A 228,640-nucleotide genomic window follows, 5' to 3' on the forward strand; every position below is an offset into this window, starting at 1 on the left:
CGCCGGGCCGGCCAGCACCCGGGTGGCGTTGGCCTCCGCCTCCCGCTCGAAGCGGTCCGACGGGGAGGAGACCTTCAGCCCCTGGCCGTTGTCGGTTCCCGCGACCGGCCCCTGCCGCTGCTGGACGACGTGCGTCAGCTCGTGCGCAAGAGTGTGCCGGTCCGTGCCGCCCTCACCGAGGACCACATGGTTGCCGGAGGTGTAGGCGCGGGCGCCGATCTCGCTCGCCGACCGTTGGGCCGCGATCCCGGTGTGCAGTCGGACGTCGGAGAAGTCCGCGCCGATCCTCGCCTCCATGTCGCGCCTGACCGGATCCGCCAGCGGCGCACCAGGGCTGCGGAGCACCTCCTCGACCGCCGAGCGCTGCACGGCCGGGGTGGAGGCCGCCCGGTGCCCGCAGGAGCCCCCGTGGACGTGCCCGCCCTGCCCCAGCACCCCGGCCACCGCGGCGTTGCCTGCGGTGCGTTGCAGGGCGAGCAACGACGCTCCGACCACCGCGCCGGGCAGCAGGGGCGCCGGAAGCGAGGGCTGCGCCGCCTCCCGGGCCGCCGCCTTGCGGCGTACGGCCGTTTGCGGCGTCTTGTCACTCTCGTGGGCACGCATGAGACAGATCCCTTGTCACGGCACGAACGGCAGTCTCATGCATACACGCTGCCCGCCCCCGCGCGGGAGGGCGCGAAGGGCAGAGCACAGTGCCCTCGAAGCACCCTGGAGGTGAACGGGCAACGCCAAAGAGGTGAAACGGTGATGCGCCACTGGATGCCCCACCCGCGACCGCCGCTCGGAAACGACCCCGCACACACGAAAGATCCCGCCCGGTCCTGTGACCTGACGGGATCTCGTGAAATCTTCTCGAGCGAACTTGAGAATCTTCGTTGTTGTGGACCTGAGGGGATTCGAACCCCTGACCCCCTCGATGCGAACGAGGTGCGCTACCGGACTGCGCCACAGGCCCTTGCAACGAGTGAAACTCTAGCACCCCCGAGAGGGTGGTCGTGCACCGGTTATCGGCTGCTCCACGACGCTCACTCGTTGGCGGCGCGCGGGCGGTCGGGGTCGGCGTACTGGTCGAACAGCGGCGTCCGGGTGCTGCGGGGCCGACGCGCCGGGGGCTGCTGGGCGCGCGGCTCGGCCGCCTCCCTGGGCTGCCGGCCGTCGCGCTGGTCGTGCTGCTCACGCGCCGCGGCGGCGTCACCGGGCGTCGTGCCGGAGCGCGCTGAACTCCACGTGCCGGGAGCGCCGAGATCGACGCCCTCGGACGTACGGGGGGCGACTGGCGCGGTCACATAGGTGGGCAGCGGCACCGGAACGGGCGCCCAGCCGTCCTCGGCGGACTGCTGCGCACGCTGCTGGTCGATCCACTCGGCATGGTCCGTCTGCTCGACCAGGGCACGGCGGTCCGCCGAGCGGGGGGACGGCGAGGGCGCTGCGGGGAGCGCCGACCGGGCCGCCGGCCGGGCCGCCTGGGGCGCGGACGAGGGGCGCTCGTCGCGTTCGCGGGCGCGGTCGGCTGCCGGGGGCGAGGCGGGCCTCGGCGCCCTGAGGCGACGCGCGGCCTCGGCGGCATGCCGCTGATCCAGGCGCACCTCATAGCGGCGGCGCTCCTGGCGGCGCATCTGTCCGATGTAGAAGGTGAGGAGGACGGCCGGGGCAGCGGGCGCCCACAGCAGGTCGACCCCGCCGACTGCGGCGGCGATGGCGCCGACGGTGAAGGCGAGGAAGAGCGTGGTGGTGATACGGCGGCGGCGGGCGAGCAACTGGGCCCGCTGGTTGCCAGCGCCACGAGGGCCGGGGGTCGGGGTCGCCGGGGCCGCCGGGCGGGCGGGCGGCCGCCGCACCTCGGTCGCGGGCACGGCCAGCCCCCGGACGTCGACCGACTCGTCCGGGAGGTCCGGGTCGGCGTCGTCGTCCGGCACGTCGGCGTCGGGCTCGACGTTCTCGCCGCGCGCCCTGGCGACGCGCCGCTCCATCGCCGCGCGCCCGGACAGCAGCCGGATGGCGGTGCTGAAGCGTTCCGTCGGACGCGCTTCGTTGAGCTCGTCCTGCCTACGGAGCCACATCGGCACCAGGTAGGCAGCCCAGGCCCCGACGATGACTGCGTAGATGAGGCCGCTACTGCTCACGAGCTACACCGTAGGGGCGATCGAGACACGCCATTGGCAATTCGGCCCGGTGTGTCGCACGATCTGGCTGATACATCGAGATTTTTGTGCGATGAACGCCCGATCGCCTTTGTCATCGAACAAAGGTTTCATTTCTGGGGAGTGCCCGGCTTCGCCTGCTTCCATCGGCTCAGGAGTCCGTCGGGCACTTCTTCCGCGGTGAGCGCGTAGACGAGGTGGTCTCGCCATCCGCCGTCGATATGCAGATAGCGCGGACGCAGTCCCTCCTCGCGGAAGCCGAGCTTTTCCGCGACCCGACGGCTGGGGCCGTTCTCGGGACGGATGCACACCTCCACCCGGTGCAGGCCGACCCGCCGGAAGCAGTGGTCCACCGCGAGTGCGACGGAGGTCGGCATCACCCCTCGGCCGGCGACCGCCTCGTCGACCCAGTAGCCGATGTGAGCGGAGCACATGGAGCCCCAGGTGATTCCGGCTACGGTGAGTTGGCCCGCGAGCCGCCCCTGGTAGTCGATGACGAACGGCAGCATGCGGCCGGCGTTCGCCTCTCGACGCAGGTGTCTGACCATCTGACGGTACGTGGGGCGCTGCACGATCTGCCCCGGTGGGGCGGGCGGCACCGTGGCCTCCCAGGGGCGCAACCAGTCCCGGTTGCGGCGGTTGACCTCACGCCAGGCGCGCTGGTCGCGCATCCGGATCGGGCGGAGGGTGATGTCACCGTCCACCAACTCGGCCGGCCAGGACCCGTTCAGCTCGGTCTCCCAGTGACGGATTGCGGATCATCGCCTGAAGGGTGATCCGACTGCTCTTTCGGGTGATCGCCGCCATGGAGCTGGTCGACGGCGTGTGCGACGAGCGGCGCGAGCACGGCCAGGCCGTCCTTCACCCCGCCGGTGGAGCCGGGAAGGTTCACCACCAGGGTGCGCCCGGCGACCCCCGCGACGCCACGCGACAGCAGGGCGGTGGGCACTTTGCGCGCGCCCGCCGCGCGGATCGCCTCCGCGATGCCCGGCACCTCGTAGTCGAGCACCGTCCGAGTGGCCTCGGGGGTCCGATCGGTGGGCGAGAGCCCGGTGCCCCCGGTGGTGACCACGACGTCGTAGCCCGCGCCGACCGCTTCGGCGAGCGCCTCGCGCACCGGCTCCCCGTCCGGCACGACCTGTGGGCCGTCCACGGCGAAGCCCCACTCGGTCAGCGCTGCGACGATCAGGGGGCCGCCGCGGTCCTCGTACACCCCTGCGGCGGCGCGGTTCGACGCGGTGACGGCCAGGGCGCGCAGCGAGGACGCCGATCGGTCGGAGCCGTGCGCGCTCATGCCCGTCGCCAGTCGCCGGACTTGCCGCCGGTCTTCTCCTCGACGCGCACATCGGTGACGACGGCGCCCTTGTCGACGGCCTTGACCATGTCGACGACGGTGAGCGCCGCGACCGTCACCGCGGTCAGCGCCTCCATCTCGACACCTGTGCGGTCGGTCGTCCGGACCGTCGCCGCGATCTCGACCGCCTGGTCGGTGACCGCCAGGTCGATGGTCACACCGGACAGCGACAGGGGGTGGCACAGCGGAATGAGGTCGGGCGTGCGCTTGGCCCCCATGATGCCGGCGACCCGCGCGACGGCGAGCACGTCGCCCTTCGGCAGTTCGTCGGCGCGCAGGAGTTCGACCACCCGGGGCGCGACCAGGACGCGCCCTGTCGCACGGGCGGTACGCGCGGTGACGTCCTTGTCGGAGACGTCGACCATTCGGGCCGCGCCTGCCTCGTCTACGTGGGTGAGGTGCTGCTGCGCGCTGCTCATCGTTCTCCCGGTACGGTCGCCTGCGCAGACACCGTACCGGCCTGCCGCCGGGCGTGGCGCGCTGGCCCGCACGCCAGGATGCCGCGTGCTAGTCCAGCAGCACCACGTCGACCTCACTGCCCGCGGCGAGCGAGGTGACGGCCTCCGGCACGACGATCAGTGCGTCCGCGTGGGCGAGCGCCTTGACCAGGTGGGAGGCGGCACCACCCACAGGGGTGACTGCGCCGGAACGTTTGTCGTACTGCGCCCGCAGGAACTGTCGCCTGCCGTCCGGCGAGTCCTCGATCGCGGTGGTGCACGCCGCCTGTACGACCCGGCGGTGGACGTCACCCGCGCCCATGAGCGTACGGATGACCGGTCGTACGAACATCTCGAAGGACACGTAGGCGCTCACCGGGTTGCCGGGCAGCGCCAGCAGCGGTGTGCGTTCCGGGCCGATCCGGCCGAAGCCCTGCGGCTTGCCCGGCTGCATGGCGAGTCGTCGGAAGTCGACATGCCCGGCGGCGTCCTCTGCCCCCTCGCCGAACGAGCCGCCCAGCGTCGACAGCGCCTCCTTGACGACGTCGTAGGCGCCGACACTGACGCCACCGCTGGTGACGACGACGTCGGCACGGATGAGCTGGTCCTCGATGGTGGCGCGCAGCGTCTCGACCTCGTCGGCGACGGCACCGACCCGGTACGCGATGGCGCCGGCGTCCCTGGCGGCGGCGGTGAGCGCGAAGCTGTTGGAGTCGTGGATGCGCCCCGGGGTCAGCCTCTCACCCGGTTGGACCAGCTCGCTGCCGGTGGAGACGACCACGACGCGCGGGCGCGGCCGGACGGTGACCGTGCCGCGGCCGATCGCCGCCAGCAGCCCGATCTGCGGCGCTCCGAGGACCGTGCCCGCCGCCAGCGCCAGCTCGCCCGCCGTGACGTCGCTCCCGCGGGCCCGTACGAACTGCCCCGTCTCCGGCGCCCTGTACACGCGGACCTCACCGGAGGCCCCCGCCGGGTCGCCGCCGAACGACGCCATGGAGTCGGCCGGTCCGCCGCCCTTGCCGCCGTCCGTCCACTCGACCGGGACGACGGCCTCGGCGCCCTGCGGGAGCGGCGCACCCGTCATGATGCGGGCGGCCTGACCCGGCCCGACGGTGGGCAGTTCGCCGCTGCCCGCGGCGATGTCGCCGATCACGTCGAGCACGGCAGGATGCTCCGACGTCGCCGCCTTGGTGTCGGCGACCCTTACGGCGTAGCCGTCCATGGAGCTGTTCGGGAAGGGCGGCAGTGAGGTGGGCACCCTCACGTCCTCGACCAGTACGCATCCCTGGGCATCAAGGAGTTGCAAGTCGATCGGGTCCAGCGGGGAGAGCTGCCCGAGGATGTTGTCCAGGTGCTCCGAGACGGACCACAGACGATCGACGCCGTGACTCACTCTTGCATCTCCTCATCGACGTACGAGCGCAGCCAGGTCCTGAAGGCAGGGCCCAGGTCTTCACGTTCGCATGCCAGTCGGACAATCGCACGCAGATAGTCACCGCGGTCGCCGGTGTCGTAGCGGCGGCCGGTGAACACGACGCCGTGGACGGGACCGGCGTCGGAGTCCTGGTGGGCCAACTCGCGCAGGGCGTCGGTGAGCTGGATCTCGCCGCCCTGGCCGGGCTGGGTCTTCTTGAGGACGTCGAAGACGCCGGGGTCGAGGACGTACCTCCCGATGACGGCGTAGTTCGAGGGCGCCTGTGCGGCCTGCGGCTTCTCGACCAGGTCGGTGACACGCACGACGTCGGGTTGGCCTGTCGGCACTATGGCGGCCGACCCGTACAGGTGAATGCTGGACGAGTCGACCTCCATGAGCGCCACGACGCTCCCCCCGTACTCCTCCTGGACCGCGATCATCCGTGACAGCAGCGGGTCGCGCGGGTCGATGAGGTCGTCGCCGAGGAGCACCGCGAACGGCTGGTCACCCACGTGCGGTTCGGCGCACAGGACCGCGTGCCCCAGTCCCCTGGGGTCGCCCTGGCGCACGTAGTGCATGGTGGCGAGGTCGCTCGACTCGCGCACCTTGGCCAGCCGGGACTCGTCGCCCTTGCGGCTGAGCGCCTCTTCGAGTTCGTAGTTGCGGTCGAAGTGGTCCTCCAGCGGCCGCTTGTTGCGCCCGGTGACCATCAGCACGTCGGAGAGCTGTGCCGCGACCGCCTCCTCCACCACGTACTGGATCGCCGGCTTGTCCACCACCGGCAGCATCTCCTTGGGAGTGGCCTTGGTGGCGGGCAGGAACCGCGTGCCGAGTCCCGCCGCCGGGATGACAGCCTTGGAGATCCGTGTACGTGTACTCGTCATGCCGTGCACCATAGCGACGAAGAATGTGGGGAAGATGAAGAACGGGTTGATTATGGCTTATGCACAGCGTTTGGGCATGGTATGACCGGCACTGCGACACTTAAGGCGGAGTTGCGGGCGCGACTCCTGGAGGCCAGGCGCGCGTTGACCGCGGGCGAACGCCAGGCGGCGGACGCGGCGCTGGTGCAGAGAGTACGTGACTGGGCGCCGCTGGCAACCGCGGGCACGATCGCCGCCTACGCGTCCATGGGCACGGAGCCCGGAACACATGATCTGATCGACGCCCTGCACGCCTCCGGCGCCCAGGTGCTGCTTCCGGTGCTCCAGCCCGACAACGACCTCGATTGGGCCCGCTACGGCGGCCCGGGCACCCTCGTACGGGCCTCACGCGGCCTTCTGGAGCCCTCGGGCGACCGCTTGGGCCTCCAGGCCGTCACCGCCGCGAACGCCGTGCTGCTGCCCGGCCTCGCCGTCGACCGGCAGGGGGTGCGTCTGGGCCGAGGCGGCGGCTCGTACGACCGGGTGCTGGAACGCCTCGCCTCGGCCGGCGCCCGTCCCGTGCTCGCGGTGCTGCTCTACGCGCACGAGGTGGTCGACACGGTTCCCCGCGAACCGCACGACCACCTCGTCGATGCCGCCGTCACCCCTGACGGCGTGTTGCAATTCCGCCGCCCCGGAGGCGCAGCTACGGGGTGAGCGCCATCTTCGCCTTGGCGGCCTGGTCGACGCGCTTGTCGGAGTAGTACCAGGGCAGCAGCTTCCCGGCGGCCCACAGACTCGTCTGATCCGTGTAGTGCGCGTTGTAGGCGTGACCCGAGGCGCCCGTGAGGTTGATCCAGCGGGACTTGTCGAAGTCCTGGAGGTTGACGATCATCCGCATGGACGGCACCCACTCGACGTCGTAGCCGCCGGCCGCGTTCCAGCCGGTGGCGTCGACGGCCGCCTCGCCGCCGCTGAGCTGGTAGGGACCACGGTTGAGTATCCACTTCAGGACACCGGGGCCGTCGGTGCCCAGCGTCTGGTTCTTCAGGTCGAGCTTGTGCAGCCGACCCCAGCTCCAGGTGTCTATGTCCTTGCCGAGCTTGGCGGTCAGCTCGTAGCGGGCGTCCTTCATCGCCTGCGCGAGCAGCTGGTCGCGGTCGCTGCGGTGGGCCGGGTTCTGGTCGACGCCGAAGAACGCGGTCGTGGACATCGTCCACCACTGGCTGTCGGGCTGCTGGAGGATGTTGCGGACCACCTCGAACCAGCGGTCGCCACCGTCGGGCTGCGCCTCGTCGGCATCCCGCTCACCGCATTCCTCGACTGTCTTCGGCGTGCCGTCCAGATCGTCGACCGGCCCGGTCTCCCCGACGGGCGGCACCCTCAGGCACTGACCCTTGGGTCGTAGCTCCTTGGGCAGCTTGTTGCCGAACGCGAGCTTCAGGACGTTGCGCCACACCGCGTTGAAGTACGCGGCGGCAGCGGAGTCGGAGTCCTGGTTGTAGTCCCATCCTTCGAGCAGCTTCTGCGCGTCCCGCACATAGTCGCCCTTGTCGTTCTTTATGTTGATCTTCAGCAGGTAGGGCACCAGCAGCTTGGCGATCTCGCTGCTGTCGTCGTTCTGCATGGACTGCATGTCGTCCATGGAGATCTTGCCGCCGTCCTTGATCTTGGAGGCGATGAGGTCGTTGATGCGCTGGCTGCGCGTGCCGTAGTCCCAGTCCTCCGTCAGCAGGTAGGGGTACTTGCTCTGGTCGATGACGGCCTGGTTGGCGGTGACGATGTAGCCGCTCGGCGGGTTGTACTCATAGGGCATCGCCTTGGACGGGATGTACTTCTTCCAGTCGTAGTGCGAGTCCCAGCCGGGCACGGGGTAGGTGCCGTCGTCGCCGGAGGCGCGCACGGGGACCTTGCCCGGCGCCTGGTAGCCGATGTTGCCCTTGGTGTCGGCATAGATGAGGTTCTGCGACGGTACGGCGAAGTCCGAGGCTGCCGCGCGGAACTGGGTGAAGTCGGTCGCTCTGTCGAGTTCGAAGACCGCGTCCATGGTCTTGGAGGGCTGTAGCGCGGTCCACTTCAGGGCGACCGCGTAGCCGCCGTTGACACCGCCCGGCGGATCCGTGACGGGCGCGGTCTCACCGACGGTGCGCAGTTCGTCGCTCCGGTCGGAGATCACCGGGCCGTTGTTCGTCTCGCGGACGGTGATCGTGCGCGACTTGCCGCCGGCGACCTTGATCGTCTCGCGCCGCGTCGTGAACGGCACCTGCTTGCCGTCGAGCAGGTAGGTCTTGGCGGTGACCTTCTCCAGGTAGAGGTCGGTCACATCAGCGCCCAGGTTGGTCATGCCCCAGGCGATGTCCTGGTTGTGGCCGATGATCACACCGGGCATGCCGGAGAACGTGAAGCCGGTGACGTCGTACGGGCACGACTTGCTCAGCGTGCGGCAGTGCAGGCCCATCTGGTACCAGACGGACGGCAGCTGCGGCGCTAGGTGCGGATCGTTCGCCAGCAGCGGCTTGCCCGTCGTCGTGTACTTGCCGGACACCACCCAGGAGTTCGACCCGATGCCGCTGCCGGTCGGGCCGAGCAGGGTGGGCATCTGGTCGATGATCTGGGAGATGCCGGCGAGCTGGGTGTCGACCGAGCTGCTGATGTTCTGCGGGGCACCGGAACTCGTGGAGTCCTGCGCGTCGGCCGTGCCCGCCGGCTCGTACACCTTGGTGGTCGGGTCCACCGTCCCCGCATCGACGATCGGCTGGTTGCGGCTGTACGGGTAGTCGGGGTACAGCTGCTTGATCTGCGCCTGGCTGAGGCGGCTCGTCATCAGGGTGCGGTCGATCTCGTCCTGCATGTTGTCGCGCAGGTCCCACGCCATGGCCTTCAGCCACGCGACGGAGTCGACCGGCGTCCAGGGCTCCGGCTTGTAGTTGTTGCTCAACGACAATGCCGCGTACTCCAGGGACAGCGAGGCGCCGCTGTGGTCGGCCAGGTAGGCGTTGACCCCGTCGCTGTACGCCTGCAGGTACTCCTTCGTGGTGGAGTCGAGCTCGGTGTCGTACTCCTTCTGCGCGATGCCGTGCCAGTTGAGCGTGCGCAGGAAGGCGTCGGTCTCGACCTCGCTGCTGCCGAACATCTCCGACAGCCGCCCGGAGGTGAGGTGGCGGCGCACGTCCATCTCGTAGAACCGGTCCTGCGCCTGCACGTAGCCCTGGGCGCGGAAGAGGTCTTCGGGGGTGTCGGCGTAGAGCTGGGGGATGCCGTTGGCGTCCCGGTCGACGTCGACGGGCGCGGACAGGCCCTTGAGCTTCAGGGAGCCCGATGTCTGGGGGAAGGAGGCGCGCACCGTGCTGACGCTCCAGTACGACCCGTAGCCGAGGCCCGCCACGAGCAGGAGCACGACCGCAATCACGATGATGCGTAGGCGGCGGGACTTCTTCCGTGCGGGCATCGCTGTCCTTCGAGGGCAGGGTGAACCGGATGATCAAGTGCTGGTTGTGCAAGGGCAACCATAGGCGTACGGGCTGTGGCCGAGGGACGCGGCGTCCAGGTGACCATGGAGCGGGCCGAGGAACGTCAAGGACGGGTAAATTATTAGGTAAGGCAACGAAGTTGAAAGGACCGGGCCCCTGACTGTCCACCACCTCAACGAGGTCCTGCTGATCGGCGCCGCAGTCCTGCTGGTGGCCGTGATCGCCGTGCGGCTGGCCTCGCGCAGCGGCCTTCCGACGCTCCTGATCTACCTCGGCATCGGGGTGGCCATCGGGCAGGACGGCCTGTTCGGCTTCACCTTCGACGACGTCCAGCTCACCCAAGTGCTGGGATACGCGGCGCTGGTGGTGATCCTCGCCGAGGGCGGGCTCGGCACCAAGTGGCACGAGATCAAACCCGTGCTTCCGGCGGCGGCCGTGCTGGCCACCATAGGGCTGCTGGTGAGCGTGCTCGTCACCGCGGGTGCCGCGCACTACCTGGTCGGGCTGGGCTGGCGGCAGGCACTGATCATCGGCGCCGTGGTGTCGTCGACGGACGCCGCGGCGGTGTTCTCGGTCCTGCGGAACATCTCGCTTCCCAAACGGGTGACCGGTGTCCTGGAGGCGGAGTCCGGATTCAACGACGCCCCGGTCGTGATCCTCGTGGTGGCGTTCTCCAGCGCCGGACCCGTCGACCACTGGTACCGACTGCTCGGCGAGATCGCGTTGGAGCTGACCATCGGCGCCGCGATCGGCTTCGCGGTGGGCTGGATCGGCGCGTACGGCCTCAAGCACGTCGCCCTGCCGGCGTCCGGGCTGTACCCCATCGCGGTGATGGCGATCGCAGTGGCCGCGTACGCGGCCGGCGCCATGGCGCACGGTTCCGGCTTCCTCGCCGTCTACATCGCTTCGCTCATCCTGGGCAACGCCAAGCTGCCGCACCGCCCCGCGACCCGCGGCTTCGCCGAAGGGCTCGGCTGGATCTCGCAGATCGGCCTGTTCGTCCTGCTCGGACTCCTGGTGACACCGCACGAGCTGGGTGACGACATCGTGCCGGCCATCATCATCGGGCTGTTCCTGACGCTGGTGGCCCGTCCCGCCTCCGTGGTCGTGAGCCTGCTGCCGTTCGGGACGCCATGGCGCGACCAGGCACTGATGTCGTGGGCGGGACTGAGGGGAGCGGTGCCCATCGTCCTGGCGACCATCCCGATGGTCGCCGACATCACGGACAGCAAACGGATCTTTAACATCGTCTTCGTCCTGGTGATCATCTACACGCTGGTGCAGGGGCCGACGCTGCCCTGGGTGGCCCGGCATCTGCACCTGGGCGACATCGACGAAGCCAGTGCCTCGGACCTGGGTATCGAGTCCGCGCCCTTGGAGCGGCTGCAAGGGCACCTGCTGTCCGTGGCGATCCCCAGCGGCTCCAAGATGCACGGTGTCGAGGTCGGCGAGCTGCGGCTGCCCCAGGGCGCGGGCGTGACGCTCGTGGTGCGGGACGGGAAGAGCTTCGTCCCGCTGCCGGCGACCATGCTGCGCAAGGGCGACGAGCTGCTCGTGGTGGCCACGGACCCCGTGCGCGACGCCACCGAGGACCGGCTCCGCGCCGTCGGTCAGGGAGGCAAGCTGGCGAACTGGCTGAACGACGGCCGATGACTTCGGCGCCGGGGGCGAGGCCGCGCCTACGTATGATGAGGGCGTATTTGTCGAGTGCAACCCCTGCCTGACGCAGGACCGGCGCGGATGTCCCGCGCTGAGCGGACGGTCCTCGGCGCGAACGCCGTCCATGGCGTGCAGGCGCTACCAGGCAGCAGAAAGTCCGGAACGTGGCATCCAAGGTGTCCACATCTTCGCCGTACCCCCTGCCTGGCTCGCCTTCCGAGGCCCCCTCCCATGCGACCGCCCAGGCCACGACTGGTGCGCCAGGAGGCGAAGAGGCCCGTGGCCCGGGTTACCTCGGGCTCCTGCGCACCCCTGGGGCCTGGGCGTTCGTCCTGCCGGGGTTCGCGGCACGGCAACCGTTCGCGATGCTCACCATCAGCATGGTGCTGCTCGTTCGGCACGCGACCGGCTCCTACGGGATGGCGGGTGCCGCAGCAGCGCTCACCGGAGCGGCGAGCGCGCTGTGCGCACCCCAGGGCGGCCGGCTCGCGGACCGCTACGGGCAGCGGGCGGTCCTGCTGCCAGGAGTCGCCCTGCACGCGCTGTGCGTCCTCGCGGTTGTGGTGCTCGCGGTGTCCGGGGCGCCCGGATGGGTGCTCCTCGTGACAGCCATGCCCGCGGGCGCCACCGTCCCGCAGATCGGTCCCATGGTGCGATCGCGCTGGTCCGTCGCGCTGGACGACCCTGCGTCCGCGCTCATGCAGACGGCGGCGGCCTTCGAGTCGGTGACCGACGAGCTCACCTTCGTGGTGGGGCCGGTCATCGCGACCGCGTTGTGCACCTCTGTCCATCCTGCGGCCGGGCTGGTCGCCGAGGCCGCGTTGACCCTCCTTGGCGGGGTCCTCTTCGCCGCGCAGCGCCGCTCGGAGCCGCCGGCGCACCGATCACCGACAGGTGGCGCAGGCCAGCACACCTCCGCGCTGTCGCTGTCCGCAGTACGCGCCTTGGCGATCGCATTCCTGGGTGTCGGCGCGGTCTTCGGGGGGATGCAGGTGTCGCTGGCGGCGTTCACGCAGGAGATCGACCGGCCGGGGCTGAACGGTGTGCTCTATGGCGTCTTCGCGGCCGGGAACATGCTGTCGGGCGCGGTCTACGGTGCCGTCTCCTGGCGCCACGCTCCCCGTACCCGCCTGCTGGCCGCCTACGTGGGCCTCACAGCCGCCTGTGCGCCGTTGTGGGCCGCTCATTCCCTGGCGCTGCTGAGCGTGCTCCCACTGATCGCCGGCCTGTTCATCGCGCCCACGATCGTGACCGCGTACTCCATGGTCGACGCCCTGGTGCCTCGATCGGCGCGGACCGAGGCGTTCACCTGGCTGACCGGGGCTGTCGCGTTCGGACAGGCGATCGCTGTGACCGTTGCGGGCCTGCTGGCCGACGCGCGGGGTTCCGCGGCCGGTTTCGCGGTACCGCTGACGGGAACGGCGCTCGCACTCGCGGTGCTCGTCGGGCTCCGTGACCACCTGACGCCTGCTCCCGCCGGAGCACAGGCGGCGGGTGGGATCGATCACCGTCCGCCGGTCTCAGTGGACTGACGGCGGGAAATACTGCACTATTGAGCGTCGTTAGCACTCAACAAGTGAGAGTGCCAGGAGGAGCAAGTGCCGACGTACCAGTACCAGTGCACCGAGTGTGGCGAGGGCCTTGAGGCCGTGCAGAAGTTCAGCGACGACGCGCTGACCGAGTGCCCCAACTGCGGCGGGCGACTGCGCAAGGTCTTCTCGGCGGTGGGCGTGGTCTTCAAGGGCTCCGGTTTCTACCGGACCGACAGTCGCGGCTCGTCGTCCAGCACCACCCCCGCACCCAAGAGCAGCGGTTCGGACACCAAGTCCACCGAGAGCAGCAAGTCGTCGAGCACGAGCAGCACGACCACGTCCGGCTCCTCCTCGTCGTCGAGCAGCAGCGCGTCGGTCGCCTGACCAGCTCGTTCCGGCGCTCGGCACTTCTCGGCATCGACGAACCCCCACTGTCCACACGGTGGGGGTTCATCGCGTCGTCATGCGCGGATTAGGCTGATCGCCATGGTGGGAAGCAGCGGCACGCAGGCACTGGCGGAGATCGGCGTCATCGGAGGCTCCGGGTTCTACTCGTTCCTCGACGATGTGACAGAAGTCACCATCGACACTCCTTACGGCGAGCCGAGCGACTCCCTGTTCATCGGCGAGGTCGCCGGGCGCAAGGTGGCGTTCCTGCCCCGGCATGGGCGCAAGCACCACCTGCCGCCGCACAGAATCAACTACCGGGCCAACCTGTGGGCACTCGCATCGGTCGGCGCGCGCCAGGTCCTCGGGCCGTGCGCGGTCGGCGGCTTGCGTGCCGAGTACGGCCCTGGCACCCTCCTCGTCCCTGACCAGTTGGTCGACCGGACGAAGGGGCGGGACCAGAGCTACTTCGACGGCGAGACCCGCGCCGACGGGCAGACACCGAACGTGGTGCACGTGACCTTCGCCGATCCCTACTGCCCCGTCGGACGGCGCACCGCTGTCGCCACTGCGGGGGCCGGCGGCTGGCAGGCCGTGGACGGGGGAACACTGGTCGTCGTGGAAGGACCGCGGTTCTCCACGCGGGCGGAATCCCTCTGGCACGCCGCGCAGGGATGGTCGGTCGTGGGAATGACGGGGCATCCCGAAGCGGTCCTCGCCCGGGAACTCGGTCTCTGCTATACGTCGTTGACGCTGGTGACGGATCTGGATGCCGGAGCGGACACCGGCGAGGGCGTCTCACACGAGGAAGTCCTCGAGGTTTTCGCCGCGAACGTCGGGAGGATGCGCGACGTCCTCTTCGACGTCGTCAAGGCATTGCCGGAGGGCGACGAGCGCAACTGCCTGTGCGTCAATCCCCTGGGCGGTCAGGAACCCGGGATCGCGCTTCCCTAGCGGCGCCTGCGGTAGCAAGTCAACGATCAGACCGTCTTTCACCCCGACAGCCCAACGGTTTTTCATCGGAAACGGGTTATCCACAGGGGCTCGAACGGCGTTGCGGGAAATGCGCGATCGTGGAGAGGCCGACTGATCCCGGTCGGCCCTTTCCCTCACGGTTGACGGTGATCGCGCATGCAGTTCCCCAATTCCCCCACAGCTACCGACGCTTGCGTTCCTGACGGACCTCAGGTCACACCTGCTGCCGGCTCGCCTCAGCCGTACGCACCTCCACGCATCGCCGTGCCGCTCTTTCCTCCGATCCGTGCCGGCGGACGAGGTGGAGGAAGGTTCGGCGCGGCGTTGCGACGCAGACGGCGGCACCTCGCCACGGCCCTTGCCGTGACGGCGGCGCTGGTCGCGGCGGCCTCGGCTCACGGCGCCTCGCCACGACCCGAGCGAGTGGTACCGCGCGCAACTGCTCCAACTGGGCCCACGGCAACCACGCCGCCCCCACGCCATGCTGTGCAGCTAGTCAGAGCGCCCGTGCGGATCGCTGACCCGGAGGCAGCCGCCCTTCTGCGCCCGGGCACGCGCGTGGACGTGCTCGCCGGGGCACGAGTGGTGGCTTCGGCTGTCACCGTCGTGTCCGTGCCGGCGGGTTCCGTCTCGTCTCAGCAGGCGGCGCCCGCCCCGCCCGAGAGTGCCGGCGCAGGTGGCGGCGCGCTGATCGTGCTGGCTGTTCCACGCCGTACGGCCGCGGCGCTGTCCGGAGCGGCCGCCGTGTCTCCCTTGGGTGTGGCGCTGTGCTGAATCATCCACTCGCGAAGTGGCATGCGGTGGCTTCCCGTTCAGGCGCCCGGGGCGGCCATACACTCCGGTGCGCCACGGCGAGGGCGATGCAGGCACACGGGAGCGCGCAGGAAGAACAGCCTGGGACTTCCGGATGGGTCCAGGGGACCCACCGCGCCGGGACAACAAGCCGAACCCGCCCTCGCGAAGACCAACGCTTCCGTCTCCCGAGATGCCGAGGGCTCGGTGGTGGGTCGGTCCGTCAGCCGGTACGCCGAAGCATTCGCTACGAAGGGCCGCGCTGGGTGCTGGTCCTTTCGCAGAAAGCCGTACCAGTCGAGCGGCGCACACACACCGCCCGGCCGCACCCCAACCCCGTAGGGGCGGGCGGCGATCCCCAGGCGGCCGCTCAGGAGGAGAGAACCGGCGCGCCGACACGAGGCCACGACGATGGGCCGGTAGCGGTCGCCGAGGGCAGCCGGCAAGCGGACGAAGGAAGCAACGGCTCCGAGGGCAGAGACCGCCGGGACCGACCCGTGGAAGGAAGCGGCCCAGGGCACCCTGCTCGGGCCTCGCACCGAGGCGAACCGCTCTTCGTCACGGAGAACCCCGTGCGTGGGATCAGTGTCCGCCTCGGCGCACCGGGCCTGCTTCAGATGTGGTGCGGCGGCTTCTCGTTCAGGAAGCGGGTGAAGTCGTCGTCGGCTGAGTTCGAGGGGACGTCGCCCCAGCCGCGGTCGGTGTCGTCGGCCGACAGTCGGTCGAGCGGGTCGTCGAAGACGATCCCCGCGCCGACGGAAACCGATGCGCCGCGCGGAGTCGGAGCGTCCGAAGAGGAGCCGGTATCCGTTCCGGAACCCGGCGCCGTGGGCTCACGTCCGATCTCGTCGCCTGTGCTCATGCCACCAGAGTACGGCTCCGGGCAGGGCTCGCGGGAGCCGCGCCCACCCAAGGAGGTGTACGGAGATACCCCAAGTGTCCGTTTGGGGTCCCAGGACGGATATACCTGGCCTCATGGACACCCCGAAGCCGGCACCGTCCCCCGTGCCCCCGCCCGGAGACGGACTCGTGCAGGTACTGGACATCGACCGAAGCGACCACGCGTACCGTCGCTGGTTGAGCACTGCTGTGGCGAAGGTCCATGCCGACGCCAACAGGTCCGCCGATACCCATTTGCTGTCGGTGCCGCTCCCGGCGGACTGGGGCGTCGACCTCTATCTGAAGGACGAGTCGACCCATCCGACGGGCTCGCTCAAGCACCGGCTGGCCCGGTCCCTGTTCCTCTACGCCCTGTGCAACGGCTGGATCAGGCCGGGACGCCCGGTGATCGAGGCATCGAGCGGCTCGACGGCGGTCTCGGAGGCGTACTTCGCCCGTCTGATCGGTGTCCCCTTTGTGGCCGTGATGGCCCGCGGAACGGTGCGGGCGAAGGTCGAGCTGATCGAGTTCCAGGGCGGCCGGTGCCACCTGGTGGACAACCCGAGCGAGGTGTACGAGGCGGCCGCCCGGCTGGCCGAGGAGACCGGCGGCCACTACATGGACCAGTTCACGTACGCGGAGCGGGCGACGGACTGGCGGGGCAACAACAACATCGCGGAGTCGATCTTCCGGCAGATGGCCTCGGAACGCCATCCGGTCCCGACGTGGATCGTGGCGACCGCCGGGACGGGGGGAACCTCCGCGACGCTGGCCCGATACGTGCGGTACGCACAGGCGACGACGGGCATCTGCGTCGCTGATCCGGAGAACTCGGCGTTCTTCCCCGGATGGCGGGACGGCGACCTGGGCGCCACCACGGCGGCCGGCTCACGGATCGAGGGAATCGGCCGGCAGCGGGTGGAGCCGAGCTTCGTGCCGGGCGCGATCGACCGGATGATGCGCGTGCCGGATGCTGCATCGGTCGCCGCCGTGCGCGTCCTGGAGAAGCTCCTGGGGCGGCGCGCAGGGGCGTCGACGGGGACCGGCCTGTGGGCTGCGTTCCGGATCATCTCCGAGATGCGTGAGAGCGGTGAGCGCGGGAGCGTCGTCGGGCTGATCTGCGATCCGGGCGAGCGCTACGTCGAGAAGTACTACGCGGACGCGTGGCTGCGGGAGCAGGGCATGGACATCTCGCCGTACCTCGCGTGTCTGGAGCGCTTCCTGCAAAGCGGGAAGCTGGACTGCCCTGGCGCGGAGAGCCACCGGGCCTGACTCTCGTCGGGCGCTTCGGCGTCTCAGTGCCTCGGCATCCGATGGGCGGGCCGCCTCCGCATTTCGGCATGCCCACGGGACTCAGGGGGCACCAGTGCGCCAGCCGGCCGGGATGAGGGCCTGGGGCGGACGTCAGACCCCTGCGGCGCCGAGGAGCGTGCCGACAGCATAGGTGACGGCCATCGCGATGACGCCTCCCGCGACGTTGCGGACGACGGCGGGGCGCGCCGGTGCATTGCCGAGATCCGCGCTGATCCGGCCGCACGCGACGAGCGCGACGACCACGGAAGCGACCGTGACGGCCAGACGCCAGCTTTGGGGCGGCAGCACGATGGCGAGCAGCGGGAGCAGTGCGCCGGCGGTGAAGGACACGAAACTCGCCCAGGCGGCGTGCCAGGGATTGGCGAGTTCGTCGGGGTCGATGCCCAGCTCGACACGGGCGTGGGCGCCGAGCGCGTCGCGGGCGGTGAGCTGTTCGGCGACCTCTCGAGCGAGTTCGTGGGTGATCCCGCGTTCTTCGAGCAGACCGGTGAGTTCGGCGAGTTCGGCCTGGGGGGTCGTGGCGAGTTCTTCCTGCTCGACGGCGAGGGCGGCCTGCTCGGAGTCGCGCTGCGTGCTGACGGAGACGTACTCCCCCGCGGCCATCGACAGCGATCCGGCGAGCAGCCCGGCGAGTCCGGCGGTCAGCAGCGCGGAGCGGGAGTCGGTGGCTCCCGCAACGCCGACGACGATGCCGGCGGTCGAGACCACCCCGTCGTTGGCGCCGAGGACCGCTGCGCGCAGCCAGTTCAGGCGGGTGCCGAGACCGTTGTGGTGCGGCTCGTCCGGGTGTTCGCCGAGGTGGTCGGGCTCGTCGGGTGCGTCGGGCTCTTCGTCGTTGCCGGCGCGGTCGTCGCTCATGGCAGGCAGCGTCTCATTGCGTGCCCGGTCGATGCGCGCAGGACAGGCCGAACCCCGGCGCGGGGGGGATGCACCGGGGTCCGGGTCTGTGGGCCACGGGTGACGTGGCGGTTGTGGTTATGCCGCTTCGTAGTCCAGTCCGGTGGCGCGGGCCATGCGCTTCAGGTCGGCGAGGGCGTGCTTCTCGATCTGCCGGATGCGCTCGCGGGTGAGGCCGTGTTCCTTGCCGACCTCGGTGAGGGTGCGCTCGCGACCGTCCACGATGCCGTAGCGGGCCCGGATGATGGACGCGGTCCGGTCGTCCAGGCGGTCGATGAGGCCGTCGAGTTCCTCACGGCGCAGCATGACGAGGACGGAGTCCTCCGGTGAGGGCGCCGCGCCGTCCTCGACGAGGTCGCCGAACTCGGTCTCACCTTCGGCATCGACCGACATGTTCAGCGATACCGGGTCGCGGGCCCAGTCGAGGACGTCGGAGACGCGCTCGGGGGTGGAGCCCAGTTCGGTGGCGATCTCGGTGGGTTCGGCGTCGCGGCCGTTCTCACGGTTGAATTCGCGCTGCACGCGCCGGATGCGGCCGAGTTCCTCGACGAGGTGGACGGGCAGCCGGATGGTGCGGGACTGGTCGGCGATGGAGCGGGTGATGGCCTGGCGGATCCACCAGGTCGCGTACGTGGAGAACTTGAAGCCCTTCGCGTAGTCGAACTTCTCGACTGCGCGGACCAGGCCGGCGTTCCCCTCCTGGATCAGGTCGAGCAGGGGCAGGCCGCTGCGGGGGTAGCGGCGGGCCACGGCGACGACGAGGCGCAGGTTGGAGCGGATGAAGACGTCCTTGGCGCGTTCGCCTGTGGCGACGAGCGCCTCAAGTTCCTCCCGCTTGGCGTCGCTGCCCGCAGATGCGGGGAGATCGGCGTCGGCGGCGAGTATGCGCTCCGCGAAGACGCCCGCTTCGATGTCGCGGGAGAGCTCGACTTCCCTGGCGGCGTCGAGCAGCGGGGTGCGAGCGATCTCGTCCAGGTACATGCCGACGAGGTCGCGGTCGGCGACTTCCCCGCCTGCGGCGCGAACGCTGCTGGTCCCACCTGCTTGACGACGGGCGACGGCACGGGTTGCCATGCGTGCTCCCTTTCGAAGGTGCGGTCGGTCTGTTTGTCGGACGGGTCCGGACGCGTCACCGGTCTCGCGCGGTGCGGCTTCCTCAGTTCTGCGGCTTCCCCATCCGCTCTGGATAACGACTGGAATGCGGACACAATTCCCATGTCGTCACCTGTTTTTTATGATCATGCAGTATCCTGTGCCGCCACACAGAGAGGCGACATGGTGGCGGATCGTACGAACGTGCAGGTCGGCCCAGGTGGCGAAGCCGATCTGGCGGCTCTGACGGACATCTACAACCACTACGTCCGCGAGACGGCCGTCACGTTCGACGTGACCCCCCTCACCCCGGATGAGCGTCGCCCGTGGTTGCTCTCCCATCCGGAAGACGGCCCTCACCGGCTCATGGTTGCTCGACTACCCGGTCCGGACGGGCGAATTCTCGGTTACGCGACCAGCGGCGCGTTCCGGCCACGGGCCGCGTACGCGACGTCGGTGGAGACGAGCGTCTACCTCGCGCCGGGCGAGGGCGGCCGCGGCATCGGGTCATTGCTCTACGGGCGCCTCTTCGCGGCACTGGAGGCCGAGGACGTGCATCGGGCGTATGCGGGAGTCGCTCTTCCGAACGACGCGTCGGTACGCATCCACGAGCGGTTCGGCTTCCGACAGGTCGGCCTCTACGAGGAGGTCGGCCGCAAGTTCGGCGCTTACCACGACGTCGCATGGTTCGAGAAGCGCGTCACCTGACCGCGACCCTCGCCTCCGGGCCCGGCGTCCATGGGTGCGGGACACCGGACCAAACTCTTTGAACCTTCAACCGAATGGGATACCGTCGAGGCATACGCTTGAAATCTCAAGGAGGCGTGATGACCACGGCGACACCGGAGCGCATGCCCGCGCTCTACCTCTCGCACGGCGCACCGCCCCTGGCGGACGACCCGGTGTGGCCGGGGGAACTCGCCGCCTGGGCGGCCGACCTGCCCCGTCCGAAGGCCATCTTGATGGTCTCGGCCCACTGGGAGGAGGCGCCCCTGGCGATCGGCGCCACCAGCCGCGTGCCCCTGGTGCACGACTTCTGGGGCTTCCCCGAGCACTACTACCAGGTGACCTACGACGCGCCCGGTGCTCCGGCGCTCGCGGAGGACGTGCGCAAGCTCCTGCGCGGCGTAGGGCAGCCGGTGCAGGACGTGCCGGACCGCGGGCTCGACCACGGGGCTTACGTGCCCCTGGTGGAGATGTTCCCGAACGCCGATGTCCCGGTGCTCCAGGTGTCGATGCCGACGCTGGCACCGCAGGAGCTGATGAGGATCGGGCGCCGACTCGCACCGCTGCGTGACGAGGGCGTGCTGATCGTCGGCAGCGGCTTCTTCACCCACAACCTGGCCGCACTGCGGCACGCGGGCAGCGGACCGCCGAGTTGGTCGAGCGAGTTCGACGACTGGGGCCATCGGGCGCTGGGGGCGCAGGACATCGACGGGCTCCTGGACTTCGAGCACGCGGCCCCCGCGGGGAGGCTCGCGCACCCGCGTACCGAGCACTTCGCGCCGCTGTTCGTCACCCTGGGTGCCGCAGAATCCGAACTCGGCAGCCAGCGCAGCGTCATCGACGGCTTCTGGATGGGGCTGGCCAAGCGCTCCGTCCAGTTCGGCTGACCAGGAGGGCGACGACACCCGCGCCCGTGCGGGGCCGCCGGCCCACCTGCCCCGCGTGCGCCGGCGGACCACTCACGACGAACGGCAGGTCCCCGCGGTTCCGGGTTTCCGGAACGCGGGGCCCTGCCGTTCATGTCCGAGCGCCTAGGGCGCCGGGTCGGACGTCAGTGTGCGACGACCGGGATGGCGATGTCCTCGAGCGACTCGTCGCCGTCGGCGCGGGTGCCCGTGTTCTGGACACCTGCGTTCAGGAAGGTGAACGCGATCACGGAGGCCAGCAGCAGGATGCCCATCGCCACGTAGATGGCGACCGAGTAGCCGTGCACCGCGCCTTCGTTGATCAGCAGCGGGTTGGTCCGGTCGGCCGCGGTGTGCATGTGGCTGGTCGCCCAGGAGGTGGTCGCACTGGCAGCCAGGGTGTTCAGCAGCGCGGTGCCGATGGAGCCGCCCACCTGCTGCGAGGTGTTGACCATGGCGGACGCCACACCGGCGTCCTCCGGCCGCACCCCGTAGGTCGCCAGGCTCATGGCCGGCATGAACGCCGTGCCCATGCCCAGGCCCATGAGGACCAGACCGGGCAGCAGCACCTCGGCGTAGCTGGAGTCGACCTTGATCTGGGCCAGGATGGCCATGCCGATGGCGGCCACCAGGAAGCCGGGTGCCATCAGGAGCCGCGGGCGGACCCGCAGCATCAGGCGCGCGCCGATCTGGGTGGAGCCCACGATCATGCCGGCCACCATCGGGAGGAAGGCGAAGCCGGACTTGAGCGCGGAGTATCCCTGGACCTGCTGGAGGTAGTACGTCAGGAACAGGAACAGGCCGAACATGCCGATCACGGCCAGGCCCAGCGACAGGTAGATGCCGCCGCGGTTGCGGTCGGTGACGACGCGCAGCGGCAGCAGGGCGGCGCGCACGCGCGACTCGACGAAGGCGAACGCGGCCAGGAGCACCACCGAGGCCACGAACAGGCCGATCGTCACGCTGGAGGTCCAGCCGTCGGACTCCGCGCGGCTGAAGCCGTAGACGAGGGAGATCAGACCGGCGCTCGCGAGGACCACGCCCGGGATGTCGAGGCGGTTGCGGTTGCGTCCGGTGGCGGGCTCGTGGATGTACATCACGGCGCCGATGACGGCGACCACCGCGAACGCGATGTTGACGAAGAGCACCCAGCGCCAGTTCAGGTACTGGGTCAGCACGCCGCCGAGGATGAGGCCGACGGCCGCGCCGGCGCCGGCGATGGCACCGTAGACGCCGAACGCCTTGGCGCGCTCCTTGGCGTCGGTGAACATCACCGCGAGCAGCGACAGGGCCGCGGGCGCCAGAAGCGCGCCGAAGGCACCCTGCAGCGCGCGGGCACCGTAGAGCATCGCCGGGTTGACCGCGGCGCCGCCGAGGGCGGAGGCGGCCGCGAAGCCGAGCAGGCCGACGACGAACGCGTTCTTGCGCCCCCACAGGTCGGCGATCCGGCCGCCGAACAGGAGCAGGCCGCCGAAGGCGAGCGTGTACGCGGTGATGACCCACTGGCGGTCGCCGTTGGAGATGCCGAGCGCCTTCTGGGCGGACGGCAGGGCGATGTTCACGACGGTCGCGTCGAGCACGACCATCAGCTGGGCGAGGGCGATGAATATGAGCGCTGTCCAGCGCTTCGGATCGGGCTTGAGCTGTTCAGACATGAGTGGTCTCACAAAACGAGGTGCGGAGTGACAGGACGTGGGGACGTGTGTCAGCAAGCGGTCCCAGGGGTCGGATCGGCGTCCTCGCCCGGTTCCGACGTACGAGGTGTTCGGGAGGTCGAGATGTCGAGCGGTCTTCGGTGACGCCCGGTCGGCCGCCGTGCTGGTCGGCCTGTGCATGCGGGTCGCGATCCGCGGAGTGATCGGCACGCGGCGAAGTCGCCTACGGTAGTACCCGCCAGGGCTACGGGCGAACGGTTAATGGCAGCCTTGCAGGTCCTCCAGGGTCGCGGCGGTGCCCTCGAGCCTCGACCGCGCGGGAGCGCGCAGTCCGTCGAGGAAGAGTTGCAGGTGGCGTCGCACGAAGCGGTCGAAGCCGGCGCAGCCGCTGCCCGGCAGCGGCCGGGTCAACTGCGTCAGCGCGACCATCAGGTCGCCGACCGCGATGTCGCCGCGCACCTGGCCCGAGCACTGGGCCCGGTCCATGATCGCGGTGATCGCGCGCTCCATGCGGCGCGCTTCGGGCTCCACCGCGGGATCGCTGCGGTCGAAGGCCGTCGACAGCATCGGGCACAGGGCGCCGATGCGCTCGTCGGCGGCCTCGAAGGCGAACCGCTGGAGCGCGGAGAAGGCGTCCGGCTCTTCGGCGAGGGCGTCCTCGGCGCTCCGCGCGGTACGGGCCATCACCGACAGGGCGACCTGGCGGACGAGTTCGGTGCGGTCCGTGAAGTGGCGGTAGAGCGTGGCGTTGCCGACGCCGGCGCGACGCGCCACTTCGTCCAGGGGGACGTCGGGGCCGAACTCCACGATCGCCTCGCGGGCGGCGTTCACGATCCGCTCGCGGTTGCGGGTGGCGTCCGCACGCAGCCTCGCGGCGCGCGGCCTGGCCGCAGTGGTGGTGATGTCGAGCGCCACGGCCAGCTCCCTTCGGTGGTCCTGTCCTGGTGTGCCGGTGGCCCCGAGCGGGGCCGGCGACGAAACGGAGGCTGTCCCCGTTTGCGTACGCAAGGTTAAACGGGGAGTCGATCCCCGGATATTTCCCGGGCTCAGGTGACGCGCGTCACATTGTCTGGCCGTTTTTATTGAATATTCAACGACATTCCCCTACCATGCGAACATGGAGTGGCTGACGGAAGACGAGCAGGCGACCTGGCGGGCCTTTCTGCAGGCCACGACCTTGCTGGAGGACCATCTCGACCGCCAGCTCCAGCGGGACGCCGGCATGCCGCACATGTACTACGCGCTTCTCGCCACTCTCTCCGAGACACCAGAGCGCCGGATGAGGATGACCGAACTCGCCCAGCGGACCAAGATCACGCGCTCCCGGCTCTCCCACGCGGTCTCACGCCTCGAGGGCAACGGCTGGCTGCGGCGCGAGAACTGCCCCTCCGACCGACGCGGCCAGCTCGCCGTGCTGACCGACGCAGGGTACGACGAGTTGGTGCGCACCGCGCCCGGACACGTCACGGCGGTCCGCGCGGCGATCTTCGACCGGCTGAGCCCGGAGCAGGCGGAGCAGCTCGGCGAGATCTCCCGGATCATCGCGGACGGCCTGAACCACCCGCAGGGAACCGACCTGCCCTGGCTTCGCTGAAAGGCCGTCAGGATCGGCTGAGCGGGCGCCTGCGGGCCTTTCGTACCGGAATCGACCAGGAAGATAGGCGTGAGGCCGCCGCGGCCGTCAGCGGCGGCCTGAGCGGGCCAGCCACCGGCCCTCGTGGCGGCTGACCTCGATCGGCCGGCCGAAGCACTCGGTCATCCGCTCCGCGGTGAGGACGTCCTCGGCGCCGCCGGAGGTGAGCACGCGGCCCTCCTTGAGCAGCAGCACGTGGCCGATCGCGGGCGAGAGCTCCTCAAGGTGGTGGGTGACGGTGATCGTGGCGAGTGAGCTGCGCGTGGTCGCGAGGCGGTGCATGGCGTCGATGAGGTCCTCGCGGGAGGGCAGGTCGAGCGCGTTGAACGGCTCGTCCAGCAACAGCAGCGACGGATCTGCCATCAGCGCCCGGGCGACCAGGATGCGCGCCCGCTGACCGCCCGAGCACACGCCGAAGGCGCGGTCGGCGAGTTCCTTGATCTCCAACTCCGCGAGGAGGGCGTGCGCGCGCTCCCGCACCTCGTCGTCGTACTTGCGCCACAGCGGCTGCACGGTTCCGGTGTGGCCGGTCAGCACGACGGTGTGTCCGGTGGCGTCCTGCGGGATCTTCTGCGCGGAGGACACCAGGCCGATGTGGGCGCGCAGCTCGCGTACGTCGACCCGGCCCAGGCGATGGCCGAGCACCTCGACCGATCCGGTCGTCGGATGCATGAGGGCGCCGATCAGGCGGAGCATGGTCGTCTTGCCGGCGCCGTTGGCGCCCAGGAGCGCCCAGTGCTCGCCGGAGCGCACGGTCCAGTCGATGTCGTCGAGGATCACCTGGCCGGTGGTGTAGCGGCGGACGCTGACCGCGTCGAGAGCCGCGACCACCGGTGCCGCGGAGCCGGTCGTGTCCTTGCCGTTCGCTGCCATGCCGAAACGGTAGCTGTAGGTACCAACGGCCCGCAGGGGCGTTCCGCGATGTGGATACGGTCGCGGGACCCGCGCCCCGGGCCGGGATCCGGTGGCCCCCGGGGCCGCACGGAGTCCGCCTCCCCGGTGGCGTCACCTCAGGACCGCGTCATGTCGAGGCCGCGTCACATAGGGGCCGCGCCCTGGGCGGTCGGGTCCGACAGGCTCGCCGGTACGCCGCGCCGGTACAGCAGCAGGGTGGCCACGAAGCCCACCGCGAAGAAGCCAGCGGACCACCAGTACGCCACCGAGTAGCTGTGCAGTTGCGCCTGGGCGGCGACCGCGGCCGAGGGACGCCGTGCCGACGCGTAGCTGGTCGCGGCACTGGTGGCCAGGGTGTTGAGCAGTGAGGTGCCGATGGAGCCGCCGACCTGCTGCGAGGTGTTCACCATCGCCGAGGCCACGCCCGCGTCACGGGGTTTCACACCCGCGGTGGCGAGGTTCATGCCGGTGGCGAAGATCATGCCCAGGCCGGCGCCCAGCAGGAGCAGCGGGGGCAGGACGTGCGCGGCATAGGTGCTGTGGGCGTCGAGCGCCGTCATCCAGGCCATCGAACCGCCGGCGAGCGCCATACCGGTCGGGACGATCGGCTTCGCGCCGTAGCGCGGCACGAGGGCGTTCGTCGTGGCGACGGACACGACCATGATGACGGCGACCATCGGCAGGAACGCCAGGCCGGTCTTCACCGGCGAGTACAGCAGCGTGCGCTGAAGGTAGTAGGTCAGGAACAGGAACACGCCGAACATGCCGGCGCCCGAGATGAACATCGCGAGGAAGGACGCGCCGCGGTCGCGGTCGCCCACCACGTGCAGCGGCAGCAGGGGCTGGCGGGCGCGGTTCTGCCACCAGACGAAGGCGACCAGGAGCACGACGCCGACGAGCAGGAACCCCCAGGTGCTGGTGGCGCTCCACTGGTGGCGCTCGGCGTTGGAGAAGCCGTAGACGATGCAGAACAGGCCGCCGGAGACCAGGACGGTGCCGGGCAGGTCCAGGGTGGGGCGGTCGGGCGGCGCGCCGGGGTGCAGCAGGCGCGAACCGCCGATGAAGGCGATCGCGGCGAAGATCAGGTTGACGTACAGGCACCAGCGCCAGTCCAGGTACTCGGTGAGCAGACCGCCCAGCAGCAGTCCGACGGCGCCGCCCGCACCCGCGATGGCGCCGTAGATCCCGAACGCCCTCGCGCGTTCCCTGGGGTCGGTGAACGTCGTCGTCAGCAGGGAGAGGGCGGCGGGCGCCAGCATGGCGCCGAACACGCCCTGCAGGGCGCGGGCCGCGACCAGCACCTCGAAGCTCGGGGCGGCGCCGCCGACGGCGGACGCGACCGCGAAACCGACCAGGCCGATGAGGAACATCCTCTTGCGCCCGATGAGGTCGGAGAACCTGCCGCCCAGCAGCAGCAGGGAGCCGAACGCGAGCGCGTAGGCGGTGACGATCCACTGCCGGTTGCCGTTGCTGAAGCCCAGTGCGGTCTGGGCCGAGGGCAGCGCGATGTTCACGATGGTCGCGTCCAGAACGACCATCAGCTGCGCGAGCGCGATGACGCTCAGCACCCACCAGCGGTGGTTCGGAGCATCGGCCTTGCTCGGACGCCGGGGCCGCTTCGTGCTGCCTCCCACGTCCGAGGCCGCAGAGGTGTCCTGTGTGCCACGGGCCATGAGGTGGTCTCCTTAGCGCGAACGCGCACCCCCCGGGGTTGCTTCCACGCTAGGCGCAGGTGTGGAGGGCTGCCACGCGGGAGCGTTACGGCGCCCGCCGGGCACGTGGGGCGGCGCCCGGCCCGGGCACCGGCGGCCGGCTCCGCGTGCGGTGGGCGCGGCGGTCGTCAGGAGGTCGGCGACAAGGGCGCGCGGCGGTGCAGGGCGGCCTGCGTCACGGCGGGTTCGGGGAGCCGCCCGCGCCCGGGCCCCGTCCCGGGCGCGGCGGCAGATCCTGCCTCCCCGGTACCGCTCCCCCGGCCCGTCACGGGCTCGGGGATGCGGAGATCACCCGCGACCGCCATCGGGTGACCGTCCCGGGTGGCGATGACGGTCACGGAGCGGGCGGCCGCGCGACGGTCGGCAGGTCGCGCGAGCGGGCCGGGGGCCGGTGGTACGGCAGGCCCGCGGCGTGCGGCACGGGAGTACGGGGCGGTCCCGCCACCGACCCGCGCGTGCCGAGCAGCGGACGACCCTCCACCGGCGTGCCCTCCGTGTGACCGACTGCCGCGCGCCCGGGCCTCACCGGACGAGCGGCACCGACGAAACGATCTTTAACCGTCGGGTCCGCCCGGCTAACCCGGCATCACCCGGATGGCGTGACTCGGCGGGCGCAAGGGCGGGTGGCGGGGTAGCGCGCGGCGCGGCCGCGTGCGGGCCGGGAGGCGCGGGTGAGCGACGCGCGTGTCACCCGTACGAAGACGACGGACGGGCGGCCGCCCAAAGCGCGTGCTGTGCACGTACGCACTAACACCGCGCGCGCTGCACGTACCGAGACCGTTTTCTGAAAGTCGGCAGGACGCGGTGAAGGGGGGCGGTGAAGGGGGGTGGTCCGGCGAGTGGTGAAGGAGCGTGCGGATGGCCGGCGACGCGGAGGGCGCGCGCTCCGGCGGCGCGAGCCGGGTGCCCCTGGATGCGGAGGAACGGGCGGAGCTCGACGCCCTGCGGGCCCGCCTCCCCGAGCGCCACCGGTTGCGGTCGGCGCTCGCCTCCCTGCTGATCATCCTCGCGGCGCTGCTCGCGCCGCTGAGCGTGGTCGCCGTGTGGGTGGCCGACGACGTCGCGGACACCGACCGCTACGTCCGTACCGTCGAGCCGCTGGCGTCCAAGCCCGATGTCCAGGCGGCGGTGACCGCCAACGTCACCACGGCGATCATGCGCCGGATCGACATCGACACCCTGCTGTCGCAGGTGGCTCCGGACAAGCGGCCCGGCGTCAAGGAGGCGCTGGGTGCGCTGAACGCCCCGATCACCGAGGGCGTCAGGAACCTCGTGCGCCAGACGGTCGCGACCTTCGTGGCGAGCGACGCCTTCAGGACCTTGTGGGCGCAGCTCAACCGCCGGGCGCACGCCGCTTTCGTCGGTGCGCTCACCGGGGACAGCGGCACCGCGGTGCGGGTGGAGGGGGACACAGTGACGCTGGATCTGGCGCCGGTCGTAGAGCAGGTCAAGCAGCGGCTCGTGGACAGCGGCCTGACGGTGGCGTCGAACATCCCGCCGGTGCAGGCGCAGTACACGCTGATCGAGTCGGAGAACGTCAAGCGCGCGCAGACCGGGTTCCGGGTGCTGCAACTGGCGGGGAACTGGCTGCCCGTGGTCACCGTGCTGCTGGCCGCAGGCGGGGTGTTGCTGGCGGCACGCAGGAGGCGGGCCCTGGCCACCGTCGCGCTGGCGGTCGCGGCGACGGTCGCCGGGCTGGGGATCGGCCTGTCCGTCTTCCGGATCGTCTACCTGGATCGCCTTCCGGCGAAGATCGACGAGCGGGCGGCGGGGACGGTCTACGACCAGATGGTGCACTTCCTGCGCGAGTCAGTGCTCATGGTGATCGTGCTGGGTGTGGTCGTCGCCCTGAGTGCCTGGCTGAGCGGCGCGGGGCGCTGGGCGGTACGGGTCAGGGCGGCATGGGTGTCGGCCATCGCGGCGGTCAGGCAGGCGGTGGGGGTGTCCACCGGGCCGGTGGGTTCCTGGGTGCACCGCTACCGGCACCTGCTGCACTGGCTGGTGGTGCTGGTGGCGGCCGTGGTCCTGGTGCTGTGGTCGTACCCGACCGGCATGGTCGTCTTCTGGATCGCTCTGGCGGCGCTCGGGGCCCTGGCGGCTGTCGAGTTCCTGGACGACCGCCGCCGGCCCGGCGGGCGGACGGGCAGCGCAGCCTAGGGTCCCGGGCGCGGGCTCCGTCAACGGGGCGCCCGGCAGGCCACTCCTTCGAAGACGCAGGTGACCTGCCTACGGGTGCGTCACCGGAGGGTTCACCGCTCCACGGCGAGCGCCGCCAGTTGCTGTGCGAACGGCACCACTTCCGTGGCGTCCTCCGCGGCCCGCTCCCCCGGGAACACCGGGTCTGCCGTGGACGCCGGCCGGCCCGGCCGCGTGCCCAGGAGAGCGGCCAGTTCGGCCGCGGCGCGGTCGACACGGGACGCCAGCGCCCCCTCGCCGCCCGACGCCCAGTCCTCGGAGGCCGCGTACACCGCGGTGGGGACGACCACTGCGCGCAGGTACGCGAACAGCGGTCGCATCGCGTGCTCCAGCACGAGGGAGTGCCGGGCGGTTCCACCGGTCGCCGCGACCAGCACGGGCAGGCCGGTGAGGGCGTCCTTGTCGATGACATCGAAGAAGGACTTGAACAGGCCGCTGTAGGAGCCGGTGAACACCGGCGTCACGGCGATCAGGCCGTCGGCGGACGTGACGGCCTCGACGGCGTCGCCCAGGCGGGGCGACGGAAAGCCGGTGACCATGTTCTGCGCGATGTCGTTGGCGAGCTCGCGCAGCTCGATCACCTGGACGTCGACGCCCGCGTGCCGCGCGGTGGCGGCCGCGAGGCGGTCGGCGAGCAGCCGGGTCGACGACGGCTTGCCGAGCCCCGCGGTGACCACGACCAGTCGCTTCGTCATGCCCTCGCCTCCTGGGTGCCGACCGGGGTGCCGGCCTCGTCCTGGTCGCCCTGGTCGCGGCGTGCGACCAGCGCCTCGTGGGTGGGCCCGTCCGGCACCTGCGCCGGGCGCCCCTTGGCGAACTCCTCGCGCAGGACGGGGACGACCTCCTCGCCGAGGATGTCGAGCTGTTCGAGCACGGTCTTCAGCGGCAGGCCCGCGTGGTCCATGAGGAACAGCTGCCGCTGGTAGTCGCCGAAGGACTCGCGGAAGGTCAGCGTCTTGTCGATGACCTCCTGCGGCGAACCGACGGTCAGCGGGGTCTGCTCGGTGAAGTCCTCCAGCGAGGGCCCGTGGCCGTAGACGGGCGCGTTGTCGAAGTACGGGCGGAACTCGCGCACCGCGTCCTGCGAGTTCCTGCGCATGAACACCTGGCCGCCCAGCCCGACGACCGCCTGCTCGGGCGTCCCGTGGCCGTAGTGGGCGAAGCGGTCGCGGTACAGGCCGATCAGCCGCTTGAAGTGGTCCTTGGGCCAGAAGATGTTGTTCGCGAAGAAGCCGTCGCCGTAGTACGCGGCCTGCTCGGCGATCTCCGGGCTTCGGATGGAGCCGTGCCACACGAACGGGGGCACGCCGTCCAGCGGCCGGGGCGTGGAGGTGAAGGACTGCAGCGGGGTGCGGAAGCGGCCCGCCCAGTCCACGGACTCCTCGCGCCACAGCTTGTGCAGCAGCGCGTAGTTCTCGACGGCGAGCGGGATGCCCTCGCGGATGTCCTTGCCGAACCACGGGTAGACCGGGCCGGTGTTGCCCCGCCCCATCATCACGTCGACGCGGCCGCCGGCGAGGTGCTGGAGCATCGCGAAGTCCTCGGCGATCTTCACCGGGTCGTTGGTGGTGATGAGGGTGGTGGACGTGGACAGGATCAGGCGCTCGGTCCGCGCGGCGACGTAACCGAGCATGGTGGTCGGCGACGACGGCACGAAGGGCGGGTTGTGGTGCTCGCCGGTCGCGAAGACGTCGAGCCCGACCTCCTCGGCCTTCAGCGCGATCGCGACCATCGCCTTGATCCGGTCGTGCTCGCTCGGCGTGCGACCCGTCGTCGGGTCGGTCGTGACGTCGCCGACCGTGAAGATTCCGAACTGCATCGCTCTCCCACCGCCCCATCTGGTTGATTGTTCAACCACTCGAACATTCCACCACACCGCGCTATTCCCGTCGACCGGACCCTTCCGGACCAGACCGCGGGCGGGCCGCAGACCGGCCGCGGGCCCCGCCGGGCGCCACGTTTTCCACAGGGCCGAAAGTTGTCCACAGGACCGCCGCCCCGTGCTTGCGCGGACCGCCGGAATCAGCGAGACTCGAAACCGAACGAATGGTCGGTTGGGAGGTAGCGATGACCGCACGACCCGCGCGCGCCGCGGACCAGGACGAGGGCCGGGACCCGCAGGGCCGGGACGCCGAGGAACAGCGGCTCCAGGCCGGCTTCGACGCGACGATCGACCGGGACCAGCGGATCGAGCCGCGGGACTGGATGCCGGAGGGGTACCGCCGCACTCTGGTCCGGCAGATCGCGCAGCACGCGCACTCGGAGATCATCGGCATGCAGCCCGAGGGCGCGTGGATCACGCGCGCGCCGTCCCTGCGACGCAAGGCGATCCTGTTCGCGAAGGTGCAGGACGAGGCCGGCCACGGCCTCTACCTGTACTCCGCGGCCGAGACCCTCGGCGCCGACCGGGCGGACCTGACCGAGCGGCTGGTCTCCGGCCGCCAGAAGTACTCCTCGATCTTCAACTACCCGACCCCGACGTTCGCGGACGTCGGCGTCATCGGCTGGTTCGTGGACGGCGCGGCGATCTGCAACCAGGTGCCGCTGTGCCGCAGTTCGTACGGCCCCTACGCGCGGGCGATGGTGCGGATCTGCAAGGAGGAGTCGTTCCACCAGCGCCAGGGCTACGAACTGCTGCTGACGATGATGCGCGGCACCCGGGAGCAGCGCGCGATGGTGCAGGACTCGGTGGACCGCTGGTGGTGGCCGTCGCTGATGATGTTCGGGCCGCCCGACGGCGACTCGCCCAACTCGGCCGCGTCCATGGCCTGGAAGATCAAGCGCCACAGCAACGACGAGTTGCGGCAGCGGTTCGTCGACATGACCGTCCCGCAGGCGGAGAAGCTCGGGGTCACGCTGCCCGACCCGGACCTGCGGTGGAACGAGGAGCGCGGGCGGCACGACTTCGGCACGCCGGACTGGTCGGAGTTGCAGCGCGTGATATCCGGCGACGGGCCGTGCAACACCGAGCGGGTCGGGCGGCGCACGGCCGCCCACGAGGAAGGCGCCTGGGTGCGCGAGGCGGCAGCCGTTCATGCGGCGAAGCAGGCCGGGCGCGTCGCGGGCGGGGCGGCCGGGAAGCGGGAAGGAGCAGCGGCATGAGCGGCACGGAAGGCGGCGGGACGGCCGCACCCGGCGCGGGCGGCTCGGGCAGTACGGGCGGTACGGGCGGCGCCACCGGAGGATCTGCGTCCACCGCCGGAGGGCTTGCACCCTCCGCCAAGGGCGGCTGGCCCCTGTACGAGGTGTTCGTGCGGGGCAAGCGCGGGCTGAACCACGTCCACGTCGGCTCACTGCACGCCGCCGACGACACGATGGCGCTGACCCACGCCCGCGACCTGTACACGCGCCGCAACGAAGGGGTGTCGATCTGGGTGGTCCGCTCCTCGCACATCGCCGCGTCGACGCCCGACGAGAAGGACCCGTTCTTCGCGCCCAGCGCCGACAAGGCCTACCGGCACCCGACGTTCTACGAGATCCCCGACGACGTTCCCCACATCTGACCGCACGACATCCGACCACTCACCCGTAAGGAGGCAGGCGCCGTGGACCACACCGAGGCGGCCGACGACGACCACGTCTACCTCTCGCTCACCGAGGAGCACGACGGCGCGGACGCCCGCTGGGCGTTCGGCACCGGCTTCACCGACCCGCTGCACGGCGTCGACACCGAGCTGCCGGACGGTGTGGACGCGGCCGAACTCGCCGCGGTGTGCCTCGCGCTGGGCGACGACGCGCTGGTCTCGGCCCAGCGCCTCGCCGAGTGGTGCACCCGGGCGCCGGAGTTGGAGGAAGAGGTCGCCCTGGCGAACATCGGCCTGGACCTGCTCGGCCAGGCGCGGATGCTGTACGCGCGTTGCGGCCAGGTCGACGGCACCGGCCGGGGCGAGGACGCCTACGCCTACTTCCGCGATCCGGCCGACTTCCGCAACGTGGCGCTCGCCGAACTGCCCAACGGCGACTTCGCGTTCTCCGTCACCCGGCTGCTGGTACTGGCGGCCTGGCGGCTGGCGCTGCTCGGCCGCCTCGCCACCGGTCCCGACCCGGTGCTCGCCGCGATCGCCGCGAAGGCGGTACCCGAGCTGACCTACCACCGGCAGTACGCCGCCGACTGGGTGGTGCGGCTCGGTGACGGCACCGAGGAGTCGCACCGCCGGATGCGCGCCGCGCTGGAAGACCTCGCGCCGTACGTCGAGGAGATCCTCGCCGCGACCGCCGCCGCCAAGTCCGCCGCCGGGTCCGCCGCCGGGTCCGCCGAGATCGGCACGGCCGTCCGGGAGGAGACGCTGGGTGTGCTGCACCAGGTGCTGACCGCCGCCGGGCTGGAGCTGCCCGCACGGCCCACAGCCCCCTACCGGGGGCGGTCCGGGGAGCACACCGACCATCTGGCCCCGCTGCTGGAGGAACTGCAGAGCGTGGCCCGCGCCCACCCGGAGGCGACATGGTGACCACTCCCACCCTGCTCGACGCGCAGCGGGCCCGCAGGATCGCGGCCGAGGTCCCCGACCCCGAGCTGCCGATGCTCACGCTGGCCGACCTCGGGGTACTGCGCGAGGTGCGCACCACCGAGGACGGCACGGTGGTCGCCAGTCTCACCCCGACCTACTCCGGCTGCCCGGCCCTCGCCGAGATGCGGGCCGACGTGGCGGCCCGGCTGCGCGCGGCCGGGTTCGCGCGCGTCGAGATCCGTACGGTGCTCGACCCGCCGTGGAGCACCGACCGCATCACCGACGAGGGCCGCCGCAAGCTGCGCGAGCACGGCATCGCCCCTCCCGGCCCCTCACCCCGCCGGGCCGCCGGCCCGGTGCCGCTGGTGCTCGGCGCCACCCGGCAGGCCGTCCCCTGCCCGCGCTGCGGCGGCGCCGACACCCGGCAGACGTCGCCGTTCTCGGCGACCGCCTGCCGGTCGCTCTGGCGCTGCGAGAGCTGCCTGGAACCCTTCGAGCACGTCAAGGAGTTGTGATGGCCCCCACCACCGCGACCGGCACGGCCACCGCCAGCGCGGCGGCCGGGGCGGCGCGCCCGCGGCGGCGCCCCGCGTTCCACTCCCTGCGCGTCGACGAGGTGCGGCCGCTGTGCGAGGACGCGGTGGTCGTCGGCTTCGAGGTGCCCGCCGAACTGGCCGAGGAGTTCGCCCACCGGCCCGGCCAGTCGCTCACGCTGCGGCGGATGGTGGACGGGCGCGACGAACGCCGCTCCTACTCGATCTGCTCACCGGCGGGGGCTCCACCCCGCATCGGCGTACGCGTCGTGCCCGACGGGCTGTTCTCGTCGTGGCTGGTGAACGGCCTGCGCCCCGGGGACACCGTCGAGGTGATGGCGCCCACCGGAGCCTTCACCCCCGACCTCGACACCCCGGGCCACCACGTGCTCATCGCCGCCGGCTCGGGCATCACCCCGATGCTGTCCATCGCCGAGTCCGTGCTCGCCGCCGACACCGCCTCGCAGGTCACCCTCTTCTACGGCAACCGCCGCACGGACACGGTGATGTTCGCCGACGAGCTGGCCGACCTGAAGGACATCCACCCGGCGCGCTTCCAGATAGGACACGTGCTGTCGCGCGAGCCGCGCGAGGCGGACCTGCTGTCCGGGCGCCTGGACGCGGAGCGGCTCGGCGCCCTCGTGGACGGCCTGGTCGACGTCCCGAGCGTCGACCACTGGTGGCTGTGCGGCCCGCACGGCATGGTCACCGACGCCCGCCACCTGCTCGCGGAGCTGCACATACCGGACGAGCGCGTGCACCAGGAACTGTTCTTCGCCGACGACGAGCCGATCACACCCCTGCGCCACGCGGACGCCACCGCCGAGGGCCCGGTCAGCCAGGTCACCCTGATCCTTGACGGCCGCACCACGACCACCGCCCTGCCCACCGGCACGACCCTCCTCGACGGTGCCCAACGCACCCGCCCCGACCTGCCCTTCGCCTGCAAGGGCGGTGTCTGCGGCACCTGCCGCGCGAAGGTCACCGAGGGCCGGGCCGACATGCGCCGCAACTTCGCCCTGGAACCGGCCGAGGTCGATGCCGGCTACGTGCTGACCTGCCAGTCCTTCCCCGCGTCCGACGCGCTCACGGTCGACTACGACGCCTGATCCGCGCACCGGCCCACGGCCGGAGGCGGCCCCGGCCCGACCCAGGTCCCACCCGGGTCCTTCTCGCCGGCTCCGGCCCGCCCTGCCCGCCGAGCTTCGGGGGTCCGGCGGGGCTCGCCGCAGCCCGGCCCCGTACGGCTCCACGGCCACCCGCCGACAACCGGTACAGTGTCAACGCACCACCTCGGTGGGGTGTACGTCCCCGCCCCAGTAGCTCAGGGGATAGAGCACGGCTCTCCTAAAGCCGGTGTCGCAGGTTCGAATCCTGCCTGGGGCACAGCGTCAGACCTGCTCTGACCTGCATCTTCGTCGGCCCGACGGTCGATTACGCGGCCTCGGACTCATCGTCCGGGGCCGTTTGCGTGAGCGCTGCGTGAGCGGACGGCTCGATGATCTCCGATACTCCCCCCAAATGATCAGCACCGTCCGGCACGTCATCCCCGCCGGGTCCGTCTGCATCCTCCCTGCTCTGCGGCGCCGAACCTGCCGCCCTGCCCCCGTCGGACAGGGGTCGGGCTCGCGGTACGAGGCGGGCCGCAGCCTCAGCGATGGCCAGGTCGGTTTCCGGCAGCAGGCTCGTGTACGTGTCCGCCGTGATGGTGATCGAGGAGTGCCCGAGCATCTCCTGGATGTCCTTAAGGTCGGCTCCCGCCGCGTGGGCCAGGGTCGCCGCGCCGTGCCGTAGATCGTGGAGTCGGATCGGCGGCAACCCGATCTCCTCACGCAGTTCATTGAAGCGACGGGTGACCTTGGCCGGGTGGAGCCAGGCACCGTTCTCGCACGTGAAGACCCGACCGGTCTCGACCCACCCGGCGCCCCATTCCTCTCGGTCCTCGTCCTGCCGTTCGCGGTGCCGTTCCAGAACAGCGACCGTCTCCGAGTCCAGGGCGATCGTCCGTGCACCGGCGTCTGTCTTCGGATCGTCCTCGTATACCTCCCAGCCGTCGACGACGAGCTGCTTGGCGACGGTGATGAGGGAGGCTGCCAGCTTGGTGTCGGTCCAGAGCTGACCGCACGCCTCGCCGCGCCGCAGGCCCCGGAAGGCGATGAGGTGGAAGAGGGCGTAGAGCCGATCGCCTGCCGCGTGGTCGAGGAACGCACCTGTCTGTTCAGGTGTCCAGACCATGACGGCAGAGGACTTCTCGCCCGTACGCTCCCAGTGCGCGATCCGCTCCTCGGACCACACCTGCGCCTTGGGCCGCTTACCGGCCGCCAACTCGACGTGGGCCGCCGGGTTGAACGTGATGAGCTGCTGGGCGATGGCGGAGTTGAGCGCGGCCCTGAGCGTGGATCGGATGCGCTGGCAGGTGGAGGGGCCGACCGTGTGACGGAACGGCTGCATCTTTGCGATGGCGGCCTTCATGTCTTTGCGGCGTGCGCGGTTCTCAGCCCCCTTCCAGGGGACTCGGGCAAGGTCGTTGATCGCTCGATGCCGGGCCGCGTTGCTCTCCGCGATCTCGACGTTGGCGTCCGCGATGGCCTCGAACATCTCCGACAGATGCGCGACCCGGAGCCGGTCCAGGCGAAGGTTGCCGATCCTCGGCTTCAGGTGGACCCGAATGCACCTCTCGTCACGGCTGATCGCGCTCTGGCGCCCTTTCTTGCCCCGGAGCCAGAGGTCCAGCCACTCCCCCACCGTGAGGCGACCGGTGAGGTCCTGGCCGGACCGGAAGCGTCGGCGGACCTCTTCGGCGTCCGGAATCGGCGCCTTCTCGTCCGCTACCTGCTCCAGCAGGTCGGTGATCTGCTCGATGCCTTCGGGGTCGTCGGCGTCGGGGACGCCGAGCAGGGCGCGTATCCGGTCGAGGTCGGTCTGCGCCTCCTTGAGGGTGGTGTAGCCGGCGCGGTTGAAAGCGCGGCGGGAGCCGTCGGTACGCTGCGGCAGCTCCTGGCGGATGGAGTAGGTGCCGTGCTTGCGGGTGGCGAGTTTCGGGCAGGACTTGCCGAATGGCTTGCCGGTCTCGGAATCGCGGCAGTAGCAGCGGCGGTAGGTGGAGCCCTTCATTGATCGTTCTCCTCACGGTCTCGCGGAGTGGTCGACTCGGCGTCGATGAAGGCCAGTTCGGGGGGAAGGAACGGCGGGAGAAGCGCGTCCTCGCGAAGGACAGTGCGTAGGCGGCCGAGGTAGGCGTGATCGTCAGCGGCGCGTCTCTCGTACTGCTCGGCGGAGCGGAGGGCCTCCGCGCGTTCACCGGGGTCGTGAGTGGCAGCGGCTTGGCGACGGTGGTGGAGGGCCTTTGCGCGGGCACGTTCGGCGCTGTCCAAGGCCGCGTGGTGGAGGCGGTAGATCCGGAGCAACTCCTCATTGCCTGAATCCAGTTCGCCCGTGAACCAGCTCAGTGCCGTCCAGGTGTCCACCCGGTCGCGGTCGGGCAGCATGGGCGCCGTCGCCGTGTAGCCGATGGGGAAGAGCAGACAGATCGGGTGCGTGTGCAGGGCCTCGGCCAGCACCATGACGTCCGGCACGGGAATCATGGTGCGGCGGCCGGACTCCATGTTGGCGAGCACATTGCGGGGGATCGGATAGCCGATCTCCTCGCAAGCGTCGGCCAGGTCCTGGGCGCTCATGCCCAACTCCTTCCGCCGCCGTCGCACTTCTGCCGCCACGGTGGCGGCAACCTGGACGTGCCACTCTGCAACGTCATCTTGTGTCATGGCGACACATTAGCTTGGCGCATCCTCATCGTCGTAGTCCGGAGCAGGCGCATTTTCCGTGCCCGCCGACGACCGCTTCGACGAATGGAGCAGCACATGAACAAGGACCAGAGCCGCCTCACGACAGGGATGAGCCGAGCGGAACTTCTCTCCCTTCCCGCCGCGATCGACCTGGAGACCAGCAATAGGGCTCTCGCACTCGGCCGCAGCAAGGGATACGAACTCGCCCGGCGCGGACTGTATCCGTGCCGAGTGCTGCGGTTGGGAAATGCCTACCGAGTGGTGACCGCCGACCTGCACGCGGTTCTCGGGGTCGCCGACGCCGCGCGCGAGGCCGCCTGAAGGCAGCCACCCGTTCGGAAACTGTGTCCGGTGAGCACAATCCCATGGACGGCGGCACACGCTGGACGTAGTGTTCCCGGTCGCTGCCGGGCCTGTGCCCGCCCGCAGCGATTCACCCCGAGAAGTTGGCCCCCGGCGGTTGCTACGCCGGGGGCCGAGCGAACTCCCCTGTACGCCTTCAACGATCAACCCAGGCGGTGTCGGGCCTGCCAGCCCGGCGCCGCCGGTCGAGGAGATTCCTCATGCAGCCTACGACCCGCACTGTCAGCAGCGCATCCCCGAAAACTGCCTGGCCTCCGGTAGCGGTACCCGGTCAGGCGCAGCACGCCGCCGCGCAGCCGATCCGGGAGACCGGTTCGCCGTCTCCCGGCGACCGGCTGACCGCGCGAGCCTTGTCGGCCGCCAGCCGGGTAGCGGACGCGTCTGACCGGCTCACCGCGACGCCCGGTCAATCAGCCGGGGTGAGTGACCGGGTGACCGCGGTCACTGACCGGGAGCCGGTCACCGGGCCCGGTCAGCCGGTCGGTCCGGTTGGTCCGGAGGGCAGCGTCCCGGTGACGGAGGGCGCTGACCTGCTGACCGAGGTGCGGTCAGCGGTCGCCCGGTACGTGATCATGCCGTCCAGCGAGGCCCTGGACGCGGTCACCCTGTGGATAGCAGCCACCCACCTCCAGCCCGCGTGGCAGCATGCGCCGCGTCTGGCGGTGGTGGGTCCGGCGAAACGGTGCGGGAAGTCGAGGCTGCTGGACGTCCTCCACGACACCGTCCACGACCCGTTCATCACGGTGAACTCGACCCCGGCGGCGATCTTCCGGTCGATCACGGAGCGGCCGCCGACGCTGCTGGTGGACGAGGCGGACACGATCTTCGGCAGCGTGAAGGTGGCGGAGAAGAACGAGGAGATGCGCGGCCTGCTCAACTCCGGGCACCAGCGCAACCGCCCCACCACCCGGGTCGTCGGGCCGGAGCACAAGCCGACCAAGTTCGCCACGTTCGCGATGGCGGCGCTGGCCGGGATCGGGGACCTGCCCGACACGATCATGGACCGTGCGGTCGTGGTCCGGATGCGCCGCCGGGGCCCGGGGGAAAGCGTGCGGCCCTTCCGTGCCCGCCGGGACACCCCGATCCTGCACGCGCTGCGCGACCGGCTGGCCGGGTGGCTGGTGCCGTTGACCGATACGGCGGCCGGGTGGGAGCCGGTGATGCCGGTGGAGGACCGGGCGGCGGACACCTGGGAGCCGCTGGTGGCCGTCGCCGACCTGGCCGGCGGCGTATGGCCGGATCGGGCGCGGGCGGCGTGCCGGGTGATGACCGCCCACGAGGAGGGCCAGGACCAGGACACCGGGCTGAAGACCCGCATCCTCACCGACATCCGCGCCGCCTTCGCCGGATACGGGAACCCCGACGCCCTGTCCACGCAGTCCCTGCTCAGCGCCCTGAACGCGGACCCGGAGGGCCCGTGGCGCGAGTACGGCACCAGCGGCCTCACTCCGCGCGGCCTCCAACTGCTCCTGAAGGACTACGGGATCAGCGCGGCCAACCGCCGCTTCCCCGGCGACACCCAGCGCCGGGGCTTCACCCGCCACCAGTTCACCGACGCCTGGGCCCGCTACTGCCCCCGCCCCGAACCGGCGCCCCCGACCGGCCGGTGACCCGCACCGACCCGTACCACCCGTCCCCGCGCAGGTCGGCGCGGGGACGGGTCGCTTCCCCGTGACGAGTCGACCCGCATCACCGCATCCACCCGTACCTGCGCTGACCAGCCATGCAACGGGTGGGACGAGTCACACACACCCACGCCGCTTCGCCGCAACCACGTTCAGGAGCCGTACGACCATGGACCAGCCCCAGAAGAAGCCCGGGATCTTCACGCGGATCAGTCAGACGGTCACCGGCCGTTCAGACGGAGCAAGCTGGAGCAAAGTCCACATCGCCGGAGGCGACGCGGACTTTGCGCTTGTCACCGCCCCGGCGGAGGCGGTCCCGGACGGTGCCCAGCGGGGCACGGCCGGGGAGGGGGAGGCCGAGCGCGGCCTCCCCCCAGGACAGGATCACGACGCCGAGATCCCCGAGCGCTTCGCACCGACCCTCGCCCCCGACGCGTTCGTCCACCGCGGCATCGCCGCGCTCGACGTCCCCACGTTGCCAGTCGACGCCGACAAGCTCGTCGAGAGCCGTCGGCCTTTGAGCGAGGTCCTCTATCGGCCGCGATCCGGCACCAAGCGCGACATCCAACTGACCGCGTCCGCGGAGCGTGCCGAGCAGGAGTTCATCGACCTCGCCGCCAAAGCGGCCAAACGCTCCCGGTCAGCGTTCCTGATGGACGCCTCGCTGACCTTCGCCCACGCCTACCTCGGCGACCAGCGCCCCGCCTGCGTCGCACCCCTGCCCTCGCCCCAGACCCTCCAAGACCTGACGCGCCTGTGCGGACAGTTGCTGCGCGAGATCCACCGCGTGGGAGTGAACCTCAACCAGATCACCCGCGCCGTCAACACGGGCACCTGGCCCGACCACACCGACAACGTCCTCACCGAAATCCAAGTCCTGGCCCGCGCAGCCCGACTGGCCCTGGAACACGTCGTCTCGGGGTGCCGTCATGGTGCCTGACGTCTCCACCGGCTCCCGCACCCGCGGACTGCTCTCCTACCTCTACGGCCCCGGCCGCCGCGACGAGCACACCGACCCCCACATCGTCGCCGCCTTCGCCATGCCCGGCATCCCCGACCCCGGCCGGGCGCCCCTCGACCAGCACCACACCCTGTTGAGCGAACTCGCCGACTACCTCGACCAGCCCGTCCGCGTCCGGGAGCAGCGCACCGGCAAGAAGGTGCCCCAGCACGTCTGGCACTGCCCCGTGCGCACCGCACCCGGCGACCGCTACCTCACCGACGAGGAATGGGCGCAGGTCGCCCGCCGGATCGTCCACGCCACCGGCATAGCCCCCGACGGTGACGACGCCGGCTGCCGGTGGATCGCGGTGCGCCACGCCGAGGACCACATTCACATCATGGCCACCAGCGTGCGTGAGGACGGCCGCCGCCCCCGAACCAACCGCGACGGCCAACGCGCCCAAGCAGAATGCCGCACCATCGAAGCCGAACTCGGCCTGCGCCGACTCAAATCCGGTGATTTCACCGCAGCCCCCATGCCCACCAGCGCCGAGCAGGCCAAAGCCCTACGCACCGGCACCACAAAGACGGCGAAGGAATGGCTGCGCGACCAGGCATACACAGCCGCTGCCGCCGCACGCGACGAAGCCGAGTACTTCTCCACCCTCAGCACGCTCGGCATCCACATCAAATACCGGCTAGGTCCGCAGACAGGCGACGTCACCGGCTACAGCCTCGCCGCACCCGACGACACCAACAGCCACGGTGAGCCGGTCTACTTCAGCGGCTCCGCTCTCGCCCCCGACCTGTCCATCAACCGTCTGCGCGAACGCCTCACCGCTCACGACGCCACCGACCAGCCCACCGCCCGCACCACCGACCCCGGCCCCTGGCACCAAGCCGACACCACCCTGCGTGACCTCCACACCAGCCTCCTCGACCAGGACACCAAGAACAGCCAGAGCGCCCGCGATCAGGACAGCGCGATCCAGGCCCAAGCAGCCGCGTTCAGCGAACTACTCCACAACACCGCCGCCACCGCACCCACCCACCTACGGGCCGAACTACGAGCAGCAGCATCTGCGTTCAACCGCGCCAACCGCTCCACCGTCCGCGCCGAACACCACAGCGCCGCCGCCCTGCGCACCGCGGCGAAGGAACTGCTCCACGCGCTGGGCTCGGACAAGGACGGCGCCGCGGTCGCAGGGCTGCTGTCCACCGCCGCGCTCGCCCTCATCGCCCTGACCCGCTGGCACGAGAGCCGCCAACACCACCAGCAGGTCGCCGCAGCCCGGCAGACCCTCGTCCACCTGCAAACCGCCTACCGACAAGCCGCCGAACCCGTCCTGGCCGACCTCGCCTCACGCACCCCCAGCCCGCAAGCCACTCAGCGCTACGCCTCCGACCTGCGCGCAGCCGTCCCCGACCACGCGGAGCGCGTCCTCGCCGACTCGGCCTGGCCCGCACTGGCCACCACTCTCGCCAAAGCCGAAAGCACCGGCCAGAACCCCCGCCGCCTCCTCACCGACATCGCTCGACAACGCGAACTCGACACCGCCGACCACCCCGCCGAAGTCATCAACTGGCGCATTCACCACCACACCACCGAACACCACGCCGCCCGCCTCCGAGCCGCCAACACCCGCCCCCACCGCAACACCCCCGCGCACACAGCACCCGTAGACACAACCGCCAGCACCCGCCTGCCCGCTCCGCAGACAGACCGCGATGCTCCAACCAGGCGGCGATGAGTACCTGCTCTATGGCCGGAACATCTCCATGCCGGCTACCCGCCTACCGACAGCTGTCGCGACCCTGCGGACCTCGACGCTCCAAGACGAGCCACGATTGGGCACTACGCCGCGAGTCGATCCAGAAGAGCGTCGAGTTGGCGCACGGTTTCGTCGGGATCGGTGTGGTGGATCGTGGTGATGCCGAGGGCCTCGGCCGGGGGCAGGTTCTGGGCGTGGTCGTCGACGAACACGCACTCCGGGCCGGTCAGTTCGAGGGCGTTCAGGGTGCGTTCGTAGATGAGCGTGGAGGGCTTTCGGACGCCCTCCAGTTCGGAGAGGACCACCGCGTCGAAGCCGTCCAGCATGCCGAGTTCGGCGTAGGGGTTGAAGGGTTCCAGGCCGAAGCTGTTCGAGAGCATGGCGACCTTGATGCCGGCCGTGCGGGCGCGCTCGACGGCGTCGATGATCACGGCTTCTGGGCGGAGGTTGGCCAGGGCGCGCCGCATCAGGTCGGTGGGGTCGATGCCTAGGATCGTGCCGATCGTCTGGTTTCAGTCCTCCTGGGTGGCGCGGCCGACTTCGAGGTCGGCGTAGACCCGGACGCCTTCGGGGTGGTCGTTGAGAGCGGCGAAATACGCGCCCGGCACCAGCCCTTCGGACTTCTCGAAGGCTTGTCCGTTGAGCCGCATCCGGGTGGTGAGGACACCGCCGAAGTCGAGGATCAGTCCGCGGTAGGACACGGCGGCTCCTTGAGTGATGGGCGCGATCGGGGGACAGCGGGAAATGCCGTTTCAGGCGGCCGTCACCCAATGGGCGATCTGCTCGGCGTCACGAAGATCCGACACGACACGTGATGCTCCGGCCGCCCGCAGGTCTTCGGCGGAGAACCGGCCGGAGGCGACAGCGATAAGAGGCACACCGACTTCAAGGGCCGCCGAGACGTCGGCGGGAGTATCGCCGATGACGACCGCATCTTGCGGCGTCAGATCCCGGCCCAGGTGCTCCGTTGCTCGCCGGAGTGCGACGCGGACGAGGTCCGCTCGTTCGTCGGCGTCTTCGCCGTAGGCGCCGCACTCCCACACGATATGGCGATCCAGTCCGAACACGTTGAGCTTGATCTTGGCGACGGCTCGGACGTTTCCGCTGACGACGGTCTGGGTCACGTCGGGGGTTCGGGCGAGGCGGTCGAGGACGGCTGCCGCACCGGCGAGGCCGTGGCCACGAGCGCGCAGTTCCTCCGAGCTTTCCACGTGTGCAGCGGTGAGCGCCTCGGCGAACTTCTCGAAGTCATCCCGCGTGGTGGTCAGCCCGTGCAGCTTGGAGGTCTCCCGGAAGATCACGGCTTCCGTGATTCCATCGATGGTCGCCTGTTCCCTCATGGGTATGCCGGTGGTGCGCTCGAACGCCCGCGCGGAAAGCTCCCGCCCCACGCCGCCGGTGTCGATCAGGGTGTGGTCGACATCCCAGAGCACGACCCGGCGAACTGCCATGGAGGGCACCTTCCTTGAAGTGGCTGCGATCTACGGTCAGCCTGCCACAGGGTCGGCGGAACCCGCACGATACCGGTCACCATGCGGCTACGCTCGGTCCATCAGAGCGTAGGGGGCACCCTTGGACCCGGACTTTCTCGTCGGGCAACGCATCCGCGACCACCGCCAGCAGCGGGGCCGTTCCCAGGCGGTCGTTGCCGGATTGTGTGGCATCACCGAGGACTATCTCTCGCGCATCGAGCGCGGGGTCAAGACTCCGACGCTGCATGTCCTGATCAAGATCTCACGTGAGTTGCGCGTGCCCGTGGCCGTCCTCGTCGGCGACACGTCACCAGCCGAACCCCCGCCGTCGTCCACGCCTCCCATGGCGAAGGAGGTCACCCAAGCGCTTCTCGTCAGTTCCGCCGTCACGACCAGCGCGCCGGCCCCGGCAGCGCTCCGTAAGCGGGTCAACGCTGCCTGGTCGATCTGGCAGAGGAGCCCGCGACGCTTCACCGAAGCGGCCGTCGTACTCCCGAGCTTGATCGCCGACACCGAAGCAGCCTTGCGCACCTCGTACACCGAGGCCGAGTGCGGCGCGTTGCGTGAAGCGCAACGGTGCGCTGCCGATCTGTACTTCCTCCTGCGCTCCTACTGCCGACGGGCAGGACGAACCGACCTCTCCCTCCTTGTTGCCGACCGCGGCAGGAAAGCGGCCGAGGCGGCCGACGACCCGATTCGCATCGCCGCGGCCACGTGGAACCTGGGGCACATCCTGCTCGGTACCGACGAACCCGAAGAGGCAGCCGACGTCGTTCTGCGCGGGCTTGGCCAACTGGGTGAACCCCGGACCGTGGAGGCCACGGCTATGGCAGGCGCCCTTGAACTGGTGGGAGTTGTCGCCGAGAGCCGTCTCGGCCTCCGCTGGGAGGCTCGCGAGCGCCTTCAGAGCAAGGCCGGGCAGCATGCGGACCGCGTCGGCGACGGCAACATCATGCGCACGGTCTTCGGTCCCACGAACGTGGCCCTGCACGCCATGTCGCTGGACATGGAGGCCGGCGAGTCCACGGAAGCCCTGCACCTGGCCGACACGGTGGACACCGACCTTCTGCCACTGGAACGCCAGTTCACCTTCCTCCTGGAGGTCGCGCGCTGCCACGACCTGAGGAAGGAGGACGCAGCCGTCCTCGTACGTCTGCTCGACCTGGAGACACTCGCACCGGAGGACTTGGCTCGCAGCCCACTCGGCATCCAGATGGTGAAGGACCTACGCCGGCGCGTCCGTCCGACCTACCGGAAACAGGTCTCCGACCTCGCCGAGCGCGTCGGCATCGACTAACCACCCGGACCAGGGGTCCTACCGGACTGACAGTCCGGGTACTCGCCGCTCCGCCTCCCTAACGTCGCTGGCACACATCGCGACAAGGAGCGGAACATGCGAGCCTCAACCATGGCGAGCGACACGGTGCGTGTCCCGCGCGTCACGGGCTTGGCCGTCCTCAAGCACCTCTGCCTGCCCGGCTCCGTCCTGGTCGACCCCCGCGCGAAGGCCCTCTACTTCTTCGTGCCCTCCGGAACGGCCTCCACGTGGTCCTTCCCCGGCGTCGACGTTCGTCCAGCGGCCGCACTGCCGTTGCCTCCTCCCACACGCAACGGGCCTCCGGGAGCGTACTGGCTGACCGCTGCGACGCACGGGCCTCGTTGTCTCCGGCCCGTCGAACTCCTCGCCGCGATCAGGTCGGCGCTGTGCCCGGACGACGTACTCAACTCCCGTTCGGCCGAGCTTCGGGCCGGTGACTGCGGATGACCCCGATCAACACCCACCGTCGTTCCGCTCCGGCACAGGTAGCCAAACGATCCCAGTACGTCGACGACATGACGTTGGCGATCGAGCGGCTGGCCGACCGAGAGCGCATGCCGTCACCGTGTGCGATCTGGGTCGGGAACCTCCGGCGGATCGGGGCACATCGGCTCAGCGCCCACGGCTTGTCGTCACTCGTGGACAACGCGGAGCTGCTCATTAGCGAACTGGTGACGAACGCTCTCCAGCACGGCGCCGGGGAGCGGATCGTGTTCCACCTCGTGATCACCGAGGACATGGTGGTGATCGAGGTGGACGACGGCTCGCCCTGCCGGCCCGTCGTCCGTTCGGCCGGCGACTTCGAGGAAAGCGGACGCGGCATGCTGCTCGTCAGCGCGCTTGCCGACTCCTGGGGCGTCAGCACCGACGGGACACGGACGTGGTGCACCCTCGCCACTCCGGCTTCCGCGCGAAGGAGCCGCCCCCGCGCCTGTCTCAGACAGACACCCGAGCCACCGTAGCCACCTTGAACTCCGCTCCAGCGGCATGCCCGCAGGCGTCACCCACGTCGCCGTACGCACTCCCATCCCCGTACGGGCGGCAGCGGGCACCTGTGCCGCGGGAGCGGCCCCTTCCCCGCTCCGGCCACGCCGAGTCAAGCAGGCATCCACGCCCCCAACTCCCCGCGGGCGTGACGGACTCACGGCACCAGCCCGTGGCCGGAGCGGGCCCCACCCAACCCCCGTTCGCAGCGATCCGACGAAGGAGTCGATCCGGATGCCCAGCCGTCACCCGCGCGGCTTCACCTGCGGCCGACGCTCCTTCGTGCCGCCCCGCCTCCTCACCGCGGCCCTGCGCGTGGCCAACGCCGCTTCACCCGCGTGGGACGGGCTGGCGTACATGGCGGAGGACGCGGCGACGCTGCTGGTCTGCACGCTCCAGGCTCACCGCGGGCCCGTGCACCGAAGTGTGGTGCTGAATCTGCGCGGTCCGGTCGCCGGCACCGTCTGGGCCGCCTGGCGCGACGGCATCGAGCCCTACCTCGCCGTCCTACTCCCCGACTGCCCCGTCACCACCGCCGACGGTGACGAGGCATGCAGCGAGTTCGCCAGGCACCCCGACGCCCATAGCTGGGAGTTGGCCGACCCGGCCCTGCCGCCCTCTCTCCTCGCGCTCTTCGGTCCGCTCCTCGCCGAGCAAGACCGGCCGCCCGACGGACGCGTGCTCGACGCCACCACCCGATTCCACCGCCCCACCACGAACAGGAAGAACCCCGCACAATGAAGCCCACGGTCCCCTCGCCCGCCGCTTTACCTGCCACCGAGTCGTACGGCACTGCCCGCTCGGTGCGGCAGTGGGCGATCACCACGACCACCGGAGAGCAGATCACCGGCTACCTGCCGCCCTGGGCCGCCGAGGACCCCAGCGAACAGGACGTACCGCCGCAGAAGTTGGCCGCGCGGCTTGCCGACGTCTGCCACTACAAGGAGTTCCCGGGGCAGGTCCTGCGCGCGTACTCGCCGGGCAACGTGACGGACGAGCCGGAGGAGTTGGAGGTCATGTCCTCCAGCATCACCTGCACGCCCTACGCCCCGGCTCCCGAACTGGCCCTCCCGGTCGCCACGGTGCGGGTCGCCGGCGAGTACTGGATGACCGACCTCGACCCGACGGGAGTGGCGAACCTGGTCGCGGGCCTGCGCGCGGTGGCCGACCGCCTCGACCACGTCGTCATCCCCCAGCTCAACGACATCCGCGCCGACTGGACCACCCACCACACCTCCGGGGCGGGGGCCCGCCCGTGAGCACCGACACCACACCCGCCGACGCGGACCGCGAGAGCACCAGCACCAGCACCAGCACCAGCACCAGCACCAGCACCAGCACCAACCAACTCGCCCGCATCGCAGCGTCGTTCGCGGCCGGTCAGGTCAGCGCCCGCGCCCTGTACGCCCACCACCTCGCGTTCCTCCGCGAGAAAGCCGGCCTCTCCCTCCAGGGACTGGCCGACCAGTGCCACTACGAACAGTCCTACCTCCACCGCCTGGAAACCGGCGGCCGCCTCGGCACCCTCACCGTCGCCCAAGCCCTCGACCGCTACTACGGCACCGGCACCCTCCTCGCCGGACTGTGGCGCCTGGCCAAACGGGAAGCCAAACGCGCGGCCGGCGGACTCACCGCCCTGGAAGCCGCCGCGACCAGCATCCAGGAATACGCCCTCACCACCATCCCCGCCCTCCTTCAGACGCCCGCCTACGCCGAGGAGCAGTTCGTCACCACCAGCCCGCAGTCGCCGGAGGTCCTGGCTGCGCAGATCGACGCGCTCCGCGAACGGCACGACCGCCTCACCGAGAGCACACCTCACCCGGTCCGCTACCGCGCCGTCCTTGACGAGTTGGTCCTCCACCGCGGCGCCCGCAGCCAGGCGACCTGGGACGGCCAACTCGACCACCTCATCGCCACAGCCCACGAGCCCGCAGTCACCCTTCAACTCCTCCCCCTGCACGCAGGCCCCCACGACCTACGCGGCCCCCTCCAACTGCTGTCCTTCCGCACCCGCAGCCCCCTCGCCTACGCACACGGCACCCTCACCGACCACCTCACCGACGACCCCGACGACGTCGAGGAACTCAGCCGCCAGTACGACCAACTGCGCGATGTCGCTCTCACCCCCGCGCAGACCATCGAACACCTCCACACCCTCCGCACCACCACCCGCTGACCCACCAACCCACACCACCACCCAGGAGCCACCCCACATGAGCCCCACCACCCTGCTCACCAAGCCCGACCCCACCACACGGCCACCGGAACCGACCCCGCCCTGCACCTGGACGATCACCACCGTCGAGGGAATCACCCTCACCGGCCACCAGCCCGACTGGTCCATGGACGACCCCAGCCAGACCGGCATGACACTGGACCAGGCCGTGAATTACCTGCGCGAACACGCCCACTACACGATGCTCCCCGTCGACCCCGTCCTCCCGCCCGCCACCCTCGACATCAACGGCACCCGCTACCGCGAGTCCACCAGCGCGATGTTCGCCGCCCAGATCGCCTGCCACCCCTACACCCCGCAGCAACACCAACGCACGCCCACCGCCAGCCTCACCATCGTCGAAGAGTGGGACTTCGAGAACCTCACCCCCACCGACCTCGCCCGCTTCGCCACCCAAATCCGCACCCAGGCCGACTACTTCGAGAACACCGTCCTCCCCGAACTGACCACCGCCCGCGAGGACTGGATCTTGTATACAGGGGGAGGGGCTGCCGGTGCGCCGTAACCCTCCACCTGCGCACTGGCGAACTCGATCCGCCGTCGACAGGTGAGGTCTTCTCCCGTCACTCATCCGGATAAGCAACATGCCGGTGCCGATGGGGCCCGTGCCCAAGGGCATCAGGCCCAGATGCTCCAGACACTGGCCGCAGTTGAGAGCACCACACCCCCGACCGTAAGCGCCGCCGGCCAGCCCAAACCCGACACAGCCTGTTCGAGAGACCAAGAGTCCGAGCGCGACCGGAACGGACCCACCCGAGCGTGAGCATTGCGTGAGCGGACGGTCCGGCAACGTCTGGTGGGGGCCGGACCCCGCGACCCGCTGGGTGGTGCTGGCCAGCAAGGCCAGCACCACCCAGCACGGTCAAACACCCGGGATCATGAACCCCGTCGCTCTCCTAAAGCCGGTGTCGCAGGTTCGAATCCTGCCTGGGGCACGTTTCGCGTCCGTGGCGGGTCCCTGTGACCGTGGTCTGGTCGCGGGGCCGCGTTCGGGGGGCGCGGGTACGGGGTGGTCAGTCGGGGGCCGGGGCGAGGCCGCGTCGCCGGAGCATCGGGAAGTACGACGTGCTCGGCGGGGGCTCCAGCCCGAGGGACGCCGCGAGCTTCTTCGCGCGGCCGCCGCCGAGCCGGACGGCGTAGCAGCGCAGCGCGTACGCGGCGTCGTCGGGGAAGCCCGCGGCGTGCAGGCCGGTGACCGTCTCGACCAGGTGCCCGATGTCGTCCCACCCGCCCCCCTTGATCACGGCGCGGGCGGCGCCGCCCAGGTCCCTCCGGCAGAGCGACACCGTCAGTTCCAGCCGCTGCCCGCTGTTCAGCCACGACGCGGCCGCCCGTCGCGCCAGGTACGCGACCGCCTCGTCCTGGCCGAGGACCTGCAAGGCCGCGAGGGTGAGCGCCAGGCCGCTGGAGGACCGCACGCGGTCGGCCACCGCCCGCAGGTCGCCCTTGCCGAACGCGGGGACCCGCCCGCCGGCCGGAACACCGCGGTCGCGCATGTAGGCGCGCAGCACGAGGGCCTCGGGGATCCTCGCCCGTTCCATCCGCGCGAGCCACGCGGTGAGGTGCCCCGCACCGACGCGGGCTCCGCAGGCGAACAGCGTGACGAGGTCCTGGGGACTTCCGTCGGCCCGCAGTTGCTCCAGCACCTCGGTGAAGGCCGGGTCGGAGAGGGTGCCGAGCGGCGTGAAGACCGCGTCGTGGCGGCCGTCGGCCAGGAACGGCTCCCTCAGCAGCGCGAGCCGCGCCGGCGCCGGCCGGCCGGCGATCACCGTGAGCAGCCGGTCGCGGTCGCGGGTGCTGCCGCCCGTCTCCAGCCGTTCCAGCAGTCGCGCGACCTCGGGCGCGGGCAACCGGCCGGCCTCGTCGAGCAGGGCGTTGGCGTCCATGGGCCGGCCCATCTCGCGCAGCCCCGCCATGAAGTCCACGACGGCCTCGGCCGGACCGGCCGCGGTCGCCGTCGACAGCAGCAGGACGGAGTCCTCGCCGTGGCCCTGGCGGTACAGCGCCTCGGCGAGCGCGAGCGTGTCCGCCGGCGGCAGCGTCGAGGCGGCGCGCCCCAGCACGGTGGAGGCGTACGGGCCGAGGCCCGACGAGCGCAGTTCCGCGCAGAGCCCGGTGACGGCCTGCCGGGCCGAGGGCGCGAGGGGCGCCGTCGGGGGAAGGGTGCCGGCGATCCACCGTTCGAGCACCGTGGTGGCGTCGTCGTCTCGTCCCGCGTCGTGCATCCCCTTCAGGAGCTGGACGAGGGCTGGCAGCGGACGGCGTACCACCGCCTCCTGGAAGCGGAGGTAGAGGGCGAAGGCCCGGTCCTGGCGGCCGATGGACAGGAGTGCGTCGGCCAGCCGCCCCGACTCCTCCGGGGAGTCCGCGACGGCTGCGGTGAGGACCCGGTCGGCCTCGGCCTCCAGGTCGGCGGACCACAGCGCGCCCGTCACCTCCAGGACGTCGTCGGTGCTCCGCAGCCGGTCGGTCCGGAGGGACAGCAGCCGGTCGGCCTCGGCGGTGCGTCCGGCCGAGCGCAGGGCCTTGTACGTGGCCGCGACGATGTCGACGGACTGGCCGGCGGCTTGGTGGAGGACGCGGTCGGCGGCGGCGGGCTCGTCGGCCAGGGCGTGCAGGGCGTCGAGGTAGCCGGCCACGGCCTGCGGGCCCCGGCCGGCCAGAGCCGCGTCCACCACGTCGGAGCCGCGGCGGTCCTGCTCCGCGTCGAGGAGCACCGCCAAGGTGGCCACTTCCTGGACCGGGCGGCGCGTCGCCCACTCCCGCAGCACCGCGTCGGCGGCGGCGTCGCCGACCACAGCCGCACCCGAACGCGACCCCGAACCCGCACCGCCGTTTCCGCCCGCACCTGCACCGCCGTCCCCACCCGCGCCCACATCGGTGGACCCACCCGCACCGGCGGACCCGCCCCCGCCCCCGCCCGCGGACACGGATGCGGACCTCAACCTGGCAGCCTCCCGGACGAGTTCGCGCGGTGTCCACGCCGGCCCTGCCGGCCCCACCGGCCCCACCGACCCCGCCGGCGCGTCGGGGCGGGTGAACTGGTCCGCGGCCCTCCGGCCCCCGCCTCCGGGGGCGGGCGCCGTCCCGGCCAGATGCCGGTTCCTGGCGAAAACCAGGGCGCGGCCGGTGTTGCTGAGTCGCTGCTGCGGCAACGGCCGCCCCTTGGAGCGGAGTTCGCCGTACAGGTGCTCGTAGACGTGGGTGGCCTCGATCAGTTCCCCGGCGCCGGGCAGGCCGTTCTCCAACAGCCGGATCAGCTCTCCGGTGAAGGCCGTGTAGGTCTCGCCCGGAGGAGACTGCGCCTGCCGGGTCGCGGAACTCGCGGTGAGGAGGTACGAGCCCGCGATCCGCGTCTGCTCGGCCATCTGCACCGCGGTGCCGACTCCGCCCATGCCGCCCGCGAACGCCCGTCCGCCGTAGCAGCAGTCCAGGATGACGACACGGTTGACGTCGCGCCGGGTGCCGAGCACCTCGCCGCGTACGGCGTCGAAGTCCAGTGCGGTGTAGGTGCGTTCGGGGTCGGTGCCGGGGAGGGCGAGCAGGAGGCCGTTGACGTCCGGGTGAGCGAGGCCGTGCCCGGCGAAGTACACCATCAGCGTGTCGTCGGCCCGCCCCGCCGCGTCGTGGATGGCGTCGAGGACCTCCTCGCGCGACGCCGGCTCGGGAATCAGGACGCAATGCCGCCTCGGCAGGCCCCAGATCGTGGTGTCGGCGAGCAACTCGGCGAGTCGTGCGAGGTTGTTGGCGACCGCGGGCAGGTCGTCGAGCGAGGCGTGGCCGTACCTGGCGGAGCCGATGAGGACCGCGTACGAGCGCTGCGGGTCGGCGAGTTCGGTGCCGGCGTGGGCTTCCATGCGCCCTACTCCGGTGTCCCGCCGGGAGGTTCGGAGGAGGGCGGCGGTTCCTGCGGAGCGACGAGTGCCGCCATGATGCGGCGCACCTCGTCGTCGGTGCCGTTGTCCACCGTGACGGACAGGCCGTCCGAGGGGCGCGAGAAGGTGAACGCCACGCCGCGCCGGCCGGCGGTCCGCGCCCGGCGCCAGGACCCGTACTGCGCCGCCAGGCTCGCCAGGGCCGTCGCGTCGGCGAGGACGACCTGGACGGCCTCCAGGGCTCCCATCGCGCCGGGGCGGCCGTCGGCGGCGTTCTCCAGGCGCACGACCTCGGGTCCGGCGTCGTCGTCCCTCAGCCAGCGGAAGAAGTCGAGTAACGCGGGGACACCGTCGTCGTCCGCCGCCCGGATCTCCACCTGCATCTGAACTCTCCGCCTCCTGCGCACCGCGGCTCCGGCTCGCCCGATGGTGCCACAGGCGCCCGGACGGCGCACCCGGTCCGACGGAGCCCCGTCACCCGGCGCCCCGGGGCGCACCCGGCCACCGGGCCCCGCTCACCCGGGCCGCCGGGCCATGACGACCAGTCCCGGGCCGACCTGTTCGTCCGCGGGAAGGCGGAGTTCGGCGACCGGGTGCAGCCCGGCCTGCTCGATCAGCCGCACATACGGTTCCGGCCGCCACTTGTGCGTCGTCCAGCGGACGGGGACGCCGCCGTACGCCTCGGTGCGCGGCGCGTCCTCGTCGCCGACGTGTGTCGCGGTGATGAGGTACCCGCCGGGCCTCAACGCGCGGGCGAAGTGGGCCAGGACCTGGGGAAGGACCTGCCGCGGCAGGTTGAACAGCGACCACCACCCGAGCACCCCGCCCAACGACGCGTCCGCCAGGTCGAGTTCGGTGGCGGAGCAGACGTCGAAGCGGCACCGCGGGTGCAGGCGGCGGGCGTTCTCGATCATCCGGGGGGACAGGTCCACCCCGCGGACGTCGAGGCCGCGTTCGGCGAGGTAGCCGGTGACCGTGCCGGGCCCGCAGCCGACGTCCAGGACGGGGCCGAGTTCGCCCACGGAATCGGCGAAGGCGTCGATCGACGCCTTCAGCCACGGGTGGCGGCGGATGTCGCCGAGTCCCGTCGTGAGCACCATGTGGGCGTAGTTGTCCGCCACCCGGTCGTAGGACTCCCGCACCGTGTCGAGGTCGGCCGGGCGGTCGATGTGGTGTGCGCGCATCGGGCAACGATAGGGCGGTGCCGCGGCCCTGCCCCGGTCGCCCGCCGACTCCCCGACCCGGCGTCCGCCGACCCGCCGCCCCCGACCCGGCGCCCCCGCCCATGCCCGCAACTCGGCGCGCGGCACCGGGCACCCGCCGCCCGCCCGCCGCCCGGCGCGCGGCACCCGGCACCCGGCACCCGGCACCGGGCACCGGGCACCGGGCACCGGGCACCGGGCACCCACCGAACCCGCTGCAAGCCCTTTCGGCAAGCACCGGAAATCAGTTGTGTCATGGACATTGACGTGACTGGTGTGACAGCAGCAAGCTCCTGCGGGAGCCCGGCGGACCGGGCTCCCCTCTCGCCGGCGGCCTGGCGCGTGGCCGCCTTCACAGGGCACAGGGCACCCCTGTGCCCCTCGACTGAAGGAGCCGCCCATGAGATCCCGCATCCTCAACGGCGCCCTCGCCGCGGTGGTCGCCGCGGCGGGACTGCTGGCCGCCTCGCAGACGCCCGCGGGTGCGACCCCGCCGGGCACGAAGGACGTCACCGCGACCCTCTTCCAGTGGAACTACGGCAGCGTCGCCACCGCCTGCACCAACCAGCTCGGCCCGGCCGGGTACGGCTACGTCGAGGTCTCGCCGGCCACCGAGAACATCCAGGGCAGCCAGTGGTGGACCTCCTACCAGCCGGTCAGCTACACGTTGCAGAACCGCCTCGGCAACGAGTCGCAGTTCCGGTCCATGGTCAGCACCTGCCACGCGGCGGGCGTGAAGGTCGTCGCGGACGCCGTGATCAACCACATGTCCGCGGGGTCGGGCACGGGCACGGCCGGCACCGCGTACACCAAGTACAACTACCCCGGCACGTACGAGGACCAGGACTTCCACACCTGCCGGCAGGACATCAGCAACTACCAGGACCGCTCCAACGTCCAGACCTGCGAGCTGGTCGGACTGGCGGACCTCGACACCGGCAGCGACTACGTCCGCTCCACCATCGCCGGCTACCTCAACCACCTGCTGTCGCTGGGCGTCGACGGCTTCCGGATCGACGCCGCCAAGCACATCGCCGCGAGCGACCTGGCCGCGATCAAGGCCAAGCTCACCAATCCCAACGCCTACTGGGCGCAGGAGGTGATCTACGGCGCCGGCGAGGCCGTCCAGCCCACCGAGTACGAGGGCACCGGCGACGTGGACGAGTTCCAGGGCGCGTACGACCTGAAGCGGATCTTCACCTCCGAGAAGCTGGCGTACCTCAGCCAGTGGGGCGAGTCGTGGGGCGCCGGCTACCTGCCCGGCGCCAAGGCCCGTACGTTCGTGGACAACTGGGACACCGAGCGCAACGGCTCCACCCTCAGCTACAAGAACAACGCCACCTACACCCTGGCCAACGTCTTCCTGCTGGCGTGGCCGTACGGCTCGCCGAACGTCTACTCCGGCTACGAGTTCTCCGACACCGACGCCGGGCCGCCGAACAACGGCCAGGTCAACGCCTGTTACAGCGACGGCTGGAAGTGCCAGCATGCCTGGCCGCAGATCGCGAACATGGTCGGCTTCCACAACGCCGTGGCCGGCACGGCCGTCACCGACTGGTGGGACGACGGCGGCAACGCCATCGCGTTCGGCCGCGGCAGCAAGGGCTTCGTGGCGATCAACCACGAGAGCGGCTCGCTCACGTCGACGTTCACCACCCCGCTGCCCGCCGGCAGGTACTGCGACGTGCAGCACACCGGCACGTCCTACACCGTCGGCTCCGACGGGAGGTTCACCGCGACGATCGGCTCCGACGACGCGGTCGCGCTGTACGCGGGGAAGACCTGCTGACGCTCCCCCGTTTCCGGGCCGCTCCCCCACCGGCGACCGCGCACCCGTGACCGCCCGACCGTGACCGGCCCGCGCCCGGCCGCCGCCCCGCACCCGGGGGCGCGGCCGGGCGCCCGCGTTCCGGCACCCCGTACGGAAGCCGGCCCCGCGATCAGTGCGGCCGGCCCCATGGTCAGCGCGCCCGCCCCGCGGTCAGCGCTCCGCCCCATGGTCAGCGCGGCCGGCCGCCGCCGCGGACCCGCCGCAGCCGCCCCTCGTCGTGGAGCTGCCCGAGGTCGCGCCGGATCGTGACCGTCGAGACGCCGAGGCGCGCGGCCAGCCGGGAGGTCTCGACCGCGCGCTCCGCGGCCAGGATGGCCAGGATCGCGCGCTTGCGCTGGATCGGCAGCAGCGCCGGGCCCGGGCGGGCGTGCGGCCGGGGGTCGGGGGCGGGGTGGCGGCGGCCGCCGGCCGGGGCCGCGGCGCGGTGTTCGGACATCGGCTCGACTCTCATCCGGGGCACGGCAGACGCCCCGCAGGGAGCATCGATGGAAAGTTTTGGAAAGTCAAGGGCCGCGAACGGGTCCACCTCCGGCCCACCGAGCACCCCAGCGCGATCCGCGGCACACGCTTCGTGACGACCTGGGCGGGCGAGCGTGCGAGCGCACCGGCCGCTCACGGCCGAGCAACGGCCAAGCCGACCGCCACGTCCGCCCCGGTCGATGTCAGCCCGGTAAAGCACCAGCTCGGAAGCGTCCCACCACCACCCCCGGACACAGGCGCCCGCAGGGCCACACCACCGGCCGCGCAGCGCGGGCGACGCGTCCGCCCGCCACCAGCGCCTCGGCACGGCCGCGGCGATCGTTGCCGCCGCGAGCCTTGACAAGCCCGGGCGGAAGGTCGTTACTTCTCTCCAAGCGATGAGAAGAGAAAGTTATGGAAAGTCGTACTGAAGGAGTCCTCGTGGCCGGTGGTGCGTCGCAGACCCGCGAGCGGGCGGACACGGCGCGGGAGGCGCGAGCCGACGCCCCGGGCCGTACCGGGCGCAAACCGCGGCACGGACCCCGGCGCCGCGGGGACGGCCCGGTCGCGCTGCTGTTCCTCGCGCCGGTGCTGATCGGCTTCGCGGTGTTCTACGTGTACCCGGCGATCCGCGGTGCGTACTTCTCCACGACCGACTACAACCTGCTCTCCAGCCCGCACGGGGTGGGCGCGGCCAACTACTCGCGGCTGCTGCACGACCCGCTGTTCTGGAACTCGCTGAAGGTCAGCGCCTACTACGTGGTGCTCAACGTCGGCGGCCAGACGGTGCTGGCGGTGGTGCTGGCCGGGCTGATGTTCCGGCTGACCCGGTCGGTGGCGATCCGCGTGATGCTGCTGCTGCCCTGGCTGGTGCCGAACGTCACCGTGGGACTGCTCTTCCTGTGGCTGTTCGACGCCGACCTCGGCCTGGTCAACCACGTGCTGGGCTCGGTGGGGATGAGCACCCACGGCTGGTTCACCTCGACCACCTGGGCCATGCCCACCATCGCGCTCACCAACACCTGGGCGTACACCGGCTACACCGCGCTGCTGCTGTACGCGGGCATGCTCCAGATCCCCGACCCGATCTACGAGGCCGCGCTGCTGGACGGCGCCGGCGAGATCCGGATGTTCTTCCGGCTCACCCTGCCGCTGATCCGGCCGGTGCTCGCGCTGGTGCTGGTGGTGTCGGTGATCGGCTCGTTCCAGATCTTCGACACGGTCGCCATCACGCCCAGTCCCGGCGGCCCGGTCAACTCCACCCGCGTCATCTACTACTACATCTACGAACTGGCCTTCAAACACTTCGAAATGGGCTACGCCAGCGCGGTCGCGATGACGCTGGTCCTCATCCTCGGCGTGCTGACCATGGTGCAGATGCGGCTGCTGCGCGCATCGCGCTCGGACCTGGCCTAGGAGGCCCGACGATGCCCCGACACCCCACCGCGCCGCGCCTGCACCCGGGCCGCGTGCTCGCCTGGACCGTGCTGGTCGTGGCCCTGCTGGTGACGGTCTTCCCGTTCTACTGGATGCTGCGCACCGCCCTCACCCCCGCGCACCAACTGCTCTCCGACAACACCGGGTTGTGGCCGCACCACGCCACGCTGATCAACTTCAAGCGGGTGATCGGCCTGACCAGCCTGGCGCAGAACCAGGCGGCCGGCGGCTCGGGAGCACAGCTGGACTTCCTGCTGTACCTGCGCAACTCGCTGATCTACTGCGCGCTGATCGCCACCGTCCAGACGTTCTGCTGCGCGATGGCCGGCTACGCGCTCGCCCGGCTGCGCTTCCGCGGGCGCGACCTGCTGTTCACCCTCTTCGTGCTGTCGCTGATGGTGCCGCCGATCTTCACGCTGCTGCCGAACTTCGCGCTGATGAAGAACCTCGGATGGCTCGGCTCGTTCGCCGGCATGGTCGCGCCGACGCTGCTGATGACGCCGTTCGCAGTGTTCTTCCTGCGCCAGTTCTTCCTGTCCATCCCGCGCGAGATCGAGGAGGCCGCCACCATCGACGGCGCGGGCAAGTGGACCCAGTTCTGGCAGGTGATCGTGCCGATGAGCCGCGGTCCGCTGTTCACCATCGGCCTGATCACCGCCGTCTGGGCCTGGAAGGACTACCTCTGGCCACTGCTGGTCGGCCCCGACCCCAGCACCCGGGTGCTCACCGCGGGGCTCGGGATCTTCCTCCAGCAGTCCCCGAACACCGCGCCCGACTGGACCGGGCTGATGGCCGCCTCGGTGCTGACCGTGGTCCCGGTGGCCCTGCTGTTGATCTTCTTCGGCAAGCGGCTGGTGGAGTCCATGAGCTTCACCGGTATCAAGTAGAAAAGGAACGATCCTCCATGAGACGCAACGTCCGCGTCGCGGTCGCCATCTTCGCCGCCGCCCTCCCCCTGACCCTGGCCGCCTGTTCCAGCGACTCGGCGAAGGCCGGCGGCCCGGTGACGCTCAACTACGCGCTGTGGGACAGCACCCAGCTTCCGGCCTACCAGGCGTGCGCCGCCGCCTTCACCAAGGCCAACCCCGACATCAAGGTCAAGATCACCCAGACCGCGTGGGGCCAGTACTGGACGAACCTCACCACCGAGATGACCGCGGGCAACGCGCCGGACGTCTTCACCGACCACGTCGCCTACTACCCGAACCTGGTCAAGAACAACCAGATCCTGGACATCTCGCAGCAGGTGGCCGCCGACCACGTCGACCTGTCCCAGTACCAGAGCGGCCTGGCCGACGCCTGGGTCAAGGACGGCAAGCGCTACGGCCTGCCCAAGGACTGGGACACCGAGGCGGTCGCGTACAACACCACGATGGCCGCGAAGGCCGGCTACACCGCCGCGGACCTGGCCAAGCTGACCTGGAACCCCGACGACGGCGGCACCTTCGAGAAGTTCATCGCCAAGATGACCGTCGACACCAGCGGCCGCAACGGCCTGGACCCGAAGTTCGACAAGAAGCACGTCAAGACCTACGGCATCGAGCTGACCTACGACGACGGCTCCACCGGGCAGAGCAGTTGGGGCAACCTCGCCGCCGAGGCGGGCTTCACCTTCCTGGACAAGAACCCGTTCGGCACCAAGTACCACTACGACGACCCGGCGCTGGCCAAGACCATCGACTGGATGGCGAGCCTGGCCAAGAAGGGCTACGCCCCGGCCTACGACAAGAACTCCAGCCTCGGCCCGGACGCGGTGCTCAACGCCGGCAAGGCCGCGATGACGATGACCGGTTCCTGGAACATCAACACCTACATGGGCTCGACCGCCACCCAGAAGTTCGCGTTCGCGCCGCTGCCGGTGGGCCCGCAGGGCCGCAAGACCTTCATCAACGGCCTGTCCGACGCCATCTACGCCGGCACCAAGCACCCCGACCAGGCGTGGCAGTGGGTGAAGTTCCTCGGCTCGACCGGCTGCCAGGACATCATCGCGTCCAAGGGCGTGGTCTTCCCGGCGATCAAGACCGACAGCGACAAGGCGCTCGCCACCCACCAGGCCGCCGGCCAGGACGTGAAGGTCTTCGTGGACGAGGCCACCGCGCCCGGCGGCACCTTCACCTACCCCATCACCGACCACGCCGACCAGGTCACCCAGGATGTCCAGACCGACCTGGAGCGGGTCTGGCTCGGCCAGTCCGACGCCACCAGCGCGTTGAAGAAGGCGCAGAAGGCCGTGGACGGGTACTTCTCCCAGCCCTGACCGCACCGCGGCGCCCGCCGGGCACGGCACCCCGCCGCCGCCCGCCGGCCCCGCCGCCGGCACCGATCCCCGCTGCCATGACGCACCCGTGACCGGGCCGGGGCCGCCGTCCCGACCACGGCGCCCCGGCCCTCCCCCGAAGTGAAGGGACACCATGCCCCACCTCTTGGACCTCGGTCCTCTGCACATCCCCGCGCAACTCGACGGCCCACCGGAGCCGGTCGACGGCGGTCTGCTGCTGCCGGCGGGCCGGGTGGCCCTGCTGCACGGCCTGCCGAACGCCCAGGTGTACCGCCACGGCTGGAACTCCTGGAGCCCGTCCGGCTGGCGGGCGATGGACGAGCCGCCGCTGCGCATCGCCAACCCGATCCGCCGCCTCACCGCCGACGACACCGTCTGGGACGAGGAGGGCCGGCACCACTCCGCCGCCGTGACCGCGCTGACCGCCGACGACGGCAACGTCCTGCTGCTCGGCTCGCTCGGCCTGGACGTACCGCGGCTGAGCGTGGACCGCGACACCGTCACCGGCTGGTACGAGCAGGCCGGCGCGCCCTGGTTCTGCGCCTACGGCCCGGAGCTCGAGGTCTTCGCCCGCTACGCCGAACTCCTCGGCGAGCGGCTGGGCCGCACCGGCCGGCGCGCGGGCAACGTCTGGTCGAGCTGGTACGCGTACTACGAGGACATCGACGAGCGCACCCTGCACGCGAACCTCGAAGGGCTGGCGGGGCTGCCGTTCGACGTGTTCCAGATCGACGACGGCTGGGAGCGGATGGTCGGCGACTGGGAGCCGAACACCAAGTTCCCCTCGGGCATGGCCGATCTGACCGCGCGGATCAACGACGCCGGGCTGACCGCGGGGCTGTGGATCGCGCCCTTCATCGCCCGGCCGGACGCACAGGTCGTCAAGGAGCGCCCGCACCTGTTCCTGTCCGACGCCGGCGGCAATCCGGTGCCCGCCGGCTACAACTGGGGCGGCCCGTACTACGCGTTGGACGTCACCCTGCCCGAGGCGCGCGACCACCTGCGGCGGACCGTCGAGACCGTGGTCGGCTGGGGGTTCCGCTACCTCAAGCTGGACTTCGTCAACGCCGCCGCCATCACCGCGCGGCGCCACGACCCGGCGGTCGGGCGCGAGAGCGCCTACCGCGACGCGATGCGGCTGATCCGCGAGGCCGCCGGCGACGACGTCTACCTGCTCGGTTCGGGCGCGCCGGTGCTGCCGTCGCTGGGGGTGTGCGACGGCATCCGGGTCGGGCCGGACGTCGCCCCGTTCTGGACCAACTACGCCACCGAGGACCCCTCCGACGCGACCGCGCAGAACGCCCTGGTCGCCTCGGTGAACCGGCTCTGGCTCAAGGGGCTGGTCGAACTCGACCCCGACGCCGCCTACTTCCGGGACAAGCAGAGCCTGCTGACCGCCGCGCAGCGGCGGCTGCTGGTGGACCTCGCCCACGTCTGCGACTTCCGGGCCACCTCCGACCCGCCCGGCTGGCTCGGCAGCACCGAGCGCGCCGCGCTGGCGGACTTCCTCGGATCGCGGCCGGCGATCCGGCAGTTGGACCGCTACCGGTTCGAGATCGGGGCGCAGGAGGTGGACTTCACGGCGGCCGCGCTGCGCCGCGGCGACTGAGGGCCGTGATCCGACAGGGGGGTGATTCTTCCGGGGTCGGGCCGGATGGCACCACGCGTACCGTTCACTGCGATCGACCAACGGAGGTCGACACGATGCAACAACGCACCAGACCAACCGGGCTCACCCGGGCACGCCTGGCCATGGCGCTCGCGGCGCTCTTCGCGCTGCTGTCCGCGACCCTGGCCGGCACCCACGGCGCGTCGGCGGCCACGCCGGTCGCCGCGGGTGCCCCGGCCCGCCCCGCGGCGCCCGCCACCCCGGACCCGTCCCTGACCGACCACCAGCTCACGTACGCGGCGGGGCCGTTGGACAACCCCGACAAGGGCCTGGCCGTCTACTACAACGCGGGCACGAACCAGAACACCGGTTACCCGCACAGCCTGACCTGGAGCTACTTCCCGCTGTCCGCGGTGATGACCAACGCGAACGACTGCACCGCGCTGGACTGGACGCCGGTGGAGAAGATGCTCAACGAGACGGCGTCGTACGGGAACACCGCCGCGATCCGGTTCTACCTGGACTACCCCGACGGCAACCCGACCAACGGCATGCCCGCGTGCTGGAACGGCAAGGTGCCGACGAACAACGACACCTACTGGAACACCCAGAGCCCCGACTACAACAACGCGTTCCTGCTCAGCTCGTTGCAGCAGTTCATCGCGGCGTTCGGCGCGAAGTACGACGGCGACCCGCGGATCGGCTTCATCCAGATGGGCCTGATCGGCTACTGGGGCGAGTGGCACACCTGGCCGGAGAACGGCACCGGCGGCTACGCGGACTTCATGGCCACGGACGCGAACGCCGCGCTGATCATCAAGGCGTACGCGAACGCGTTCCACACCACCAAGGTCGAGGTCCGCTACCCGACGTCGGGCGGCGGCGCCGCGAACAACCTCGACGTCGGCTACCACGACGACTCGTTCTGCTACCGGGAGGGCAGCCCGCTGGCGGGCGTCACCCTGCCCCAGTCCATGGGCGGGGCGGACTACTCGCAGTTGCAGTACGCCCTGGACGAGGGGGTGGAGAACAAGTGGATCACCGACTCGATGGGCGGCGAGGTCCGGCCGGAGATCCAGGGCACGGTCTTCAACACCTGGGGCACCGGCGCGAACGGTGACAACGACGACATGAAGGCGTGCATCGAGATGGAGCACACCACCTGGAAGCTCGACCAGGCCAGCACCTCCTACGGCCCCACCGACCCGAACGTGGGGGCGGCGGTCCGGGAGATGGGCTACGACCTGACGGTGCCGGACGCGTACTACACCAACTCGGTGGCGGGCACCGCGAAGATCGGCGTGAAGATCTCCAACGACGGGGTGGCGCCCTTCTACCACCCCTGGACCGTACGGCTGGGCCTGAAGGACGCGTCGGGGAACGTGGTGAAGACCTGGAACACCTCCTGGGACCTGACCAAGGTGATGCCGCTGAAGATCCGCGCCTACCCGGACTGGAACAAGGGCTCCGACCCGACCTACCTGGACTACGGCTACCCGGACTACTTCGACACCAGCGTCGACACCTCGTCCGTGCCGTCCGGCTCCTACCAGCTCGTCATGGACGTGGTGAACCCGCTGTCGTCGGTGAGCGCGGCCGCCAAGCCGCTGCGGTTCGCCAACGCCACGCAGAACGCCGACGGCTGGCTCGGGCTCGGCTCCATCGCCGTGGGCACCGGCTCCACCGGCGGCGGCGGGAACGGCGGTGCCACCTCCTACGAGGCGGAGGCCGCCGCGAACACCCTGGCCGGCGGCGCGACCGTCGCCGACTGCACCGGCTGCTCCGGCGGCAAGAAGGTCGGATACGTCGGCAACGGCGGCACGCTGACGTTCAACGGCGTGGCCGGCGGGAGCGGCGGCACCACCAAGGTGACCATCGCGTACACCAGCGCGGTCGCCCGTACGCTCAGGATCAGCGCCGACGGCGGCAGTCCGGTCAGCGTGTCCGTCGCGCCGACCGCCGACTGGCAGACCACCGCGACCACCACCGCCACGCTCCACCTGAACGCGGGCGCCAACACCGTCACCCTCGCCAATCCGGGTGACTGGGCACCCGACATCGACCGCATCACGGTCGGCTGACCGGCCGGGGCGCCGGTCGCCCGGTCCCCCCGCGGACCGCGTGGCCGGCGCCCCGCGCGGCGTACCCTGAATGCCGCTCTCGCCACGACCGGGACGACACCCACGAACGAACGACACAGCCGGAGGAGGACGGGCATGGCCGACATCGTGCTGACCGGCGCGGGCAACGTGAAGATGACCCGGCGCATCCTGTCCGACCTGTTCCTCGTCCCCGCCCTGGCCGGGACGCTGCGCATCCGGCTGCACGACATCGACCCGGACCGGCTGGCCACCGCCCTCACCCTGGCCTGGCGCCTGGACGCGGAGGCCGGCGCGGGGGCGGTGATCGAGTCCCACACCGACCGCCGGGCCGCGCTGGACGGCGCCGACCACGTGGTCTGCCAGCTCGGCGTGGACGGCTACGACACCGCGCTGCGCGACTTCGAGATCCCCGCGCGGCACGGGCTGCGCCAGACCATCGCCGACACCATCGGCATCGGCGGGATCTTCCGCGGCCTGCGCACCATCCCGGTCATGGTGGGCCTCGCCCAGGACATGGCCGTCTACTGCCCCGACGCCTGGCTGCTGAGCTACACCGACCCGCTGGTGATGACGCTGTGGGCGCTGCGGGAGGTCACCGGCATGAGCCGGGTGGTCGGCCTGTGCCACGCGGTCCGCGACACCCACGCCTTCCTCGCCGACGCGGTCGGCCGCGAGTTCGAGGACCTCACCTTCCTCACCGCGGGGCTCACCCACCAGGCGTTCGTGCTGCGCTTCGAGGCGGACGGCAGGTCGCTGTACCCGGAGCTGGAGGCCGCGGTGCGGGCCGACCCGAAGCTGGGGCGGCACGTGCGGATGGAGATGTGGCGCCGCTTCGGCTACTTCCCGACCGAGTCCAGCGAGCACGCGGCCGAGTACGTGCCCTGGTTCATGCGCCACGACGACGAGATCGCCCGCCTGGGCATCCCCGTCGGCGAGTACCTGGGGCGGCTGGGCCAGAGCCTGCACGCCTACGAGGAGATCCGCCGGGGGCTGGCCCAGGGCCGGCCGATGCTGACCCGCTGGCAGGACCCGGAGATCGCCTCCGAGGTGCTGCGCGCGATGATCACCGGCGAGCCGCGGCGGGTGAACCTGACCCTCCCCAACGAGGGGCTGATCCCCGCGCTGCCGGCCGAGTGCTTCGTCGAGGTGCCCGCCGACGTGGACGCCGCCGGTGTGCGGGCCGACCCGGTCGAGCGCTACCCCGCGCAGCTGTCCGCGCTCAACCGCACCTACGTCAACGTCGCCGAGCTGACCGTGCGCGCCGTGCTGGACGGTGAGCCCCGCCATGTGCGGCACGCTGCGATGCTGGACCCGAACACCGCGGCGACGCTCTCGCTCGCCGCGATCGAACAGCTCTGCGACGAGATGACCGAAGCACACCGCGACCTGCTGCCCGCCGGTCTCGCGGACCGGAAGGGCCAGGCGTGACGAGTACCCGTGAGCCGATGCCGGCCGAGGTCCGCCGCGAGCGGATGCTCGCGCTGGTCCAGGAGCAGGACTTCGTGCGGATCGCGGCCCTGGCCGAGGCGTTCGGCGTCTCGGTGGTCACCGTCCGCGGCGACCTGGACGTCCTGGAGGAGCACGGCCTGATCCGCCGGGTCCGCGGCGGCGCCCGGGCGGCGCCGCTGGACACCCAGAACGAGCCGTCCTACGAGCAGTCGCTGGGGTCGGCAGCGCTGGAGAAGACCGCCATCGCCAAGGCGGCGGCGAAGCGGGTCGGCAGCGGCCAGTCCATCGTCGTGGACGCCGGCACCACCACGACCTTCTTCGCCCGCGAACTGGTCGCCCGCCGGGACCTGACCGACCTGATGGTCTTCACCAACAGCACGAGCGTCGCCCACCAGTTGGAGCCGGCCATCCCGCGGTTCACCGTGGTGCTGTCCGGGGGGACGCTGCGACCGCTGCAGCGGTCGCTGGTCGACCCGATGGGCGGGCGCATCCTGGAGAACATCCACGCCGACACCGCGTTCCTGTCGTGCAGCGGCATCCACCCCGACACCGGCGTCACCAACATCAACATCCAGGAGGCCGAGATGAAGATCAGGATGCTGCGGGCCACCACCCGGCACATCCTGCTCGCCGACTCGACCAAGCTCGGCCGCACCGACCTCGCGCCGGTCTGCCCGCTCAGCGACCTGGACCTGCTGATCGTGGGCGACAACGCGACCGGCGCCCAAATCGCCCAACTGCGCGAGTACGGCCTGACGGTGGAGCTCGGCGAGCTGACGGACTGAGGCCCGCCGGGTGCGCCGCGGTCAGCGGTCGTCGTGGGTGATCGCGGCGACCGGGACGTCGAGCGCCAGGGCGCAGCGCCGGATCGTCTCGTCGCTGGCCCCGGCCAGTCCCCGCTCCAGACGGGAGAGGTGGCCCCGGTCCAGGCCGGTCACCGCCTGCATCTGGCGAAGGCTCATCTTCCGAGCAGTGCGAAGTGCCCTCATTGCCGCGCCGTTCGGTCTCACGTCTCGAAAGTATCCGCCGGTCACTCCGCTCGCAAGTCCAACAGATCGATAATCCGAGCTTTAAGAGCTGCGTCGGCGGACCTGAATACGTTTCCATGAGCCTCCGTAACCCCATGTCGCGCAACCAATAGGCGAGTTCCGGCCGTGTCGGCCGCAGGTGGGGAGGCTCGGAAGACGGCTGCGTGGTTGCGTGCAGTGCGGCATGATGTGGGCCATGGACGGAGATTGGTTGCGGCTGGGCGGCGTCATCCGGGCAGCACGCAAGCGCAAGGGACTCAGCCAGGTGCGCCTCGGCGACTCGATCGGGGTGAAGCGGACCGTCATCCAGACGATCGAGCGCGGGCACGAGTTCCAGAGCGTCACGGCGACCCTGCGGGACATCGAGCGGATTCTGGAGTGGGGGCAGGGCTCGATCGAGCACATCCTCGACGGCGGTGACCCGCTGCCGCCGGAGTCCCCGGGCAACCGCTACTACACCCGGCACGCCCGGCCGGACGCCGGCGGCGAGCTGCCGGTGCGGGTCTCCCGCGCGCTCGCCGAGGGCGTCACCCTGGACACCGCGATCGTGGCGCTGTCGCCCAACACCGAGATGGTGGTGGTGGTCAAGGGCAAGCCGGACGCCACCCACGACCAGATCGAGACGGCCCTCGCCGCGTGGGAGAAGAAGGGCGGCCACCTGGAGCGGCTGCGGGAGATCGCCGAGGGCGGGGAGGGCTGACCGCGGCCGCCCGGCCCCGCCGCGCGGCACCGCGCAGGCCGTAACCTGGCGGTAGTCGGCCCGGGAACCGCCAGGTCGGGCAGGGTGGAGGAATCACGATGGGGCGCAGGCCGGGCCGCCGGGCACCCGCCGCGCCGCTCGGGCAGCGCGAGGGCATCGACCCGGTACGGGTGCGGCTGCCGGACTCCGGCGAAGGGGGCGACGCGGCGGCGCGCGCCCCCTGGAGGACGGTCGGCGGCTACCTGCTGGAGCGGTACGGCGCGGCGGTCGGGCCGGAGCGGATCGGGGCGATGCTCGCCGCGGGCCGGTTCGTCACCGCGGACGGCCCGGTGCGGGCGGACACGCCGTACGCACCGGGGGCGTACGTGTGGTTCCACCGCGACCACCCGCCGGAGCCGGCCGTGCCGTTCCCGGTCGAGGTGCTCCACCGTGACGAGCGGATCGTGGTCGCCGACAAGCCGCACTTCCTGGCCACCACCCCGCGCGGCCGCCACGTCACCGAGACCGCGCTCGCCCGGCTCCGCCGCGACCTGGACCTGCCGCTGCTCGCACCCGCCCACCGCCTCGACCGGCTGACCGCGGGCGTGGTGCTGTTCGTCGTGCGCCCGGAGGACCGCGGCGCGTACCAGACGCTCTTCCGGGACCGGCGCGTGCGCAAGGAGTACGAGGCGGTCGCGGCGTACGACCCGGCGGTCGCGCTGCCCGCGACGGTGCGCAGCCGGATCGTGAAGGAGCGCGGGGAGATGGCGGCGCGGGAGGTGCCGGGGCCCTGCAACGCGGAGAGCGTCGTGGAGTTGGCGGAGCGGCGCGGCGCGCTCGGGCGGTACCGGTTGCGGCCGCTGACCGGCCGCACCCACCAGTTGCGCGTGCACATGCACGCGTTGGGGCTTCCTCTGCTCAACGATCCGATCTACCCGGTGGTGTTGGCGGAGGGCGGCGAGGAGCCCGGCGCGGCGGCCGACCCGTACGCCCGGCCGCTCCAACTGCTGGCGCGCTCACTGGAGTTCACCGATCCCGTGACCGGGCGGGAACTGCGGTTCGCCAGCGCGCGCCGGTTGGCCGCCTGGCCGCCCGCGCACGGCTGAGCGCGAGGGGGCGGCCGCGGGGGTGCGGCTGCGCGGGTGCGGGTGCGGCTCCTTCGCCCCGTCGGGCCGCACCCGGGTCGGACCGCGCGGCGGGCCGTACCCGTCGGGCCGTACGCGTCAGGCCGTACGCGGGTCGGGCTGGAGCACCGCGAAGAAGGCGCCCTCGGGGTCCCTGAGCAGGGCGATCCGGCCGATGCCGTCCACGTGGGTGCTGGGCATCAGCAGCGTCGCCCCGTGCGAGGAGGCGGCGGCCACCACCCCGTCGGCGTCGGCGACGCCGAAGTAGGGCTGCCAGTAGCACAGCCCCTCCGGAAGCTGCTCGGCGGTGAGCTGCATGATGCCGCCGTGCGATCCGGCCTGGCCGCCGCCGGGACGGGAGACGACCGTGTAGACGCCGGCGTCGCCGGCCAGCGGCATGTCCACGGCGTCCCAGTCGAGCACCGTGGCGTAGAAGCGCTTGGCCCGCTCCGCGTCCGTCGTGTACAGCTCCGCCCAGCACAGGGCGCCGGCGCCGGTCCGGTCCAACCCCCTGACGGTGCCCGGTTGGTAGACGGCGAACTCGGCGCCGGAGGGGTCGCAGTACCCGGCGATCCGGCCCTGCTCGCCGATGTCGAACGGCGCGAACCGGACGGTGCCGCCCGCCTCTTCGACGGCCTTGGAGGTCGCGTCGGCGTCCGCGGTCTCGAAGTACAGCGTCCAGGCGGGGGTGGCCCCCTCGTCGGTGATCGGGCCGAGGCCGGCGACGCTCTGCCCGTCGAGTTCGAACGTGCCGTACCCGCCGGCGTCCGGCCCCGCCGGGCGGAACTCCCAGCCGAGCAGCGCCCGGTAGAACGCCGCGGCGCCCTCGACGTCGCGGCTGCCGAGGTCGAGCCAGTTCGGCGCGCCGGGCACGTAGTCGTTGGTGAGCATGGTGCGGTCCTCCGGGGACGTGGTCGTGGACACGGGCGTCAGCGTGACGGTATGCCCGCGCGTGCCGGGCCGATCGACCGGCCGTGCGCGGAAGGGCGCGGCACGGAACGTGCCGGATGTCGGATTCCGTGGGATATGCAGCCGATACGGCCGCTGTGTCCTCCCTCACACTCGGCATGCCGGCGGTCTCCGGCGGCCGCGGTTCGTAGCAGGTCACGGCGGGGGCGGGGCCTCGGGGCGGGCCGCGTCGGGCCCGCGCGGCGGTCAATCCGTTCGGCGTTGTCAGTGCCCAGGTCTAGTCTGGATCACATGTTTGGGGGAGATCTCGATCAGGCGAACGCCGCGCTGCGCGCTTACGTGCAGGCGCACGGCGACCGGCCGTGGACGGCCGAGGAGTTGACGGAACTGGCGCGCCTGCGCGCCCAGTGGACGGCTGCCGCGCGCGGCGTCCGGGTGGAGATACGCCCGGTGTCCGGGCCGGTGCGCGGCGCCGCGGTGGTCGCCGCCGCTTGAAGGGGCGCACCGTCCGCCGCCTCAGGCGTGGACGACCGCGTGCGGAGGACGCAGGGCGTCGCTGCCGGGGGCGGGCTCGGCGGTGTCGTCGCCGAGCGCGATGACCCGGTTCCCGGCGTCGACGTGGACCACGGCCGGGCGCAGCTCACGGGCCTCGGCGTCCTCGACCTGCGCGTAGCTGATCAGGATCACCAGATCGCCGGGGTGCACCAGGTGGGCGGCGGCTCCGTTGATGCCGATGACGCCTGAGCCGCGCTCGCCCTCGATCACGTAGGTCTCCAGGCGGGCGCCGTTGGTGATGTCCACGATGTGCACCAGCTCGCCCGGCAGCAGGTCCGCGGCCTCCATCAGCTCGGCGTCCACGGTCACCGAACCCACGTAGTGCAGATCGGCCTGGGTCACGGTCGCCCGGTGGATCTTGGACTTGAACATGGTGCGCAGCACGGCGTCGCCTCCTGGCGGGTGAGTGGGTCGCGTTCCCTGGCGGGATACGCGCCGTCGCCTCCAGGGTAGGGCCGTCCCCGGCGGACCCGTCCGGAGGGGCCGGGCGGAGTGCGGAAGATCTCAGCCGGACCGAGTCGGCGCCGTCCCCGCGTCCGGGAATCCGGCCGGGGAGGCGGTGCTCGGGGGCCTGCCCCCGCGGGTCCGGGCCGGACGGGTCCGGGCCGGACGGCCGCGGGCGCTACGCGTACGGGCCTCACGGGCGCCGCGGTGCGGCAGCGCGGCGGACGCGCGGGCCGCGCGGGTCCGGCCCCGGTCGCTACGGGCAGGGGCGCGGGCCGCGCGGTCAGGACCGTACGGCTGCGGGCTGCGCGGGTGCGACGGGCGCGGGCAGCCGGTCGTACAGCTCGGCGAGCGCGGCGTCGAGCCGGAGGACGGCGGGCGGGCCGCCCCGTAGCGGCCGCGGGGGCGCCGCGTCCGGGCGGTTGCCGAGGCGGCGGCGCACCTGCCCGAGGTTGCGGGCCGTCAGGCCGAGGTGCGGGCGGGCAGCGGCCAGTTCGGCCGCGTCGCCGAGCGCGAGCGCGCGGGCGGCGTGCGCGCAGCCGGTCACCGCGTCCGCCCAGTCGGCGGCGTGCGGCGGCGCGGCCGGACTCGCCGCCGCGCCGGGCGGGTTGGGGGCCGAATCGCGGGCGGTGCGCCGCAGCAGCGCGCGGTGGGCCCGGGCGGGTGCCGCCGCCACCATGAGCTCCCGGTTGGCGCGGTCGAAACGACGGGCCAGTTCCCGTACCCGGGCCGGGCGCGGCTCCTCCTCGCGGGCGGCGGAGAGCAGGTCGTCCAGCGCCCGCAGGGCCGCCCCGGCCCGGACGCGCATGACCGTGGCGGTCGGCAGCGGCAGCACGAAGTACGCCGCCGCGATCCCGCACGCCGAGCCGAGCAGGATGCCGGCGGGGCGCTCCAGGAGCATGGCGCTCCCCTGCTCACCGCCCAGGTCGTAGAGCACCGCGAGCAGGCTGGTCACGCAGAACGCCCAGGCTGCGTACGTGCTCTCGCGCAGCCACAGGCCGACCAGCAGGTAGCAGAAGATCAGGGTGATCGCCACGGCGTGGTCGCCCACGACCAGGTGGGCGACGAGCGTGCCGGTGACCGCTCCGGCGAAGGCGCCGGCCACCCGCAGCCCGCTGCGGTGGACGACGTCGCCGCGCCCCCGCGCGGCGCTGCACACCACGAACGCGGTGATCACCGACCACGTCCAGTGGCCCGGGAAGAGCAGGTGGCCGGCGGCGAACGAGGCCGCCATCGCCGCGGTGAGCTGCGCGGACAGCCGGACCGACGGCTGCGGGTTGCGCCAGCCGCCCGGCCGCCGCGGGGGTGTTCGCGCCTCGGGCGCCACCGCCTGCCCCGCCGCCACCCCGCGTACGTCCGTGGCGGCGGCGCGTACGGCGTCGAGCGCGGCCGCCATCTCCTCGTCGTCCTCCCGGGCGCTTCCGGCCGCTGCCCCGCGCGCGGAGGCCGGGCCGCCGACCGGCGACCGTACGCCCGGGGCGCGCGCGGCCCGCGCGGGTACGGCGCGCGGCGAGGCCGCGTGCGGCGGGCCGTCCTGCGGGGCGGCACCGCCGTCACCGGGCCCGAGGGGTGCGGCCCCCTCCGGCGCGGCGGGCCGTGCCGTGGGCGACGGGAGTCCCGTAGCGGCCGCTTCCGGCAGGGCGGGAGACGGCGCGGACCACCCCGGCCGTGGACGGTCCTCGGCGGCGCCGCCCGCTCGGGCCGCTCCCGCCGCCGCGTACTTCCCGTTCCCCGCATACGGCCCGCCCGCCTGCTGCCCTGGAAGCGGCGGTTCCCGCGGCCCCTCGGGCGACATCCGCGCCGAGGGTCGCTGGGCGGCGACCTCGGCGGCGAGGACGGCCGCGGCCAGCCGGTCGAGCGGGGCGCGGTCGGCCCCCTCGGGCAGCCGGGCGGCGTCGAGCCGGTCCTCGACGGCGAGGGCGGTGCGGTGCAGCGCCTGCGCGGCCTTGGCACGCCGGGCGCCCCCCGGCGCGAGGGTGCGCAGCCGGGCGGCGGCGGCCGCGAAGTCGCCGGCCGCCGCGGCCGCCTCGCGGGTGGGCCGCGACGGCAGCAGCACCTGGGACCCCAGCACGCAGGCCACCCCGATGCCCCCGCACACCGCCCCCCACAGCGGACCGGTGGCCCTGGCGGCCGACGGCGGCACCGGCGCGACCAGTACCGCGATCAGCGGCGTGAGGGCGAGCCGTCCGAACCACCGCACCCTGCCGCCGAAGCGCGTCACGTAGCGCGAGCCGCCGACCGCGACCACGAAGACGGCCGCGCCGAACCACACGTCCCGCACCATCAGCCGCCCGACGCAGGCGGCGAGGACACCGACCAGGGGGACGTGCACCAGCGCGGACAACCGGTGCGGCAGGCTGGTGGCGTGCAGGGTGCGCGAGACCATCACCGCGACGACGGTCGCGATCACCACCATGCCGCCGGGCAGGCCGGCGACACGTCCGACCGCGCCCGACACCAGCAGCGCGGCGACCGCGGCGAGCACGGTGCGCACCGCGATCCTCAGCCGTACCCGGCCCGGGTCGAGCAGGCGCAGCCCGATCAGCATCCTTCGTCCCCCGTCGTCCCGGCCGAGGCGCCGCCCCGGTCGCTCCTGCCGCCCGGCCACACCTACCCGATTGGTAAGCATTGCGTACGAGATGTTTGGTCGCATCTGTACACAAACCCCGCTCCCGCCCGGTATGGCGCAGCAAAATCATACGCCTAGCTTAGGAACAGATCCGATGCCGTTCCCCCCTCCCTCCTCCGACGACACCGCCGTGGTCCGCCGCTCGGTGAACCGGCTGGCCCGGCGGATGCGCGCCGAACGGCTGCCGGACGGGCTGCCCAACGGCCGGCTGGGCGTCCTGTCGCTGCTGTACCGCGACGGCCCGAGCACCCCGAGCGCCATGGCCGCGGCACTCCACGTACAGCCGCAGTCGCTCACCCGGACGCTGGCCGCCCTGCGCGCGGACGGCCACGTCACGCACTCCCGCGACGCGAGCGACGGGCGGCAGCGGCTGGTCGAGCTGACCCGGAGCGGGCTCGACGCGATGGCGCGCGACGTCGCCCACCGGGACGCGTGGCTGCGGCGCCGGATGGACGCCGAGCTGAACGAGACGGAGGTGGCGCTGCTGCGGCTCGCCGCCGCGCTGCTCGACCGGCTGGCCGACGACGACTGAACGGCCCCCGTCCGGCAACCCGGTCCCCGTCCGGCGCCCCGTCCGGCAACCCGGTCCCCGTCCGGCGCCCCGTTCGGCAACCCCGCCCGACGGCCGCCGGGCACCTGTGCGCCGGCCCTCGCGCGAGCGCTCCCGACCGTACGCGACCGCTCCGGACCGCCCCGCCCCGCCACGCGACCGGGTGAGATCGGTCCGGCCTCACGGAATACCCCTAGGGGGTATAGGGTTGACGGAAGTGGGAGCGAACGACGCGCCCACCCGCCGCGGCACCCCGGCCGCGGCCGCAGGAGCCGCCGTACGCGTGACGCGTACCCGTCGGATGAGGAGCACAGCATGAGCGAGGCCGTCTACTCGGTGTCCGGAATGACCTGCGGGCACTGCGAGTCCGCGGTGAGCAAGGAGGTCGGCGCGATCCCCGGTGTCACCTCCGCGACCGCGGTGGCGAGCAGCGGCCTGCTGACGATCGCGTCCGCGCAGCCGCTCGACGAGGCGGCGGTGCGCGCGGCCGTGGACGAGGCGGGCTACGAACTGGTCGGACGGGCCTGAGCGGACGGGCCCGATCGGACGGTCCGCCCGCGGGAAGAGGTGCGGGCGGACCGGAAGCGGGCGGACGGCGGCCGATCGGAAAGCGACAGGGAGCAGCAGGGAGCGAGCAGTGGCAACCAGCACCGCACACGCGCACAGCGAGCCCGCGCAGAACCGGGTCGAGTTGACGATCGGCGGCATGACCTGCGCTTCTTGTGCCGCCCGGGTCGAGAAGAAGCTCAACCGGATGGACGGGGTCACCGCGAGCGTCAACTACGCGACCGAGAAGGCCAGGGTCGAGTACGCCGGCGCGGTGGGGGTGGACGACCTCATCGCGACGGTCGAGGCCACCGGGTACACCGCCGCGCTGCCGCCGCCCCCCGCCGCCCCGGCGCCGGAAGCGGCGTCCGGCGCCGCGCCCTCCTCCGACCCCGGCACCTCCGACCGCGGCGCCTCCGGCTCCGGCCCGGCCCCGGACGGCCGCGATCACGAACTCACCACCCTGCGCCAGCGGCTGGTCACCGCCGTCGTCCTCGGCCTGCCCGTGGTGCTGCTGTCGATGGTGCCCGCGTGGCAGTTCACCAACTGGCAGTGGCTCTCGCTGACCCTCGCCTCGCCCGTGGTGGTGTACGCCGGCTGGCCCTTCCACCGCGCCGCGCTCACCAACGCGCGGCACGGCGCGGCCACGATGGACACCCTGGTGTCGGTCGGCACGCTCGCGGCGTACGGCTGGTCGCTGTGGGCCCTGTTCTTCGGGGACGCCGGCATGGCCGGCATGACCCACCCCTTCGCGTTCACCGTCTCCCGCGGCGACGGCGCGAGCGAGATCTACCTGGAGGCGGCCGCCGGCGTCACCGCCTTCATCCTCGCCGGGCGCTACTTCGAGGCCCGCGCCAAGCGCCGGGCCGGCGCCGCCCTGCGCGCGCTGCTCGAACTCGGCGCGAAGGACGTGGCGGTGCTCCGCGACGGCACCGAGGTACGCGTGCCGATCGGCGCGTTGGCGGTCGGCGACCGCTTCGTGGTGCGGCCGGGCGAGAAGATCGCCACCGACGGCGTGGTGCGCGAGGGCGGTTCCGCGGTCGACGCCTCGCTGCTGACCGGCGAGTCCGTGCCGGTGGAGGTCGGCCCCGGCTCCGCCGTCACCGGCGCGACCGTCAACGCCGGCGGGCGGATCGTGGTGGAGGCCGTGAAGGTCGGCGCCGACACCCAACTCGCCCGGATGGCCCGTCTGGTGGAGGACGCGCAGAACGGCAAGGCCGCCGCCCAGCGGCTGGCCGACCGCATCTCCGGGGTGTTCGTGCCCTCGGTGATCGTGCTGGCGCTGGGCACGCTCGCGGTCTGGTTCGCCCTCGGCGAGGGCGCGACGGCGGCGTTCACCGCGGCGGTCGCCGTCCTCATCATCGCCTGCCCGTGCGCACTGGGCCTGGCCACGCCCACCGCGCTGCTCGTCGGCACCGGGCGCGGCGCCCAACTCGGCATCCTCATCAAGGGCCCCAAGGTGCTGGAGTCCACCCGGGCCGTGGACACGGTGGTGCTCGACAAGACCGGCACGGTCACCAGCGGCTCGATGACGCTGACCGGCGTGCACGTCGCGGACGGCGAGGACGAGGAGGTGGTGCTCCGGCTGGCCGGCGCCCTGGAGCACGCCTCGGAGCACCCGATCGCCCGCGCGGTCGCGGCCGGTGCGGCCGAGCGGCTCGGCACGCTGCCGGCGCCCGAGGACTTCGCGGGTCTGCCCGGGCTCGGGGTGCAGGGGGTCGTCGACGGGCACGCCGTAGTCGTGGGCCGGGAGCGGCTGGTGCGGGAGGAGGCGCGGGAACTGCCGCCCGCGCTCGCCGCGGCCGGGGCCGCCGCCGAGGAGGCCGGCGCCACCGCCGTCGCCGTCGGCTGGGACGGCCGGGCCAGGGCGGTGCTCACCGTCTCCGACGCGGTCAAGCCCACCAGCCGGGAGGCGGTCCGCCGGCTGCGCGCGCTCGGCCTGCGGCCGGTGCTGCTGACCGGGGACAACGCGAAGGTCGCCCAGGCCGTGGCCGCGCAGGTGGGGATCGCCGCGGCGGACGTCCACGCGGAGGTGCTGCCGGAGGAGAAGGTGGCCGTCGTACGGCGGTTGCAGGAGCAGGGCCGGGTGGTGGCGATGGTCGGCGACGGCGTCAACGACGCGGCCGCGCTCGCCCAGGCCGACCTCGGGCTGGCGATGGGGACGGGCACCGACGCCGCCATCGAGGCGGGCGACCTCACCCTCGTACGGGGCGACCTGCGGGTGGCGGCGGACGCGATCCGGCTGGCGCGGCGCACCCTGGGGACCATCAAGGCCAACCTGTTCTGGGCGTTCGCCTACAACCTCGCGGCGATCCCGCTGGCCGCGGCCGGGCTGCTCGACCCGATGATCGCCGGTGCGGCGATGGCCTTCTCCTCGGTCTTCGTGGTGGCCAACAGCCTGCGGCTGCGCGGGTTCGCGCCGCTGCGCTGAGCGCCACCCGTACGGGGCCGCTTCCCAGGGGGGCCGCTTCCCAGGGGGGCCGGCCTCGGCGGGGAGCGGCCGCACCGGGGCGGCCTTGCGGGCAAGGCCCTTTGACGCACGGCGTCCCCCGACCCGCCGGTTCCCACCGGCGGGTCGGGGGACGTTCGCGCCCGGGTGCCCGCGGACGTCCGCGAGCCGTCGCGGGGGGGCTCAGAAGTGGCTGAGCTTCGCGCCGAAGCCCGGCGCGTCCAGGTCGCTCCGGAGCACCACGGGCACCGTCGTACGGGCCGCGCCGCTGCCCAGGCCGAGGGTGCCCACCTGCGTGCCGGCCGCTGCGTGGTGCGGCACGCCGTCGCTGTCCGCGGTGAGCGTCAGCTCCTGCTTCATACCGGCCCAGCCGATGGCGGTGAGGTCCTTGGACGTCACCACCGGGGTGCTGCCGCCGAGCCCGTCGTCGACCTCGCCCACGACCGTGCCCTTCTTCACCACCGTCGTGGAGGAGAGGCCGCCCTGCACCGAGTCGATCAGCGCCTGGCTGCGGGTGAGCGCGGTCTGAAGGCTGTCGTCCACCGTGGTGCCGCCGTGCTGCTGGAGCACCACGCCGAGCACCAGCTGCTCCTTGCCGGCGACCGTCTTGTGCGCCGCCCACATCAACGCGCCGCCGGCCGGGGTGCTGGAGCCGGTCTTGATCCCGACCACGCCGACCTTCACCAGGTCGTTGTTGTTGTTGTAGATCCGGCCGACGCCGGGGATGTCCACGTTCGGCAGCGCGACCACCGAGCGGAAGACGCTGTTCTTCATCACCTCGCGGGCCAGCTTGAGCTGGTCCACCGCGGTGCTGACCGTGGTCTCCTCGATGCCGCTGGCGCCGGTGTAGGTGGTCTGCGACATCCCGAGCCGCTTGGCCGTCGCAGTCATCTTGGCGACGAACGCCTCCTGCGTGCCGGAGTCCCAACGCGCCAGCAGGCGGGCGATGTTGTTGCCGGACGGGATCAGCAGCAGTTGGAGCATGCGGCGTTCGTCGAAGCGCTGCCCCTTCTTGACCGGTGCCGTCGACTGGTCGTCGGACCCGGCCTCCTCCGCCGCCTGCGCGTCGACGGTGATGGTCGGGCCGCCCTGGTTGCCGGTCAGCGGGTGGTCGTGCAGGACCACGTACGCCGTCATGACCTTGGTGAGGCTGGCGATCGGCACGGGGGTCTGCTTGCCGTGCACGCCGAGCGAGCCCAGCCCCTCGACCTCGGCGACCGACTGGCCCTCGGACGGCCACGGCATCGTCTGCGGCAGCGGGGTGCCGGCGAAGGTGTACGCCGGGTCCGCGGTCAGCGCCAGTCGGGGCGACGGCAGCGGGCGCACCGCCTGGACCACCACGAAGACGATCGCGAGCAGCAGGACCAGGGGCGTCCAGATCTTGAACCGGCGCACCACCGTGCGCAGCGCGGTCTCCGGCGGCGGCGGGGTGTTGGTCAGCTCGGCGAGCAGCTTCAACGGCTGCTTGTCCGGCGGCAGCGGCACCGGCATGCTGCGGGTGCCCTGGGGACCCTCCGGCTCGCGGCCGGCGGTGTCCTCGGCGCCCGCGCCGGCAGGGGCGCCGGCGGCGCTCCGGCCCCCGGATCCGGCGGCCGGCCCGGAGGAGGGGGCCGGCGGAGCGGCCGGGGGCAGCGGGGCGGGCGGCGGCGCGGGCTCGGCCCGCGTCGGGCGGCCGGGGGCGCCGAAGGCCACGGTGCCCCCCGCGGACGGCGCCTGGCGGCCGCTGTGCGGCCCCTCCGGCCACTCCGCGGGGATGTCCGAGACGAGGGGCTTCACGGTCGGTCCAGGGCCCTTGGGGGGCGCGGAGGGGCGTCCGGGGGCGTCCGCCGGGGGCACGGCCGGGGCGCCCGTGCCGGCGGACGGGGTTTCACCGTCCTGGGCGTCGGCCGTCCGGGAGCCGCCGGCGTCCGTCCGGGCGACGGCTCCGACGTCGGAGCCCGTGCCCGCGTCCGAGCGGGAGTCCGCGTCCTCGTCCGCGCCAGGGTCCGTACCGGCGGCGGAGTCCGCGGTGGGGTCGCCGACCGCGTCGGCGTCCGGGGCAGCGTCCGCATCCGCATCCGCATCGTCGGCCTCGGCGGCGGCGTCGGGCCCGGCCGCCGAGCCGGCACCCGCGCCGTCCGCGTCCTCGGCGCCGTCCGCGGCCGCGGCCTCGGCGGCGGGCTCCTCCTCGGCCTCCGACCCGCTCTCCGTATCCGTCGCGGCGGCCGGTGAACCGTTCGCCTCCCCGTCGGCGTCCTCCTGGGTGTCCTCCCCGACGTCCGCGGAACCGTCCTCGGAGGACTCCGCGCCGGAGTCCTCGGGGGCGCGGTCCGCGCCGCCCGCGCCCCCGTCCGCGCCCTCATCGGCGCTCACGCCCGCCGGCCCGTCCGCCTCCTCGTCCACCTCCCCGCGGGACTCGACGCCGGAATCGACACCGGAATCGACGTCGGCCCCCTCCGAACCACCCGCACCGGGCGCCTCAGGGGCCCCCGCGGCCGCACCGGCCCCACCGCTCTGGTCACGATTCGGTTCCGTTTTCCCGCCCTCTTCCCGCGCCGAGCGGGGCGCGGGGGGAGCGGTGGGGGGCGCGTGATCGGTCACCGTGTCCACCTCGGCTACGTCGTCCGACGTAGCCGGGGCATCGGTCGGGGTACGTCCGGACGACCGGTCCGACGACTCCGCGAGGACTCCCGCCTCGGGGTGCGAGCGGGGCTCCGACCTGCTGTCTTCGATGTCGTCCTGCGCGTGCGCGCCGGGCGCGTCCACCTCGTCGTCCGCCGTCCGCCGCCCCGCGTCCCCCTCCGTCACCCGTGCCTCCGGAGGCAGCCGGAACACCGCCAGCCTCGGATCCGTGGCCGGATGGATACCCGGCTCCCCCGACGTCTCGTGCTGCTGCTCCCTGCCGGGGGCGTCGCCCGCCACGCAGACCTCCTCCACACATCGTGATGACTCATGCACACACTCGGGCAAAAACGCGCAGAGATGGCGCCCTTACCGGTCCTGGACCACACTGGCAAGTGTCCCGCGACAGGCACGCAGCCCGTCTGCGACACCCCATCCACCCCGTAGACGAGAACGACATACCACCCGGTTCCCGCCGATATGGAGAAGGCGCTCTCGACAGGCCGGTGTGAGAGGCGTCACCCTGTCATTCATCCACGCGGGGAGGCATGGATGGGCAAGAGCCGCAGAACAATTCCGGAAGAGCTGTTGCTGCTCGCCTTGGACCCGACCACCGGGACCACGGCGCAGCCGCAGTCGCTCGACCTCGGCCTCGCCGGGGCCCAGCTCGTCGAGCTGGCCCTGGCCGGACGGATAGCCCCTGACGGGGATCGTATAGCCGTGGTGCACCCACGGCCGACAGGAGATCCGACTCTGGACTCCGCGCTCGAACTGCTGCGACGCCGTGGCAGTCCGGTGCGCGCCGTCCACTGGATCGGCGGGCCCCGGCTGGGGCTGCGTCAGACGTATCTCGCACACCTGGAGCGGTGCGGCATGGTGCACGCCGTGCCGGGTCAGATGTGCGGGGTGCTGCCGACCACGCGGTACCAGGCGACCGACAGCGCGGTCAGCCGGGAGATCAGGACCCGGTTGGACAACGCGATCCGCACCGGCGTACCGCCGGACCCGCGGACCGCGGCGCTCGCCGCGCTCGCCCACGCCGTGGGACTCGGCAAGCACCTGTACCCGGGCAACGAGGGCCGGTCATCGCGATCGCGCCTGCGTGACCTGATCCGGTATGACCCGATGGGCGGTCTCGTGGCGCACGCCGTCATGGACGTGCAGAACGGGGTGGCGGCGCAGCCGAAGCGACCGCCGGCCCAGGCACAGCGCTCCGCGGGGCACAGCGGGATGGCACGGGCCGGAGCCCGGTGACCTGACCGGCAACAGGCCGACAGCATATGTCGTTCACGCACACACAGTACACAACATGTCGCTACCCGTGCACATCGCGGGAGCGGCGACGGCGCGCGAGGTGGCGGCGTTCCGGACACGTTCCGGTGTGCCGCTCCCCCGCGCGCCTCCCTTTCCGCTCCAGGTCCCGGGGCACGGTTGCAAGGTTGTCCGCCCATTCGCCAGCGCGGCGATGACCGGTGGTGGCAGGCTGCTGACCATCAGTACGGTTCAGCGTGGAGGTGCAGTCCCTGTGGTCGCGAACGTGAACCCCACCGTCAGGCGCCGCCGGTTGGGGTCGGAGCTGCGCAAGCTCCGCGAGCAGAAGGGGATGACGGCCGAGGAGGTCGCGGCCCGGCTGCTGGTCTCCCAGTCGAAGATCAGCCGGCTGGAGAACGGGCGGCGCAGCATCAGCCAGCGCGACGTGCGCGACCTGTGCGGGGTGTACGGCGTCGAGGACGTGCGGATCGTCGAGTCGCTGATGCAGATGGCCAAGGAGTCCAGACAGCAGGGCTGGTGGCACGCCTTCGGCGACATCCCGTACAGCGTCTACATCGGTCTGGAGACCGAGGCGGCGAGTCTGCGGGTGTTCGAACCCCAGGTGGTGCCCGGCCTGTTGCAGACACCCGCGTACGCCGCCGCGATGATCGCGGGGAACCTGCCGGAGGCGACCACCGAGCAGGTCGAGAAGCGGGTGAGCGTGCGGATGCGCCGCCAGGAGCGGATCACCGACCCCGACGCGCCGCTGCGGATGTGGGCGGTGATCGACGAGGCCGCGCTGTGCCGCCGGGTGGGCGACAACGAGGTCATGCGCGAACAGCTCGCCCGACTCGTCGACATGAGCCACCTGCCGCACGTCACCGTGCAGGTGCTGCCGTTCGAGGTGGGCGCGCATCCGGGGCTGAGCGGTCAGTTCGCGGTGCTGGAGTTCACCGACACCACGGACGCGACCGTGGTGTACCTGGAGGGCGTCAACAGCGACCTGTACCTGGAGAAGGACACCGACGTGCAGGCGTACAGCGTGATGTACGAGCACCTGAGGGCGCAGGCGCTGAGCGCCGACCGGACCCGGGAGTTCATCGAGGACGCGGCCGCGCGTTACGCGTGACGGCGGGGTACGTGGCGGGCAGGATACGCCCCTGCCGGTTCGGTACGGAAGTCTTGCTGGGAATATGCCATCCGGTCGGGTGAAGTGCCCCTCCCTTGGCTGAAGTTGGCGGGTAGCGTCGAAGGCGTCAGTCAGTGGCGTGTACCGCGCGCCTTCCTCACCAGTACAGACCGGAGCAGAGATGGCAATCAAGCTGGGCAGCACCCCCGCCTGGGTCAAGTCCTCACGTTCGACGGGCAACGGCGCGTGCGTCGAGGTCAAGTCGCCCGCGGCGGAGGCCGTGGTGGTCCGCGACTCGAAGGACCCGCACGGTCCGGTGCTCACCTTCGCCCCGCAGGAGTGGGCCTCGTTCGTCAGCGACGTGGACGGCGGAGCGTTCGACCTGCGCTGACGCCGTACGGGCGAACGTCGCCCACACCGCGCAGGAGCCCTCTCGACTGGCCGCCGTCCTGGCCGAGAGGGCTCGCTCCGCCCCGTCCCCGCCACCTCGGGGGTCATGCCGGCGTCACTCCGTGGCGGGCGTACCGTACTCGCCGAACTCCCCCGTTCCCGCCGGCCGTCCGGCGCCCTCGGCGGGTCCCTCGGCGTCCACCTTCGCGATGATCGCGTCCCGTTCCGGGGTGTCCTCCGGCTTGATCCAGCCGATCACCACGAACAGCACCAACGACACCGCGACCGGGACGGAGATCTGGTACTCCAGGTTCACCCCGCCCGAGACCGCGTCGTTGACGGGGTAGTTGAGCAGGTAGAAGGCGAGCAGGCCCATCGCCCAACTGGTGAGCGCCGCGGTGGGTCCGGACTTCCGGAAGCGCCTCATCAGCCCGAGCATGAACGGGATCGCGATCGGCCCGACCAACCCGGCCACCCACTTGATCACCACCGTGATGATGTCCTTGAACGTCGGCGAGTTGACCTGCGTCGCCACCGCCATGGACAGCCCGAGGAAGAGCAGGGTGGTGGTGCGCGCCGCGATCAGGCCGATCCGGGTGCTCCAGTCCCGCGCGCCCCTGGAGACCGCGGGGGCGATGTCCCGGGTGACCACGGCCGAGATCGCGTTGGCGTCCGAGGAGCACATCGCCATGGTGTGCGAGAAGAACCCGACCACCACCAGGCCCAACAGGCCGTGCGGCAGTAGCCGTTCGCTCAGCAGCGCGTAGGAGTCGGAGGCGTCGGGCTTCTTCGCGTGCACCAGCAGCGGGGCGACCCACATCGGGAAGAAGAGCACCAGCGGCCAGACCAGCCACAGCACCGAGGAGAGCGCGGCCGAGCGGGAGGCCGCGCGGGCCGAGGGCGTGGCCATGTAGCGCTGCGCCTGGTTCCACATCCCGCCGTTGTACTCGAAGGTCTTGATGAACAGGTACGCCAGCAGGAACACGGTCGTGTACGGGCCGGCGGTGGGGTGCCCGTGGTGCCGCAGGGCCGGCTCGTCCCAGACGTTCCAGATGCCGCTGATCCCGCCGATCTGCCGCAGGGCGGCGACGAGCATCGCCAGGCCGGCGACCAACTGGATGACGAACTGGCCGAGTTCGGTGAGCGCGTCGGCCCACAGGCCGCCGACCGTGCAGTAGATCGCGGTGATGGCGCCGGTGATGACGATGCCCTGCGTGATGGTGATGCCGGTGAAGACCGACAGCAGGGTGGCGATCGCGGCCCACTTGGCGCCCACGTCCACGATCTTGAGCAGCACGCCGGACCAGGCCAGCGCCTGCTGGGTGGCCAGGTTGTAGCGGTCCTTCAGGTACTCCAGCGGTGAGGCGACGTGGAGTTGGGAGCGCATCCGGTTCAGCCGGGGGGCGAACAGCTTCGCCCCGATGCCCACCCCGATCGCGATCGGGAACGCCCAGGTGGCGTAGGAGGTGAAGCCGTACTGGTAGGAGATGCCCGCGTAGCCGGTGAACATCACCGCGCTGTAGCCGGACATGTGGTGCGAGATCCCGGACAGCCACCAGGGCATCCGGCCGCCGGCCGTGAAGTAGTCGCCGACGTCGTCGACGCGTCTGTGGGACCACAGGCCGATCACCACCATCACGCCGAAGTACGCGATGAGAACGGTCCAGTCGAGACTGTTCATGTCCCCTCCCGGGGGTCCGCCTTGTGAACGTGGGGGGCACTTCGCCGTACCGCTCGCCCGGGCGGGTCGCCCCCTTGCGGGAGTGGGGACTTGGGGGATTGAACCCTTGCCGCGGGGAGGCGGTCAAGGGCCCCGTTGTTCACGAACCTGAACTCAGGTCAGAAAGCAGAACGATTTTACCGTTTCTTTGCTTAACTTGGCATTGTGACGACCCGGCCGCCGAACCGACGATGAGCGGGCACTTCGCCGGACGTCCGCATCCCCGCGCCCTGGCGCGCGGCACGACGGAACGGCCGCCCGGGACGCGGGAGTTCCGGGCGGCCGCAAGGGAGGGAGAGCACGGGCGGGGCGCTGCGAGCGGCCCGCGCAGGCCGGGGACCGGGGCCTACGGCCGGAGCACTCCGGCCAGGCGGGCCAGGCCCTCGCCGATCTCGGCCGGGGTGTGGGTGGTGAACGACATCCGCAGCGCCGTCGGGTCCGGGTCGGCGGCGAAGAACGGCGCGCCCGGCACGTAGGCGACGTCGCGGGCGACGGCCGCCGGCAGCAGCGCGGTGGCGTCGTGGCCGGCGGGCAGCCGGACCCACACGAACATGCCGCCCTCGGGGCGGTTCCAGCCGGAGCCGGCCGGCAGCGCGCCGGGCAGCCCGGCCAGCAGGGCGTCGCGCCGCGCGCGGTAGGCCGCGCGCACCCGGTCCAGGTGCGCGTCCAGGTCGCTGTCGGCGAGGTAGCGGGCGACCGCGGCCTGGTCGACGGTCGAGGTGTGCAGGTCCGCGGCCTGCTTGGCGACCACGCAGGCCCGGCGGAACCCGGCCGGGGCACGCAGCCAGCCCAGCCGCAGCCCGGGCGCCATCACCTTGGAGAAGCTGCCGAGCAGCACGGTGCGGTCGGCCGCGGCGTCGTGGGACGCGATGAACGGCTGGTGCGCGCCCTCGAACCGCAGCTCGCCGTAGGGGTCGTCCTCGGCGATCCACAGCCCGTGCCGCCCGGCGACCTCGGCGACCGCACGGCGGCGGTCGGCCGGGAGCGTACGGCCGGTGGGGTTCTGGAAGGTGGGCACGAGGTAGAGCAGCTTGGGGCGCTCGCGGCGCACCAGTTCCTCCAGCGCGTCGGGCAGCACCCCGTCGGCGTCGGTGGGCACCGGCACCACCCGGGCGCCGGCGAAGCCGAAGCACTGGAGCGCGGCGAGGTAGGTCGGGTTCTCCACCAGCACGGTGTCGCCGGGCTCCAGCAGGGCGGTGGCGATCAGGCTCAACCCCTGCTGCGACCCGCCGGTCACCAGCACCTCGTCGGGGTCGGTCGGCAGGCCGCGCCGGGCCGCCCTCGCCGCTATCGCGCCGCGCAGGGCCGGGTCGCCCTCGCTGGTGGAGTACTGGAGCACCTGGCCCGGGCGCTCGGCGAGCACCCGGTCGTACGCCCGGCGCAGCCCCTCGGCGTCGAACAGCTCGGGCGCGGGCAGCCCGCCGGCGAACGAGATCACCTCCGGGCGCGCGGTCAGCGCCAGGATCTCGCGTACCGGCGACGCGCCCACCGAGCGGGCGCGGCCTGCGAGTTCGGGGAGTGCTCCGCGGATGCCGGTCGTCATGGCGAGCAGCCTACGAAGAATCGTTGTGGTGTCCAGCTACTTTCCACGATGCGGGCAGCGGTCCGGCCGCGGAGCCGGCCCACGGACGCCTCCGCCCGGTGCGAAGGCCGCGGGCGCGGGGCGGTGCGGGGGCACCGGGAGGGGCGCGCCCGGGCGTCGGGGGGCCGTGGGGCAGCAGTCCAGGGCCGTCAGGCCGCCGGGCAGCGGTCGGGGGCCGTCAGGCCGCCGGGTAGCGCTCCAGCCACGCCGGGCTCGCGCCCGCGGGGCCGTGCAGCGCCGGGGACTGGGTCATCTCCATCGCGAAGTCGTCGGCGAGCTGGAGGATCGTGGCCCGTCCCTCCAGCTCCGCTATCCAGGCCGGCGGCAGTGCGGTCTCGCCGTGCTGGACGCCCAGCAGGTTGCCGCAGACGGACCCGGTGGAGTCGCTGTCGCCGGAGTGGTTGACCGCGAGCAGCAGGCCGTGCCGGACGTCCTCGGCGACCAGCGCGCAGTACACGCCGATCGCCAGCGCCTCCTCGGCCGTCCAGCCCTCGCCGAGCGCCTCGACCCGCTGCGGGGACGGCATGCCCTGCCGCACCGCGCCCAGCGCCCCCTGGAGGGCGTCGGTGGTCTCCTGGTGGCCGGGGCGGGTGCCCAGCAGGGCGAGGGCGTGCTGGACCGAGCCGTCCAGCGCCTCGCCGCGGGCCAGGCCGTGCACGATGACCGCGAAGGCACCCGAGGCGAGCTGCCCGGTGGGGTGGCCGTGGGTCTGGGCGGCGCACTCGACCGCGAGCTGGAAGACGAGTTGCGGCTCCCAGCCGACGAGCAGGCCGAACGGCGCCGAGCGCATCACCGCGCCGCACCCCTTGGAGCCGGGGTTCTTCGGCTCCTCCAGGGTGCCCATCCGGTCGTCGGACAGGCCGCTGAGGCACGCGCCGCCGGGCGCACGGCGCGCGTACAGCCACTCCTCGCGGGCCAGCCAGCCGGTGTCCTTGCGGCGCTCGTCGGGGCCCCACTCGTTCTGGGTCGCGGCCCAGCGCAGGTAGGCCCGGTGGATGTCGGTCGGCGGGTGCCAGGCGCCGGTGTCCCGGCGGACCTGGGCGCGGATCAGGCCCTCGACCGTGAAGAGGGACATCTGCGTGTCGTCGGTGATCGCGCCGCGCCGGCCGTACGCGGGGACGTAGTCGGTGACGCCGTCCGCGCCGTGGCCGCTGAGGATGGCGTCGAGCGACTCGAACTCCACGCCGGCGCCGAGGGCGTCGCCGATCGCACCGCCGAGCAGGCAGCCGCGCACCCGGCTGCGGAAGTCCTGTTGCTGCGCGCGTCCCCAGACAGCGGTCAATGCGCTCTCCTTCGAACATCCCCCGATCCGACCCGTGCTGCGCCGCACGATATCCGACGAAACCGAGAGCGGAAGGGGGCCCGAGGGTAGGTGCGGGCTTGTCCGCGATGGGCCGCCTTTTCCGGCGTTTTCCGGGGTTCCTCCCGGTTCGCTCCGGGTCCGGTGGGGCGGCTGGGCCGGGTGGGGCGGTACCGGTGCGCCTGCCGTGCGGAGCCGGTGCGCACTCCATGAGGGGCCGGTGAGTAGCGGATGGGCCGCCGGTGCGGGGGCTGTGCGGGGCCGGCGGACTTCCGGGCCGGCGCGGGCCGACCGGGGCGCCGACAGGAGGGCCGACCGGGAGTGGGTCCACGGGCCGGCAGGCCTGGGGGCAGGCCGCCTGCCCGGCCAGGGCCCGCGGACCCGGCGGCCGACCAAGGCTCAGCGGCCGGTGCTGAACACGCCGACCGCGTTGGCCACCGGCCGCTCCGCGACGCCGGAGGGGTTGTTGCGCACCGTGGCCGCGGCCTGGCCCGGCCCGCGGGTGACCAGGGTGGTCGAGCCGCCTCCGTCGAGGTTCACCGCGTCGTCGGCGCCCGCCCGCCGCATCACGTCGGCGACCTCCGCGACGGTCAGGCCCGGATCGGCGGCCGCGGTGCCGTCGAGCGCGAGCAGGTACAGCGTGCGGCCGCGGGCTCCGAAGCCGGCGGCGGTCCGCACCGCGGCCGTCGTCGCGTCCAGTCCGGGCAGCGGCGCGCCGTCGCGCAGCACCGTGAAGCCGCCCACCGCGAAGGCGTAGGGCACGCGCGACGCGGCCGGGACGAGGCGTTCGGAGACGTCCGCGCGGTCGCCGACGCGCAGCGCGCGCAGGGCGTCCGCGCCCGCCTCCCGCCCGACCAGCACGGTGCTGCCCGGCGCGATCGCGCCCTGCCCGGGAGCGTCGGACACGGCGGTCACCCGGCCGCGGCGCACGGTCACCTCGTAGGTGTCGGTGGCGCACGCCGCGGCGCGGGAGGTGTCGGAGCCGCAGACGGCGCGCTCGCGGGAGACGGTGCCCCAGCCGGCCGTGTACGCGCCGATGCCGCCCTCGGGCAGCGCGTACTGGTTGAATCCGCCGAGCGGGTGGCTGCCCTGCCGGGTACGGAGGTCGCCGGCCAGGGTGAGCCGGTCCAGCCGGGCCCTGCGGTCCGCCCCGACCCCGAGCACGTCGCGCGTGGTCCCGCCGGGCGGCATCGCCGGGCCGAACCGCTGCGCGTCGGGCACCGCGGCCTTCAGCGCCCGGCCGCCGGCGATCTCCGGGCCGTCGGAGGAGCCGGTGGGGGTGACCCCGGGGTGTTCGTCGGTGATGTTGAAGAAGTCGCCGTTGACCGCGGCCACCGCCTGTGCGGTGTCGGCGAGTCGGGACACCGGCGCGCGCTCGGCCACGGCGCCGGGCGTCAGCAGGTCCACCCGCACCCGCGGGTCGGACAGGTCGACGGTCAGCAGGTACCCGGTCACGGCGCCCTTCCCGCCCGCCACCGTGAACTGACCGTATGTCACGCCATGCGCCACCTGCTCCACCTGGGAGTACGGCAGGCCCGCGCCGTCCCGCGCGGCCGCGCCCGACGCTCCCGCCAGGCTGCCGGCCAGCGCGCCGAACGCCGCGACGGCCGCGCCCCCGGCCCGAAGCCCGAACCGCGACCGCGCCCTCGTACGACCGCCCACGCCCACCCCTCCCGTGCTTCTTGGGCCCGCAACTCACGTGTTCCCTGGAGGACTTCACCAGCCCGGGGCGGGCCGGGCGGTGAACCACGAGGAACGGGGCGGCGGCGCGACCGCGAATTCACCCGCGCCGACGGCCTTCCCCGCGAAGCGACCGGAAGCGGCCGGAGCTGGCGGAGCCGGCGTGGACGTGTCCCGGCACGGCATCGCCTTCGGCGTCGGCGTCGGCGTCGGCGTCGGCGTCGGCGTCGGCGAACCGGTCGCGCACCCGGGTGCATGTGCAAGCGGCCTTACGGCGCCGGACGCGGTCCGACCGTCGCGCACCGCAGCGGGCGCCGCGGGACCCCGCCGGACGCCGGGCGCGCCGCCCACCTCGCCGTCCGTCCGCCCGGCACTCACCCGTACGGCCCTCCCGACCCACCGGTCCCCCCTGTTTCGGCCCCCGCCCGCACAGTGCGGCGTCACCCGCCCGTCATCCGCGGCCGCGACCGTGGAGGCCATGGACCGACGAGATGTGCTGAAGCTCTCCGCGAGCGCGGGTGCGGCCGGTGTCCTTACGCTGGCTCCCGTGGACTTCGCCGCCGCCTCGGACTCCGGCGCGGACCCCGGCTCCGGCCGGGGCGCCGCGGCCGGCTCCCCGCCCCCGGGGGACGCCGCACCCCTGACCCGTACCCTCACCGGCCACCTGCCCACCGGCGCGGCCGACTTCGTCCACCTGCCGCTGGAGGTGCCGGCCGGGGTGCGGCAGATCGCCGTGTCGTACACCTACGACCGTCCCGAGGTCCCGGCCGGCGTGCTCGGCAACGCCTGCGACATCGGCATCTTCGACCAGCGCGGCACCGATGTCGGCGGCCGGGGCTTCCGCGGCTGGTCGGGCGGGGCGCGCACCGGGTTCGTGATCAGCGCGGAGGAGGCGACGCCCGGCTACCTGCCCGGGCCCGTCGAGGCGGGCACCTGGCACGTGGTGCTCGGCCCGTACACGGTCGCCCCGCAGGGCCTGGACTACTCGGTGACCGTCACCCTCACCCCCGGCGACCGCGGCACCACGCCCGCGCCCGACTACCCGCCGGAGCAGGTGCCCGGCCGCGGCCGCGGCTGGTACCGCGGCGACTGCCACCTGCACACCGTGCACTCCGACGGGAAGCGCACCCTGGAGCAACTGGCCGCGCTGGCCCGGGCGGCGAGGCTCGACTTCATCAACTCCAGCGACCACAACACCTCTTCGGCGCATCCTCTGCTCGGTCCGCTGGCCGGCGACGACCTGCTCGTCCTCACCGGCGAGGAGATCACCACCCGCAACGGCCACTACCTGGCCGTCGGGGTGGACGGCGGCGAGTGGATCGACTGGCGCTACCGGGCCCGGGACGACGCCTTCGACCGCTTCGCCCGGCAGATCCGCCGGGCCGGCGGCATCGTGGTGGCGGCGCACCCGTACGGCACCAGCCTCGCCGCCCAGTGGAAGTTCGGCTACGACAACGTGGACGCCGTCGAGGTCTGGAACGGCCCCTGGACTCCCGACGACGAGGCGTCCCTGCTCACCTGGGACAACCTCCTCACCGGCGCGGCCCGGCGCGGCGACGGCCGGTGGGTGCCCGCGATGGGCAACTCCGACGCCCACCGCGACCCCGACGTCGTCGGCCTGCCGCAGACGGTGGTGCTCGCCGACGGCCTCGACCGCCGCTCCCTCCAGGCCGGCATCCGCGCGGGGCGATCCTGGATCGCCGAGAACGCCGGGGTCCGGCTCTCCCTGTCCGCCACCGGCCCGCAGGGCGAGCACGCGGACATCGGCGGGCGGTTGCCGGTCGCCCCGGACGCCGAGGTGACCGTCCGCCTGGAGGTGGGCGGGGTGCCCGCCGACTCGCTGCTGCGGCTGCTCACCGACGAGGGCCAGGTCCTCGGCCGGGCGCTGCCCGCCTCGGGGGTCGTGGAGTGGACCACGACCGCGTCGTACTCCTCCTACGTGCGCGCGGAGGTACGGCACCCCGCCCCGGCCGGCGACACCTCCGGGCTCCCCGGACCCGTCGCGGCGCTCACCAACCCGATCTGGCTCGGCCGCGGTTGACGCGCGCCGCAGGGCCCGCGTACACGGCCCGGCCCGCGGGGCGGGTGCGCACGGCGCCCGCCCGGCACAGAGCCCGCCCGGAGTAGTGCCCGCCCGGCACAGCGCGTGCCCGCGGTAGCGCGCCGCGGAGCCCGCGCCACGCCACCCCGCAACGCCACCGCGTCACGCCACCTCGTCACGCCACCGCGCCCGCTACACCGCGACCCGGATGGGCAGCAGGATGCGCCACACGGCGTCCTCCACCCCGTGCACCGCGGCGATCCAGCCGACGTTCTCCTCGTCGGTGCCCAGCCGGACGGCCTGCGCCAACTCGTCCATCACCTCGGTGAGGTCGCCGTGCGACATCGCAGACTCCAGCCGGCCGCCCACCGCTCCGTCGTCGTGGTAGCGGTGGTAGGCGGGCGCGCCGCGCAGCACGCCCACCGGCCGCCAGTTCTGCGCGAGTTGCCACGTCGGCTCGCCGGAGACGTGCAACCCGTCCGCCTCCACCACCTCGACGCGGGTCCGGTCCACCGCGAGCGGCGTCCACGTGTCGGTGCCGGTGAGCACCATCGCCGGGTCGGAGCGCAGCGCGGCGTGCGCCACCGAACTGGTCGCGCCCGGCGAGGACAGCACGAGCGGCACCGCGGCCATGCCGGCGTACAGGCAGCCGAGGAACGCGCCCGCGAGGTCCGGACCCTGCGGGTAGACCAGCATGACGCGGCTGCCCGGCTGGAGCGCGCGGCCCAGTCGGGCGGCGACGGCCCGGGCCCTGCGGTCCAGCTCGGCGAAGCTGCACCCGGCGGTCCCGGTGGCGGTCCTGGACGGGTCGTCACCGTAGGGCAGCGCGGGGATCCCCTGCGGACGCCGCTCCGCCCGCTGCCGCAGCAGCGGACCGGGCAGGCGCCCCTCACCCGGGGTGGTGCGGAAGCCGCCGCCGCGCCCCCGCCGGGGCCGGCTGTGCCTCCCCCCGCCTCGGGTCACCGTGTCCGTCCCGGTGGGTGCGGGCGGTACGGGTCCCGCCCCCGGAAGCGTGGATGTCCCGTGCAGCGACGGCCAGGAGAGCACCGCACCGAACACGGACGATCCCTCCCGGCGCAATCCCCCTGGAACCGAAGAACCCGCCGAATCGTTTTTGCCCGACACCCACATGTCCTCGTCACCCATCCGTTCGCAGGACACACACAGGTGTGAACCCGTCCCACACAGCACAACCTCCGCGCACGCACAGACAGAACCTCGAATTCGGCCCAACATTCGGCACGAGGCCGGATCGGCACCATGCACGGGGTGACCTCGGCCGCCCGACACGGCAAACTGGCACGGACGGGGCCGAAATCTCGGCTCCGCATGTCATGCAGAGAACTGTTCCGTCCAGCGATGAACGATAGATATACGCGCGGAGCGCCGGGCCCGGGGACGCGCCCGGCCTGCGCGCATGGGCGATCCAGGGGGCAGACGATGGAGAGCAGCACGGAACCGGGCGGCCTGCGCTACGCGGTCCTCGGCCCGGTGCGTGCCTGGCGGGGCGACGAGCCGGTCGGGACCGGGGCGCCACAGCAGCGGGCCGTGCTCGCCGCCCTGCTGCTGCGCGGCGGCCGTACCGCCTCCGCCTCGGAACTGCTGGACGCCGTCTGGGGCGAGAACCCGCCCAACACCGCGCTCGCCGCCCTGCGTTCGTACGCCTTCCGGCTGCGCAAGGCGCTCGGTCCCCACGCGCTGGTCACCGATTCGGGTGGATACGCGCTGCGCCTCGCGCCCGACGCCCTGGACTACACGATCGTCGAACGCCTCGCCGCGGACGCGGAGAAGGTGAGGGCGAGCGACCCGGAGCACGCCCGGCGCCTGCTGGTGTCCGCCCTCGACCTGTGGCACGGCGAACCGCTGGCCGGCCTGCCCGGGCCGCACGCGGAGGCGCAGCGTTCCCGGCTGGCCGAGTGGCAGGTCGGGCTGTCCGAGACCCGCCTCGAACTCGACCTGGAACTGGGCGCGCACGCCGAGGCCGTCTCGGAACTCACCGCGCTGTCCGCCCAGCACCCGCTGCGCGAGCGGCTGCGCGCCCTGCTGATGCTCGCGCTGTACCGCAGCGGCCGCCAGGCCGAGGCGCTGGGCGTCTACGCCGACACCCGCCGCCTGCTCGCCGACGAACTCGGCATCGACCCCTCCCCCGACCTCAACGACCTGCACCAGCGCATCCTGGAGGCCGACCCGGACCTCGCCGCGCCGGCCACCGCCGTCGCCGCGCCGCCCGAGATCGTCCGCCCCGCGCAACTGCCCGCGAGCGTCCCCGACTTCACCGGACGGCGCGCCGCCGTGGAGGAGTTGGGCGGCCAGCTCACCCTGGCCACCGAACAGGGCCGGGAGGGCGGGGTGATGGCGGTCTCCGCCGTGGCGGGGATCGGCGGCGTGGGCAAGACCACGCTCGCGGTGCACGTCGCGCACGCGGTCCGCGACGCCTTCCCCGACGGCCAGTTGTACGTCGACCTCCAGGGCACCGAGCCGCGCCCGGCCGAACCCGAGGTGGTGCTCGGCGGGTTCCTGCGGGCCCTGGGGGTGCCCAACTCCGCCGTCCCCGACTCGCTCGCCGAGCGCGCCGCGCTCTACCGCTCCACCCTCGACGGCCGCCGCGTGCTGGCCCTCCTCGACAACGCCTACGACGCCGCCCAGATCCGGCAGTTGCTCCCCGGCACCCCGGGCTGCGCGGCCCTGGTCACCAGTCGGATGCGGATGGTGGACCTGGAGGGCGCGCACCTGGTCGACCTCGACGTGATGTCGCCCGAGGAGGCCCTGAAGCTCTTCAGCCGGATCGTCGGCGAGGAGCGGGTGTCCGGCGAACGGCAGGCCGCCCTCGCGGTGGTGGGCGCCTGCGGCTTCCTCCCGCTGGCGATCCGGATCGCCGCCGCCCGGCTGGCCGCGCGCCGCACCTGGACGGTCTCCGTCCTGGCCCGCAAACTCGCCGACCAGCGCCGCCGGTTGGACGAGCTGCGCGCCGGCGACCTCGCCGTCAAGGCCACCTTCGCGCTCGGCTACGGCCACCTGTCACCCGAGCAGGCCCGTGCCTTCCGGCTGTTGTCGCTGCCCGAGGGCCCGGACATCTCGCTGGACGCGGCGGCCGCCGTCCTGGACCTCGACCCGTACACCACCGAGCAGTTGCTGGAGACGCTGGTCGACATAAGCCTCATCGAGTCGGCCGCGCCCGCCCGTTACCGCTTCCACGACCTGCTGCGGCTGTACGCCCGCGAGTGCGCCGAGCGCGACGAGACCGAGCAGGAGCGCTGCGCGGCGCTGTCCCGGCTGCTGGACTTCTACCTCGCCTCGGCCGAGGCGGTCTACGCGCTGGAGAACCCCGGCGACCGGGTGCTGGACCACCTCGCGGGCACGGTGCACCCGGGCCTGGCCTTCGACTCCCGCGACGCCGGGCTGGAGTGGCTCTTCGCCGAGGCGCAGGTGCTGCTCGCGGCGGTCGAGCAGTCGGCCGACGAGGACTGCGACGGCCTGATGCGCAAGGCGACCGACCTGCTGTGGGCCGCCCAGGACCTGATGGAGTCGGGGATCTACGCGCGCCAGTACGAGCAGGCCGCGCACGCCGTGGTGGCCACCGCGCACGCCTGCGGGGACGCGCTGGTCGAGGGCCGGGCCCGGGTGCTCGTCGCCCAACTCCTGCGGATGACCGCCCGCTTCACCGCGGCCGACGAGGAGGCGCGGCGCGCGATGGTCGTCGGGCTGGCCGCCGAGGACCCCGTCACCTGCTGCTACGCGCCGAACCTGCGGGGCATCATCGCGCACCAGGGACAGCGCTTCGACGACTGCACGGAGTACCACGAGGCCGCCCTGAAGGCGTTCCGGTCCGACGGCAACCGGCACGGTGAGGCGTCCGCCCTGAGCAACCTGTCCCGCGCCCAACTGAGCCTCGGCGACTCCGACGCGGCGGTCGCCACCAGCCAGCAGGCGCTCGCCGTCTACCGCGAGTTGAACGTCGGCTTCCGGCTGGGCAACGGCCTGTACGCGGTCGCCGTCGCGCTCACCGCCGCCGGACGCGTCGAAGACGCGGTGGCCCGGCTCAACGAGGCGTTGGAGATCTTCCGCGACGCGCGGCAGCAGTTCTGGGAGGGCATGACGCTCTACCGGCTGGCCGAGGCGCACCGCGCGGCCGGGCACAGCCTGCGGTCGGCCGCCGCGGCCGAACAGGCCCTGGTCATCCAGCGCGAGGTGGGCGGCGAGTGGCGCACCGCCAACGTCCTGACCGTGCTCGGCCGCGCGCTCGCCGACATGGGCCAACTCGTCCGGGCGCACGCCTGCTGGCACGACGCGCTGGGCATGTACGCGGCGCTCGGCTCCCCGGAGGCGGAGCAGGTACGGCAGTTGCTCAGCGCCGACTCCGCGCCGCCGGTGATCCGGATGGTCGGCTGACCGACCTCGGCGGACCTCGGCCGGGGTCGGACGGCGGACGGCGGACGGCGGACGGCGGACCGACGCCGGGCTGCGACCGGCCGGTCCGGTCGGCGGGCCGCAACGGGCAGCCCGAACCGGAAACCGGGCGCGGCGCTCCACCTGTACGGCACCTCATCGATACCGTTTATCGGTTGATTATCGGCGCCTGTCACGATTCCATCACCGCACGAGCCGCCCGCCCGGTGATGCACGGGGGTCGTCGCCGGGTGGGCTTCACCACAGCAGGTCCCCGAAGTGCAGGAGAACGACCATGACCACCGAGAACCAGCCGACCGACCCGACCGACCCCGTACCGCCGACGACGTCGGCCCCGGGCACGGTGGAACCGGACAACTGGCACACGGAGGACGCCTCGGAGGTTCCGATCGCCGGTCTGCTGACGGACCCGGCCACGACGGCGAAGCCCGGTCAAGTCAAGCCGAACAACTGGCACACCGAGTCCGAGCCCGCAAGCTGATCCGCGCGAGGCGCCCGAACCGGAACGCGACCGAGCGCGCACGCAGCGTGCACCGGACGGGCCGGGGGCGCCGGGCAACCGCCCAGCCGCGGATAGGGTCCCGTGGACCTGGAGATGGGGGTTTCCGGGTCTGCGAGAGAAAAGGGGGACGCCCGGAAGGGGGAACGGGGGGCTGGCTCAGGGGGCCGGCCCACTGCCCGGGTGGCAGGTCGGCCGCAGCGCGGAGGGGGCGCTGCGGCCGACCTGCGTCGTGAGGGGGCAGGGGAGCGGACGACGGGTGTGGGCCGAGGGCCGCGCCGCTCACCCCCGCCCGCGCTCGCCCGGCATCCCCGCGCCCCGGCTCGCCTGGCACTGCCGCGGCGCCGGGCGTAGCGTCGGCCACGTGGGGGCCGAGTGAGCGACACGAGGCGGTGGCACCACGATGGTCCGCAACATCATGGGGTCACTGCTCGCGCTCGCCGGAGCGGCGGCCGCCGTCTGGTGCCCCTTCCGAGCCTGGTACGACGGCCGTCACGGGTCCGACGTCCGGATCGACGACCTCTTCACGGGGGTCGGCGTCACCGGTCGTGACGCGGCCCTGCTCGGCTCCCTCTTCCTGCCGATGGGCTTCGCCGCGCTGCTCACGCTGCTGGGCGTGCTGTGCCGGTCGTGGGCGGCGGTGGCGCTGGCCGGGTGCCTGGTGCTGGGCGTCACGGTGCTGTGGATGGTGCGGCAGGCGCAGTTCTCCGGTTCGCTGACCGCGGGCGGCGACGGCATGGACACGGGCGTCGGGATCGCGGTCGGCGGCGGGCTGCTGCTCTTCGCGGCGGCGTTCCTGCTCTCCGGGCTGCGCCGCCCCCGCTACGGCCGGCCCGACGAGACCCTGCCGCCGCAAGAGGGCGCTCCGGTGCCGGACGACCCCGCCGCGGGCGGCGGCGCGCCGCACGGCACCACGTCGAACGGCACCGCCGACCTGTCGTGGGACTCCGCGCCCCACGGGCCCTCGCGGCCGTCCCACCGCTCCGGGTACGCCGAGCCGCTGTCCTCCGACGGGACGCCGGAGGCGTGATCCGCGGTCTGCGGCCCGCATCGGGCCGCACCGGGCCGGGATCGGGCCGATCAGGCGCGGCGCGAGGTGGAGCCGGTGCCCTTCGCCGCGTCCAGGGCGTACACGCAGCGGTCCTTGGAGCAGGCGTAGACCACGCCGTCGGCGGTGACCGGTGAGCCGGTGATCTCGCCGCCGGTCTCCAGCCGCCAGCGCAGTTGGCCGCCCTGAGCGTCCACCGTGTACAGGCAGTGGTCCTTCGAACCGAAGTGCACCCGGCCGTCCGCCACCGCGGGCGACCCGGTGATCTCGTTCTGTGCGGCGAACCGCCAGCGCGGCGCCCCGCTGACCGCGTCCAGCGTGTACAGCGCGCTGCCGGCCCCGAGGTGGACGCCGCCCGCGGCGACCACCACCGGCTCCAGCGACTGCCGCGGCTCGGTGGCGACCCGCCAGCGGTCCCGGCCGTCCGCGGGGTCCAGGGCGTACACGGTGCCGAGGTGGTCGGTGACGTAGACGCCGCCGCCGGTGGCGCCCGGGCCCGGCACGTGGGCGGGCGGGGCGAACATCACCGCGGGCGCCTCGAAGTGCCAGCGCTCCGCGCCGGTCCGCGCGTCGAGGGCCAGGACGCGGGTGCCGGCGGTCAGGTGGACGACGCCGTCGGCGACCACCGGCCGGGTCACCACCGAGCCGGCCGCCCCGGGCTCCCCGACGGGGTACGACCACAGCTCCGCGCCGCTTTGCGCGTCCACCGCGTGCAGCAGGCCGCCGCCCTGGTAGTACACGGCCCGGTCCTCGACGGCCGGTCCGGCCTCGGGCGACTCGAACTCCGTCTGCGCGCCGGCCCGCTCCCAGCGCAGCGTGCCGCGCTCGGCGTCCCACGCCTGCACCACGCCGCCGCGCACCCCGGTGACGACGGTGCCCGCGTCGGCGCGTACCGCGTACACCCAGCCGTCTATCGGGGTGCGCCACCGCTCGCCGCCGTCGGCCGCGCCGAGCGCGAAGAGGCTGGGGCCGTCCGACGCGTGGATGCGGCCGCCGGCCACCGCCATCGTCCAGGCCACGTCCCTGGTCTTGAACTGCCTGCGCCCGCTGGCCACGTCGAGCGCGTGCACCTCGAAGGACGTGACGTAGAGCAGGCCGCCGTCCACCACCGGGGTGCCCCACACGTCGTTCGACATCCGGAACCGCCAGGGCCGCCACTCCCCCGGGGGGCCGGGCGGTCGCGGCACGGCGGGCACGGACGCGGGCGGGGCCTTGGCCGTCCGCTGGGCGCCGCGGGGGCGTACCCACTCGGTGCCGGGCACCGGTCCGGCGGTGGCCTTGAGGTCGGCCGCCCGCGCCAGCCGCAGTCCCGGCCCGATCGGCGCGGACCCGGCGAGCTGTACGGCCGCGGCCGCGTGCTGGGGAGCCGGGCCGCGGGGCGGCTGCTGCGGCCGGGGCGGCGACGCGGGCGGTGGCGGCACCGGCCCGGACTGCTGCGGCGCCGGCCCGGGAGGCGCCGCCTGCGGTACGGGCGGCTGGAGGGCGGGGCTCGGCGGCGGTGCGGGAACCTGCGGACCGGAGACCTGGGGGCCGCCCTGGCGGGTGAACCGGCCGCCGTTCTGCACCGGCCCGATCCGGCTGCGGTGCCGTTCCTCGATCATGGCGACCGCGCCGGGCGGCAGCCAGGCCGAGGCGGTGCCGGTGTCGTCGCCGCCGGAGGAGAACAGGTGCGGCGCGAGTTGTGCCTGGAGGTCGGCCGGAGAGGGGCGCTCCTCGGACTTCATCCGCATGCACGACTCGATGAGCGGGCGCAGTTCCTCGGGCAGCCCGGCCAGATCGGGGCCTTCGCGCAGCAGCATGAAGACGGTCTCGACCGGGTTGGCCCCGTGGAAGGGCGCGTGCCCGGTCGCGGCGAACACGAGGGTGGAGCCGAGCGAGAAGATGTCGCTGGCGCCGCGCACGCTGCGGGAGTCGCGCGCCTGCTCGGGGGACATGTAGGCCGGGGTGCCGACGGCCACGTTCGTCATGGTCAGCCGGGTGTTGGAGACCCCGGAGGCGATGCCGAAGTCGATCACCCTGGGACCGTCCTCGACCACCAGGACGTTCGACGGCTTCATGTCCCGGTGCACCAGGCCCGCGGCGTGGATCGACTGGAGCGCCTCGGCGATGCCGGCGGCGAGCCAGCGCACCCCCTGGGCGGGCAGCGGGCCGGACTGGCTGACGATCTCCTCCAGGGACGGCGCCGGGACGTACGCGGTGGCGAGCCAGGGGACGGCGGCCCGCGGGTCGGCGTCGACGACGGCGGCGGTGTAGAAGCCGGAGACCGCGCGGGCCGCCTCGACCTCACGCGTGAAGCGGACCCGGAAGAGCTGGTCCTCGGCCAGTTCCGCCCGTACGGTCTTGATCGCCACCCGCCGACCGGAGGCCGAGCGGGCGAGATAGACCAGCCCCATGCCGCCGGCGCCGAGCCGTCCCAGCACCTCGAAAGGGCCGATCCGTCTCGGGTCATGCTGCGTAAGCTGCTCCACCACTTGCCCTGCCACCTCCCCGTGCCCGCGTCGTGCGCGGCCGTTCCCCGTGCTTCCCGGTCCCGTCCGGCCGGTCGCTGGCTCCCGTGCCAGGGTACGGACCCGATTCTTCCTGGGACGGGCGCCCGTTGCGAACCCAGGGCCTACGCGACACGCCCGGTGAGCGAACTCGTTATCATCCCCTTCCCTCCCTCCGGCGGCCACCCGCCGCGCCGGGGCGGGCCCGGGAAGCGGCGGCCCGGGGCCTGTCCGGCGGCTCCGGCGCCCCTACCGGCCGGGCGGGGTGGCTCGGGCGCCCCTACCGGCCGGGCGTCCCGTCCGACCGCCGCTCCAGGTCGATCACGGCGAAGCGTGCTCCCTGGTCGTCGGCGACGACGGCGGTACGGCCGTAGGGCGACTCCGCGGGCCCGGCCAGCACCTGCCCGCCGAGCCGGCGGACGGTGGCCGCCGCGTCGTCGCAGTCGCCCACCGCGAAGTAGACCTGGTACCCGGGATCCTCCTCGGGGGCGTCTCCCAGCTTCAGCCGACCGAGCGAGGGGTCCTCGGCTCCCGGCACGGACCACACCCGGTAGTCGAGGTGGACACCGTCACCGACCTGTTGGGACGCGTATCCGAACACGTCCCGGTAGAAGGCGTCGACCGCCTCCGCCTCCCGCGTGTGGTTCTCCGACCAGGCGTAGGCGCCGGGCGCGGCGACGCGTTCGAAGCCCTCGTGGCCGCCGGGCTGCCAGAGGCCGACGAAGGAGCCGCCCGGGTCGACGATCCCGGCCATGACACCGCTGTCGGCGACCGCGTCCGGCCCGAAGGCCACCTGGCCGCCGACCGCCCTGACCTTGTCGGTGGTGTCGGCCACGTCGGCCACGGCCAGGAAGACGCCCCAGGCGGTGGGCATCGACGGATCCGGCCTCGGCACCAGCGCGGCGACCTTGGCGCCGTCGCGCAACGCCATCGTGTAGTGGCCGAACTCCTCGCCCTGGTCCTGGAAGGTCCAGCCGAACAGTTCGCCGTAGAAGGCCCGGCCCGCGGCGAGGTCGGGCAGCGCCACATCGGCCCAGCACGGGGCGCCCTCGTTGAATGCCGGCATGATCCTCACCTCTCCGTCCCGTCGGTGGCCCGCGCCGTGTCCGCGACACGCTGTCGGCGCCGACCCTCATGAGTGATCTTCCCCACCACACGCACGGTGATGCGAACATGTGGTCGATTCTTCGAGTGCCCAATTCCACGGGGTCAAATCACCCATTCACCACATTACGACCTCCCGCCGTTGAGGCTCCCGAGACGGAAGAAAGCCCCGTTGAACTGGAGGTTCACCAAGTGGAAGCAGTGCCTCCCCGTTTGCACGCCGCCAAATCGCGCGCCGATCACGGGTCGGTAAACTGACGGCATGACAGGACAAGTTCGCACCGTCGACGGCCGTGTTGCGGGCCGCCGCGGGCAGGCCACGCGGCAGAAGCTGCTGGACTGCCTCGGCGAGATGCTCAGCACGTCGCCGTACCGGGATGTCAAGGTGATTGACGTCGCCCGGATGGCGGGCACCTCCCCCGCAACGTTCTATCAGTACTTCCCCGACGTCGAAGGCGCCGTCCTCGAGCTCGCCGACGAGATGGCCAAGGAAGGCGCGGGCCTGACCGAACTGGTCGCGGGCCGCTCCTGGGTCGGCAAGTCGGGCGCGCTCGCCGCGGACGAACTCGTCGACGGCTTCCTGTCCTTCTGGCGCAGGAACGACGCGATCCTGCGGGTGATCGACCTCGGCGCCGCCGAAGGCGACAAGCGCTTCAACCGGATCCGCACCCGCGTCCTCAACTCCGTGACGGGCTCGCTCACCGAGTCCATCAAGGAGCTGCAGAGCAAGGGCCGGGTCGACAAGCAGGTCAGCGCACCGGCCGTGGCGGGGTCGCTGGTGGCCATGCTCGCCGCGGTCGCCGCGCACCAGAAAGGTTTCACCGGTTCCGGCGTCAAGCAGGCCGACCTGAAGCCGAACCTGGCACTTCTGGTGCACCTCGGAGTCACCGGGAAGAAACCGCCGAAGTAGCCGGCCGCCCGACCCGCCCCGTCCGTGGGGCCGTTCGGTCCCGTACACGCCAGTCCTGCCGCAACACCACGCCCCGACGCGGGCGCCACGAGGTCTCGGGGGAGACCGCCGGCGCCCGCGTCGTCGCGTGTGCGGGGGGCACATGCACCGTCCTCCCGCTCCCTCTCTCCCGCCCGGCCGCCCGGCCGCCCGGCGAGGCACTGACGGGCGACGGGCGACAAGTGGCGCGGCGGCGCCCGGTGGCCTCCGACCGCCTCGCCCGTCGGAGGCCAAGCGACAGGCCCCGTCCCGCACATGGGCGGCGGGCGACGACCCATGCCGCTCGACCGGCATCGGGGGTTACGCTCGCACCCGCCCGTAGCAATATCTTCCGACGACCACCACTTTGCTCTCGACTCGCTCCCCACTGACGTATCCAGGCTCCAGGAGTGCTCCCATGGCCGACCCCACGACCGCCGCCACCGACCGGGTCCCCCCGCCCACCGCCGCACCCGACGCCATCGTCATCGGCGCCGGCCCCGGCGGACTGGCCGCGGCCGCGGCGATCCGGCAGCAGGGGCTGCGGCCCCTCGTGGTGGAGCGCGCGGAACAGGTGGGAGCGTCCTGGCGCGGCCACTACGACCGGCTGCACCTGCACACCACGCGGCGGCTGTCGGCCCTGCCGGGCCTGCCCATTCCGCGCCGGTACGGCCGGTGGGTGAGCAGGGACGACGTGGTGCGCTACCTCGAGGCGTACGCCGAGCACCACGAACTCGAGATCGCCACCGGCATCGAAGTGGGACGCGTGGAGCGCTCGGGCGCGGGCTGGGAACTGCCCGCGACCGGGGGCCGGGTCCTGTCCTCCGCCGTGGTCGTGGTGGCGACCGGCCACAACCACAGTCCGCACATACCCGACTGGCCGGGACGGGACACCTTCTCCGGCGATCTTCTGCACGCGGCCCGCTACCGCAACGCCGGCCCCTACACCGGCCGGGACGTGCTCGTGGTCGGCGTGGGCAACACCGGCGCGGAGATCGCCGTCGACCTGGTGGAGGGCGGCGCCGGACGGGTGCGGCTCGCGGTGCGCACGGCCCCGCACATCCTGCGCCGCTCCACGTTCGGCTGGCCGGCGCAGGCGAGCGGGATCGTCTGCCGGCGGCTGCCCACGCGGCTGGTGGACCGCATCGCGCCGTACGTCGCGAAGGCCGGGGTGCCCGACCTGTCCGCGTACGGCCTGCCGCGCCCCGCGACCGGGCTGTACTCGCGCGTGCTCGACGGCTCGATCCCGGTGCAGGACGTCGGCCTGATCGCCGCCGTCCGCTCGCGCCGGGTCGAACCCGTCGCGGCCGTCGCGGAGTTCGACGGGGACAGGGTGAGGCTCGCCGACGGCTCCGAGATCCAGCCGGAGGTGGTGGTCGCCGCGACCGGCTACCGGCGGGGCCTCGAACCGCTCGTGGGGCACCTCGGCGTGCTCGACGGCCGCGGCCGCCCGGTGGCGCACGGGGCCAGGACGCCCCCGGACGCGCCCGGGCTGTACTTCACCGGGTTCACCAATCCGATCAGCGGGATGTTCCGCGAGATGGCGATCGACGCGCGCCGCATCGCGCGCGCGGCCGCACGCGTGCGATGAGGGCTGCGCGGCCGGGGCGGGGCGGCCGGTCCCGCCGTGCTCGGCCGGACGGGTGAACTCCGCCCGAACCGGGACGAGAACGGGAGTTCGGGGTGTTCAACCGGTAACCGCCACCACGGGCGCGGCGACCGGCCGGTGGCGGACGACCAGGGACATCAGCGCGGCCACCGCGCACAACGCACCGGAGGTGTACCAGACGACGTCGTAGGAACCGAGCGCGTCACGCGCCACCCCGCCGAGGTAGGCGACCAGGGCCGCGCCGATCTGGTGCGCCGCGAGCACCCAGCCGAAGACGATCGCGCTGTTCTCGCCGTAGTGCTCACGGCACAGCGCGATGGTCGGCGGCACCGTCGCCACCCAGTCGAGGCCGTAGAACACGATGAACAGCACCATCGAGGGATGGATGGTGTCCGAGAACAGCATGGGGAGGAACATCAGCGACAGTCCGCGAAGTCCGTAGTACATCGCGAGCAACCGCCTCGGCGACAGGCGGTCGGTGAGCCATCCGGAGGCCACCGTGCCCGCGATGTCGAACACCCCGATGACGGCGAGCAGGGACGCCGCGGTCGTCACCGGGAGCCCGTGGTCGTGCGCGGCGGGCACGAAGTGGGTCTTCACCAGGCCGTTGGTCGACGCCCCGCAGATCGCGAAGGCACCGGCCAGCAGCCAGAAGGTACCGCCGCGTGCCGCGTGGAGGAGGGCCCGCAGCGCACGCCCGGCCGCGCCGGTGACCGGCGGGGGCTTGGGGACGAACTCCGCCGCACCGTAGGGCGCCACGCCGGCGTCCGCGGGATGGTCGCGCAGCAGCAGCCAGACGAAGGGCACGACGGCGAGGGCCGCGCAGGCGACCGTCGCCGCGGCGGGACGCCAGCCGTGGTGCTCGGTGATCCACGACAGAAGAGGGAGGAAGACCAGTTGGCCGGCCGCGCCGCCCGCGGTGAGGATGCCGGTGACCAGACCGCGGCGGGCGACGAACCAGCGGTTGGCGACGGTCGCGGCGAACGCGAGCGCCATCGAACCGCTGCCCAGGCCCACCAGGACGCCCCAGCACAGCACCAGTTGCCACACCTGGGTCATGCCGACGGTCAGCCCGGCGCCGAGCGCGATCGTCAGCAGCGCGCAGGCGACGACGCGCCGGATGCCGAAGCGGTCCATCAGCGCGGCGGCGAACGGCGCCGTCAGCCCGTACAGCGCGAGGTTGACGGAGACCGCGAAGCCGATCATGGCGCGCGACCAGCCGAACTCGCCGTGCAGCGGGTCGATGAGGAGTCCGGGAAGGGAGGCGAACGCGGCGGAGCCGATGATGGTCACGAAGGTGACGGCGGCGACGGCCCAGGCGCGGTGCGGGCGCGCGGGACGGCGCGGCCCGGCGCCGCCGTCGGGCGGGACGGGTACGGCGGTCTCGGCCGCGGGTGCGACCGCGGAGGTGCGGGGTGTCTGCGTCACGTCGCCCAGTCTCCGGGGCGCGTTCCGGGCGGGCGAGTGGCCCGAGGGCCATGGTGTGCAAGGATCGGGCCATGGCGGATTCCCGGGTACCCGAGCGGCTCCAGGTCTTCGGCGGCGACGGGCGGCACCGGGTGGCGGTGTTCGTGCTGGACGGCGTGATCCCGTTCGAACTCGGCATCCCGCTGCGGATCTTCGGGGCGGCCAGGAGCCGGGACCGGGAGGCGGGCGGCACGGACCTGTACGAGGTGGTGACGTGCAGCGTGCGCCCGGGCCCGGTGCGGACGGACGCCGACTTCGCCATCACGGTCGAGCACGGCGTGGAGGCGCTGGCCGAGGCGGACACGGTGGTGGTGCCCGCCTCGCACGAGATGGGCGAGGTCTACGAGGAGGGCCGGCTCGGCGCCGGACTGGTGGAGGCGTTCGCCGCGATCCGGCCGGGTGCGCGGGTGGTGTCGATCTGCACGGGATCGTTCCTGCTGGCGGCGGCGGGGCTGCTGGACGGACGGCCGGCGACCACGCACTGGAGCAGCGCGGACCACTTCCAACGGCTGTTCCCGCGGGTGCGGGTGGACCCGGACGTGCTGTACGTGGACGACGGCGACGTGCTGACCTCGGCGGGGGTGGCGGCCGGGATCGACCTGTGCCTGCACATCGTGCGGCGGGACTTCGGCACCGCTGTGGCGAACGCGGTGTCCCGCCGGACCGTGGTGCCGCCGCACCGGGAGGGCGGTCAGGCGCAGTACATCCGAAGGCCGCTGCCGGAGCCGCAGTTGGCGGGCACCGAGCGGGCCAGGTCGTGGGCGCTGGAGCGGCTGGAGCAGCCGGTGACCCTGCGGCAGCTCGCGGAGCGGGAGGCGATGAGCGTGCGGACGTTCACCCGGAGGTTCCGGGAGGAGGTGGGCATGAGCCCCGGCCAGTGGCTGACCCAGCAGCGCGTCGAGCGGGCGCGGCAGTTGCTGGAGTCGACCGACCTCGGGGTGGACCGGGTCGCGCGGGAGGCGGGGTTCGGCACCGGGGCGTCGCTGCGGCAGCACATCCAGAGCGCGCTGGGGGTGTCACCGACGGCGTACCGGCGGACGTTCCAGACCTCGGGACGCGGGTAGCCCGGGGAACCGGGGCGGCGCGGGGACCCGGCGGTCCGGGGAGCCGGCGGCACAGGCGCCGGGGGGCAGGGGGCCAGGGGCCGGCGCGTGCCGGGCGAGCGCTGGCCGTCAGGTCAGGATCGCGGCCGCCGCGCCGCGGTCCACCTCGCACCAGATCTGCTTGCCCGCGCCCTCCGGGTGCCAGCCCCAGCGGTCGGCGAGGCCGTCGACGAGTTCGAGGCCGCGACCGCCGGTCTCGTCACGGTCGGCGTGGCGCGGGGAGGGTGGAAGGACGCTGGTGTCGGCGACCTCTACGCGCACGGGGGCGGCGGGCGCGCTCGGGAAGAGCATGCGCAGCACCGCCGGGCAGCCGGTGTGCACCACCGCGTTGGTGACGAGTTCGGAGATGAGCAGCAGCAGCGTCTCGGCGACCGGCTCGTCGGCTCCTATGCCGGAGCCCACGAGCCGCGACCTCGCCCAGCGGCGGGCACGCCCGACCTCGGCCGGGTCGACCCCGACCTCGAGCTGCATCTGAAGCATCTGCACTGCTCACACCATCCGAACCGGGCGACCCGGCGCCTCGCGCCTGCCTGCCGTCACCGTATGTGACACAGGAGTCACAAAGCTTGGCCGAGCGACCGGTACTCCAACAAGCGCTTCGGGCATATTCACCCGCGACGGTGGGGGTGTACCGCATACTGTGCGGCGCGTCCGGCGCAGAGGGGCGCAGCCAGGCGCGAAACCGCTCCGGTCCGGTGGAGCGGCCCCCTCGGGAAGCCTGGTACGTACGCGCACCCGATGGAGCGTACCCGAGGAGCACCCGGACTCCACCGCGTGACAAGTCACGCCTCGGACACAACCCACTGCGGACGCTCCGTGATCGACTCCCTCTCTCCCGTTCGGCCTACCCGAAAGCCGTAAAAGCCTCATAAGCGGCATCGTCGAAGAGGACGAAGCGCACCTCGGTCACCGAGGTGGGTGTCTCGCGCACGGTGTGTACGGCGACGCGGGCGCCGTCGTCGATCGGCCAGCCGTAGACGCCCGTCGAGATGGCGGGGAAGGCCACCGTCGCGGCGCCGAGCGCGTCAGCCACGCGCAGCGACTCCCGGTAGCAGGAGGCGAGGAGCGCCGACCGGTCCTCCGCGGGGTGCCAGACCGGCCCGACCGTGTGGATGACCCAGCGCGCCGGCAGCCGCCCCGCCGTCGTGGCGACGGCCTGGCCGGTGGGCAGCCCGCGGCCGTGGTGGGACGCCCGCAGCGCTCGGCAGGCGGCCAGGATCTCGGGGCCGCCCTTGCGGTGGATGGCGCCGTCGACCCCGCCCCCGCCGAGCAGGGAGGAGTTCGCGGCGTTGACCACCGCGTCGACCGGTGCCTCGGTGATGTCGCCGCGTGCGAAGGTGAGGTGCGTCGTCATGGACCCAATCTCGGACAGGCCGACCCGGCGGTGCAACGGGGTTGTGCGGGCGGCCGGCTCGGGTCCGCCCCGGCCCGCTCGGGTCCGCCCCGGCCCGCTCGGGTCCGCCCCGGCCCGCTCTGGTCCGCCCCGGCCCGCTCTGGTCCGCTCTGGTCCGCTCGGGTCCGCTCTGGTCCGCTCGGCTTCGCTCGGGGTTCGCGTTCGCCCGGCGTCCGCTCAGGCGGACAGCGGCCGGGCGGTGTCGTCGGTGGCCGCGTCCAGGTCCGGGTAGACCTCGAAGAGCCGACGTACGCCGAGCGCGGCCAGCACCCGGTTGACGTGTGCCTCCCCGCCGTGGCCGACGCCCTGGCCGCCGGACGCCCCCGCGACCCGTGGCGGCGCGCCCTCGCCGTCCTCCCGCGGCAGCACGATCCGCAGCCGGCCCGCGCAGGACCGCATGAGCCGGCGTGCGCCGATCAGCACGCCCACCCCGCTGGAGTCGCAGAACCGCACGCCGGCGAGGTCGAGCACCACGCTGCGCCGGCCGTCCGCGACCGCTTCGTGCACCTTCTGCCGGACCGCGGGCGACGAGATCAGGTCCATCTCCCCCGCGACCGTAACCACCGCCCAGCCGTCCCGCTCGGCCTGGGTCACCAGCACCGGTACCCACCTCGCCTCGCCGTCGACTCGGATTCCTCCCGTCCTCCGACCCTATGCCCGCTCCCGGTCGCAACCCGGCCATCTTGTGGTCACACCCGGGTAACAGACCGACAGAAGCGGTCGCATGCGGTGCCAGGTTGGTGCAAAGCCGCGTGTGCCCTCGGGGGTGCCGGGTAACGTCGGACGGGCGGGCGCGGGCGCCCCGGCGTGCGGCCCGGCGCCGAGGAGCGCGGAGCCCGTGTGCGACGGCGGGACCGAGCGGGATCGAGCGGGACCGGACACGACGGGCAGGACGCGGGCAGGACACGGACACAGGCAGGGCAGGACAGGGACAGGGCACGGGCAGGGGCACGGGTCGGACGGAGCAAGGGGGCCGGGACATGGCGACACCCGCACCGCCGCGCTGGGACCGCAAGATGCAGCAGCGGCTGGCGCGCGGCGAGGAGGCGGCGCTCGGTGAGCTCTACGACCGCTACGCCTCCCTCGTCCACGGCCTGGCGCACCGCGTGACCGACGACGACACCGCCGCGGACCAGATCACCCGCGAGGTGTTCGGATACGTCTGGGAGAACCCGGACGCCTACGAACCGCGGTACGGTTCGCTGCGGTCGTGGATCGCCGCGCTCACCCAGCGCCACGCGGTGCACCGGTTGCGCCAGTACGAGCACCGCGGCCGTACCAACCCCGACGTGCTGGAGGCACGCGTGCGCGAGGCGAACACCGCGGCCCGCGCCGACTTCATCGTGACGTCCATGCCCGCGCCGCTGCGCGCGGCGCTCGAACTCGCCTACCGGGAGCGGCTGGACTACCGTGCCGCGGCGGACAACCTCGGCGTGAGCGAGGACGAGGCGCGCCGCCGGCTGCGGCTCGGCCTGCAACTGCTGTCCACCGCGATGGAGCCGGAGGACCCGCCGGAGCCGCCGTTCGACCCGAACCGCGTGCGGGGCAAGCGGTGAGCGGGCCGGTGGACCGCGACGGCGACGGGCCGCCCGACGACGCCGGCCGCGACGGGAGCGGCCCTGGCGGCGACGCCCGTGACGGCTCCGGCGGCGGGGACGGCGCGGGCCGCGGGGTCGGCGGGAACGGGCGGCCGCCGCGTGTCCCCGCCCAGCGGGACCAGCGCGACTCCCCCGACGACCTGCCCTTCGGGCTGCCGCTGCCCGGCCCCGCCGAGCCGTCCGGACCCGGCGCGCGGCCGCCGTCCGGCTCCCCGGGGGCGCCCACCGCGCCCTGGGGCGGCCCGGCGGCTCCCGCGTCCCCCGGCACCTCCGCGCCCTCCGGGACCCCCGCGCCCTCCGCGTCCTGGGCCGGGTCCGCGTACCCGCCCTTCGGTCCGGCGCGGCCGGCCGGTTCCCCCGAGGCCCCCGATCCGCCCGAGGCGGCGGACCCGGCCGGGCCCCGTCTCCCGCGCGTCAGCCCCGGAACGGCCTCGTCCATGACCAGCGTCCGCGTACCGCCGTACGACCACGCCACTCTCAAGTCACTGCTCGGCGCCTGGGCGCTGGCCGCCTGTTCGCGCGACGAGACGCTCGCGGTCGAGGTGCACCTGACCGACTGCGCGAGCTGCGCCGAGGAGGCACTGCGGCTGCGGGACGCGGTCGGGCTGCTGCACCAGGAGGACTCGCTGGACCTCGACCCGCTGCTGCGGGCGCGGGTGCTCGAAGGGTGCCTGGGCCGGCGGCCGGCGCGGATCCCGGTTCCGGAGTGGGCCGGGCCCTACGACGCGGAGACCGCCCGGTTAGACGCCCTGCTGCGCGACCTGGGCGACGGCTACTGGAACGAGCCGGTGCGCCTTCAGTGGTTCGACGGTGCCCCGGTGGTGCGGGAGTTCACCGTCCGCCAGGTCATCGCGCACCTGATCGCCGTCGACGGGCTGGTCGGCCGCGCGCTCGGGCTGCCGCAGCAGACGGTGGACACGGCGTCCGACGACGCCACCGAGCGGTACGGCCTCGACCGGCCGCGGCCGCTGAGCCTCGGGCGCGCCGCCGACGAGGTCGAGCTGCCGCGCTCGCCCGCCGAGCGGACCGCCGCGCACTGGGCCGCCCACCGGAACCTGCCGGGTGCGACGCTGCGCCTGCTGTGGCGCGGGCAGAGCCACCGCCTGGTGCGCACCGTCGCGTTCGCGGGCGAGGGGGTCGCCGGTCTTCCGGTGGACTACGGCGACTTCGAACTGCCCTTCCAGGACGCGTTCGTCGACCGCGCGTTCGCGTGCTGGACGCACGCCGCGGACATCGCCGAGGCGGTCGACTACCCCCTATACGACAAGCCCGCCACGGGCCACCTGCGGCGGATGATCGGGCTGACCGCGGGCAAGCTGCCCGGGGTGCTCGCCGCGCGGCGCAGGGCCGGGCTGGCGGTGTCGCCGGCTCGGCTGGTGGCCGCGGGGTCGCCGGGGCGTTCGCTCAGGCTGGAGATCGAGGGCGACGGTGGCGGCGAGTGGCTGCTCCCGCTCGACTCGCCGGGCGCGGTCGCCTCACCCGACCACCAGGTGGCGCACGTGGCCATGGACAGCCTGGAGTTCTGCCAGCTCGCCACGGGCCGCGTGGTGCCGGAGCGGGTGGCGGCGGGCGCGGTCGGCGACCGTGAGGCCGTCCGGGACGTGCTCTACGCGACGGCGTCGCTGTCGCGCATGTGACGAGGAGCCCCGCGGCGCCCCGCCGGAGCGGCCCCGGGGCTCCCGCCGGACAGGCCCGGACAGGGCCCGGGCCGGGACAGGCCCGGACAGGGCCTAGCCGAAGACCACGGTCCGGCGGCCGTTGAGGAGCACCCGGTGCTCGCTGTGCCACTTCACCGCGCGGGCCAGCGCCTGGCACTCCACGTCCCGGCCGATCGCGACCAGTTGCTCCGGGGTGACCTCGTGGCCGACCCGCTCGACTTCCTGCTCGATGATCGGGCCCTCGTCGAGGTCGGCCGTCACGTAGTGGGCGGTCGCGCCGATGAGCTTCACACCGCGGTCGTGGGCCTGGTGGTAGGGCTTGGCGCCCTTGAAGCTCGGCAGGAAGGAGTGGTGGATGTTGATGATCCGGCCGGACAGCTTCCGGCACAGGTCGTCGGAGAGGACCTGCATGTAGCGGGCGAGCACGACCAGCTCGACGCCCTGCTCCGCCACTATCTCCAGCAGCCGCGCCTCGGCGTCCGCCTTGGTGTCCTTGGTGACGGGGATGTGGTGGAAGGGCACCTGGTACGACTCGACCAGGGCGCGGAACTCGGTGTGGTTGGAGACCACGGCGGCGATCTCCACCGGCACCGCGCTGGTGCTGGCGCGGAAGAGCAGGTCGTTGAGGCAGTGCCCGAACCTGCTCACCATCAGCACGACCCGCATCCGCTCCGCGGACGGGTGGATGCGCCAGTCCATGTGGTACGCGTCACCCACGGCCGCGAAGCTCGCCCGCAGCTTGTCGGCGGTCACCTCGTCGCCGGCGGAGAAGTGCACCCGCATGAAGAACAGCCCGGTGCCCTGGTCGCCGAACTGCTGGCTGTCGACGATGTTGCAACCGGTCATGAAGAGGTAGCTGGAGACCGCGTGCACGATGCCCTGCTTGTCGGGGCACGACAGCGTGAGGACGTACTGCGGCGGCTGCTGCGACGGCTGGTCGGTCACGGCACAAGCGTGGCACAACCGGGCCGCCCGCGGGGGTGGTGTCCGCAACACGGACCTGATCGCCGTTCCGGCGCGGAGGCCGGCCGCCGGCGCCCGGGGCGCGCGACCGCGCCGCCGAGGTCACGCCGCCGCACGGTCGGGGTCGTGCCGCCGCGCCCCCGGGGTCACGCCGTCCGGTTGTAGATCGCCAGCACCTCCAGCGAGCGCGGCGCCGCGTCGGGGTCCTCACCGTCGGCGGACGCCATCCGCACGTGCGCCTCGCGCGCCGCGGTGACCGCCTCGGGCCAGGCCGGGTGGTCGAGGTAGGCGACCGCCGGGGCGTCCGCGCCCACCTGGTGCAGGATCTTCAGCACCCGCAGCACCGCGACGTCCACGAGCGCCGCCTCCTGGGCGTCGCGGAAGATCGTGCCCACGTACTTCTCGGCCGACCAGTTGTCCAGCCACGTGTCCTCGACCAGGCGGTAGACGGCGTCGGTGACGTCGCCGTATCCCTCGCGTCCGGTCCGCCAGACCTCCATCTGGAAGACGGGGTCGCTGATCATGTGCAGCGCGGAGCGCACGTTGCTGCGCCAGCGCCACCACGGCATGTCGTTGAGGGGCATGCCACCCATCGTGGAGGAGTGGCGGCCGCGACGGGAAGACTTCTCCGAACCTTGCACAGCGCACGATCGTACGCACCCGCCCGGCGGCACCCGTAATTCACCGGAAGGTGACCGGGCGTTGGTGTCCGATAAGCCGCCTGTTGGGACGGAAGGGGAATCTTCCAGTGATATGACTGACCGCCGCAGGGGCGCGCTCCGGCGTGCCGCCGTCCCACTGCTCGCCGTGTCCGCGCTGGTCGGCGGGTGCGGCGTCCTCCCAGGCGGCTCGGGGGGCTCGCCGGGACCGATCGTGGTGATGACCTGGGCGCCGGTGGGCACCGATGCCACCAACATGCCGGGGATGCTCGGCATGGCCAAGGCCGTGGAGAGCTACGTCAACGACCAGGGCGGGCTGCACGGCCGCAAGCTCAAGGTGCTCACCTGCAACGAGCGCAACGACGCGGTCGCGGTCACCGACTGCGCGAAGCAGGCGGCCGACGCGGGAGCGGTCGCCGTCGTCGGGTCCTACAGCGAGGAGGGCAGCAGCTTCGTCTCGGCGCTGGAGGGCGACGACATCCCCTACATCGGCGGGTACGGGATCACCGAGGACGAGTACCAGAGCCTGATGTCGTTCCCGGTCAACGGCGGGCTGCCGGCGCTGCTGGCCGGCAGCGGGCTGCAACTCGCGCGCAGTTGCAGGAAGGTGGCCCTGGTCCGGCCGGACTCGATCACCGGGGACCAGTTCCCGATCTTCCTCGACCAGGGGCTCCGGGAGGCGGGCAAGCACCCCGTCGAGGACATCCTCACCAAGGACGACTCGACCGACTACACCTCCGTCGCGACCACGGCGGTCGGCGACGACAAGGCGTCCACCTGCGTCTCCGCGGTCCTCGGCGACCACACCGGCACCTTCTTCGACTCCCTGCGCCGGGTCGGCGACGTGCGGCCGAAGGTGCAGCTGTCCTCGGTGATCGGCAGCGTCCAGCAGTCGGTGGTGGACGCCAGCGGCGGCGCCAAGAGCCCGCTGGAGGGCGCGCGGATCGCCGACTGGTACCCGCCGGCCTCGGACCCGAAGTGGGACGAGATGAAGTCGGTGATCACCAGGTACGCCTTCGGCGACGACACGATCGACGTCGCCGACCCCGGGGTGCAGACGACGTGGATCGCCTATGACGTCTTCACCGAGGTGGTGCGCGCGATGGCCGACGGGACGGACATCGACGCGGACAGCGTGCGGCGGGCGATGGACTCCACCACGAAGCTGTCCACCGGCGGCCTGACCCCCGACCTCGGCTGGACCGACGCGGACCTGCTGGGGGTCCCGGACCACCCGCGGATGGTCAACGCGGACATCGTGTACCAGCAGGTGCGCGGGGGCCGCCTCGTGCAGGAGCAGCCGGGCTTCGTGAACGTGACGAAGACCCTCAAGCCGTCGTCGTACGCCCCGCTGAAGCCCGACGGGACGTAGCGGCCGGCGGCCGGCTCCGGTCGCGGCGCCTCAGAGCTGGGTGTACTGGCGCTGGGTGAGGTCGTACTTGCTGGCGATCGCGTTCCACAGCTTGACCGCCTTCTTCTTCTCGGCGGTCGCGGTGCCGCTCTCACGGTCCCCGGCCTGCGTCTCGGTGGTGTTCTTGGCGTGGCCGCCGTGGCAGACCTTCTGGTTCTTCTGCGCCTGGCCGGCCCAGTTCGCGTAGTGGGTGTCAGCGGCCGACGACGCCTGCCACGCCTTGGTCAGCGCGGTGCTGAGCGCATCGTGGTCGGGAAGGTCGTCCAGGGAGAGCTTCGCGAGCTGCGTGACCTGGGACTTGCGCTGGCCGGCGGCGGCGTTCAGGTCGCTCGCGGCGCCGGGCAGGTTGCTGCAGGTCCTGATCGACGCGACCGCGCTGACCACGGAACTGCGGCTGGCGTCGCTGTTGTTGAGCAGCGAGTCCAGTGCGGACGCCTGCTGCTGCGCCTGGGCGTCCGCGGTGTCCGTGGCGCCGGGCTGGGCGCCCGCCGAGGCGCCGGTCGACGGGGTGGCGCTGGAGGAGTCGGCCACCGTGCCGGTGTTGCCGCCCCCGCCGCCGGAGTTGAGCAGCGCGCCGACCACCAGGCCGGCCACCACGCACCCGGCGACCACGATGCCGATCAGCGCCTTCGGCGACAGGCCGCGCCTGCGCTCACCGCCGTCGTCGTAGCCGTAGGGCCGGTCGGCGCCGTAGCCGGGGTCCTGCGGGCCGCCGGCGGGGCCCTGCGGCTGCTGCCCGTAGGGCCGGGCGGGCTGGCGGCGGTCCGGCGGCTGGATGATGTGCGGCCGCATGGGCGCCGGGCTCGGCACGTCCTGCCGGAAGAGGTGGTCGTAGTCGCTGTCGTGCCCCGGGCCGGAGCCGGGCGGCGGCTCCTCCTCGAAGCCGCCGTACTGGCCGGGCTGTCCGGGCTGTCCGGGCTGTCCGGGCTGTCCGGCGAGCTGCTCCTGGCCGCCGTACGACGGGCCGCCGGCGTTCGGGTACTGCTCGTAGCCGCCGGGCTGCTCGTACGGCGCCTGGCCGTACCCCTGCTGGTCGTAGCCGGCCTGCTGGTCGTAGCCGGCGGTCTGCTGGCCGTAAGCGCCGCCCTGGTCCTGGTGGTCCTGGAAGAAGGGCAGGGCCTGCGTCGCGTCGGCCGGGCCGGGGTCGGCTATGTGCGCGGCCGCCGGGGCGTGCTGGGGCGGCAGGGCCGGCGGTGCCTGCTGCGGAAGGGGCGGCAACTGCGGCGCGGGCGCGCCGCCGGGGTAGGGCGGCAGCATCTGCGTGGCGTCGGCCGGCTCCACGGCACCCGGGCCGGGGGGCATCGGCGCGGGGCCCGACCCGGCCGCGGGCAGGCCGAGCGGGTCGCCGCCGGGGTAGGGCGGCAGCATCTGCGTGGCGTCGGCCGGCTCGACGGCACCCGGCGGGACGCCGCCCTGTCCGTCGGGCGAGCCCCAGGGGGTGCCGCCGGCCGGCTGGACGTGCTCGCCGTACTGGAGCGGCGGCTGCTGCCGACCTGCGGGCAGTACGACGCCCCGGTACGCATCGGGCGAATCCTCGCCGCGTCCGCTGCTGTGCATCGCCGCCCACTCCTGACTCTGGCCTACCGTGCAAACCGTCGGCCAACGCTACCGGGTCCCGCCGAGCGACGCCCACGCACCTGAACGGGTGAGCGTCACCTCACACTTGGCCGGCGGCGCGGCCGGTGGTGACGCGGGCGGGCTCGGCGGGCCTGCGCAGCGCTTTGGCCGGCACGTGGGCCCGGAGTGTCGGTCCGGTAACGATTCGGTGTGCACCGGCCGGCGTCCCCCGCCGGACGGGCCCCGATCACCCTCAGGCCGCCTCCTGTTCGTCCACCCGGGCATGGAAGGCGCGCACCACCGGTTCGGCGGCGAACGGCTCCAGCCGGCGGCGGAAGTCGTCGAGATACTCCGCGCCGCGGTTGGTGCGCAGCCCCGAGAGCAGTACGACGGCCTGTTCCCCGGTGTGGCAGGCCGCGTCCAGCTCGCGCTGCTGCACCTGGGTGTCGGCGAGCAGCAGCAGGTCGATGGCGCGGCGGCGGGCACGCGTGGCCGGGTGGGCCGCGAGGGCCTCCTCGGCGCGGCGGGCGGCCGGCTCGGCCTGGCCGAGGTCGCGGTGGCAGTGCGCCAGTTCGTCGGCGAGGTAGGCGTGGTCGAAGTGGGCGATCCACGCCGGGTCCTGGTCCGGCTCGGAGCGGTCCATGGCCTCCAGCGCGAGCCCCGCGACGGTGGCGAAGGTGCGGGCGTCGCCGAGCAGGGCGTGGCCGCGCGCCTCGGCGGCGTGGAACATCGCCTCGACGGTCGCGGTGACCTGTCCGCGGGCGCCCTCCTGTGCGGCGCGGGCGAGTTGGGCGATCTCGCGCGGGTTGCCGAGCGAGGCGGCGAGGTGGCTCATGCTCGCCGCCAGGATGTAGCCGCCGTAGGCGCGGTCGCCCGCCGCCTGGGCCAGCCGCAGCGCCTGGATGTAGTACCGCTGGGCGAGGCCGGGTTGGCCGGTGTCGACCGCCATGTAGCCGGCCAGCTCGGTCAGCCGGGCGACGGCGGAGAACAGTTCGCGCCCCACCGACTCGCGGTAGCTGCCGGCGAGGAGACCGGAGACCACGCTGTTGAGGTAGTGCACCACGACCGGTCGGACGTGGCCGCTGCCGAAGCGGTGGTCGAGGTCGGTGAGCGCCTGGGTGGTCGCCTTGACCGCCTCGACGTCCGACATGCCCACGCGGGCCCCGCCGTTGCGCGCCACCCCCTGGTCGGGGCGGGTGATGAGCCAGTCCCGGCTGGGCTCGACGAGCGCGGAGGCGGCGACGGTGGAGCCGGTGAGGAAGTCGCGCCGGCCGACGTCGCTGCGCCACAGCTCGCAGACCTGCTCGATCGCGCCGAGCACGGTGGGTGCGAAGTGCAGGCCGATGCCGGTGGCGAGGTTCCGCCCGTTGGCCATGCCGATCTCGTCGATGGACACCGCGCGGCCGAGCTTGCGGCCCAGTGCCTCGGCGACGATGCCCGGGGCGCGCCCGCGCGGCTGCTGGCCGCGCAGCCAGCGGGCCACGGAGGTCTTGTCGTACCGCAGGTCGAGGCCGTGTTCGGCCCCGCACATGTTCACCCTGCGGGCGAGGCCGGCGTTCGAGCAGCCGGCCTCCTGGATCAGTGCCTGGAGCCTCTCGTTCGGCTGCCGCGCCACGAGTGGTCGTGCGGCCATCGATCCCCCCTTGTCGTCCTTGGTGAGTCTTTCTTCCCCAACCCCGGCCGATAAACCACGAATTGACGGTTATTCACCCTTACCGCACCGGCTCGCGGCGGCGGGCCGGACCGGCCGGCGGGCGCTCCCCCGTTTGATACCCGGTTCCGGGCGAGGGCGCTCGTACGCGCCCCCGCCGGTGCTTCCGTGCGCCCGGCGGTGAGCTGCGGCCGCCGCCCCGTAACCCGGGCCCGCGGGGGCAGTTGTGCAGCGCGTGGAAGACACCCTCGCGGTCCCGCGCCAGCTCAACGGCACTGCCCTGCTCGACGCGGCGGTGTCGTACGCCCGGTCGCGGCACTGGGAGGTGCTGCCCGGCACGTGGCTGGAGACCGACGCGGGGGGCGCACCGCGCTGCTCGTGCGCCTCCGCGGCCTGTCCCGCCCCGGGCGCGCACCCGACCAGGGCGGACTGGGCGACCCAGGCGAGCGGCAGCGGCTCGGAGGTGCGCCGGATGTGGACCCGGCAGCCGCGCTCGTCGGTGCTGCTGCCGACCGGGCGCACCTTCGACGTGCTGGAGGTGCCGGAGAGCGCCGGCTTCCACGCGCTGGCCAGGACCGAGCGGATGGAGGTGGCGCTCGGCCCGGTGGTCTCCACGCCGACCGGCCGGATGGCGTTCTTCGTGCTGCCCGGGGCGGGCGCGAGGGTGCCGCGGCTGCTGGCCGCGCTGGGCTGGCCGCGGGGCGCGCCGGACCTGACCGTGCGCGGTGAGGGCGACTGGGTCGCCGCCCCGCCCACCCGGATGGGCCGGGGCGGTCGCGTGCAGTGGGCCCGCCGCCCGACGGACCAGAACCGGTGGCTGCCCGACGTCGGCGAGGTGCTGAGCCCGCTGGCCTACGCGTGCGGGCGCGAGGCGGCGGAGGCCCGCGCGGGGCGCTGAGCGCCGTTGGACCGAGCGCCCGGCGGGACGAGGCGGCCCGCGCCGGCCGCGGGCCACCACGGAGCCGCACGCGTGCGCCGGCGGGCAGCCGGGCCCGGGTCCCGGCATTCGGCTTTCGGTTTTCGGCACTGCGCACCCGGCACTCGGCAATCGGCACTGGGCACTCGGCCGATGACCGTCGGTCACCCCTCGCGGCCCCTCCGCGGCACCCGGCATCCGGCGAACGGCCCCGCCACGAGCGGTTTTCGCGCCGTCCGCAGAAAGCACACCGGGCTTTTCGTCACTGTCGGTGGTCGCACATAGGGTGGCGGTACACGGGAGGGACGCGGCCGGGCAGCCGGCGGAGCGTGCCGTGGCCGTGGACGGGGATCGGTGGTCGGGACCGGTGATCAGGACGGGTGACCGGAACCGTTGGTCGGGGATCGCGGAGAGGTGCGGTGCGATGGGCGAGGCGCGCGGGACGGAGCCGGAGGCGGGCAGCCGCCGGCTCCCGTCGTATGACGGCGGCCGGGCCGGGGGCGGGTGGCAGGCCGGTGACGGGGACCGGGCCGGGCCGGGCGGCCGCCAGGGGCCGCCGGGACCGCCGCCCGCGCTGCGGGTGCGCGGCCTGCGCAAGCGGTTCGGGGAGCAGGAGGCCGTCGCGGGCATCGACCTGGAGCTGCCGGCCGGCCGCTTCGCCGGCCTGGTGGGGCCCAACGGAGCGGGGAAGACCACGACGCTGTCGATGGTGACCGGGCTGCTGCGCCCGGACGAGGGCCTGGTGCAGATCGTGGGCCGCGACGTGTGGAGCGACCCGGTCGACGTGAAGTCCCGGATCGGCGTGCTGCCGGAGGGCCTGCGGCTGTTCGAGCGGCTGTCGGGCCGCGAGCTGCTCACCTTCACCGGTCGGCTGCGCGGCCTGCCGGTGGGGGACGTGGACCTGCGCGCCACCCAACTGCTGGACGTGCTGGACCTGACGGGCGCGCAGCACAAGCTGGTCGTCGACTACTCGACGGGCATGCGGAAGAAGATCGGCCTGGCCGCGGCCCTGCTGCACAACCCCGAGGTGCTGTTCCTGGACGAGCCGTTCGAGGGCGTCGACCCGGTGTCGGCCCAGGTCATCCGGGGTGTGCTGGTGCGGTACACCTCCTCCGGCGGCACCGTGGTGTTCTCCTCCCACGTGATGGAGCTGGTGGAGAGCCTGTGCGACTGGGTGGCGGTCATGGCGGCCGGCCGGATCGTGGCGCACGGCCCGCTGGCCGAGGTGCGCGGCGGGGCGGCGACCCTCCAGGACGCCTTCCTCTCGCTGGTCGGCGCCGACCGCGGGACCGCCGGCGACCTGGACTGGCTGGGCGGGGGCCCGAAGTGACCGGCGACCCGCTCACCGCCGGCGGCCCGCTCGGCAGCCGCGCGCCCCTCACCGCCGCCGGGCCGCCCACCGGCGGGGTGCCCGCCGGTGGGATGCCCGCCGGTGGGATGCCCGCCGGTGGGATGCCCGCCGGTGGGATGCCCGCCGGCGGGGTGCCCGCCGGTGGGATGCCGCTGCCGCCCGAGGTCCCGCGCCCCGCGCCACCCGGCACCGGGTTCGGCCCGCCGCCGGCCGCCCCCTCCGGTGCACCGGCCGGATCGCAGCGGCCCGCCTCGGTCACCGGGACCTTCGTCCGCCTCAAACTGGCCGTGCTGCGCAACGGCGTCCGGCAGTCCACCGGCCGCACCGTGAGCTGGTGCCTGGGCGTCGGCCTCGCGCTGCTCTGCGCGCTGGGCAACGGCGCCGGGATGATCGCGCTGCGCGGCGACGCGTACGCACCGGCTGCCGCCACCACCCTGGTGACCGCGGTGGCCGTCGGCTGGACGGTGATGCCGCTGTTCTTCTTCGGCGGTGACGACACCCTCGACCCGACGCGGCTGGCGATGCTGCCGCTGCGCCCCCGCCCGCTCATCGCCGCGCTGCTGGCGTCGTCCCTGGTCGGCGCCGGCCCGCTGTTCACCCTGCTGATCGGCGTCGGCGCGGTGGTCGCCCTCGCCCACGGCGCGGCGGCGACGGTCGTCGCGGTGCCCGCGGTGGTCCTGGTGCTGGCGGTCTGCGCGGCCGCCTCCCGCGGCGTCGCGGCGGCCAACACCCGCCTGCTGACCAGCCGCAAGGGCCGCGACCTCGCCCTGCTCAGCGGGCTGGTCGTGGCGGTCGGCGCGCAACTGGTCAACCTGGGGCTCAGCTCCCTTTCCTCCCACCACGGCCTGCACCGGGTCACCTCCGTCGCCTCGGTGCTGCGCTGGATCCCGCCGGCCTCCGCCGTGGACGCGGTGCGCTCGGTCTCCGACGGCGACTACGGCCGGGCCGCGGTCCAACTGGCGCTCGCCGTCGTCCTGCTGGCGGTGCTGCTGCGCTGGTGGTACCGCACCCTCCACCGGCTGATGATGTCGCCGGACTCCTCCACCCTCCAGCCCTCGCCCGACAGCACCGAGCGCAAGGGCGGCCGCCGGCCGCTGCTGTCCCTGCTGCTGCCCGAGCGCGTCATGGCCGGCCGCACCGCCACCGTGATGGAACGCCAGTTCCGCTACGTCGGACGCGACCCCAAGCTGCGCGCGTCCTGGGCCACCGGCCTGGCCGTGGGCCTGCTCCTGCCGCTCGTCGCCGTCGTCCAGCACGGCTCGGTCTACCAGTGCCTGTGGACCGCCGGCCTGCTCGGCATGCAGATGTACAACCAGTTCGGCATGGACAACTCCGCGTTCTGGACCGTCGTCGCGACCACCACCACCCGCCGGGAGGCGGAGGCCGAACTGCGCGGCCGCGCGCTGATGCTCACGGTGGTCGCCCTGCCGTACGTCACGGTGGTGACCTGCGCGACCGCCCTGCTGCTCGGGCGGGCCGGCGCGATGCCCGAAGTGCTCGGGATGGCCTACGCGTTCCTCGGCGCGCTGATCTCCACCGGCGGCTACACCAGCGTCCGCTTCCCGTACGCGGTCACGCAGGACAACGCGTTCGGCAACGCCGCGCCGGGGAACGGCTCGATGGTGGCGTTCAACGCGCTGGGCGGGTCCGTGGTCGCCTCCGCGTTCTGTCTGCCGGTGCTGGGCCTCGACCTCGCCCTGCACCTGACCGGCCACCACGCGCTGCTGTGGACGGTCCTGCCGGTCGGCGCGGTCTACGCGGCCGTGCTGTCGGTGGTGAGCCTGCGGTTCACCGCGCCCCGGCTGCTCGACCGGCTGCCGGAGATCCTCAGCGCCGTCGCGCTGCCCTGAACCCGCAGGCGCGTGACGTCACGGCGTCGCGGCCCGCCCGGGCGCGTGACACCGCGGAGTGACGGCTCGCCCGGCCCGGTGGGGAGCGCCCGGGCTCCGCGCCTCCGGGGTGCCCCCGCCCGGGAGCGCCCCGGCGCCGAAGCCCCGGCGCCGAAGCCCGCCGTGCGAGGGCCCACCTTTGCGGCGCCGGGCCCGACTCCGCCTGTGCGGGCGTCAGTTGGCGATACTGCCGCGCCAGGACGGCAGCAGCTCGTCCAACAGCGCCTCGACCCGCGGCGGCAGGCCCCTGCCCGGGCCGTTCCCGGCGGCGCGGGCGACGAGCGAGGCCGCGGCGGCCTCCAGCCGGCCGGCGTCGCCGGTGGCCGCCGCCGCACGCAGGAAGGCCAGCCACAACCGCTCGTCGTCGGGCGAGATCGCCATGCCCGTCTCGATCGCGGCGACCGCGGCCTTCGGCTTGTTCGCGTCGAGGTGGAGCGAGGCGAGCGCGAGCGCGATCTCGGCGACCAGGACGGGGTGCTGGGCGTCGACGATCTCGTGGCCGAGCCAGCCGTAGCGGCCCGGCGCCCGGTCCTCGAAGAGCCGGCCGCGGGCGAGCGACAGGGCGTCGGTGAGCAGCCGGCGCCGGGCCACGGGGTCACCGGCCGCCCGCCCCTCGGTGGCCTCGTGGTGGAGCGTCTGCAGGACGTCCCAGTCGGAGACGACGGAGGTGCCCAGCACGATCCGCCCGGTGCCGTCGAGGGTCAGCCGCTCCCCGCCGTCGGGGTCGGTGCCCAGCCAGTCCCGCAGCCGCTCGACGAGGGCGTCGCGCACGTCCTCGGTGACCCCGCGCGGCCACAGCGCGGACGCCAGCACCCGCGGGTGCACGCCCTCCCGGTGCAGCAGCAGCAGCGCCAGCGCCTCGTGCAGCAGGCCGCTGCGCTCCCGGTCCGGGGCGTCGATGCCGACCACCTCGAACGGGCCGAGCAGCCGCGCGTACACCCCGGGCCGGCCCTGGTCGCTGAGGTCGACCAGGAACGGCGGCGCGTCCGGCCCCGGACCGTCGCCGCCCGCCTCGGCGAACAGCCGCAGCACCGACTCGTACTGCGCCTTCGGCAGGAGCTGCGCCTTCATGTCCAGGCCGAGCAGCGGCGCGAGCAGGCGTCCCGAGGAGGTGATCTCCAACTCCCATGCGGCGCCCGGCAGATCGGCGTCGTCGGACCCCACCAGGTACCCGATGCCCAACCGCCCGGAATCCGCGGCGAGTTCGGCCAGCCGCTGCGCCTCGTCCGGCGTGGGCGGGGCGGCCAGCAGCACCAGGTGCGGTGCCCACTGGGTGTGCCGGGCACGGCCGGTGCGGCCGGTGAGCACGCTGTCCTGCCCGGCGGTGCGCAGCGCGCCCGCGCGCTGCACCGTCTCCGCCGCCATGATCTCCACGGCCTCCGCGACGGTGGCGATGTGCCGCACCCGGGCGGGGGCCAGCGCCGTCAGGTCCTGGGCGAAGCCGACCAGGGTGACCGTCATCCGGTCCGACCAGCCGTTGGTGGCCAGCTCCGCCGCGACCGAGGCGAGGACGGCCTCGCGGTCGGCCCTGCCACCGCTGAGCGACACGATCCCGGGCACCGCTTCCAGGTTGAGCAGCAGCCGTGCGCCGTCCAGGGTGCCGAGCACCGCGAGCCCGGGGTAGGGGGCCGCGGCCGAGGTGTCGGCGTCCTCGACCAGCCGAGCCCGTTCGAGCTGCCAGAACGTCTCGTCCTGGCCGTTCTGCCAGGGCGCCGGCGGTTCCCCCTCGGGCCAGGCCAGTTGCAGGTGCAGGGCGTCCTCGGTGAGCCACGCGGCGTACACCACCGGCAGCTTGCGGCCGTCCGCGTCGAGCCGCGCGGACAGCGAACGCAGCGCCCGGTCGAGGAAGTCGACGGCGTCCTGGTCGGCGCCGATGCGCAGCGCGTCGGCCACGTCGGCCTCCGCGCCGGTCGGCGTGCGCGGGGTGCGCAGCGCGCCCGCGGACAGCGACTGCCACAGCGCGGTGCGCCGCCGCCGGCCGAGCGCGGCGAGCAGCCCGGCGGCCAGCAGGGGCGCCCCGACGAGCGCTTCGGACAGGTCGAAGCCGTGGGAGGCGGACAGGCCGGTGACCACCTCGCTCGCACCGCCCGCCGCGTCCTGGTGCGACCCGCCACCGGAGCCGCCGGCTCCCCCGGAACCGCCCTGTTCGGCGGCCGGCGTCTGCTGCGCGGCGTGCGCGCCCTCGGCCGCGGTGTCCTTGGCGCCGCCGTGCTGGGCGTAGTGCAGGACGTCGGGCGCGGTGTGCGGAGCGGCGACCGGCATCTCGACGAGGTCCCCGCCGTGCGCGTCGGCCGGCATCTCCAGCACCCACCCGGGCCGGATCAGGCTCGCCTGCGACAACTGCGAGCCGTCGGGCTGCACGCGGTCCTTGTTGAGCTGGTAGATCTCCTTGTAGCGGCGGCCGTCGCCGAGGTGGCGCTGCGCGATCTCCCACAGCGAGTCGTGGTGGCGCCCCTCGGGCGGGTTGATCCGGTAGAACTTCGTCGCCTGCTGGGCGGACTGCCCGCCGGCCTGCGCGGTGGACGCCCCCGGCCCGGCCTGCTGCTGCGCGGCGGTCTGGTGCGGGGCCGCCTGCCGGCCGGGGGTGGCCTGCGCGGTCGCGGCCACCCCGGGACGCGCCTGGCTCTCCATCGAGTGCTGCTGGCCGAGCTGCGCCAGGCCCGGCACCAGGCCGGCGGTGCTGACGCCGACCAGCAGCAGCGCCGCGATCAACTGGCGGGCCAGCAACTGGCTCGGGCCGCTGCCCGGCACCCGGGTCGGCATGCCGACCCCGGACACCGCCGCCTTCGCCTCCACCAGCACGCACGCGGTGAACTGCGCCCACGCCACCCACACCAGCACCGCCAGCGTGTTGACGAACGTCTCCGCGGTGATCGGCTGCTGGAGCACGCTGGAGTCGAAGTGGTGCGGGAACGGCGAGCCGATGTACAGCAGCAGCGCCGCCGGCACCGCCACGACCAGCACCGTCAGGGCGAGGAACGCGCCGAGCGCCCGCACGAGGTCGCCGAACGTCCGCTGCCTGCGCGGGGGTCGGGCCGGTCCCCCGCCCTGCTGCGCGTGGTGCCGTCCCGTGGCGGTCGTGCGTGCCATGGCTGCTTCCTCTTCCTCTGCCTTCGGTGGTTTCGGTCCTTGTCGTACGGTGTGCGCGCTCGCGCTCAGTTGCCGGCTCCGGTGATCGACACGGCCTCCGCCCGGCCCTCGACGGTGATCGAGTTGTGGTAGAAGAAGCCGCCGAGGATCGGCTTGTAGGTCACGTACACCACCACCTCGACCCGGTCGGGTCCGGTCGGCGGGGTCGGGCAGCCGGCCCGGCGCCAGTCGCTGGCCGGCAGGTCGACGTCCCGGGCGAACTGCTGGACCCGGGCGGTGCACTGCTGGTAGTCGATCACCGGCTGGGCGTTGCCCTGCGCGTCCCGCAGCGCCGTCGTGTCGATGTCCTGGGCGGCGTACCGCGCGGCCTGTTCGGCGATGTCGGCGGCCCGCTCGCGCTTGGCGATGGACAGGCCGCCGTCCACCACGAAGGCCGCCAGCGCCATGAACACCAGCGCGAAGATCACCACGGCGGCGGCGCCCGACCCCCGGTCGTCGGTGCGCAGCGCCCGCAGCCGGGCGGCGAGGGTGCGCCCCGCGGGGACGGCCGCGGTCCGGCCCGTGGTCTCGTCCGTCGTCTCGTCCACGGTCCGGTCCGTCGTCTCGTCCGTCGTCTCGGTCGCCGCCGCGCTCATGTCGCCGACCTGCGGTACGGGTCCAGCGGCGAGGCCGACGTCGAGGTCACGGTCTTGGTGATGGGCAGTCCGAGGAAGCTCAATCCGCGGACCTCGCAGGTGACCTGGATCGTGAACAGGGTGCCGGGCCGGAAACTGGTGTCGCCGACGGAGGTGACCGTCGCCGGCCCGGTGCAGGTGCCCCGGAGGTCGTCGTGCGCGGCCTGCACCGCCTGCTGGATCGCCTCGGAGCGGTCGTGCTCGATCGAGCCGGCCCGCGCGGCGTCGCGCGCCGCGCCGTCCACCGCGCCCCGCCCGTCCACGAGTTGGCCGAACGCGACCAGCATCAGGACGAACATGATGATGATCGGGGCGAGGATGACCACCTCGATGGTGGAAAGGCCCCTCTCACGACGTGCCGCGCGGGCCCGACCTGCCGCCACGGCGCGCGCTCGGCGCGCGAACTCCATGTCCCTCATCCCCCGTCGTCCGGCACGAACCGCTCGACCGGACCCGACGACGTCTCGTTCACCCTGAAGGAGAAACCCGGCAGCGGGAAGACCGCGGGCACCTTCGCCGTCACCTGGACCCGTACGGTCTCGGGGTCCTGCGGGTCGCGGCTCGGCGCGACGTGCGGGTCGATCAGCAGTTGCGGCCCGAGCTGGCTGATGTAGTCGCTCGCGGCCCGGCTCGCGTCGCCGGACCAGTCCGCACCGGTCGACGCCTCGTCCCGCGCCTTGCGCGCGCCCGCCCGGGCGGCCGCCTGCGCGACGTGGTCGGCGAAGTAGTACATCCCGAACTGCACGGTCGCGAAGATCATGAAGAACAGCACCGGGGTGAGGAAGACGAACTCGATCGCGGTCATGCCGCGGTCGGCGCCGGCGTGCGCGCGAGCGCGCCCCGGCGCCGCGCGGCTGCCCACACCGCTGTCCCCGTGCGCCGCGTCGAGCCTGCGGCGCACCGCGCCGCGCAGGCCGCGGATCGTCCGTCCCATCGCCGCTCTCCCCCGACAGACCCGTCAGCAGCCGTTGTTGCTGCCGTCCGTGTCGCCGATGCAGTTGCCGACGCTGGACGCCTTGTCGCTCAGGGCGTTCTTGATGATGAAGCCGACCGCGGCGACGATGGCCACCACGATCGCGGAGATGACCACCCACTCGACCGCCGAGGCGCCGCGGGACATGTCCTCCTCGTTGCGCAGGCGGTCGATCCGCCCGCGCAGGTAGACGTGGAGGAAGCTCAGTTTCGGATCGAAGGAAGTCAGTCGGTCCATGCGGTTCATGGGCTCGGTCCTCTCGGTGGACGGTCGTCGTTCGGGCGGCACGGTGGTGGTCAGACCTGGAAGACCCGCATCGCGGCGGGGTAGATCAGGAAGACCAGGAAGCCGGCGGCGAGCAGCATCTGGGCGACCAGCATGGACTGGGACTGCTCGCCGGCCTGGCCCTCGATCTCGGACAGTTCGCGGTGGCGCATCGTCTCGGCGCGCGAGGCCAGCGAGTCGCGGACCTTCGCGCCGTCGTCCGCGACGAGCGCGAGGGTGACGCCGAGGTCCTGCAACTCCTCGATGCCCAGTTCGTCGCCGAGCCGCCCCAGCGCGACCCACTGGCTGGTGCCGGTGATCCGCGCGTCGGCCAGGCAGTTGCGGATGCGCGTCAGCGCCCAGCCGTCGCTGATCTCGGCGGCGGCCATCAGCGCCTCGGGCAGACCGCGCCCGCCGGCCAGGTTCATCGAGACCAGGTCGAGGTAGGCGCCGATCACCCGGCGCAGGTCCTTGCGCTTGGTCGCGGAGTCGCGCCGCACCTCGATGTCGGGCAGCAGGAAGAACACCACGGCGAAGAGCAGCGCCAGCCACACCGGGATGATCGGGCTGATGCCGAAGCCGACCTCCGCGGCCACCGCGAACAGCGCCGGACCGAAGACGACGCCGGCCGCGGCCAGCACCGTCTTGGTGGCCAGGAACGCCTCCCAGCTCCGGTCGAGCACCGCCAGGTCGGCGCGCAGCGAGCGCTGCTCCCAGCCCTGCTGGAGGTAGAAGGCGGCGACCCGTTGGCCCAGTCGGGCACGCCAGCCCTCGGCCTGCGCCGAGGTGGCCACGGTTCCGGTGGTGGCACCCGTGGCGCGCAGCGCGTCGATCTGCGCGATGGTGGACGCGGCGCTGCGCCGCGACGGGTTGAGCGCCCGGACCAGCGCGAAGACGCCCAGGCCGACGACGCCGCCGAGCAGGCACGCGAAGACGATGGTGGTGGTCATCGGTTGCCGGCCCCCTGTCCCGGCACGGCCGGACGGCCCTGCACTCCGTAGCCCGGTACGCCCGGGACACCCGGTACACCTGGTACGCCCGGGATATCCGGTACGCCCTGGGCACCCGGTACGGCCTGGGCGCCGCCGGGCGGCTGCTGGGTCGCGCCGCCGTACGGTCCGGTCTGCCGTCCGGGCGGCCCCTGCCGGCCGACCGCCGCCTGCGGACCGGACGGGAACTGCCCGACCGCGGGCGGCTGCTGCGCGGTGCGTTCGGGACCGTGCACGAGGAAGCGGTCCGGCGTCTCGATCTTCGACAGCTTGCGCAGCCACCAGAAGCCGGCCGCGAACAGCAGGCACACGATCGCGAGCATCATCTGCCCGACCGCGGTCCCGTACGGCTTGACGAACCCGCGGTTGAAGATGGACAGGCCCAGCACGAACACCACGGAGACCACGACCACGATCTGCACGCTGCGCCGGGTGCTGGCCCGCTGCGCCATGACGCGCTGGCGCATGTCCACCTCCTCGCGGGCGGACTTGGCGAGCGCGCCGAGCACGTCCCGCAGACCGGGGCCGCGCAGCCGGGCGTTGAGGATGAGTGCCGCGATGATGATGTCGGCCGAGGCGTCGTCGATCTCGTCGGCGAGCATCTGGAGCGCGTCCGGCAGCGGCCAGCGGGCCCGCAACCGGTCGACGAGGGAGTCGAGATGGACCCGCAGCGCGGGGGCGGCGGCCCGGGCGGAGGCGGGTATGGCCTGCTCCAGGCCGACGGCGCCGGCGATGGTGTCGCGCAGCGACTCGGTCCAACCGGCCAGCGCCTCCACCCGCTTCATCGCGGCGCGCTCCTCCGACGCGCCGCCGAACAGCCGGTCCCAGGCGAAGACGAGCACCGCGGTGGCCGCGCCGAGCACCAGCCAGCGGGTCACGGCGAGCACCGCCAGGCCGACCACGACGGCGATCGAGCCGCGCTGGGTGAGGAACCGCCCGAACTCCGAGGCGCGTTCGGCGCCGGACTGCCCGGGGGCGGCCGGCTTGGGCGCCCAGCCGCGCATCGCGACGACGAACAGCGCGATGCCGCCGCCGCCCACCGCCCCGGCGAGCAGCCCGTAGAACGCGGTCATCGAGAAGACGGACATCACCGCCACACCCCCGTGGGCTGGTAGCCGTTGGCGAGCAGTTCGTCGAGGCAGGAGATGGGTGCGTGCGGCAGGGCCACCCCGGCGTCCGGGTGCTCGGCGAAGATCTCGCTGGAAAGGACCCGGCCGTCCACGCCGTTCACCTCGCGGACGGAGGTCACGACGCGGCGCAGGGTGCCGCCGCGCTGGAAGTCGTTGCGGCGCTGGATGAAGACCACGAAGTCGATGGCGCCGGCCACCAGCATCTGCGACGCCTCGACCGGCAGCCGCTCCTGCGCCTGGAGCGCGTAGGTGGAGATGCGGTTGAAGACCTCGGCGGAGCCGTTGGCGTGGATCGTCGACAGCGAACCGTCGTTGCCCTGCGACATGGCGTTGAGCATGGTGACGATCTCGTCGCCGAGCACCTCGCCGACGATCACCCGGGAGGGGTTCATGCGCAGGCTGCGGCGGACGAGTTCGGCCATGGAGATGGCGCCCAGGCCCTCGGAGTTGGGCAGCCGCTCCTCGAACGCCACGACGTTGGGGTGCAGGTCGGGGAACTGGTCGAGGCCGAGTTCCAGGGCGCGTTCGACGGTGATGAGGCGTTCGTGCGGCGGGATGACGTTGGCCATCGCGCGCAGCAGCGTGGTCTTGCCGGCGTTGGTGGCCCCGGCGATCATCAGGTTCTTGCGGGCGAGCACCGCCGCGGACAGGAACGAGCCGACCTCGGGGGTGACCGTGTTGTTGCCGACCAGGTCGGCGAGGAAGACCTTGCCCAGGCGGGCGCGGCGGATGGACAGCGCGGGCCGGCGGGTGACGTCCATGACGGCCGACAGCCGGGAGCCGTCGGGCAGCCGCAGGTCGAGCTGCGGGTTGGCGGTGTCGAACGGACGCGAGGACAGGCCGGAGTAGGCGCCGAGCACCTGGATCAGCTCGATCAGTTCCTCGTCGGTCTCGGCGACCGGCTCGGCCTGCGTCTCCCGGCCGTCGGAGTAGCCGACGAAGACCTGGTCGCAGCCGTTGATGTCGATGTTCTCGACCTCGGGGTCGTCCAGCAGCGGCTGGAGCCGGCCGACGCCGAAGAGCGCGGCGTGCACCGCGGCGGCGTACGCCTCCTCGGCCTGGGCGTCCGGCGGGGTGCGGCCGACGGCGATCTCGGCGCGCGCGTAGTCCTCGAGTATCTGGGCGATGATCGCGCGGGCGAAGTGCCGCTCGTCCTCGGGTGACATCGCCGTGCGGGCCGCGACCTGGTCCAGCCGGCGCTGCTCGGCGATGCGGTCGCCCGCCTCCTGCCGGAAGCGCTTGACCAGCGAGTGGTCCACCTCGCTCATCGCAGGACCCCGTACCGCTGCGGTACGTCGGCGGTCACCTGGCGGGCGGAGCGGATCAGCAGCGACTTGTCGAGGCGGCCGCGGCGCCGGCCGCTGAGCATGTCGGCGCCGGCCGGGTCGTCGGCGAGGGTGCCGACCACCCGGGCGGAGATCTGCGAGGCCACCAGCATCTCGTTGACCTGCGCGGTGAGCCGGGAGCTGTGCCCGGTGTCGGCGATGAGCAGCACGCCGATCGGCGGGTGGCCGAGCGCGGCGGCGCCGCGCTGCGAGCCGTGCAGCTTCGCGGACAGCGCGCCGGCCCGGTCCCTGACCCGGGCCAGGTTCTCGGGCGCGGTCCGGGAGACGAGCAGCACCAGGGAGGCGTGCGGCAGCAGTTCGAGGCTGGGCGAGTCCGGGCCGAGCCGCCCGCAGTCGGCGACGACGTCGGCGGCGCCGTTCGGCGACTCGGCGAGCGTGGCGAACGCCTGGCCGAGCATCGGCCACAACCCGGCCAGCCCCGCGGCCTGTTCGGGCGCGGCCAGGCCCACGAGCACGTCGAGCCCGCCGACCAGCGGCTGCGCGTGGTCCCACAACTGCTCGGCGGCCAGGCCGTGGCGGGCGGTCGCGGCGAGCGACAGCAGGCCGGAGTTGGGGTTGAGCACCCCGCCGTGCGCTCCGGTCGAGCGGTAGACCAGGTCCCCGCCGGCCGGGTCGGCCTCGGCCAGCAGGACCCGGCGCGGCCACACCGCGGCCAGCGCGAGCGCCGTGGTGGTCACGCCCGGGGAGCCCTTGTCCGCCGCGATTGCGATCAGTGCCATCTCGTCCGCCTCGTCCGCTGCCTGGTCCGCGCCGCTGGTCAGTTCTTGCTGGGGACGAGCACGAGGGAGACGTCGCCCGCCGCGGAGGCGGTCGCCAGCGCGCCGGCGTCGTCGGCGTCCGCGATGACCGTGATGGTCTCGGTGCCGTCGCCGAAGCTGCTGTTGCTGCCGGTGTCGATGTCCTTGATGACCAGGTCGTCGCTGATCGGCGAGGAGCCGCCGCCGGTGCCGCCGGCCGTGGCGGAGGAGTCGGTCGAGGACTTGACGTCGTTGCCGACCAGGTACGCCGCCACGGTGAGACCGTCGGCCAGGCCGCTGGGGAACTGGCCCTTCTTCAGCGACAGGCCCACCAGGGTCTTGCCGGGCGCGAGCACGTCGGACTTCTCGGTGATCATCGAGCTGACCAGCACCGATCCACTGGTCAGGTTGGTCGCGGCGCGCCAGCGCGTCGCCAGGTCCTCGCGCTGGTTCCACCGGATGTACTTGACGTCGGTGCCGTCGGCGACCATGACCTCGCGCATGGCCGAGACCGGGATCTTGTCGCCGACCGCGACGTCGGCGGTGATCTCCACCACGGACACCTTGTTGCCGGCGCGCAGCACCATGACGGTGGCGCCGAGCGCGCCCACCAGGATCAGCAGGACGGCGAGCGCGGCCAGTGCGGGCTTGCGTTCACGCGGCGCGACCGGCAGCCGGCTGCCGACCGCGGGTCCGTTCGCATTCGGTGCGGGAACGGACTGGCGGCCATTGCCGCCGCCCGCGGCGGAACGTTCCCTGGTCTTCACTTCACTGCCCCCGAGCCGGCGCATCGCATCAGCTTTTCGGCCCCGCGGGTCGGTTTCGTCGCTCTCCCGTCCGGCGACGAACCCGCAGGCCGATGTCAAGTCACCGCACGCTATCAGCGCCAAACAAACGCCCTCAAGGCATGCCCGGTGACAACCCGCACACAGCATTGCAACAGAACGAAACGAGTTGCGCCGGTGCCGGTCACCTACTCCGTTCCCACCCGATCCCTCCACGATCCGCCACATACGCGGCGGATGCCAGGGGTACGGGACCACTGAGGTCCCACGGGCGGGGTCCGCGGTGCCGATCGGCGCCGCGGGCTGCCGCTAGTCCGGCATGTGGTACATCTTGGCCTCGCCCGGTGTGACCTTCTCCGGCAGCTTCTTGATCTCCGCGTCGATCACCGGAACGAGTTTGCCGAGCAGCGTCTTGATGGTGCCGTGCCGGCCCTTGACGTCGGTGTTCCAGGAATCGGCCGCCTTGCCGACCCACACCGTGCCGGCGCCCATGTCGGAACACGTCGTCTTCAACGGTTCCTTGAGCGTGCCGAGATCCTGGATCAGTCGGCGCTTGAGGTCCTGCAGGTCGGAGATCGCCGGATTCGGCACCGTCGCCTGCGGATTGCTGTCGTTGCTTCCCATCTGCTTTCCCCCGTGTGTTCACAGCCCACCGGCCTCTATCGTATCTGGCAGCCCCCGCAGGAGGACGAGGACCACGTGACGAACAACACCGCCGGCAACGACAACGACTTCGCGCTCACCCCGATCTCCGTGCCCGACCCCGCCGCGCGCGACCGCTCCAGGCGCCGCAGGAAGGTGGTCGTGCTGGTGGCCGCGGTGGCCGTGGTGGCCGGTGGCATCAGTTGGTGGGCGGTGGCCGCGAACAGCGGTGACGGGGGGCCGACCCGGCACACCGCGGTGATCCCGAAGGCGTTCGGGGCGTACACGGAGGCGAAGAACGGCGACACGGAGTGGACGGCGTTGACGAGCGTCAACACCGACATCTCCAAGGGCGAGGTCCACCTCACCTATCGGGCGTCGAGCGGGCGTGCCGCGGTGATCACCGCGCGCCTCGACCCGCCGGACTTCACGACGGACGACGGCACCCACCTCGGGCCCGGGTCCGAGAGCGAGACCAAGTCGCTGCTGGGAGTCGACAAGGACCAGAAGATCACGGGCTACCCGGCCGGCCGGCAGGGGGGCAGGATCCAGTGCGCTGACACCTCGGCAGGCGACCACACCATCACGACGTGCGCGTGGCAGAGCAAGGCGGCCGAGATCACCTACAGCCCGGTCCTGAACCACCTCACTGTCGCGGGCCAACAGCAGGCCGCGGCCGACCTGCGTTCCTTCCTCGACGCCCTCAGGATCGAACCGGCGGGCAAGGACGACTGAGCGGGATCCACGGAGATCCGAAGCGGCCGCCCGGCATCCGACCGGGCGGCCGCTTCGCGTTCTCTGCCGGATCCCCTGCTCACTCCGCCAGATGCTGGAACTGCTGGCCCTGTGTGAAGCCCCTGGAATCCACGTGGTTGACGACCGCCGGGTCCATGAGCCAGTTGGTGTACGCGGTGCGCTGGCGCGGGGTCATCTTGTCGATGTCCATCACCGTGCCGCCCGACGTGAGGAAGTTGTCGGCCGGCGCCTTGATGTAGCCCTTGGGGTCACCGGTGTACGTCTTCGCCGGACCGTTCCTGGGATGGATCGTGACGGGCGCGGTCACGTCGGTCGAGAAACCGCCGCCGGTGAGTTGGGCGTTGGCCTCGCTCTGGTACTCGTGCTGCCAGCTCACATCGAGTTCCGAGTCGTTGATCTGCTTGTACTTGGCCGCGAGGCCCGGCGCGTCCTCCGGGGAGACGGCCACCTTGCTGGCGATGTAGTCCGTCAGCAGGTCGGTCGCGGTTCCCCCGAGCTCGGTGGCCTTCTCCGTCCCGAGGTCCAGGATGGCCGAAGTGCCTCCGGTGGCCACCCCCTCGGCCAGTTTGGTCGCTTCACCGATCATGGCGGTCCGGGCGCTGTTGACGCTCTCCGCCCAGTCGTCGGCGTCCGTCTCGATCGAACCCTTGGCGTACTCGAACGCACTGCTGTACGCCTTCATCATCAAGCCGCGCTGCATGGCCCGGTAGTCCTGGGCGTGCTCGGTCGTGTCCTTCTGCGCACTGCCGACCTCGTTGGTGATCTGCGTGCGGAAGGCGTCGAACAGCGCGCTCTCCTGGCCGGCGACGGTGGGGTTCCGCGCCGACTCGTTGAGCAGTGCCTGCCACAGCGGGGCGCCCACCTCCAGGCCGGGGCGGTTGGGGTCCTGGCCCGCCAGGAACGCCTTCTGGTCCCACTGCGACATCTTCTCGGTGAAACCGCCCGACGTCGCGTCGGCACCCCACAGCGTGTTGCCGTTCGGAGACGTGATCCCGTAGACCATGTCGCTCCAGTTGGCCGTGACGAGCTTGCCGTAGTAGACGTCGATCGGGTCGTACGGGTGGATCTTGCTCGCGTCGCCGCTCTGGTGGCGGTAGTTGTCCATCATGATGCGGGCGGTGAGCTTCTCGGCGAGCGGCCGGTTCGTCTTCTTCAGGTCGATCGTGCCGGCGGACATCAGGTCCGCGAACGCCTGGGCCCGGGCCGGCGGCTGGCCGAGGTCCCAGGGACCGTGCGGATAGATGATCGTCTGCAGGGTGTCGTAGTTGTGGTCCATCCACTCGCCCGACGCCTCGGGGTTCTTGGCCATCGCGTCGAACAACTGGGTGTAGTGGTCGTCGGCGAAGACGCCCTTCTCCAGACCGGAGCTGTTCATGAACTCGCTGCCGTTCTTCGACGGGTCCTCGTCGAAGACGCGGTCACCGAGCGCGACCAGGTAGTCCTTGTCCTGCGAGCCGCCCGGCAGCAGGCCGGTGAGGTAGTCCGCGCGGAAGACGCCGCGCGGATCCTTGAACTTGTCGAACCACTTGTCCCAGCTCGCCTGCTTCTGCTTGGCGCTCTGGCCCTCGTAGGCGACCTTGGTGAAGGTGCCGAACGTCTTGGCGATGACGTCCCGGTCGTGCTTGGCCTCGTCCGGATGGTCCCCGTACCGGCTGTACATGTTGTCGTCGGACATGTCGTTGGTCAGGATCATCAGGTTCTGCGGGCCCAGTTGCTGGTAGAACGCCTTGAGGTAGTCCGGGTCGTCGGCGTGGGCGCTCAGGTCCGCGAAGAGGTCCTCGGACGGGTCGTCGCCCTTCTTCAACGCGTCGTTGTACTTGTCCGCCAGCGCCTTGCCGTCCTTCTGCGACTGCGCGGTGGTGTTCACCATGCCGTCGTCCACGCTGACCATGCCCTTGTGGTCCGGGTACGGCTTGTCCGCCGCGATGGCCAGGTGGTAGCGGCGGGTGAGCATCGGCATCTGGTCGTCCAACCACCCGCAGATGCCGACGAGTTGGGTCAGGGAGGAGGTGTCGAGCCCCTTCGCGGCGAACTGCGACTTGTACGACGTCGCCGTGGACCGCAGGTGGTCCTTGTCGCCCTTGAACGAACTGGTCATCTTCTGCAGCCCGTCCGGATCTATCCCGGAGAACTCACCCATCCGCTTCCCCTCCCGTTGTCTGTTCGCCCCGTGGTGCCGGACGGCCGTGCCGCGAAGGTGTCCGCACCCGCGCGACCGGCGAGATCCGGCCAGGCCCCGTGTACAGACGAGGATCGCACAGGCCGCAGGAACGGTTCCGCCCCGCGGAACGCCCGCGCCCGCCGCCGGCCGCCCCGCTCCCGGCCGGCTCGGCCGCGCCCCTTGCCCGCCCCCGGCCCGCCCCCGGCCGGCCCCCGGTCACGACGGGACTTACCGGGGGTTTCGGCGGGCCTATAGCCTCGTCGGAGCAGTGGACGGTTAATGGGAACAGGCACAGCGGATGCACGGCCCGGTCCGGGCCTACGGGGAGGGACACAGCCATGCGCGTGACCGTGACGGTCGTACAGCAGGGCGTCGACGCGCAGGACGTGCTGGTGACGGCCGACGACTCCGCGAGCGCGGGCGACGTCGCGCTGGCGCTGGCGCAGGCAGTCGGTGCGGTGGCGCAGGAGCCGGCCGGGCACGGCGGCGGCGTGGTCGTGCAGTTCCCCGGGCAGTACGGACAGAACATGCAGAACGGCCAGAACACGCCGTACCAGGACGGCGGTGGCCGGCCGGCCGGGCAGCAGGGTGCGCCCGGCGCGTGGCCGGCTCCGCCCGCCGCCACCGCACCGGTGCTGTGGGCCGACGGCGTGCCCTGCGACCCGCAGGCACAGGCGCAGACGGTGCTGCGCGACGGCATGCGCGTCACCGTCGACGACTCGATCGGGCCGTTCATGCGCACCGGCGAGCCGTCCGGGCGCTACGAGCTGCGGGTGTGCGCCGGCCCCGGCGCGGGCCGGGTGGCGCGGCTCGGCGTCGGTACCGCCACGATCGGCTCGGCGCCGGGCTGCACCGTCACCGTGCGGGACCCGGCGATGGCGCCGACCGCCGCGCGGGTCTCGGTGGCCATCGACGGCACCGTGACACTGGCCGGCGCGCCGGGCGCGGGCCTGACGCTGGAGAACGAGCCGGTGGACTCGGAGCGGCCGTGGCCGCTGCGCGGGCAGGTGAAGGCGGGCGAGTCGGTGCTCGTGCTGGACGAGCCGAGCGTCCCCGACGCCCACCTGTCGCCGATGGGCGAGGGGGGCCTGGCCTACAACCGGCCGCCCCGGCTGTCCGTCCTGCCGCCGCGGCAACTGCTGTACGTCCCGCAGAAGGGCGCGAAGGGCGACCGCGCCCGGTTCCAGGTGCTCACGCTGGTCGTGCCGTTGATCTTCGGCGTGATGATGTACTTCATGGTCCACCAGGTCTACATGCTGCTCTTCTGCGTGATGAGCCCGTTGATGATGGTCGGCCAGTGGGTCAGCGAGAACCGCGCCGGCAAGCGCAAGAACCAGGACGCGGCGAAGAGTTACAAGGCCGCGATGGCCGAGTACGAGGAGAGCCTGGAGGCCGCCCGGCTCTCGGACCAGCGCGAGCGGCGGGCCCACCACCCCGACGCCGCCGAGATCCTGCTCTTCGCGACGGGCCCGCGCCGCCGGTTGTGGGAGCGGCGGCTGACCGACCCCGACGCGCTGCGGCTGCGGATCGGCGTCGCCGACATGCCCGCCGACGTCGAGTTGCAGCCCAAGGGCCACATGCCCGAGGGCGCACCGCCGCTGGTGCCGCCGCTGGTGCACGACGTGCCGCTGCCGCTGCCGGTCCCGGAGATCGGCGTGGTCGGTGTCGCGGGTGAGCGGGCCCGGACCCTGGCGACCACCCGCTGGCTGGTGTCGCAGGCCGCGGTGCTGCACAGCCCGCGCGACCTGTCGATCGTGGTGCTGTCCTCGGCCCACGACGCCGAGCAGTCCTGGAGCTGGGCGCACTGGCTGCCGCACCTCGCACCCCAACAGGGCCAGGACTGCGTGTCGTTGATCGGCACCGACCAGGAGGCGGCCGGCCGCCGGGTCAACGAACTGCTCCAGGAACTGGGCCGGCGCAAGGCCGACGCCATCGCCAACCGGGGCAGCAGGCTGCGCCCCGACCCGTTCGTCCTGGTGGTGCTGGACGGCGCGCGGCTGCTGCGCCGTATGCCGGGCGTGCCGCAACTCCTCCAGGAGGGGCCGCAGTTCGGGATGTTCGCGCTGTGCGTGGACGAGGACGAGCGGCTGCTGCCCGAAGAGGTGCGGCTCGCGGTGTGCTGGTCCCAGCACGCGGCCAGCCGGCTGCACCTGCGCGGCGGGGGGCTGGAACGCCTCGGCGAGGTGCTGGCCGACCAGGTCGGGCCCGACTGGTGCGAACTGGTGGCCCGTTCGATGGCGCCGGTGCGCGACGTCAGCCGCGACGACGCGGACAGCGCCCTGCCGACCTCCGCACGGCTGCTGGACCTGCTGGGCATGCCCGACCCGGTCGGCGAGCAGGTGGCCGGGGTGTGGCAGCGCGGCGGTTCGACCACCGCGGCACCGATCGGCATCGGAGCGGACGGCACCTTCGTCCTGGACATCCGCAAGGACGGCCCGCACGCCCTGGTCGCCGGCACCACCGGCGCGGGCAAGTCCGAGCTGCTGCAGACGATCATCGCCTCGCTGGCGGTGGCCAACCGTCCCGACGCGCTCAACTTCGTGCTGATCGACTACAAGGGCGGCAGCGCCTTCCAGGACTGCGCGCGGCTGCCGCACACCGTCGGCATGGTCAGCGACCTCGACGCGCACCTGACCGAGCGCGCACTCGCCTCGCTCGCCGCGGAGTTGCACCACCGCGAGACGATCCTGTTCAACGCCGGCACCAAGGACATCGAGGACTACAACGACGCGCGGCGGCTGCGGCCCGACCTGGAGCCGATGCCCCGACTCGTCCTGATCATCGACGAGTTCGCCTCCCTGGTGGCCGAACTCCCGGACTTCATCGCCGGCCTGGTCGACATCGCCCGCCGCGGCCGCTCGCTGGGCGTGCACCTGATCCTGGCCACGCAGCGGCCCGCCGGCGTGGTCAGCGCCGACATCCGCGCCAACACCAACCTGCGGATCGCGCTGCGCGTCACCGACGCCGACGAGTCCCGCGACGTCATCGACGCGCCCGACTCCGGCGCGATCGCGAAGTCCACGCCCGGCCGCGCCTACGTCCGCTCGGGCGCCCAGTCACTGGTCGGCGTGCAGTCCGCGCGGATCGGTGGCCGCCGCCCGGCGGTCGGCCAGGAGCGCGCCAAGGCCGAGGTGGTACCGCTGGGTTGGTCCTCGCTGGGACGACCGGTGCCGCGCGGAGGGCAGGGCGAGGCGGACGACGGCACCATGGTCACCGACCTGGCGGTGCTGGTGGACGCGATCCGGGACGCCTCCGACCTGCTCCGCTTCCCCGCGCCGCGCAAGCCGTGGCTCGACCCGCTGCCCGAGCAGATCGTCACCGAGGACCTGCCCGCGGTGGCCGCCGCGGCCGGCGACGTGCCGCCCATCGGCTACGGCCTCACCGACCTGCCCGCACAGCAGGCCCGCGCCCGCCTCGCCATCGACCTGGTGCACGGCGAGCACGTGCTGATCGCCGGCGGACCGCGCTCGGGCCGCTCCACCGCGCTGCGCACGATCGCCGGGGCGCTCGCCCGTGACACCTCGCCGGGCGACGTGCACCTGTACGCCATCGACTGCGGCGCCAACGCGCTGCTGCCGCTGGTGACGTTGCCGCACTGCGGCGCGGTGGTCACCCGCGACCAGCCCGAGCGGCTGTCGCGGCTGCTGGACCGGCTGTCCGCCGAGGTGTCGCGGCGGCAGCAACTCCTCGCCGTCAAGGGCGCGTCGAGCGCGGCCGAGCAGCGGGCGATGGCGGCCACGCCGGAGGAGCGGCTGCCGTGGATGGTGCTGCTGCTCGACAGTTGGGAGGGCTACACCTCGACGTTCGAGTCGTACAACTACGGCAAGCTGATCGAGGGGGCCATGCGGCTGTTCCGGGAGGGCGGCTCGGCGGGGCTGAAGGTCGTCATGACGTCGGACCGCTCCGGCTTCCTCGGGGCGGTCTCGTCGGTCTTCCCGGACAAGCTGATCCTGCGGATGGCCGACCCGAACGACTACGGCAACGGCGGCCTCGGCCCGCGGGACGTGCCGAAGAACATGCCGTCCGGGCGGGCGCTGCGCCCCACCGACCACGGTGTGCAGGAGAACCAGGTGGCGCTGCTGGCCGCGGATCCGGCCGGCCAGGCGCAGGTGGAGGTGCTCCAGCGGATCGGCCGGCAGGCCACCGAGCGGATCGGCCGGGTCGGCCGGCTGCCCAGGCCGCAGCGGCCGATGCGGGTGGACGCGCTACCGGCGCGCGTCACGCGGACCGAGGCCATGGCGATCGACCCGGACTTCCGGCCGTCGTCGCGGCTGTGGGCGCTGATGGGCGTGGGCGGCGACGAGTTGGCGCCGGTCGGCATCGACCTGGAGGAGGCCGGGCCCGGGTTCGTGATCGCCGGGCCGCCGAAGTCGGGCCGGTCCACGGCGCTGGTCACCGCGACCCGGTCGCTGATCGGGGGCGGCACACCGGTGGTGCTGATCACTCCGCGCCGCTCCCCGCTGCGCGAACTGGCCGACGAGCCCGGCGTACTGGGCCTGCTGACGGGTACCGAGGCGAGCGGGGACGAGCTGACGGAGCTGACCGCCAAGGCCGGCGGGGAGAAGTTCGTGGTCGTCGTCGACGACAGCGAGCTCCTCTACGAGACCATGCTGGAGACCGCGCTGGAGGAGGTCGTCAGGAGCGGCATGGACGGTGACCACGCGCTGATCGCGGCCGGGTCGGCCGACTCGATGGGCTCGCAGTACCGCGGCTTCGTGGTCGAGGCGCGCAAGTCCCGCAACGGCCTGCTGCTGTCGCCCCAGACCGGTTCCGAGGGCGACCTCTTCAACGTCCGGCTGCCGCGCGACATCGGCGGCGGCCCGCTCGGCCGCGGCCTGTTGATCCGCGGCGGCACGATGATGCAGATCCAGGCGGCCGACCCGTCCTGACGGTGACGCCGTCATGCGGAAGGGCCGGACGGTCGGAGCGTGCTCCGATCATCCGGCCCTTCTGGTACCGCACACCGCTCGACGTGCAGTGGGGCTACTGGCCTCCGCCGGTGGCGTTCGAGATGGCGGTCGCGTTGTTCTTGGCCGACTTCTGCGCCTCGTGCAGCGTCGTCACGAACTTCTCGAAGGTCGGCTTGAGCTGGTCCCACTCGCTGCGGAACTTGTCGGCGTTCGGGCCCTTCCAGTAGTCCGCGCTGCCACTGGTCGCCGTGTGCAGGTGACCGATCAGCGTCGAAAGGTGACCGGCCTCGGTCCCGAACTTCCCCGCCAGCGTGTTCAGCTGGCCGATATCGGCGCCATGCATGCCTGCCATGTGCGTCCCTCCCCGTTGTCAGGAAACGTGGCGGACACCGCGTCCGCCAGACCGGACGCTAGCAAACGAGGGCCCCGAATGCAGCACCCGCCCCAGGCCCCCCGAGCATTGTTGCCGAACATGGACATCACCACGGTGACGTCACACGCGGGGCAGGGCGCGCCCGTTTCCGTCGGGCGCGCGCGGGGCGAATTCAGCTACTGGGCAAGCCGGTCCGGGTGAAGGTGTCGGTGGGACCGTCCTTCCATTCCACGGTCAGCGTCTTGCCGTCCGCCGCCATCGAACCCTGCCCGGACGTACGCTCCTTGTCGCCGTCCATGCACGTCATCGTCAGGCGCACCCCGCCCTTGTCGGTGTAGCTCCCGCCGCACAGGTGGTCGCTGGTCAGGGCGGCCTTGCCCTTGCCGAGCACGAGTTGGACCTTGACCCCGTCGACGGTGGCGAGCCAGACGCCCTCGACGGTCTGCGTGGAGTCCGTGGAGGCTCCCCCGACATCGCCGTCGTCCGTCCCGGCGGTCGCGGAACCGGTCGGGTCCGGCGTGGCGGTGCCGACCTCGGAGACCGACGGCGCCGGCGGCAGGCTGACCGTACGGCTCGCGGTCGGCTCCTTCTGAGCGTCGGCGTCGGCGGCGCCGCTCCCGCCGCCGCAACCGGTCAGCACCAGCGCGGCGGCAACCGCCGCGGCGGCCGCGTACCCGGCGACGGCCCCGCGAGCGCGCGGCCCGCCCGGGGCCGGCCCGCCCTGACCGTCCCGGCCGCCCCGCCGTGGACTTCGACGACTGATACGACTCCGACGGCGCATCCGCACTCCCCCATGTCGCGATGTGGAACCCAGCGGACCGCAAGCTACCAGCAGCCGAACGGCTACGCGCAGTCCGAACCCCCGTCCTGCCCGCACCCCTCACCGGCGAACACGTACGGCTCCACAACCGCCACACACAGGCATCACACTCCTTCATCCGCACGTCACAGCCACGGCACAGCAACGGGTCGGGCCGCCACGCGAGCGCGGGCACTCGCACCCCGGAGGCGCAGGCACTCGCGCCCTGGAGGCGCGGGGGGACCGCAGCCCGGACGCGCGGGCGCTCACACTCCGGACGCGCGGGGGACCGCAGCCCGGACGGGCGGGCGGTCACACCCCGGACGCGCGGGTGGTCACACCCCGCAGGCAACGTCCGGCGGATGTGCCTCGCGCTTCACGCCCTCACGCCGAGCCGGCGGCCTCCCGTGCCGCGACCGCCTCCCCGACGAAGCGGTCCAGTACCTCCGCCCAGACCTCGGGCCGCTCCCACGGGGCGAGGTGGCCGGCGTCGGCGATCTCGGCGTAGCTCCCGCGCGGCAGGACGCGGACCATCTCCTGCGCCTCGGCACGGCCCAACTCCCCGGCCGGCCCGCGGACGACGAGCGCCGGGCATCGGACCTGCGCCAACTCGTCCCAGTGGGCGTCACGTATCCAGTGCTCGCGGGAGCGCAGCAGATGGGCGGCCTCGTACGCCGGGCGCCAGCCGTCCTCGCGCTCGCTCATCACCTCGGCGAAGAAGTCCCCGCGGACCGGATCGGGCGGATCGGCCCGCGGGTCGTCGACCCCGAACCACTGGCGCGCGTCGTCGAGCGTGGCGAAGGGCAGCGGCCAGGACGCCAGCCATTCCGCCCACTCCCGCTGCGCCGCCTCGCCCACGGCCGAGGCCCGCATGTCGCACAGGACGACGGCGGCCACCAGGTCGGGCCGGCGCACCGCGCACCGCCAGGCGGTCAGCGCGCCCATGGAGTGGCCGACCACGGTGACGGGCCCGAGGCCGAGGTGTTCGACGGTGGCGAGGGCGTCCTGGACGTACGCCTCCGGTGTGCAGGGGCCGGCGGGCCTGCCGCTGTGGCCGTGGCCGCGCTGGTCGAGCGCGACCGCCCGGTAGCGCGGGGCGAGGTGCCGGGCGGTGGCGGCCCAGTGCGAGGCCAGGCCGAGCTCGCCGTGCAGCAGGAGGACGCCGGGGGGTTGTCCGCCGGGAGCCTCTTCGGACGGGCGGGGCGCGACGAGGCGGGGCTCGCCGCCACCGTCCGGCACCGCCTTGTCGGCGGCCGCCGCCACCCCTGCCGCGGCGCGCGCGTCGGCCTGCGCGGACCGGTCGGCGCCGGTACGGGCCGGCGCGCCCGCGCCCGTCGGCGTGGCAGCTCCCGGCCCGGCCGACGTGCCGTACTCCCACGCCGCGAGCCGCAGCCCGCCCGCTCCTGTGACGTCGTGCCGTGTGACCATCCCGCACCTCCTTCCGCTCCTCGTCCGGGACCGGCGGGCCGAGGCGGGCACCCGCCGGCGGCTCGGCCGCGGTCCGTCCGCGCCGATCCCCGTGGCCACCACGCTATCGAACTTCTATTCGAACATGGGGGTCGCGCGCCCAAGACCGCTCTTTCGAGTGACAGCGCTCAAGGATTGGCCACGTGGGCCGAGGGGAGGACTTGGACGGGACGCGGCGTGCAGGGGAAGCGGGTCGCGGGGAGGTCACGGGAAGCTCGGGGTCCCGGGTCCTTCGGGGAAGGAGAAAAGGGGAGGGGCGAGGGGAGGGAAGTGCCCCGGTGCCGCGACGCGGCACCGGGGCCTTGCTGTTCCGGCAGGCATGCCGTCCCGCGCCGGCGCGCCGCTTGGCACGCCGACGCGGGACGGCACCTGGGCGGGAGGATGGGCCCGGGCCCTCTCGCGCGGGGGCGCCTACCGCTTGGCGACGAAGACGTGCGAAGCGATCTCCGTGTCCAGCTCCGCGGCCTCGCCACCGCTGCCGACGAGGACTCCGCCGGCCGAACCCGTCACGCTCACCACGGCACCCGGCTGGACGCCGGCCCGCCGCAGCGTGTGCATCACCTGAGCGTCGGTCTGGATCGGCTCGCCGATCCTGCGCACCACCACGGTGGCCCCGGCGCTGCCGGGCTCGAGCTCGCTGAGGCTGACCATCCCCTCCCCCAGGAAGGGGTCGGCCTCCGCGGTCTCGCCCAGCTCCTCCAGGCCCGGGATCGGGTTGCCGTACGGGGACTCGGTCGGGTGCCGCAGCATCTCCAGCACCCGCCGCTCCACCGCCTCGCTCATCACGTGCTCCCAGCGGCACGCCTCCGCGTGCACCTGCTCCCATCCCAGGCCGATCACGTCGACCAGCAGACACTCCGCGATGCGGTGCTTGCGCATCACCCGGGTCGCCGTGCGGCGGCCCTCCTCGGTCAGTTCCAGACGGCGGTCCCCCGCGACGTGCAGCAGCCCGTCACGCTCCATGCGCGCCACGGTCTGGGAGACCGTGGGCCCGCTCTGGTCCAGCCGCTCGGCGATCCGAGCACGCATCGGGACCACGCCCTCCTCCTCCAGTTCCAGAATGGTGCGGAGATACATCTCCGTCGTGTCGATCAATCCGGACATGAGCGCCCCTCATTTACTCGTGCGTGGCCCTGTGACAATTCTGACGCATCCCGCGGACATCGGAAGACATCGGACTCCGCGGCGGCCCGAAAGGCCCTCGGAGCGGCGGTTTCCTTGACATCGGCCCGCGCCTGGCACCACGGTGATCGGCATGACCGACCCCCTCCAGGAACCGGCCGAACGCTACTTCGACGCCGCGATCGCACTGCTGCGCAGGGCCCGGGACGAGGAGGGCGGGTCCGTCCGGCGGGCCGCCACCGCCGTCGCCGACGCGATCGTCGCGGGCGGCCGGATCTTCGCCTTCGGAGCCGGCCACTCCTCGCTGGCCGCCCAGGACGTGGTGTACCGCGCGGGCGGCCTCGCCCTGGTCAACCTGCTGTCCGTTCCCGGCGCGAACGGCGTGGACGTCGTCCCCGCCACCCTGGGCAGCGCCCTGGAACGGGTCGAGGGCCTGGCCACCGCCGCCCTGGAGACCAGTCCCGCCCGCGCGGGCGACGTCCTCTTCGTGATCTCGCTGTCCGGCCGCAACACCCTTCCGATCGAGATGGCGCAGAGGGCCCGCGCGCTGGGCATGACCGTCGTCGGTGTGACCTCCCTCGCATACGCCCGGGAGACCGGTTCCCGGCACCCGTCGGGCACCTTCCTGAAGGACCACTGCGACATCGTGGTGGACTCCAAGATCCCGGTGGGCGACGCCGAACTGGCCGACGACCGGATCCCCGCGCCCTTCGCGCCCGCCTCGACCGTGGTCACCAGCGCGCTCATGCAGGCCGTCATGGCGAGCGCCGCGACCGATCTCGCCGCCCGGGGTGCCGTCCCTCCGATGATCCGCTCGGGCAACGTGGACGGCGGCCACGAGTGGAACGCCCGCGTCTTCGAGGAGTACCGCGACCGGATCTTCTTCCGGCGCTGAGCCGGGTCCGTTCGCAGGTGGGGGCCTATTTCGGGAGTCCGCCGAATAAATTCACTTGTGTCCTGCCCGGTCATGTTCTTACTGTGGCGGCACACATGAAGGGAGGTGGTCTGAAGCATGAGTTGCACTCGGACACGTGAGGTGACTGCGGGCTAGCTCCGCGCACTTTGGCGTGCGCGACGCTCGCCAATCCCACGCAGTTCACCCGACCCGCGGGCTCGTCGGACTTGTCCGGCCGGTGCCCGGAGCCACCCGGCTCCGGGAAGCAGCCCGCGGGTCGTTCCGTTTTCCCCCACGGCGCGGAATCCGGGGCGGGGACGCGAGCCGCCGCCCCCGATCGCCGCGCATCTCGGGCACCCGGCACCCGGCACCCGGCACCCGGCACCCGGCACCCGGCACCTAAGGTTCCAGCCGCTCCACGGACCAGCCGCCGTCCGCGCCGGACACGTACCTCAGCCGGTCGTGCAGCCGGTTCTCCCGGCCCTGCCAGAACTCGACGGCGCGGGCGCGCACCCGGTAGCCGCCCCAGTCCGCCGGCACCGGCACCACGGTGCCCTCCGGCCAGCGCGCGGCCAGCTCGGCGTACCGGTCCTCCAGGGCACTCCGCGAGGCCGCCACGGAGGACTGCCGACTGGCGTGGGCACCGATCTGCGAGCCGTGCGGACGACTGTGGAAGTAAGCCTCGGTCTCCTGGGCGGTGGTCCTTACCGCGGTGCCGCTGACGATCACCTGGCGGGCGATGGGGTGCCAGGGAAAGAGCAGCGAGACACGCGGGTTGGCGGCAAGCTCGCGGCCCTTGCGCGAGGTGTGGTTGCTGTAGAAGACGAAGCTGCCCTCGTCGTAGCCCTTGAGCAGCACCGTGCGGGAGCTGGGCGCCCCGTCCGGCCCGACCGTCGAGACGACCATGGCGTTGGGCTCCACGAGCAGCCCGCGCGCCGCGGCCCGTACGGCCTCGGCGAACCAGCGGGCGAACTGCTGGTACGGATCGGCGGCCAGGTCGGCCTCGGCGAGCCCCGCCGCGCGGTACTGCCGGCGCATGGCCGCGGGGTCGTCGCCGCCGGGACGCGGGATGGTCTGATCGTCTTGCCGGAGAGGTTCGTGCACGCGCACATCTTGCAGGACGGCGGCGCGGGCGGTGCCATGGTGGCCCGGTGGACCCGTTCCCCGGTGTGCCGGACGTCACCTGCCGCCGACCCCCGTCCGGCGGGGTGACCGGGCCGTCCACGGGGCATGACGGGGAGACAAGCACAGCGACGTGATCGTGAAGGAGCCGCCCCATGTCCGACTTCGTACCGGGACTCGAAGGAGTCGTCGCGTTCGAGACCGAGATCGCAGAACCGGACAAGGAAGGCGGCTCGCTGCGGTACCGCGGGGTCGACATCGAGGAACTGGTCGGCCATGTCTCGTTCGGGAACGTGTGGGGCCTGCTGGTGGACGGCCGCTTCAACCCCGGCCTGCCGCCCGCCGAACCGTTCCCGATCCCGGTGCACTCCGGTGACATCCGGGTCGACGTGCAGTCCGCGCTGGCCATGCTCGCGCCCGTGTGGGGCCTCAAACCGCTGCTCGACATCGACGCCGAGACCGCCAGGGACGACCTGGCCCGCGCGGCGGTGATGGCGCTGTCGTACGTCGCGCAGTCCGCGCGCGGGCAGGGGCTGCCGATGGTGCCGCAGCGGGAGATCGACAAGGCGCAGTCGATCACCGAGCGCTTCATGGTCCGCTGGCGCGGCGAACCGGACCCCAAGCACGTCGCGGCGGTGGACGCGTACTGGACGTCGGCGGCCGAGCACGGCATGAACGCCTCGACGTTCACCGCGCGGGTGATCGCCTCGACCGGCGCCGACGTGTCCGCGGCGCTGTCCGGCGCGGTGGGCGCCATGTCCGGACCGCTGCACGGCGGGGCGCCGTCCCGGGTGCTCGGCATGATCGAGGAGATCGAGCGCACCGGCGACGCGGAGGGCTACGTGAAGGCGGCCCTCGACCGCGGCGAGCGGCTGATGGGCTTCGGGCACCGCGTCTACCGTGCGGAGGACCCGCGCGCCCGGGTGCTGCGGCGCACCGCCCGTGAGCTGGGCGCGCCCCGCTACGAGGTCGCCGAGGCCCTGGAGAAGGCGGCGCTCGCCGAGCTGCACGCCAGGCGGCCGGACCGGGTGCTGGCCACGAACGTCGAGTTCTGGGCCGCGATCATGCTGGATTTCGCGGAGGTGCCGGCGCACATGTTCACCTCGATGTTCACCTGCGCGCGCACGGCCGGCTGGTCGGCCCACATCCTCGAGCAGAAGCGCACCGGCCGACTGGTGCGCCCCTCGGCCCGTTACGTCGGCCCCGGCACCCGCAGCGTCACGGACATCGAGGGCTTCCCGTCGTCCGTCCACTGACCCGTCGGTCCGCTGCCCCCCGGGGCGGGAGGGCGGCCTGAGCGGCCGGTCCTCCCCGGCCCCCGTCCCCGTGCGGTGCCGCGCCCGTACGGGGACGGCGTCGGGGGCGCGCGGGCCGTCAGGCACGGCTCCCTTCCGGCAGGGCGTCGGCGAGCAGTTCCGCGAGGTGCCGCGCCCGGACTCCGGCGAGCTGGCCGATCTGGGTACGGCAGGAGAAGCCGTCGGCCAGGACGGCGGTGCCGGGTGCGGCCGCCCGGATCGCGGGCAGCAGCGTCTCCTCGGCGCAGGCCGTTGACACGTCGTAGTGCCCTTGTTCGAAGCCGAAGTTCCCGGCCAGGCCGCAGCAGCCGCCGGCCAGCGCACCGGTCAGCCCGGCGCGCTCCCGCAGCCTGCGGTCGGCCGCGTCACCGAGCACGGCGTGCTGGTGGCAGTGGGTCTGCCCGGCGACGGCCCGGTCCAGCCGCGGCGGCTGCCAGTGCGGCGCGTACTCCTCCAGCGCCTCCGCGAAGGTGCGCACGGACGCGGCGAGCCGGGCTGCGCGCGGGTCGTCGCCGAGGAGTTCGGGCAGGTCGGCGCGGAGCGCGGCGGCGCAGCTCGGTTCGAGCACGACCAGCGGGAGGCCGGCCTCCAGGAGCGGCGCGAGCCGGTCGAGGGTGCGGCGCATGACCGCCTTGGCCCGGGTGAGCTGGCCGGTGGACACCCAGGTCAGGCCGCAGCACACGGGCGCGTCGGGAGTCCGCACGCGCAGCCCGGCGGCCCGCAGCACCCGGACCGCGGCGCGGCCCACGCCGGGTGCGAGGTGGTCGGTGAAGGTGTCCGGCCACAGGACGACCTCGGTGCCCGCGGACGGCGGTGGGGCGCCGGCGGCCGATTCCGTCGGGGCGGCCGCACCGGTCGGGCGGGGGCCGGTGGGGCCGTCCGCCGGCCTGTCGGTTGGGCCGTCCGTGTCGGACCCATGCCACCATCGAGTGAATGTCTCGGACGCGAGTTCGGGGATTTCGCGCTCCTCGGCGATGCCCGCGAGGCGTTTCGCGAGCCGACTCGTTGACCGAGTGCGGCCAAGGAGGTTGAGCGGCCGCGCGAACGGCGCGGCCCACCGCAGCCACACCGGGAGCCACCCCATCGCGTAGTGCGAGCGCGGCCGCAGCCGCCCGCGGTAGTGCCGGTGCAGGAACTCCGCTTTGTACGCGGCCATGTCGACTTCGACCGGGCAGTCACTGCGACAGCCCTTGCAGGACAGGCACAGATCGAGCGCGTCGCGGACTTCCGTCGAGCGCCAACCGTCCTGGATCAGCTCGCCGGCGAGCATTTCGTGCAGCAGCCGGGCCCGCCCGCGGGTGGAGTGGCGCTCCTCCCCGGTCACCCGGAATGACGGGCACATGACGTCGGAACCGCCCTCCGGGAGCTTCGCCGTACGGCATTTTCCGACGCCGACACAGCGCCGCACCGCGGTCTGAAAATCACCTCCATCACCGGTTCGCGTGAATTCCATGGGGACGCTGCGTCCGTTCGAGAGGGGTAGCGCCGCGAACCGGACATTGCTCACACTCGATGCGGGACGCACGAGCATCCCCGGATTCATTCCGCCGTCGGGATCCCAGAGGTCCTTGAAAACTGCAAAGAGAGCGATCAGCTCCGAGCCGTACATCTTCGGCAGGAACTCGGCACGCGCCTGCCCGTCGCCGTGTTCGCCGGAGAGCGAGCCGCCGTGCGAGACGACCAGGTCCGCGACGGCCTCGGAGAAGCGGTGGAAGCGCGCGACCCCGGCGCGGTCCACCAGGTCGAAGTCGATGCGGGCGTGCACGCAGCCGTCGCCGAAGTGGCCGTAGGGCGTGCCGCGCAGCCCGTGGTCGGCCAGCAGGGCGCGGAAGTCCCGCAGGTACGCGCCCAGCCGGGCGGGAGGCACCGCGCAGTCCTCCCAGCCCGGCCACGCCTCGGTGCCGTCGGGCATCCGGGTGGCGGTGCCGGCCGCGTCCTCCCTGATCCGCCACAGGGAGCGCTGCCGGGCCGGGTCGGCGACCACGGCGTGGCCGGTCACGCCGCCGGCCGCACCGCACAGTTCCCGCGCGTGGGCCAGCGCGTCGTCCGGGTCGTCGCCGCCGACCTCGACGAACAGCCAGGCCCCGCCGCGCGGCAGCGAGCCGCCCGCCTCCCCCACCAGGTCGGCGGCCATTCCTTCCACCGTCAACGGTCCGTACGGCAGCAGGAGGTGGGCGGCGTCCGCGGCGGCGGACTCGTCGGGGTAGCCGAGGACGGCGAGCACCCGTGCGGCCGGAGTCGGCACCAGCCGCACGGTCGCCTCGGTGAGCACCCCGAGCGTGCCCTCGCTCCCGGTGAAGGCCCGGGCCGCGTCGCGGCCGTGCTCGGGCAGCAGCCGGTCGAGGGCGTAGCCGGAGATCCGGCGCGGCAGTTCGGGGAAGCCGGTGCGCAGGAGGGCGAGGTGGTCGTCGGCCAGGGCCCGCAGGCCGTCGCGCAGCCGGGCCGGCGCGTCGGCGGCGGGCGCGCCGTCGAGCCGGACCCGTTCGCCCCGGTAGGTGAGCACGTCCAGGGCGCGCACGTTGTCCGCGGTGGTGCCCCAGGCCACCGAGTGGGCGCCGCAGGCGTTGTTGCCGATCATGCCGCCGAGGGTGCAGCGGCTGTGGGTGGAGGGGTCGGGGCCGAAGGTGAGGCCGTGCGGGGCGGCGGCGGAGCGCAGGTCGTCCAGCACCACGCCCGGCTGCACCCGGGCGGTGCCCGCGTCCGGGTCCAGCGCGAGGACCCGGTTCATGTGCCGGGTGAAGTCCAGGACGACGCCGGTGCCGGTGGCCTGCCCGGCGATCGACGTGCCGCCTCCGCGCGGCACCACCGGCAGGCCGTGCTCCCGGCACACCGTCAACGCCGCGGCCACGTCGTCGGCGTCCCGGGGGGCGACCACCGCCAGCGGCACCCGGCGGTAGTTGGACGCGTCCATCGTCATCAGCGCGCGGGTACCGGGGTCGCAGGCGACCTCGCCGCGCACCGCCGCGCGCAGGGCCCGCTCGGCCTCGGGGGGCATGGCTACCGTCATGGGTCCAGCTTGCCGCGCGGCGCTCGGCGGCGGTCCGCGGCGCCCCCGCCCGCCGCCGCCACAGGTGGGAGGAACACCGTCTCATCGGATGGAACGCGGGCGGCAACCCGCCCGTAACGGACTACGCTGCGGGCGTGGCCGATATTGAGATCCCCGCTGACATCAAGCCCGCCGACGGACGGTTCGGGGCGGGCCCCTCCAAGGTACGGACGCAGGCGCTCGACGCGCTGGCGGCCACCGGGACGTCCCTGCTGGGCACCTCTCACCGCCAGGCGCCGGTGAAGAACCTGGTCGGGCAGGTCCGTGACGGCGTGCGCGCGCTGTTCTCCCTCCCCGAGGGCTACGAAGTGGTGCTCGGCAACGGCGGGTCCACCGCGTTCTGGGACGTCGCCACGCACGGGCTGATCAGCTCCAAGTCGCAGCACCTGTCGTTCGGCGAGTTCTCCTCGAAGTTCGCCAAGGCGTCGCTCCAGGCGCCGTGGCTGGCGGAGCCGACGATCGTGAAGTCCGAGCCGGGCACGCACCCGGACCCGGTGGCCGAGGCGGGCGTCGACGTCTACGCCCTGACGCACAACGAGACCTCCACCGGTGTCGCGGCCCCGATCCGCCGGGTCGCGGGTGCGGACGACGGCGCGCTCGTGGTGGTGGACGCCACCTCGGCCGCCGGCGGCCTGCCGGTCGACATCACCGAGACCGACGTCTACTACTTCGCGCCGCAGAAGTCCTTCGCGGCCGACGGCGGTCTGTGGCTGGCGGTGTTCTCGCCGGCCGCCCTGGAGCGCGCGGCGGCGATCGCGGCGTCCGGGCGGCACATCCCGGCGTTCTTCGACCTGCCGACCGCGATCGACAACTCGCTGAAGAACCAGACGTACAACACGCCCGCGCTGGCCACCCTGTTCCTGCTCAAGGAGCAGTTGGAGTGGATCAACGGCCAGGGCGGCCTGGACTGGGCGGTCGGCCGCACCGCCGACTCCTCGTCGCGGCTGTACGACTGGGCGGAGAAGGCGTCCTACGCGACGCCGTTCGTCACCGACCCGGCGCAGCGCTCCCAGGTGGTCGGCACCATCGACTTCGAGGACGGCATCGACGCCGCCGCGGTGGCGAAGGTGCTGCGGGCCAACGGCATCGTGGACACCGAGCCGTACCGCAAGCTGGGCCGCAACCAGCTCCGGATCGCGATGTTCCCGGCCGTCGAGCCGTCCGACGTCGAGGCGCTGACCGCCTGCGTCGACTACGTGATCGGTCAGCTCTGACCACCGGGCCCACCCGCTGATTCCCCGGGGCCGCCCACTGTGCGGGCGGCCCCGGCGACAGCCCGGCATGGCGCCCGGCGTGCACCTGCCGCCACCTGGCGGGGCGTCAGTGCCGTCCGCGGCGCGGGCGCAGCAGTCGGCGCAGGAGGTACCCGGCGCCCGCGATGCCGGCGAGCACCAGGAACCCGACCGTCTTGCCGCCTGAGTTGTCGGAGGTGCTGGTGCCTCCGTCGGGGGTGGCGTGCGCCGACGAGCCGGTGTCGGCGGTCCCGGTCGGCGTGTGCGGGGTGGAGCCGGCGGCCGCGGCCGCGTCGGCGGGCAGTTCGTCGCCGCTGAGCGTGGCCTTCCACACCGTGCTGTCCTTGCCCTCGCTCCCGTACAGCAGCGAGCGGCCGTCGCGGGTGAAGGTGACGGACTCGCCCTGCGGCTGGAGGGGGACGGTGAGGGAGCCGATCGCGTGGGGACGGTCGTCGGCCCAGCGGTACTCGGTGGACCACAGGTACCCGCGCAGCACCAGGCGGCTGCCGTCCGGGGAGAAGGCGCCGTCGGTGACCCAGGGCACGTCGCCGATCCGGTGGAAGACGTTCACGCCGCTGGTGCTCAGCGTGGCCGGGCCCTCGTAGAGGTGGCCGCCCTTCTGGTTCTTGCTGGCGATGTAGACGCGCCCGGTCGTGGGCTGCACCATCAGTGCCTCGGCGTCCCGGGGCCCGTCCTCGTACCGGACGGTGTAGCGGGTGACGTCGACGGTCCGGCTGGTCAGGTCGCGGGGCTCGGGGAAGCGGTAGATCCACACCTCGGGCCAGGAGTTGAGGTTGTCGCCGGTGTCCGCGAGGTAGAGGTCGCCGTCCGGGCCCATCGAGATCGCCTCCATGTCGCGGGCCTGGACCCCGCGCAGGGTGAAGGTGGCGAGGGTCTTCCCGGTGGACCCGTCGACCGCGTAGACGTAGGGGCCGTCACCGCTGTCGTTGTGCGTCCAGTACACCCCCGGGTGCAGTCGGCTGGCGGCCAGGCCGCTGGACTCGGTGATCCGCGGGTCGCTGATCCGGAAGGCCGCGGTGGGGCCGCTGTCGGCGCTCGCGGGCACGGTCCAGGCCACGCCCAGGGCGAGGACGGCGCCGGCGGCGGCAGCCGCGAGGTACGTACGCATGGCCCAAGCGTGCCATCCGGCCCGGGACGGCCCGGCATCCGAGTGCCGCTCTTGATTCGAGCGCACTCCAAGAGCTTGTCTTGAGGCCATGGAGTACACACAGCTCGGACGTTCCGGCCTCAAGGTCAGCCGCCTGGTCCTCGGCACCATGAACTTCGGACCGCAGACCGACGAGGCGGACAGCCACGCCATCATGGACTCGGCCCTCGCCGCCGGGATCAACTACTTCGACACGGCCAACGTCTACGGGTGGGGCGCGAACAAGGGCCGCACCGAGGAGATCATCGGTAGCTGGTTCGCACAGGGCGGCGGCCGCCGGGACAAGGTGGTGCTGGCCACCAAGGTCTACGCGAACATGGCGGCCGAGGACGCGGACTGGCCCAACTACGACCGGCTGTCCGCGCTGAACATCCGCCGCGCGGTCGAGGCCAGCCTCAAGCGACTGGGCACCGACCACATCGACGTCTACCAGTTCCACCACGTGGACCGCGCGACACCGTGGGAGGAGATCTGGCAGGCGATCGACGTCCTCGTCCAGCAGGGCAAGATCCTCTACGCCGGATCGAGCAACTTCGCCGGCTGGCACATCGCCCAGGCCAACGAGGCGGCCGCCAGGCGCGGCGCACTCGGCCTGGTCAGCGAGCAGTGCCTGTACAACCTGGCGCAGCGGGACGCGGAGATGGAGGTCATCCCCTCGGCCCAGCACTACGGCCTCGGCGTGATCCCGTGGTCGCCGCTGCACGGCGGCCTGCTCGGCGGGGCGCTGCGCAAGCAGCGCGAGGGCGGCGGGGCGCGCTCCACCTCGGGCCGCAGCGCGGACGCCCTGAAGTCCCCGCAGCAGCGGGACCAGATCCAGGCGTACGAGGACCTGTGCGACAAGCACGGCGTCGACCCGGGTGACGTGGGTCTGGCGTGGCTGCTGACCCGGCCGGGCGTGACGGGGCCGATCGTCGGCCCGCGGGTGCAGGCGCAGCTCGACTCGGCGCTGCGGGCGGTGGAGTTGAAGCTGTCGCAGGAGTTCCTGGACTCCCTGGACGAGGTCTTCCCGGGTCCCGGACCGTCCCCGGAGTCCTTCGCCTGGTAGTGGCGGTGAGGGCGCGTCCCTGCGGGCGGGGCTCGCGGAGGCGCCGCGTCAGCGGTGTGCGTGGGTCGCCGCGGTCAGCGGACCGCGGCGGCCACGACCACCACCGCCAGCATCAGGACGAAGGCGGCGGTCATCACGCGGGTACGGGTCTTGGGGTCCACGCGTCGAGGTTAGCCGTCCGCGGCGGGCGGTCCGCCGCCCGGTCCCGCAGTACGGCCGAGGGGCCAGGCCGCCACGGTGTCGTACCGGGGCCGCTCGCCGGGCACGCCCGAACGCGGCAGGGTGCTGGCGACAAGGCTGAGGGTGCCCGCGGTCCACTGCGAGCCGCGGAAGGCCGCCAGGGCGTCCGCGAAGGGCGCCAGCGGCACCTGGGAGGAGCGCGCGGCCCGGGCGAGCGTCAGATGGGCGCGGAAGGCGTGTTCGGTGCCGTCGTGGGCCGCTCCGGCGCGGCGCCCGGCGGCCCGTACCGACCCGGCGAGTCGGGTGAGCGCCGCCAGGTCGCCTTCGACGCCGGTCCACAGCGTGCCGCCGCCGAAGTGGCCGCCCCCGGCCAGCCGCAGGGTGAGGGGCGCGTGGCGGCGCGCGGCGCGCGCGAGTCGCTCGTGGAGTTCGGGGCGCACACCGTCGGGCACCTCGCCGAGGAACGCGAGGGTGAGGTGCCAGCCGTCGGTGGCGGTCCACCGCAGGTCATCGGCGCCCGGCAGGCGCCGCAGGGGCGCGACCGCCGCGGCGACCTCGGTCACCGCGGCAGCGGGCGGCAGGACCGCCGCGAAGAGCCTCACGCCGCGGAGGTCAGCCGGTCACCGGACGGATTCGGGTCGCCGACCGGCGCGTTCTGGTCGGGCGCCGCCTGCTCCCGGGCGGTTCCGCGGCCGGACGCCGCACCCTGGTCGGGCCTGCCACGCTGGTCGAGGGCCGACCGGCCGGGGCCGGGCTGGTCGGAGCCGTCCGGACGCGGGGTGTCCTGCACCGGGGCGCTGCCGGCACCGGCGGCAGGGCCGTCGCCGGCCATGTCCGCCGCCGGCTCCCCCGGCCGCGGGTCGCGGGGCACGAGGGCGATCAGCGGGCGGCTCCTGTCGCGGCCGCCCCGCAGATCCACCCGCAGCCGCAGGCCGCCGGCCCGGGCGAGCACCAGCCCGACACCGGCCGCGCCGGCGGCGGAGACCAGGCCGCCGGAAAGGAAGCCGACCCTGGCGCCGAAGGTGTCGGTGACCCAGCCCATGACCGGGCCGCCCACCGGGGTGCCGCCGACGAAGACCATCATGTACAGGCTCATCACGCGGCCGCGCATGACCGGGTCGGTGGCGAGCTGGACGCTGGCGTTCGCGGTGGTGTTGAAGGTCAGGCCGAACACGCCGATCGGCACCAGCAGGACGGCGAAGACCCAGAAGGTGGGGGCGAGCGAGGCCAGGACCTCCAGGAGGCCGAAGACCAGGGCCGCGGCGACCAGCATCCGCAGCCGGGTGCGGGTGCGGCGCGCGGCGAGCAGGGCGCCGATCAGGGAGCCGGCGGCCATCAGGGTGTTGAACAGGCCGTAGGTGCCGGCGCCGGCGTCGAAGACCTTGTTGGCGAAGGCGGACAGCCAGATCGGGAAGTTGAAGCCGAAGGTGCCGATGAAGCCGACCAGCACGATCGGCCAGATCAGCTCCGGCTTGCCCGCGACGTACCGCAGGCCCTCGCGGAGCTGCCCCTTGCCTCGCGGGGCGCGTTCGATCTTGTGCAGCTCGGAGGTGCGCATCAGCAGCAGGCCGGTGAGCGGCGCGATGAACGACACGCCGTTGATGAGGAAGGCCCAGCCGCTGCCCACGGCGGTGATCAGCACACCGGCGACGGCGGGGCCGACGAGGCGGGCGGCCTGGAAGTTCGCGGCGTTCAGCGAGACGGCGTTGCGGACCACGTCGGGGCCGACCATCTCCACCACGAAGGTCTGCCGGGTGGGGTTGTCGACGACGGTGACCACGCCGAGCAGGAAGGCGATGGCGTACACGTGCCAGACCTGGACGACCCCGGACAGGGTGAGCGCGGCGAGCGCCAAGCCGAGCACGCCGAGCGCGAGCTGGGTGCACAGCAGGATCTTGCGCTTGGGGTAGCGGTCGGCGATGACGCCGCCGTACAGGCCGAACAGGAGCATCGGCAGGAACTGGAGCGCGGTGGTGATGCCCACGGCGAAGGACGAGCCGGTGATGCTCAGCACCAGCCAGTCCTGGGCGATCCGGGACATCCAGGTGCCGGTGTTGGAGATCACGGCACCGGTCGCGAACAGCCGGTAGTTGCGGATCTTGAGAGAGCTGAAGGTGCCCGTCTTCGCGGCGGGACGGTCAGGTTCGGTTGCGGTGTCTGGTCCGGCTGCCGAACTCAATCGGTACTCGCCTGCCTTTCGTCTGGTGTCATTCGGACGCGGCGGGCCCGTGGGGGCTCGCCGCGCGGGTGGTCACGCGCGGCCGGCGCGGTGACCCGGTGTTCACAGGTGCGCCAGCTTCTCCAGGACGGGGGCGGCCTGGCGCAGGATCGCCAGTTCCTCCGCGCTGAGCTTCTCGGCCAGTTCGGCGAGCCAGGCGTTCCGCTTGTCGCGGCTCTCGGCGAGCATCGCCTCGGCCTGCGAGGTGCGGCTCACCACCACCTGGCGCCGGTCGTCGGGGTCCGGCTCCCGGCGGACCAGCCCCTTGGCCTCCAGCATCGCCACGATGCGGGTCATCGACGGCGGCTGGACGTGCTCCCTGCGGGCCAGCTCCCCCGGGGTGGCAGAGCCGCAGCGCGCAAGGGTGCCCAGTACCGACATCTCGGTGGGGCTCAGCGACTCGTCGACGCGCTGGTGGCGCAACCGGCGCGACAGCCGCATCACGGCGCCACGGAGATCGCTCACCGCGGCACGATCGTCCTCGGACAGTTCAGTCACAGTCGTTAGTTTAGCTCATTACTTTGGCTAAGCACACGTACCGAGCGAATGATGCCCGTCACCCCCGGCCCGAACCCCACCCCTCCCACATCTCACCCGTACGGGTGAAATTGCCACCGAAAGCGACACGTGCGGCCGCGATGTGCGGCGACGGTGGTCGCATGGCATCGAGAGTGCTCAGCCTCCGGATAGACGCGGCGCTGTGGGACCGGATCAATGCCCATGCCGCCAGACGCGGAATGAGCGCCCAGGACTACGTGGTCCGGACGCTCATGCGGGACGACTTCGACGAACGCTTCAAGACGGCGGTCGAGGCGACCGACCGCTTCTACGCCGAGGCGCCCCGGCCCGGCCAGGAGCCGCCCGCCGGATCGGGGCCCGCCGCCCGCGACCCGGCGGCGCGGCGGGCCCACCCGCCAGCCAAGCCCCCGGCCCACCCCCAGCCCCATCCACAGGGGCGGCCTCAGACCAGGCCGAGCGCGGGCATCAGGTAGTAGAAGGCGAAGACCGCGGCCACCACGTACAGCGCGACGGGCACCTCGCGCCACCGCCCGACCGCCGCGCGCAGCAGGCAGAAGGCGATGAAGCCGATGCCGATGCCGTTGGTGATCGAGTAGGTGAACGGCATGAGCACCATCGTCAGGAAGGCCGGGACCGCGATGGTGAAGTCGCTCCAGTCGATCTCCCGGATGGAGCCGGACAGGATCAGGAAGCCGACGGCGACCAGCGCGGGGGTGGCCGCCTGCGCGGGCACCATCTCCGCCAGCGGCGCCAGGAAGAGGGTGAGCACGAACATCAGGCCGGTCACGACGCTGGCCAGCCCGGTCCTGGCGCCCTCGCCGACGCCCGCGGTCGACTCCACGAAGCAGGTGTTCGCCGAGGAGGAGGTCGCGCCGCCCGCGGCGGTGGCGATGCCGTCGATCATCAGCACCCGGCTCATCCCGGGCAGGTCGCCCTTCTTGTCGAGCAGCCCGGCCTCGTCGCTGACGCCCAGGATCGTGCCCATGGCGTCGAAGAAGCAGGACAGCAGCACCGTGAAGACGAACAGGATGCCGGTGAGCACGCCGACCTGGTGGAAGCCGCCGAAGAGGCTGACCTTGCCGACCAGGCCGAAGTCGGGGGTGGCGACGGGGTTGCCCGGCCACTTGGGGACGGTCAGGCCCCAGCTCCCGGCCGGCACGTCGGCGATCAGGTCGACGACCACCGCGAGCACCGTCATCGACACGATCGAGATGAGGATGGCACCGGAGACCTTGCGGATGATCAGCGTCAGCGTCAGCAGGGTGCCGAGCACGAAGATCAGCACCGGCCAGCCGGTGAGGTGGCCGTCGCCGCCGAGCTGGAGCGGCACCGTGGTGTGGGCGGCGTCCGGGACGCGCGTGACGAACCCGGAGTCGACCAGGCCGATCAGCAGGATGAACAGGCCGATGCCGATCGCGATGCCCTTGCGCAGGCCGAGCGGCACCGCGCTCATCACGCGCTCCCGCAGCCCGGTCGCGACCAGCAGCATGATCGCCAGGCCCGCCAGCACCACCATGCCCATCGCGTCGGCCCAGCTCATCTTGGGCGCGAGCTGGAGGGCGACCACCGTGTTGACGCCGAGGCCGGCGGCGAGCGCGACCGGCACATTGCCGACGACCCCCATCAGCAGCGTGGTGAAGGCCGCGGTCACGGCGGTGGCGGTGACGAGCTGGCCGCCCTGGAGGTGGTGGCCGAACTTGTCCGTGCCGGAGCCGAGGATGATCGGGTTGAGCACGATGATGTACGCCATCGCGAAGAACGTCGCCAGCCCGCCGCGGATCTCCCGGGGGATGGTGGAGCCGCGCTCGGAGACGCGGAAGTAGCGGTCCAGGCCGGTGGCGGGCGGGTTGCCCAGCGGTGGGCGCGCGTCGACCGGAGCGGGGGCCGTGGGGGACATGCGGGTCCTCAGGGTGCTCTCATCGCCCCGGACTGGGCGATCGTACGAATGATTTCGGTCAACGAGTGACCGTTTCAGTATGAACAAACAGGAAACCGGACGCTATCTCCGCGCGTAGAAGCCCATGGGTACGGGCCGACCCCGCCCACCCGCACCCTCCCCCCGGCCGCATACGATGACCCCATGAGCAAGGAGCGGACCCCTCTGCGCGAGGCCCCCGAGCCCCTGGAGGCGAACGACGTCGCGACGATCACGGTGGGTGTGATCGTCTGGTTCGTGCTCTTCTTCGCCCAGCTGCCGTTCTACGGCTGGTACTCCGACCACGGCCACACCTGGTTCATCTGGACCTGCCTGGCCGGCGGCTCCTGCGGCCTGCTCGGCCTGGTGTACGTACGGGCCCGGCGCGACGCCATCGCCAGGTCCCGGGCCGACGCCCCCGACCAGGTCCCCGCCGCGCCGAACGGCCCCTCCACCGACCCGGAGAAGCCGCAGAACGGGTGAACGGGTGAAAGCCGCCCACCGCACGTAACGTCGAGCCATGACGGAACGTGCGGACACGGACACGGACGCGAACCCGGGTACGGACCCGGAAGTGGACCCGGAAGTGGACACGGAACCGGAAGTGGACACCGCCACCGGCACGGGCACCGCTCCCGCCGCCCGCGAGCCGGGCCTGAGCAGCGCCGAGGTCGCGCGGCGGGTGGAGCGGGGCGAGGTCAACGACGTTCCGGTGCGCTCGTCCAGGTCCGCCACCGAGATCGTCCGGGCGAACGTCCTCACCCGGTTCAACGCGATCATCGGCGGGCTCTTCCTGGTGATCCTGGTGGTGGGACCGATCCAGGACGGCCTGTTCGGCTTCGTGATCGTGGCGAACACCGCGATCGGCGTCTTCCAGGAGCTGCGGGCCAAGCGCACCCTGGACAACCTCGCGGTGATCGGCGAGGCCAAGCCGACGGTGCGCAGGGACGGCCGTTCCACGGAGATCAGCACCTCGGCGATCGTGCTCGGCGACCTGATCGAACTGGGCCCGGGCGACAAGGTCGTGGTGGACGGCCGGACCGCCGAGGCGGACGGCCTTGAGGTCGACGAGTCGCTGCTCACCGGAGAGGCCGACCCCGTCCTCAAGCAGGTCGGCGACGAGGTGATGTCCGGCAGTTTCGTGGTCGCCGGAGGGGGCGCCTTCACCGCGACGAAGGTCGGCCGCGAGGCGTACGCGGCGCAACTGGCCGACGAGGCGTCACGCTTCACGCTGGTCGACTCCGAGCTGCGCAACGGCATCAGCCGCATCCTCAAGTGGGTGACGTGGATGATGGCGCCGACCGCTGTCGGCCTGATCATCAGCCAGTTCACGGTGGAGGACCACGACTGGCGGGAGGCGGTGCGGCGGACCGTGGGCGGCATCACGCCGATGGTGCCCGAAGGGCTGGTGCTGCTCACCTCGGTGGCGTTCGCGATCGGCGTGGTCCGGCTGGGCCGTCGCCAGTGCCTGGTGCAGGAGCTGCCCGCGATCGAGGGTCTGGCCCGGGTGGACGTGGTCTGCCTGGACAAGACCGGCACGCTGACCCAGGGCGGCATGGACCTCACCGCGCTGCGGATGCTCGACGGCGCCGGGGAGGACCGCACCCGCCGGGTGCTGGCCGCCCTCGGCCGCTCCGACCCGCACCCGAACGCCAGCCTCCAGGCGATCATCGACGCCTGCCCGCCGGAACTGGCCGAGGGGTGGCGGGGCGCGGACACCCTGCCGTTCAGCTCGGCCCGCAAGTACAGCGGCGCCGCCCTGACCGAGCCCGACGGCACCACCGCGCGCTGGCTGCTGGGCGCGCCCGACGTGCTGCTCCCCGAGGGGCACGCCGCCCTGGCGGAGGTGGACCGGCTCAACGACGAGGGGCTGCGGGTACTCCTGCTCTCCCGCACCGAACGGGAGGTGGACGACCCGGACGCCGCGCGGGAGGTCGTCCCCCAGGCGCTGGTGGTGCTGGAACAGCGGCTGCGGCCGGACGCGGCGGACACCCTGCGGTACTTCGCCGAGCAGGACGTGCACGCCAAGGTGATCTCGGGCGACAACGCGGTGTCGGTCGGCGCGGTCGCCGGGAAGCTCGGGCTGCCGGGGGCTCAGCGGCCCGTCGACGCGCGGCGGCTGCCGGCCGGCCGCGACGAGATGGCGCGGGTGCTGGACGAGGGCTCGGTCTTCGGCCGGGTGACCCCGCAGCAGAAGCGGGACATGGTCGGCGCGCTCCAGTCCCGCGGGCACAACGTGGCGATGACCGGCGACGGCGTCAACGACGTGCTGGCGCTGAAGGACGCGGACATCGGCGTCTCGATGGGGTCCGGCTCCGAGGCCACCCGCGCGGTCGCGCAGATCGTGCTGCTCGACGACAGCTTCGCCACGCTGCCGTCCGTGGTGGCGGAGGGGCGGCGGGTGATCGGCAACATCACCCGGGTCGCCACGCTGTTCCTCACCAAGACCGTGTACTCGGTGCTGCTGGCACTGCTGGTGGTGTTCTGGCAGATCCCGTACCCGTTCCTGCCCCGGCACCTGACGCTGCTGTCCACGCTGACCATCGGGGTGCCCGCGTTCTTCCTTGCACTGGCGCCGAACAAGGAGCGGGCCAGGCCGAACTTCGTCCGCCGGGTGATGCGGTACGCCACGCCCGCGGGGGTCGTCTGCGGCCTCGCCGCGTTCGCCGCGTACCTGGTGGCGCGCCAGCACTACGTGGGCGGGGGCGCGTTGGACGCGGAGACCAGCGCCGCGACGCTCACGCTGTTCCTGATGGAGGTGTGGGTGCTGGCGATCGTGGCGCGGCCGTACACCTGGTGGCGGATCGCCCTGGTCCTCGCGATGGTGGTGGGCTTCCTGGTGGTGCTGGCGGTGCCGTGGCTGCAGCGGTTCTTCGCGCTGAAGCTGGTCGGCGAGCAGGTGCCGTGGACAGCCGTCGGCATCGCCGGGGCGGGCGGGGTGGTGCTGGAGTTCTGCTGGGCGTGGGTCCGCCGCCGGGACGACGCCCGGTCCGCGTCCTGACCGGCCCCGCCCGGCCGGCGGCCTGAACCCGGACACGGGCGGCCCCGCGGCCCCGCCGAACCCGGGCCTCAGCAGCCCACGGCCCTACGGCCCCGCTCTCCCGGGCCTCAGCCGAACCCGCGGCCCTACGGCTCCGCGGCCCCGCCGAACCCGCGGCTCAGTCGAACCAGCGGTCCCGCGCCAGCTCCTCCGTACGGGTCGGGTCCTCCAGCAGCGCGGCCAGCTCGAAACGGCGCTCCCAGCGGCCCGCCGCCCAGGCCAGCCCGGCCGCGACGCCTTCCACGGTCGCGGCGTGCAGCACTCCGTCCACCCAGCGCCAGTCGACCTCCACGTCACCGGTGAGCAGCAGCTCCTCGTGCTCGACGTAGCCGTCCGGGGCGCCCGGCAGCAGATCGTGTACGGCGGGCAGGACCTCGTGCGGCTCGCCGTGCGAGACCACCGCGGCCTCCACCGCCTCGCTCAGCCGGCGGACCTGGAACAGCTCGGCCAACTCCGCGGCCAGCCGCGGCGGTACGGGCAGCAGCGGCAGCCCGCCGGCCAGCGGCAGCAGGTCGGGCGCGTCCGCGACCAGCGCGTCGGCGGCGTCCACCACCACGACCTCGCCGTCCCGGACTGCCCGAAGGTCGTCGGGCAGGGTGACCTGTTCGGGGTCGAGTTCGGCCAGCGCGGCGTACAGGCCGTGGAGTTGGGCCGGCGTGACCGCGCGGTCGGGGTCGGAGAGGCGGCCGAGCAGTTCGGCGGCGCCGCCCGGCTCCGCGAGCAGCGCGTCGACCGTGGTGCGCACACCGAGCGCGCGCAGCACCTGCGCGTCCACCGCGGAGTCGGTCTCGGCCTCGTCGTAGAGCCCGGCCAGCAGCCGGTCGCCGCCCGCGGCGCGCAGACCGACCGGGCGCCGTCCGCCGAGCACCGGGTGGTCGCGCAGCCACCACGCCGCGTACGGCCGTACGGACTCGGTGGTGCCGTCCGGCAGCAGCACCCGGACCTGCGCGGCCACCGCGTCGCGCAGCGGCGGGCGGGAGAGCAGGGCCAGTGCCCGCGGCCAGGCGTCGTCGTCCACCAGGTCGAGGTCGCGGACGCCGATCACCTCGGTGGCGACCGGCGGCACGTCGGCCTCCGGAAGCTGGTCGAGGACGTCCTCGCACCACACGTCGACGGCGTCGAGCAACCCGACGTCGTCGGGTTGGGCCCAGTCGGTGTCGCGCGGTTCGAGGTCGTCCGGGTCGAGCACCACGTCCTCGGCGCGGACCAGCGCGAAGGTGGCGAGCACCCCGACCGCGGTGAGGGGCTGCTCGCCCCAGCGGTCGGCCAGTTCGGCGTCCACGGCGGCGAGTTCGCCCTCGCGCAGCACGGACTCCAGCGGGCTGCCGGGCAGTACCAGCTCGCCCGCGGGGGCGAGTTCGCCGTCCTCGTCGGGCAGCGCGAGCGCGGCCAGCCACGGCTCGTCGCCGGGCGCCAGGCCCGCGTCCCGGGCCATCCCGAGCACGGCGTCGGCCAACTCCTCGGCGTCCAGGCCCGTTTCGTCGTCCCAGGCGGCGCGTTCCTCGTCGAGGGAGGCCGCCACCACGGCCCGCACCTGCGGGCTGGTCAGGATCGCGCGCGGCGTGGCCGGGGACGCGCCCAGCTTCTCCAGCAGCGGGTGGGCGGCGTCCGCGTGGGCGACCCGCAGACCGAGCCGGGCGAGCACCGACGGGTCCACCCCCGCGGCACCCGGCTGCCCGGCCCCGGCCGAGGCCCGCTCACCGGCCCCGTCCAGGGTCCGCTCACCGGAGCCGTCGGACCCCCGCGCGCCGTGCCCGGCTTGCTCCCGGTCCGGCGCGCCGGAGGCGTACCCGTCGCCGGGCACCGGCAGCAGCACCTGGCGCGGGCCGACCACCGTGCGGCCGTCGGCGAGCGGGACGGGCAGACCGCTGAGCACGTCGGGATCGGTGCCGGCGAGGGCGTCGTAGAGCCGCCACCACCAGCCCGCGGGGCGCTCGGCGCCGGCCAGCCGGTCCACCACATCGGCGAGCGACAGCCGGGAGACGCCCAACTGCCGCAGCGCCGGACGCCGTTCGAGGCTCGCGGGCAGCAGCGTGGGCAGCACCTCGGCGAGCACCCGGACCGCCTCGGCGGTCGCGCCCTCCACGATCTCGGCCTCGACCGGCCGCAGCGGGTGCCCCTCGCCCGTCAGCCGCCCGCCGTCGTCCCAGGCGTCCGGATCCGGCGCCGGGCCGCCCGCGTCGAGCGCACCCGCCCCGGACTCCACCGCCCGCGGCAGGAACGGGGTGCGCGGCAGCGCGTCCAGCACCCGCCGGCGCAACTCGGCGTCCAGACCGCCCTTTCCGAGCGGCCCCGGCACGAGGTCCACCACTCCGGCACCGACCGGCTGCCAGTCGGCCAGCAGTCGGACGTACGCCTGAGCGGCGCGGTCCAGCAGGAAGTCGGTGAGCGGGCCGGGCGCGGTGTGCCGGCGGGTCGGGTCGAGCGGGAAGGTGGCCAGCAGCAGCGCGGGCAGGCCGAGCGGCTCGTCGGTCGGGGTCGGCGCGTGCACGACGCCCGCGGTGCGCGGCGCGGCCGGCGCGCCGTCGGGGTCCACCGGCACCGCCCACGTCACGGACCAGACCGGGCGCAGGCGTTCCTCCACCGGCCGGTCCGCGAGCAGGTCCGCGGACAGTTCGCCGCCGCCCGCCGCGACCCGCCAGCGGGTGGGCGCGTCGCGGCCGCTGTCCTCGATGAGCACGTCTCCGCCGTCGAGTTGACGCCGCGTCAACGTCCGTACGCCCGCGGGCGTTTCGACGACGACCTCGGCGAGTCCCGGCAGCGCGAGCAGCAGCGCGTCGTCCACCGCGGCGAGCAGGCGGCCGGCCAGGTCCTCGGCGGAGCCGTCCCGCAGCGGCAGCACCACCACGGTGTCGTACGGGGCCGGAGCGCTGCCCTCCGCGGGGAACGGCAGCCGCAGCAGCGGGACATGGCCGTCGCGGCGCCGCAACTCCTCGGCCAGGTCGGGGAGGTCGGCGGTCAGCGCGCGGGCCTCGCCGAGCGACCAGCGCACCCCGCCGGCGCGGCTGAGCACGGCGGGTTCGTCGCTGACCGCGAGGACCGCGGCGAAGCCGATGCCGAAGCGGCCGACGACCGCGTCCGCCGTGTCGTCGCGCTTGGCGGAGGCGCGCAGCGTGGACAGCGACTCGACGGCGGCCGGGTCGAGCGGGGCACCGGTGTTGGCGGCGGCCAGGCAGGCGAAGGGGGAGCCGGTGGCGTCGGGGTCCGGCGCGTGCAGGGTGAGCCGGAGGCGGCCGGGCACGCCGGCGCGGGTCGCGGCGTCGGCGGCGTTCTGGGCGAGCTCCACGATCAGGCGGTCCCGGTGGCCGCCGAGCGCGAGGTCCTCCTCGGCGTTGGCGTCCTCACGGAACCGGGCGGCGGACGCCGACCACGCGGTCAGCACGGCCTGGCGCAGCGAAGCGGTGCGGAAGGGGTCCGGTCGGCCTTCCGGGGTCGTGCGGATCACGCCTGGGCGGGTCACGTGGACCTTTCGTCTGCACTGTGCGCGTGGGGTTCCGGCCGCTCCGGGCCCCTACGGGCCCGACCGTACTCCACTGGCGCGCGCGGGGGCCGCGGCCCCCTGAAGTGGTCGGTTCTGTCCGCCGGGGACCGAACGGTCCGTTCCGGGCGGCTTCGCCGCGGGGAGGCCGGCACGGCGCCGCACGGCCGGATCGGGCGCCCCACGACGGCTCCACGGCACCCGGCCGGCCGCCGGTCGGACCGGAGCCCCGCCACGCGGACCATGCCCCGGCCCGGAGGCCGGACGCCCCCTCGCCCGCCGCACAGGCGACGCCAGCCGTCCGCCGCGGAGGCCCCGGTGCCCCGCAGCGCTCCAGGGCTCCAGGGCTCCAGGGCTCCAGGGCTCCCAACGCCTCACGGCGCCCCGCCCCCGCACCCTCTCCCGCGCCCCGTACCCCGCAGCCGCACCCACGGCCGCAGGATTCAGGCGGGCCTCACACCGTCTGGTCGTCGTGGAGGTCGTCGAGGACCATGGGCGCCGGCTCCGGGGTCTTCGGCATCACCGCCGCCTCCGAGTGGCCGCCGCACCCGTACGCGAGGGAGACCAGGTTGCCGTCGGCCGGGGAGTACTCGTTCGCGCAGATGCCGAAGGCCTGCCCGAGGGAGCCGCCGATCGGCACCAGGAAGCCGCAGCTCACGCAGTTGGCGGGCGCGGCCTGGGCCATCGGCGTCTTGGGGCCGAACCGCTCCTCCCAGCGGTCCGCGGAGGTGTGCAGGCCGTACCGGGACAGCACCCGGGCCCGGCCGAGGCCGAGTTGCCGGGCGACCGAGCCGATCTCGGCGATGCTCGGGCCGCCGGTGACCACGTCGCCGGCCGTCACGGCGGCCTCTCCCGCCTCGCCGGCCCCGGCGGCCTCTCCCGCCTCCTGAGCGGCCGCGGCGGCGGCGGTCGCGGCGTCCTCGGTCGCCACCGCGACCGGGGCGGCCCCGGCGGCCCGCCCGGTGTCCTCGGCGGTCCCGGCGTCCGCGGCGGCCACCACCGCCGCCGCGCCGTCACCGGTCCAGCCCGGTTCCAGCCGCAGGTCGTCCGCCTCGGTGGGCAGCAGGTCGCCGGGGCCCATGTCGCCCGGCCGCAGCCGCTCGCTCCAGGGCACCCACTCGGGCGCCAGCACGGAGTCCGGCCCCGGCAGCAGCACCGTTTCGTCGATCGTCACGGCCTTCGCCCGGGAGGCGCGGGTCAGCGTGGTCGCCCACCGCCAGCCGCGGTAGGCGGGCTCGGTGCAGGCGAAGAGGTGGGTGACCACGCGGTCTCCCTCGGCGACCACGCCTAGGTGCTCTCCGACCGACGCCTCGCCCACCGCCTCCCTCGTCACGGCCAGCGCGACATCGACCGCCTCGGCGCACAGGCGGTCAGGGGTACGGCTTCGCATCGCAGGACTCACAGAAATCGTTTCTCTCTCTACGCCGTCTCACGTGTGCGCCCGCGGGCGGGCGGACCCGAAGTGCGGAGAACCTCGGCGGAGCGGACCGACGGACCGCTTCGACGCCTGAGTTCCCCGCTTCCCCGGCCCTGCCCGAGCGTCATCGGGCGCACCTGTTGTCACCCATTCTGCGTGATCGCACGCTACCGGTGCGCACCCTGCGCGCAAAGGAGGGGGTGCGCCGTCTTCCAATTGGGGCAGGATTGCGACGTGGCACGAACCGTGACCGCGGGCCCAGGGCCCGCACGCAGGGCCGGGCGCGCCCTCGCGAGCGGCGTGGGGCGGTCGGCGGGAGCGGTGCGCCGCCGTATCCGGCGCACGACACACGCGGGCGGCGCGGGCGAGTCGGGCCTCGCGAAGCTGATCGAGTTGCACGCGGTCAACTCCGCCGGCGACATGATGATCACCGTCGCGCTCGCCAGCACCGTGTTCTTCTCCGTCCCCAGTGGTGAGGCCCGCAACCGGGTCGGGCTCTACCTGCTGATCACCATGGCGCCGTTCGCACTGCTCGCACCGGTGGTCGGTCCGATCCTGGACCGGCTCCAGCACGGCCGGCGGGCCGCGATGGCGATGTCGATGATGGCCCGCGCGGTGCTCGCCTGGACGATGGCCGGGATGGTCGCCCACGCCGGCCTGGGCCTGTACCCGGCGGCGCTGGGCAGCCTGGTCGGCTCCAAGGCGTACGGCGTGGTGCGCAGCGCGGTGGTGCCGCGCCTGCTGCCGGACCGCACCACCCTGGTGAAGGCGAACTCCCGGGTCACCCTTTCGGGTCTGCTCGCGACGGCCGTCGCGGCCCCGGTCGGTGCCGTGCTGCACACCATCGGACCGCAGTGGCCGCTCTACGGCGCCTTCGCGATCTTCATGTGCGGGGCGGTGCTCAGCATGGCGCTGCCGAGCAAGGTGGACTCCACGCGCGGCGAGCGCCGGGCCCGGCTGAGCGCCGACGAGGAGGCGTCGGCCGAGCCGTCCGGCATCCCGGGGCGCAGGCCGGGTCTGCTGGGCGTCGGTTCGTCGGTGCTGCACGCGTTGCAGGGCAACTGCGGGCTGCGCTCGCTGTCCGGCTTCCTGACGATGTTCCTCGCGTTCATGCTGCGCGAGCACCCGGTGGGCGGGCTGTCGCCGGAGTTGTCGCTCGGGGTGGCGGCCGTCGCAGCGGGTGCCGGCAACGCGCTGGGCACCGCGCTCGGCGCCTGGCTCAAGGCCCGCGGTCCCGAGGTGATCATCACGACGGCCCTGGTGTGCGCGCTGGGGACCGCGTCGGTGGCGGCGAGCCTGTTCGGGCTGTTCACGGTCGCCGCGGTGACCGCGGTCGCGGGCATCGCGCAGGCGCTGGCGAAGCTGTCGCTGGACGCGCTGATCCAGCGCGACGTGCCGGAGGAGGTCCGCACCTCGGCGTTCGCCCGCTCCGAGACGGTGCTCCAGCTTTCCTGGGTGGTCGGCGGCGGCATCGGCATCGTGCTCCCGCTGAACGGGTCGCTCGGCATGGCGGTGGCGGCCTGCCTGGTGCTGACGGCGTTCTCGGTGTCGGTGCGCGGGCTGCTCGGCGCCGCCCGCCACGGCTCCTCGGCGAAGGCCCGCGTCGCCTGAGCGCGCGAGTCCGCGTCGCCTGAGCGCGCGGGTCCGCACGGGGCGCGCGACCCGCCCCACCAGGCCGCGCCCGGCGGGACACGGCGTACCCGCGCGCGGAGCGGAGGCGCCCGCCCGGTAGCCTCCTGCCATGAGCATTCGCCGCGCCGCCACCGCCCTCGGTGCCATCTCCCTCGGGTTGATCTCCCTCACCGCCTGCACGAAGCCGACCGCCGAGGCGACGGTCACCGTGGGCAGCAAGTCAGTGATGGCGTCGGCGAGCAAGGGGTGCTACGCCAAGGGCGCGCTGCTGCCGCAGACGGTCTTCGCCAAGTGCCTCCAGGAGAAGCCGACGCACCACATCACCGTTCCGGTCGGCGACACCGTCCGCATCGGCGTGGACCCGTCGATCGCCGACAAGGGCTGGCTGATCGTGCAGAACACCTCGCTCGCCAACGACGAGGTGCTCAAGGACAAGACCTACTTCACGGTGGACAGCGCGGAGCTGTTCCACGTGCAGGACCCGCAGACCGGCCAGACCAGCCCGGTGTCCAGCGTGACGCTGAACATCGTCGAGTCGTCGGACACGACCGGCGCGAAGGTCACCCGCGTGGTCTCCTTCGAACTGCGGCGCGACCACTGAGCGGAGGCCGTCGCACGGCGGCGCCCCCTCGACGCCCGCGCACGGCGGGCCGGTGAACGGATGGCGGTGGAACCCATGAGCGGCACGACGGCTCCGGCACGCCGCCTGCTGGTGGTGACCGCGGTGGCCGCCGAGCGCGACGCCGTAGCCGCGGGCCTGGCCGCCGCCCTGCCCCCGGACGCGGTGGCCACGGCGCCCCCGCTCCCCGCGGCGGTGGTCGGCGCGGGGGCGGAGAACGGACAACGCCCCGCCGCTCCCGCGCTGCGCGCCACCGTGCTGGCCGGAGGTGTCGGCCCCGCCGCCGCGGCCGCCGCCACCGCGGCCGCGCTGGCCCGCGCGCAGGCCGCGGGCGATCCCTACGACCTGGTGGTCGGCGCGGGCATCGCCGGCGGCTTCGCCCCCGCCGCGCCGGTCGGCGCGGTGGCCGTGGCCAGCGCGATCACGGCCGCGGACCTGGGCGCGCAGACGCCCGACGGCTTCGTGCCCGTCGCCGAGTTGGGCTTCGGCACCTCCCGGCACCTGCCGCCGCCCCGGCTCGGCCGGGCGGTGGCCGACGCCCTCGCGGCGGCGTACGGACCGGTGCTGACGGTGTCCACGGTGACGGGCAGCGCCGAACGCGCCGCCGAACTGGCGGGCCGTCACCCGGGCGCGGTGGCCGAGGCGATGGAGGGCTTCGGGGTGGCGGAGGCGGCCGCCGCGGCGGGCGTGCCGGTGCTGGAGATCCGTACGGTGTCCAACGCCGTCGGGCCCCGCGACCGGGCCGCATGGCGGATCGGGGAGGCGCTGGCGGCCCTGACGGCCGCGTTCGGAGGGCTGCCGGCCGTACTGGAGGGTGAGGCACATCATGGGTGACGAGCAGATGACACGGACGGCACCGCGGCGGCAGGACGGCCAGGAGCCGCCGAGCGGACCGGCCGCACAGGACGGACCCGCCGTACACGACGGACCCGCCGCACAGGGCGGACCGGAGCAGGCAGCGGCGCTGCGCATCGCCTACTCCCCCTGCCCCAACGACACCTTCGTCTTCCACGCCTGGGCGCACGGCCTGGTCGAGGGCGCGCCCGCGCTGGACGTGTCGTTCGCCGACATCGACATCACCAACGGCATGGCCGAGCGCGGTGAGTTCGACATCCTCAAGGTGTCGTACGCGGTGCTGCCGTGGGTGCTCCGGGACTACGCCCTGCTGCCCTGCGGCGGCGCGCTCGGCCGCGGCTGCGGCCCGCTGGTGCTGACCCGCGAACCGGGCACCGACCTGGCCGGGAAGACGGTCGCGGTGCCGAGCGAGCGCTCGACGGCCTACCTGCTCTTCCGGCTGTGGGCGGCGGCCGAGGTGCCCGGCGGGGTGGGGGAGATCGTGGTGCTGCCGTTCCACGAGATCATGCCCGCGGTCCGGGACGGCCGGGTCGACGCGGGCCTGGTCATCCACGAGGCCCGCTTCACCTACCAGAACTACGGTCTGCACAAGCTCGCGGACATGGGCGAGCACTGGGAGGCCACCACCGGGCTGCCCATCCCGCTGGGCGCGATCATCGCCAGGCGGTCGCTGGGAGCCGAGCGGCTGCGGGAGCTGGCGGAGGCGGCCAGGGCGTCGGTGCGGCAGGCGTGGGAGGAGCCCGGGCGCTCCCGGGAGTACGTCCTCGCCCACTCCCAGGAGATGGACCCCGCCGTCGCCGACCAGCACATCGCGCTGTACGTCAACGAGTTCACCGCCGACCTCGGCGAGGACGGCTACGCGGCGGTGCGCGGGCTGCTCACCCGCGCCGCGGCCGAGGGCCTGGTGCCGCCGCTGCCGGCCGACGCGCTGGCTTTCGCATAGCTCCGCGCATTCGTGACGCGTGTGACCTGAATTCCCGCACCCGGGCTTTACCGGAATCCGCGATTCCAGTAAAGCCCGGTTAAAGCAGGGTGCTCCGGCCGGTTCCGGCCGGCCGGTCAGACATCAAGCTGGTCGGCGACCACGCGCAGCACCGAGGCGATCTTGTGGCCGTGCGCCTTGTCCGGGTAGCGGCCCCGCTGGAGCGAGCGCGCCACGTCCTCCAGCAGCGAGGTGAGGTCCTGCACGATGGGCAGCAACTCGTCCGGCTTGCGGCGCTGGGCGGCGGCCACCGACGGCGCGGGATCGAGCAGCGTCACCGAGAGCGCCTGGTCACCGCGCTGGCCCGCCACCACCCCGAACTCCACGCGCTGGCCGGGCTTGAGGGCGGCCACCCCGTCCGGCAGGACCGACGAGTGCACGAAGACGTCGCCGCCGTCGTCGCGGGAGAGGAAGCCGAAGCCCTTCTCGCTGTTGAACCACTTGACCTTGCCGGTAGGCACGTCCGACCTCGTCCTCATTGCTCGGTGTTGCCCGAAGTACTCGGAGCTGACAGAAAATCTCGGAGCTGACAGAAGCTACTAGAAATTACCCGAACACGCCGGGGGGCCGCTGGAAAATTACCCGAGAGCAGCCGAAAAACGCCGTCGGCAGGCGTTCGGGGGACCGGCCGGCAGCCGCCCGCGGCGGACCCGCCGCCCGCCGCCGTACGGCAGGGCGCCCGGCGGCTCCGACTCCGTTTCCACTCCGTCCACCCCACGGACCTACCCTTGTCGGGTGAGCAAACAAACCCTGGGCCCTGGTGACCTGCTGGTCCGCACCGGCGCGATCACGTTCCTCGTCGGCGCCGTCGGCACCGTGGTGACGGTCGCGCCGCTGCTGCTGCACACCAAGCGGCTGCCGACGCCCGCGTACTTCGTGTCGATGCTGATGGGGGTGGGACTCGCGCTGGCCCTGGTCGGGCTGCTGAAGTCCGCGCTCGCCCAGCGGCACACGACGACGGGTACGGGCCGGGGCGAAGGCGCGGGCCGGGGCGAAGGCGCGGGAAGCGCCGGGCGTACGGTCGCGGGCGGACGGCCCGCGGCGGATCAGGCCGCGGCGGAGCGGTAGTCCGCGAACCAGGCCGGGAACTCCGTCAGGTCGGCCAGCACCACGTCGGCGCCCGCCGCCAGCAGTTCGTCCTCGCCGCACGGACCGGTCGCCACGGCCACCGACAGCGCGCCGGCGGTGCGGGCGCCGCGCACGTCACCGACGTGGTCGCCGACGTAGACCGACGCGCCGTACTCGACCAGCGCCTCGGCCTTCGCCTCCGCCCACAGCCAGCCGCGCAGCTCCGCGTCGATGCCGACGTGGTCCAGGTGCAGCCGGGCGTTCGGGGCGTGCTTGGCCGTGACGACCAGCGGGCGGCCGCCCACGGCCCGCACCGCCTCTATCGCCGCCACCGCGCCGGGCATCGCCGGGGTGGGGACGATCGCGTGGTCCACGTAGAGGGCGCGGTAGCGGTCGCCCATCTCCGGGATGCGCTCCGCCGGGAACCAGTTCGCCAGCTCGTCCTCCAGCGGGGGGCCGAGGCGGGTGACGGCCAGGGCCGAGTCGATGAAGGTGCCCGTCTCCTCGGCCAGCCGGTCGTACACCGCCTTGATCCCCGGGCGGGAGTCGATCAGGGTCATGTCGAGGTCGAACCCGACGGTCAGCGGTGCGGCGAGGTTCTTGGTCACCCGGCCATTGTCTCCGACGGCCGTACGAGCCCCCGGGTGCCCCCGTCCCCTCCGCCGAGGGACCGCCTCCCGGTGGGCGGGTCCGCCAGGACCCGTGGGCGGGTCCGCCGAGACCTGGCGGGCAGGGCCCCCGGAACCGCCCCCTCCCGCGGGCGCCGGGTCCTCCCGGCCGTCGGCGGCCTGCCACGCCGTTCCCCGCGCCCCTTCCGGCAACCGACCGGACGGCGGCCCGGGCGGGTGCGGTCAGCCGCTCGCGGACCTGCGGGCGCGCCAGACGAAGTAGAGAGCCGAGCCGACGGCGGCGACGCGGACCGCGACGGGCAGGTCGTCCCGGACCGCGTGGCCCATCTGCCCCTGGGCGATTGGGGAGCCCCACCGCCCCTTGCCGCGGCCCCACAGCCAGACGGCGAAGCCGACGGCCGTGGCACCCGGCACCCCGAAGACCGCGATCTTGGCCTGGGTACGGGTGAGGGTGCGGGAGAGGTAGCCGGCCAGCCAGCCGAGTCCGAGCGGAATCCAGGAGCCGATCACCACACCGGCCACCAGCAGCAGGGCGGCGAGCAGCAGGATCGGGCTGCCCCAGCCGCGTACCCGGGCCCGGGCGCCGCCGCCCGCCCCCGCGCCCGGCCGCAGCAGCCCGCGCAGCAGCCCCTTCCGCTGCTTCGGCGCCTCCCCGGCCGGGGCGCCGTCCCCCGCGGCCCCGGCCGCCTCCGCGCCACCGCCCCCTCCCCCCGCCAGGGCACCCGGGAGCGGCTGCGGCTCCTCCGCCGCCTCCCGACCCGCCAACTCCTCGTCGTCGAACGGGATGAAGATCCCCCCGGTCATCCCGGGCAGCCCGGGCACCTCCTCCCCCAGCCGCGCGCGCCCGTCGCCCGGGCCGCCGCCCCACCACTCCGGCTCCCGGTCGCCCCGGCCCCGCTGCGCCCGCCGGGTGCGGTCCCCGGCCCCGTCCCCCGGGTCCCCCGGCTCTTCGGCCGTCCCCTTCGCGGCCGACTCCGCGGCCGCCTCCCCCGGCTCGCCCCGGGAGGAGTCGCGGGACTTCGGCACCGCCGCCCGGCGCGCCTTCGCGTACGGCCCGTACGACCCCGGCGCGGGCTCGCCGGCCGGCGGCTCTTGAGCGCCCGCCGTTGAAGCGGCACCGGCACCGGCCGACCCCCGCGTGCCGGCCGCCGCCTCGACCACCTCGTCGGGGCTGCCGAACCGCCCGAGGATGCGCTGCACCGTCGCCGCGTTGTCGCCGTCGCCCCTGGCCTTGTCGATGTCCGACCTCAACTGGGCCACCAGCCGCATCCGGTCCGCCGCGGGGAGCGCGGTCTGCGCCAGGTCACCGACCCGGCTCAGGTAGTCGAACACCAGCCGGTCGCTCTCCACGCCCACCGCCGGGCTCCTTCCGCCGTCCGCCGCACCGCCGCCCGCCACGACGACCGTACCGGTCCCCCCACCTCCGTGCGGCTAATGTGGGAGGGATGGATACGGCAGAGCCGCGCACCCTGGCGGAGGACCTGCGCGCACGTGACGACGACGCGCTGGCCCGCCTGCTGCGCGCCCGGCCGGATCTGCTCACCCCGGTCCCGAACGACCTCACCCAGCTCGCCGGCCGCGCCGCCACCCGCGCGTCCGTGCTGCGCGCGCTCGACCAGGTCGACGCGTTCACCCGGCAGGTCGCCGAGGCGCTGGCGGTGGCCGCCGACCCGTGCCCGTACGACGCACTGCGCGTGCTGATGGCCGGCGCGGACCCGGCCGCCGCCCCGCTCGGCGCGCCGCTGCCCGCCGACCTCGCGGCGGCGGTCACCGCGGCCCTGCCCGGCGCGGTGGAGCGGCTGCGCGTGCGGGGCGTGGTCTGGGGCGGCGAGGACCGGCTGCGGCTGGTGCGCGCGGCCCGGGACGTGCTCGCGCCCTCTCCCTCGGTGGCGTCCGCGACCGGACTCGGGCCCTCCGTCGGCGAGGCCACCGCGGGCATGTCGCCGGCCCGGCTCCAGGAGATCGTGGCCGACGCGGGGCTGCCGGCCACCCACGACCCGGTGAGCGCGACCCGCGCGCTGGCCGAACTCTTCGCCGACCCCGCCGGGTTGGGCCCGCTGCTGGACTCCGCGCCCGAGGGGGTCGGCACCGTGCTCGACCGGCTGGTGTGGGGCCCGCCCTACGGCGAGGTGCGGGACGCGACCGCGCCGGTGCGGGCGGTCGGCGCCACCACCGCCGTGCAGTGGCTGCTCGCCCGCGGCCTGCTGCTGCCCGCCGGCGCGCACAACGTGGTGCTGCCGCGCGAAGCGGCCCTGGCGCTGCGCGGCGGCCGGGCGCACCGCGCGCCGCAGCCGGCGCCGCCGCCGGTCGTGCCGGTGCCGCGCACCGCGCGCACCGTCGACATGACCGCGGCCGGTCAGGCGCTGACCGCGGTGCGCACCGTGGCGGAACTGCTCGCCGCGTGGGAGACGGGCGGGCCGGCGGTGCTGCGGGCCGGCGGGATCAGCGTGCGCGATCTCAAGCGGATCGCGGCGACCCTGGACCTGCCCGAGCCGCAGGCCGCCTTCTGGCTCGAACTGGCCTACGCCGCCGGGCTGGTGGCCGCGGACGGCGAGGTCGACGAGGCGTACGCGCCGACTCCCGCGGCCGACGGCTGGGCGACCCTGCCCGCGCACCGGCAGTGGGCGGTGCTGGCCGCCGCCTGGCTGGCGGCGACCCGCACCGCCGGGCTGGTCGGCAGCCGCGACCCGAAGGGGCGGGCGCTGGCCGCGCTCGGCCCGGACCTGGACCGCTCGCTGGCGCCCCAGGTGCGGCGCGGCGCGCTCGACCTGCTCGCCGGGCAGCCGCCCGGCACGGCGGCGGAGCGGGAGTCGCTGCTGGCCCGGCTGCGCTGGGACCGCCCGCTGCGGCCGGGCGCCGACGCGCTGCGCGCCGACCTGCTCGACTGGACCCTCCACGACGCCGAGACACTGGGCGTCACCGGCCGCGGCGCGCTCGCGGCGCACGCCCGCCCGCTGCTGGCCGGCGCGCCGGACGAGGCCGCCGCGGAGCTCGCGCCGCTGCTGCCGGAACCGCTCGACCACGTGCTGCTCCAGGCCGACCTGACCGCCGTGGCCCCGGGCCCGCTGGTCGCGCCGCTCGCCGAGATGCTGGGCGTGCTCGCCGACGTCGAGTCCAAGGGCGGCGCGACGGTCTACCGTTTCACCCCGGCCACGGTGCGGCGCGCCCTGGACGCCGGCCGCAGCGCCGCCGACCTCCAGTCGTTCCTGGCCACCCATTCGCGGACGCCGGTGCCGCAGCCGCTGAGCTACCTCATCGACGACGTGGCCCGGCGGCACGGCACGCTGCGGGTCGGCGCGGCCGCCGCGTACCTGCGCTGCGACGACGACGCGGTGCTCACCGAACTCCTCGCCGACCGCCGGGCGAACGGCCTCGGGCTGCGCCGGCTGGCCCCGACCGTGCTGGCCGCGCAGGCCGACCCGGCCACCTTGCTGGAGCGGCTGCGCGCGATGGGCCTCGCCCCGGCCGCGGAGTCCCCCGACGGCGACGTCCTGATCACCCGCCCCGACGGCCGCCGCACCCCGCCGCGTACGCCGCCGCTGCCGGTGACCGACGGTCCGCCCGCGCCCGACGACGCGCTGCTCGGCGCCGCGATCAGGGCGATCCGGGCCGGCGACCGCGCCGCCACCGTCACCCGCAGCGCCCCCGCCCCGCAGGACGGCGGGCTGCCCCGCACCCCGGCCGCCGACACCCTGGCGACCGTGCAGGCCGCGGCTCTGACCGGCGAGTCCGTCTGGATCGGCTACGTGAACGCCGAGGGCGCCGCCACCCAGCGCGTCATCGCCCCGCTCCGCGTCGAGGGCGGCTACGTGACCGCCTACGACCACACCGCCGACGCGACCCGCACCTTCGCGCTCCACCGCATCACCGGCGTCTCCACGCTCACCGAAGACCCCTCCTGACGGGCTCGGCCCACGGTCGCCGGGTACGGCGCCGGACACGGGACCGGGTACGGGGCCGGGGCTCGGAGGCGGTCCCCCGAGAGGTCACTGCCCGGGGTCGGCCGGGTCGCTCCGCGGCGCCGTGCCGATGCCGTAGCGGTGGTACCAGTGGTGGCGCCGGGGGTGGAGCGCACGGCCGAGGCGCAGTCCCAGGGCGAGGTAGCCGAGCAGGGCGCCGGCGGTGTTGAGGATGACGTCGTCGATGTCGAAGGCGCGGCCCTCCACCAGCGTGCCCTGGGCGCTCTCGACCATGAGCATCACCAGCGCGGTGACGACGACGACCCGGACCAGGCCCCGGGTGCGCGGGAAGAGGGTCGGCAGCAGGATGCCGAAGGGCACGCCGAGCAGGACGTTGCCGCCGATCTGCTTGACGGTGTCGCGGTGGTCGGGCTGGTCGAGGTAGGCCCGGATCGACGCGCCCGGCCGCAGGTTGGCGTGCACGAGCGCGTCGGACGCGGGCGAGGGCACGAGGGTGACCCGGGCCAGCGCGACCGCGAAGGCCACCATGGCCACGAAGAGCACGGCCAGGACGAGCGCCCGGGCGGTCAGCGCGAGGGCGGAGTGGCGCTGGAGCAGCGGAGCGCGCGGGGTCCGCTCGCGTGCGGCGGGCTGCCCGTCCGCCGTCGCCGCCGCGGGCTTCGCGGACGGGTCGGCGGCCTTCGCGGACCGGGTGAACCAGGAGGACCTCGCCGGTTCGGCGGGCCTGGCGGGCTTGGCCGTCTTGGCGGGCTTTGCCGTCTTGGCGGAGGACGCCCGCTCGGCGGACGCGGTCCGGCCGTCGCCGCCGGAGCCCGGCCACCAACCGGGGAGCGTACGGCGGGACTTCGTCGCCGACCCGTCCGCGGCCGTACGGGGACGCGCCGCAGCGGTCCTCGGCCGGCGCGCGGCTCCGGACGCGGAGCCGGGTTCGGGCTTCGCCGTGGACGGGGACGCGGCGGCCTTGGCCTTGGACCCGCCCTTGACGGGGGACTTCGGCTTGGGCTTCGGCTTCGGCTTTGAGCCGGTTTTGGGTGCGGTCTTTCCCGCCGCCCGGGTGGTGGCCCCTCCGCCCGCCGTGGAGGACCGGTCGGTATGGAAGAGCGGGACGCGTAGCGCCATGGAACCCGGCCCCCTCGCATAGGCACTGTCCTGGCGCCGCCTACCCCCGACCGGCCGCCGTACGCGGGGCGGCGTACGGCGGCCGGAAAGGGTCGAACGGTCATGCGGGCGGGGTCAGTTGTGACGGCCTCGCCTGCGGCTGAAGACCACCAGCGCACCGCCGGCGCCCAGCACCGTGACGGCTGCCGCGGCGGCCCACTCGACCTGTGCCGACGCACCGGTGTGCGGGAGGGACGGCGGGGTCGATGCCGGCGTCGTGGGCGGGGTGCCCGGGTGGTGCGACGGAGGCGTCGTGGGCGGAGTGCCCGGGTGGTGCGACGGAGGCGTCGTGGGCGGAGTGCTCGGGTGATCGGACGGCGGCGTCGTCGGGTGGTGGGACGGCGGAGTGGTCGGGTGGTGGGAGGGCGGAGTGGTCGGCGGCTTCGTCGGGTGATGAGACGGAGGCGTCGTCGGGTGGTGGCTCGGGTGATGCGAGGGGTGGTGTCCCGGGTGGTGGTGCCCTGGGTGCTGGGACGGCGGAGTGGTGGGCGGCTTGGTCGGGTGGTGGCTCGGGTGATGCGACGGGTGGTGCCCCGGGTGGTGGGACGGCGGCTTGGTCGGGTGGTGGGACGGCGGAGCGGTCGGCGGCTTGGTCGGGTGGTGGGACGGCGGAGCGGTCGGCGGCTTCGTCGGGTGATGCGACGGAGGCGTCGTCGGGTGGTGCGACGGAGGCGTCGTGGGGGGCTTCGTCGGATGGTGCGACGGAGGAGCAGTCGGCGGCTTCGTCGGGTGATGCGACGGAGGCGTCGTCGGGTGATGCGACGGGGGCGCCGTGGGCGGCTTGGTCGGGTGATGCGACGGAGGAGCGGTCGGCGGCTTCGTCGGGTGATGAGACGGGGGCGTCGTGGGCGGGCAGCTCTCGCTGTCGCTGGGCGCCGGACTGCCGCTCGGCCACGAGTCGCCGTGGCCCGGGGCCGAGCCGCCGCCGTACCCGCCCGGTGCGCCGGTGGGGTGGTGCTCGGCGGGCGCGGTGGAGGGCGCGGCGGTCGGTGCGGAGCCGTTCGGCCACGACGTGTCGTCGTCGTCCGCTGCCGCCGCCGACGACGACGGCTCCTGCGCCGGTGCGTCACTCTTCGGCGGCCACTCGCTGCCGTTCGGCCAGGACGTGTCCGACGGGGTGGCGGCGGACCGGAGCGCGGCGGTCGTCCCGCCGTCGTCCGCGGTGGCGGCGCCGGCCGGCGAGCCGGGCAGCAGCAGGCCGGCCGCGGCCATGACCGCCGCGCCGACCACTGCCGTGGAAGCCGCGGCGGCGCGGAACGTCCCCCGGCGGCGCGGCTCCGTGGGGGGATTCGTCTGCTGGTGATCCATGGGGGCAGAAAACATCAAATCGGACTGTTCATCTTGTATGCGCAGCACATGCCGCGCACAGATTCGCCTGTCCGGACGCACCCCCGTCCCCACCCGCGCGGCGAAGTACAGTTGTCTGTTCGCCCATCCCTCGGAGGCCCCCTTGTCCTGCTTGATCGTCCAGAGCGACAAAACGCTCCTCCTGGAGGTCGACCACGAGCGGGCGGACGCCTGCCGCCGGGCGATCGCCCCGTTCGCCGAACTGGAGCGGGCCCCCGAGCACATCCACACCTACCGGCTGACCCCGCTGGGGCTGTGGAACGCCCGGGCGGCCGGCCACGACGCCGAGCAGGTGGTGGACGCGCTGGTCGAGTTCTCCCGCTACCCGGTGCCGCACGCCCTGCTGGTCGACGTGGCCGAGACGATGGACCGCTACGGCCGGCTGCGGCTGAGCAAGCACCCGGCGCACGGCCTGGTGCTGACCACCACCGACCGGCCCGTGCTGGAGGAGGTGCTGCGCTCGAAGCGGGTGCAGCCGCTGGTCGGCGCGCGGATCGACGAGGACACCGTCGCGGTGCACCCCTCGGAGCGCGGCCAGATCAAGCAGGTGCTGCTGAAGCTGGGCTGGCCGGCCGAGGACTTCGCGGGGTACGTCGACGGCGAGGCGCACCCGATCGAGCTGGACCAGGACGGCTGGGCGCTGCGCCCCTACCAGCAGCAGGCCGTCGAGGGCTTCTGGCACGGCGGCTCCGGCGTGGTCGTGCTGCCCTGCGGCGCGGGCAAGACCCTGGTCGGGGCGGGCGCGATGGCGCAGGCGAAGGCGACCACGCTGATCCTGGTGACGAACACCGTCTCGGCCCGCCAGTGGAAGCACGAACTGGTGCGGCGCACCTCGCTCACCGAGGACGAGATCGGCGAGTACAGCGGCACCCGCAAGGAGATCCGCCCGGTCACCATCGCCACGTACCAGGTGCTCACCACGAAGCGGAAGGGCGTCTACCCGCACCTGGAGCTGTTCGACTCCCGTGACTGGGGGCTGATCGTCTACGACGAGGTGCACCTGCTCCCGGCGCCGGTCTTCAAGTTCACCGCCGACCTCCAGGCGCGCCGCCGGCTGGGCCTGACCGCGACGCTGGTGCGCGAGGACGGCCGCGAGTCCGACGTGTTCTCGCTGATCGGGCCGAAGCGGTTCGACGCTCCGTGGAAGGAGATCGAGGCGCAGGGGTACATCGCGCCCGCCGACTGCGTGGAGGTCCGGGTGAACCTCACCGAGAGCGAGCGGCTCGCGTACGCGACGGCGGAGACCGAGGAGAAGTACCGCTACTGCGCGACCACGGCGACCAAGCGGAGGGTGACCGAGGCGCTGGTGGCCAAGCACGCGGGGCAGCAGACCCTGGTGATCGGGCAGTACATCGACCAGTTGGACGAGCTGGGCGCGCACCTGGACGCCCCGGTGATCAAGGGCGAGACCACGAACGCGCAGCGCGAGAAGCTCTTCGACGCCTTCCGGCGCGGCGAGCTGTCGGTGCTGGTGGTCTCGAAGGTGGCGAACTTCTCGATCGACCTGCCCGAGGCGACGGTCGCGATCCAGGTCTCCGGCACCTTCGGATCGCGCCAGGAGGAGGCGCAGCGGCTCGGCCGCGTGCTGCGCCCGAAGGCCGACGGGCACGAGGCGCGCTTCTACTCCGTGGTGGCCCGCGACACCATCGACCAGGACTTCGCCGCCCACCGCCAGCGGTTCCTGGCGGAGCAGGGCTACGCCTACCGCATCGTGGACGCGGACGACCTGCTCGCGGGGTCCGCGGAGGCGGAGGAGTGAGGCACCCGGGCCTCGGGCTCAGGGCCCCGGGGGTCCCCCGGCAGCCCGCTTCCGGGGGGCCGGGCCGGCGGGTTCAGTAGCGCTTGCCGTCGGCGCCGAGGAGGACGACCTCCACGGCCGTGGTGACGAACACCTTCACCGCGCGCAGCGCGTCGCCGACGACGTGGCGCGGGTGGCCGGGGCGGGCGCCGAGCGCGGTGCCGCCGTGGACGGTGGGACCTGGGGGAAGTGTGGTGGAGGCCATGTCTCCACCGTAGGGATCACACGGGCGGCCGACGTCGGGCCATGGACGGATATCGGGAGCCGCGGCTGCGACCTCGGGCGGACCCGCGACCCTGACGGGCGTGTCGGGGTCACCCCGAGAAGGGCGGCGGCCGGCCGCCCGGAAACCGGTTCGCGCCGCCGCGGCCCGGCGCGTATAGTTCCGCGTCTTGCCGCCTCCCTGACGGGAGTGCCGCCGCCCGGACGGAAACCGGCCGGCCCCTTCGTGTCACCACCGCGTGCGTACGCGCCGCCGTACGCGCCCACGTACCTGCCCGGAGGCCAAGCCGTGCCCTCGCACGCCCCCGACCAGCCCGTCCCGACGACCCCCGCGGCGTCCTCCGCCGCCGGCGCCACCGACGCTCCCGCCGACGCCGGCGACGCTCCCGGCGCCACCGACGCCACCGGCCCGCTGGGCCGCGAGCGCGCCCACCTCGCGGCCTCCCGGGCCGCCCTGCGCGCCATGCGGCAGGACGTGGAGGCACTCGACATCAGCGACGTCACCGGGAACTGGGTCAACGCGAAGATCCTCGCCGGCGAGATCGAGGTGCGCATCAAGGCGCTCGCCGACCTCGCCGGCACCCCGCTCTTCTTCGGCCGCCTCGACTACCTGCACGCACCGGGCGTCGTGGCCGCCGAGGGGGCGGGCGGGGAGAGCTTCTACATCGGCCGCCGCCACGTGCACGACGCCGGCGGCGACCCGATGGTCATCGACTGGCGTGCCCCGGTCTCGCAGCCGTTCTACCGCGCCTCCCGGGTCGAGCCGATGGACGTGCGGCTGCGCCGCCGCTTCGGCTACACCGGCGGCGACCTGACCGCGTACGAGGACGAGCACCTGACCGACCCGGCCGAGGCGGACCGTTCCAGCAAGCTGCTCCAGTCGGAGATCGAGCGGCCGCGCGTCGGGCCGATGCGCGACATCGTGGCCACGATCCAGCCCGAGCAGGACGAGATCGTGCGCGCCGGGGTCGGCGGCACCGTCTGCGTGCAGGGCGCGCCCGGCACCGGGAAGACCGCGGTCGGCCTGCACCGGGTGGCCTACCTGCTCTACGCGCACCGGGAGCGGCTGGCCCGCACCGGCACCCTGGTGATCGGACCGAACGCGTCGTTCCTCCAGTACATCGAGCAGGTGCTGCCCGCGCTGGGCGAACTCCAGGTCAAGCAGGCCACCGTGGACGACCTGGTGGCCCACGTCCCGGTGCGCGGCACCGACACGGCGGCCACCGCGCGGCTGAAGGGCGACGCGCGCATGGCGGAGGTGCTGCGGCGCGCGGTCCGCTCGGGCATCAGCATGCCGACCGAGCCGGTCGTGGTGGTGCGCGGTTCACGGCGCTGGCGGGTGCCCGCCTACGAACTGGAGGAGATCGTCCGGGAGATGGCCGACCGCGACATCCGGTACGGGGCCGCCCGCGAGGCGCTGCCGCAGCGGATCGCGCACGCGGTCCTGGTGCAGATGGAGCGGTCCGGCGAGGCGCCCGACGACCGGGTGCAGGACGCGGTGGCACGCAACGCGGCGGTGAAGGCCGCGGTCAAGGCGTGCTGGCCGCCGGTCGATCCGGCCAAGACCGTGCTGCGGCTGCTGTCGGACCCGGAGTTCCTCGCCTCCTGCGCCGACGGGCTGCTGTCGGAGCAGGAGCAGCAGGTGCTGCTGTGGGCGAAGCCGGCCCGCGGGCTCGCCTCCGCGAAGTGGTCGGCGGCCGACGCGGTGCTGGTCGACGAGGCGAACGACCTGGTGCAGCGCACCGGTTCGCTCGGCCACGTGGTGCTCGACGAGGCGCAGGACCTCTCGCCGATGCAGTACCGCGCGGTGGGGCGGCGCTGCTCCACCGGGTCGGCCACGATCCTGGGCGACCTGGCGCAGGGCACCACGCCGTGGGCGACCGGGTCCTGGGCCGAGGCGCTGTCGCACCTGGGCAAGCCGGACGCCCGCGTCGAGGAGCTGACCCGGGGGTTCCGCGTGCCGCGCGAGGTCATCGCCTACGCGTCCCGGCTGCTGCCGTCCATCGCCCCCGGCCTCGCACCGGCGACCTCCGTCCGCGAGTCGCCCGGCGCGCTCTACGTGCGGCCGACCGCCGAGGACGCGCTCGACGCGGCCGTGGTCGCCGCCTGCCGCGAGTCGCTCGGCCACGAGGGCTCCATCGGGCTCATCGCGGCCGACCCGCGCGTCCCGGCGCTGGCGGCCGCGCTCGACGCCGCCGGCCTGCCGTACCTGTCCCCCGGCGAGGAGACCTCGGCGGCCGCCCGCCTCACCCTGGTCCCCGCCTCGCTGGCCAAGGGCCTGGAGTACGACTACGTGGTGATGGACGACCCCGCCGCGATCGTCGCGGCCGAACCCGACGAGCGGACCGGTCTGCGCCGCCTGTACGTCTGCCTCACCCGTGCGGTCTCGGGTCTGACGGTGCTGCACTGCGCCCCGCTGCCGGCCGCCCTGGCGGCGGCCGGCTGAACCGGGGCCGGGCCGACCCGGGGCCGGCCGACCCGGGGTTCGACGGGCCCGGGGTTCGACGGGCCCGGGGTTCGACGGGCTCCTGGTGACGCCGGCTCAGCCGACGGCCACCGGCGAGTCGAGCGCTTCGCGCCAGGTGCGCACGGCGGACACGTCCACGGGTGCGGCCCATCCGCCGGGCCGCACCGCGCCGCCGACGTGGAAGCCGGCCAGCCCGGCGGCGCGCAGCATGGGCACGTGGTCGAGCAGCAGCCCCCCGCCGACCAGCAGTTCCGGCTCGTAGCCGGGCTCGCCGGACCGTGCGGCCTCGTCGCACAGCACCGTCAGCCCGGCCCCGACGCCGTGCGCGGAGCCGGCGGTCAGGTAGGTGTCCAGGCCGGGCAGGCCGGCGAGTTGCAGGCGCAGCGCGTCACGGTCGACGGCGCGGTCCATCGCGCGGTGGAAGGTCCAGCGGCAGCCGTCGATCACGTCGACCAGCGCGTGCACCGCGTCGAGGTCGGCGCGGCCGCGCGCGTCGAGGAAGCCGAGCACGAACTCGTCGGCGCCCTCGGCCCGCAGGCCCTGCGCGGTCTCGCACAGCACGTCCAGCTCGCGGGCGTCGCCGGCGCCGAAGCCGTCGGACAGCCGCAGCATGACGCGCAGCGGGATGCGCACCGCGGACCTGATCGCGCCGAAGGTCGCGCGGGAGGGTGTGAGCCCGTCGGCGGCCATATCGGTGACCAGTTCGAGGCGGTCGGCGCCGCCCTCCTGGGCCGCAACGGCATCCTCCGCGCCGAGGGCGATCACCTCGAAGATTGGTCTAGACATATGAGCAAGGGTGCCACACCAGCCCCATCCGCGCGAGGGTCGGGGGGCATCGACGGCGCCGCGGGGGCCCGGGTCGGACGGTGGCCTATGCCTCCAGCAACTCCAGTTCGGTGCCGACGTTGCGGCGGGCCACCTGCTCCCAGTGGGTCCGGCCGTACTCGGTCCGGAACAGCCGCGGCAGCGCGAGCAGCCGGCGCAGCACCTCGGCGCGGCCGGCCCGGAAGTCCTCGTCCGGCACGAAGCCGTACTCCTCGCGGACCTCGGCGGCGTACGCGGCGTACGCCGCCGGGTCGCCGGCCAGCACCGCCAGGTCGGCGTCGCACAGCACCTCGCCGTCGGCGTCGCCCTCGGCCGGGTCGTGGTCCACCGTCAGCCGTACCAGCCGGGCGACCTGTGCGATCCGCTCCGCGTCCACCCCGGCCTCGGCCAGCGCCCGTTCGGCCAGCGCGGCGCTGCGCTCCTCGTTCTCGCTGCGGTCCGGGCGGTAGACCGCGTCGTGGAACCAGGCGGCGAGCGCCACCGTGTCCGGGTCGTGCGCGTACACCGTCAGTTCCGTCACCCGGGCCAGCACCGCGACCAGGTGGTCGAGCGTGTGGTAGCGCCGCTGCGGCTCCGCCCACCGGGCCAGCAACTCCCGCCCGTAGACGGCGGGATCGGTCTCGTCCGCACCGCTCCGGCAGCGCCTCAGCAGCTCGGACCACTCCGCGAGCAGGGCGGCGTGACGGGGATGGGCTTCAGCTCGGCTCTCGGGCATGCCGATCATTGTCCACGGCCGGCCCGGGTGCCCGTCCCCACCCCCCGGGGCGGCACGGCGGGCCGACCGCGCGGCTCCCGACGGGGCCGGTCACGGCACCAGGCAGGGCGCGCGCACCGCGCCCACCCGCGCCAGCAGGGCGGTCGCGTCGGGCCTGGCCTGGAGCCCGGCGAGCAGCAGCAGCCACAGGTCGTAGAGCCGGTCCTCGATCTGGTCGCGCCCGTCGAGCGCGTCGGAGACGGTGTGCATCCCGAAGAACGCGTAGACCACGCCGACCGCGGCCGTCTCGGGCGCGAGCCCGCCCGCCAGTTCACCCTGCGCGCGCGCCTCGCCCAGCAGCGAGCCCACGGTGTCGATCCAGCCGAGGAACGGCGCGGGCAGCGGGGTGTCGATGGCCCGCCGCTCGGTCCACAGCCGCGACCCGGCGCGCACCACCACGTCGTCGCGGAAGGCGCGGGCGACCTCGAAGCTCAGCTTCACCAGCTTCTCCAGCGCGGACGCGTACGAACCCCGGACCCGGGCGATCATCTCCGGCCAGGTCGCGAAGTGCGCCTCGACGACCGAGAGGGCCAGTTGCTCCTTGTTGCCGAAATGGAAGTAGATCGCACCGCTGGTACGCCCGGACAGGGCGCTGATATCGCTGATACTGGTGCCGGCATAACCGTGTTCGTCGAACAACCGCGCCGCCGCCTCCACCAGACACCTGCGCGTCGTCTCCGCTCGCCCCTGCACATTCACTCCGATAGCCGCTTCGTCGCCGACGACGGCAATCTAGCGTGTCGCGCACACCGAACGGCACCTGGCCCCTGATGACGCGCGTGCGTATCTGCCGGACGTGAGTTCTTCTTATGGTATGAATTCTTTGGTCGGGGATGACTCCGGACGGAACTCCGGAAATGGCGCAATGCCGGGCCTGAGCTGGTCCCGCACGGTCGCGCGGGAATGGGTGCACCGCTCGTCGGTGGCCGAGGTACTGCTCACCGACGTACGGCCGGACCGAACGGGGGGGTTCGAGGCGGCGGCGTGCTGGCCGCGCTCGCACCCGACCTTCCCCCGCGACGGGTCGGACCTGCACAGCCCGCTGCTGGTGGTCGAGACACTGCGCCAACTCGGCATCTACCTGCCGCTGCGCTTCCTCGGGGTGCCGCAGAGCGCCCGTCTGCTCATCGGCGACCTGTACTTCGCGCTCTCCCCCGGGCGGGAGCCGCGGGCCGGCCACGGCGCCACCGAGGTGACCTGCGCGATCGCGGTCAGCCGGGTCCGCAGGGACGCCCTCGGCGCGGTCACCGGTCTGCGGCTGGAGGTGCACTACGCCTGCGGCGGCCACCGGTTCGCGCGGGCCGGCGGCGGCGCCCGCTTCGTCGACCCGGACGGCTACGCGGCGGTGCGGGGCCGGCACGGCACCCCCGTGCCGGCGCCCTGGTCACCGCCCCCGCCCGCGCACACGCACGCCGCGGACGACCGCCCCTCCCCCGCCGCGCTCGCGGTCGGCGGCGCCGGAGACGTGCTGATCACCCGGCGCGCGGGCACCCTCGCGGTCGAACCGGCCGACCCGCGCCACCCGTTCTTCTTCGACCACGCCAGCGACCACGTGCCCGGGATGGTGCTGCTGGAGGCGGCCCGGCAGGCCGCGGCCGAGGCGAGCGGCGGCACGCTGCTGCGGCCGCTCACCGGCCGCATGGTGGCCAGGCGCTTCACCGAGTTCACGCCGCCGGCCCTGATCGAACCGGTGCCGCACGACCGCACATGTGTCTTCCGCGTCCGGCAGGGCCCGGCCTGCACCGCCTACGGAGTCCTCGGATACGACCGACACGCGGTGTGACTTATTGCATTCACTTGACTACCATGCGCGGCCGTCCATAACGTAACGATCGATATGTTCTCGGCGGTCCCCTCCTAATTCCGCGCAGTCCGCGGGATTTACGGACGCGCTCGCCGAGAGCCCGCGCCCGCCTGACGAAACAGCGCGCATCCGTCTGTCGGCCTGCATTACCGACGGCCCTCTCGGCGCTTTCAGGCATTCCTCGAACGGACCTTCCCCCCATGACCTCTCACCCCCTCTTTTCGTGGACCCCGACGGCGATCGTCTTCGACTGCGACGGCACCCTGATGGACACCGAGCGGCACTGGCAGGACGCCCGCGATCTGACCCTGCGTGATTTCCGGCTGACCACGGCGGACGGTTTCGCCGAGCGGAGCAAGGGCCTGCACTACACGGAATGCGGTCAGCTGATGGCCGACGAATCGGGGCGCCCGGAACTCGGCGGCGAACTCACCGAGCGGCTGCTCGACCATTTCCGCGCGCTCGTCGCGGAGGACCCGCAGACCATGCCCGGCGCGGGCGAACTCGTCGCCAACGCGGCGAAGTTCGCCCCGCTCGCGGTCGCCAGCAACTGCCCGCTCGACGTCGTCGACACCTGCCTGCGCACCGCCAACCTCCGGCAGCACTTCGACCACATCGTGGTGCCCGGGCCCGACGTCCGCCCCAAGCCGCACCCCGACGTCTACCTCACCGCGGTACGCCTGTGCGGCGCCGACCCCGCGGAGTCCCTCGCCGTGGAGGACTCCGCCTGCGGCATCGAGGCCGCCACCCGCGCGGGCCTGCGCACCATGGGCGTCGGCCCCTGGCCCGGCGAGGACCTCGCCGCCACCGTCGACATCTGGGTGGCCTCGCTCGACGACCCGAACATCTTCTCCTGGTACTCCCGCTGACCGGCGGGACGAAGCCGGGCGGGCGGTCCCGATCCCAGCGGGACCGTCCGCCCACCCCCTCCTCGCACGTCAGCCCAGGTACGGCGCCAGGGTGGGCACGGTGGTGGCCGCCGAGGCGAAGAGCAGGGCGATCCCGACCGCTCCCGGGTCGGGCACGCCCGCCGCCCGCTCGCCGAGGTAGCTCGCCCGCCCGCGCCGCGCCGTGAACCGGGCGGTGCTGCGCACCCCGCCCCACGCGGCCCGCGCCCCCTCGGCGGCCGCGGCGGACGGGTCGCCCGGCGCCGTGCGGGCCTGCGCGGCGAGCGCGTCGCAGGCCGGCGCCAGCGCGTCGACCAGGGTCTTGTCCCCGACCGCGGCCTCCCCGACCCGCTGGATCGCGGCGAGCCCGCCGCCGGCGCCCGTCGCCAGCGCGACGGCGGGCGGACCGTCCCCGGCGGCCACGGAGACCGCGATCTCCTGGAGCAGCAACCCGAACAGCGGGCCGCTGGTGCCGCCGACCTCGTCGAGGAACGCGGAGGCGGCGGCCTCCAGCGGCCACGCGGGCGGGGCCGGCACGGCGGGCGAGGCGGGTACGGCCGGGGGTGACGCCGGCACGCCGGGCGCGCCCAGCCGCCGCAGCGCGGCCTGCAACCCGGCCACCAGGTTCGCCCCGAAGTCGCCGTCGCCCACCTGCTGGTCCAGGGCCGTCAGTTCGGCCTCGGTCGCGGCGGCGGAGGCGGCGAACCTGCGCACCCAGCCCTCGGTGAAGTCGGTGAAGCCGGTGGAGCGGAAGGGCTCGGAGAACTCGGGGAACCCGGTGTCGGTTGATGTGAGCATCGCTGCGTCTCCCGTCGTTGCCTGCCCGGCGGTCGTACCGGGCCCCGTGGGACGCCCGGCGGTGGGCACCTGGTCATGGCGCCTGCTCCCGGGCACCCTCGGCGCGGGCGCCCGGTCGCGGGCGCGGTCAGCCCGCCCGCCCGCACCACGCGGGGGCGGCGGCCGGGGCGTCGTAGTAGCCGAGCGTCGCGTCGTCGGCGGCGAGCAGCGTGAGCGAGAAGCCCCGCATGTCCAGCGCGGTCACATAGTCGCCGACGAGGGTCCGTACGGGCGTGGCGCCGCGCTTGTCCAGCAGCCGCGCCACCTCGCCCAGTACCGCGTACAGCTCCAGACGGGTGACTCCGCCCAGACCGTTGACGAGGAGCACGACCCGCGCCCGCGGGCCCAGGTCCAGGGAGTCGGCCAGGGAGCCGACCATGTCCTCGGCGAGGTCGCGCAGCGAGCGCTCCGCCAGCGTGCGGCGGGCGCGCTCGCCGTGGATGCCGACGCCGTACTCGATGGCGCCGGGCGGAAGGTCGAACGCGGGGCGGCCGGTGGCGGGCGAGGTGTGCGCGCCCGAGGCGACCGCGAGGCTGCGGCACCGGCCGGCCACGTCCGTGCCCAGCTCGACCAGCTCCGCCAGGCCCATCCCGGTGTCCGCGGCCGCGCCGAGGATCTTCTCGACCAGGACGGTCGCGCCGGTGCCGCGCCGTCCGGTGGCGACCTCGTCCGACTCCGTCGCCACGTCGTCGTCGACCAGCACCCGGCCGCAGGCGATGCCCTCCCGGGCGAGGCGTTCCGCGGCGATACCGAAGTTGATCTTGTCGCCGGTGTAGTTCTTCACCACGTGCAGCACGCCGCCGTCACCCGCCACGGCGCGCGACGCGGCGAAGATCTGCCGGTTGTGGGGCGAGGCGAAGACACGGCCCGGGCAGGCGGCGTCCAGCATCCCGGTCCCGACGTAGCCGGTGTGCAGCGGTTCGTGGCCCGAACCGCCACCGGAGACGAGGCCGACCCGGCGGGTCGGCGCCGGTTTCAGCGCCTGTACGTAGCCGTCCCGCTCGTCCCAGCGCACGCGGTCCGCGTGGGCCCGGGCGAAGCCGGCCAGTGCGTCCCCCACCAGTTCGTCGGCTGCGTTCACGAAGTAAAGGCCCATGAGACGACCTCCTGTCACCTCATGCTGAGCGGTCCCGGGGAGCGCGGCAACCGGACCTGCGGGTGCCCTTGTCCCGCCCGGCCCGCGACCGCCTCCCGGTGGAGCGTCCCGGTGGGGGCGTCCCGCCGGGTCCCCCCGTCCGGCGGGTGCCCCTCAACGGGGGGGACCGGGGAGGCCGGGGGGACGCGTGCGGCCCTTCCCGGGGGTGACCCCGAAGGCGAGGCGGAACGCCTCGATGAAGGCACTGGCGTTGGCGTACCCGCAGGCGGTGGCAACGGAGGTGACGGAGTGGCCCGCCGCGAGCAGCGTCAGCGAGTGGTGGAGCCGCAACTGGGTCCGCCACTGCGGGAACGTCATCCCCAGCTCCGCCCGGAACAGCCGGCTCAGCGTCCGCTCCCCCGCCCCCACCGCCGCCCCCAGCTCCGCCAGCGTCCGGTCGTCCGCGGGATCGGCGCGCAGGAGCGCGGCGACGGCCCGCAGCCGGTCGTCGTCGGACGCCGGGAGGTACAGCGGGAGCGCCTCCACCCGGCGAAGCTGGACGAGCGCGACGCGTTCGAGGTCGGCGCGCTGGGCCGCGGTGTACGGCGGGTGTGCGGCGTCGGGCGCGTCCGTGAGCGCGACCACCAGCTCCCGCAGCAGTGGCGGGACCGCCACCACGGTGGGCCGGTCGTCGCCGAACGGCCCGTTCCCGGGCGGGAACGACAGGGTGCGCATGTCGGTGCGCCCGTGCGCCTCGTGCGCGTGCGGCACCCCCGCGGGAATCCACACCGCGCGGTAGGGCGGCACCACCCACGCCCCCAGTGGCGTGGACACCCGCAGCACCCCGCTGCTCGGGTGGACGAGCTGGTCCACGGCGTGGTGGTGCCAGTCGATGCGCTCGCGGTGCACCAGTTCCTGGCGGGTGGGCCCGTCCAGCGGGCGGGGCGCGGGGCCGCCCGCGGGGTGCGGTCCGGGATCACGGGGGTGCCGGGCGGGCCGTTCGGGGGACCGGGAGGCCGATTGGCGGGTTGTCGGCATAAACAGACAGAGTATCGGTAGCCGACCATCCGACCCGCTCGGCAGGCTTCCGGTATGACCCGGACCACCGACACGGCAGCCTCCCGACCGGACAGCGAACGACCGGACACCTCCCGACCGGACCCCTCCCGCCCCCCGACCCCGACCCGCGGCACCTGGCGGCGGATGCGCCTGTGGGGCGTCGCCCACGCCGTGGACGACCTCTACCAGGGCCTGGTCCCCGCGACCGTGCCGTACTTCGTCCTCGACCGGCACTACGGGTACGTCGCCGCATCCGGCCTCACCCTCGCCGCCACGCTCGGCAGTTCGGTGCCGCAGCCGTTCATCGGACTGGCGGTGGACCGGATGCGGCTGGGCTGGCTCGCGGGGGCGGGGGTGGGCCTCGCCGGGATCGCCCTCGGCCTGTCCGGCGTCGTGCCCTCGTACGCCGCCGTGTGGTGCCTGATCATGCTGTCCGGGCTCGGCATCGCGATGTTCCACCCGGCCGCGGGGAAGTCCGCGCGCGAGGACGCCGGCGACAGCGCCGCCGCGATGAGCGTCTTCGCGGCCGGCGGCAGCGTCGGCTTCTTCCTCGCGCCGGTCCTCGCCACGCCCGCGCTGATCGCCTGGGGCGTCGGCGCCACCGCCCTGTTCATCCCGCCCGCCGTCCTCACCGCGTACGTCCTGCTGCGCCACCGCCGCCGGCAGGCGCCGAGCGCGTCGGCGGCGGCCGCGGGCGGGGTGGACCGGTGGGGCCCGTTCGCCGCGCTGACCGGCGTCGAAGTGGTGCGCTCCGTGGCCTTCTTCGGGGTGAACACCTTCATCGAGCTGTACTGGATCAGGCACCTGCACGCCTCCCGGGGACTGGCCGGGGTCGCGCTCACCGGCTTCCTCGCCGGCGGGGTCGGGGGGACCCTGCTGGGCGGCCGGATCGCGGACCGGATCGGCATGGTCCGCACGGTGCAGCTCGGCGGCGCGCTCGCGCTGCCCATGCTCGCCGGGCTGCTGCTCACCCCGGGCCGCGTGACACCCCTGCTGTTCGCGGTCCTCACCGGGGTCTGCCTCAACCTGCCCTTCGCGGTGCTGGTCAAGCTCGGCCAGGACTACCTGCCCACCCGCCCGGGCACCGCGGCCGGGGTCACCCTGGGGCTCGGCGTGAGCGTCGGCGGGCTGCTCTCCCCGCTGCTCGGCCTTGTCGCCGACGCGCACGGGCCCCGGGGCGCCCTGACCGCCCTGCTGGTCGTCCCCCCGCTCGCCCTGGCCCTCGGCCTGCTGCTGCCCGAGCCGTCACGCACCCCCTGACCACCCGCGCCCGTCCACCGGCTGCCGGTCGGCCCGGCGCGGCCCCGCCGCGGGCGCGACCGCGCCGCCGGTGGGACAGTGGAGCGATGGGCAGTGGTCACGGCGGCGCGTCGGACCCGTTCGTGCGGGTCAGGGGCGCGCGGGTGCACAACCTCGACGGCGTGGACGTCGAGGTGCCGCGCGACGCGCTGACCGTCTTCACCGGGGTCTCCGGGTCCGGCAAGTCGTCGCTGGCGTTCGGCACCCTGTACGCGGAGGCCCAGCGGCGGTACTTCGAGTCGGTCGCGCCGTACGCCCGCCGGCTGATCCAGCAGGTGGGCGCGCCCAAGGTGGAGGAGGTCACCGGGCTGCCGCCGGCCGTCGCGCTCCAGCAGCGGCGCGGCGCGCCCACCTCCCGCTCGTCGGTCGGCACCGTGACGACGCTGTCGAACCTGCTGCGGATGCTCTTCTCGCGCGCCGGGACCTACCCGCCGGGCACCGCCGAGCGGCTGGACTCGGACGCGTTCTCCCCGAACACCGCGATCGGCGCGTGCCCGGAGTGCCAGGGCCTGGGCCGGGTGCACCGGGTCACCGAGTCCTCGCTGGTCCCCGACCCGTCGCTGAGCATCCGCGACCACGCGATCGCGGCCTGGCCGGGCGCCTGGCAGGGCAAGAACCTGCGCGACGTGGTGGACGCGCTCGGCTACGACATCGACCGCCCCTGGCGGGAGCTGCCGCAGGCGGACCGGGACTGGCTGCTGTTCACCGACGAGCAGCCGGTGGTGACGGTGCACCCGGTGCGCGAGGCGGGCCGCATCCAACGCCCCTACGAGGGGCGGTTCATGAGCGCGCGCCGGTACGTGATGCGCGCGTTCTCGGAGTCCAGGAGCGCCGCCACCCGGCGGCGGGTGCGCCGCCACCTGGAGAGCGCGCTGTGCCCGGTGTGCGGGGGCCGGCGGCTGCGGCCGGAGGCGCTGGCGGTCACCTTCGCCGGCCGCGACATCGCGGAGCTGGCCGCGCTGCCGCTGGCGGACCTCGCCGAGGTGCTGCGCGGCACCGCCGCCCTGGCGGCACCCGGCGCGGCGGTGGCCTCGGCCGCCTCCGGCGAGGCCACCGAGGCCGCGGTCTCGCTCGCCCGGGACCTGGTGGCCCGGATCGAGGTGCTGGTCGGCCTGGGCCTCGGCTACCTGGGCATGGACCGCCCGGCACCGACCCTCTCGCCCGGCGAGCTGCAACGGCTGCGGCTGGCCACGCAGTTGCGCGCCGGGCTGTTCGGCGTCGTCTACGTGCTCGACGAGCCGTCGGCCGGGCTGCACCCGGCCGACACCGAGCCGCTGCTGGACGTCCTGGAACGGCTGCGCGCGGAGGGCAACACGCTGTTCGTGGTGGAGCACGACATGGACGTGGTGCGGCGCGCGGACTGGGTGGTCGATGTGGGCCCCGGCGCCGGGGAGCGGGGTGGGCGGGTGCTGTACAGCGGCCCGGTGCCGGGCCTGGCGGAGGTGCGGGAGTCGGCCACGCGCCCGTACCTCTTCGAAGCCGCGGGCCGGAAGCCGGGCGGGGGCGGGGACACGAGCACGGGCGCGAGTGCGGACCCGGGCACGAGTGCGGGTGCGGGTGCGGGTGCGGGTGCGGACCCGGGCGCGGGTGCGGGCGCGGGCGCGGGTGCCGGGGTGCCGCGCGTGCCGGGCCGCTGGATCCGGCTGCGCGGGGTGGACCGGCACAACCTCCGCGACCTCGACGTGGACGTGCCGCTGGGCGTGTTCACCGCGGTGACGGGCGTGTCGGGTTCGGGCAAGTCGACGCTGGTCAGCCAGGTGCTGGCGGAGGTGGTGGCACGCCCGGACCCGGATGGCGGCTCCCGCGGGGAGGAGGCCGCGGACGCCGGGGAGGACGCGGTGGAAGGCGGCGGGGAGGACCCGTGGGAGGGCGGGGACACCGTGGACGCGGAGCAGGGCGCCGTGCGGGTGCGGTCGGTGCGGGGCGCGGACGCCGTGGACCGCCTGGTGCGCGTGGACCAGCGGCCCATCGGCCGGACGCCGCGCTCCAACCTGGCGACGTACACCGGCCTGTTCGACGCGGTCCGCCGGGTCTTCGCCGCGACCGGGGAGGCCCGGGCGCGCGGCTACACCCCGGGCCGGTTCTCGTTCAACGTGGCCTCCGGCCGCTGCGGTACCTGCCAGGGCGAGGGGTTCGTCGCCGTCGAGCTGCTGTTCCTGCCCGGCACCTACGCGCCCTGCCCCACCTGCCACGGCGCCCGCTACGACCCGCGGACCCTGGAGATCACCTACCGGGACCGGAACATCGCGCAGGTGCTGGACATGTCGGTCGACTCGGCGGCGGGCTTCTTCGCCGACGTGCCCGCGGCCGCGCGCAGCCTGCGCACGCTGCGGGACGTGGGCCTGGGCTACCTCCGGCTCGGCCAGCCGGCCACGGAGCTGTCCGGCGGGGAGGCCCAACGCATCAAGCTGGCAGGCGAGTTGCAGCGCGCGCGGCACGGCCGCACCCTCTACCTGCTGGACGAGCCGACCACCGGCCTGCACCCGGCCGACACCGACCTGCTGATGCGCCGGCTGCACGGGCTGGTCGCGGCGGGCAACACGGTCGTGGTGGTCGAGCACGACATGGGCGTGGTGGCCGGCGCGGACTGGGTACTGGACCTCGGCCCCGGCGCGGGCGACGACGGCGGCCGGGTGGTGGCGGCGGGGCCGCCGGCGGAGGTGGCACGGGCGCCGGGCAGCCGGACGGCGCCCTATCTCGCCAAGCGGCTGGCGGGCGGGGCGGGCAGAGCGCCCGGGGACGGAAGCGGCACCGTCTGACGAAGGCTGCGCGGCGGGAGGAGCCCCCTCCGCGCCTCCCACCACGCCGACCCGCGGACGCCACCGCATCCCCGGGTCACCAGTACGCGAATTTCGCATCTACGCCCGTAAATTGTCAAGATAATTTGGGGAGCATACAAGCCCACAATGGCCGCGGACGGGCCGTCAGCTCATCCGGCGCACCGGGAATCCGGGCAGGTCAGCCGCCGTCTGCCGGCCATTCGGAAATGCGCGGGCCCGATAGCCCCCCCCCCGATTACGGGGTGCGGCCGGCCCGCGGGGGCTTCCTGCGGCGCAGCCCCGCCGCCGTCAGCCGCCGCACCAGTTCCTTGCTGCCCACCTCGACCGCGCCCAGCCGCACCGCGTGGAGGTAGCTGGCCGCCGGGATGTCGTAGTGGTCGCGCTCGAACGCCCGCTCCGGCGCGCCCAGCAGCCGGGCGAAGGCGTGCAGTTCGGCATAGGAGCGGTCGCTCACCAGGTGCGACCAGACCCGGCCGTGGCCCGGCCAGGTCGGGGGGTCGATGTAGACGGTCATCCGCGCCTCACCCGCCCAGCGCGCCGACCGGGGCGACCGCCTCGCCGCGCGCCTCGCACACCCAGTGCGGATCGGCGCCCAACTCCGGCTCCACCGCCAACGCGTGCGGGTCGTCGCACAGCGGGCACAGCGGCCACCGCCCGTGCGTCTCCAGCAGGGCGTCCTGCACGTCCTGCGCCAGCAGCCCCGGTACGAACGCGGCGCCCTGCGGCCACTGCTCCAGCCACCAGCGGCGCTTGCTCAGCGCGTCCTCCAGCAGCGAGACGACCTCGGCGTCGGCGACGTCGCGGGCTTTCATGTCGGCGAGGACGCGGGCGCGGGCGTCGTGGAGGACGGTTTCCATGCGTCCATTGTGCAACCGGCCGCCGGTGACCTCGCCGTCCTCCTTTCGGAGGCACTCCGCGATGCGGGGTTGACGCGGCGACGAAGGTGAAAATACCTTTCAGAGGGTGACCTATAGCGTGAAGGAAACTTTCTCCCCGAGCGTCCGCGCCCTTCGGGGCGTACCCGGCGCGCCCGCACCCGTCGCGGCCCCCGACCCGGGGGCCCTCGCCGCGAAGGTCCGCACCCTCGCGCCCTCGATGACCCGCTCGATGCAGCGGGTCGCCGAGGCCGTCGCGAACGACCCGGCCGGCTGCTCCCACCTCACCGTCACCGCGCTGGCGGTCCGCACCGGGACGAGCGAGGCGACCGTCGTGCGCACCGCGCGCCTGCTCGGCTACCCCGGCTACCGCGACCTGCGGCTCGCGCTCGCCGCGCTCGCCGCCCACCAGGCCACCGGCGCCGCCCCCGCCGTCACCGCCGACATCGCCGTCGACGACCCGCTCGGCGAGGTGGTCACCAAGCTCGCGCTGGAGGAGCAGCAGACCCTCGCCGACACCGCCTCCCAGCTCGACACCTCCCAACTGGAGGCCGCCGTCGTCGCGTTGGCGTCGGCTCGGCGCACCGACGTGTACGGCATCGCCGCCTCCGGGCTGGTCGGGCAGGACCTGGCGCAGAAGCTGCTGCGGATCGGGCTGATCGCGCACGCCCACACCGACCCACACCTGGCGGTCACCAACGCCGTGCAACTGCGGCCCGGCGACGTGGCGTTGGCGATCACCCACTCCGGCACCACGCAGGACGTCATCGAACCGCTGCGGGTCGCCTTCGACCGCGGCGCCACCACCATCGCGATCAGCGGCCGCGCCGACGGCCCGGTCACGCAGTACGCCGACGTGGTGCTCACCACCTCCTGCTCCCGGGAGAGCGAGCTGCGGCCGGCCGCGATGTCCAGTCGCACCAGCCAACTCCTCGTGGTGGACTGCCTGTTCATAGGGGTGGCCCAGCGCACGTACGACGACGCCGCACCGGCGCTGTCCGCCTCCTACGAGGCCCTGGCCCACCGGCACACCCACCGCGCCCCGCGCCCCAGTTGACGGCGGCGCCCGTCCGCCGTCGGCCCCCCCTCCTCCCGCCGCCGGCTGCCGGGCGACCGCCGCGCACCGCACCGAGCCCACCCGAGAAGGATGAACGAGCCGCACATGACCGACCAGTACACCGCGTTGCGCCGGGAGTTGGAGACACTCACCACGGAGGCGTTCCGCCCCGAACTCGCCGAGATCGACCGGCGGTCCACGCTGGAGATCGCGCGGATCATGAACGGCGAGGACATCACGGTGCCGTCCGCGGTCGCCGAGCAACTGCCGTCGATCGCGGCCGCGATCGACGGGATCGCCGCCCGCATGGGACGCGGCGGGCGGCTGGTCTACGCGGGCGCCGGCACCGCCGGCCGGCTCGGCGTGCTCGACGCGAGCGAGTGCCCGCCGACCTTCAACACCACGCCGGGACGCGAGGTGGTCGGTCTGATCGCGGGCGGCCCGGAGGCCATGGTGACCTCGGTCGAGGGCGCCGAGGACAGCAGGGACCTGGCGGCGGCGGACCTGGCCGGGCTCGCGCTCACCGAGGCCGACAGCGTGGTGGGCATCTCCGCGTCCGGCCGCACGCCGTACGCGCTCGGCGCCGTGGAGTTCGCCCGGCGGGCCGGCGCGCTGACCGTCGGGCTGGCCTGCAACGCCGGGTCGCCGCTGGCGGCGGCGGCCGACCACGGCATCGAGGTCGTGGTCGGACCCGAACTCGTGGTCGGATCCACCCGGTTGAAGGCCGGCACCGCGCAGAAGCTCGTGCTCAACATGCTCTCGACGATCACGATGATCCGGCTCGGCAAGACCTACGGCAACCTCATGGTCGACGTCCGCGCCTCCAACGAGAAGCTGCGGGCGCGCTCGCGGCGGATCGTCGCGCTCGCCACCGGGGCGGCCGACACCGCCATCGAGGAGGCGCTCAGCGCGACCGACGGCGAGGTCAAGCCGGCGATCCTCACCCTGCTGGCGAAGGTGGACGCCGCCACGGCCGGCCGCCTGCTCGCCGCCTCCGACGGCCACCTGCGGGTGGCGCTCGACGCGGCGACCTGACCCGTCGGGCCGCCCCCGTCCGCGGCGCCGCGGGCGCCGGGCCCATCCGCCACCGGCCCGCCAGGCGCCGGCGGATGGGCCCGGGGCCCGGTGGGACCGCGCCCGCGGGAGGCATGATGGAGGGCATGAGCGATCTCAATGAAGTGGCTGTGACGACGTTGACGGGTGAGGCGACCACCTTCGGGCGGCTCACCGGCGGCAAGGCCGCCCTCGTGGTGAACGTCGCGAGCGAGTGCGGGCTGACCCCGCAGTACACCGCGCTGGAGGAGTTGCACAAGGAGTTGTCGGGGCGCGGCTTCACCGTCGTCGGCTTCCCCTGCAACCAGTTCGGCGGCCAGGAGCCGGGCACCAACGAGGAGATCTCGCAGTTCTGCTCCACCACCTACGGGGTGACCTTCCCCATGGCCGGCAAGATCGAGGTCAACGGCCCCGACCGGCACCCGGTCTACGGCACACTGACCGGCCAGGCGGACTCCGAGGGCGCGGCGGGCGACGTGCAGTGGAACTTCGAGAAGTTCCTGGTCGACCCGACCGGCCGGGTCGTCGCGCGCTTCCGCCCGGGCATCACCCCGCAGGACCCCGAACTGCGCGCCGCGGTCGAGGCCGTGCTCCCGGGCTGACCCCCGCGGCCGGCCGCGGACCGGCCGCCCGGCCGCCGGCCGTACGACGAAGGCGGCGCCCCCTCCCCGCGAAGGGAGGGGGCGCCGCCTCGGCGCGTCGGACGCTGATCCCCGTGGATCAGAAGTCCATGTCACCGCCGGGCATGCCACCCGGAGCGGCGGGGGCCGCCTTCTCGGGCTTGTCGGCGATGACCGCCTCGGTGGTGAGGAAGAGCGCGGCGATGGAGGCCGCGTTCTGCAGCGCGGAGCGCGTCACCTTGGCCGGGTCGATGATGCCCTCGGCGACCAGGTCGACGTACTCGCCGCTCGCCGCGTTGAGGCCGTGGCCGGGGGTGAGGCTGCGCACCTTCTCCACCACGACACCGCCCTCAAGGCCGGCGTTGACCGCGATCTGCTTCAGCGGGGCCTCCAGGGCGATCTTGACGGCGGCCGCACCGGTCGCCTCGTCGCCCTCCAGCTCCAGCTTCTCGAAGACGGCGGTCGCCTGGAGCAGGGCCACGCCGCCACCGGCGACGATGCCCTCCTCGACGGCGGCCTTGGCGTTGCGCACCGCGTCCTCGATGCGGTGCTTGCGCTCCTTGAGCTCGACCTCGGTGGCGGCACCGGCCTTGATGACGGCCACGCCGCCGGCCAGCTTCGCCAGGCGCTCCTGGAGCTTCTCGCGGTCGTAGTCCGAGTCGCTGTTCTCGATCTCGGCACGGATCTGGTTGACCCGGCCGCCGACCTGCTCGGTGTCGCCGGCACCGTCGACGATGGTGGTCTCGTCCTTGGTGATGACGACCTTGCGGGCGCGGCCGAGCAGGTCGAGACCGGCGTTCTCCAGCTTGAGGCCGACCTCCTCGGAGATGACGGTGCCACCGGTGAGGATGGCGATGTCGCCGAGCATGGCCTTGCGGCGGTCACCGAAGCCCGGGGCCTTGACGGCGACGGACTTGAAGGTGCCGCGGATCTTGTTGACCACCAGGGTCGACAGGGCCTCGCCCTCGACGTCCTCGGCGATGATCAGCAGCGGCTTGCCCGACTGCATGACCTTCTCCAGCAGCGGAAGCAGGTCCTTCACCGCGGAGACCTTGGAGTTGACGATCAGGATGTAGGGGTCGTCCAGCGACGCCTCCATCCGCTCCAGGTCGGTGGCGAAGTAGGCGGAGATGAAGCCCTTGTCGAAGCGCATGCCCTCGGTGAGCTCGAGTTCGAGCCCGAAGGTCTGCGACTCCTCGACGGTGATGACGCCTTCCTTGCCGACCTTGTCCATGGCCTCGGCGATCAGCTCGCCGATCTGGGTGTCGGCGGCGGAGATGGAGGCGGTGGAGGCGATCTGCTCCTTGGTCTCCACGTCCTTCGCCTGCTCCAGCAGCGCGGCGGAGACGGCCTCGACGGCCTTCTCGATCCCGCGCTTGAGGGCCATCGGGTTGGCGCCGGCGGCGACGTTGCGCAGGCCCTCCTTGACCAGGGCCTGGGCCAGGACGGTCGCGGTCGTCGTGCCGTCACCGGCGACGTCGTCGGTCTTCTTCGCGACTTCCTTGACCAGCTCGGCGCCGATCTTCTCGTACGGGTCCTCGAGTTCGATCTCCTTGGCGATGGACACACCATCGTTGGTGATCGTGGGAGCGCCCCACTTCTTCTCGAGGACCACGTTCCGGCCCTTGGGGCCCAGGGTGACCTTGACGGCGTCGGCGAGCTGGTTCATCCCGCGCTCAAGGCCGCGCCGTGCCTCCTCGTCGAACGCGATGATCTTGGCCATGGTGAAGTGTCCTCCGCGGACTGGGTTGTTTGCGCTCGGGACCGTGTGGTGCCCGCGACGGACGGCCCGCCGGCCGCCGGTTCCTTCCCGACGTCCGCACGGCCCTCACCGACCCGGCCCTGCTGTCACTCTCACGCGGAGAGTGCTAACGCCAATGATTAGCACTCACCCCCTGCGAGTGCAAGCGGTTCGCTCCGGGGGTCCGGTCGTGAACAGGGTTGCCCCGCAGGTCGGGGGCGCCCCGGCGGGGCGCCGGAAAAGGAGGGAGCCGCACCCCGGGCGGGGTGCGGCTCCTCCGTGTGAAAGGTCGCGTCGATGGTCGAACGCGCCGTGAAGTCAGCCGGCGAGACGGACCATGTCCGCCTGCGGCCCCTTCTGACCCTGCGAGATCTCGAACTCGACCCGCTGGCCTTCTTCGAGGGTGCGGTACCCGTCCATCTGGATCGCGCTGTAGTGGACGAAGACATCCGCACCACCGTCGACCGCGATGAAGCCGTAGCCCTTCTCCGCGTTGAACCACTTGACGGTGCCCTGAGCCATTCCTAACTCCCCTATTGCTGGCCCTATCGCGGCCCCGCACTTCACGGGCCCGGGTCAGACCTCACCCGCCCGTTGACCCCTTACCGTCGACAGGTGGGGCCCCTGGGGGGCGTGCGCCGGAACGCGTCGACCGCGGCTGAATGTATCTGCACGGATGCCGTCTGCAACAGGTCAATCGGACGAGAATTCTGGGCGCGACCCATCGGAAATAGCCCGAGAAAAAACGATAAGCCGGGGCAAGCCGGGCCGGACATACCGGACGAAGGGCAGAATTCGTTCGTGAATTTGGCGATAAATCGCTGAGGTCGCTTGCACCGGGTGTCCGCGCCGCGAGATTGCCACCGGCAACTGTACAACTCTTCAACTACCGCCCTGTGACGCGGATGCCCCGTCCACCCACAGGGGTGAACGGGGCACAAACCGCCCGAACCCGCGCCCGCCGCCCAACTCCCGCCGGGCGGCGCTCGGTTCGGCCGACGACGGGTGCGTCGATCCGAGGGACGGCCGGAGGTTCAGCCGCCGGCGACAGCGGGAATGATCGAGACACTCGCGCCATCCGGCACGGCCGTCTCCAGACCCTGGGAAAACCTCACGTCGTCATCGTTGACATACACGTTCACGAAACGCCGCAGCTTTCCTGCGTCGTCCAGTACGCGTGCCGAAATTCCCTGGTGATCGCGCTCAAGGGAGTTGATCACCTCGGCGAGGGTGGAACCCTCGGCGGGCACTTCTGCCTGGCCGCCGGTGTAGGTGCGCAGAATGGTGGGGATACGTACGGAAGCACTCATGCGAGGCCAGCCTCTCGGAATGCGGCAAGGGTCGGGCGGATGGTCGCGGTCGGTCCGGTGGTGGGCGCCACCGCGTCCAGGGTCTTCAGTCCGTCGCCGGTGTTGAGCACGACGGTCTCGGCGGCCGGGTCGAGCTGCCCCGACTCGATCAGCTTCTTCAGCACGCCGACGGTCACGCCGCCCGCGGTCTCCGCGAAGATGCCCTCGGTCCGCGCGAGCAGCTTGATCGCGTCCACGATCTGCTCGTCGTCCACGTCCTCGACGGCCCCGCCGGTGCGCCGGGCGATGTCCAGCACGTACGGGCCGTCCGCCGGGTTGCCGATCGCCAGCGACTTGGCGATGGTGTCCGGCTTCACCGGCCGCACCACGTCGTGCCCGGCCTTGAAGGCCGCCGACACCGGGGAGCACCCCTCGGCCTGGGCACCGTAGATCCGGTACGGCTTCTCCTCGACCAGGCCGAGCGCGATCAGCTCCTTGAGGCCCTTGTCGATCTTGGTGAGCTGGGAGCCGGACGCGATCGGGATGACCAGGTTGTCCGGCAGCCGCCAGCCGAGCTGCTCGGCGATCTCGTAGGCGAGCGTCTTGGAGCCCTCGCCGTAGTACGGGCGCAGGTTGACGTTCACGAAGCCCCAGCCCTCGCCGATCGGGTCGCCGATCAGCTCCGAGCAGAAGCGGTTCACGTCGTCGTAGCTGCCCTCGATGCCGACCAGCTCGCCGCCGTAGACCGCGGCCATCACGACCTTGCCGGCCTCCAGGTCGTGCGGGATGAACACGCAGGAGCGGAAGCCCGCGCGGGCGGCCGCGGCGCCCACGGCGCCGGCCAGGTTGCCGGTGGAGGAGCAGGACAGCGTGGTGAGGCCGAAGGTGCGGGCGGCCTCCAGCGCGATCGCGACCACCCGGTCCTTGAAGGAGTGGGTGGGGTTGCCGGAGTCGTCCTTGACGTGCAGGCCGCCGGTGATGCCCAGTTCACGGGCGAGGTTGTCGGCCTTGACGAGCTTGGTCCAGCCGGGGTTCAGGTTCGGCTTGGTGGTGACGTCGGCGGGCACCGGCAGCAGCGGGGCGTACCGCCAGATGTTCGTCGGCCCGGCCTCGATGCGCGCGCGCAGCGCCTCGGGGTCGCCGGTCGGCAGGTCGTAGGCCACTTCGAGCGGCCCGAAACACTCCAGACACGCGAAGACCGGGCTCAGCGGGTAGCGGGCGCCGCACTCCCGGCAGGACAGCGCGGCGGCCGGCCCGAACGGTGCGGGGGCTCCGGCGTCCTGGGCACCCTGGGTGCCGGGGGTGGAGTCGGTGGTGCTTGCGACGGTTTGCGCAGCCATGACAGGCGAGGCCCTTTCTCCTCATCTTCCTCGCACGCGGGCGCGTCACGAGACGGAATTGGCACCTTCCCCACCGTGCGTGACCTCGCGGTCGGCGGGAGGGTTGCCGGGGCTTCTACGGGCCGTTCCCTCTGCCCCTCTGGATGAGCGGTATGGCGACCAGGGCCGGTACGGACCGGACCCGTCGCGTTTGTGCGCGTCGCGCCCCCGGCATGCGGTGGCGTCACGCGTTGTTCAAGACTGTAACCGACAGGGGCGGCAATTGAGATAGTCGTCCGCACCGCGAGATGGATCACACGCCCGGTTCCGGGGCGTCGCGAGGGAGAGGACTCACGTGCTCGACGAGGTGGAGCACTGGCTGCGCACCCGGTCGTGGTCGGCCGCACAGCGGCCGCTCGGCCGGCTGCTGGACGCCAAGCGCGCGGCCGGCGCCCAGGGCACGGTCAGCGTGGTGCTGCCGGCCCTCGACGAGGAGGCGACGGTCGGCGCGATCGTGGCCGCGATCCGCCGCGACCTGATGTCGGCGGCCGTGCCGCTGGTGGACGAGGTGGTCGTGGTCGACTCCGGCTCCACCGACCGCACCGCCGAGGTCGCCGCGGCCGCGGGAGCCCGCGTGGTCGAACGGGACGCGATCCTGCCGCGGCTGCCCGCCCTGCCCGGCAAGGGCGAGGTGCTGTGGCGCTCACTGCTGGTGACCGGCGGCGAGATCGTCTGCTTCGTCGACGCGGACCTGCGCGAGTTCGACACCCGGTTCGTCTCGGGGATCGTCGGCCCGCTGCTCACCGATCCCGCGGTGCACCTGGTCAAGGCGATGTACGACCGCCCGCTGGAGACCGGCGGCGCCGTGGTGCCCGCGGGCGGCGGCCGCGTCACCGAACTCGTCGCCCGTCCGCTGCTCAACCTGCACTGGCCGCGGCTGGCGGGGTTCGTCCAGCCGCTCGGCGGGGAGTACGCCGCCCGCCGCTCCCTGCTGGAGCGGCTGCCCTTCCCGGTGGGGTACGGCGTGGAGCTGGGCATGCTCGTCGACGCGCTGGACCTGGTGGGCCTGGACGGCCTCGGGCAGGTGGACGTCGGGGTGCGGCACCACCGGCACCAGGACGGCCAGGCGCTCGGCCGGATGGCCGCGGCGATCTACCGCACCGCACAGGTCCGGCTCGCCCGCGGGCACCTGGTCCGTCCGCAGCTCACCCAGTTCGGGCGGGCCGGCACGGCCTTCGTGCCCCGCACCCACCCGGTCGACACGGAGGAACGGCCCCCCATGGCCGCGCTCCCGGAGTACCTGGCCCGCAAGGCGGCGTAGGGCGGCCGGGCCGGAGGGGGACGAAGCGCACACCGGAGGGACGTTTGAGCTGCGCGGGAACCGGCAAAGCTGGCGGCATGGAGGGATCTTCGCAGGGTGCCCGGATTCTGGTCGCGTCGAACCGCGGCCCGGTGTCGTACACCGTGGCGGAGGACGGCACCCTCGGCAGCCGCAGGGGCGGGGGCGGCGTCGTCTCCGGGCTGAGCGCGATCGGCCCCGACGCGGGCGCCGTGTGGGTGTGCGCGGCGCTGTCGGACGGCGACCGGGAGGCGGTGCGGCGCGGGGTCGCCGAGCCCGGGGTGCGGATGATCGCCGTCCCCCCGGAGGTCTTCCACGCGGCGTACAACGACATCGCGAACTCGGTGCTGTGGTTCGTGCACCACCTCCTCTACCAGACCCCCTTCGAGCCGGTCTTCGACGAGGAGTTCCGCGACCACTGGGCCGCCTACGAGGCGTACAACGAGGCGTTCGCCGACGCGCTCGCCCAGGAGGCCGCCGAGGGCGCCGCCGTCCTGGTGCAGGACTACCACCTGGCGCTGGTGCCCGCGCTGCTGCGCGAGCGCCGCCCCGACCTGCGGATCGGCCACTTCTCGCACACCCCGTGGGCCCCGCCGGACTACTTCCGCCTGCTGCCCGACGACGTGGCCGCGCGCCTGCTCGAAGGCGTCCTCGGCGCCGACCGGGCCGCCTTCCTCACCCACCGCTGGGCCGCCGCGTTCGCCGCGTGCTGCGCCGACGTGCTCGGCGCCGAGGTGTCCGCCGACGGCGGGTCGGTCACCCACCGGGGCCGGACCACCCGGCTGGGCGTGCACGGCCTGGGGGCCGACGCGGAGTTCCTGCGCGAGCGCGCGCAGCGGCCGGACGTCGTCGAGCGGATGGCGGCGCTGCGGGCCGAGGCCGGCCCGGGCCGCCGGCTGATCGTCCGGGTGGACCGCACCGAGCTGTCGAAGAACATCGTGCGCGGCCTGTACGCCTACCGGCGGCTGCTCACCGAGCACCCCGGGTGGCGCGAGCGCGTCGTCCACGTGGCGTTCGCCTACCCCTCGCGGCAGGACCTGGCGAGCTACCGGGAGTACACCGCGGAGGTCTCCCGGGTGGCCGCCGAGGTCAACGACGAGTTCGGCACCGCCGGGTGGACGCCGGTGATCCTCAAGGTCGACGACGACTTCGCCCGCTCGCTGGCGGCGTACCGCCTCGCCGACGTGGCCCTGGTCAACCCGATCCGCGACGGCATGAACCTGGTGGCCAAGGAGGTCCCGGTCGTCTCCGACCAGGGAGTGGCCCTGGTGCTGTCCCGCGAGGCGGGCGCCTTCGAGGAACTGGGCGCCGACGCCTTCACGGTCAACCCGTACGACATCCGCGCGACCGCCGTCGCCCTGAACGAGGCGCTGACCCTGCCCGAGGCCGACCGCGCCGACCGCTCCAAGCGCCTGGCCGCCGCGGCGACCGCGCTCCCGCCCACCCGGTGGTTCCTCGACCAGTTGCACGCCCTCGACGTCTGACCAACCTCGACGTCCGGCACCTCGACATCCGGCCCCGCGATGTCCGGCACCTCGACATCCGGCCCCGCGACGTCCGACCGCCCGCGCGGGCCGGGCCCGCGCTCCCGCCGCCGGTGCTCCGGCTGGTGCTCCGGCACCCGGTGCTCCCGCGGCCGGCCTCCTCGCTCCGGCGCCCGCTCGCCGTCAGGCCAGCCGGTCGGCCAGGTGGTCCAGCAGGCGGACGACGCCCGCCGGGCCCGCCACGGTGAGGTCGGCCCGCGCCAGCACCTCCTGGGGGGTCTCCTCCGCGCCCGCGCTGGCCACCAGCAGCCCGGGCAGGCCCTTGGCCCGCAGGTCCTCGACCGCGGCGTACGCGGCGAGGTCGCCGAGGTCGTCGCCCGCGTACAGCACGCTGCCCGCGCCGGCCTCGCGGAGGAAGCCGGTGAGGGCCACGCCCTTGTCGACGCCGGGCGGGCGCAGTTCCAGGACGTACCGGCCGGGTTCGACCACCAGGCCGTGGCGCGCGGCGAGTTCGCCCAGCGGCGCGCGCAGCGCCTCGAAGGCGGCGTCGGGGTCGTCGGTGCGGCGGGTGTGCACGGCGACCGCGTGGCCGCCCTTGTCCTCGATCCACAGGCCCGGCCACCGCCCCACCGACTCGAGGAAGCCGGGCAGTTCGGCGCGGACGGCGGTGACGCCCTCGGGGGCGGCCGGCGTGTGCGCCTCGCCGCTGCGGGCGTCCCAGCGCTCGGCGCCGTAGTGGCCGAGGACCACGAGGTGCTCCAGCCCGGGCACCTCGGCGAAGCCGCCGTACCGGACGGCGACCGCGGCCGGGCGGCCGGTGAGGATCACCGCGGCGGCCAGGTGCGGGGCGAGCCGTGCCAGTGCCGCCGCCGCGCCGGGGTGGGCGCGGGCCTGTTCGGGGTCGGGCACGATGGGCGCGAGCGTGCCGTCGAAGTCCAGTGCGACGACCGCGCGTTCGGGGTGGGCGAGCAGCGCGGTCAACCCGTCCCTGCCCTCGGGCGTGCGCGGGGTGAACGTCTCGGCGAAGGCCATGGGGCGAGCCTAACGGAACCGCCCGGGCACCCCTCAGCGGTTGTCGGCGTGCCGCTGCCGGGTCAGGCGCCAGCGGTTGACGGTGGTCGGGGCGGCCCGCAGGGCGCGGGGGTCGTCGAGGAGGGCGTTGAGGTGCTGGAAGAAGGCGGTCGGGGAGATGCCGAGCCGCTCGCGGATCGCCCGGTCCCGCGGGCCGGGACCGCTCCAGGTCCGCCCCGCGAGGTCCAGCACCGCCAGGTCGCGCGCGGACAGCCCGCCGGGAGCCTCCCGCGCGGACGCGCCGGAACCGCCGTCCGCGCCCGCGCCGCCCCCGCGCGCCTCCACGTCCCCGCGCGCCTCCGCGCCCGCGCCCGCTTCCCCGTCCGCGCCCTCGGCCACGTCCGCCGCTCCCTACCGCTGCCGCTGCCGCTACTGCGCCTCGGACGTCAGCCCCTGGCCGTCCTGCGTCTCCGCGTAGTTCTGCAACTGCGACAGTACGGTCTTCGGGTCGCTGTGCACCGCGGTGCCGATGACCTTCTTCATGCGGTCGTCGACGGTCGTCCAGGAGGTCTTGTCCACCGGGTAGAAGACCGCCTCCGGCAGCAGGTTGAGGAACTGCACCAGGTCGGCGTCGCGCTTCTCGCCCTGCATGACCTCGGACGCGGTGGTGGTCACCGGCAGCAGGCCGTACTCGTCGAGGAACTTGACGGTGTTCTTGGTCTGGTAGACGTACTGGAGGAACGCGCGGTCGGCGTCGAGGTTGCCGTTCTTCTTGAAGGCCATCGCCCAGTCGGCGACGCCCAGGGTGTCCTGGTCCGGGCCGTCCTTGCCGGGCAGCGCCGTCACTCCGACGTCGATGCCGTGCGCGCGGGCCTGCGCCAGCAGTGTCGGGTGGCCGTTGATCATGCCCGCCTTGCCGGCCAGGAAGTCGTCGAAGACGTCCTGCCGGTTGGTCGTGGCGGGGTCCTTCGGGCCGACCAGCTTCGCGTCGACGAGGTTCGTCTTGACCCACTTGAGGGCGTCGACGTTCTCGGAGGAGTCGAAGGTGTAGTTGCCGACCGAGTCGGTGATGCCGCCGTTGGCGCCGAGCATCCACATCAGCGACTCCGCCTGCGACTCCTCCGGGCCGAGCGGCAGGCCGTAGGGGACCTGGACGCCGTCCTCCTTGAGCAGTTTCGCGTCGGCGGCGAGGTCGGCCCAGGTCTTGGGCGCCTGGTAGATGCCCGCGTGCTTGAAGAGGTCCTTGTTGTAGAAGAACATCCGGGAGCTGGACGCCCACGGCAGGCCGTACTGGGTGCGGTTGACCGATCCGGCCTGGGCCAGCGAGCTGATGAAGTCGGCCTGCTCGCTCACCGTGAAGAGCTGGTCGGCGCTGTAGAGCTGGCCCTTGGCGGCGTAGTCGGCGTAGGAGCCCATCTGCGCGATGTCCGGCGGGTTGCCGGCCTTGACCATGGCGGCGACCTTGTCGTCCACGTCGGTCCAGCTCAGCACCTGCACGTCGACCTTGATCTTCGGGTTCAGCTTCTCGAAGTCGTGCACGATGCCGTTCCAGTACACGAGCGAGCTGTTGTCGGTCTTCGCGTCTCCGTAGTCCGCCGCCACCAGGTGCAGCGTCACGTCCTTGCTCTGGGCCGTGGAGCCGCCGCAGGCGCTGACACCCGTCAGGGCCAGCGCGGAAGTGAGGCCGGCCGCGAGGCCGAGGAGTCGTCGCCGCTGCACTGTTCCTACCACCCTTGGGACTTCGGAAGGATCGGGACGCGGGCGGGGGCCACCCGCCGGGGCCACCGCGAGAGGCCGGGCCCCCGGGAAAGTGCCGAGTCTTCCCCATATCTTCAGCCAAGGTCTACACCATGGGTGATAACGCTTCGACGGCGGGCCCCGCGCCGCCCCCGCCGCCGGCCCCACGTGTCGCTTCCGCCACTCCCCGCTGACCTGCCCGGCCATATGCATCTTTCCTTAAGTTCGATCTTCCGGGCCGAGTGGACTAGACCTCTACCGGGGTAAGACGCGAGACTGGGCTCGTGAGACATGTCATCGCCCTCGACGTGGGCGGCACCGGGATGAAGGCGGCGCTGGTCGCCGAGGACGGCACGCTGCTGCACCAGGACCGCCGTCCGACCGGCCGCGAGCGCGGCCCGCAGGCCGTGGTGGCCGCGATCCTGGACTTCGCCGCCGACCTGCGCGACCACGGCCGCTCCGCGTACGGCGAGGCCGCCGTGGCCGCCGGCGTGGTGGTGCCCGGCATCGTGGACGCCGAGGCGGGCCTCGCCGTCTACGCAGCCAACCTCGGCTGGCAGGACCTCCCGCTGCGCGACCTGCTCTCGAAGCGGCTCGACGGGGTGCCCGTGGCGCTCAACCACGACGTGCGCGCCGGCGGCCTGGCCGAGGGCCGGATCGGCGCGGGCAACGGCGCCGACCGCTTCCTCTTCCTGCCGCTGGGCACCGGTATCGCGGGCGCCATCGGCATCGAGGGCCGGATCGAGGCCGGCGCGCACGGCTACGCCGGTGAGATCGGCCACATCGTGGTCCGCCCCGGCGGCCGGGAGTGCGGCTGCGGGCAGCGCGGCTGCCTGGAGGCGTACGCCTCGGCGGGCGCGGTCTCCCGCAGTTGGGCGGACGCCAGCGGCGACCCGTCCGCCGACGCCGCCGCCTGCGCGCAGGCGGTCGAGGCCGGCGACCCGGCGGCGGCCGCGGTGTGGCGGGAGGCGATCGACGCGCTCGCCGACGGCCTGGTCACCGGGCTGACCCTGCTCGACCCCCGGGTGCTGATCGTCGGCGGCGGCCTCGCCGAGGCCGGGGACACCCTCTTCGGCCCGTTGCGGGCGGCCGTCGAGGCGCGCATCACCTTCCAGAAACTCCCGCTCATCGTCCCCGCCGCGCTGGGTGACACCGCCGGCTGCCTGGGCGCGGGCCTGCTCGCCTGGGACCTGATCTCCGTGGAGGTATCCCCCTGATGGCCCCCGTAACGACAACGCAGCGCACCGTGCTGGCGGGCGCCCGCGTGGTGCTGCCGTCCGGCGTGGTGGAAAGCGGCCGGGTCACCGTGGACGGCTCCCGGATCACCGCCGGCGACCCGGCCGAGCCGGTCACCCACGACCTGGCCGGCCGCGGCTACACCGTCGTGCCCGGGTTCGTGGACCTCCACAACCACGGCGGCGGCGGCGCCTCCTTCACCTCCGGCACCGCCGAGGACGTCCTCACCGCGGTGCGCACCCACCGCGCGCACGGCACCACCACGGTGGTCGCGTCCACCGTCACCGAGAACCTCGACGCCCTCGCCCGGCAGGCCGCGCTGCTGTCCGAACTCGTCGAGCAGGGCGACCTGGCCGGCATCCACTACGAGGGACCGTTCATCTCGCCGTGCCGCAAGGGCGCCCACGACGAGACGCTGCTGCGCGACCCCGACCCGGCGACCGTGCGCAAGCTGGTGGAGGCCGGCCGCGGCGCCGCGCGCATGGTCACGCTCGCCACCGAACTGCCCGGCGGCATCGAGTCGGTGCGCCTGCTCGCCGACCTCGGCGTGATCGCCGCGATCGGCCACACCGACGCCGGCTACGCGCAGACCCGCGAGGCGATCGACGCGGGGGCGACCGTGGCGACCCACCTGTTCAACGCGATGCCGCCGCTGCTGCACCGCGAGCCCGGGCCGATCGCGGCGCTGCTGGAGGACGAGCGGATCACCGTCGAGCTGATCAACGACGGCACCCACCTGCACCCGTCGGTGCTCGAACTCGCCTTCGGCAGCGCGGGCGCCGCCCGGGTCGCACTGATCACCGACGCGATGGACGCCGCCGGATTCGGCGACGGGCTCTACGACCTCGGGCCGCTGAAGGTCGAGGTGCTCCAGGGCGTGGCGCGACTGGTGGAGGGCAACTCGATCGCCGGGTCGACGCTGACGCTGGACACCGCCTTCAAGCGCGCGGTCACCGTGGACGGGATCGCGCTCACCGACGTGGTGCAGGCGATCTCGGCCAACCCCGCCCGGCTGCTGGGCCGGTCGGACCGGATCGGCTCGCTGGAGCCCGGCAAGGACGCGGACCTGGTGGTGCTGGACGCGGCGTACGACCTGGTGGGCGTGATGCGCCGGGGCGAGTGGGTGGTCGAGCCGCCCGCGGCGCCGTCCGGCGCGGACGCCGCCACCGCCGGTACCGGCGCGTCCGGTCCGGCGAGCGTGCGGAGCGGCGAGCGTGCGTAACGGCGGCCCCTCGGGCGGCGGTGCCCCGTCCGGCCGCGCCTCCCGCGGCCGTCCCCCGGGCGGCCCCGCCGGCCCGACCCGTCGCGGAGCCCGCGCTACCGCCGGTACGGCCGCCCGTACGGCCCGCCGGAGCCGACGAATCTGCCATGTCCGCGGAAAAGCGGCCGTCCCGGTCTGGGCCGGGCGCCGTCGGTTTGCCAAAATCAACAGGTGATCATCACCGTCACGCTCAACAGCGCCCTGGATGTGACCTACCGGGTCCCGTCGCTGATACCGCACGCCACCCACCGGGTGACGGAGACGGTGGAGCGGCCGGGCGGCAAGGGTCTCAACGTCGCCCGCGTGCTGGCCGCGCTCGGCCACCGCGCCACCGTCACCGGCTTCGCCGGCGGCCCGGCCGGCGACGAGCTGCGCCGCGGGCTGGCCGCGGTGCCGCACGCGGAGCGGCTCACCGACGCCCTGGTACCGGTCGCCGGCACCACCCGGCGCACGGTCGGCGTGGTGGACGCGGCCACCGGCGACACCACGATGTTCAACGAGCCGGGACCGACCGTCGATCCGGCCGAGTGGGCGGCCTTCCTCGACGTCTACCGCGGGCTGCTGGCCGGTCCCGACGCCGAGGCCGTCGCGCTGTGCGGCAGCCTGCCGCCCGGGCTGCCGGTCGGGGCGTACGCCGAGCTGGTCCGGGAGGCGCGCGCGGCGGGCGTCTACGTGCTGCTCGACACCAGCGGGGAGCCGCTGCGCCGGGGGCTCGCCGCCCGGCCGGACCTGATCAAGCCCAACGCGGCCGAGCTGACCGGACTGACCGGCTTCTCCGAGCCCGCCCGCGCGGCCCATGACGCCAGGCGGCGCGGTGCCCGCGGGGTGGCCGCCTCACTCGGCGCCGACGGGATGCTCGCCGTGACCGAGGAGGGCGCCTGGCGGGCGCTGCCCCCGGGCCGGCTGGCCGGCAACCCGACCGGCGCCGGTGACTCGGCGGTCGCCGGGCTGCTCTCCGGCCACGTGGAGGGGCTGGCCTGGCCGCGCCGGCTGGCCCGCGCGGTCGCGCTGTCTGCGGCCACGGTCCTCGCACCGGCCGCCGGCGAGTACGACCGGGCCGGCTACGAGGAACTGCTGCCGAAGGTGGAGGTCGTCCCCGCGGGATGAGCCGCCGTCCCCGCGGGGCGCGCCCGGGCGCCTACTGCGTGACCTGGCCCTCCTTGAGCCACACCTGGTCGAGGTTCACGCCGCAGTTGCTGTTGGCCGGGGTGCACGACATCGTCAGGACGTTGGCGCCCTTCTTGAGGTCGACGTAGTTGAAGGTCGTCATGTTCCACGCCTTCGCCCAGTCGGTGGCGTTGCCGTAGTTCTTGAGGTTCACCGGGTCGGTGCGCGGCGTGCCGTTGACCCCGAGGGTGAGGGTGGCGTCGGCGGCGGCGTTCGCGTAGCTGACGAAGAACGTGTACCTGTCGTCCTTCGGCACGACCACGGTCCAGCTCACCGTGGCGCCCTGGTTGCCCATGTTGTCGACGTAGGTGCCGCCCGAGGCGTTCGCGCCCGGGTGCTCGGTGCTGGTCGCGGCGCCGCCGCCGAGCTGGAGCGTGGAGACGTCGACCTTCTTGGAGTCGAAGTCGGTCGGGGTCGCGGACGGCGAGGAGGACTGGGTCGGCGCGCTGCTCGTGGTGGCCGCGCCGGTCGGCTTGTCGTCGGCCTGCTGCTTGCCGTCGCCCGAGCTGTTCGTCATCGCGAAGGCGATCCCGATCGCCACCGCGGCGACCACGGCGACGGCCGCGATCAGCAGCCCCCTGCGGTTCGCCCCGGAGCCCCCCGGCCCGCCCGAACCGCCCCTGCGGCCCCCGGGCGGGGCCTGCTGCCCGTCGTACGGCGGCTGGCCCGGCTGCGGCTGGCCCTGCGCCTGCGGGTACTGCGACGTCGGGCCGGCGTACTGGCCGTTGTACTGCTGCCGGCCCTGGTCGTACCCGTGCGGCGCCTGGGGCGGGTAGCCGTAGCCGCCACCGCCCTGCTGCTGGGGCGGGGCCTGCGGCGGGTAGCCGTAGCCACCGCCGCCCTGCTGCTGGGGCGGGTAGCCGTAGCCGCCCGCGGCCGGGCGGCGCTCGCCGACCCGCTGCACCTGGTGGTAGGAGGTGCGGGGCACGCCCGGCTGACCGGGCGCCGGCTGGCCGCCGGCCGGGTCCGGCTGGTCGCCGCCCTCCGACCGGTAGAGATACGCGAACGGGTCGTCGTTCTCCGGCGTGCCGTCGTTTCCGGCAGTCATCCGCTGTCCACTCCCTCGCACTGTGGTATGCCAGGCACCTTACCGGCCTCGGACGACACACCTCCCACGCTCTTCGACGCGTGGGCAGGTCGGTAAGGTTCCCCTGTGAGCAGCGCCACGGGTTCCGGCCGTCCCGAACCGGCCCCAGGCCCCGGCCCCGCCCGCGGCCGCGCGCCGGAGTGGCTGCCGTGGCAGGAAGCGATGGAGCGGGCGCTGTACGGCCCCGGCGGGTTCTTCCGCCGGGAGCGGCCCGCCGACCACTTCCGCACCTCCGTCCACGCGTCGCCGCTGTTCGCGGGCGCCGTGGCGCGGCTGCTGGGCCGGGTGGACACGGCGCTCGGGCACCCCTCGCGGCTGGACTTCGTCGACATGGCGGCGGGTGCGGGGGAGCTCGCCGCCGGGGTGCTGGCCACGCTGCCGCCGGCGCTGGCGGCCCGCCTTCGCGTGCACGCCGTCGAGCGGGCCGCCCGGCCGGCCGGTCTGGACGCCCGCGTCGCCTGGCGCGCCGAGCCGCCCGAGGGCGCGCGGGGCCTGCTGTTCGCCAACGAGTGGTTGGACAACGTTCCGCTGCCCGTCGCCGTCCCGTCACCCGGCGGCCGCCCCCGGTACGTGGAGGTCCGGCGGGCGGACGGCGCGGAGCGGCCGGGCGCCGAGGTGACGGACGAGGACGCGCGGTGGCTGGAGCGGTGGTGGCCGCTGGGCGCGGACGCGCCCGCCGACCGCCGGGCGGAGATCGGCCGCACGCGCGCGGACGCGTGGCGGGGGGCCGCGGGCACGCTCGCCGCGGGCCTGGCGGTGGCGGTGGACTACGGCCACCTCGCCGCGGCCCGCCCGCCGCTGGGCACCCTCACCGGCTACCGCGACGGCCGCCAGGCCGTCCCCGTGCCGGACGGCTCGATGGACCTGACCGCCCACGTGGCGATGGACGCGCTCCCGGGCACCCTCACCACGCAGCGGGCCGCGCTGCACGCGCTCGGGGTGCACGGCGGCCGTCCCCCGCTCGCCCTGGCCGCCCGGGACGCGTCCGCCTACCTGCGCGCGCTGGCCACGGCCACGGAGGCGGCCGAACTGACCGCCACGGGCGGCCTCGGCGACTTCCTCTGGCTGGCCACCCCCGCCGGCCCCGCCTGCGCCGCCCTCCTCGACCCCGCGCCCTGATCCGCGCCCTGATCCGCGCCTTGGTCCGCGCGCTGGTCCGCCCACCCGGTACCGGCGGCCGGGAGCCCTGAGAGGATGGGGGCATGACGGAGACGACGGTCGGGGTCGGTGGGGCCGCCGAGAGCACGGACATGGTGCTCAACATCGGGCCGCAGCACCCTTCGACGCATGGTGTGCTGCGGTTGCGGCTCGTGTTGGACGGGGAGCGGATCAGGTCCGCGGAGCCGATCGTCGGGTACATGCACCGCGGCGCGGAGAAGCTGTTCGAGGCGCGGGACTACCGGCAGATCATCATGCTGGCCAACCGGCACGACTGGCTGTCGGCCTTCTCCAACGAGCTGGGCGTGGTGCTGGCGGTCGAGCGGATGCTCGGCATGGATGTCCCCGACCGCGCGGTGTGGACCCGGACGCTGCTGGCCGAGCTGAACCGGGTGCTCAACCACCTGATGTTCCTCGGCTCCTACCCGCTGGAGCTGGGCGGGATCACGCCGATCTTCTACGCGTTCACCGAGCGCGAGGAGTTGCAGCACGTGATGGAGGAGGTCTCCGGCGGCCGGATGCACTACATGTTCAACCGGGTCGGCGGCCTCAAGGAGGACCTGCCGAACGGCTGGACCGGGCGGGCCCGCGCGGCCGTCGCCGGGGTGCGGGCCCGCATGGACCGCTTCGACGACCTGGTGCTCGGCAACGAGATCTTCCGCGGCCGCACCCGCGGCGTGGGGGTGCTGTCGCCGGCCGACGTGCACGCGTACGGCGTGAGCGGGCCGATCGCCCGCGCCTCGGGCGTCGACTTCGACCTGCGGCGGGACGAACCGTACCTCGCGTACGGGGAACTGGGCGGCGCCCTGGAGGTCGTCACCCGCACCGAGGGCGACTGCCTGGCCCGGTTCGAGGTGCTGCTGGCGCAGACCCACAACGCGCTGGCGCTCGCCGACGCGTGCCTGGACCGGCTCGCCGAACTGCCGCCCGGCCCGGTCAACCAGCGCCTGCCGAAGGTCCTCAAGGCACCCGAGGGCCACACCTACGCCTGGACCGAGAACCCGCTCGGCCTGAACGGCTACTACCTGGTGTCCAAGGGCGAGAAGACGCCGTACCGGCTGAAGCTGCGCTCCGCGTCGTTCAACAACATCCAGGCGCTGAACGTGCTGCTGCCCGGCACGCTCGTGGCCGACATGGTCGCGATCCTCGGCTCGATGTTCTTCGTGGTCGGCGACATCGACAAGTAAGCCCCCGCGGCCCCCGCCCGGCCGCGCCGGGTGGGGGCCGCGGGGGCCGTCGGCGTCCGCGCCGCCGTCAGCGCGCGGCGCCCCGCAGGTCGCTGACGTCGAGCTGCTCGGTGTCGTCGTGGGCGGTGAGGTCGATCACCTCGGCGGCGGCCGGCTCGTGGTCGGGGGTGGCGGCCGGCGCGGCGCCGGGCTCCGCCGGCCGCTGCGGCGCGGACGCCTGCTGGGGAATCCGCGCGGTGGCGGCGGACGTCCCGGCGGACGCCTCCTGCGGCGCGGACGGGACGGGCCGCCCGGACGGGACGGTCCGGGGCTCCTCCGGCGCGGCGGCGGGCGCCTCCGGCAGCGACTTGTGGGTGCCGAAGAAGTCGAACCCGCCGACCGATCGGTGCCCCTGGCCCGCTGCCGAGCGGTTCTGGCGCCCGTACGGCAGCACGGCCGCGGCGGCGGCCGCGGGCACCAGCCGGTGCTCGCGCACCGGCAGCGTCGGCGCCCCCGAGGCGTGCCGGCCCTGCGGCTCGTCGGCGGCGGCCGCGTCCCGGCGCCGCGCGTCCTCGACGGTGCGCTGCGCCTGCTGCGTGGCGGCGTTCCGGGCCAGGTGGCGCAGCGCCTCGGCGGCCCGGAGGTAGGCGGCCGGGCCGATCCCGGGTGCTCCGGTGCCCAGCGCGATCCGGGGCGCGGCCGCCCCGTCGCGCTGGAGCCGGCGGCGGGCCTCCAGGGCCCGGGCCCGCTCGCTCTCCGCGGTGGCGTACCGCCGCAGCAGTTCGGCGTGCTCGGAGCGCAGCCGGGCCAGCTCCGCCCGCTTGCCGCGCAGCTTCTTCTCCAGCCGGCGGCGGATCTCCCTGGACTCCTCCAGGTCGGTCTCCAGCTCGGCCGCCTTCTCCTCGGTGTGCCACTCCTCCCGGGTGCGCTGCGCGGTCAGCTCCGCGACCTCGCGCCCGGCGGCGCGGTCCCAGGTCCGCGCGAGGAGCGCCCCAGCCACCGCCACGACCGCGATCGCGACCGCGAGCCCCCGCAGCAGCCACGTATCACCGGCGAGGAGCGTGACGGCGGCCAGCACGGCCGCGGTGCCTGCGACGGTCAGCGGCGGCATCATCCGGTGCAGCGGCTGGGAATGGCGGTGACGTCCACGGGGCATGACCGAAATTTAGCGTGCGCCGGGCTCCCGTGGGGGCTCGGGGCCCATATTTTCGGGGGGTTTGGCCGCACCGCCGGGCGCGGACGTCACCCAGGGAGCCCGCGGGGGAACCCTGGGTGATCCGGGGCGGAATCGATCTTGGTCACCCGGTGCCCCAGGCGTCCGGGACCGTCGGGCGCCCGTCCGGCGGGGTGACCGGCAGGCCCGCCGCGCGCCACGCCTGGAAGCCGCCGACGAGGTCGGTCGCGCGGTGGAGCCCCAGGTCCTTCAGCGAGGCGGCGGCCAGCGACGAGGCGTAGCCCTCGTTGCAGAACACGACGACCGGGATGTCGTGGCCGGTGGCCTGCGGAAGGCGGTGCGAGCCCTGGGGGTCGAGCCGCCACTCCAGTTCGTTGCGCTCCACGATGACCGCGCCGGGCACGGTGCCGTCGCGATCGCGCAGCGCGCCGTACCGGATGTCCACCAGCAGCGCGCCGCCGTCGCGGGCGGCCGCGGCGGCCTCGGCCGGGGTGAGCCGGACCAGCCGCTCCCGTACGACGGCCAGATGGTCGTCTATCGAGCGCGGCTGCCCGGACACCGCCGTCACCACGCCTCGGGGCGCTCGACGTACTCCAGCCGCAGCGTGCTGTCCTTGCGGCTGTAGCGGCGCATCAGCGGCAGCGGCGGGTAGTAGGCGTGCACGGAGACCGCGTGGGTGGTCCCGGAGGCGTTCACCACCTGGTGGACGTGCTCGCGGCCGAACGCGCGGCCCTTGCCCTCGGGCAGCACCCGGCGCCGGTCCACGCCCTCGGCGAGCTCCAGCGACCGCCAGCCCTCGGTGGGCAGCGGCACCGCGAGCGAGTGCTCGGTCAGCTCGCCGGCGGCGGTGACGAAGACGCCGTACGAGCCGCCGTGGTCGTGCCAGCCGGTCTCGGCCCCGGGCGGCCAGCCGATCAGCCACGCCTCGGCGCCGCCGGGGCCTTCGAGCCGCCGCCAGGTGCGGCCCTCCGCGTCCAGCGGGAGGTCGGCGACGACTTCGGGGTCGGCGGCGATCGAGCGGGCGAAGGCGAGGAGTTCGGCGGCGGTGGGCGCCTGGGACGCCGGGGCGGGCGCCTCGGCGGCAGCGGTGGAGGTCTCGGGGGAAACAGCGGGAACCGTGGACACGGGGTACCACCCGGAGGGAGGAATGCGCGGACGACGCGCGGGCGAACGGTGGGCCGGGGGCGCGCTTCAGCGCGCGGCCGTACACACGCAGCCCGCGTACCGGAGGAGGTCGAGATGGACCCTCCGGTGCAGAAGCAGGCGCGTACCGTTCACGGGACGGACTGAACCACCTCCGGCCGCGCTGGTCAAGTGCGCGTCTCAGCGCGTGCGCTGCGCCGGCGCCCCGCGGTGGCGGTCCTCGTCGTCCGGGAGCCTGCACACGCGTTCCAGGAACAGCGCCGCGGCGACCACCGCGATCCCGGCCAGCACCGCGAGGCCGGCGTACAGGGCCTGCTCCCGCCGGGGGTCCATGTCGAGCTTGTACATGACCAGGAAGACGCCGGTACCGCCGTACATGCCGACCACGAGCGAGGCGACGAGCGCGCTGGCCTGTCCGAAGACCACCGCGCGGGCGGCGGCGAGCGGATCGACGCCCTTCGCGCCGGGCTGCCGCTCGCGCTGGGCGCGCAGCCGTGACCTTATCGACAGCGCGGTGGCGAAGAGCGCGACGGCGATCAGCGCGAGCACGACCGGGGCGGCCAGCGGCACCCCGGGCAGCGTGCCGAAGGTGTCCCACAGCTTCGCCGCGGCCCACGACAGCACACCCGCGACCACGAAGATGCCGGCCAGCGTCCTGATCCGCAGGGTCCTCACCGGGTGTCCGCCTCCACGTCTTCCCACACGTCCCGGTCCACGCGGCGCGCGTGCCCGTCGAACGTCTCGTCCACGTCGTACGCCGTGCGCGCGGCGCCGGCCTGGTGTCTCCCGCCGGCCTCGCCGGCGCGGGTCCGGATGGTCATTCGGGCGGTCACTCGGGCAGCCGCAGTTCCACGTCGCCGCGCCGGTGCACGCCGGCCCCGCCGACCTCGGCGAGCAGCTCGGCAACCGGGCCGCGGCCCGGCAGCACCGCGGCCGGCTCCACGTCGTGCCACGGCACCAGCACGAAGGCGCGCTCGTGGGCCCGCGGGTGCGGCAGCGTCAGCACCGGGTCGTCGCTGACGAGGGCGTCGTACGCCACGATGTCCACGTCGATGGTGCGCGGGCCCCAGCGCTCGGCGCGCACCCGCAGGTACGCCTCCTCGATGGCGTGGGCACGCTCCAGCAGGGCGGCCGGCGGGAGGGTGGTGCGCACCACCACGACCGCGTTGAAGTACGCCGGCTGGCTGCCCTCGGGCACGCCCCACGGCTCGGTCTCGTAGACAGGGGAGACCTCCGTGACCCGCACCCCCGGGGTGTCCTCCAGCGCGTCCACGGCGCCCTGGAGGGTCTCCAGGCGGTTGCCGAGGTTGCCGCCGAGGGCGATCACCGCGGTGCGCGGGTTCTGGAGCGTGCTGTCGGCCGCGTCCACGCGGGCCGTCACCTCGGCGGGCACCGGCTGCACGGTCGGATCGGCCGCGCCGGCCCCGGCGTCGGGGACGTGCCCGGTGCCGTACTCGGACTTCTCCGTGCTCACGGGCGCCTCCGGGTGATCGTCACGGCCACGTCGTCGAACGGGACGGAGACGGGTGCTTCCGGCTTGTGCACGGTCACCTCCACCTCCTCGACCTCCGCATGCCCCAGGCAGGTGTCCGCGATGCGCTGGGCGAGGGTCTCGATCAGGTCGACCGGCTCGCCGGAGACGACGGCCGCGACCTGTTCGGCCAGCACACCGTAGTGCACGGTACGCGTGAGGTCGTCGCCGGCCGCCGCGGGGGCGGTGTCGAGGCCGAGGGAGAGGTCGACGACGAAGGTCTGGCCCTCCTCGCGCTCGTGCGCGAACACCCCGTGGTGGCCGCGGACGGCGAGCCCGCGCAGTGTGATCCGGTCCACGTCGCCTCAGCGCTCCTTCGTGCCGTCGTCGTCCCGGCCGCCGTCGTCGTCGGAGCCGCCGTGGTCGCCGTCGCCGCGGTCGTCCCCGTCCTCGTCCTCGTCCTCGTCACCGCCGGGACCGTCGTCCTCGCCGCCCGTGCCGTCCTCGCCGGACCCGTCAGGTCCGTCGGGCGCGTCAGGTCCGTCGGGCGCGTCAGGTCCGTCGTCCTCGTCAGCCTTCGCGGCCTCCAGCACCTCGCCCAGGACGTCCTCTATGGCGGCGTCCACGGCCTCGGCGGACACGTCGGCTTCCTCGTCGTCGTCATCCTCCTCCGCGAGCACCGGTGAGCCGTGGTGGGCCCAGAGCTGCCAGCCCTCGGCGGTGCGCCGGAACACGTTCGTGGCGACCACCAGGCCGCCGACCAGGGCGCCCGCGGAGCCGTCCTCCTCGGCGGGGCCGCCGGTGAGGATGTTCTCGGTGCAGGTGACCACCGCCGCGTCGCCGTCGACCGCGACCTCCACGTCGGTGAGGAAGAACTGGATGTACTCGGTGTTCGCCATGATCAGCGCGTACGACCGCATCACCTCGCGCCGCCCGCGCAGCACCGGCCAGCCGGGGTGCACGGTCGAGACGGACTCGGCGAGCGGACCGGTCAGCACGACCGCCTCCAACTCGTCGAGGTTGGAGTGCTCGATCGCGTCGTAGAACGCCTGGTTGGCCCGCTCGACCGCGCGACCCTCCGCGGTACGACTCGTCACGCCTGTCCCTTCGGGGTCGGGGCGGCCGCGCCGGAACCGGCGGCCTCGGCGGAACCGGCGGCCTCGATGGCGCGGGCCACCCGCACCGCGTCCGCGCTCGCCCGCACCTCGTGCACCCGCACCGCCCACGCGCCCTCGCGCGCGGCGATCGCGGTGACCGCGGCGGTCGCGGCGTCCCGCTCCCTGGCCGGTGGCGGCGCCGAGGACTCCGCGCCGGCCAGCACCCGGCCGAGGAACCGCTTGCGGGACGCGGCGACCAGCAACGGGCGCCCCAGCGCGGCCAGTTCGGGCAGGTGCGCGAGCAGGGCGAGGTCGTGCTCGGCGGTCTTGGCGAAGCCCAGGCCCGGGTCGACCACGATCCGCTCGGGCGCCACGCCGCCGTCGATCGCCCGGGCCAGCCCGGTCCGCAGCTCGGCGAGCACCTCGCCGAGCACGTCGCCGTAGACCGCGCGGTTGTTCATGTCGATGCTGCGGCCGCGCCAGTGCATCACCACGAACGGCACCTCGGCCGACGCGACCACCGGGACCATCGCCGGGTCGGCCAGCCCGCCGCTGACGTCGTTGACCAGCCGGGCGCCGGCCTCGACCGCCTTCCCGGCGACGGACGCGCGCATCGTGTCCACGCTCACCAGCACCCCGCAGGCCGCCAGTTCCCGCACCACCGGGATCACCCGGCGCAGTTCCTCCGCCTCGTCCACCCGCGCGGCGCCGGGGCGGGTGGACTCCCCGCCCACGTCCACCAGGTCGGCGCCCTGCGCGACCAGGTCCAGGCCGTGCTTGACCGCGAGTTCCGGGTCGAACCACTGCCCGCCGTCGGAGAACGAGTCGGGCGTGACGTTCACCACGCCCATGACGGCGCAGCGGTCCCACCGCGGCAGTCCGACCGGTCCGCTCCGCGCCTGTGACGTACTCATGCGCCCAGCCTACGGGTCCGCTCCCCCGGCACCGGTCGTGCGCCGCCGCTACGCGACGAACCGGCGTTCCCGCGTGTCCTCCAGGCACGCGTACCCGGGGTTGTGGCGGTGGGCGGGTCGGGCCGCCCGCCCGGGCAGGAAGCGCTGGAGCACGTCCGGCAGCGGCAGCGACAGCGTGACGAACCCTTCCGCCTGCATGATCGCGAAGCCGATCCGCGGCAGGTCGCGCGAGTTGGGGAAGACCAGGAAGCGCGGCACCCACTCCGGCTGGAACTTCGCGTTGAACTTGTACAGCGACTCGATCTGGAACCAGCGGGACAGGAACACCAGCAGCCCGCGCCATCCGCGCAGCACCGGCCCCGCGCCGATCCGCTCGCCGCGGGCCAGCGCCGAGCGGAACATCGCGAAGTTCAGCGAGACCCGGGTGACGCCGAGGTCCGGCGCGCTCTGGAGCGCGGCCACGATGAGGAGTTCGTTGAGCCCGGGGTCCGCGGCCCGGTCGCGCCGCATCAGCTCCAGGGACATCCCGTCCGGGCCCCAGGGCACGAAGTGCAGCACCGCCCGCAGGTCGCCGAGTTCGGGGTGCGGCGCCTGCGGCTCGCGCTCCTTGTGGGCGGTGACGACCACGCAGTCCCCGTCGGCCTCCTCGCCGAACCGGCCCAGCGCCATGGAGAAGCCGCGCTCGGTGTCGGTGCCGCGCCAGGCGTCCGCGGCCAGCCGCACCCGCTGCTTCTCCTCCTCGTCCAGTTCGCGCACCCGCCGCACCCGGCAGGCGTAGCCGCTGCGCTCGATCCGCTTGACCATCTGCCGGACGTTCCGCATCGCCCGCCCGGACAGCGTGAAGTCCGCGGCGTCCACGATCGCCTCGTCGCCCAGTTCCAGGGCGTCCAGCCCGGTCTCGCGGGTCCACACCTCGCCGCCGGTCTCGCTGCACCCGACGACGGCCGGCAGCCAGGCGTGCGCGCGGGCGAGTTCCATGAAGCTGTCGATGGCGCCGGGCCACGCCTCCACGTCGCCGATCGGGTCGCCGCCGGCCAGCGCGACGCCGGAGACCACCCGGTAGCAGATCGCGGCCTTGCCGCTCGGCGAGAAGACCACGGACTTGTCGCGGCGCAGCGCGAAGTGCCCGAGCGAGTCGCGGGCGCCGTGCCGGGCCAGCAGGCCGCGCAGCCGCTGCTCCTCCTCCTCGCTCAGCTCGGCGACCGGGCGGGCCGGGCGCAGCACCAGGTAGACGGTGGAGCAGGCGATGAGCAGGCCGAGGCCGCCCAGCGAGTAGCCGACCACGTCGCCGACCCGGTCGCTGGTGTAGTGCACCGGGCCGGAGATGCCGAACAGGCCGTAGAGCACGTGCTGGCAGCGGGCGGCGAAGCCGGGGTTGCCGCGCTCGGAGGCGGGGTGGGCGCTGGTGATGACCAGGCCGAGGCAGAAGGCCAGCGTGCTCAGGCCCACCAGGTTCGCCAGGGCCCGCCAGCGGGTGCGCGGGTCGGACAGCGCCTGGAACTCGCCGCGGTACCTGACCAGCAGGGTGAGCAGGCCGAGCGAGACCAGGGCGCCGAAGATCGAGTGGCGGTAGAGGATCTGCGTGGCCGCGCCGATCGGCAGCAGCAGCACCGACGCCCACCAGGCGCGCTGCTTGCCGCGTTTGAGGCCGTGCGCCAGCATCAGCAGCAGGATGCCGGTGACCACCGAGGTGGCCGCCGCGAGCGAGCTGACGGTGCCGGGGAAGACCGCGGCCATCTCGTGCATCCGCCCGTTGCGGAAGGCGGGGAACACCGCGGAGACGACGTCGAGCAGACCTATCACGGCCGCCGCGGTGCCGAAGATCTTCGGTACGGACGAGGCGTGCGGCATCAGACGGTGGTGCGGCGTGCGGGCGCGGTCAGCGGACAAGGTGCTCACAGGTTCCGGAACGAGGGACGGTTGCGCCCACTAGGACGGAAACACCCGTCTACGGGTTGCGTCCGGGCGTTGTCAATCCGCGACGGCTCCGGGCCGGCCCGCCCCCGGCGCCGCCGGCGGGGGCGTCCGCCGGGCCGCTCCGCGGCGGGCGGCGGCGGGAAACGGAATCCGGCCGGAGCCCGGGCGGCGCCCGATCCGCGCCGGGTCCGCGCCGAGGCCGTGTCCGATCCGCGCGGGGCGGTGCCCGATCCGCTCCGGGCCGCTCCTGCTCGGCTCCCCGGTCAGCGTCCGATGATCAGGCTCATCGCCTCGGAACGCGTGGCGGGGTCCCTGAGCTGCCCGCGCACCGCCGACGTGAGGGTCTTGGCGCCGGGCTTGCGCACCCCGCGCATCGTCATGCACATGTGCTCGCACTCCACGACGACGATCACGCCGCGCGGCTCCAGTATCCGCATCATCGCGTCGGCGACCTGCGTGGTCAGCCGCTCCTGCACCTGCGGGCGCCGCGCGTACACGTCCACCAGGCGGGCCAGCTTGGACAGGCCGGTGATCTTCCCGTTGCTCGCCGGGATGTAGCCGATGTGGGCGACGCCGACGAAGGGCACCAGGTGGTGTTCGCAGGAGGACATCACCTCGATGTCCTTGACCAGCACCATCTCGTCGTGGCCGAGGTCGAAGGTGGTGGTGAGCACGTCCTCGGGCCGCTGCCACAGCCCGGCGAATATCTCCCGGTAGGCGCGGGCCACCCGGCCCGGGGTCTCGCGCAGCCCCTCGCGGTCGGGGTCCTCCCCGACGGCGTAGAGCAGTTCGCGGATCGCGGCCTCGGCCCGCTTCTCGTCGAACACGCCCGGCGTGTGGTCGCCGTCGAGCGTCACGGGGTCGGTCATGGGCCTCGCTCCTCTGGACGTCATCGCGGCAGGTGGGAAACACGGCCGCGGCCCCAAGGCTAGAACCCTGGGGCCGCGCGTCGCATTCCGGACAGTGTCCGAAACGGGATGGATCAGTGTGATGTTCAGCTCTCCGGACGGTCCTCCGGCAGGTCCACCGGCTCGGTGGGCTTGGTGGTGGAGACCGGCGAGGAGCCGTTCCCGTTGATCGCCTGGGCGCCGTTGGTGAGCGCCAGCTCCTTCGGGGAGAGCACCGGCGGCCGGGTGGACGGGGTGCGGCGGGCCGAACCGGTCCAGGCCGGACGGGCCGGGCGCTTGACCACCGGGGCGAAGATCTCGGCGATCTCCTCCTTGTTCAGCGTCTCCCGCTCCAGCAGCGCCAGCACGAGGTTGTCGAGCACGTCGCGGTTCTCGACGAGGATCTCCCACGCCTCGTTGTGCGCCGTCTCGATCAGCTTCTTGACCTCCTCGTCGACCAGCCCGGCGACCTCTTCCGAGTAGTCGCGCTGGTGACCCATCTCACGGCCGAGGAACGGCTCCGAGTCACTGGTGCCGAACTTGATCGCGCCGAGCCGCTCGGTCATGCCGTACTGCGTGACCATGGCGCGGGCGGTGTTGGTGGCCTTGTCGATGTCGTCCGAGGCGCCGGTGGTCGGGTCGTGGAAGACCAGTTCCTCCGCCGCCCGGCCGCCCATCATGTAGGCGAGCTGGTCGAGCATCTCGTTGCGCGACGTGGAGTACTTGTCCTCGTCGGGCAGCACCATGGTGTAGCCCAGGGCACGGCCGCGGGACAGGATGGTGATCTTGTGGACCGGGTCGGAGCTCGGCGAGGCCGCCGCGACCAGGGCGTGGCCGCCCTCGTGGTACGCGGTGGTCTTCTTCTCCTTGTCCGACATGATCCGGGTGCGCTTCTGGGGGCCGGCCACGACACGGTCGATGGCCTCGTCCAGCACGCTGTTGTCGATCACCTTCTTGTCGCTGCGCGCGGTGAGCAGCGCCGCCTCGTTGAGCACGTTGCTCAGGTCGGCACCGGTGAAGCCGGGGGTGCGGCGGGCGACGGCCATGAGGTCGACGTCCGGCGCGATCGGCTTGCCCTTCTGGTGCACGGTGAGGATCTCCAGCCGACCGTTGAGGTCCGGCGGGTCCACCGCGATCTGCCGGTCGAACCGGCCCGGGCGCAGCAGCGCCGGGTCGAGGATGTCCGGCCGGTTCGTCGCGGCGATGAGGATCACGCCGCCCTTGACGTCGAAGCCGTCCATCTCGACGAGCAACTGGTTGAGGGTCTGCTCGCGCTCGTCGTGGCCGCCGCCGAGGCCCGCGCCGCGGTGCCGGCCGACGGCGTCGATCTCGTCGACGAAGACGATCGCCGGGGCGTTCGCCTTGGCCTGCTCGAACAGGTCGCGGACCCGGGAGGCGCCGACGCCGACGAACATCTCGACGAAGTCGGAACCCGAGATCGAGTAGAACGGCACGCCCGCCTCGCCGGCCACCGCCCGCGCCAGCAGCGTCTTGCCGGTGCCGGGACGGCCGTAGAGCAGCACGCCCTTGGGGATCTTGGCGCCGACGGCCTGGAACTTCGCCGGCTCCTGCAGGAACTCCTTGATCTCCTGCAGTTCCTCCACCGCCTCGTCGCAGCCCGCGACGTCGGCGAAGGTGGTCTTGGGGGTGTCCTTGGTGATCAGCTTGGCCTTGGACTTCCCGAACTGCATGACGCGCGAACCGCCGCCCTGCATCTGGTTCATCAGGAAGAGGAAGACCACCACGATCAGGACGAAGGGCAGCAGCGACAGCAGGATGCTGACGAAGGCGTTCTGCTTGGACGGCGAGACGGTGTAGCCGTCGGGCAGTGCGACGCCCTTGACCTGTCCGTCCTGGATCTTCTGCAGGTTCGCGGCGATCGACGAGCCCTGGTTGCCGATGTAGCTGGCACGGACCTTCGAGCTGCCCTTGATCTTGTAGCCGTCCTTGAGCTGGACCTTGATGGAGTTGTCGTCCCCGGTGGTCAGCTGTGCGGAACTGGCGTGGTTGGTGTTGATCGCGTGCAGTACCTGGCCGGTGTCGACCGTCTTGTAGCCGCCGCCGGAACCGACGACTTCCATCAACACGACCACGGCAAGGACAGCCAGCACGATCCACATGACCGGCCCACGGAAATAGCGCTTCACGTCCATCCATGCGGGGCGTGACCGCCCCGTCCCTCCTGCCGCAGTGAGGCACAGCCGCTGGTGGGCGGCGTGTGCATCCGGTGTATGACCCGATCCTTCGGACGGTACCCCAGCATTGTGACCCGAGGTTGCCACCGACCGTTAACAATCCGGCTTTCCCCTGCTCCAACGGCGGGAAACCGACAGGGGTTCCCCGAGCCGCCGTGAGGGTGGTCTCAGCGTGCCTCAGCCGCCGTAGACGTGCGGTGCGAGGGTGCCGACGAACGGCAGGTTTCGGTACTTCTCGGAGTAGTCCAGGCCGTAGCCGACCACGAACTCGTTGGGGATGTCGAAGCCAGTGTATTTGACATCGATGCGTACCTTGGCCGCCTCGGGCTTGCGCAGCAGCGTGCAGACCTCCAGGGAGGCCGGGCCGCGCGAGCCGAGGTTGCTGATCAGCCAGGAGAGCGTCAGCCCGGAGTCGATGATGTCCTCGACGATCAGGACGTGCCGCCCGGCGATGTCGGTGTCCAGGTCCTTGAGGATGCGGACCACGCCGGAGGACTTGGTGCCGGCGCCGTAGGAGGACACCGCCATCCAGTCCATCGTCACGTTGCTGGACAGCGCCCTGGCCAGGTCCGCCATCACCATCACGGCACCCTTGAGGACGCCGACGATCAGCAGGTCCCTGCCCGCGTAGTCCCGGTCGATCTCGGCTGCCAGCTCCTGGAGCTTCGCGTCGATGTCTGCCTTGGCGATGAGCACCTTCTCAAGGTCGGCGCCCATGTCGGTCTCGTTCACTACGCGGTACGTCCTCAGGTCTGCGGCTCTACGACGGCGAGAACACCAGTCTGCCATCCGCCCTTCTGACGGCGACGCCCCCCGGCAGGTTGAGCGCTTTCTGGCCGCGCCACCCCGTGACCAGGCGGTCCACCTCCTCGATGTGCCGGGCGAAGAGGAAGCCGGGCGGGGACCCGGCGGCGACCGCGGCCCGGCGCAGCACCCGGCGCCGGACGGCCGCGGGCAGGCCGTGCAGCCGGGCCACGTCGAGGCTGCCGTCGTCGCCGGCGGCGTCGGCCTGCGCGTCGGCGGCCCACTGGTCGAGGGCGTCGGCGTCGTCGCGGGAGAGCTGGGCGGTGCGCGCGAGGGCCTGCACGACGCCCTTGCCGAGCGACTTCTCCAGCACCGGGAGCGCTTCGTGCCGCACCCGGGAGCGGGTGTAGGCGGGGTCGTGGTTGTGCGGGTCCTCCCACACGGTGATGCCCTGGGCGAGGCAGCCCTGCCGGACGGTGTCGCGGTCGAGCAGCAGGAACGGGCGGCGGTAGCGGCCGCCGGCGCCGGAGACCGCGGCCATGCCGGACAGCGAGCGGGTGCCCGAGCCGCGGGCGAGGCCCAGCAGCACCGTCTCGGCCTGGTCGTCCCGGGTGTGGCCGAGCAGCACCGCGGCGGCGCCGCGGCGCTCGGCGACGGCGTCCAGCGCGGCGTACCGCGCGTCGCGCGCGGCGGCCTCGGGGCCGACGCGGCGGCCGGTGCCGGTGCCGGCGGTGCCGACGTACGCCCCGCCGTGCGCGGGCGTGGCGGACTGGCGGCCGACGGTGACGCCGATCGCCTCGACCGGGTCGAGGCCGAGGGCGCGCAGCCGCTCCACGACCTCCTGGGCGCGGCGGTCCGAGCCGCTCTGCAGGCCGTGGTCGACGGTGACGGCGCCGGCGCGCACGCCGAGCCGGGGTGCTTCGAAGGCGAGGGCGGCGGCCAGCGCCATCGAGTCGGCGCCGCCGCTGCACGCGGCGAGGACGAGCGGGCCGGCGGCGTCCGCGGTGGCGGGGGACGGCGCGGTGGACACGTCGGCGGAGGCTGCGAGCACGTCGTGCAGGACGCGGCGGACCGCCAGGCGTATCGCCGCGACCGTGGGGTGGGGTCCCATGTCCGGTTCCCTCCTGGGGAGGCTGGGGTGGGCGGGCAGAGCGGCAGGCTCTGCGAGATGGGTTGACGCAGGGTGTTCAGATGGTGACAGAAGCCCGGGCATATCCCGAGCATCGCACGCGACACCCCACGCCAGCGGTCCCTCGGACGGGTGAACCCGGAGCGAAACAGGCGGCCGGACCGCCCATCGGGCGGCGGAACGGCCGGTACGGGTGGTGCGGGTGGTGTCGGGGCCGGGGCTCGCGGGGGCGCGCCCCGGGCTCGCGCGGATGCGGACGCGCCCGCACGCCCCGTGCGGGGTACGGCGCGGCCCCGCCGCGGTCAGCCGTCGGTGCGGCCGTGCACCCGCGCCACCCACTCCGCGGGTTTGGCGATCTCCGCCTTCGTGGGCAGCGTGTTGGGCGAGGTCCACACCCGGTTGAAGCCGTCCATGCCGACCTCCTTCACCACGCCGCGGACGAACCGCTCGCCGTCGCGGTACTGGCGCAGCTTCGCGTCCAGGCCGAGCAGCCGGCGCAGCGCCTGGTCGAGCCGCCCGGCGCCGCTGGCCCGGCGCTGCCCGAACTTCTCCCGGATCTCCGCGACGCTGGGCACCACGTCGGGGCCCACCCCGTCCATCACGTAGTCGGCGTGCCCTTCGAGCAGGGACATCACGGCGGTCAGCCGGGTCAGGATCTCCTTCTGCGTCGGGGTCTGCACCAGGTCGACGAGGCTGCGGCCGTCGTCCGCGCCGTCGGCGCCGGTGCCGCCCTCCTCGCGGTCCCTGCCGCCGCTGACGGCCTGCACCGCCTGCCGGACCCGCTCCACGACCGTGGAGGCGTCGAGTTCGGTCTCGCCCAGGAACGACTGGATCTCGCCCTCGATGTGGTCGCGCAGCCACGGCACCGCGGTGAACTGGGTGCGGTGGGTCTCCTCGTGGAGGCACACCCACAGCCGGAAGTCGTGCGGGTCGACGTCCAGCTCGCGTTCGACGTGCACGATGTTCGGGGCCACCAGCAGCAGGCGGCCGGCGCGGGACTCGCCGGGGCCCGGCCGCACCGGTCCCGCGGGCATGTCGCGCGAGGCGGGGGCGAAGGTCTCGTACTGGCCCAGCACCCGGGAGGACAGGAAGCTCAGCAGCATGCCGACCTCGACGCCGGTGACCTTGCCGCCGACGGTGCCCAGCACGACGCCGCCCGCGCCGCCGGGGCGGCGCGCCTGCATCTTGCCGAGCAGCGGCTTGAGGACCTCGCGGAAGCCGGCGACATTGGCGCGGACCCAGCCGGGGCGGTCCACGATGAGCACCGGGGTGCCGTGCGGCTTCGGGCCGTCCTCGCCGTACATCCGCGTGAACGCGCTGACGTGCTGCTCGGACGCCTCGGCGTGCGTGCGCAGCTCCGCGACGATCGCGCGGGCCTCGTCCCGGCTCACCTCGGGGCCGGGACGCGTCAGCCGCTGCGCGGTCGCCACGGCGAGGTTCCAGTCGACCATCTCGCTTCCACCGATGCTCGTCATACCTTCACCGTACGTTGCGAACCCCGGTTTCGGGTCCCCTTCCCCCGGGCGGGGGCGCGGGAGCGGGCGGGTCAGGTGGAGGCCACGGCCGTGGCCAGCGCGTCGAGCGCGGACTCGGTGGACGTGGGGTCGGCTCCGCCCTGGGTCATGAAGGAGAACGTCAGGAGCCGTCCTCCCGAGGTCACCACGGTCCCCGCGATGGTGTTGGTGCCGGTGAGCGTCCCGGTCTTCGCGTGCACCAGGCCCGCCGCCGGCGACCCCCCGCCGAACCGCTCCGCGAGCGTCCCGGTGAAGTCGGCCACCGGCAACCCCGTCAGGACCGGCCGCAGTTCGTCGTGGCCGGGGCTCGCCGCCAGCGCGAGCAGCCGCGCGAGGGTGACCGGCGCCAGCCGGTCGTCGTGGTCCAGCCCGCTCCCGTCGTGGAACGACGCCTGCGGCAGCGGCACGCCGTACCGGGTGAGCGCCGCCCTGATGCCGGCGGCGCCCCCCGCGAAGCTCGCCGGCCGCCCGCTCGCGAGGGCGACCTGGCGGGCCAGCGCCTCCGCGAGGTCGTTGTCGCTGTTGGTGAGCATCTGCTCCACCAGGTCCGACAGGGGGGCGGACGCGTGGGTGGCGAGCGTGGTGCCGGCCACGGTCCCGTTCCTGCCGCCCGAGGCCGGGGCGACGCCGGTCACGGTGATCCCCTGCTTCCCGAGCAGGTCCGCGAAGCTCCCCGCCGCGCTGGCCGCCGGGTCGTACGCCCGGGCCGCCGGGCCGCTGCTGCTGTCGTCGAGCCGCCCCTCGTCCGCCATGAGCGCGGTGACCGGCGCGAGGTTCTCGTTGTGGCCGATCGGGTGCAGCGAGGGCCCGGTGTAGAGCGAGGTGTCGTAGCCGAGGTCGATCGTCGTGTGCCCGGCCGCCTTCAGCGCCTTCGCGGTGTCCTGCGCGAGCTGCCCCAGTTCCAAGGTCGGGTCGCCGCCGCCGACCAGCACCACCTGGCCCTTGGCGGTCCGCACCACCCGCGTGGTGAGCCGCTTGTCCGGGCCGAGCAGGCCCAGCGCCGCGGTGGCGGTGGCGAGTTTGGTGGTGGACGCGGGTGTCGTCGCGGACCCGTCCTGGTGGTCGTAGAGGACCGTGCCGGTGCCGGCGTCGATCACGACGCCGGTGCGCACCGGGCCCATGCCGTACGCCGACAGCAGCGGGTCGAGCTTCCCGGCGAGGCGGGTGGCGGTGCCCGCGGGCACCGGCGCCGCGGAGGCGCCGACCGGTGCCAGCACCGGTGCGGCGGCGGGGACGGCGGACGGCAGCGCGGAGGGTGTGCCGCCGGCCGGGGCCCCGGCGGTGGAGCCGTGCCCGGTCGCGGCCTTCCCGCCGGTGCGGCCGTCCGCGGCGTCCCGGGCGGCGGCGAAGTGCCGTTCCGCGGTGCGCTGGCCGCCCTGCCACGGTCCGGCCGCCACCGCCGTCCCGGCGGCCACGACCGCGCCTATCCCGGCGGATACCGCCACGACCTGCCACGTCCTGCCGAGCGGCACAGTCGACCAGCCCCTTTCGCGACCACCCCGATGCGTGGGAGACACTTAACCACCCACACTGTGTGCTGATCATTGAGGAGTAGGGCCGTGGAGTTCGACGTCACGATCGAGATCCCGAAGGGTTCCCGCAACAAGTACGAGGTGGACCACGAGACGGGTCGTATCCGCCTGGACCGCAGGCTCTTCACGTCCACGAGCTACCCGGCGGACTACGGTTTCATCGAGAACACCCTGGGCCAGGACGGCGACCCGCTGGACGCGCTGGTCATCCTGGACGAGCCGACCTTCCCGGGGTGCCTGATCACCTGCCGCGCCATCGGCATGTTCCGGATGACCGACGAGGCCGGCGGCGACGACAAGGTGCTGTGCGTGCCGGCGTCCGACCCGCGCGTGGAGCACCTGCGGGACATCCACAACGTGTCCGAGTTCGACCGCCTGGAGATCCAGCACTTCTTCGAGGTCTACAAGGACCTGGAGCCGGGCAAGTCGGTCGAGGGCGCGGACTGGGTGACCCGCGCCGAGGCCGAGGCGGAGATCGAGGAGTCCTTCCGCCGGCTGAAGGAGCAGGGCGGCCACTGACCCCGGCTTCCCGCACGGACGGGCCCGCGGCCGCTCCGGCCGCGGGCC

195 protein-coding genes, 2 tRNA genes, 3 pseudogenes and 1 riboswitch (1 of these 201 cut by a window edge) are annotated in these 228,640 nt (G+C 73.4%); of the genes and pseudogenes, 90 read left to right on the forward strand and 110 right to left on the reverse strand.

What is annotated here, in order from left to right; all coding sequences use genetic code 11:
* The 8 genes from RVR_RS13330 to galU form a co-directional block, all read right to left on the reverse strand.
* A protein-coding gene (locus tag RVR_RS13330; RefSeq protein WP_202234061.1) for an eCIS core domain-containing protein crosses the window boundary here: on the reverse strand, positions 1-603 show its 5' end (the start). The gene continues 858 nt to the left of window position 1, outside the view; 603 of the gene's 1,461 nt are visible here — the first part of the coding sequence; it begins with the start codon at positions 601-603; the stop codon falls past the left edge of the window.
* Between the two features lie 278 nt (positions 604-881).
* Positions 882-955: transfer RNA gene (locus RVR_RS13335), tRNA-Ala, on the reverse strand.
* A gap of 70 nt (positions 956-1,025) precedes the next feature.
* Entirely contained in the window at positions 1,026-2,123 is a 1,098-nt protein-coding gene (sepX, locus tag RVR_RS13340) for a divisome protein SepX/GlpR (RefSeq protein ID WP_202234062.1), read from the reverse strand.
* Positions 2,124-2,251: 128 nt separating this feature from the next.
* Positions 2,252-2,872 (reverse strand): GNAT family N-acetyltransferase, encoded by a 621-nt coding sequence (locus RVR_RS13345; protein WP_202238585.1) that lies wholly within the window; start codon positions 2,870-2,872, stop codon positions 2,252-2,254.
* Positions 2,869-3,435, reverse strand: a complete 567-nt coding sequence (locus RVR_RS13350; RefSeq protein WP_202234063.1) for a MogA/MoaB family molybdenum cofactor biosynthesis protein — start codon at positions 3,433-3,435, stop codon at positions 2,869-2,871. Before RVR_RS13350 ends, RVR_RS13345 begins: the two co-directional genes overlap by 4 nt.
* Entirely contained in the window at positions 3,432-3,914 is a 483-nt protein-coding gene (gene moaC, locus RVR_RS13355; protein ID WP_202234064.1) for a cyclic pyranopterin monophosphate synthase MoaC, read from the reverse strand. Before moaC ends, RVR_RS13350 begins: the two co-directional genes overlap by 4 nt.
* Before the next feature lie 88 nt (positions 3,915-4,002).
* Entirely contained in the window at positions 4,003-5,325 is a 1,323-nt protein-coding gene (glp, locus tag RVR_RS13360) for a molybdotransferase-like divisome protein Glp (protein ID WP_202234065.1), read from the reverse strand.
* Positions 5,322-6,230, reverse strand: coding sequence for a UTP--glucose-1-phosphate uridylyltransferase GalU (gene galU, locus RVR_RS13365; RefSeq protein WP_202234066.1), 909 nt, complete (start codon positions 6,228-6,230; stop codon positions 5,322-5,324). Before galU ends, glp begins: the two co-directional genes overlap by 4 nt.
* Before the next feature lie 81 nt (positions 6,231-6,311).
* Here galU and RVR_RS13370 point away from each other — a divergent pair, with 81 nt between their 5' ends.
* On the forward strand, positions 6,312-6,926 hold the full coding sequence (locus RVR_RS13370) for a 5-formyltetrahydrofolate cyclo-ligase (RefSeq protein WP_202234067.1): 615 nt from the start codon (positions 6,312-6,314) through the stop codon (positions 6,924-6,926).
* Here RVR_RS13370 and RVR_RS13375 read toward each other — a convergent pair.
* Positions 6,916-9,657, reverse strand: coding sequence for a penicillin acylase family protein (locus RVR_RS13375; RefSeq protein WP_202234068.1), 2,742 nt, complete (start codon positions 9,655-9,657; stop codon positions 6,916-6,918). The two genes, RVR_RS13370 and RVR_RS13375, sit on opposite strands and share 11 nt — an antisense overlap.
* Positions 9,658-9,835: 178 nt before the next feature.
* Here RVR_RS13375 and RVR_RS13380 point away from each other — a divergent pair, with 178 nt between their 5' ends.
* From RVR_RS13380 to RVR_RS13395, 4 genes are all read left to right on the forward strand, one after another.
* Positions 9,836-11,332: a potassium/proton antiporter gene (locus RVR_RS13380; RefSeq protein WP_202238586.1), complete on the forward strand. Its 1,497-nt coding sequence runs from the start codon at positions 9,836-9,838 to the stop codon at positions 11,330-11,332.
* A 371-nt stretch (positions 11,333-11,703) separates the two neighbouring features.
* Entirely contained in the window at positions 11,704-12,870 is a 1,167-nt protein-coding gene (locus RVR_RS13385) for an MFS transporter (RefSeq protein WP_202234069.1), read from the forward strand.
* A gap of 66 nt (positions 12,871-12,936) precedes the next feature.
* The gene (locus tag RVR_RS13390) at positions 12,937-13,254 is read left to right on the forward strand and encodes an FmdB family zinc ribbon protein (protein ID WP_202234070.1); all 318 of its coding nucleotides are present in this window, start codon (positions 12,937-12,939) and stop codon (positions 13,252-13,254) included.
* 102 nt (positions 13,255-13,356) lie between these two features.
* A complete protein-coding gene (locus tag RVR_RS13395; RefSeq protein WP_202234071.1) occupies positions 13,357-14,211 on the forward strand; it encodes an S-methyl-5'-thioadenosine phosphorylase in 855 nt (284 codons plus the stop codon).
* Positions 14,212-15,637: 1,426 nt separating this feature from the next.
* Here RVR_RS13395 and RVR_RS13400 read toward each other — a convergent pair.
* Positions 15,638-15,886, reverse strand: a complete 249-nt coding sequence (locus tag RVR_RS13400; protein WP_202239695.1) for a hypothetical protein — start codon at positions 15,884-15,886, stop codon at positions 15,638-15,640.
* A 113-nt stretch (positions 15,887-15,999) separates the two neighbouring features.
* Here RVR_RS13400 and RVR_RS13405 point away from each other — a divergent pair, with 113 nt between their 5' ends.
* A complete protein-coding gene (locus RVR_RS13405) occupies positions 16,000-17,175 on the forward strand; it encodes a PLP-dependent cysteine synthase family protein (RefSeq protein ID WP_202234072.1) in 1,176 nt (391 codons plus the stop codon).
* A gap of 132 nt (positions 17,176-17,307) precedes the next feature.
* On the opposite strand, the gene RVR_RS13410 is transcribed toward RVR_RS13405, so the two are convergent.
* Both RVR_RS13410 and RVR_RS13415 read right to left on the reverse strand, forming a co-directional pair.
* Positions 17,308-18,075: a VIT1/CCC1 transporter family protein gene (locus RVR_RS13410; RefSeq protein WP_202234073.1), complete on the reverse strand. Its 768-nt coding sequence runs from the start codon at positions 18,073-18,075 to the stop codon at positions 17,308-17,310.
* A gap of 117 nt (positions 18,076-18,192) precedes the next feature.
* The gene (locus RVR_RS13415; protein WP_202234074.1) at positions 18,193-19,188 is read right to left on the reverse strand and encodes a sigma-70 family RNA polymerase sigma factor; all 996 of its coding nucleotides are present in this window, start codon (positions 19,186-19,188) and stop codon (positions 18,193-18,195) included.
* A gap of 201 nt (positions 19,189-19,389) precedes the next feature.
* On the opposite strand from RVR_RS13415, the gene RVR_RS13420 reads away from it, so the two are divergent.
* Together RVR_RS13420 and RVR_RS13425 are read left to right on the forward strand one after the other, a co-directional pair.
* The gene (locus RVR_RS13420) at positions 19,390-19,914 is read left to right on the forward strand and encodes a GNAT family N-acetyltransferase (RefSeq protein WP_202234075.1); all 525 of its coding nucleotides are present in this window, start codon (positions 19,390-19,392) and stop codon (positions 19,912-19,914) included.
* Between the two features lie 119 nt (positions 19,915-20,033).
* A complete protein-coding gene (locus RVR_RS13425) occupies positions 20,034-20,819 on the forward strand; it encodes a dioxygenase family protein (RefSeq protein WP_202234076.1) in 786 nt (261 codons plus the stop codon).
* 164 nt (positions 20,820-20,983) lie between these two features.
* Here RVR_RS13425 and RVR_RS13430 read toward each other — a convergent pair whose 3' ends face one another.
* Positions 20,984-22,492 carry an MFS transporter gene (locus RVR_RS13430; RefSeq protein WP_202234077.1) on the reverse strand — a complete coding sequence of 503 codons (1,509 nt, stop codon included), beginning with the start codon at positions 22,490-22,492 and terminating at the stop codon, positions 20,984-20,986.
* Between the two features lie 258 nt (positions 22,493-22,750).
* Positions 22,751-23,407 (reverse strand): TetR/AcrR family transcriptional regulator, encoded by a 657-nt coding sequence (locus tag RVR_RS13435; RefSeq protein WP_237404715.1) that lies wholly within the window; start codon positions 23,405-23,407, stop codon positions 22,751-22,753.
* Positions 23,408-23,573: 166 nt separating this feature from the next.
* Here RVR_RS13435 and RVR_RS13440 point away from each other — a divergent pair, with 166 nt between their 5' ends.
* Positions 23,574-24,086 carry a MarR family winged helix-turn-helix transcriptional regulator gene (locus RVR_RS13440; protein ID WP_202238588.1) on the forward strand — a complete coding sequence of 171 codons (513 nt, stop codon included), beginning with the start codon at positions 23,574-23,576 and terminating at the stop codon, positions 24,084-24,086.
* Positions 24,087-24,173: 87 nt separating this feature from the next.
* Here RVR_RS13440 and RVR_RS13445 read toward each other — a convergent pair whose 3' ends face one another.
* Together RVR_RS13445 and RVR_RS13450 are read right to left on the reverse strand one after the other, a co-directional pair.
* The gene (locus RVR_RS13445; RefSeq protein ID WP_202234078.1) at positions 24,174-24,998 is read right to left on the reverse strand and encodes an ABC transporter ATP-binding protein; all 825 of its coding nucleotides are present in this window, start codon (positions 24,996-24,998) and stop codon (positions 24,174-24,176) included.
* Positions 24,999-25,162: 164 nt separating this feature from the next.
* Complete coding sequence (locus RVR_RS13450; protein ID WP_202234079.1) at positions 25,163-26,692, reverse strand: MFS transporter; 1,530 nt, start codon at positions 26,690-26,692, stop codon at positions 25,163-25,165.
* Positions 26,693-27,589: 897 nt separating this feature from the next.
* On the opposite strand from RVR_RS13450, the gene RVR_RS13455 reads away from it, so the two are divergent.
* Positions 27,590-28,888, forward strand: a complete 1,299-nt coding sequence (locus tag RVR_RS13455; RefSeq protein ID WP_202234080.1) for a hypothetical protein — start codon at positions 27,590-27,592, stop codon at positions 28,886-28,888.
* 92 nt (positions 28,889-28,980) lie between these two features.
* Here the strand turns inward: RVR_RS13455 and RVR_RS13460 are convergent, their stop codons facing one another.
* Both RVR_RS13460 and RVR_RS13465 read right to left on the reverse strand, forming a co-directional pair.
* Positions 28,981-29,622: an FMN reductase gene (locus RVR_RS13460; RefSeq protein WP_202234081.1), complete on the reverse strand. Its 642-nt coding sequence runs from the start codon at positions 29,620-29,622 to the stop codon at positions 28,981-28,983.
* The gene (locus RVR_RS13465; protein ID WP_202234082.1) at positions 29,619-30,746 is read right to left on the reverse strand and encodes an LLM class flavin-dependent oxidoreductase; all 1,128 of its coding nucleotides are present in this window, start codon (positions 30,744-30,746) and stop codon (positions 29,619-29,621) included. The genes RVR_RS13460 and RVR_RS13465 overlap by 4 nt, the downstream gene beginning before the upstream one ends.
* A gap of 248 nt (positions 30,747-30,994) precedes the next feature.
* On the opposite strand from RVR_RS13465, the gene paaA reads away from it, so the two are divergent.
* From paaA to RVR_RS13495, 6 genes are all read left to right on the forward strand, one after another.
* On the forward strand, positions 30,995-32,029 hold the full coding sequence (gene paaA / locus RVR_RS13470; RefSeq protein WP_237404716.1) for a 1,2-phenylacetyl-CoA epoxidase subunit PaaA: 1,035 nt from the start codon (positions 30,995-30,997) through the stop codon (positions 32,027-32,029).
* A gap of 134 nt (positions 32,030-32,163) precedes the next feature.
* Entirely contained in the window at positions 32,164-32,430 is a 267-nt protein-coding gene (gene paaB / locus RVR_RS13475) for a 1,2-phenylacetyl-CoA epoxidase subunit PaaB (RefSeq protein WP_202238589.1), read from the forward strand.
* 42 nt (positions 32,431-32,472) lie between these two features.
* Positions 32,473-33,375, forward strand: a complete 903-nt coding sequence (gene paaC, locus RVR_RS13480) for a 1,2-phenylacetyl-CoA epoxidase subunit PaaC (RefSeq protein ID WP_202234083.1) — start codon at positions 32,473-32,475, stop codon at positions 33,373-33,375.
* Positions 33,369-33,890, forward strand: a complete 522-nt coding sequence (gene paaD, locus RVR_RS13485) for a 1,2-phenylacetyl-CoA epoxidase subunit PaaD (RefSeq protein WP_202234084.1) — start codon at positions 33,369-33,371, stop codon at positions 33,888-33,890. The genes paaC and paaD overlap by 7 nt, the downstream gene beginning before the upstream one ends.
* Complete coding sequence (gene paaE, locus RVR_RS13490; RefSeq protein WP_202234085.1) at positions 33,890-35,017, forward strand: 1,2-phenylacetyl-CoA epoxidase subunit PaaE; 1,128 nt, start codon at positions 33,890-33,892, stop codon at positions 35,015-35,017. Before paaD ends, paaE begins: the two co-directional genes overlap by 1 nt.
* A 204-nt stretch (positions 35,018-35,221) precedes the next feature.
* Positions 35,222-35,294: transfer RNA gene (locus RVR_RS13495), tRNA-Arg, on the forward strand.
* A gap of 48 nt (positions 35,295-35,342) precedes the next feature.
* Here RVR_RS13495 and RVR_RS13500 read toward each other — a convergent pair.
* Together RVR_RS13500 and RVR_RS13505 are read right to left on the reverse strand one after the other, a co-directional pair.
* A complete protein-coding gene (locus RVR_RS13500; protein WP_202234086.1) occupies positions 35,343-37,022 on the reverse strand; it encodes a site-specific integrase in 1,680 nt (559 codons plus the stop codon).
* Positions 37,019-37,672 (reverse strand): helix-turn-helix domain-containing protein, encoded by a 654-nt coding sequence (locus RVR_RS13505; RefSeq protein ID WP_202234087.1) that lies wholly within the window; start codon positions 37,670-37,672, stop codon positions 37,019-37,021. The genes RVR_RS13500 and RVR_RS13505 overlap by 4 nt, the downstream gene beginning before the upstream one ends.
* A 96-nt stretch (positions 37,673-37,768) precedes the next feature.
* Between RVR_RS13505 and RVR_RS13510 the strand changes: the two genes are divergently transcribed.
* From RVR_RS13510 to RVR_RS13525, 4 genes are all read left to right on the forward strand, one after another.
* Positions 37,769-38,014, forward strand: a complete 246-nt coding sequence (locus RVR_RS13510) for an integrase (protein WP_202234088.1) — start codon at positions 37,769-37,771, stop codon at positions 38,012-38,014.
* Positions 38,015-38,256: 242 nt separating this feature from the next.
* A complete protein-coding gene (locus RVR_RS13515; RefSeq protein ID WP_202234089.1) occupies positions 38,257-39,666 on the forward strand; it encodes a DUF3631 domain-containing protein in 1,410 nt (469 codons plus the stop codon).
* Positions 39,667-39,850: 184 nt separating this feature from the next.
* Positions 39,851-40,621: a plasmid mobilization relaxosome protein MobC gene (gene mobC / locus RVR_RS13520; protein ID WP_202234090.1), complete on the forward strand. Its 771-nt coding sequence runs from the start codon at positions 39,851-39,853 to the stop codon at positions 40,619-40,621.
* Entirely contained in the window at positions 40,611-42,374 is a 1,764-nt protein-coding gene (locus RVR_RS13525; protein WP_202234091.1) for a relaxase/mobilization nuclease domain-containing protein, read from the forward strand. The genes mobC and RVR_RS13525 overlap by 11 nt, the downstream gene beginning before the upstream one ends.
* Before the next feature lie 104 nt (positions 42,375-42,478).
* On the opposite strand, the gene RVR_RS37525 is transcribed toward RVR_RS13525, so the two are convergent.
* The 3 genes from RVR_RS37525 to RVR_RS13535 are packed head-to-tail and all read right to left on the reverse strand — an operon-like array spanning position 42,479 to position 43,846.
* On the reverse strand, positions 42,479-42,862 hold the full coding sequence (locus tag RVR_RS37525; protein ID WP_272933078.1) for an HAD-IA family hydrolase: 384 nt from the start codon (positions 42,860-42,862) through the stop codon (positions 42,479-42,481).
* A gap of 45 nt (positions 42,863-42,907) precedes the next feature.
* Positions 42,908-43,096 carry a hypothetical protein gene (locus tag RVR_RS37530; protein ID WP_237404719.1) on the reverse strand — a complete coding sequence of 63 codons (189 nt, stop codon included), beginning with the start codon at positions 43,094-43,096 and terminating at the stop codon, positions 42,908-42,910.
* A gap of 51 nt (positions 43,097-43,147) precedes the next feature.
* The gene (locus tag RVR_RS13535; RefSeq protein WP_202234092.1) at positions 43,148-43,846 is read right to left on the reverse strand and encodes an HAD family hydrolase; all 699 of its coding nucleotides are present in this window, start codon (positions 43,844-43,846) and stop codon (positions 43,148-43,150) included.
* A gap of 121 nt (positions 43,847-43,967) precedes the next feature.
* Between RVR_RS13535 and RVR_RS13540 the strand changes: the two genes are divergently transcribed.
* The 7 genes from RVR_RS13540 to RVR_RS13570 all read left to right on the forward strand — a co-directional run bounded on the left by RVR_RS13540 (position 43,968) and on the right by RVR_RS13570 (position 48,910).
* Positions 43,968-45,164, forward strand: a complete 1,197-nt coding sequence (locus tag RVR_RS13540) for a helix-turn-helix domain-containing protein (RefSeq protein ID WP_202234093.1) — start codon at positions 43,968-43,970, stop codon at positions 45,162-45,164.
* A gap of 96 nt (positions 45,165-45,260) precedes the next feature.
* Complete coding sequence (locus RVR_RS13545; protein ID WP_202234094.1) at positions 45,261-45,632, forward strand: hypothetical protein; 372 nt, start codon at positions 45,261-45,263, stop codon at positions 45,630-45,632.
* Entirely contained in the window at positions 45,629-46,147 is a 519-nt protein-coding gene (locus tag RVR_RS13550) for an ATP-binding protein (RefSeq protein ID WP_237404720.1), read from the forward strand. Before RVR_RS13545 ends, RVR_RS13550 begins: the two co-directional genes overlap by 4 nt.
* A gap of 256 nt (positions 46,148-46,403) precedes the next feature.
* Positions 46,404-46,910, forward strand: coding sequence for a hypothetical protein (locus RVR_RS13555; RefSeq protein WP_202234095.1), 507 nt, complete (start codon positions 46,404-46,406; stop codon positions 46,908-46,910).
* Complete coding sequence (locus RVR_RS13560; protein WP_202234096.1) at positions 46,907-47,428, forward strand: DUF6907 domain-containing protein; 522 nt, start codon at positions 46,907-46,909, stop codon at positions 47,426-47,428. Before RVR_RS13555 ends, RVR_RS13560 begins: the two co-directional genes overlap by 4 nt.
* Positions 47,425-48,345: a helix-turn-helix domain-containing protein gene (locus tag RVR_RS13565; RefSeq protein ID WP_202234097.1), complete on the forward strand. Its 921-nt coding sequence runs from the start codon at positions 47,425-47,427 to the stop codon at positions 48,343-48,345. Before RVR_RS13560 ends, RVR_RS13565 begins: the two co-directional genes overlap by 4 nt.
* Before the next feature lie 37 nt (positions 48,346-48,382).
* Positions 48,383-48,910: a DUF6907 domain-containing protein gene (locus RVR_RS13570; protein WP_202234098.1), complete on the forward strand. Its 528-nt coding sequence runs from the start codon at positions 48,383-48,385 to the stop codon at positions 48,908-48,910.
* Between the two features lie 508 nt (positions 48,911-49,418).
* On the opposite strand, the gene RVR_RS13575 is transcribed toward RVR_RS13570, so the two are convergent.
* The 3 genes from RVR_RS13575 to RVR_RS13585 form a co-directional block, all read right to left on the reverse strand.
* Complete coding sequence (locus RVR_RS13575; RefSeq protein WP_202234099.1) at positions 49,419-52,262, reverse strand: caspase, EACC1-associated type; 2,844 nt, start codon at positions 52,260-52,262, stop codon at positions 49,419-49,421.
* A 5-nt stretch (positions 52,263-52,267) separates the two neighbouring features.
* Entirely contained in the window at positions 52,268-52,663 is a 396-nt protein-coding gene (locus RVR_RS13580; RefSeq protein ID WP_202234100.1) for an effector-associated constant component EACC1, read from the reverse strand.
* 132 nt (positions 52,664-52,795) lie between these two features.
* Positions 52,796-53,464 carry a class I SAM-dependent methyltransferase gene (locus tag RVR_RS13585; RefSeq protein ID WP_202234101.1) on the reverse strand — a complete coding sequence of 223 codons (669 nt, stop codon included), beginning with the start codon at positions 53,462-53,464 and terminating at the stop codon, positions 52,796-52,798.
* Positions 53,465-53,882: 418 nt separating this feature from the next.
* Between RVR_RS13585 and RVR_RS13590 the strand changes: the two genes are divergently transcribed.
* Positions 53,883-55,271, forward strand: a complete 1,389-nt coding sequence (locus RVR_RS13590; protein WP_202234102.1) for an alpha-amylase — start codon at positions 53,883-53,885, stop codon at positions 55,269-55,271.
* A 211-nt stretch (positions 55,272-55,482) separates the two neighbouring features.
* On the opposite strand, the gene RVR_RS13595 is transcribed toward RVR_RS13590, so the two are convergent.
* Entirely contained in the window at positions 55,483-55,749 is a 267-nt protein-coding gene (locus RVR_RS13595; protein ID WP_202234103.1) for a DeoR family transcriptional regulator, read from the reverse strand.
* 593 nt (positions 55,750-56,342) lie between these two features.
* Between RVR_RS13595 and RVR_RS13600 the strand changes: the two genes are divergently transcribed.
* The 7 genes from RVR_RS13600 (at position 56,343) to RVR_RS13630 (ending at position 65,432) form a co-directional block, all read left to right on the forward strand.
* A complete protein-coding gene (locus tag RVR_RS13600; RefSeq protein WP_430393232.1) occupies positions 56,343-57,188 on the forward strand; it encodes a carbohydrate ABC transporter permease in 846 nt (281 codons plus the stop codon).
* Between the two features lie 11 nt (positions 57,189-57,199).
* Positions 57,200-58,096, forward strand: coding sequence for a carbohydrate ABC transporter permease (locus tag RVR_RS13605; RefSeq protein ID WP_202234105.1), 897 nt, complete (start codon positions 57,200-57,202; stop codon positions 58,094-58,096).
* A gap of 17 nt (positions 58,097-58,113) precedes the next feature.
* On the forward strand, positions 58,114-59,466 hold the full coding sequence (locus RVR_RS13610) for an ABC transporter substrate-binding protein (RefSeq protein ID WP_202234106.1): 1,353 nt from the start codon (positions 58,114-58,116) through the stop codon (positions 59,464-59,466).
* A 154-nt stretch (positions 59,467-59,620) separates the two neighbouring features.
* Complete coding sequence (locus RVR_RS13615) at positions 59,621-61,096, forward strand: glycoside hydrolase family 36 protein (RefSeq protein ID WP_202234107.1); 1,476 nt, start codon at positions 59,621-59,623, stop codon at positions 61,094-61,096.
* Positions 61,097-61,191: 95 nt separating this feature from the next.
* On the forward strand, positions 61,192-63,177 hold the full coding sequence (locus RVR_RS13620; RefSeq protein WP_202234108.1) for a carbohydrate-binding protein: 1,986 nt from the start codon (positions 61,192-61,194) through the stop codon (positions 63,175-63,177).
* Between the two features lie 135 nt (positions 63,178-63,312).
* Positions 63,313-64,626, forward strand: a complete 1,314-nt coding sequence (locus RVR_RS13625) for a family 4 glycosyl hydrolase (protein WP_202234109.1) — start codon at positions 63,313-63,315, stop codon at positions 64,624-64,626.
* Positions 64,623-65,432 (forward strand): DeoR/GlpR family DNA-binding transcription regulator, encoded by an 810-nt coding sequence (locus tag RVR_RS13630; protein ID WP_202234110.1) that lies wholly within the window; start codon positions 64,623-64,625, stop codon positions 65,430-65,432. Before RVR_RS13625 ends, RVR_RS13630 begins: the two co-directional genes overlap by 4 nt.
* A 21-nt stretch (positions 65,433-65,453) precedes the next feature.
* On the opposite strand, the gene RVR_RS13635 is transcribed toward RVR_RS13630, so the two are convergent.
* Positions 65,454-65,636 (reverse strand): helix-turn-helix domain-containing protein, encoded by a 183-nt coding sequence (locus RVR_RS13635; protein ID WP_272933079.1) that lies wholly within the window; start codon positions 65,634-65,636, stop codon positions 65,454-65,456.
* 235 nt (positions 65,637-65,871) lie between these two features.
* Between RVR_RS13635 and RVR_RS13640 the strand changes: the two genes are divergently transcribed.
* Positions 65,872-66,375, forward strand: a complete 504-nt coding sequence (locus RVR_RS13640) for a helix-turn-helix transcriptional regulator (protein ID WP_202234112.1) — start codon at positions 65,872-65,874, stop codon at positions 66,373-66,375.
* A gap of 98 nt (positions 66,376-66,473) precedes the next feature.
* Positions 66,474-67,460, forward strand: coding sequence for a pseudouridine synthase (locus RVR_RS13645; protein WP_202234113.1), 987 nt, complete (start codon positions 66,474-66,476; stop codon positions 67,458-67,460).
* A gap of 117 nt (positions 67,461-67,577) precedes the next feature.
* Here the strand turns inward: RVR_RS13645 and RVR_RS13650 are convergent, their stop codons facing one another.
* Complete coding sequence (locus tag RVR_RS13650) at positions 67,578-68,402, reverse strand: VOC family protein (protein ID WP_346731451.1); 825 nt, start codon at positions 68,400-68,402, stop codon at positions 67,578-67,580.
* A 276-nt stretch (positions 68,403-68,678) separates the two neighbouring features.
* On the opposite strand from RVR_RS13650, the gene RVR_RS13655 reads away from it, so the two are divergent.
* Positions 68,679-68,882: a hypothetical protein gene (locus tag RVR_RS13655; RefSeq protein ID WP_202234114.1), complete on the forward strand. Its 204-nt coding sequence runs from the start codon at positions 68,679-68,681 to the stop codon at positions 68,880-68,882.
* A gap of 21 nt (positions 68,883-68,903) precedes the next feature.
* On the opposite strand, the gene panD is transcribed toward RVR_RS13655, so the two are convergent.
* Complete coding sequence (gene panD / locus RVR_RS13660) at positions 68,904-69,326, reverse strand: aspartate 1-decarboxylase (RefSeq protein WP_202234115.1); 423 nt, start codon at positions 69,324-69,326, stop codon at positions 68,904-68,906.
* Between the two features lie 343 nt (positions 69,327-69,669).
* Positions 69,670-71,934 (reverse strand): FUSC family protein, encoded by a 2,265-nt coding sequence (locus RVR_RS13665; protein WP_202234116.1) that lies wholly within the window; start codon positions 71,932-71,934, stop codon positions 69,670-69,672.
* 175 nt (positions 71,935-72,109) lie between these two features.
* On the opposite strand from RVR_RS13665, the gene RVR_RS13670 reads away from it, so the two are divergent.
* The 3 genes from RVR_RS13670 to RVR_RS13680 all read left to right on the forward strand — a co-directional run bounded on the left by RVR_RS13670 (position 72,110) and on the right by RVR_RS13680 (position 75,542).
* Positions 72,110-72,547 (forward strand): MarR family winged helix-turn-helix transcriptional regulator, encoded by a 438-nt coding sequence (locus RVR_RS13670; protein ID WP_202234117.1) that lies wholly within the window; start codon positions 72,110-72,112, stop codon positions 72,545-72,547.
* Between the two features lie 333 nt (positions 72,548-72,880).
* Positions 72,881-73,093, forward strand: coding sequence for a heavy-metal-associated domain-containing protein (locus RVR_RS13675; protein WP_202234118.1), 213 nt, complete (start codon positions 72,881-72,883; stop codon positions 73,091-73,093).
* A gap of 109 nt (positions 73,094-73,202) precedes the next feature.
* On the forward strand, positions 73,203-75,542 hold the full coding sequence (locus tag RVR_RS13680; RefSeq protein ID WP_272933080.1) for a heavy metal translocating P-type ATPase: 2,340 nt from the start codon (positions 73,203-73,205) through the stop codon (positions 75,540-75,542).
* A 201-nt stretch (positions 75,543-75,743) separates the two neighbouring features.
* On the opposite strand, the gene RVR_RS38595 is transcribed toward RVR_RS13680, so the two are convergent.
* Positions 75,744-78,461, reverse strand: coding sequence for a D-alanyl-D-alanine carboxypeptidase (locus RVR_RS38595; RefSeq protein WP_202234119.1), 2,718 nt, complete (start codon positions 78,459-78,461; stop codon positions 75,744-75,746).
* Positions 78,462-78,713: 252 nt separating this feature from the next.
* Between RVR_RS38595 and RVR_RS13690 the strand changes: the two genes are divergently transcribed.
* The 3 genes from RVR_RS13690 to RVR_RS13700 all read left to right on the forward strand — a co-directional run bounded on the left by RVR_RS13690 (position 78,714) and on the right by RVR_RS13700 (position 80,932).
* Positions 78,714-79,415 (forward strand): GOLPH3/VPS74 family protein, encoded by a 702-nt coding sequence (locus RVR_RS13690; RefSeq protein WP_202234120.1) that lies wholly within the window; start codon positions 78,714-78,716, stop codon positions 79,413-79,415.
* A gap of 271 nt (positions 79,416-79,686) precedes the next feature.
* The gene (locus RVR_RS13695; protein WP_202234121.1) at positions 79,687-80,541 is read left to right on the forward strand and encodes a helix-turn-helix domain-containing protein; all 855 of its coding nucleotides are present in this window, start codon (positions 79,687-79,689) and stop codon (positions 80,539-80,541) included.
* 181 nt (positions 80,542-80,722) lie between these two features.
* Positions 80,723-80,932, forward strand: coding sequence for a DUF397 domain-containing protein (locus RVR_RS13700; RefSeq protein WP_202234122.1), 210 nt, complete (start codon positions 80,723-80,725; stop codon positions 80,930-80,932).
* Positions 80,933-81,046: 114 nt separating this feature from the next.
* On the opposite strand, the gene RVR_RS13705 is transcribed toward RVR_RS13700, so the two are convergent.
* From RVR_RS13705 to RVR_RS13720, 4 genes are all read right to left on the reverse strand, one after another.
* Complete coding sequence (locus tag RVR_RS13705) at positions 81,047-82,612, reverse strand: sodium:solute symporter family protein (protein ID WP_202234123.1); 1,566 nt, start codon at positions 82,610-82,612, stop codon at positions 81,047-81,049.
* A gap of 385 nt (positions 82,613-82,997) precedes the next feature.
* Positions 82,998-84,194, reverse strand: coding sequence for an aminotransferase-like domain-containing protein (locus RVR_RS13710; protein ID WP_202234124.1), 1,197 nt, complete (start codon positions 84,192-84,194; stop codon positions 82,998-83,000).
* A 217-nt stretch (positions 84,195-84,411) separates the two neighbouring features.
* Positions 84,412-85,515, reverse strand: a complete 1,104-nt coding sequence (locus RVR_RS13715) for an ADP-ribosylglycohydrolase family protein (protein WP_202234125.1) — start codon at positions 85,513-85,515, stop codon at positions 84,412-84,414.
* Between the two features lie 417 nt (positions 85,516-85,932).
* Positions 85,933-87,195 carry a phosphodiester glycosidase family protein gene (locus tag RVR_RS13720; protein ID WP_202234126.1) on the reverse strand — a complete coding sequence of 421 codons (1,263 nt, stop codon included), beginning with the start codon at positions 87,193-87,195 and terminating at the stop codon, positions 85,933-85,935.
* Positions 87,196-87,691: 496 nt separating this feature from the next.
* Here RVR_RS13720 and RVR_RS13725 point away from each other — a divergent pair, with 496 nt between their 5' ends.
* A complete protein-coding gene (locus RVR_RS13725) occupies positions 87,692-89,254 on the forward strand; it encodes a CehA/McbA family metallohydrolase (RefSeq protein WP_202234127.1) in 1,563 nt (520 codons plus the stop codon).
* 192 nt (positions 89,255-89,446) lie between these two features.
* Here the strand turns inward: RVR_RS13725 and RVR_RS13730 are convergent, their stop codons facing one another.
* Positions 89,447-90,217 (reverse strand): AMP-binding protein, encoded by a 771-nt coding sequence (locus tag RVR_RS13730; RefSeq protein WP_237404722.1) that lies wholly within the window; start codon positions 90,215-90,217, stop codon positions 89,447-89,449.
* Between the two features lie 477 nt (positions 90,218-90,694).
* Here RVR_RS13730 and afsR point away from each other — a divergent pair, with 477 nt between their 5' ends.
* From afsR to RVR_RS13745, 3 genes are all read left to right on the forward strand, one after another.
* Positions 90,695-93,643 carry an SARP-family global regulator AfsR gene (gene afsR / locus RVR_RS13735; RefSeq protein ID WP_202234128.1) on the forward strand — a complete coding sequence of 983 codons (2,949 nt, stop codon included), beginning with the start codon at positions 90,695-90,697 and terminating at the stop codon, positions 93,641-93,643.
* Positions 93,644-93,935: 292 nt separating this feature from the next.
* Positions 93,936-94,142 carry a hypothetical protein gene (locus RVR_RS13740; RefSeq protein WP_202234129.1) on the forward strand — a complete coding sequence of 69 codons (207 nt, stop codon included), beginning with the start codon at positions 93,936-93,938 and terminating at the stop codon, positions 94,140-94,142.
* A 421-nt stretch (positions 94,143-94,563) separates the two neighbouring features.
* Entirely contained in the window at positions 94,564-95,190 is a 627-nt protein-coding gene (locus RVR_RS13745) for a hypothetical protein (protein WP_202234130.1), read from the forward strand.
* Between the two features lie 50 nt (positions 95,191-95,240).
* Here the strand turns inward: RVR_RS13745 and afsK are convergent, their stop codons facing one another.
* The gene (afsK, locus tag RVR_RS13750) at positions 95,241-97,679 is read right to left on the reverse strand and encodes a protein serine/threonine kinase AfsK (protein WP_202234131.1); all 2,439 of its coding nucleotides are present in this window, start codon (positions 97,677-97,679) and stop codon (positions 95,241-95,243) included.
* A 295-nt stretch (positions 97,680-97,974) separates the two neighbouring features.
* The gene (locus RVR_RS13755) at positions 97,975-98,760 is read right to left on the reverse strand and encodes a VOC family protein (RefSeq protein ID WP_202234132.1); all 786 of its coding nucleotides are present in this window, start codon (positions 98,758-98,760) and stop codon (positions 97,975-97,977) included.
* Positions 98,761-99,060: 300 nt separating this feature from the next.
* Here RVR_RS13755 and RVR_RS13760 point away from each other — a divergent pair, with 300 nt between their 5' ends.
* Both RVR_RS13760 and RVR_RS13765 read left to right on the forward strand, forming a co-directional pair.
* Positions 99,061-99,708: a TetR family transcriptional regulator gene (locus RVR_RS13760; protein WP_202234133.1), complete on the forward strand. Its 648-nt coding sequence runs from the start codon at positions 99,061-99,063 to the stop codon at positions 99,706-99,708.
* A gap of 436 nt (positions 99,709-100,144) precedes the next feature.
* Positions 100,145-101,317, forward strand: coding sequence for a flavin-containing monooxygenase (locus tag RVR_RS13765; RefSeq protein ID WP_202234134.1), 1,173 nt, complete (start codon positions 100,145-100,147; stop codon positions 101,315-101,317).
* Between the two features lie 96 nt (positions 101,318-101,413).
* Here the strand turns inward: RVR_RS13765 and RVR_RS13770 are convergent, their stop codons facing one another.
* The gene (locus RVR_RS13770; RefSeq protein ID WP_202234135.1) at positions 101,414-102,763 is read right to left on the reverse strand and encodes an MFS transporter; all 1,350 of its coding nucleotides are present in this window, start codon (positions 102,761-102,763) and stop codon (positions 101,414-101,416) included.
* Positions 102,764-102,834: 71 nt separating this feature from the next.
* Here RVR_RS13770 and RVR_RS13775 point away from each other — a divergent pair, with 71 nt between their 5' ends.
* The gene (locus RVR_RS13775; RefSeq protein ID WP_202234136.1) at positions 102,835-103,866 is read left to right on the forward strand and encodes a GlxA family transcriptional regulator; all 1,032 of its coding nucleotides are present in this window, start codon (positions 102,835-102,837) and stop codon (positions 103,864-103,866) included.
* A 108-nt stretch (positions 103,867-103,974) separates the two neighbouring features.
* On the opposite strand, the gene RVR_RS13780 is transcribed toward RVR_RS13775, so the two are convergent.
* From RVR_RS13780 to RVR_RS13790, 3 genes are all read right to left on the reverse strand, one after another.
* On the reverse strand, positions 103,975-104,391 hold the full coding sequence (locus RVR_RS13780) for an ATP-binding protein (protein ID WP_202234137.1): 417 nt from the start codon (positions 104,389-104,391) through the stop codon (positions 103,975-103,977).
* A gap of 358 nt (positions 104,392-104,749) precedes the next feature.
* Positions 104,750-105,259 (reverse strand): O-acetyl-ADP-ribose deacetylase, encoded by a 510-nt coding sequence (locus tag RVR_RS13785; RefSeq protein WP_202234138.1) that lies wholly within the window; start codon positions 105,257-105,259, stop codon positions 104,750-104,752.
* A 216-nt stretch (positions 105,260-105,475) separates the two neighbouring features.
* Entirely contained in the window at positions 105,476-105,892 is a 417-nt protein-coding gene (locus tag RVR_RS13790) for an STAS domain-containing protein (RefSeq protein ID WP_202238594.1), read from the reverse strand.
* 386 nt (positions 105,893-106,278) lie between these two features.
* On the opposite strand from RVR_RS13790, the gene RVR_RS13795 reads away from it, so the two are divergent.
* Positions 106,279-106,854 (forward strand): sigma-70 family RNA polymerase sigma factor, encoded by a 576-nt coding sequence (locus tag RVR_RS13795; protein ID WP_202234139.1) that lies wholly within the window; start codon positions 106,279-106,281, stop codon positions 106,852-106,854.
* Entirely contained in the window at positions 106,851-108,533 is a 1,683-nt protein-coding gene (locus tag RVR_RS13800; RefSeq protein ID WP_237404723.1) for a hypothetical protein, read from the forward strand. The genes RVR_RS13795 and RVR_RS13800 overlap by 4 nt, the downstream gene beginning before the upstream one ends.
* 93 nt (positions 108,534-108,626) lie before the next feature.
* On the opposite strand, the gene purU is transcribed toward RVR_RS13800, so the two are convergent.
* Entirely contained in the window at positions 108,627-109,499 is an 873-nt protein-coding gene (purU, locus tag RVR_RS13805) for a formyltetrahydrofolate deformylase (protein ID WP_202234140.1), read from the reverse strand.
* 164 nt (positions 109,500-109,663) lie between these two features.
* A complete protein-coding gene (locus tag RVR_RS13810) occupies positions 109,664-110,110 on the reverse strand; it encodes an SCO4402 family protein (protein ID WP_202234141.1) in 447 nt (148 codons plus the stop codon).
* A gap of 160 nt (positions 110,111-110,270) precedes the next feature.
* Here RVR_RS13810 and RVR_RS13815 point away from each other — a divergent pair, with 160 nt between their 5' ends.
* A complete protein-coding gene (locus RVR_RS13815; protein WP_202234142.1) occupies positions 110,271-111,548 on the forward strand; it encodes an ABC transporter substrate-binding protein in 1,278 nt (425 codons plus the stop codon).
* Between the two features lie 30 nt (positions 111,549-111,578).
* Here RVR_RS13815 and RVR_RS13820 read toward each other — a convergent pair whose 3' ends face one another.
* Together RVR_RS13820 and RVR_RS13825 are read right to left on the reverse strand one after the other, a co-directional pair.
* The gene (locus RVR_RS13820) at positions 111,579-113,144 is read right to left on the reverse strand and encodes a hypothetical protein (RefSeq protein ID WP_202234143.1); all 1,566 of its coding nucleotides are present in this window, start codon (positions 113,142-113,144) and stop codon (positions 111,579-111,581) included.
* Positions 113,145-113,397: 253 nt separating this feature from the next.
* Positions 113,398-114,777 (reverse strand): NsdA family TPR-like regulatory protein, encoded by a 1,380-nt coding sequence (locus RVR_RS13825; RefSeq protein WP_202234144.1) that lies wholly within the window; start codon positions 114,775-114,777, stop codon positions 113,398-113,400.
* Positions 114,778-115,030: 253 nt separating this feature from the next.
* Here RVR_RS13825 and RVR_RS13830 point away from each other — a divergent pair, with 253 nt between their 5' ends.
* The 3 genes from RVR_RS13830 (at position 115,031) to RVR_RS13840 (ending at position 118,912) form a co-directional block, all read left to right on the forward strand.
* On the forward strand, positions 115,031-115,693 hold the full coding sequence (locus tag RVR_RS13830) for a bifunctional DNA primase/polymerase (RefSeq protein WP_237404724.1): 663 nt from the start codon (positions 115,031-115,033) through the stop codon (positions 115,691-115,693).
* A gap of 442 nt (positions 115,694-116,135) precedes the next feature.
* Positions 116,136-117,041: an ABC transporter ATP-binding protein gene (locus RVR_RS13835; RefSeq protein ID WP_202234146.1), complete on the forward strand. Its 906-nt coding sequence runs from the start codon at positions 116,136-116,138 to the stop codon at positions 117,039-117,041.
* 167 nt (positions 117,042-117,208) lie between these two features.
* On the forward strand, positions 117,209-118,912 hold the full coding sequence (locus RVR_RS13840; protein ID WP_430393233.1) for a transporter: 1,704 nt from the start codon (positions 117,209-117,211) through the stop codon (positions 118,910-118,912).
* 213 nt (positions 118,913-119,125) lie between these two features.
* Here RVR_RS13840 and RVR_RS13845 read toward each other — a convergent pair whose 3' ends face one another.
* The 11 genes from RVR_RS13845 to RVR_RS13895 form a co-directional block, all read right to left on the reverse strand.
* A complete protein-coding gene (locus tag RVR_RS13845; protein WP_202234147.1) occupies positions 119,126-122,041 on the reverse strand; it encodes an AfsR/SARP family transcriptional regulator in 2,916 nt (971 codons plus the stop codon).
* Between the two features lie 65 nt (positions 122,042-122,106).
* Entirely contained in the window at positions 122,107-122,676 is a 570-nt protein-coding gene (locus RVR_RS13850; RefSeq protein ID WP_202234148.1) for a TadE/TadG family type IV pilus assembly protein, read from the reverse strand.
* Positions 122,673-123,125, reverse strand: coding sequence for a TadE/TadG family type IV pilus assembly protein (locus tag RVR_RS13855; RefSeq protein WP_202234149.1), 453 nt, complete (start codon positions 123,123-123,125; stop codon positions 122,673-122,675). Before RVR_RS13855 ends, RVR_RS13850 begins: the two co-directional genes overlap by 4 nt.
* A 5-nt stretch (positions 123,126-123,130) precedes the next feature.
* Complete coding sequence (locus RVR_RS13860; protein ID WP_202234150.1) at positions 123,131-123,649, reverse strand: TadE/TadG family type IV pilus assembly protein; 519 nt, start codon at positions 123,647-123,649, stop codon at positions 123,131-123,133.
* 24 nt (positions 123,650-123,673) lie between these two features.
* Positions 123,674-123,925 (reverse strand): hypothetical protein, encoded by a 252-nt coding sequence (locus RVR_RS13865; RefSeq protein ID WP_202234151.1) that lies wholly within the window; start codon positions 123,923-123,925, stop codon positions 123,674-123,676.
* A gap of 59 nt (positions 123,926-123,984) precedes the next feature.
* A complete protein-coding gene (locus RVR_RS13870) occupies positions 123,985-124,902 on the reverse strand; it encodes a type II secretion system F family protein (protein ID WP_202234152.1) in 918 nt (305 codons plus the stop codon).
* Positions 124,899-126,029, reverse strand: coding sequence for a type II secretion system F family protein (locus RVR_RS13875; protein WP_202234153.1), 1,131 nt, complete (start codon positions 126,027-126,029; stop codon positions 124,899-124,901). Before RVR_RS13875 ends, RVR_RS13870 begins: the two co-directional genes overlap by 4 nt.
* Positions 126,029-127,339 (reverse strand): TadA family conjugal transfer-associated ATPase, encoded by a 1,311-nt coding sequence (locus RVR_RS13880; protein WP_202234154.1) that lies wholly within the window; start codon positions 127,337-127,339, stop codon positions 126,029-126,031. The genes RVR_RS13875 and RVR_RS13880 overlap by 1 nt, the downstream gene beginning before the upstream one ends.
* On the reverse strand, positions 127,336-128,136 hold the full coding sequence (locus tag RVR_RS13885) for a hypothetical protein (protein ID WP_202234155.1): 801 nt from the start codon (positions 128,134-128,136) through the stop codon (positions 127,336-127,338). The genes RVR_RS13880 and RVR_RS13885 overlap by 4 nt, the downstream gene beginning before the upstream one ends.
* 38 nt (positions 128,137-128,174) lie before the next feature.
* Entirely contained in the window at positions 128,175-128,945 is a 771-nt protein-coding gene (locus RVR_RS13890; RefSeq protein WP_237404726.1) for a hypothetical protein, read from the reverse strand.
* A gap of 303 nt (positions 128,946-129,248) precedes the next feature.
* The gene (locus RVR_RS13895) at positions 129,249-129,563 is read right to left on the reverse strand and encodes a hypothetical protein (protein WP_202234156.1); all 315 of its coding nucleotides are present in this window, start codon (positions 129,561-129,563) and stop codon (positions 129,249-129,251) included.
* A gap of 75 nt (positions 129,564-129,638) precedes the next feature.
* On the opposite strand from RVR_RS13895, the gene RVR_RS13900 reads away from it, so the two are divergent.
* Positions 129,639-130,316, forward strand: a complete 678-nt coding sequence (locus RVR_RS13900; RefSeq protein WP_237404727.1) for a hypothetical protein — start codon at positions 129,639-129,641, stop codon at positions 130,314-130,316.
* 79 nt (positions 130,317-130,395) lie between these two features.
* On the opposite strand, the gene RVR_RS13905 is transcribed toward RVR_RS13900, so the two are convergent.
* The gene (locus RVR_RS13905) at positions 130,396-132,477 is read right to left on the reverse strand and encodes a DUF6571 family protein (protein ID WP_202234158.1); all 2,082 of its coding nucleotides are present in this window, start codon (positions 132,475-132,477) and stop codon (positions 130,396-130,398) included.
* A gap of 359 nt (positions 132,478-132,836) precedes the next feature.
* Here RVR_RS13905 and RVR_RS13910 point away from each other — a divergent pair, with 359 nt between their 5' ends.
* Complete coding sequence (locus tag RVR_RS13910; RefSeq protein WP_202234159.1) at positions 132,837-137,387, forward strand: type VII secretion EssC family protein; 4,551 nt, start codon at positions 132,837-132,839, stop codon at positions 137,385-137,387.
* Positions 137,388-137,481: 94 nt separating this feature from the next.
* Here RVR_RS13910 and RVR_RS13915 read toward each other — a convergent pair whose 3' ends face one another.
* From RVR_RS13915 to RVR_RS13930, 4 genes are all read right to left on the reverse strand, one after another.
* The gene (locus RVR_RS13915; protein WP_237404728.1) at positions 137,482-137,751 is read right to left on the reverse strand and encodes a WXG100 family type VII secretion target; all 270 of its coding nucleotides are present in this window, start codon (positions 137,749-137,751) and stop codon (positions 137,482-137,484) included.
* Positions 137,752-137,953: 202 nt separating this feature from the next.
* A complete protein-coding gene (locus RVR_RS13920) occupies positions 137,954-138,421 on the reverse strand; it encodes a hypothetical protein (RefSeq protein ID WP_202234161.1) in 468 nt (155 codons plus the stop codon).
* 543 nt (positions 138,422-138,964) lie between these two features.
* Positions 138,965-140,008 (reverse strand): alpha/beta fold hydrolase, encoded by a 1,044-nt coding sequence (locus RVR_RS13925; RefSeq protein ID WP_202234162.1) that lies wholly within the window; start codon positions 140,006-140,008, stop codon positions 138,965-138,967.
* A 450-nt stretch (positions 140,009-140,458) separates the two neighbouring features.
* Entirely contained in the window at positions 140,459-141,151 is a 693-nt protein-coding gene (locus RVR_RS13930) for an iron-dependent transcriptional repressor DtxR (RefSeq protein WP_202234163.1), read from the reverse strand.
* Positions 141,152-141,302: 151 nt separating this feature from the next.
* Between RVR_RS13930 and RVR_RS13935 the strand changes: the two genes are divergently transcribed.
* Entirely contained in the window at positions 141,303-142,064 is a 762-nt protein-coding gene (locus tag RVR_RS13935; RefSeq protein WP_202234164.1) for an SIS domain-containing protein, read from the forward strand.
* 399 nt (positions 142,065-142,463) lie between these two features.
* On the opposite strand, the gene pdxH is transcribed toward RVR_RS13935, so the two are convergent.
* Positions 142,464-143,102 (reverse strand): pyridoxamine 5'-phosphate oxidase, encoded by a 639-nt coding sequence (gene pdxH, locus RVR_RS13940; RefSeq protein ID WP_202238598.1) that lies wholly within the window; start codon positions 143,100-143,102, stop codon positions 142,464-142,466.
* Positions 143,103-143,341: 239 nt separating this feature from the next.
* On the opposite strand from pdxH, the gene RVR_RS13945 reads away from it, so the two are divergent.
* The gene (locus tag RVR_RS13945; protein ID WP_202234165.1) at positions 143,342-144,442 is read left to right on the forward strand and encodes a citrate synthase 2; all 1,101 of its coding nucleotides are present in this window, start codon (positions 143,342-143,344) and stop codon (positions 144,440-144,442) included.
* Between the two features lie 118 nt (positions 144,443-144,560).
* On the opposite strand, the gene RVR_RS13950 is transcribed toward RVR_RS13945, so the two are convergent.
* The gene (locus RVR_RS13950; protein ID WP_202234166.1) at positions 144,561-147,488 is read right to left on the reverse strand and encodes an FAD-binding and (Fe-S)-binding domain-containing protein; all 2,928 of its coding nucleotides are present in this window, start codon (positions 147,486-147,488) and stop codon (positions 144,561-144,563) included.
* Between the two features lie 134 nt (positions 147,489-147,622).
* Between RVR_RS13950 and serC the strand changes: the two genes are divergently transcribed.
* Entirely contained in the window at positions 147,623-148,741 is a 1,119-nt protein-coding gene (gene serC / locus RVR_RS13955) for a phosphoserine transaminase (RefSeq protein WP_202234167.1), read from the forward strand.
* A gap of 106 nt (positions 148,742-148,847) precedes the next feature.
* Here serC and RVR_RS13960 read toward each other — a convergent pair whose 3' ends face one another.
* Positions 148,848-149,888 carry a hypothetical protein gene (locus RVR_RS13960; RefSeq protein ID WP_202234168.1) on the reverse strand — a complete coding sequence of 347 codons (1,041 nt, stop codon included), beginning with the start codon at positions 149,886-149,888 and terminating at the stop codon, positions 148,848-148,850.
* Between the two features lie 88 nt (positions 149,889-149,976).
* Between RVR_RS13960 and RVR_RS13965 the strand changes: the two genes are divergently transcribed.
* The gene (locus tag RVR_RS13965) at positions 149,977-150,972 is read left to right on the forward strand and encodes an aldo/keto reductase (RefSeq protein ID WP_202234169.1); all 996 of its coding nucleotides are present in this window, start codon (positions 149,977-149,979) and stop codon (positions 150,970-150,972) included.
* Positions 150,973-151,142: 170 nt separating this feature from the next.
* Here RVR_RS13965 and thpR read toward each other — a convergent pair whose 3' ends face one another.
* The 3 genes from thpR to RVR_RS13980 form a co-directional block, all read right to left on the reverse strand.
* Positions 151,143-151,754 (reverse strand): RNA 2',3'-cyclic phosphodiesterase, encoded by a 612-nt coding sequence (gene thpR, locus RVR_RS13970; protein ID WP_202234170.1) that lies wholly within the window; start codon positions 151,752-151,754, stop codon positions 151,143-151,145.
* Entirely contained in the window at positions 151,751-153,331 is a 1,581-nt protein-coding gene (locus RVR_RS13975) for an MFS transporter (RefSeq protein ID WP_237404729.1), read from the reverse strand. Before RVR_RS13975 ends, thpR begins: the two co-directional genes overlap by 4 nt.
* Before the next feature lie 102 nt (positions 153,332-153,433).
* Positions 153,434-153,811 (reverse strand): MarR family winged helix-turn-helix transcriptional regulator, encoded by a 378-nt coding sequence (locus tag RVR_RS13980; protein WP_202238599.1) that lies wholly within the window; start codon positions 153,809-153,811, stop codon positions 153,434-153,436.
* Between the two features lie 218 nt (positions 153,812-154,029).
* On the opposite strand from RVR_RS13980, the gene RVR_RS37545 reads away from it, so the two are divergent.
* Positions 154,030-154,362, forward strand: coding sequence for a hypothetical protein (locus tag RVR_RS37545; RefSeq protein ID WP_237404730.1), 333 nt, complete (start codon positions 154,030-154,032; stop codon positions 154,360-154,362).
* On the opposite strand, the gene RVR_RS13990 is transcribed toward RVR_RS37545, so the two are convergent.
* Entirely contained in the window at positions 154,332-155,786 is a 1,455-nt protein-coding gene (locus tag RVR_RS13990; protein ID WP_202234171.1) for an NCS2 family permease, read from the reverse strand. The two genes, RVR_RS37545 and RVR_RS13990, sit on opposite strands and share 31 nt — an antisense overlap.
* Positions 155,787-155,969: 183 nt before the next feature.
* On the opposite strand from RVR_RS13990, the gene RVR_RS13995 reads away from it, so the two are divergent.
* Both RVR_RS13995 and RVR_RS14000 read left to right on the forward strand, forming a co-directional pair.
* Positions 155,970-156,287, forward strand: coding sequence for a DUF2530 domain-containing protein (locus RVR_RS13995; RefSeq protein WP_202234172.1), 318 nt, complete (start codon positions 155,970-155,972; stop codon positions 156,285-156,287).
* 37 nt (positions 156,288-156,324) lie between these two features.
* Positions 156,325-158,805: an HAD-IC family P-type ATPase gene (locus RVR_RS14000; protein ID WP_202234173.1), complete on the forward strand. Its 2,481-nt coding sequence runs from the start codon at positions 156,325-156,327 to the stop codon at positions 158,803-158,805.
* 157 nt (positions 158,806-158,962) lie between these two features.
* On the opposite strand, the gene RVR_RS14005 is transcribed toward RVR_RS14000, so the two are convergent.
* Both RVR_RS14005 and RVR_RS14010 read right to left on the reverse strand, forming a co-directional pair.
* Positions 158,963-162,289 (reverse strand): sacsin N-terminal ATP-binding-like domain-containing protein, encoded by a 3,327-nt coding sequence (locus RVR_RS14005; RefSeq protein WP_202234174.1) that lies wholly within the window; start codon positions 162,287-162,289, stop codon positions 158,963-158,965.
* Between the two features lie 487 nt (positions 162,290-162,776).
* A complete protein-coding gene (locus RVR_RS14010) occupies positions 162,777-163,712 on the reverse strand; it encodes a DUF3027 domain-containing protein (protein ID WP_202234175.1) in 936 nt (311 codons plus the stop codon).
* A gap of 261 nt (positions 163,713-163,973) precedes the next feature.
* On the opposite strand from RVR_RS14010, the gene RVR_RS14015 reads away from it, so the two are divergent.
* From RVR_RS14015 to RVR_RS14030, 4 genes are all read left to right on the forward strand, one after another.
* Positions 163,974-165,350, forward strand: a complete 1,377-nt coding sequence (locus RVR_RS14015) for an MFS transporter (protein ID WP_430393132.1) — start codon at positions 163,974-163,976, stop codon at positions 165,348-165,350.
* Between the two features lie 130 nt (positions 165,351-165,480).
* A complete protein-coding gene (locus RVR_RS14020) occupies positions 165,481-165,972 on the forward strand; it encodes a hypothetical protein (RefSeq protein WP_202234176.1) in 492 nt (163 codons plus the stop codon).
* Between the two features lie 75 nt (positions 165,973-166,047).
* Positions 166,048-166,824 (forward strand): futalosine hydrolase, encoded by a 777-nt coding sequence (locus tag RVR_RS14025; protein WP_202234177.1) that lies wholly within the window; start codon positions 166,048-166,050, stop codon positions 166,822-166,824.
* A gap of 136 nt (positions 166,825-166,960) precedes the next feature.
* Positions 166,961-167,788 (forward strand): 1,4-dihydroxy-6-naphtoate synthase, encoded by an 828-nt coding sequence (locus tag RVR_RS14030; RefSeq protein WP_237405310.1) that lies wholly within the window; start codon positions 166,961-166,963, stop codon positions 167,786-167,788.
* A 116-nt stretch (positions 167,789-167,904) separates the two neighbouring features.
* Here RVR_RS14030 and RVR_RS38600 read toward each other — a convergent pair whose 3' ends face one another.
* On the reverse strand, positions 167,905-168,288 hold the full coding sequence (locus tag RVR_RS38600) for a cold-shock protein (RefSeq protein ID WP_202234178.1): 384 nt from the start codon (positions 168,286-168,288) through the stop codon (positions 167,905-167,907).
* A gap of 274 nt (positions 168,289-168,562) precedes the next feature.
* Here RVR_RS38600 and RVR_RS38895 point away from each other — a divergent pair, with 274 nt between their 5' ends.
* Positions 168,563-168,895 carry a hypothetical protein gene (locus RVR_RS38895; protein ID WP_346731452.1) on the forward strand — a complete coding sequence of 111 codons (333 nt, stop codon included), beginning with the start codon at positions 168,563-168,565 and terminating at the stop codon, positions 168,893-168,895.
* Here the strand turns inward: RVR_RS38895 and RVR_RS14045 are convergent.
* Together RVR_RS14045 and RVR_RS14050 are read right to left on the reverse strand one after the other, a co-directional pair.
* Positions 168,874-169,503, reverse strand: coding sequence for an HAD family hydrolase (locus RVR_RS14045; RefSeq protein WP_272933081.1), 630 nt, complete (start codon positions 169,501-169,503; stop codon positions 168,874-168,876). The two genes, RVR_RS38895 and RVR_RS14045, sit on opposite strands and share 22 nt — an antisense overlap.
* Positions 169,504-169,746: 243 nt before the next feature.
* Positions 169,747-170,880 carry an HAAS signaling domain-containing protein gene (locus RVR_RS14050; RefSeq protein ID WP_202234179.1) on the reverse strand — a complete coding sequence of 378 codons (1,134 nt, stop codon included), beginning with the start codon at positions 170,878-170,880 and terminating at the stop codon, positions 169,747-169,749.
* A gap of 89 nt (positions 170,881-170,969) precedes the next feature.
* On the opposite strand from RVR_RS14050, the gene RVR_RS14055 reads away from it, so the two are divergent.
* A complete protein-coding gene (locus RVR_RS14055) occupies positions 170,970-173,426 on the forward strand; it encodes a helicase C-terminal domain-containing protein (protein WP_202234180.1) in 2,457 nt (818 codons plus the stop codon).
* Positions 173,427-173,510: 84 nt separating this feature from the next.
* Here RVR_RS14055 and RVR_RS38900 read toward each other — a convergent pair whose 3' ends face one another.
* Both RVR_RS38900 and RVR_RS39135 read right to left on the reverse strand, forming a co-directional pair.
* Positions 173,511-174,563 (reverse strand): VanZ family protein, encoded by a 1,053-nt coding sequence (locus RVR_RS38900; protein WP_346731453.1) that lies wholly within the window; start codon positions 174,561-174,563, stop codon positions 173,511-173,513.
* Between the two features lie 114 nt (positions 174,564-174,677).
* Positions 174,678-174,803, reverse strand: a pseudogene (locus RVR_RS39135) (LPXTG cell wall anchor domain-containing protein); the annotation flags it as partial.
* Between the two features lie 643 nt (positions 174,804-175,446).
* Between RVR_RS39135 and RVR_RS37555 the strand changes: the two are divergent.
* Positions 175,447-175,905: a hypothetical protein gene (locus tag RVR_RS37555; protein ID WP_237404731.1), complete on the forward strand. Its 459-nt coding sequence runs from the start codon at positions 175,447-175,449 to the stop codon at positions 175,903-175,905.
* A gap of 147 nt (positions 175,906-176,052) precedes the next feature.
* Complete coding sequence (locus tag RVR_RS14070) at positions 176,053-177,708, forward strand: DNA repair helicase XPB (protein ID WP_202234182.1); 1,656 nt, start codon at positions 176,053-176,055, stop codon at positions 177,706-177,708.
* Positions 177,709-177,781: 73 nt separating this feature from the next.
* On the opposite strand, the gene RVR_RS14075 is transcribed toward RVR_RS14070, so the two are convergent.
* A complete protein-coding gene (locus tag RVR_RS14075; RefSeq protein WP_202234183.1) occupies positions 177,782-177,952 on the reverse strand; it encodes a hypothetical protein in 171 nt (56 codons plus the stop codon).
* Positions 177,953-178,381: 429 nt separating this feature from the next.
* Here RVR_RS14075 and RVR_RS14080 point away from each other — a divergent pair, with 429 nt between their 5' ends.
* Positions 178,382-180,415, forward strand: coding sequence for a HelD family protein (locus RVR_RS14080; protein ID WP_237405311.1), 2,034 nt, complete (start codon positions 178,382-178,384; stop codon positions 180,413-180,415).
* Positions 180,416-180,511: 96 nt separating this feature from the next.
* Here the strand turns inward: RVR_RS14080 and RVR_RS14085 are convergent, their stop codons facing one another.
* The 3 genes from RVR_RS14085 to RVR_RS14095 all read right to left on the reverse strand — a co-directional run bounded on the left by RVR_RS14085 (position 180,512) and on the right by RVR_RS14095 (position 182,708).
* Positions 180,512-181,222, reverse strand: a complete 711-nt coding sequence (locus RVR_RS14085) for a copper homeostasis protein CutC (RefSeq protein ID WP_202234184.1) — start codon at positions 181,220-181,222, stop codon at positions 180,512-180,514.
* A gap of 85 nt (positions 181,223-181,307) precedes the next feature.
* On the reverse strand, positions 181,308-181,976 hold the full coding sequence (locus tag RVR_RS14090) for an HD domain-containing protein (RefSeq protein WP_202234185.1): 669 nt from the start codon (positions 181,974-181,976) through the stop codon (positions 181,308-181,310).
* Positions 181,977-182,066: 90 nt separating this feature from the next.
* Entirely contained in the window at positions 182,067-182,708 is a 642-nt protein-coding gene (locus RVR_RS14095; protein ID WP_202234186.1) for a ScbR family autoregulator-binding transcription factor, read from the reverse strand.
* A 172-nt stretch (positions 182,709-182,880) separates the two neighbouring features.
* Here RVR_RS14095 and RVR_RS14100 point away from each other — a divergent pair, with 172 nt between their 5' ends.
* Both RVR_RS14100 and RVR_RS14105 read left to right on the forward strand, forming a co-directional pair.
* Entirely contained in the window at positions 182,881-183,798 is a 918-nt protein-coding gene (locus RVR_RS14100; RefSeq protein WP_237404732.1) for a ScbA/BarX family gamma-butyrolactone biosynthesis protein, read from the forward strand.
* A 221-nt stretch (positions 183,799-184,019) separates the two neighbouring features.
* On the forward strand, positions 184,020-184,688 hold the full coding sequence (locus RVR_RS14105) for an HAD family hydrolase (RefSeq protein ID WP_202234188.1): 669 nt from the start codon (positions 184,020-184,022) through the stop codon (positions 184,686-184,688).
* Positions 184,689-184,757: 69 nt separating this feature from the next.
* Here the strand turns inward: RVR_RS14105 and RVR_RS14110 are convergent, their stop codons facing one another.
* From RVR_RS14110 to RVR_RS14120, 3 genes are all read right to left on the reverse strand, one after another.
* Positions 184,758-185,504 (reverse strand): DAK2 domain-containing protein, encoded by a 747-nt coding sequence (locus RVR_RS14110; RefSeq protein WP_202234189.1) that lies wholly within the window; start codon positions 185,502-185,504, stop codon positions 184,758-184,760.
* 127 nt (positions 185,505-185,631) lie between these two features.
* Complete coding sequence (locus RVR_RS14115; RefSeq protein WP_202234190.1) at positions 185,632-186,639, reverse strand: dihydroxyacetone kinase subunit DhaK; 1,008 nt, start codon at positions 186,637-186,639, stop codon at positions 185,632-185,634.
* 153 nt (positions 186,640-186,792) lie between these two features.
* Entirely contained in the window at positions 186,793-187,656 is an 864-nt protein-coding gene (locus tag RVR_RS14120) for an AraC family transcriptional regulator (protein WP_202234191.1), read from the reverse strand.
* 54 nt (positions 187,657-187,710) lie between these two features.
* On the opposite strand from RVR_RS14120, the gene RVR_RS14125 reads away from it, so the two are divergent.
* A complete protein-coding gene (locus tag RVR_RS14125) occupies positions 187,711-188,937 on the forward strand; it encodes an MFS transporter (RefSeq protein WP_346731454.1) in 1,227 nt (408 codons plus the stop codon).
* An 86-nt stretch (positions 188,938-189,023) separates the two neighbouring features.
* Positions 189,024-191,735, forward strand: coding sequence for an excinuclease ABC subunit UvrA (locus tag RVR_RS14130; RefSeq protein WP_202234192.1), 2,712 nt, complete (start codon positions 189,024-189,026; stop codon positions 191,733-191,735).
* Positions 191,736-191,991: 256 nt separating this feature from the next.
* Here RVR_RS14130 and RVR_RS14135 read toward each other — a convergent pair whose 3' ends face one another.
* Positions 191,992-192,270, reverse strand: a complete 279-nt coding sequence (locus tag RVR_RS14135; RefSeq protein ID WP_202234193.1) for a DUF4031 domain-containing protein — start codon at positions 192,268-192,270, stop codon at positions 191,992-191,994.
* A 7-nt stretch (positions 192,271-192,277) separates the two neighbouring features.
* On the reverse strand, positions 192,278-192,613 hold the full coding sequence (locus RVR_RS14140) for a hypothetical protein (RefSeq protein WP_202234194.1): 336 nt from the start codon (positions 192,611-192,613) through the stop codon (positions 192,278-192,280).
* A gap of 106 nt (positions 192,614-192,719) precedes the next feature.
* Here RVR_RS14140 and RVR_RS14145 point away from each other — a divergent pair, with 106 nt between their 5' ends.
* The 3 genes from RVR_RS14145 to RVR_RS14155 all read left to right on the forward strand — a co-directional run bounded on the left by RVR_RS14145 (position 192,720) and on the right by RVR_RS14155 (position 195,343).
* Positions 192,720-193,688: a MurR/RpiR family transcriptional regulator gene (locus RVR_RS14145; protein WP_202234195.1), complete on the forward strand. Its 969-nt coding sequence runs from the start codon at positions 192,720-192,722 to the stop codon at positions 193,686-193,688.
* A gap of 105 nt (positions 193,689-193,793) precedes the next feature.
* The gene (gene murQ / locus RVR_RS14150; protein WP_202234196.1) at positions 193,794-194,723 is read left to right on the forward strand and encodes an N-acetylmuramic acid 6-phosphate etherase; all 930 of its coding nucleotides are present in this window, start codon (positions 193,794-193,796) and stop codon (positions 194,721-194,723) included.
* 125 nt (positions 194,724-194,848) lie between these two features.
* Positions 194,849-195,343, forward strand: coding sequence for a glutathione peroxidase (locus RVR_RS14155; RefSeq protein ID WP_202234197.1), 495 nt, complete (start codon positions 194,849-194,851; stop codon positions 195,341-195,343).
* Positions 195,344-195,461: 118 nt separating this feature from the next.
* On the opposite strand, the gene groL is transcribed toward RVR_RS14155, so the two are convergent.
* From groL to thrC, 4 genes are all read right to left on the reverse strand, one after another.
* Positions 195,462-197,084, reverse strand: coding sequence for a chaperonin GroEL (groL, locus tag RVR_RS14160; protein WP_202234198.1), 1,623 nt, complete (start codon positions 197,082-197,084; stop codon positions 195,462-195,464).
* Between the two features lie 336 nt (positions 197,085-197,420).
* Positions 197,421-197,624: a cold-shock protein gene (locus tag RVR_RS14165; protein ID WP_009339379.1), complete on the reverse strand. Its 204-nt coding sequence runs from the start codon at positions 197,622-197,624 to the stop codon at positions 197,421-197,423.
* A gap of 512 nt (positions 197,625-198,136) precedes the next feature.
* Complete coding sequence (locus RVR_RS14170) at positions 198,137-198,412, reverse strand: ubiquitin-like small modifier protein 1 (RefSeq protein ID WP_202234199.1); 276 nt, start codon at positions 198,410-198,412, stop codon at positions 198,137-198,139.
* Complete coding sequence (thrC, locus tag RVR_RS14175) at positions 198,409-199,731, reverse strand: threonine synthase (RefSeq protein WP_202234200.1); 1,323 nt, start codon at positions 199,729-199,731, stop codon at positions 198,409-198,411. The genes RVR_RS14170 and thrC overlap by 4 nt, the downstream gene beginning before the upstream one ends.
* Positions 199,732-199,749: 18 nt before the next feature.
* A riboswitch (SAM riboswitch) is annotated at positions 199,750-199,881 on the reverse strand.
* Positions 199,882-200,065: 184 nt separating this feature from the next.
* On the opposite strand from thrC, the gene RVR_RS14180 reads away from it, so the two are divergent.
* Together RVR_RS14180 and RVR_RS14185 are read left to right on the forward strand one after the other, a co-directional pair.
* Positions 200,066-201,031, forward strand: coding sequence for a glucosyl-3-phosphoglycerate synthase (locus RVR_RS14180; RefSeq protein WP_202234201.1), 966 nt, complete (start codon positions 200,066-200,068; stop codon positions 201,029-201,031).
* Between the two features lie 77 nt (positions 201,032-201,108).
* On the forward strand, positions 201,109-202,533 hold the full coding sequence (locus tag RVR_RS14185) for an alpha,alpha-trehalose-phosphate synthase (UDP-forming) (protein WP_202234202.1): 1,425 nt from the start codon (positions 201,109-201,111) through the stop codon (positions 202,531-202,533).
* Positions 202,534-202,716: 183 nt separating this feature from the next.
* Here the strand turns inward: RVR_RS14185 and otsB are convergent, their stop codons facing one another.
* Genes otsB through RVR_RS14200 form a run of 3 tightly spaced genes read right to left on the reverse strand, consistent with a single transcriptional unit; the run spans position 202,717 to position 205,263 of the window.
* The gene (gene otsB, locus RVR_RS14190; protein ID WP_202234203.1) at positions 202,717-203,565 is read right to left on the reverse strand and encodes a trehalose-phosphatase; all 849 of its coding nucleotides are present in this window, start codon (positions 203,563-203,565) and stop codon (positions 202,717-202,719) included.
* A 33-nt stretch (positions 203,566-203,598) separates the two neighbouring features.
* The gene (locus RVR_RS14195) at positions 203,599-203,943 is read right to left on the reverse strand and encodes a DUF3263 domain-containing protein (protein ID WP_237404733.1); all 345 of its coding nucleotides are present in this window, start codon (positions 203,941-203,943) and stop codon (positions 203,599-203,601) included.
* 30 nt (positions 203,944-203,973) lie between these two features.
* Positions 203,974-205,263: an ABC transporter substrate-binding protein gene (locus tag RVR_RS14200; protein WP_202234204.1), complete on the reverse strand. Its 1,290-nt coding sequence runs from the start codon at positions 205,261-205,263 to the stop codon at positions 203,974-203,976.
* Between the two features lie 302 nt (positions 205,264-205,565).
* Between RVR_RS14200 and RVR_RS14205 the strand changes: the two genes are divergently transcribed.
* The 3 genes and pseudogenes from RVR_RS14205 (at position 205,566) to RVR_RS14215 (ending at position 208,885) form a co-directional block, all read left to right on the forward strand.
* Positions 205,566-206,498 carry an ROK family protein gene (locus RVR_RS14205; RefSeq protein ID WP_202234205.1) on the forward strand — a complete coding sequence of 311 codons (933 nt, stop codon included), beginning with the start codon at positions 205,566-205,568 and terminating at the stop codon, positions 206,496-206,498.
* Positions 206,498-207,661, forward strand: a pseudogene (nagA, locus tag RVR_RS14210) (N-acetylglucosamine-6-phosphate deacetylase); the annotation flags it as partial. The gene RVR_RS14205 and the pseudogene nagA, both read left to right, overlap by 1 nt.
* Positions 207,662-207,949: 288 nt before the next feature.
* Positions 207,950-208,885, forward strand: coding sequence for a 1-phosphofructokinase family hexose kinase (locus tag RVR_RS14215; protein ID WP_202234207.1), 936 nt, complete (start codon positions 207,950-207,952; stop codon positions 208,883-208,885).
* 31 nt (positions 208,886-208,916) lie between these two features.
* On the opposite strand, the gene RVR_RS14220 is transcribed toward RVR_RS14215, so the two are convergent.
* Positions 208,917-209,993 carry a carbohydrate-binding protein gene (locus RVR_RS14220; RefSeq protein ID WP_202234208.1) on the reverse strand — a complete coding sequence of 359 codons (1,077 nt, stop codon included), beginning with the start codon at positions 209,991-209,993 and terminating at the stop codon, positions 208,917-208,919.
* Positions 209,994-210,194: 201 nt separating this feature from the next.
* On the opposite strand from RVR_RS14220, the gene RVR_RS14225 reads away from it, so the two are divergent.
* Complete coding sequence (locus RVR_RS14225) at positions 210,195-211,151, forward strand: SAM-dependent methyltransferase (protein ID WP_202238613.1); 957 nt, start codon at positions 210,195-210,197, stop codon at positions 211,149-211,151.
* A gap of 83 nt (positions 211,152-211,234) precedes the next feature.
* Complete coding sequence (locus tag RVR_RS14230) at positions 211,235-212,377, forward strand: NADH-quinone oxidoreductase subunit D (protein WP_202234209.1); 1,143 nt, start codon at positions 211,235-211,237, stop codon at positions 212,375-212,377.
* 67 nt (positions 212,378-212,444) lie between these two features.
* On the opposite strand, the gene RVR_RS14235 is transcribed toward RVR_RS14230, so the two are convergent.
* The 16 genes and pseudogenes from RVR_RS14235 to dacB all read right to left on the reverse strand — a co-directional run bounded on the left by RVR_RS14235 (position 212,445) and on the right by dacB (position 227,986).
* A complete protein-coding gene (locus tag RVR_RS14235) occupies positions 212,445-213,512 on the reverse strand; it encodes a hypothetical protein (protein ID WP_202234210.1) in 1,068 nt (355 codons plus the stop codon).
* A gap of 142 nt (positions 213,513-213,654) precedes the next feature.
* Positions 213,655-214,098: a rhodanese-like domain-containing protein gene (locus RVR_RS14240; protein WP_430393133.1), complete on the reverse strand. Its 444-nt coding sequence runs from the start codon at positions 214,096-214,098 to the stop codon at positions 213,655-213,657.
* Entirely contained in the window at positions 214,095-214,655 is a 561-nt protein-coding gene (locus RVR_RS14245) for a cupin domain-containing protein (protein WP_202234211.1), read from the reverse strand. The genes RVR_RS14240 and RVR_RS14245 overlap by 4 nt, the downstream gene beginning before the upstream one ends.
* A gap of 198 nt (positions 214,656-214,853) precedes the next feature.
* Positions 214,854-215,348 carry a DUF3180 domain-containing protein gene (locus RVR_RS14250; protein WP_202234212.1) on the reverse strand — a complete coding sequence of 165 codons (495 nt, stop codon included), beginning with the start codon at positions 215,346-215,348 and terminating at the stop codon, positions 214,854-214,856.
* On the reverse strand, positions 215,345-215,494 hold the full coding sequence (locus tag RVR_RS14255; RefSeq protein ID WP_202234213.1) for a hypothetical protein: 150 nt from the start codon (positions 215,492-215,494) through the stop codon (positions 215,345-215,347). Before RVR_RS14255 ends, RVR_RS14250 begins: the two co-directional genes overlap by 4 nt.
* An 8-nt stretch (positions 215,495-215,502) precedes the next feature.
* On the reverse strand, positions 215,503-216,147 hold the full coding sequence (gene folK, locus RVR_RS14260; protein ID WP_202234214.1) for a 2-amino-4-hydroxy-6-hydroxymethyldihydropteridine diphosphokinase: 645 nt from the start codon (positions 216,145-216,147) through the stop codon (positions 215,503-215,505).
* Positions 216,144-216,503 carry a dihydroneopterin aldolase gene (gene folB / locus RVR_RS14265; RefSeq protein WP_202234215.1) on the reverse strand — a complete coding sequence of 120 codons (360 nt, stop codon included), beginning with the start codon at positions 216,501-216,503 and terminating at the stop codon, positions 216,144-216,146. The genes folK and folB overlap by 4 nt, the downstream gene beginning before the upstream one ends.
* A gap of 285 nt (positions 216,504-216,788) precedes the next feature.
* Positions 216,789-217,241 (reverse strand): annotated as a pseudogene (locus tag RVR_RS14270) (nuclear transport factor 2 family protein); the annotation flags it as partial.
* Positions 217,238-218,155 (reverse strand): dihydropteroate synthase, encoded by a 918-nt coding sequence (folP, locus tag RVR_RS14275; RefSeq protein ID WP_202234216.1) that lies wholly within the window; start codon positions 218,153-218,155, stop codon positions 217,238-217,240. The pseudogene RVR_RS14270 and the gene folP, both read right to left, overlap by 4 nt.
* A gap of 48 nt (positions 218,156-218,203) precedes the next feature.
* Positions 218,204-220,006: a phosphatidylglycerol lysyltransferase domain-containing protein gene (locus tag RVR_RS14280; RefSeq protein WP_202234217.1), complete on the reverse strand. Its 1,803-nt coding sequence runs from the start codon at positions 220,004-220,006 to the stop codon at positions 218,204-218,206.
* A 329-nt stretch (positions 220,007-220,335) separates the two neighbouring features.
* On the reverse strand, positions 220,336-220,941 hold the full coding sequence (folE, locus tag RVR_RS14285; RefSeq protein ID WP_202234218.1) for a GTP cyclohydrolase I FolE: 606 nt from the start codon (positions 220,939-220,941) through the stop codon (positions 220,336-220,338).
* 125 nt (positions 220,942-221,066) lie between these two features.
* On the reverse strand, positions 221,067-223,112 hold the full coding sequence (gene ftsH / locus RVR_RS14290) for an ATP-dependent zinc metalloprotease FtsH (RefSeq protein WP_202234219.1): 2,046 nt from the start codon (positions 223,110-223,112) through the stop codon (positions 221,067-221,069).
* A gap of 219 nt (positions 223,113-223,331) precedes the next feature.
* Positions 223,332-223,886: a hypoxanthine phosphoribosyltransferase gene (hpt, locus tag RVR_RS14295; RefSeq protein ID WP_346731455.1), complete on the reverse strand. Its 555-nt coding sequence runs from the start codon at positions 223,884-223,886 to the stop codon at positions 223,332-223,334.
* Between the two features lie 28 nt (positions 223,887-223,914).
* Complete coding sequence (gene tilS / locus RVR_RS14300) at positions 223,915-225,009, reverse strand: tRNA lysidine(34) synthetase TilS (protein ID WP_202234220.1); 1,095 nt, start codon at positions 225,007-225,009, stop codon at positions 223,915-223,917.
* Between the two features lie 320 nt (positions 225,010-225,329).
* Positions 225,330-226,502 carry a zinc-dependent metalloprotease gene (locus RVR_RS14305; RefSeq protein ID WP_202234221.1) on the reverse strand — a complete coding sequence of 391 codons (1,173 nt, stop codon included), beginning with the start codon at positions 226,500-226,502 and terminating at the stop codon, positions 225,330-225,332.
* A 71-nt stretch (positions 226,503-226,573) separates the two neighbouring features.
* Entirely contained in the window at positions 226,574-227,986 is a 1,413-nt protein-coding gene (gene dacB / locus RVR_RS14310; protein WP_237404734.1) for a D-alanyl-D-alanine carboxypeptidase/D-alanyl-D-alanine endopeptidase, read from the reverse strand.
* A 114-nt stretch (positions 227,987-228,100) separates the two neighbouring features.
* Here dacB and RVR_RS14315 point away from each other — a divergent pair, with 114 nt between their 5' ends.
* Positions 228,101-228,592 (forward strand): inorganic diphosphatase, encoded by a 492-nt coding sequence (locus RVR_RS14315; protein ID WP_202234223.1) that lies wholly within the window; start codon positions 228,101-228,103, stop codon positions 228,590-228,592.
* Positions 228,593-228,640: the final 48 nt, after the last annotated feature.

It is taken from the genome of Streptomyces sp. SN-593, assembly GCF_016756395.1.
Lineage (GTDB): Bacteria > Actinomycetota > Actinomycetes > Streptomycetales > Streptomycetaceae > Actinacidiphila > Actinacidiphila reveromycinica.

Bases quoted from the DNA above. Each gene is read 5' to 3' on its own strand.
- RVR_RS13350 (WP_202234063.1), bottom strand. From the start codon at position 3,435: ATGAGCGCGCACGGCTCCGACCGATCGGCGTCCTCGCTGCGCGCCCTG.
- moaC (WP_202234064.1), bottom strand. From the start codon at position 3,914: ATGAGCAGCGCGCAGCAGCACCTCACCCACGTAGACGAGGCAGGCGCG.
- galU (WP_202234066.1), bottom strand. From the start codon at position 6,230: ATGACGAGTACACGTACACGGATCTCCAAGGCTGTCATCCCGGCGGCG.
- RVR_RS13370 (WP_202234067.1), top strand. From the start codon at position 6,312: ATGACCGGCACTGCGACACTTAAGGCGGAGTTGCGGGCGCGACTCCTG.
- RVR_RS13375 (WP_202234068.1), bottom strand. From the start codon at position 9,657: ATGCCCGCACGGAAGAAGTCCCGCCGCCTACGCATCATCGTGATTGCG.
- RVR_RS13385 (WP_202234069.1), top strand. From the start codon at position 11,704: ATGCTCACCATCAGCATGGTGCTGCTCGTTCGGCACGCGACCGGCTCC.
- RVR_RS13395 (WP_202234071.1), top strand. From the start codon at position 13,357: ATGGTGGGAAGCAGCGGCACGCAGGCACTGGCGGAGATCGGCGTCATC.
- RVR_RS13400 (WP_202239695.1), bottom strand. From the start codon at position 15,886: ATGAGCACAGGCGACGAGATCGGACGTGAGCCCACGGCGCCGGGTTCC.
- RVR_RS13405 (WP_202234072.1), top strand. From the start codon at position 16,000: ATGGACACCCCGAAGCCGGCACCGTCCCCCGTGCCCCCGCCCGGAGAC.
- RVR_RS13410 (WP_202234073.1), bottom strand. From the start codon at position 18,075: ATGAGCGACGACCGCGCCGGCAACGACGAAGAGCCCGACGCACCCGAC.
- RVR_RS13415 (WP_202234074.1), bottom strand. From the start codon at position 19,188: ATGGCAACCCGTGCCGTCGCCCGTCGTCAAGCAGGTGGGACCAGCAGC.
- RVR_RS13420 (WP_202234075.1), top strand. From the start codon at position 19,390: ATGGTGGCGGATCGTACGAACGTGCAGGTCGGCCCAGGTGGCGAAGCC.
- RVR_RS13425 (WP_202234076.1), top strand. From the start codon at position 20,034: ATGACCACGGCGACACCGGAGCGCATGCCCGCGCTCTACCTCTCGCAC.
- RVR_RS13430 (WP_202234077.1), bottom strand. From the start codon at position 22,492: ATGTCTGAACAGCTCAAGCCCGATCCGAAGCGCTGGACAGCGCTCATA.
- RVR_RS13445 (WP_202234078.1), bottom strand. From the start codon at position 24,998: ATGGCAGCGAACGGCAAGGACACGACCGGCTCCGCGGCACCGGTGGTC.
- RVR_RS13450 (WP_202234079.1), bottom strand. From the start codon at position 26,692: ATGGCCCGTGGCACACAGGACACCTCTGCGGCCTCGGACGTGGGAGGC.
- RVR_RS13455 (WP_202234080.1), top strand. From the start codon at position 27,590: ATGGCCGGCGACGCGGAGGGCGCGCGCTCCGGCGGCGCGAGCCGGGTG.
- RVR_RS13460 (WP_202234081.1), bottom strand. From the start codon at position 29,622: ATGACGAAGCGACTGGTCGTGGTCACCGCGGGGCTCGGCAAGCCGTCG.
- RVR_RS13465 (WP_202234082.1), bottom strand. From the start codon at position 30,746: ATGCAGTTCGGAATCTTCACGGTCGGCGACGTCACGACCGACCCGACG.
- paaA (WP_237404716.1), top strand. From the start codon at position 30,995: ATGACCGCACGACCCGCGCGCGCCGCGGACCAGGACGAGGGCCGGGAC.
- paaD (WP_202234084.1), top strand. From the start codon at position 33,369: ATGGTGACCACTCCCACCCTGCTCGACGCGCAGCGGGCCCGCAGGATC.
- paaE (WP_202234085.1), top strand. From the start codon at position 33,890: ATGGCCCCCACCACCGCGACCGGCACGGCCACCGCCAGCGCGGCGGCC.
- RVR_RS13500 (WP_202234086.1), bottom strand. From the start codon at position 37,022: ATGAAGGGCTCCACCTACCGCCGCTGCTACTGCCGCGATTCCGAGACC.
- RVR_RS13505 (WP_202234087.1), bottom strand. From the start codon at position 37,672: ATGACACAAGATGACGTTGCAGAGTGGCACGTCCAGGTTGCCGCCACC.
- RVR_RS13510 (WP_202234088.1), top strand. From the start codon at position 37,769: ATGAACAAGGACCAGAGCCGCCTCACGACAGGGATGAGCCGAGCGGAA.
- RVR_RS13515 (WP_202234089.1), top strand. From the start codon at position 38,257: ATGCAGCCTACGACCCGCACTGTCAGCAGCGCATCCCCGAAAACTGCC.
- mobC (WP_202234090.1), top strand. From the start codon at position 39,851: ATGGACCAGCCCCAGAAGAAGCCCGGGATCTTCACGCGGATCAGTCAG.
- RVR_RS13525 (WP_202234091.1), top strand. From the start codon at position 40,611: ATGGTGCCTGACGTCTCCACCGGCTCCCGCACCCGCGGACTGCTCTCC.
- RVR_RS37525 (WP_272933078.1), bottom strand. From the start codon at position 42,862: ATGCGGCGCGCCCTGGCCAACCTCCGCCCAGAAGCCGTGATCATCGAC.
- RVR_RS13535 (WP_202234092.1), bottom strand. From the start codon at position 43,846: ATGGCAGTTCGCCGGGTCGTGCTCTGGGATGTCGACCACACCCTGATC.
- RVR_RS13545 (WP_202234094.1), top strand. From the start codon at position 45,261: ATGCGAGCCTCAACCATGGCGAGCGACACGGTGCGTGTCCCGCGCGTC.
- RVR_RS13550 (WP_237404720.1), top strand. From the start codon at position 45,629: ATGACCCCGATCAACACCCACCGTCGTTCCGCTCCGGCACAGGTAGCC.
- RVR_RS13555 (WP_202234095.1), top strand. From the start codon at position 46,404: ATGCCCAGCCGTCACCCGCGCGGCTTCACCTGCGGCCGACGCTCCTTC.
- RVR_RS13560 (WP_202234096.1), top strand. From the start codon at position 46,907: ATGAAGCCCACGGTCCCCTCGCCCGCCGCTTTACCTGCCACCGAGTCG.
- RVR_RS13570 (WP_202234098.1), top strand. From the start codon at position 48,383: ATGAGCCCCACCACCCTGCTCACCAAGCCCGACCCCACCACACGGCCA.
- RVR_RS13575 (WP_202234099.1), bottom strand. From the start codon at position 52,262: ATGGAAGCCCACGCCGGCACCGAACTCGCCGACCCGCAGCGCTCGTAC.
- RVR_RS13580 (WP_202234100.1), bottom strand. From the start codon at position 52,663: ATGCAGGTGGAGATCCGGGCGGCGGACGACGACGGTGTCCCCGCGTTA.
- RVR_RS13585 (WP_202234101.1), bottom strand. From the start codon at position 53,464: ATGCGCGCACACCACATCGACCGCCCGGCCGACCTCGACACGGTGCGG.
- RVR_RS13590 (WP_202234102.1), top strand. From the start codon at position 53,883: ATGAGATCCCGCATCCTCAACGGCGCCCTCGCCGCGGTGGTCGCCGCG.
- RVR_RS13595 (WP_202234103.1), bottom strand. From the start codon at position 55,749: ATGTCCGAACACCGCGCCGCGGCCCCGGCCGGCGGCCGCCGCCACCCC.
- RVR_RS13605 (WP_202234105.1), top strand. From the start codon at position 57,200: ATGCCCCGACACCCCACCGCGCCGCGCCTGCACCCGGGCCGCGTGCTC.
- RVR_RS13610 (WP_202234106.1), top strand. From the start codon at position 58,114: ATGAGACGCAACGTCCGCGTCGCGGTCGCCATCTTCGCCGCCGCCCTC.
- RVR_RS13615 (WP_202234107.1), top strand. From the start codon at position 59,621: ATGCCCCACCTCTTGGACCTCGGTCCTCTGCACATCCCCGCGCAACTC.
- RVR_RS13620 (WP_202234108.1), top strand. From the start codon at position 61,192: ATGCAACAACGCACCAGACCAACCGGGCTCACCCGGGCACGCCTGGCC.
- RVR_RS13625 (WP_202234109.1), top strand. From the start codon at position 63,313: ATGGCCGACATCGTGCTGACCGGCGCGGGCAACGTGAAGATGACCCGG.
- RVR_RS13635 (WP_272933079.1), bottom strand. From the start codon at position 65,636: ATGAGGGCACTTCGCACTGCTCGGAAGATGAGCCTTCGCCAGATGCAG.
- RVR_RS13640 (WP_202234112.1), top strand. From the start codon at position 65,872: ATGGACGGAGATTGGTTGCGGCTGGGCGGCGTCATCCGGGCAGCACGC.
- RVR_RS13645 (WP_202234113.1), top strand. From the start codon at position 66,474: ATGGGGCGCAGGCCGGGCCGCCGGGCACCCGCCGCGCCGCTCGGGCAG.
- RVR_RS13655 (WP_202234114.1), top strand. From the start codon at position 68,679: ATGTTTGGGGGAGATCTCGATCAGGCGAACGCCGCGCTGCGCGCTTAC.
- RVR_RS13665 (WP_202234116.1), bottom strand. From the start codon at position 71,934: ATGCTGATCGGGCTGCGCCTGCTCGACCCGGGCCGGGTACGGCTGAGG.
- RVR_RS13670 (WP_202234117.1), top strand. From the start codon at position 72,110: ATGCCGTTCCCCCCTCCCTCCTCCGACGACACCGCCGTGGTCCGCCGC.
- RVR_RS13675 (WP_202234118.1), top strand. From the start codon at position 72,881: ATGAGCGAGGCCGTCTACTCGGTGTCCGGAATGACCTGCGGGCACTGC.
- RVR_RS13690 (WP_202234120.1), top strand. From the start codon at position 78,714: ATGGGCAAGAGCCGCAGAACAATTCCGGAAGAGCTGTTGCTGCTCGCC.
- RVR_RS13700 (WP_202234122.1), top strand. From the start codon at position 80,723: ATGGCAATCAAGCTGGGCAGCACCCCCGCCTGGGTCAAGTCCTCACGT.
- RVR_RS13705 (WP_202234123.1), bottom strand. From the start codon at position 82,612: ATGAACAGTCTCGACTGGACCGTTCTCATCGCGTACTTCGGCGTGATG.
- RVR_RS13710 (WP_202234124.1), bottom strand. From the start codon at position 84,194: ATGACGACCGGCATCCGCGGAGCACTCCCCGAACTCGCAGGCCGCGCC.
- RVR_RS13725 (WP_202234127.1), top strand. From the start codon at position 87,692: ATGGACCGACGAGATGTGCTGAAGCTCTCCGCGAGCGCGGGTGCGGCC.
- afsR (WP_202234128.1), top strand. From the start codon at position 90,695: ATGGAGAGCAGCACGGAACCGGGCGGCCTGCGCTACGCGGTCCTCGGC.
- RVR_RS13740 (WP_202234129.1), top strand. From the start codon at position 93,936: ATGACCACCGAGAACCAGCCGACCGACCCGACCGACCCCGTACCGCCG.
- RVR_RS13745 (WP_202234130.1), top strand. From the start codon at position 94,564: ATGGTCCGCAACATCATGGGGTCACTGCTCGCGCTCGCCGGAGCGGCG.
- RVR_RS13755 (WP_202234132.1), bottom strand. From the start codon at position 98,760: ATGCCGGCATTCAACGAGGGCGCCCCGTGCTGGGCCGATGTGGCGCTG.
- RVR_RS13760 (WP_202234133.1), top strand. From the start codon at position 99,061: ATGACAGGACAAGTTCGCACCGTCGACGGCCGTGTTGCGGGCCGCCGC.
- RVR_RS13765 (WP_202234134.1), top strand. From the start codon at position 100,145: ATGGCCGACCCCACGACCGCCGCCACCGACCGGGTCCCCCCGCCCACC.
- RVR_RS13775 (WP_202234136.1), top strand. From the start codon at position 102,835: ATGGCGGATTCCCGGGTACCCGAGCGGCTCCAGGTCTTCGGCGGCGAC.
- RVR_RS13785 (WP_202234138.1), bottom strand. From the start codon at position 105,259: ATGACGACGCACCTCACCTTCGCACGCGGCGACATCACCGAGGCACCG.
- RVR_RS13795 (WP_202234139.1), top strand. From the start codon at position 106,279: ATGGCGACACCCGCACCGCCGCGCTGGGACCGCAAGATGCAGCAGCGG.
- RVR_RS13810 (WP_202234141.1), bottom strand. From the start codon at position 110,110: ATGGGTGGCATGCCCCTCAACGACATGCCGTGGTGGCGCTGGCGCAGC.
- RVR_RS13815 (WP_202234142.1), top strand. From the start codon at position 110,271: ATGACTGACCGCCGCAGGGGCGCGCTCCGGCGTGCCGCCGTCCCACTG.
- RVR_RS13820 (WP_202234143.1), bottom strand. From the start codon at position 113,144: ATGCACAGCAGCGGACGCGGCGAGGATTCGCCCGATGCGTACCGGGGC.
- RVR_RS13825 (WP_202234144.1), bottom strand. From the start codon at position 114,777: ATGGCCGCACGACCACTCGTGGCGCGGCAGCCGAACGAGAGGCTCCAG.
- RVR_RS13835 (WP_202234146.1), top strand. From the start codon at position 116,136: ATGGGCGAGGCGCGCGGGACGGAGCCGGAGGCGGGCAGCCGCCGGCTC.
- RVR_RS13840 (WP_430393233.1), top strand. From the start codon at position 117,209: ATGCCGCTGCCGCCCGAGGTCCCGCGCCCCGCGCCACCCGGCACCGGG.
- RVR_RS13845 (WP_202234147.1), bottom strand. From the start codon at position 122,041: ATGGCACGCACGACCGCCACGGGACGGCACCACGCGCAGCAGGGCGGG.
- RVR_RS13850 (WP_202234148.1), bottom strand. From the start codon at position 122,676: ATGAGCGCGGCGGCGACCGAGACGACGGACGAGACGACGGACCGGACC.
- RVR_RS13855 (WP_202234149.1), bottom strand. From the start codon at position 123,125: ATGGAGTTCGCGCGCCGAGCGCGCGCCGTGGCGGCAGGTCGGGCCCGC.
- RVR_RS13860 (WP_202234150.1), bottom strand. From the start codon at position 123,649: ATGGGACGGACGATCCGCGGCCTGCGCGGCGCGGTGCGCCGCAGGCTC.
- RVR_RS13865 (WP_202234151.1), bottom strand. From the start codon at position 123,925: ATGGACCGACTGACTTCCTTCGATCCGAAACTGAGCTTCCTCCACGTC.
- RVR_RS13870 (WP_202234152.1), bottom strand. From the start codon at position 124,902: ATGACCACCACCATCGTCTTCGCGTGCCTGCTCGGCGGCGTCGTCGGC.
- RVR_RS13875 (WP_202234153.1), bottom strand. From the start codon at position 126,029: ATGTCCGTCTTCTCGATGACCGCGTTCTACGGGCTGCTCGCCGGGGCG.
- RVR_RS13880 (WP_202234154.1), bottom strand. From the start codon at position 127,339: ATGAGCGAGGTGGACCACTCGCTGGTCAAGCGCTTCCGGCAGGAGGCG.
- RVR_RS13885 (WP_202234155.1), bottom strand. From the start codon at position 128,136: ATGGCACTGATCGCAATCGCGGCGGACAAGGGCTCCCCGGGCGTGACC.
- RVR_RS13890 (WP_237404726.1), bottom strand. From the start codon at position 128,945: ATGCGCCGGCTCGGGGGCAGTGAAGTGAAGACCAGGGAACGTTCCGCC.
- RVR_RS13895 (WP_202234156.1), bottom strand. From the start codon at position 129,563: ATGGGAAGCAACGACAGCAATCCGCAGGCGACGGTGCCGAATCCGGCG.
- RVR_RS13905 (WP_202234158.1), bottom strand. From the start codon at position 132,477: ATGGGTGAGTTCTCCGGGATAGATCCGGACGGGCTGCAGAAGATGACC.
- RVR_RS13910 (WP_202234159.1), top strand. From the start codon at position 132,837: ATGCGCGTGACCGTGACGGTCGTACAGCAGGGCGTCGACGCGCAGGAC.
- RVR_RS13915 (WP_237404728.1), bottom strand. From the start codon at position 137,751: ATGCATGGCGCCGATATCGGCCAGCTGAACACGCTGGCGGGGAAGTTC.
- RVR_RS13925 (WP_202234162.1), bottom strand. From the start codon at position 140,008: ATGGTCACACGGCACGACGTCACAGGAGCGGGCGGGCTGCGGCTCGCG.
- RVR_RS13930 (WP_202234163.1), bottom strand. From the start codon at position 141,151: ATGTCCGGATTGATCGACACGACGGAGATGTATCTCCGCACCATTCTG.
- RVR_RS13935 (WP_202234164.1), top strand. From the start codon at position 141,303: ATGACCGACCCCCTCCAGGAACCGGCCGAACGCTACTTCGACGCCGCG.
- pdxH (WP_202238598.1), bottom strand. From the start codon at position 143,102: ATGCGCCGGCAGTACCGCGCGGCGGGGCTCGCCGAGGCCGACCTGGCC.
- RVR_RS13945 (WP_202234165.1), top strand. From the start codon at position 143,342: ATGTCCGACTTCGTACCGGGACTCGAAGGAGTCGTCGCGTTCGAGACC.
- RVR_RS13950 (WP_202234166.1), bottom strand. From the start codon at position 147,488: ATGACGGTAGCCATGCCCCCCGAGGCCGAGCGGGCCCTGCGCGCGGCG.
- RVR_RS13960 (WP_202234168.1), bottom strand. From the start codon at position 149,888: ATGCGTACGTACCTCGCGGCTGCCGCCGCCGGCGCCGTCCTCGCCCTG.
- RVR_RS13965 (WP_202234169.1), top strand. From the start codon at position 149,977: ATGGAGTACACACAGCTCGGACGTTCCGGCCTCAAGGTCAGCCGCCTG.
- RVR_RS13980 (WP_202238599.1), bottom strand. From the start codon at position 153,811: ATGCGGCTGTCGCGCCGGTTGCGCCACCAGCGCGTCGACGAGTCGCTG.
- RVR_RS37545 (WP_237404730.1), top strand. From the start codon at position 154,030: ATGGCATCGAGAGTGCTCAGCCTCCGGATAGACGCGGCGCTGTGGGAC.
- RVR_RS13990 (WP_202234171.1), bottom strand. From the start codon at position 155,786: ATGTCCCCCACGGCCCCCGCTCCGGTCGACGCGCGCCCACCGCTGGGC.
- RVR_RS13995 (WP_202234172.1), top strand. From the start codon at position 155,970: ATGAGCAAGGAGCGGACCCCTCTGCGCGAGGCCCCCGAGCCCCTGGAG.
- RVR_RS14000 (WP_202234173.1), top strand. From the start codon at position 156,325: ATGACGGAACGTGCGGACACGGACACGGACGCGAACCCGGGTACGGAC.
- RVR_RS14010 (WP_202234175.1), bottom strand. From the start codon at position 163,712: ATGCGAAGCCGTACCCCTGACCGCCTGTGCGCCGAGGCGGTCGATGTC.
- RVR_RS14020 (WP_202234176.1), top strand. From the start codon at position 165,481: ATGAGCATTCGCCGCGCCGCCACCGCCCTCGGTGCCATCTCCCTCGGG.
- RVR_RS14025 (WP_202234177.1), top strand. From the start codon at position 166,048: ATGAGCGGCACGACGGCTCCGGCACGCCGCCTGCTGGTGGTGACCGCG.
- RVR_RS14055 (WP_202234180.1), top strand. From the start codon at position 170,970: ATGGATACGGCAGAGCCGCGCACCCTGGCGGAGGACCTGCGCGCACGT.
- RVR_RS38900 (WP_346731453.1), bottom strand. From the start codon at position 174,563: ATGGCGCTACGCGTCCCGCTCTTCCATACCGACCGGTCCTCCACGGCG.
- RVR_RS14075 (WP_202234183.1), bottom strand. From the start codon at position 177,952: ATGGCCTCCACCACACTTCCCCCAGGTCCCACCGTCCACGGCGGCACC.
- RVR_RS14085 (WP_202234184.1), bottom strand. From the start codon at position 181,222: ATGTCTAGACCAATCTTCGAGGTGATCGCCCTCGGCGCGGAGGATGCC.
- RVR_RS14090 (WP_202234185.1), bottom strand. From the start codon at position 181,976: ATGCCCGAGAGCCGAGCTGAAGCCCATCCCCGTCACGCCGCCCTGCTC.
- RVR_RS14100 (WP_237404732.1), top strand. From the start codon at position 182,881: ATGCCGGGCCTGAGCTGGTCCCGCACGGTCGCGCGGGAATGGGTGCAC.
- RVR_RS14105 (WP_202234188.1), top strand. From the start codon at position 184,020: ATGACCTCTCACCCCCTCTTTTCGTGGACCCCGACGGCGATCGTCTTC.
- RVR_RS14110 (WP_202234189.1), bottom strand. From the start codon at position 185,504: ATGCTCACATCAACCGACACCGGGTTCCCCGAGTTCTCCGAGCCCTTC.
- RVR_RS14115 (WP_202234190.1), bottom strand. From the start codon at position 186,639: ATGGGCCTTTACTTCGTGAACGCAGCCGACGAACTGGTGGGGGACGCA.
- RVR_RS14120 (WP_202234191.1), bottom strand. From the start codon at position 187,656: ATGCCGACAACCCGCCAATCGGCCTCCCGGTCCCCCGAACGGCCCGCC.
- RVR_RS14125 (WP_346731454.1), top strand. From the start codon at position 187,711: ATGACCCGGACCACCGACACGGCAGCCTCCCGACCGGACAGCGAACGA.
- RVR_RS14130 (WP_202234192.1), top strand. From the start codon at position 189,024: ATGGGCAGTGGTCACGGCGGCGCGTCGGACCCGTTCGTGCGGGTCAGG.
- RVR_RS14135 (WP_202234193.1), bottom strand. From the start codon at position 192,270: ATGACCGTCTACATCGACCCCCCGACCTGGCCGGGCCACGGCCGGGTC.
- RVR_RS14140 (WP_202234194.1), bottom strand. From the start codon at position 192,613: ATGGAAACCGTCCTCCACGACGCCCGCGCCCGCGTCCTCGCCGACATG.
- murQ (WP_202234196.1), top strand. From the start codon at position 193,794: ATGACCGACCAGTACACCGCGTTGCGCCGGGAGTTGGAGACACTCACC.
- RVR_RS14155 (WP_202234197.1), top strand. From the start codon at position 194,849: ATGAGCGATCTCAATGAAGTGGCTGTGACGACGTTGACGGGTGAGGCG.
- groL (WP_202234198.1), bottom strand. From the start codon at position 197,084: ATGGCCAAGATCATCGCGTTCGACGAGGAGGCACGGCGCGGCCTTGAG.
- RVR_RS14165 (WP_009339379.1), bottom strand. From the start codon at position 197,624: ATGGCTCAGGGCACCGTCAAGTGGTTCAACGCGGAGAAGGGCTACGGC.
- RVR_RS14170 (WP_202234199.1), bottom strand. From the start codon at position 198,412: ATGAGTGCTTCCGTACGTATCCCCACCATTCTGCGCACCTACACCGGC.
- thrC (WP_202234200.1), bottom strand. From the start codon at position 199,731: ATGGCTGCGCAAACCGTCGCAAGCACCACCGACTCCACCCCCGGCACC.
- RVR_RS14185 (WP_202234202.1), top strand. From the start codon at position 201,109: ATGGAGGGATCTTCGCAGGGTGCCCGGATTCTGGTCGCGTCGAACCGC.
- otsB (WP_202234203.1), bottom strand. From the start codon at position 203,565: ATGGCCTTCGCCGAGACGTTCACCCCGCGCACGCCCGAGGGCAGGGAC.
- RVR_RS14220 (WP_202234208.1), bottom strand. From the start codon at position 209,993: ATGACTGCCGGAAACGACGGCACGCCGGAGAACGACGACCCGTTCGCG.
- RVR_RS14225 (WP_202238613.1), top strand. From the start codon at position 210,195: ATGGAGCGGGCGCTGTACGGCCCCGGCGGGTTCTTCCGCCGGGAGCGG.
- RVR_RS14230 (WP_202234209.1), top strand. From the start codon at position 211,235: ATGACGGAGACGACGGTCGGGGTCGGTGGGGCCGCCGAGAGCACGGAC.
- RVR_RS14235 (WP_202234210.1), bottom strand. From the start codon at position 213,512: ATGCCCCGTGGACGTCACCGCCATTCCCAGCCGCTGCACCGGATGATG.
- RVR_RS14255 (WP_202234213.1), bottom strand. From the start codon at position 215,494: ATGACCATCCGGACCCGCGCCGGCGAGGCCGGCGGGAGACACCAGGCC.
- folP (WP_202234216.1), bottom strand. From the start codon at position 218,155: ATGAGTACGTCACAGGCGCGGAGCGGACCGGTCGGACTGCCGCGGTGG.
- RVR_RS14280 (WP_202234217.1), bottom strand. From the start codon at position 220,006: ATGCCGCACGCCTCGTCCGTACCGAAGATCTTCGGCACCGCGGCGGCC.
- folE (WP_202234218.1), bottom strand. From the start codon at position 220,941: ATGACCGACCCCGTGACGCTCGACGGCGACCACACGCCGGGCGTGTTC.
- ftsH (WP_202234219.1), bottom strand. From the start codon at position 223,112: ATGGACGTGAAGCGCTATTTCCGTGGGCCGGTCATGTGGATCGTGCTG.
- tilS (WP_202234220.1), bottom strand. From the start codon at position 225,009: ATGGGACCCCACCCCACGGTCGCGGCGATACGCCTGGCGGTCCGCCGC.
- RVR_RS14305 (WP_202234221.1), bottom strand. From the start codon at position 226,502: ATGACGAGCATCGGTGGAAGCGAGATGGTCGACTGGAACCTCGCCGTG.